Origin of the sequence: Winkia sp. UMB3158 (assembly GCF_030217145.1) — a bacterium.
GTDB classification, from domain to species: domain Bacteria; phylum Actinomycetota; class Actinomycetes; order Actinomycetales; family Actinomycetaceae; genus Winkia; species Winkia anitrata.
The window spans coordinates 1-215,241 of record NZ_JASONH010000006.1; the positions used below are offsets into that span (position 1 = coordinate 1).

Annotated in this window: 194 protein-coding genes, 3 tRNA genes, 3 pseudogenes and 1 riboswitch; of the genes and pseudogenes, 83 read left to right on the plus strand and 117 right to left on the minus strand. The window is 57.4% G+C overall.

Going from position 1 to position 215,241, the window contains the following annotated elements; all coding sequences use genetic code 11:
• Positions 1–663 precede the first annotated feature (663 nt).
• The 5 genes from QP400_RS07525 to QP400_RS07545 all read left to right on the plus strand — a co-directional run bounded on the left by QP400_RS07525 (position 664) and on the right by QP400_RS07545 (position 4,790).
• Positions 664–1,557: an alpha/beta hydrolase fold domain-containing protein gene (locus QP400_RS07525; RefSeq protein ID WP_004806706.1), complete on the plus strand. Its 894-nt coding sequence runs from the start codon at positions 664–666 to the stop codon at positions 1,555–1,557.
• Between the two features lie 86 nt (positions 1,558–1,643).
• Positions 1,644–2,387 (plus strand): sulfite exporter TauE/SafE family protein, encoded by a 744-nt coding sequence (locus QP400_RS07530; protein WP_040315108.1) that lies wholly within the window; start codon positions 1,644–1,646, stop codon positions 2,385–2,387.
• Between the two features lie 80 nt (positions 2,388–2,467).
• Positions 2,468–2,737 carry an ACT domain-containing protein gene (locus QP400_RS07535; RefSeq protein WP_004806710.1) on the plus strand — a complete coding sequence of 90 codons (270 nt, stop codon included), beginning with the start codon at positions 2,468–2,470 and terminating at the stop codon, positions 2,735–2,737.
• 1 nt (position 2,738) lies between these two features.
• Positions 2,739–4,103: a PFL family protein gene (locus QP400_RS07540; protein WP_004806712.1), complete on the plus strand. Its 1,365-nt coding sequence runs from the start codon at positions 2,739–2,741 to the stop codon at positions 4,101–4,103.
• 48 nt (positions 4,104–4,151) lie between these two features.
• Positions 4,152–4,790, plus strand: coding sequence for a LysE family translocator (locus QP400_RS07545; protein ID WP_004806714.1), 639 nt, complete (start codon positions 4,152–4,154; stop codon positions 4,788–4,790).
• 51 nt (positions 4,791–4,841) lie between these two features.
• Here QP400_RS07545 and QP400_RS07550 read toward each other — a convergent pair whose 3' ends face one another.
• From QP400_RS07550 to QP400_RS07575, 6 genes are all read right to left on the minus strand, one after another.
• Positions 4,842–6,350: a sodium/glutamate symporter gene (locus QP400_RS07550; protein ID WP_004806715.1), complete on the minus strand. Its 1,509-nt coding sequence runs from the start codon at positions 6,348–6,350 to the stop codon at positions 4,842–4,844.
• Positions 6,351–6,549: 199 nt separating this feature from the next.
• Positions 6,550–7,590, minus strand: coding sequence for a trypsin-like serine peptidase (locus QP400_RS07555; protein ID WP_004806716.1), 1,041 nt, complete (start codon positions 7,588–7,590; stop codon positions 6,550–6,552).
• A 118-nt stretch (positions 7,591–7,708) separates the two neighbouring features.
• Complete coding sequence (locus QP400_RS07560; protein ID WP_004806718.1) at positions 7,709–8,647, minus strand: cation diffusion facilitator family transporter; 939 nt, start codon at positions 8,645–8,647, stop codon at positions 7,709–7,711.
• A 77-nt stretch (positions 8,648–8,724) separates the two neighbouring features.
• On the minus strand, positions 8,725–9,009 hold the full coding sequence (locus QP400_RS07565; protein ID WP_285462617.1) for an ArsR family transcriptional regulator: 285 nt from the start codon (positions 9,007–9,009) through the stop codon (positions 8,725–8,727).
• 249 nt (positions 9,010–9,258) lie between these two features.
• Positions 9,259–9,945, minus strand: a complete 687-nt coding sequence (locus QP400_RS07570) for a DUF981 family protein (RefSeq protein WP_239659972.1) — start codon at positions 9,943–9,945, stop codon at positions 9,259–9,261.
• Positions 9,946–9,953: 8 nt separating this feature from the next.
• On the minus strand, positions 9,954–10,205 hold the full coding sequence (locus QP400_RS07575) for a hypothetical protein (protein ID WP_004806723.1): 252 nt from the start codon (positions 10,203–10,205) through the stop codon (positions 9,954–9,956).
• Between the two features lie 147 nt (positions 10,206–10,352).
• On the opposite strand from QP400_RS07575, the gene QP400_RS07580 reads away from it, so the two are divergent.
• The 5 genes from QP400_RS07580 to QP400_RS07600 all read left to right on the plus strand — a co-directional run bounded on the left by QP400_RS07580 (position 10,353) and on the right by QP400_RS07600 (position 17,084).
• Positions 10,353–11,282 (plus strand): aldo/keto reductase, encoded by a 930-nt coding sequence (locus QP400_RS07580; RefSeq protein WP_004806724.1) that lies wholly within the window; start codon positions 10,353–10,355, stop codon positions 11,280–11,282.
• A 362-nt stretch (positions 11,283–11,644) separates the two neighbouring features.
• A complete protein-coding gene (gene nrdD, locus QP400_RS07585; RefSeq protein WP_004806725.1) occupies positions 11,645–13,807 on the plus strand; it encodes an anaerobic ribonucleoside-triphosphate reductase in 2,163 nt (720 codons plus the stop codon).
• Positions 13,804–14,445 carry an anaerobic ribonucleoside-triphosphate reductase activating protein gene (gene nrdG, locus QP400_RS07590; RefSeq protein WP_004806726.1) on the plus strand — a complete coding sequence of 214 codons (642 nt, stop codon included), beginning with the start codon at positions 13,804–13,806 and terminating at the stop codon, positions 14,443–14,445. Before nrdD ends, nrdG begins: the two co-directional genes overlap by 4 nt.
• A 284-nt stretch (positions 14,446–14,729) precedes the next feature.
• On the plus strand, positions 14,730–15,509 hold the full coding sequence (locus QP400_RS07595) for a CAMP factor family pore-forming toxin (protein ID WP_004806728.1): 780 nt from the start codon (positions 14,730–14,732) through the stop codon (positions 15,507–15,509).
• A gap of 798 nt (positions 15,510–16,307) precedes the next feature.
• Positions 16,308–17,084 carry a CAMP factor family pore-forming toxin gene (locus tag QP400_RS07600; protein WP_040315231.1) on the plus strand — a complete coding sequence of 259 codons (777 nt, stop codon included), beginning with the start codon at positions 16,308–16,310 and terminating at the stop codon, positions 17,082–17,084.
• A gap of 169 nt (positions 17,085–17,253) precedes the next feature.
• On the opposite strand, the gene QP400_RS07605 is transcribed toward QP400_RS07600, so the two are convergent.
• The 3 genes from QP400_RS07605 to QP400_RS07615 form a co-directional block, all read right to left on the minus strand.
• On the minus strand, positions 17,254–18,141 hold the full coding sequence (locus QP400_RS07605; RefSeq protein WP_004806732.1) for a CPBP family intramembrane glutamic endopeptidase: 888 nt from the start codon (positions 18,139–18,141) through the stop codon (positions 17,254–17,256).
• A 335-nt stretch (positions 18,142–18,476) separates the two neighbouring features.
• Positions 18,477–19,061: a hypothetical protein gene (locus QP400_RS07610; protein ID WP_004806734.1), complete on the minus strand. Its 585-nt coding sequence runs from the start codon at positions 19,059–19,061 to the stop codon at positions 18,477–18,479.
• Positions 19,039–19,602: a hypothetical protein gene (locus QP400_RS07615; protein ID WP_004806737.1), complete on the minus strand. Its 564-nt coding sequence runs from the start codon at positions 19,600–19,602 to the stop codon at positions 19,039–19,041. Before QP400_RS07615 ends, QP400_RS07610 begins: the two co-directional genes overlap by 23 nt.
• Positions 19,603–20,417: 815 nt before the next feature.
• Here QP400_RS07615 and QP400_RS07620 point away from each other — a divergent pair.
• From QP400_RS07620 to QP400_RS07640, 5 genes are read left to right on the plus strand one after another with little or no spacing between them, the layout of a single operon-like run.
• Positions 20,418–21,926, plus strand: a complete 1,509-nt coding sequence (locus tag QP400_RS07620; protein WP_004806739.1) for an ABC transporter substrate-binding protein — start codon at positions 20,418–20,420, stop codon at positions 21,924–21,926.
• Complete coding sequence (locus tag QP400_RS07625) at positions 21,927–22,892, plus strand: ABC transporter permease (RefSeq protein ID WP_004806741.1); 966 nt, start codon at positions 21,927–21,929, stop codon at positions 22,890–22,892.
• The gene (locus QP400_RS07630; RefSeq protein ID WP_004806743.1) at positions 22,889–23,692 is read left to right on the plus strand and encodes an ABC transporter permease; all 804 of its coding nucleotides are present in this window, start codon (positions 22,889–22,891) and stop codon (positions 23,690–23,692) included. Before QP400_RS07625 ends, QP400_RS07630 begins: the two co-directional genes overlap by 4 nt.
• Entirely contained in the window at positions 23,692–24,507 is an 816-nt protein-coding gene (locus tag QP400_RS07635) for an ABC transporter ATP-binding protein (protein WP_285462619.1), read from the plus strand. The genes QP400_RS07630 and QP400_RS07635 overlap by 1 nt, the downstream gene beginning before the upstream one ends.
• The gene (locus QP400_RS07640; RefSeq protein ID WP_004806747.1) at positions 24,504–25,268 is read left to right on the plus strand and encodes an ABC transporter ATP-binding protein; all 765 of its coding nucleotides are present in this window, start codon (positions 24,504–24,506) and stop codon (positions 25,266–25,268) included. The genes QP400_RS07635 and QP400_RS07640 overlap by 4 nt, the downstream gene beginning before the upstream one ends.
• A gap of 83 nt (positions 25,269–25,351) precedes the next feature.
• On the opposite strand, the gene pabB is transcribed toward QP400_RS07640, so the two are convergent.
• Complete coding sequence (pabB, locus tag QP400_RS07645) at positions 25,352–27,184, minus strand: aminodeoxychorismate synthase component I (protein WP_285462621.1); 1,833 nt, start codon at positions 27,182–27,184, stop codon at positions 25,352–25,354.
• Positions 27,185–27,253: 69 nt separating this feature from the next.
• On the opposite strand from pabB, the gene QP400_RS07650 reads away from it, so the two are divergent.
• Complete coding sequence (locus QP400_RS07650) at positions 27,254–27,988, plus strand: aminotransferase class IV (RefSeq protein ID WP_004806750.1); 735 nt, start codon at positions 27,254–27,256, stop codon at positions 27,986–27,988.
• A gap of 55 nt (positions 27,989–28,043) precedes the next feature.
• On the opposite strand, the gene QP400_RS07655 is transcribed toward QP400_RS07650, so the two are convergent.
• The 4 genes from QP400_RS07655 to QP400_RS07670 all read right to left on the minus strand — a co-directional run bounded on the left by QP400_RS07655 (position 28,044) and on the right by QP400_RS07670 (position 32,075).
• Positions 28,044–28,244 carry a hypothetical protein gene (locus tag QP400_RS07655; RefSeq protein WP_004806752.1) on the minus strand — a complete coding sequence of 67 codons (201 nt, stop codon included), beginning with the start codon at positions 28,242–28,244 and terminating at the stop codon, positions 28,044–28,046.
• An 83-nt stretch (positions 28,245–28,327) separates the two neighbouring features.
• A complete protein-coding gene (locus QP400_RS07660) occupies positions 28,328–29,314 on the minus strand; it encodes an ABC transporter ATP-binding protein (protein ID WP_004806754.1) in 987 nt (328 codons plus the stop codon).
• A gap of 6 nt (positions 29,315–29,320) precedes the next feature.
• Positions 29,321–30,973 (minus strand): ABC transporter permease, encoded by a 1,653-nt coding sequence (locus tag QP400_RS07665; RefSeq protein WP_004806756.1) that lies wholly within the window; start codon positions 30,971–30,973, stop codon positions 29,321–29,323.
• A 25-nt stretch (positions 30,974–30,998) separates the two neighbouring features.
• Positions 30,999–32,075, minus strand: coding sequence for a thiamine ABC transporter substrate-binding protein (locus QP400_RS07670; protein WP_004806758.1), 1,077 nt, complete (start codon positions 32,073–32,075; stop codon positions 30,999–31,001).
• A 28-nt stretch (positions 32,076–32,103) separates the two neighbouring features.
• Positions 32,104–32,205: riboswitch (TPP riboswitch) on the minus strand.
• A 126-nt stretch (positions 32,206–32,331) separates the two neighbouring features.
• Here QP400_RS07670 and QP400_RS07675 point away from each other — a divergent pair.
• Positions 32,332–32,934: a LytR C-terminal domain-containing protein gene (locus QP400_RS07675; protein ID WP_004806760.1), complete on the plus strand. Its 603-nt coding sequence runs from the start codon at positions 32,332–32,334 to the stop codon at positions 32,932–32,934.
• Positions 32,935–33,131: 197 nt separating this feature from the next.
• Here the strand turns inward: QP400_RS07675 and QP400_RS07680 are convergent, their stop codons facing one another.
• Entirely contained in the window at positions 33,132–34,589 is a 1,458-nt protein-coding gene (locus QP400_RS07680) for a uracil-xanthine permease family protein (RefSeq protein ID WP_004806762.1), read from the minus strand.
• A gap of 180 nt (positions 34,590–34,769) precedes the next feature.
• On the opposite strand from QP400_RS07680, the gene QP400_RS07685 reads away from it, so the two are divergent.
• A complete protein-coding gene (locus QP400_RS07685) occupies positions 34,770–35,621 on the plus strand; it encodes a Sir2 family NAD-dependent protein deacetylase (protein ID WP_004806763.1) in 852 nt (283 codons plus the stop codon).
• 42 nt (positions 35,622–35,663) lie between these two features.
• On the opposite strand, the gene gluQRS is transcribed toward QP400_RS07685, so the two are convergent.
• Positions 35,664–36,611, minus strand: coding sequence for a tRNA glutamyl-Q(34) synthetase GluQRS (gluQRS, locus tag QP400_RS07690; RefSeq protein WP_081499182.1), 948 nt, complete (start codon positions 36,609–36,611; stop codon positions 35,664–35,666).
• Positions 36,612–36,885: 274 nt separating this feature from the next.
• Here gluQRS and QP400_RS07695 point away from each other — a divergent pair, with 274 nt between their 5' ends.
• The 5 genes from QP400_RS07695 to QP400_RS07715 all read left to right on the plus strand — a co-directional run bounded on the left by QP400_RS07695 (position 36,886) and on the right by QP400_RS07715 (position 41,486).
• Positions 36,886–39,426, plus strand: a complete 2,541-nt coding sequence (locus QP400_RS07695; RefSeq protein ID WP_004806771.1) for a DMSO/selenate family reductase complex A subunit — start codon at positions 36,886–36,888, stop codon at positions 39,424–39,426.
• Between the two features lie 70 nt (positions 39,427–39,496).
• Complete coding sequence (locus tag QP400_RS07700) at positions 39,497–39,880, plus strand: twin-arginine translocase TatA/TatE family subunit (RefSeq protein WP_004806772.1); 384 nt, start codon at positions 39,497–39,499, stop codon at positions 39,878–39,880.
• Positions 39,880–40,317 carry a twin-arginine translocase TatA/TatE family subunit gene (gene tatA / locus QP400_RS10500; RefSeq protein WP_004806774.1) on the plus strand — a complete coding sequence of 146 codons (438 nt, stop codon included), beginning with the start codon at positions 39,880–39,882 and terminating at the stop codon, positions 40,315–40,317. The genes QP400_RS07700 and tatA overlap by 1 nt, the downstream gene beginning before the upstream one ends.
• Positions 40,318–40,350: 33 nt before the next feature.
• Complete coding sequence (gene tatC, locus QP400_RS07710) at positions 40,351–41,154, plus strand: twin-arginine translocase subunit TatC (RefSeq protein WP_004806776.1); 804 nt, start codon at positions 40,351–40,353, stop codon at positions 41,152–41,154.
• Between the two features lie 74 nt (positions 41,155–41,228).
• The gene (locus QP400_RS07715; RefSeq protein ID WP_004806778.1) at positions 41,229–41,486 is read left to right on the plus strand and encodes a DUF6457 domain-containing protein; all 258 of its coding nucleotides are present in this window, start codon (positions 41,229–41,231) and stop codon (positions 41,484–41,486) included.
• 344 nt (positions 41,487–41,830) lie between these two features.
• Here the strand turns inward: QP400_RS07715 and QP400_RS07720 are convergent, their stop codons facing one another.
• Positions 41,831–42,508, minus strand: coding sequence for a TetR/AcrR family transcriptional regulator (locus QP400_RS07720; protein ID WP_004806780.1), 678 nt, complete (start codon positions 42,506–42,508; stop codon positions 41,831–41,833).
• Positions 42,509–42,754: 246 nt separating this feature from the next.
• Between QP400_RS07720 and QP400_RS07725 the strand changes: the two genes are divergently transcribed.
• From QP400_RS07725 to QP400_RS07760, 8 genes are all read left to right on the plus strand, one after another.
• Positions 42,755–44,008, plus strand: coding sequence for a molybdopterin-dependent oxidoreductase (locus tag QP400_RS07725; protein ID WP_004806782.1), 1,254 nt, complete (start codon positions 42,755–42,757; stop codon positions 44,006–44,008).
• A 33-nt stretch (positions 44,009–44,041) separates the two neighbouring features.
• On the plus strand, positions 44,042–45,205 hold the full coding sequence (locus QP400_RS10505) for a molybdopterin dinucleotide binding domain-containing protein (RefSeq protein WP_004806785.1): 1,164 nt from the start codon (positions 44,042–44,044) through the stop codon (positions 45,203–45,205).
• Positions 45,206–45,418: 213 nt separating this feature from the next.
• Positions 45,419–46,384 carry a uridine-preferring nucleoside hydrolase UriH gene (gene uriH, locus QP400_RS07735; protein ID WP_004806786.1) on the plus strand — a complete coding sequence of 322 codons (966 nt, stop codon included), beginning with the start codon at positions 45,419–45,421 and terminating at the stop codon, positions 46,382–46,384.
• 35 nt (positions 46,385–46,419) lie between these two features.
• Positions 46,420–47,811, plus strand: coding sequence for a uridine transporter UriT (gene uriT / locus QP400_RS07740; RefSeq protein WP_004806788.1), 1,392 nt, complete (start codon positions 46,420–46,422; stop codon positions 47,809–47,811).
• Positions 47,808–48,788 (plus strand): LacI family DNA-binding transcriptional regulator, encoded by a 981-nt coding sequence (locus QP400_RS07745; protein WP_004806791.1) that lies wholly within the window; start codon positions 47,808–47,810, stop codon positions 48,786–48,788. The genes uriT and QP400_RS07745 overlap by 4 nt, the downstream gene beginning before the upstream one ends.
• Positions 48,789–48,797: 9 nt before the next feature.
• Positions 48,798–49,751: a ribokinase gene (locus QP400_RS07750; protein WP_004806793.1), complete on the plus strand. Its 954-nt coding sequence runs from the start codon at positions 48,798–48,800 to the stop codon at positions 49,749–49,751.
• 183 nt (positions 49,752–49,934) lie between these two features.
• Positions 49,935–50,621 carry a DMSO/selenate family reductase complex B subunit gene (locus tag QP400_RS07755; RefSeq protein ID WP_004806794.1) on the plus strand — a complete coding sequence of 229 codons (687 nt, stop codon included), beginning with the start codon at positions 49,935–49,937 and terminating at the stop codon, positions 50,619–50,621.
• 25 nt (positions 50,622–50,646) lie between these two features.
• Positions 50,647–51,765, plus strand: coding sequence for a dimethyl sulfoxide reductase anchor subunit family protein (locus QP400_RS07760; RefSeq protein ID WP_285462624.1), 1,119 nt, complete (start codon positions 50,647–50,649; stop codon positions 51,763–51,765).
• Between the two features lie 309 nt (positions 51,766–52,074).
• Here QP400_RS07760 and QP400_RS07765 read toward each other — a convergent pair whose 3' ends face one another.
• Positions 52,075–52,290, minus strand: a complete 216-nt coding sequence (locus QP400_RS07765; protein ID WP_040315120.1) for a hypothetical protein — start codon at positions 52,288–52,290, stop codon at positions 52,075–52,077.
• Between the two features lie 77 nt (positions 52,291–52,367).
• Between QP400_RS07765 and QP400_RS07770 the strand changes: the two genes are divergently transcribed.
• The 6 genes from QP400_RS07770 (at position 52,368) to QP400_RS07795 (ending at position 56,113) form a co-directional block, all read left to right on the plus strand.
• Positions 52,368–52,637 (plus strand): hypothetical protein, encoded by a 270-nt coding sequence (locus tag QP400_RS07770; protein ID WP_004806799.1) that lies wholly within the window; start codon positions 52,368–52,370, stop codon positions 52,635–52,637.
• Positions 52,638–52,649: 12 nt separating this feature from the next.
• Positions 52,650–53,162 (plus strand): hypothetical protein, encoded by a 513-nt coding sequence (locus tag QP400_RS07775; RefSeq protein ID WP_004806801.1) that lies wholly within the window; start codon positions 52,650–52,652, stop codon positions 53,160–53,162.
• A 32-nt stretch (positions 53,163–53,194) separates the two neighbouring features.
• Positions 53,195–53,656: a hypothetical protein gene (locus QP400_RS07780; RefSeq protein WP_040315122.1), complete on the plus strand. Its 462-nt coding sequence runs from the start codon at positions 53,195–53,197 to the stop codon at positions 53,654–53,656.
• Between the two features lie 211 nt (positions 53,657–53,867).
• The gene (locus QP400_RS07785) at positions 53,868–54,602 is read left to right on the plus strand and encodes a TorD/DmsD family molecular chaperone (RefSeq protein ID WP_004806806.1); all 735 of its coding nucleotides are present in this window, start codon (positions 53,868–53,870) and stop codon (positions 54,600–54,602) included.
• On the plus strand, positions 54,602–55,264 hold the full coding sequence (locus tag QP400_RS07790) for a molecular chaperone TorD family protein (protein ID WP_004806807.1): 663 nt from the start codon (positions 54,602–54,604) through the stop codon (positions 55,262–55,264). Before QP400_RS07785 ends, QP400_RS07790 begins: the two co-directional genes overlap by 1 nt.
• Complete coding sequence (locus QP400_RS07795) at positions 55,265–56,113, plus strand: hypothetical protein (protein ID WP_004806809.1); 849 nt, start codon at positions 55,265–55,267, stop codon at positions 56,111–56,113.
• A 23-nt stretch (positions 56,114–56,136) separates the two neighbouring features.
• On the opposite strand, the pseudogene QP400_RS07800 reads toward QP400_RS07795, so the two are convergent.
• Both QP400_RS07800 and narY read right to left on the minus strand, forming a co-directional pair.
• A pseudogene (locus QP400_RS07800) lies at positions 56,137–56,768 on the minus strand (respiratory nitrate reductase subunit gamma).
• Positions 56,740–57,135, minus strand: a pseudogene (gene narY / locus QP400_RS07805) (nitrate reductase subunit beta); the annotation flags it as partial. The pseudogenes QP400_RS07800 and narY, both read right to left, overlap by 29 nt.
• A 149-nt stretch (positions 57,136–57,284) precedes the next feature.
• On the opposite strand from narY, the gene QP400_RS07810 reads away from it, so the two are divergent.
• Positions 57,285–57,539 carry a molybdopterin-binding domain-containing protein gene (locus tag QP400_RS07810; RefSeq protein WP_004806812.1) on the plus strand — a complete coding sequence of 85 codons (255 nt, stop codon included), beginning with the start codon at positions 57,285–57,287 and terminating at the stop codon, positions 57,537–57,539.
• 58 nt (positions 57,540–57,597) lie between these two features.
• On the opposite strand, the gene QP400_RS07815 is transcribed toward QP400_RS07810, so the two are convergent.
• Genes QP400_RS07815 through QP400_RS07825 form a run of 3 tightly spaced genes read right to left on the minus strand, consistent with a single transcriptional unit; the run spans position 57,598 to position 60,498 of the window.
• Positions 57,598–58,692, minus strand: coding sequence for an ABC transporter substrate-binding protein (locus QP400_RS07815; RefSeq protein ID WP_004806815.1), 1,095 nt, complete (start codon positions 58,690–58,692; stop codon positions 57,598–57,600).
• A 4-nt stretch (positions 58,693–58,696) separates the two neighbouring features.
• Complete coding sequence (locus tag QP400_RS07820; RefSeq protein WP_048706623.1) at positions 58,697–59,488, minus strand: ABC transporter ATP-binding protein; 792 nt, start codon at positions 59,486–59,488, stop codon at positions 58,697–58,699.
• Positions 59,485–60,498: a FecCD family ABC transporter permease gene (locus tag QP400_RS07825; RefSeq protein WP_004806820.1), complete on the minus strand. Its 1,014-nt coding sequence runs from the start codon at positions 60,496–60,498 to the stop codon at positions 59,485–59,487. The genes QP400_RS07820 and QP400_RS07825 overlap by 4 nt, the downstream gene beginning before the upstream one ends.
• Before the next feature lie 353 nt (positions 60,499–60,851).
• Here QP400_RS07825 and QP400_RS07830 point away from each other — a divergent pair, with 353 nt between their 5' ends.
• Genes QP400_RS07830 through QP400_RS07840 form a run of 3 tightly spaced genes read left to right on the plus strand, consistent with a single transcriptional unit; the run spans position 60,852 to position 63,643 of the window.
• Positions 60,852–61,226, plus strand: a complete 375-nt coding sequence (locus QP400_RS07830) for a TOBE domain-containing protein (protein ID WP_004806822.1) — start codon at positions 60,852–60,854, stop codon at positions 61,224–61,226.
• A gap of 35 nt (positions 61,227–61,261) precedes the next feature.
• On the plus strand, positions 61,262–62,083 hold the full coding sequence (gene modA / locus QP400_RS07835) for a molybdate ABC transporter substrate-binding protein (RefSeq protein ID WP_004806824.1): 822 nt from the start codon (positions 61,262–61,264) through the stop codon (positions 62,081–62,083).
• Between the two features lie 42 nt (positions 62,084–62,125).
• Positions 62,126–63,643 (plus strand): ABC transporter permease, encoded by a 1,518-nt coding sequence (locus QP400_RS07840; RefSeq protein WP_004806826.1) that lies wholly within the window; start codon positions 62,126–62,128, stop codon positions 63,641–63,643.
• Between the two features lie 36 nt (positions 63,644–63,679).
• Here the strand turns inward: QP400_RS07840 and moaC are convergent, their stop codons facing one another.
• Genes moaC through QP400_RS07855 form a run of 3 tightly spaced genes read right to left on the minus strand, consistent with a single transcriptional unit; the run spans position 63,680 to position 66,210 of the window.
• Positions 63,680–64,159 carry a cyclic pyranopterin monophosphate synthase MoaC gene (gene moaC / locus QP400_RS07845; protein ID WP_004806828.1) on the minus strand — a complete coding sequence of 160 codons (480 nt, stop codon included), beginning with the start codon at positions 64,157–64,159 and terminating at the stop codon, positions 63,680–63,682.
• The gene (locus tag QP400_RS07850) at positions 64,156–65,403 is read right to left on the minus strand and encodes a molybdopterin molybdotransferase MoeA (RefSeq protein WP_004806830.1); all 1,248 of its coding nucleotides are present in this window, start codon (positions 65,401–65,403) and stop codon (positions 64,156–64,158) included. The genes moaC and QP400_RS07850 overlap by 4 nt, the downstream gene beginning before the upstream one ends.
• A 21-nt stretch (positions 65,404–65,424) precedes the next feature.
• The gene (locus tag QP400_RS07855) at positions 65,425–66,210 is read right to left on the minus strand and encodes a HesA/MoeB/ThiF family protein (protein WP_004806832.1); all 786 of its coding nucleotides are present in this window, start codon (positions 66,208–66,210) and stop codon (positions 65,425–65,427) included.
• 80 nt (positions 66,211–66,290) lie between these two features.
• Here QP400_RS07855 and QP400_RS07860 point away from each other — a divergent pair, with 80 nt between their 5' ends.
• Positions 66,291–67,271 carry a molybdenum cofactor biosynthesis protein MoaE gene (locus QP400_RS07860; RefSeq protein ID WP_040315245.1) on the plus strand — a complete coding sequence of 327 codons (981 nt, stop codon included), beginning with the start codon at positions 66,291–66,293 and terminating at the stop codon, positions 67,269–67,271.
• A 39-nt stretch (positions 67,272–67,310) separates the two neighbouring features.
• Positions 67,311–67,901, plus strand: coding sequence for a GNAT family N-acetyltransferase (locus tag QP400_RS07865; protein WP_004806836.1), 591 nt, complete (start codon positions 67,311–67,313; stop codon positions 67,899–67,901).
• 19 nt (positions 67,902–67,920) lie between these two features.
• Here the strand turns inward: QP400_RS07865 and QP400_RS07870 are convergent, their stop codons facing one another.
• The 7 genes from QP400_RS07870 to upp all read right to left on the minus strand — a co-directional run bounded on the left by QP400_RS07870 (position 67,921) and on the right by upp (position 73,458).
• The gene (locus tag QP400_RS07870) at positions 67,921–68,175 is read right to left on the minus strand and encodes a ubiquitin family protein (protein WP_004806838.1); all 255 of its coding nucleotides are present in this window, start codon (positions 68,173–68,175) and stop codon (positions 67,921–67,923) included.
• Complete coding sequence (gene moaA, locus QP400_RS07875) at positions 68,176–69,258, minus strand: GTP 3',8-cyclase MoaA (RefSeq protein WP_004806839.1); 1,083 nt, start codon at positions 69,256–69,258, stop codon at positions 68,176–68,178.
• 43 nt (positions 69,259–69,301) lie between these two features.
• The gene (mobA, locus tag QP400_RS07880; protein ID WP_004806841.1) at positions 69,302–69,901 is read right to left on the minus strand and encodes a molybdenum cofactor guanylyltransferase; all 600 of its coding nucleotides are present in this window, start codon (positions 69,899–69,901) and stop codon (positions 69,302–69,304) included.
• The gene (locus QP400_RS07885; RefSeq protein ID WP_004806844.1) at positions 69,898–71,100 is read right to left on the minus strand and encodes a glutamate--cysteine ligase; all 1,203 of its coding nucleotides are present in this window, start codon (positions 71,098–71,100) and stop codon (positions 69,898–69,900) included. Before QP400_RS07885 ends, mobA begins: the two co-directional genes overlap by 4 nt.
• Before the next feature lie 393 nt (positions 71,101–71,493).
• Positions 71,494–72,282 carry a glutamine amidotransferase-related protein gene (locus tag QP400_RS07890; RefSeq protein ID WP_004806846.1) on the minus strand — a complete coding sequence of 263 codons (789 nt, stop codon included), beginning with the start codon at positions 72,280–72,282 and terminating at the stop codon, positions 71,494–71,496.
• 308 nt (positions 72,283–72,590) lie between these two features.
• Positions 72,591–72,676 (minus strand) — tRNA-Ser (locus QP400_RS07895).
• 143 nt (positions 72,677–72,819) lie between these two features.
• On the minus strand, positions 72,820–73,458 hold the full coding sequence (gene upp, locus QP400_RS07900; RefSeq protein ID WP_040315125.1) for a uracil phosphoribosyltransferase: 639 nt from the start codon (positions 73,456–73,458) through the stop codon (positions 72,820–72,822).
• A gap of 61 nt (positions 73,459–73,519) precedes the next feature.
• On the opposite strand from upp, the gene QP400_RS07905 reads away from it, so the two are divergent.
• Complete coding sequence (locus tag QP400_RS07905) at positions 73,520–73,987, plus strand: nucleoside deaminase (RefSeq protein ID WP_004806849.1); 468 nt, start codon at positions 73,520–73,522, stop codon at positions 73,985–73,987.
• Positions 73,988–74,013: 26 nt separating this feature from the next.
• Here the strand turns inward: QP400_RS07905 and tal are convergent, their stop codons facing one another.
• The 5 genes from tal to QP400_RS07930 all read right to left on the minus strand — a co-directional run bounded on the left by tal (position 74,014) and on the right by QP400_RS07930 (position 79,027).
• Positions 74,014–75,120, minus strand: coding sequence for a transaldolase (gene tal, locus QP400_RS07910; RefSeq protein ID WP_004806851.1), 1,107 nt, complete (start codon positions 75,118–75,120; stop codon positions 74,014–74,016).
• A 105-nt stretch (positions 75,121–75,225) separates the two neighbouring features.
• Complete coding sequence (locus QP400_RS07915; RefSeq protein ID WP_004806853.1) at positions 75,226–76,212, minus strand: patatin-like phospholipase family protein; 987 nt, start codon at positions 76,210–76,212, stop codon at positions 75,226–75,228.
• A gap of 176 nt (positions 76,213–76,388) precedes the next feature.
• Positions 76,389–77,228 (minus strand): MetQ/NlpA family ABC transporter substrate-binding protein, encoded by an 840-nt coding sequence (locus QP400_RS07920; RefSeq protein WP_004806855.1) that lies wholly within the window; start codon positions 77,226–77,228, stop codon positions 76,389–76,391.
• Positions 77,229–77,312: 84 nt separating this feature from the next.
• Entirely contained in the window at positions 77,313–77,999 is a 687-nt protein-coding gene (locus tag QP400_RS07925; protein WP_004806857.1) for a methionine ABC transporter permease, read from the minus strand.
• On the minus strand, positions 77,999–79,027 hold the full coding sequence (locus QP400_RS07930) for a methionine ABC transporter ATP-binding protein (RefSeq protein WP_004806859.1): 1,029 nt from the start codon (positions 79,025–79,027) through the stop codon (positions 77,999–78,001). The genes QP400_RS07925 and QP400_RS07930 overlap by 1 nt, the downstream gene beginning before the upstream one ends.
• A gap of 246 nt (positions 79,028–79,273) precedes the next feature.
• Between QP400_RS07930 and QP400_RS07935 the strand changes: the two genes are divergently transcribed.
• Positions 79,274–79,924, plus strand: a complete 651-nt coding sequence (locus tag QP400_RS07935; RefSeq protein WP_004806861.1) for a hypothetical protein — start codon at positions 79,274–79,276, stop codon at positions 79,922–79,924.
• 93 nt (positions 79,925–80,017) lie between these two features.
• Positions 80,018–80,620, plus strand: a complete 603-nt coding sequence (locus tag QP400_RS07940; RefSeq protein WP_040315247.1) for a low molecular weight protein-tyrosine-phosphatase — start codon at positions 80,018–80,020, stop codon at positions 80,618–80,620.
• Between the two features lie 77 nt (positions 80,621–80,697).
• Here QP400_RS07940 and QP400_RS07945 read toward each other — a convergent pair whose 3' ends face one another.
• From QP400_RS07945 to QP400_RS07955, 3 genes are all read right to left on the minus strand, one after another.
• The gene (locus tag QP400_RS07945; protein ID WP_004806865.1) at positions 80,698–81,177 is read right to left on the minus strand and encodes a hypothetical protein; all 480 of its coding nucleotides are present in this window, start codon (positions 81,175–81,177) and stop codon (positions 80,698–80,700) included.
• A 192-nt stretch (positions 81,178–81,369) separates the two neighbouring features.
• Positions 81,370–82,335, minus strand: a complete 966-nt coding sequence (nrdF, locus tag QP400_RS07950) for a class 1b ribonucleoside-diphosphate reductase subunit beta (RefSeq protein WP_004806867.1) — start codon at positions 82,333–82,335, stop codon at positions 81,370–81,372.
• 26 nt (positions 82,336–82,361) lie between these two features.
• Positions 82,362–83,114: an alpha/beta hydrolase gene (locus QP400_RS07955; protein ID WP_004806868.1), complete on the minus strand. Its 753-nt coding sequence runs from the start codon at positions 83,112–83,114 to the stop codon at positions 82,362–82,364.
• Between the two features lie 181 nt (positions 83,115–83,295).
• Here QP400_RS07955 and QP400_RS07960 point away from each other — a divergent pair, with 181 nt between their 5' ends.
• The 4 genes from QP400_RS07960 (at position 83,296) to QP400_RS07975 (ending at position 87,770) form a co-directional block, all read left to right on the plus strand.
• Positions 83,296–85,038, plus strand: a complete 1,743-nt coding sequence (locus tag QP400_RS07960) for an ABC-ATPase domain-containing protein (protein WP_081499184.1) — start codon at positions 83,296–83,298, stop codon at positions 85,036–85,038.
• A gap of 11 nt (positions 85,039–85,049) precedes the next feature.
• Positions 85,050–86,630 carry an MFS transporter gene (locus tag QP400_RS07965; protein ID WP_004806872.1) on the plus strand — a complete coding sequence of 527 codons (1,581 nt, stop codon included), beginning with the start codon at positions 85,050–85,052 and terminating at the stop codon, positions 86,628–86,630.
• A gap of 117 nt (positions 86,631–86,747) precedes the next feature.
• A complete protein-coding gene (gene ybaK, locus QP400_RS07970; RefSeq protein ID WP_004806874.1) occupies positions 86,748–87,275 on the plus strand; it encodes a Cys-tRNA(Pro) deacylase in 528 nt (175 codons plus the stop codon).
• Positions 87,276–87,554: 279 nt separating this feature from the next.
• Positions 87,555–87,770 (plus strand): hypothetical protein, encoded by a 216-nt coding sequence (locus tag QP400_RS07975; RefSeq protein ID WP_004806876.1) that lies wholly within the window; start codon positions 87,555–87,557, stop codon positions 87,768–87,770.
• A 111-nt stretch (positions 87,771–87,881) separates the two neighbouring features.
• Here QP400_RS07975 and QP400_RS07980 read toward each other — a convergent pair whose 3' ends face one another.
• The 15 genes from QP400_RS07980 to QP400_RS08050 all read right to left on the minus strand — a co-directional run bounded on the left by QP400_RS07980 (position 87,882) and on the right by QP400_RS08050 (position 107,010).
• A complete protein-coding gene (locus QP400_RS07980) occupies positions 87,882–89,018 on the minus strand; it encodes a zinc-binding dehydrogenase (RefSeq protein WP_004806878.1) in 1,137 nt (378 codons plus the stop codon).
• Between the two features lie 228 nt (positions 89,019–89,246).
• The gene (locus QP400_RS07985) at positions 89,247–90,839 is read right to left on the minus strand and encodes an MFS transporter (RefSeq protein WP_410482968.1); all 1,593 of its coding nucleotides are present in this window, start codon (positions 90,837–90,839) and stop codon (positions 89,247–89,249) included.
• A 164-nt stretch (positions 90,840–91,003) separates the two neighbouring features.
• Positions 91,004–92,200 carry a Gfo/Idh/MocA family protein gene (locus QP400_RS07990; RefSeq protein ID WP_004806884.1) on the minus strand — a complete coding sequence of 399 codons (1,197 nt, stop codon included), beginning with the start codon at positions 92,198–92,200 and terminating at the stop codon, positions 91,004–91,006.
• A 221-nt stretch (positions 92,201–92,421) separates the two neighbouring features.
• A complete protein-coding gene (locus tag QP400_RS07995) occupies positions 92,422–93,285 on the minus strand; it encodes a sugar phosphate isomerase/epimerase family protein (protein ID WP_004806887.1) in 864 nt (287 codons plus the stop codon).
• A 27-nt stretch (positions 93,286–93,312) separates the two neighbouring features.
• Positions 93,313–94,305 (minus strand): sugar phosphate isomerase/epimerase family protein, encoded by a 993-nt coding sequence (locus QP400_RS08000; protein WP_004806889.1) that lies wholly within the window; start codon positions 94,303–94,305, stop codon positions 93,313–93,315.
• 7 nt (positions 94,306–94,312) lie between these two features.
• Positions 94,313–95,494 carry a Gfo/Idh/MocA family protein gene (locus tag QP400_RS08005; RefSeq protein WP_004806892.1) on the minus strand — a complete coding sequence of 394 codons (1,182 nt, stop codon included), beginning with the start codon at positions 95,492–95,494 and terminating at the stop codon, positions 94,313–94,315.
• Positions 95,495–95,627: 133 nt separating this feature from the next.
• Entirely contained in the window at positions 95,628–96,605 is a 978-nt protein-coding gene (locus tag QP400_RS08010) for a LacI family DNA-binding transcriptional regulator (RefSeq protein WP_160309214.1), read from the minus strand.
• Positions 96,606–96,746: 141 nt separating this feature from the next.
• The gene (locus QP400_RS08015; protein ID WP_004806897.1) at positions 96,747–98,246 is read right to left on the minus strand and encodes a CoA-acylating methylmalonate-semialdehyde dehydrogenase; all 1,500 of its coding nucleotides are present in this window, start codon (positions 98,244–98,246) and stop codon (positions 96,747–96,749) included.
• Between the two features lie 293 nt (positions 98,247–98,539).
• Positions 98,540–100,438 (minus strand): 3D-(3,5/4)-trihydroxycyclohexane-1,2-dione acylhydrolase (decyclizing), encoded by a 1,899-nt coding sequence (gene iolD / locus QP400_RS08020; RefSeq protein WP_004806900.1) that lies wholly within the window; start codon positions 100,436–100,438, stop codon positions 98,540–98,542.
• 10 nt (positions 100,439–100,448) lie between these two features.
• On the minus strand, positions 100,449–101,333 hold the full coding sequence (gene iolB / locus QP400_RS08025) for a 5-deoxy-glucuronate isomerase (RefSeq protein ID WP_004806902.1): 885 nt from the start codon (positions 101,331–101,333) through the stop codon (positions 100,449–100,451).
• Positions 101,330–102,193, minus strand: coding sequence for a Cgl0159 family (beta/alpha)8-fold protein (locus QP400_RS08030; RefSeq protein ID WP_004806904.1), 864 nt, complete (start codon positions 102,191–102,193; stop codon positions 101,330–101,332). The genes iolB and QP400_RS08030 overlap by 4 nt, the downstream gene beginning before the upstream one ends.
• Before the next feature lies 1 nt (position 102,194).
• Positions 102,195–103,184, minus strand: a complete 990-nt coding sequence (iolC, locus tag QP400_RS08035) for a 5-dehydro-2-deoxygluconokinase (protein ID WP_004806906.1) — start codon at positions 103,182–103,184, stop codon at positions 102,195–102,197.
• A 153-nt stretch (positions 103,185–103,337) separates the two neighbouring features.
• Positions 103,338–104,345: a Gfo/Idh/MocA family protein gene (locus QP400_RS08040; RefSeq protein ID WP_004806908.1), complete on the minus strand. Its 1,008-nt coding sequence runs from the start codon at positions 104,343–104,345 to the stop codon at positions 103,338–103,340.
• A 9-nt stretch (positions 104,346–104,354) separates the two neighbouring features.
• Positions 104,355–105,287, minus strand: a complete 933-nt coding sequence (locus tag QP400_RS08045; protein ID WP_048706613.1) for a TIM barrel protein — start codon at positions 105,285–105,287, stop codon at positions 104,355–104,357.
• Positions 105,288–105,402: 115 nt separating this feature from the next.
• Positions 105,403–107,010 carry an MFS transporter gene (locus QP400_RS08050; RefSeq protein ID WP_004806912.1) on the minus strand — a complete coding sequence of 536 codons (1,608 nt, stop codon included), beginning with the start codon at positions 107,008–107,010 and terminating at the stop codon, positions 105,403–105,405.
• Positions 107,011–107,381: 371 nt separating this feature from the next.
• Here QP400_RS08050 and QP400_RS08055 point away from each other — a divergent pair, with 371 nt between their 5' ends.
• From QP400_RS08055 to QP400_RS08070, 4 genes are all read left to right on the plus strand, one after another.
• Positions 107,382–108,131 (plus strand): GntR family transcriptional regulator, encoded by a 750-nt coding sequence (locus QP400_RS08055; protein ID WP_004806914.1) that lies wholly within the window; start codon positions 107,382–107,384, stop codon positions 108,129–108,131.
• Positions 108,132–108,247: 116 nt separating this feature from the next.
• The gene (locus QP400_RS08060; protein WP_004806917.1) at positions 108,248–109,324 is read left to right on the plus strand and encodes a transaldolase family protein; all 1,077 of its coding nucleotides are present in this window, start codon (positions 108,248–108,250) and stop codon (positions 109,322–109,324) included.
• 105 nt (positions 109,325–109,429) lie between these two features.
• Positions 109,430–110,422: an inositol 2-dehydrogenase gene (gene iolG / locus QP400_RS08065; RefSeq protein ID WP_004806920.1), complete on the plus strand. Its 993-nt coding sequence runs from the start codon at positions 109,430–109,432 to the stop codon at positions 110,420–110,422.
• A gap of 28 nt (positions 110,423–110,450) precedes the next feature.
• Positions 110,451–111,311: a sugar phosphate isomerase/epimerase family protein gene (locus QP400_RS08070; RefSeq protein WP_004806921.1), complete on the plus strand. Its 861-nt coding sequence runs from the start codon at positions 110,451–110,453 to the stop codon at positions 111,309–111,311.
• 92 nt (positions 111,312–111,403) lie between these two features.
• On the opposite strand, the gene fucP is transcribed toward QP400_RS08070, so the two are convergent.
• Positions 111,404–112,738, minus strand: coding sequence for an L-fucose:H+ symporter permease (gene fucP, locus QP400_RS08075; protein ID WP_004806923.1), 1,335 nt, complete (start codon positions 112,736–112,738; stop codon positions 111,404–111,406).
• A 158-nt stretch (positions 112,739–112,896) separates the two neighbouring features.
• Entirely contained in the window at positions 112,897–114,393 is a 1,497-nt protein-coding gene (gene cysS, locus QP400_RS08080; protein WP_004806925.1) for a cysteine--tRNA ligase, read from the minus strand.
• A gap of 47 nt (positions 114,394–114,440) precedes the next feature.
• Between cysS and QP400_RS08085 the strand changes: the two genes are divergently transcribed.
• On the plus strand, positions 114,441–115,556 hold the full coding sequence (locus QP400_RS08085) for a methyltransferase domain-containing protein (RefSeq protein WP_004806927.1): 1,116 nt from the start codon (positions 114,441–114,443) through the stop codon (positions 115,554–115,556).
• Positions 115,557–115,558: 2 nt separating this feature from the next.
• Here the strand turns inward: QP400_RS08085 and QP400_RS08090 are convergent, their stop codons facing one another.
• Both QP400_RS08090 and ispF read right to left on the minus strand, forming a co-directional pair.
• Positions 115,559–116,377, minus strand: a complete 819-nt coding sequence (locus tag QP400_RS08090; protein WP_004806929.1) for a spermidine synthase — start codon at positions 116,375–116,377, stop codon at positions 115,559–115,561.
• On the minus strand, positions 116,358–116,861 hold the full coding sequence (gene ispF, locus QP400_RS08095) for a 2-C-methyl-D-erythritol 2,4-cyclodiphosphate synthase (RefSeq protein WP_004806931.1): 504 nt from the start codon (positions 116,859–116,861) through the stop codon (positions 116,358–116,360). Before ispF ends, QP400_RS08090 begins: the two co-directional genes overlap by 20 nt.
• Positions 116,862–116,969: 108 nt before the next feature.
• On the opposite strand from ispF, the gene QP400_RS08100 reads away from it, so the two are divergent.
• Positions 116,970–118,295 (plus strand): MFS transporter, encoded by a 1,326-nt coding sequence (locus QP400_RS08100; RefSeq protein WP_004806933.1) that lies wholly within the window; start codon positions 116,970–116,972, stop codon positions 118,293–118,295.
• Between the two features lie 237 nt (positions 118,296–118,532).
• On the opposite strand, the gene QP400_RS08105 is transcribed toward QP400_RS08100, so the two are convergent.
• From QP400_RS08105 to QP400_RS08125, 5 genes are all read right to left on the minus strand, one after another.
• Positions 118,533–119,447, minus strand: a complete 915-nt coding sequence (locus tag QP400_RS08105) for a putative endonuclease domain-containing protein (protein ID WP_141740518.1) — start codon at positions 119,445–119,447, stop codon at positions 118,533–118,535.
• Between the two features lie 323 nt (positions 119,448–119,770).
• Positions 119,771–120,487, minus strand: coding sequence for a 2-C-methyl-D-erythritol 4-phosphate cytidylyltransferase (ispD, locus tag QP400_RS08110; RefSeq protein ID WP_004806938.1), 717 nt, complete (start codon positions 120,485–120,487; stop codon positions 119,771–119,773).
• Positions 120,487–121,038 carry a CarD family transcriptional regulator gene (locus QP400_RS08115; protein ID WP_004806940.1) on the minus strand — a complete coding sequence of 184 codons (552 nt, stop codon included), beginning with the start codon at positions 121,036–121,038 and terminating at the stop codon, positions 120,487–120,489. The genes ispD and QP400_RS08115 overlap by 1 nt, the downstream gene beginning before the upstream one ends.
• A 110-nt stretch (positions 121,039–121,148) precedes the next feature.
• Entirely contained in the window at positions 121,149–121,853 is a 705-nt protein-coding gene (locus tag QP400_RS08120; RefSeq protein WP_004806942.1) for a response regulator, read from the minus strand.
• Between the two features lie 18 nt (positions 121,854–121,871).
• Positions 121,872–123,011, minus strand: a complete 1,140-nt coding sequence (locus tag QP400_RS08125; RefSeq protein ID WP_004806944.1) for a sensor histidine kinase — start codon at positions 123,009–123,011, stop codon at positions 121,872–121,874.
• Between the two features lie 137 nt (positions 123,012–123,148).
• Here QP400_RS08125 and phoU point away from each other — a divergent pair, with 137 nt between their 5' ends.
• Positions 123,149–123,823: a phosphate signaling complex protein PhoU gene (gene phoU / locus QP400_RS08130; RefSeq protein WP_004806946.1), complete on the plus strand. Its 675-nt coding sequence runs from the start codon at positions 123,149–123,151 to the stop codon at positions 123,821–123,823.
• A 120-nt stretch (positions 123,824–123,943) separates the two neighbouring features.
• Here phoU and QP400_RS08135 read toward each other — a convergent pair whose 3' ends face one another.
• Together QP400_RS08135 and QP400_RS08140 are read right to left on the minus strand one after the other, a co-directional pair.
• Positions 123,944–124,681 carry a phosphoglyceromutase gene (locus QP400_RS08135; protein WP_004806948.1) on the minus strand — a complete coding sequence of 246 codons (738 nt, stop codon included), beginning with the start codon at positions 124,679–124,681 and terminating at the stop codon, positions 123,944–123,946.
• Positions 124,682–124,753: 72 nt separating this feature from the next.
• On the minus strand, positions 124,754–125,077 hold the full coding sequence (locus QP400_RS08140) for a histone-like nucleoid-structuring protein Lsr2 (protein ID WP_004806950.1): 324 nt from the start codon (positions 125,075–125,077) through the stop codon (positions 124,754–124,756).
• 312 nt (positions 125,078–125,389) lie between these two features.
• On the opposite strand from QP400_RS08140, the gene QP400_RS08145 reads away from it, so the two are divergent.
• The 3 genes from QP400_RS08145 (at position 125,390) to QP400_RS08155 (ending at position 128,908) form a co-directional block, all read left to right on the plus strand.
• Positions 125,390–125,668, plus strand: coding sequence for an Lrp/AsnC family transcriptional regulator (locus QP400_RS08145; protein ID WP_004806952.1), 279 nt, complete (start codon positions 125,390–125,392; stop codon positions 125,666–125,668).
• Between the two features lie 104 nt (positions 125,669–125,772).
• Complete coding sequence (locus tag QP400_RS08150) at positions 125,773–126,402, plus strand: TetR/AcrR family transcriptional regulator (RefSeq protein WP_141740519.1); 630 nt, start codon at positions 125,773–125,775, stop codon at positions 126,400–126,402.
• A gap of 28 nt (positions 126,403–126,430) precedes the next feature.
• On the plus strand, positions 126,431–128,908 hold the full coding sequence (locus tag QP400_RS08155; RefSeq protein ID WP_004806956.1) for an MMPL family transporter: 2,478 nt from the start codon (positions 126,431–126,433) through the stop codon (positions 128,906–128,908).
• 60 nt (positions 128,909–128,968) lie between these two features.
• On the opposite strand, the gene QP400_RS08160 is transcribed toward QP400_RS08155, so the two are convergent.
• Positions 128,969–129,607: a nucleoside/nucleotide kinase family protein gene (locus QP400_RS08160; RefSeq protein ID WP_004806958.1), complete on the minus strand. Its 639-nt coding sequence runs from the start codon at positions 129,605–129,607 to the stop codon at positions 128,969–128,971.
• Positions 129,608–129,631: 24 nt separating this feature from the next.
• Positions 129,632–130,198 (minus strand): YbaK/EbsC family protein, encoded by a 567-nt coding sequence (locus tag QP400_RS08165; protein ID WP_004806959.1) that lies wholly within the window; start codon positions 130,196–130,198, stop codon positions 129,632–129,634.
• A 127-nt stretch (positions 130,199–130,325) separates the two neighbouring features.
• On the opposite strand from QP400_RS08165, the gene QP400_RS08170 reads away from it, so the two are divergent.
• Entirely contained in the window at positions 130,326–131,291 is a 966-nt protein-coding gene (locus QP400_RS08170) for an acrylyl-CoA reductase family protein (protein ID WP_004806962.1), read from the plus strand.
• 489 nt (positions 131,292–131,780) lie between these two features.
• Positions 131,781–132,239 (plus strand): DIP1984 family protein, encoded by a 459-nt coding sequence (locus tag QP400_RS08175; protein WP_040315257.1) that lies wholly within the window; start codon positions 131,781–131,783, stop codon positions 132,237–132,239.
• Between the two features lie 286 nt (positions 132,240–132,525).
• Here the strand turns inward: QP400_RS08175 and QP400_RS08180 are convergent, their stop codons facing one another.
• From QP400_RS08180 to tmk, 5 genes are all read right to left on the minus strand, one after another.
• Positions 132,526–133,134, minus strand: a complete 609-nt coding sequence (locus tag QP400_RS08180; RefSeq protein ID WP_048706968.1) for a reprolysin-like metallopeptidase — start codon at positions 133,132–133,134, stop codon at positions 132,526–132,528.
• A 310-nt stretch (positions 133,135–133,444) separates the two neighbouring features.
• Positions 133,445–133,520 (minus strand) — tRNA-Thr (locus QP400_RS08185).
• A 55-nt stretch (positions 133,521–133,575) separates the two neighbouring features.
• The gene (locus QP400_RS08190) at positions 133,576–135,141 is read right to left on the minus strand and encodes an alpha/beta hydrolase (RefSeq protein WP_004806967.1); all 1,566 of its coding nucleotides are present in this window, start codon (positions 135,139–135,141) and stop codon (positions 133,576–133,578) included.
• A 4-nt stretch (positions 135,142–135,145) separates the two neighbouring features.
• Positions 135,146–136,351 (minus strand): DNA polymerase III subunit delta', encoded by a 1,206-nt coding sequence (locus QP400_RS08195; protein ID WP_004806969.1) that lies wholly within the window; start codon positions 136,349–136,351, stop codon positions 135,146–135,148.
• The gene (gene tmk, locus QP400_RS08200; protein WP_004806971.1) at positions 136,351–137,046 is read right to left on the minus strand and encodes a dTMP kinase; all 696 of its coding nucleotides are present in this window, start codon (positions 137,044–137,046) and stop codon (positions 136,351–136,353) included. The genes QP400_RS08195 and tmk overlap by 1 nt, the downstream gene beginning before the upstream one ends.
• Before the next feature lie 323 nt (positions 137,047–137,369).
• Between tmk and topA the strand changes: the two genes are divergently transcribed.
• Positions 137,370–140,123, plus strand: coding sequence for a type I DNA topoisomerase (gene topA, locus QP400_RS08205; RefSeq protein WP_004806974.1), 2,754 nt, complete (start codon positions 137,370–137,372; stop codon positions 140,121–140,123).
• A gap of 65 nt (positions 140,124–140,188) precedes the next feature.
• Here the strand turns inward: topA and QP400_RS08210 are convergent, their stop codons facing one another.
• The 15 genes from QP400_RS08210 to nrdH form a co-directional block, all read right to left on the minus strand.
• Positions 140,189–140,482, minus strand: coding sequence for a hypothetical protein (locus QP400_RS08210; protein WP_040315133.1), 294 nt, complete (start codon positions 140,480–140,482; stop codon positions 140,189–140,191).
• 678 nt (positions 140,483–141,160) lie between these two features.
• On the minus strand, positions 141,161–142,651 hold the full coding sequence (locus QP400_RS08215; protein WP_004806978.1) for a methyltransferase: 1,491 nt from the start codon (positions 142,649–142,651) through the stop codon (positions 141,161–141,163).
• On the minus strand, positions 142,648–143,895 hold the full coding sequence (locus tag QP400_RS08220; RefSeq protein WP_004806980.1) for a variant leucine-rich repeat-containing protein: 1,248 nt from the start codon (positions 143,893–143,895) through the stop codon (positions 142,648–142,650). The genes QP400_RS08215 and QP400_RS08220 overlap by 4 nt, the downstream gene beginning before the upstream one ends.
• A 50-nt stretch (positions 143,896–143,945) precedes the next feature.
• A complete protein-coding gene (locus QP400_RS08225) occupies positions 143,946–144,650 on the minus strand; it encodes an SDR family oxidoreductase (RefSeq protein WP_040315134.1) in 705 nt (234 codons plus the stop codon).
• 16 nt (positions 144,651–144,666) lie between these two features.
• The gene (locus tag QP400_RS08230; protein WP_004806984.1) at positions 144,667–145,272 is read right to left on the minus strand and encodes a response regulator transcription factor; all 606 of its coding nucleotides are present in this window, start codon (positions 145,270–145,272) and stop codon (positions 144,667–144,669) included.
• Positions 145,250–146,398, minus strand: coding sequence for a sensor histidine kinase (locus QP400_RS08235; protein ID WP_004806987.1), 1,149 nt, complete (start codon positions 146,396–146,398; stop codon positions 145,250–145,252). The genes QP400_RS08230 and QP400_RS08235 overlap by 23 nt, the downstream gene beginning before the upstream one ends.
• Before the next feature lie 3 nt (positions 146,399–146,401).
• Complete coding sequence (locus QP400_RS08240) at positions 146,402–147,208, minus strand: ABC transporter permease (protein WP_004806988.1); 807 nt, start codon at positions 147,206–147,208, stop codon at positions 146,402–146,404.
• Positions 147,205–148,152 carry an ABC transporter ATP-binding protein gene (locus QP400_RS08245; RefSeq protein WP_004806990.1) on the minus strand — a complete coding sequence of 316 codons (948 nt, stop codon included), beginning with the start codon at positions 148,150–148,152 and terminating at the stop codon, positions 147,205–147,207. The genes QP400_RS08240 and QP400_RS08245 overlap by 4 nt, the downstream gene beginning before the upstream one ends.
• Positions 148,153–148,230: 78 nt before the next feature.
• The gene (locus QP400_RS08250; RefSeq protein ID WP_040315135.1) at positions 148,231–150,132 is read right to left on the minus strand and encodes a hypothetical protein; all 1,902 of its coding nucleotides are present in this window, start codon (positions 150,130–150,132) and stop codon (positions 148,231–148,233) included.
• Positions 150,133–150,180: 48 nt separating this feature from the next.
• Positions 150,181–150,486, minus strand: a complete 306-nt coding sequence (locus tag QP400_RS08255) for a thiamine-binding protein (protein ID WP_040315137.1) — start codon at positions 150,484–150,486, stop codon at positions 150,181–150,183.
• Positions 150,487–150,608: 122 nt separating this feature from the next.
• The gene (locus QP400_RS08260) at positions 150,609–153,008 is read right to left on the minus strand and encodes an FtsX-like permease family protein (protein WP_004806995.1); all 2,400 of its coding nucleotides are present in this window, start codon (positions 153,006–153,008) and stop codon (positions 150,609–150,611) included.
• A complete protein-coding gene (locus QP400_RS08265) occupies positions 153,005–153,736 on the minus strand; it encodes an ABC transporter ATP-binding protein (protein ID WP_004806997.1) in 732 nt (243 codons plus the stop codon). Before QP400_RS08265 ends, QP400_RS08260 begins: the two co-directional genes overlap by 4 nt.
• A 446-nt stretch (positions 153,737–154,182) precedes the next feature.
• Positions 154,183–156,339, minus strand: coding sequence for a class 1b ribonucleoside-diphosphate reductase subunit alpha (gene nrdE / locus QP400_RS08270; RefSeq protein ID WP_004806999.1), 2,157 nt, complete (start codon positions 156,337–156,339; stop codon positions 154,183–154,185).
• Entirely contained in the window at positions 156,324–156,755 is a 432-nt protein-coding gene (gene nrdI, locus QP400_RS08275; RefSeq protein ID WP_004807000.1) for a class Ib ribonucleoside-diphosphate reductase assembly flavoprotein NrdI, read from the minus strand. The genes nrdE and nrdI overlap by 16 nt, the downstream gene beginning before the upstream one ends.
• Positions 156,748–157,002 (minus strand): glutaredoxin-like protein NrdH, encoded by a 255-nt coding sequence (nrdH, locus tag QP400_RS08280; protein ID WP_004807003.1) that lies wholly within the window; start codon positions 157,000–157,002, stop codon positions 156,748–156,750. Before nrdH ends, nrdI begins: the two co-directional genes overlap by 8 nt.
• A 457-nt stretch (positions 157,003–157,459) precedes the next feature.
• Between nrdH and QP400_RS08285 the strand changes: the two genes are divergently transcribed.
• A complete protein-coding gene (locus QP400_RS08285) occupies positions 157,460–157,906 on the plus strand; it encodes an S-ribosylhomocysteine lyase (protein WP_004807004.1) in 447 nt (148 codons plus the stop codon).
• A complete protein-coding gene (gene mtnN / locus QP400_RS08290) occupies positions 157,903–158,592 on the plus strand; it encodes a 5'-methylthioadenosine/S-adenosylhomocysteine nucleosidase (protein WP_004807007.1) in 690 nt (229 codons plus the stop codon). Before QP400_RS08285 ends, mtnN begins: the two co-directional genes overlap by 4 nt.
• On the opposite strand, the gene QP400_RS08295 is transcribed toward mtnN, so the two are convergent.
• From QP400_RS08295 to QP400_RS08310, 4 genes are all read right to left on the minus strand, one after another.
• Positions 158,587–159,465 carry a ribonuclease H family protein gene (locus QP400_RS08295; protein WP_004807010.1) on the minus strand — a complete coding sequence of 293 codons (879 nt, stop codon included), beginning with the start codon at positions 159,463–159,465 and terminating at the stop codon, positions 158,587–158,589. The two genes, mtnN and QP400_RS08295, sit on opposite strands and share 6 nt — an antisense overlap.
• Positions 159,462–160,550, minus strand: coding sequence for an ADP-ribosylglycohydrolase family protein (locus QP400_RS08300; RefSeq protein ID WP_004807011.1), 1,089 nt, complete (start codon positions 160,548–160,550; stop codon positions 159,462–159,464). Before QP400_RS08300 ends, QP400_RS08295 begins: the two co-directional genes overlap by 4 nt.
• Before the next feature lie 42 nt (positions 160,551–160,592).
• Positions 160,593–161,672 carry an LLM class flavin-dependent oxidoreductase gene (locus QP400_RS08305; RefSeq protein WP_004807013.1) on the minus strand — a complete coding sequence of 360 codons (1,080 nt, stop codon included), beginning with the start codon at positions 161,670–161,672 and terminating at the stop codon, positions 160,593–160,595.
• A gap of 71 nt (positions 161,673–161,743) precedes the next feature.
• On the minus strand, positions 161,744–163,087 hold the full coding sequence (locus QP400_RS08310) for a hypothetical protein (RefSeq protein ID WP_101485880.1): 1,344 nt from the start codon (positions 163,085–163,087) through the stop codon (positions 161,744–161,746).
• A 150-nt stretch (positions 163,088–163,237) separates the two neighbouring features.
• Here QP400_RS08310 and QP400_RS08315 point away from each other — a divergent pair.
• From QP400_RS08315 to pknB, 8 genes are all read left to right on the plus strand, one after another.
• Positions 163,238–163,321, plus strand: a tRNA-Leu gene (locus tag QP400_RS08315).
• 221 nt (positions 163,322–163,542) lie between these two features.
• Complete coding sequence (locus tag QP400_RS08320) at positions 163,543–164,244, plus strand: FHA domain-containing protein (RefSeq protein WP_004807017.1); 702 nt, start codon at positions 163,543–163,545, stop codon at positions 164,242–164,244.
• A gap of 3 nt (positions 164,245–164,247) precedes the next feature.
• Positions 164,248–164,769, plus strand: coding sequence for an FHA domain-containing protein FhaB/FipA (locus tag QP400_RS08325; protein WP_004807019.1), 522 nt, complete (start codon positions 164,248–164,250; stop codon positions 164,767–164,769).
• On the plus strand, positions 164,766–166,055 hold the full coding sequence (locus QP400_RS08330) for a PP2C family protein-serine/threonine phosphatase (protein WP_004807021.1): 1,290 nt from the start codon (positions 164,766–164,768) through the stop codon (positions 166,053–166,055). Before QP400_RS08325 ends, QP400_RS08330 begins: the two co-directional genes overlap by 4 nt.
• Positions 166,055–167,521, plus strand: coding sequence for an FtsW/RodA/SpoVE family cell cycle protein (locus QP400_RS08335; RefSeq protein WP_004807023.1), 1,467 nt, complete (start codon positions 166,055–166,057; stop codon positions 167,519–167,521). The genes QP400_RS08330 and QP400_RS08335 overlap by 1 nt, the downstream gene beginning before the upstream one ends.
• A complete protein-coding gene (locus QP400_RS08340) occupies positions 167,518–168,966 on the plus strand; it encodes a peptidoglycan D,D-transpeptidase FtsI family protein (protein ID WP_004807025.1) in 1,449 nt (482 codons plus the stop codon). Before QP400_RS08335 ends, QP400_RS08340 begins: the two co-directional genes overlap by 4 nt.
• Positions 168,963–170,393, plus strand: a complete 1,431-nt coding sequence (locus tag QP400_RS08345) for a serine/threonine-protein kinase (RefSeq protein WP_004807026.1) — start codon at positions 168,963–168,965, stop codon at positions 170,391–170,393. The genes QP400_RS08340 and QP400_RS08345 overlap by 4 nt, the downstream gene beginning before the upstream one ends.
• Entirely contained in the window at positions 170,375–172,243 is a 1,869-nt protein-coding gene (pknB, locus tag QP400_RS08350) for a Stk1 family PASTA domain-containing Ser/Thr kinase (RefSeq protein WP_004807028.1), read from the plus strand. Before QP400_RS08345 ends, pknB begins: the two co-directional genes overlap by 19 nt.
• Positions 172,244–172,302: 59 nt before the next feature.
• Here pknB and QP400_RS08355 read toward each other — a convergent pair whose 3' ends face one another.
• From QP400_RS08355 to QP400_RS08365, 3 genes are all read right to left on the minus strand, one after another.
• A complete protein-coding gene (locus QP400_RS08355; RefSeq protein ID WP_004807030.1) occupies positions 172,303–172,809 on the minus strand; it encodes a nucleoside/nucleotide kinase family protein in 507 nt (168 codons plus the stop codon).
• Positions 172,806–173,510: an anthranilate synthase component II gene (locus QP400_RS08360; RefSeq protein ID WP_004807034.1), complete on the minus strand. Its 705-nt coding sequence runs from the start codon at positions 173,508–173,510 to the stop codon at positions 172,806–172,808. Before QP400_RS08360 ends, QP400_RS08355 begins: the two co-directional genes overlap by 4 nt.
• A gap of 164 nt (positions 173,511–173,674) precedes the next feature.
• Positions 173,675–174,421: a class E sortase gene (locus tag QP400_RS08365; RefSeq protein WP_004807038.1), complete on the minus strand. Its 747-nt coding sequence runs from the start codon at positions 174,419–174,421 to the stop codon at positions 173,675–173,677.
• Positions 174,422–174,555: 134 nt separating this feature from the next.
• Between QP400_RS08365 and QP400_RS08370 the strand changes: the two genes are divergently transcribed.
• Complete coding sequence (locus QP400_RS08370; RefSeq protein ID WP_004807040.1) at positions 174,556–174,822, plus strand: cell division protein CrgA; 267 nt, start codon at positions 174,556–174,558, stop codon at positions 174,820–174,822.
• A gap of 89 nt (positions 174,823–174,911) precedes the next feature.
• Here the strand turns inward: QP400_RS08370 and QP400_RS08375 are convergent, their stop codons facing one another.
• Complete coding sequence (locus QP400_RS08375) at positions 174,912–175,421, minus strand: peptidylprolyl isomerase (protein WP_040315147.1); 510 nt, start codon at positions 175,419–175,421, stop codon at positions 174,912–174,914.
• A 183-nt stretch (positions 175,422–175,604) separates the two neighbouring features.
• On the opposite strand from QP400_RS08375, the gene QP400_RS08380 reads away from it, so the two are divergent.
• A complete protein-coding gene (locus QP400_RS08380; RefSeq protein ID WP_285462631.1) occupies positions 175,605–176,372 on the plus strand; it encodes a hypothetical protein in 768 nt (255 codons plus the stop codon).
• Positions 176,373–176,514: 142 nt separating this feature from the next.
• Positions 176,515–177,870, plus strand: coding sequence for a YkvI family membrane protein (locus QP400_RS08385; RefSeq protein ID WP_004807046.1), 1,356 nt, complete (start codon positions 176,515–176,517; stop codon positions 177,868–177,870).
• Positions 177,871–177,957: 87 nt separating this feature from the next.
• Here QP400_RS08385 and QP400_RS08390 read toward each other — a convergent pair whose 3' ends face one another.
• The 14 genes from QP400_RS08390 to QP400_RS08455 form a co-directional block, all read right to left on the minus strand.
• On the minus strand, positions 177,958–178,848 hold the full coding sequence (locus tag QP400_RS08390; RefSeq protein WP_004807048.1) for a hypothetical protein: 891 nt from the start codon (positions 178,846–178,848) through the stop codon (positions 177,958–177,960).
• 211 nt (positions 178,849–179,059) lie between these two features.
• Positions 179,060–180,574, minus strand: a complete 1,515-nt coding sequence (locus QP400_RS08395) for a hypothetical protein (protein ID WP_141740521.1) — start codon at positions 180,572–180,574, stop codon at positions 179,060–179,062.
• Positions 180,575–180,645: 71 nt separating this feature from the next.
• Positions 180,646–180,975 carry a hypothetical protein gene (locus QP400_RS08400; RefSeq protein WP_004807052.1) on the minus strand — a complete coding sequence of 110 codons (330 nt, stop codon included), beginning with the start codon at positions 180,973–180,975 and terminating at the stop codon, positions 180,646–180,648.
• 72 nt (positions 180,976–181,047) lie between these two features.
• Positions 181,048–181,341, minus strand: coding sequence for a WXG100 family type VII secretion target (locus QP400_RS08405; protein ID WP_004807054.1), 294 nt, complete (start codon positions 181,339–181,341; stop codon positions 181,048–181,050).
• A 278-nt stretch (positions 181,342–181,619) separates the two neighbouring features.
• Entirely contained in the window at positions 181,620–182,861 is a 1,242-nt protein-coding gene (locus QP400_RS08410; protein ID WP_004807056.1) for a hypothetical protein, read from the minus strand.
• Between the two features lie 121 nt (positions 182,862–182,982).
• A complete protein-coding gene (locus QP400_RS08415) occupies positions 182,983–184,716 on the minus strand; it encodes a putative T7SS-secreted protein (RefSeq protein WP_004807058.1) in 1,734 nt (577 codons plus the stop codon).
• Between the two features lie 15 nt (positions 184,717–184,731).
• Complete coding sequence (locus QP400_RS08420; protein WP_004807060.1) at positions 184,732–185,355, minus strand: hypothetical protein; 624 nt, start codon at positions 185,353–185,355, stop codon at positions 184,732–184,734.
• Complete coding sequence (locus QP400_RS08425) at positions 185,352–185,684, minus strand: hypothetical protein (protein ID WP_004807062.1); 333 nt, start codon at positions 185,682–185,684, stop codon at positions 185,352–185,354. The genes QP400_RS08420 and QP400_RS08425 overlap by 4 nt, the downstream gene beginning before the upstream one ends.
• 67 nt (positions 185,685–185,751) lie before the next feature.
• The gene (locus tag QP400_RS08430; protein WP_004807054.1) at positions 185,752–186,045 is read right to left on the minus strand and encodes a WXG100 family type VII secretion target; all 294 of its coding nucleotides are present in this window, start codon (positions 186,043–186,045) and stop codon (positions 185,752–185,754) included.
• 219 nt (positions 186,046–186,264) lie between these two features.
• The gene (locus tag QP400_RS08435; RefSeq protein ID WP_004807067.1) at positions 186,265–186,780 is read right to left on the minus strand and encodes an FHA domain-containing protein; all 516 of its coding nucleotides are present in this window, start codon (positions 186,778–186,780) and stop codon (positions 186,265–186,267) included.
• A complete protein-coding gene (locus QP400_RS08440; RefSeq protein ID WP_285462628.1) occupies positions 186,777–191,282 on the minus strand; it encodes an FtsK/SpoIIIE domain-containing protein in 4,506 nt (1,501 codons plus the stop codon). Before QP400_RS08440 ends, QP400_RS08435 begins: the two co-directional genes overlap by 4 nt.
• Positions 191,283–191,291: 9 nt before the next feature.
• The gene (locus QP400_RS08445) at positions 191,292–195,923 is read right to left on the minus strand and encodes an Ig-like domain repeat protein (RefSeq protein WP_285462629.1); all 4,632 of its coding nucleotides are present in this window, start codon (positions 195,921–195,923) and stop codon (positions 191,292–191,294) included.
• Positions 195,923–196,303 carry a hypothetical protein gene (locus QP400_RS08450; protein WP_004807073.1) on the minus strand — a complete coding sequence of 127 codons (381 nt, stop codon included), beginning with the start codon at positions 196,301–196,303 and terminating at the stop codon, positions 195,923–195,925. Before QP400_RS08450 ends, QP400_RS08445 begins: the two co-directional genes overlap by 1 nt.
• The gene (locus QP400_RS08455) at positions 196,300–198,036 is read right to left on the minus strand and encodes a serine/threonine protein kinase (RefSeq protein WP_004807075.1); all 1,737 of its coding nucleotides are present in this window, start codon (positions 198,034–198,036) and stop codon (positions 196,300–196,302) included. Before QP400_RS08455 ends, QP400_RS08450 begins: the two co-directional genes overlap by 4 nt.
• A gap of 254 nt (positions 198,037–198,290) precedes the next feature.
• Here QP400_RS08455 and QP400_RS08460 point away from each other — a divergent pair, with 254 nt between their 5' ends.
• Entirely contained in the window at positions 198,291–199,361 is a 1,071-nt protein-coding gene (locus tag QP400_RS08460) for an FHA domain-containing protein (RefSeq protein WP_004807077.1), read from the plus strand.
• Positions 199,362–199,396: 35 nt separating this feature from the next.
• On the opposite strand, the gene QP400_RS08465 is transcribed toward QP400_RS08460, so the two are convergent.
• The 3 genes from QP400_RS08465 to QP400_RS08475 form a co-directional block, all read right to left on the minus strand.
• Entirely contained in the window at positions 199,397–200,728 is a 1,332-nt protein-coding gene (locus QP400_RS08465) for an MFS transporter (protein ID WP_004807080.1), read from the minus strand.
• A 156-nt stretch (positions 200,729–200,884) separates the two neighbouring features.
• Positions 200,885–202,339: an NADP-dependent phosphogluconate dehydrogenase gene (gene gnd, locus QP400_RS08470; protein ID WP_004807083.1), complete on the minus strand. Its 1,455-nt coding sequence runs from the start codon at positions 202,337–202,339 to the stop codon at positions 200,885–200,887.
• 153 nt (positions 202,340–202,492) lie between these two features.
• On the minus strand, positions 202,493–204,049 hold the full coding sequence (locus QP400_RS08475) for a UDP-N-acetylmuramoyl-L-alanyl-D-glutamate--2,6-diaminopimelate ligase (RefSeq protein ID WP_004807084.1): 1,557 nt from the start codon (positions 204,047–204,049) through the stop codon (positions 202,493–202,495).
• Positions 204,050–204,355: 306 nt separating this feature from the next.
• Between QP400_RS08475 and QP400_RS08480 the strand changes: the two genes are divergently transcribed.
• From QP400_RS08480 to QP400_RS08495, 4 genes are all read left to right on the plus strand, one after another.
• On the plus strand, positions 204,356–204,976 hold the full coding sequence (locus QP400_RS08480; RefSeq protein WP_004807087.1) for a DUF4126 domain-containing protein: 621 nt from the start codon (positions 204,356–204,358) through the stop codon (positions 204,974–204,976).
• 192 nt (positions 204,977–205,168) lie between these two features.
• Positions 205,169–205,858, plus strand: a complete 690-nt coding sequence (locus tag QP400_RS08485) for a hypothetical protein (RefSeq protein WP_004807089.1) — start codon at positions 205,169–205,171, stop codon at positions 205,856–205,858.
• Between the two features lie 26 nt (positions 205,859–205,884).
• Positions 205,885–206,589, plus strand: a complete 705-nt coding sequence (locus QP400_RS08490; protein ID WP_004807091.1) for a hypothetical protein — start codon at positions 205,885–205,887, stop codon at positions 206,587–206,589.
• 97 nt (positions 206,590–206,686) lie between these two features.
• Entirely contained in the window at positions 206,687–207,400 is a 714-nt protein-coding gene (locus QP400_RS08495) for a hypothetical protein (protein WP_004807092.1), read from the plus strand.
• A 90-nt stretch (positions 207,401–207,490) separates the two neighbouring features.
• Here the strand turns inward: QP400_RS08495 and QP400_RS08500 are convergent.
• Together QP400_RS08500 and QP400_RS08505 are read right to left on the minus strand one after the other, a co-directional pair.
• A pseudogene (locus QP400_RS08500) lies at positions 207,491–208,297 on the minus strand (hydroxymethylpyrimidine/phosphomethylpyrimidine kinase).
• 74 nt (positions 208,298–208,371) lie between these two features.
• Positions 208,372–210,330 (minus strand): CE1758 family FMN-dependent luciferase-like monooxygenase, encoded by a 1,959-nt coding sequence (locus QP400_RS08505; RefSeq protein ID WP_004807098.1) that lies wholly within the window; start codon positions 210,328–210,330, stop codon positions 208,372–208,374.
• Positions 210,331–210,397: 67 nt separating this feature from the next.
• Here QP400_RS08505 and QP400_RS08510 point away from each other — a divergent pair, with 67 nt between their 5' ends.
• The gene (locus tag QP400_RS08510) at positions 210,398–211,468 is read left to right on the plus strand and encodes a hypothetical protein (RefSeq protein ID WP_004807101.1); all 1,071 of its coding nucleotides are present in this window, start codon (positions 210,398–210,400) and stop codon (positions 211,466–211,468) included.
• 113 nt (positions 211,469–211,581) lie between these two features.
• Entirely contained in the window at positions 211,582–214,110 is a 2,529-nt protein-coding gene (locus tag QP400_RS08515; protein WP_004807104.1) for an MMPL family transporter, read from the plus strand.
• Between the two features lie 400 nt (positions 214,111–214,510).
• Here QP400_RS08515 and QP400_RS08520 read toward each other — a convergent pair.
• A partial coding sequence (locus QP400_RS08520; RefSeq protein ID WP_285444597.1) for a VaFE repeat-containing surface-anchored protein occupies positions 214,511–215,241 on the minus strand: 731 nt, incomplete at its 5' end.

The window sequence follows — 215,241 nt, forward strand, 5'->3', positions numbered from 1 at the left end:
TTTGATGGCATATTAGTGGCACGGGCGTGCCAAACCCTTGCAGCGACTACTCCCCTTTAGTCTCCCCCATCCTCCGCCAGCACCCCGCTGTCCCGTTGGAACGGCGGGGTTTTTCGTTGTAATTGGGCGGGAAAGTCCAAAGAGTGAATGCGCTTCGGTATGTGCCCGTAGCCGCTAATGTGCAACAAAATAGACCTAAAATAGGCCCGCCAAACCGGCGCGCTCTAGTGGGAAAACTAAAGTTACCCGGCGGAGGCTCGAACCCTTTCTTGAATTCTTTCGCCAGCTAGACCGGCGGCTGCCTACCGAGAGCACGGCCAGTTTGACTTGCTGGTCCACCAGCTAAACCTGGGCTTGTAAGTGCTGTGCGGCAGGGCGACCTCACCCCCGATAAGGCGGCAATTGCAGCCTGCGCGTAAAAAGTAATCAATTCGGCTATCTTAAGACTTTTCCCCTCCACAGGAATTGACGGCGAGCCTCGGTGTTTTTTCGACCTTTGGCGTTTTCAGCGAAACATGGTGTAGATCGCCAAGGCTGGACGAAAACACCATGGATCGACAGGCTCCCGCCCCTAGGCCCAACACCGCGAAGCCACCCTCGCCAATCGTCTAGGCGGAAGCAGAGTAAAGTCCTGCCTATACCAATGTCCGGTAAGGAGGACCAATGCACATCCCGCAGTGGACGGTGACCGCTTTCTTGAAACTCACGAGGGCGAACCGCGCCTACCTAGACCCGGCGGCGGCTCGGAAGCGAATCGCGAAAAGAGCGCTATTGCCCCAGCCGATTGTGCCACGCTTCTTTCCGGGAAAGACACAGGTGCGCATCAAGGTCACCTACTCGGCAGGCCAGTACATATACGTGCTAGTGCCAAATGATCAGCAGCCACGGGGCGCATTCGTGTACGTGCACGGGGGTGGCTGGGTCAACCAGATCGCACCCCAGCACTGGCAGTTAGCAGCCGAGATGGCCACCACCACCGGGCGGGCAGTTCTACTTCCTATCTACCCGCTCATACCTTTTGGCACGGCAGCGCAGGTGATCCCTTCCATAGGCCGGATCACCCTGGCGGCTAAAGAAAAGTTTGGAGAAGTCGCCTTAGGCGGGGACTCGGCTGGGGGCCAGATTGCACTGTCCGCGGCCCTCGAAATAAGAAAAACTGCCACCATGCCAATCGTTCTGATATCGCCCGCCCTCGACGCCACCTTCTCGAACCCACATATCCCCGCAGCGCAGCAGGCAGACCCGTGGCTGGGCGTACCCGGATGCAAAGTGTTCCTAGAAGAGTGGGCCGCAAGCACCCCGCTAACCGATCCGAAAGTCAGCCCTCTACTAGCACCCGCAACGGAGCTAGCCTCGCTAGGACCGGTCACGATCTTTACCGGTACCGCAGACATCTTCAACCCGGACGCCCACCTGCTCGCGCACAAGATCGCTGCCGAGGGCGGCCACTATGATCTGGTAGAAGAACCCTCAGGACTGCACGTTTACCCGCTTTTGCCAACGCGCGCCGGAGCTGCTGCACGGGCCCAAATCTGCGCCCTCATGCGCACCCATTAAGGCCTCCACCACCTACCCGCCTCCAGCGTTAGTTGCCCCGCCCTCGTTCTTTGGTCGGACCCCGAACGCGTGCTAAACCTGTATGCATGAGCGCAACAGCATGGATCATCCTATTCATTGCCGGCATTGGGGCGGGCCTTTCCAAAGGACTCATCCCAGGAGCGTGCATGATCGCGGTAGCACTCGCCGCGATCGTCTTGCCAGCGAAAGAATCAGTAGGGGTGCTACTGATCATTTTGCTGTTCGGCGATCTGCTAGCGCTGTGGTTTTACCGAAAGGACGCTAACTGGCCGATCCTGAAGAAGCTAATGCCCGTTGTTGTCCTAGGTGTCCTCTTGGGCACCGTGTTCTTACGCTTAGCCTCCGACGCGGTGGTTCGGTACGGCATCGGCATTGCCCTGATCGTCCTTACGCTTATGCAGCTTGCGATCACCTATATGCCGCACAAACATAGGGCGCCAAAGTCGCCTACTCTGCGCAATGTTTCCAGCGCCTTCTACGGCACCCTTGCCGGATTTGGCACGATGGTAGCCAATGCTGGTTCGCCCGCGCTGACCCTGTATCTGCTGTCAAGGCGAATGGATGTGAGGGCGTTCCTTGGCACCTCCACCTGGTTCTTCTTTCTAGTAAACGTAATCAAGACACCATTTTCGGTTTTCGCGGGCGTGCTCAGCTGGCACGCGTTCACCATTGCCCTACCGCTAATACCGGCCGTGGCCATCGGCGCCGTCATTGGCTACCTGCTGGCAAAACGGATTGACCAAAAGCTCTTCGACTTCCTTGCCTACGTGGTAACTATTGGCGGCGGCATCGTGCTGCTGGTGGCTTGAACTGGCCTCCGTCTGCCTCTCCCTTGTCCGGATCGGGGGCAGCATTAGACGCAGCTCCTAACATCCATACAATAGTTGACATGGATGCGATAATAACCGTGGCGGGAGTCGATCACACTGGAATTGTGTCGGCTGTTGCAAACGCCCTGGCTGAAGAAAAAGTAAACATTGTAAATATTTCGCAGACGCTGATGGACCAGTACTTCACGATGATCTTGCACTGCGAATTTGACGCCGACCGCCTGCCCATTTCTGCTTTGCAGGAACGCATGGGCAAGGTTGCCGCGGCCGAGAATCTGATCATCAAGGTTCAGTCCGAGGCCATTTTCGACGCCATGCACGAGGTATAACTTGGCTACTTACAACAAGATTCTAGATACGCTGCAGATGATCGAAGAGGATCGCCTGGACATCCGCACCGTAACCATGGGGATTTCGCTGCTGCAGTGTGCCGATCCCAACCTGGACCGCCTGTGCAAGAACATTTTCGACCGGGTAACCACGCAGGCGCAAAACCTAGTGCAGGTAGCCCGCGATATCGAGGGCGAACTGGGCATTCCCATTGTGAACAAGCGCGTGTCCGTGACTCCTATTGCGCTGGTGGCAGCCAGTGCGGCAAAGTCTGCCGAGGACATGGTGAAAGTGGCGCGCACTCTGGACGCTGCAGCCCGCGAGGTAGGAGTCGATTTTATTGGCGGCTACAGCGCCATTGTTGACAAGGACGCGACAACAGCTGACAAGCTGCTGATCGATTCGATCCCCCAGGCGCTGGCACAGACTGAATACGTCTGTTCGTCGGTGTCGATTGGTTCCTCGCGCTCCGGGATAAACATGTCTGCCGTAGCAAAGATGGGGCAGGTAGTGAAGCAGGCGGCCGAGGAGACTGCCGACCGCAGTGCCATCGGGGCTGCCAAGCTGGTCGTGTTCTGCAATTCCGTGGGCGACAACCCGTTCATGGCAGGCGCCTTCCACGGCGTTGCCGAACCGGATGTGGTGCTGTCCGTGGGCGTATCCGGGCCGGGGGTGGTGCGCCGCGCCCTCGAGAAGGCTTCCGGTCTGTCTTTTGGCAAGTGTGCCCAAACTATAAAGAGGGCGGCGTTCCAGATCACTCGCGTTGGCCAACTAGTTGGCAACATGGCGGCCGATCGGCTTGGGGTTCCCTTCGGCATCGTAGATCTGTCGCTCGCCCCCACCGCCGAGGTCGGCGATTCGGTTGCGCGCATCCTCGAAGAGATGGGCGTAGAGCGCGTGGGCGCACCCGGAACCACCGCCGCCCTCGCCCTGCTTAATGATGCGGTAAAGAAGGGTGGGCTGATGGCGTGTGGCCACGTGGGCGGCCTTTCTGGTTCCTTCATTCCCGTTTCGGAAGACATTGGCATGATCGAGGCAGCAGAAATGGGCGCGATCACCATCGACAAGCTGGAAGCAATGACGGCGATCTGTTCGGTGGGGTTGGACATGGTTGCGATCCCAGGAGACACCTCGGCCGACACTATTGCCGGCATGATCGCTGACGAGGCAGCCATCGGCATGATCAATCACAAGACCACCGCGGTGCGCGTAATTCCCGTACCCGGCATGAACGTGGGCCAGACCGTAGAGTTCGGCGGATTGCTGGGGCGCGCGCCAATTATGGAAGTGTCTAAATATTCCTCTAGTGCACTGGTAGCCCGCGGCGGTCGCATCCCCTCGCCAGTGCACGGCTTTAAGAACTAAACGCTAGCTGCGGCCGGTTATAGAAACTAAACACAGTTAGGAGTCCGGATGGATTTCAGCCAGTTCACTGCCCTGACCGTTGCCTGGGTGGCAATCATTATTACGCCCGGGCCGGATTTCTTTCTGACGTTGCGTTCTGGCACGATTTCCCGCCTCCACGGGCTAAAGACTGCGGCGGGAATTGTGCTGGGTGTACTGCTGTGGCTGGCTGCAGCGATTGCTGGCTTGGGCGCTATTGCGAAGGCTTTCCCCTGGGCGATCACCATCATTTCGGTGCTTGGCGGCTTCTACCTGATCTGGTTGGGGTGGCAGGCTATCCGTTCTGCTCTTGCTGCGCGCCGTCCTGCCGAGGACGGCAAAGAGGAGGTCAAGGACTACCTGAATTCGCACCCATTCCGGTCCGGGTTGCTGACTAATCTGACTAACCCGAAGGCGGTCATCTTCTTCGGCGCCATCTTGTCTAATTTCCTGCCCACGAACCTATCTGTCCTGTCCATGAGCGCCATGGTGGTCTACCTGATCAGCATGGAAGTGATCTGGTTTGGGGCGGTAGCGCTGCTAATTTCTACCCCGAAGGTACAGCGGTGGGTAAACCGCTACCGTTCTGTGATGGATGGGGGCACCGGCATCATCATGCTGGTGCTGGCTACCGTGCTGTTGGGTAAGGGCGTAGCCGAAGTGTTCTAGCGGGCCTCTGAGGGCGACTAAGCCGCCCTAGGGTCGGGCCCGCCAGCTCGCTTAGTTCAGAGTTCCTGGCGGATTGGCCAGTTCTTCGGAGGGACGCCAGTCGCGCCGCACGTGTTCTTCTTCGTGTTCGATGGCGGCCTGCGGGTTGATCCACCCGCGTCCGCTCTTGCCCCAGTAGAACAGGCCGGACAGCACTGCGGCTATGAAGATGATGCTCATGACGATCAGCACCGGCCACGGCCCCACCGAGAAGATTAGTGGAGCAACCATGGCGGTAATGATGCCGCCGCCGAAGAAGGGTTCGAATACCAGCTGTTTGAAGCCGAACGCTTCGAAGCAGGGCGACTTGCCTTCCGGGTCGACGATGCGCATCAGGATCAGGCCGGTGGCGGTAACGCCCATGCCCTGCCCGAAGTCGCCAATGCCGCGTTCAAACCAGTATTCGGGGATGGTGCGTGGGGTCAGCCACAGCAGCACAAACAGGTTTAGCACCACGCCGCCAAGGCACAGCACGAGGAACGGCACCAGGTTGTCTGAAATGGCCTTGATAGAGATAGTTGCCATGGCAGCCAGAATCAAGATGTCCAGTGCAAGGCCTTGAATACGAAGCATCATTTGCGAATCGATGATGTGCGAGTAGCCAACGGCTTTCAGCAGCACCTGCACAATAATGCCGCCGATCATTGCCAGCGGGAACAGGGGCACGAAGGCCATCAACTTGATGTGGTCAATCCACAGCATCTGTTCCATCCACTGCAGCCCGGAAAGCATTGCCTGGCCGATCAGGATTGCCAGTGCAAGGAACGCTACGTGCAATGACAGGGGTTCGATCGAGGACGGACGCACGGTCATGTGTGCTGCCACGTAGTTTTCGTCAGAACGGAACAGACCCTGCTGCTCTTCGACAGAGCGGTTAGCCGTCTCTTTGACAATCTGGGTGCGGCCGGTGCGCACGGCCCAGTTGATCAGCGCAACGCCTAGGACTACGCCCCCTACGAGGCCGACAGTAGCAACACCGATGGAAAGGTCGCCGCCCTCGGACCACCCTAATTCTTTGAACACGGGGATCATGCCGGCGGCGGTACCGTGTCCGCCCTCGTAACCAATTTCGATCAGTGCGCCCGCCATTGGGGAAATACCGAACAGTGGCACCAATATGGCAACGGTCAGTAGCAGGCCGGCAACGTATTGGCCAGTTGCCATTGCCACGCCAACCGATAGCTGGGGGCCCGCAATATTGACGATGCGTTTAGGACCCGGCAGATCCTGGCCCATGAACAGCGTGGCAAACACTACTGAGATTAGCAGCCCCGGAAGGGTTGACCAGATGCTGAGGACGTTTTCCCCTAGCAGCCCGCCGTCGGCAAACTGGTGGTAGCCGAGCTTGTCAGCGATCGCCCCAAAAACGCCGGGCCCAAGAAAGAGCGCGACGAATCCGCCTACGATTGACGAGGGGAGGAAGATCTTTTGAATCCACCTTACTTTTACGCGCAGCACCTTGCCGATAAGCAAAAATATGCCCAGCAACAGCAATGCGAAGCCAACTTGTTTTGCGTCCATTACCTGCTCCTCTGCTAGTTAACGGGACCCCTGTAGCCCTGGGATCAGCTAGCGCGAGGCGCAGCAGATTAAGGTGCGTGGGTCAAGACACTGCTTCAGTTGTATAAAATCTTTCTAAAGAATGTCAATTTTTAGCCATGCCTGCATGACTCCATGTCACTAAAGCAAAATGGTTCCCAAATTTGCCGCCAAGGCAAATTTACTTAGTCGCCTTAGATTCAGTAGCAGCGTACAAATCTTTCAACTGGGTATTGAAGTAGGGCGAGCCCATGAAGGAATCGTCCTGCGGACCAAAGGAGGACAGTCCGCGAACATAGCCCACCTCGGCCGCCTTGCTGTAGTGAGCAAGCCACGGCCCACCGGAGGCGCCGACGCCAAACTTCGAACCGGCAATGGTACTAAAACGCCGCTCCCCCCAGTCGTAGCTCTTGCCGTCGCCCTCGAAGAAAGACACCTGTTCGCCCTCCTTAATGTCGCTGGGATAGCCCACCATCAGCGCGTGGAAGTTCAGCGGACCCCCTGCAATAAGGCCGTGCCCACCTACTTCGTCAACTACCTTTTTGCCCTTCGAATTCGGCGCGGTTTCTACCATAGCCACATCGCCTACTACCCCATCCACACTAAAGTTGTACTTTGTCCACTCGGGGGTGGTGCGCATCTTCTTGGCAGCGAACTTGCCGTGCGGGGCCTGCCCATCCTTGTATCCAGGCACGAACACCCAGTTCTTCACCCACTTCTTCGACCGAGCCGAGATCACGCAGTGCCCTGCGGTCAGCACCACGGTCTTCTTTGGGGTATTCACGGCAGCGGCCGAGCAGCGCGAATCGTGGTCGAGCGCCGGATCCCGGTAGAACACTTTGCCATTTACGGCTCCCACCGCCGTCACCTTCGTGTCATCACTCTTGGAATACGCCGCCTTGCCGAGGGGAGCTTTCGGCTGAGTGAGCACCGTTTCCTGCTCCGTATAGTCTGCGGGCATCTTCGCTGTTGGCGCGGCGCTACGGGTGCGGATTCGCGTCCGGAAGGGTGTCGAGGGCGACTCTGGCGGCTGCGCGGCACGCATCCGCTGTGGCGTCCAATATTCAACCGTGAGCTCCGGATCGGCCTGCTCGGGAGAAGTAATAGTGCCATCCGCGCCGCCGACGGGTAGCTCATCTGCTCCTGCTGCCGGGACCATAACAACTGTAGCGATCATTGCGAGCGCTGCTACTGCGCCCAGCGAAGACTTCCTTGCCGACATCGCGACCCTTTCCATTGGGAGAACATTTACCAGAGTATAAGGTGCGCGAGCGTATGCACAGGGGTTAGGCGCGTGAGAGTAGGTACATTAGTCCAGGCCGGCGCCCTAATACGGCCAGCTAGTTGGCATGCATGGCGGCTTCGTGGTGCTCGTGCCCAGGTTCTTCGAGCTGGAAGGTGCAGTGATCAATCCCCCACTGATGTTGGGCCGTATGGGTCAGCTCGTCCAAGATGCGCGGCCCGGATCCATCAACCCACGCCTGCTCGCTGACGCGCACGTGCGCACTCAACACCGGCACGCCTGAGGTCAGCGCCCACACGTGCAGCGAGTGGATTGCGTCTACGCCCTTGGCGGCAGCTAGCGAGGCGCGGATTTCCTTGACATTCATACCTTCCGGCACGCCTTGCATGATGATGTTTACCGCCTTTTTCAGCAGGACGAAGGTGCGCGGCAAGATGATCAAGCCCACGGCGGCCGCAGCGATGGCGTCGATCCGGTTCCACCCGAAGGCAACGTTCAGCACCCCCGAGAGGATGATACCGGCGGCGCCGATGCCATCACTCATGACTTCGAGGAAGGCGGCTTTCACGTTCAAAGATTCTTTTTGCCCGCCGGCCAGCAGGAAGAGCGACACGGCCGAACCGATAACGCCAACTACCGCAAAGCCGATCACGCCCACGCCGTGCACCTGCGGCGGGTTAATCCAGCGATCTACCGCCTCGTAGGCAATGAAGACACCCACCCCTAGCAATAAGAAGCAATTGATGAGGACGGCAATAATCTCCGCCCTCATCCACCCGTAGGTGCGCCTGGGGGAAGCCTTGCGGGTTGCCAGCCAGGCAGCTATCAGGGCGATCAGAATGCCCGAAGAATCGACGGTCATGTGCATCGCTTCGGCGACTAGGGCCAGGGAGTTTGCCCACCAGGCGCCGATCAGTTCAGCGAGGATGATTAGTAGGTAAATAAAGAAGACAATTAGTAGGCGGCCCCGGTGGGCGCCGGTGGCGGTTTGCTCGCCGACCCCGTGATCGTGGCTGTGGCTATGGCTGTGGCCCATTACAATTCCTAGTTCTTTAATTCGTTTCGTGACGCACGTGATCGAGCGTGAGCTGCAAGGATGCTTTCACGTGGGTGTCAATAATGCGGTAGTAGGCCATGCGGCCCTCGCGACGGACGGCAACTACGTGGTGCGTGCGAGGTGGCCGATTCGTTCATCTGGGCTAACTGTGCCAAGTCCCCTACGCACATTTCGTCGACCTCTAGGAGTACCAGCAGCAGCCGCAACCGGGCCGGATCGCCAAACAGTCGCATAATCTGCGCAATCTGCTGTATTTCATCTTCGGCGGGCAGGGTGGCCCGCAGTAATTCAAAACGCGGCTTGTCTGCGTCACATTCGGCTTGCGCATTACTCGATGCCACCACAAGCACCCCTTTTAGTTTCACACCTGAACAACTGTTCAGACATTAAGATAACTGACTTGGGGGCGGCGCGCAAGACGCTAGCGCACCCACACTCGATCGCATGCATATCTTGCCTTCCCCTCGCCCCTACCAAAAAGAAGTCTTGCCGCTAGCGGGCGCACTGATCGCCGCGGTGGCGGAGTGCCCCGATCGCTAGCGTCAAGACTGTTGTGGCAAACGCTTAACTCAAGCAAGCAGCTGCGCGGTTTAGGCCGGCGGAAAGAAGCCCACGTGCGAATAGAACACGGTAAACGATAGGAACACCCACGTGACACCGCAACCCCATGTCAGCAGGGTGGCGATGCGGCCGACCCACTTATTTTCGGGGGCGAAGGGGGCAAGCATCGCCGCAATCCCACTGAAACCGTACAGGCACATAACCATAAGTGGCTCCCAAATTTGCCCCGCCATCAAGCGGGCGATGGGTTCAATGTCTGGCGGCCGCCACATGCCGAAGTGCATTCCTGCGATGGCGAACATGACTAAGCCGACACCTCCAACCGCGGCCACGTAAAGGATTGGGCGCAGCGTGCCGACTAGATCGAGCGGCCGCTCCTTGCGGTCAGCGGCCTTTTGCGCGGCAATAATTGCTAGCCCGGCAATAAAGGTGAGCAGTCCGTATAGCGCTGCAGGCTCGCCGAAGGTGACGTTGTCAACGGTGCAGCAAAATGCGCCGTCGACCTCTTTTAGCGGCCACATCAGCGTCATGTACATGCCGGTCACGCCCAGATATGCGCCGAGGGCGACGAAGGCCCACCCCCAGCCTGTCAGGGTGCGTGCCTTTCCTGGCACCGCTGCCTGCGCGCGGGCTGCGGTGCGGGCGAACACGACTGCCAGAATCATGATGGTGCCGGCTACCAGCGCCATTGTCGTATTGAAAGTAACCCCCTGCATTATCATGACTACCTCCTTTCTGCCAGGACGGCCTGGCGGATACTAAGGAGGGCCACACTAGCCCCGAAGGTGATGCACCAGCAGAGGGCGCCAATGTCCCTGCCAGTTTCACTGGATGCAGTTACCCAAAAGATGATTCCAACTAACACTCCAATCACAATCACGGGCCAGAGTATTTTCACGATCAGGCTTGCCCAACGCCGCGCGGCTTCGTCGTCGACCTCGGCGGGCAACCCGGTAAAGCTATCTAAGTTGTCCATACCTGTTACCTTAGTCCTATAAAACCGCTTTGACCAGAGCATTATGAGAATCTTCTAATTAAATATCTAATTTCTGCCACTGGCGATACCGCCTCTCATCCGCTAATTGACGGTGCACCAGGTCACCTTATTTCCTAGACTTTTTGTATGAACATTGGAAAATCTGACTTGGAAGTTTCTGGAATTGCGCTGGGCGCAAACCCCTTCGGGTGGACCGCTGACGAAGCTACTACCTACAAAATTTTGGACGCCTTCGCCGATGCGGGCGGCAACATGATCGACACCGCTGACGTGTATTCGGCGTGGGCGCCAGGCAACCAGGGCGGAGAATCTGAATCCGCCATGAAGCGTTGGCTCTCTGCCAATCGGGAGAAAGTGCTGGTTGCCACCAAGGTCGGCCAGAAGCCGGACAGGAAGGGGTTGGCTCCCGAAAATATCCGTAAGGCGGCGCAGGAGTCAGCCGAGCGCATGGGGGTCGAACAGATCGACTTGTATTACGCACACGAGGACGATCCCGAGGTGCCGATGGACGAGTTCGCCCACGCTTTTTCGGAGTTGGCCGAGGAGGGCCTGATCCGCGAGATCGGGATATCGAACTTTGAGCCGACTCGCTTTACCGAGTGGATGCAGATCGCGAAGAAGAACGGATTCCGCGCTCCGGTGGCGATGCAGCCGCATTACAACCTGGTCACGCGCGCCGATTTCGAGGACGAGCGCGCCCCGATAGCCCGGGAATACAACTTGGCGGTGTTCCCCTACTTCTCGCTCGCTTCCGGCTTCTTGACTGGCAAGTACAAGCGGGATGAACCTGTGCGCGGGGACCGCAAGGACATGGTTGCGCCCTACCTGAACGACCAGGCTTTCGACACGGTTGACCAACTGAAGGCCATTGCCGACAAGCGGTCAGTCACTCCGGGTGCGGTGGCGCTAGCGTGGCTGCACGCTCAGGACACGGTGGCGGCCCCGCTCGCTTCAGCCCGCAACACCGAGCAGCTGGAGCAGATTATGGTTGGCGCTACCTTGCAGCTCGACCCGGACGAGGTCGAAGCACTAACTAAGGTGTCCCAGGGACTATAACCGTCCCTTTTGCCACATCTACCGCCCTCGGCGCGAGTCTGCCACCGCCCCGAGGGCGGTACTTTTTAAACCGATTTGCACGGTCGATGGTAAGTCGCCCTCGCATGCAAGAATTCACATTTCTGACATCTCCGCAGCACATGGCCAATGGTGACGCACTCCACATTCTTGAATGATTTTCATTTTTCCGCAGCGCCGCGCGAAAGAGTCCCTGAAGGAAAAATATGGCAACTTTTCCATGTGGGCGTGTAAGTCAAAAAGCTAATCACATTGATGTAACCTACCTATGTGCCAACCACTAGATATGGGGTCTAGGGCGTCTGGCTAACACAAGATATTGCTTCTACCTGGGGGGTTACGAAATGGTTACCGCGGCTGCTAACACGAAGGAAACGACACTGGTCGAAAAACGTGATGGCCGAACGGTAACTTTCGACGCCAGCAAGATTTACCGGGCTGTCTACCTAGCCATGAACGATCAAGGGATTGATGATCCAGCATTCGTTTCCGACACCACAGAGGACGCGATCGCTTCCCTGCCGGACGGCACATTAGACATCCCCACCATTCAACGTGCGGTCGAGGATGCGCTCATGTCCTCCAGGTACCCACAGGTTGCGCGCGCCTACATCGAGTACCGCCACGACCGCGACAAGGCACGCGAAACCGCGATGGACGTTTCCGCCTCCTTAGATAAGCTGATGCGTCGCGACAAGACCGTGGTAAACGAGAACGCGAACAAGGATTCGACCGTTTTCAACACCCAGCGCGATCTGACCGCCGGTTCGGTGGCGCGCGCCTACGCCCTCAAAAATTTACTGCCCCCCGCAGTGGCGAACGCGCACATTAAAGGCGAGATCCACTTCCATGACCTGGATTACAACCCGTTCCAACCAATGACTAACTGCTGCCTGATCGACATCAAGGGCATGTTGGCCGAGGGCTTCCAGATTGGCAACGCGCGGGTAGAATCTCCCCGTTCCATCAATACGGCTACGGCGCAGATTGCGCAGATTATCGCGAATGTGGCGTCCTCACAGTACGGTGGCTGCTCGGTGGATCGCGCCGACGAAGTCTTGGCGCCGTACGCACAGATCAACTACGAAAAGCACGTACGGGATGCGGAGCAGTGGGTTGCCCCCGAAAAGCAGCACGACTACGCCATGGCGAAGACCCGCAAGGACATTTACGACGCGATGCAGTCTTTGGAATACGAGATCAATACGCTGTATTCCTCGAATGGGCAGACTCCGTTTGTCACTTTAGGCTTCGGCCTGGGAACCTCCGAGTTTGAGCGCGAGATCCAGAAGGCCATTTTGCAGGTACGGATAAAGGGGATCGGAAAGGATCATTACACTGCAATTTTCCCGAAGCTGGTGTTTGGGCTGCGCCGCGGCGTCAATTTGGATCCATCTGACCCGAATTATGACATCAAGCAGTTGGCACTTGAATGCTCCACTAAGCGCATGTACCCAGATGTCTTGTCCTACGACAAGCTGACGGAAATAGAGGGCGACTACAAGGCACCCATGGGTTGCCGTTCATTCTTGCCGAAGTGGGTGGATCCAGAAACCGGCGAGGCAGTTAATGCAGGCCGTAACAATCTTGGCGTGGTCACTTTGAACGTGCCGCGCATTGCGATGGAGGCGCACGGAGATCAGGATCGTTTCTGGCAGTTGTTCGATGAGCGCATGCAGGTAGTTAAGGAAGCCCTTGTCTTTCGCGCGAAACGGTGCGAGGACGCTACCCCGGACAACGCCCCGATCCTGTACAAGCATGGTGCCTTTGGGATTCGTGCGGGCGAGGGCGAGCAATCCGTTACGCAGTTCTTCCACAACCAGCGTTCTACGCTATCTATTGGTTACATTGGCCTGTATGAGACGGCTACTTGCTTCTACGGCCCGAATTGGGAATCTAACCCGCAGGCGAAGGATTTCACCCTGAGAGTAGTGCGCAAGCTGTCTGCTTACGCCGATCAGTGGAAGCGCGAATACCCGTACTGGTTTAGCGTCTATTCCACTCCCTCGGAATCGTTGACGGATCGTTTTTGCAGATTGGACCGGCAAAAGTTTGGCTCAGTGCCGGATATTACGCAGAAGGACTACTACACGAATTCCTTCCATTATGACGTGCGCAAGAAGATCACGCCCTTCGAGAAGATCGATTTCGAGTCCCCATATGAACCGTACACAAAGGGCGGTTTCATCCACTACTGCGAGTACCCAAAGCTGACCCACAATGCGAAGGCCCTGGAGGCCGTATGGGATTACGCCTATGACAAGGTGGCGTACCTGGGCACTAACACGCCGATCGATAAGTGCTTTGTGTGCGGCTTTGAGGGCGAGTTCCTGCCTACCGAGGAGGGTTTCAAATGCCCTGACTGCGGCAACGCTGACCCGAATTCGTGCGACGTAGTCAAACGAACCTGCGGCTATCTTGGAAACCCGCAGAAGCGGCCCATGGTGCATGGACGCCACACTGAGATCGCTTCGCGAGTAAAACACATGGATGGACCCACCCGATGACCGTCCCTCCGTCTACCCCGTCGGTCCGCGAGCAAGTCGATTATGCTCGCGGCCACGGGGTACGCCAACCGAAAATTGGCCAGTGGGACGGCCGGTTACTTTCGCGCAACTACGTTGCCGACTACAAGCCATTCAACTTTGTTGACGGCGAAGGCGTGCGCTGTTCCCTCTATATGTCTGGGTGTCCCTTCAAGTGCCCGGGCTGCTACAACAAGGCGGCGCAATCTTTCCAGTATGGCAGCCCTTACGATGACCGGTTAGAAGAACGGATTTTTGCCGATCTGGCCAAACCTTACGTGGCTGGACTGTCACTACTGGGCGGGGAACCTTTTTTGGCAACCCCCGTCCTACTTCCGTTACTACAGCAGCTGCGCACCAAGTTCGGCGACACCAAAACAGTATGGGCTTGGTCTGGATACACCTGGGAGCAGTTGCGGATGGAGAATAAGGACAAGCGGGAGCTGCTTGCTATGTGTGATGTGTTGGTTGATGGGCCATTCATTCAGGCGGAATTTGATCCGAACTTGCCTTTCCGTGGATCAGCAAACCAACGGATAATTGACGTCTCTGCGTCCGAAATAGCTGGTAGGGCTACTATCTGGCAGAGTAAAGCCACAGCTCGCAGTATTGTTGATTAACATCACATAAATTAATATGAATTAATCTTTTAACCCGACTAATAGCTCACGCAGCCGCCTCTCACGCACTATTCAGCGACTTTGGGAAAAATTTAAGATTGGAAGGTTTTCATACGCGCACCCCCTTTAATATTAGAAATTTTCATCTTCTTGAACGTGTGGTGTCGCTGATAAATACCTGTTTAGAATGGTCGCGTACCGATCACCTCCACCTGGTAGGTTTTCGGTAGTTTTCCAGTGGTGCGCATGGCGTGCCTTCGTAACCGACTCAGAAAGTTCGACCGATGAAATCTCGAGTTCTCGTAGTACCCGCCCTCGCAGCAGCCCTACTTACCCCCGTTCTGCCCGCAGTTGCCTCCGCTGAAGCTGCTCCCGCACCGGCCGCTGTTGCCTCCGCTCCCGCAAAGACTAAGACCGAAGCTAAGAAGATGCTGACCAACGTCAACGGCCGCATCGACACCCTGAAGAAGCAGGAAGCCGTCCTGCCCACCGGTGATTACAAGGCCCAGGTAAAGGACCTTCTGAAGACCGCCTTCGACCTGAAGGACACCCTGATTGCCATCGCTAAGGGCGACATCAGCGCGTTCGACATGCAGACCATCGAGGCCCGCTACCAGCTGACCCTGACTATTGCGGACACGATCAAGACTGCTACCACCAAGCTGACCAACAAGGTGCAGGCCACCCACATTGAGCTCGGACTGGCCACCACCAAGGCTGTCCTGAAGTTGATCAACCTGACCAACTCCTCCGCCGATCTTGAAGCCGCTCAGAAGGAACTGAAGGGCGTGCTCGCCAAGGTTTCCCAGTACCCCGACCTGACTGCCAAGGACACCGCCACCATCTACGTGAAGGCGAAGCTTGACAAGGTCATCTGGAACACCCGTTTCGACCGCGACAAGCACATCCTGGGCAAGAAGTCCTTCGAGACCTACAACACCTTGAACTCCAACATCACCAAGGCTGTTGGCGTTTGGTTCAACGCTCACGCCACCGTTGCTGACGTTGACAAGGCTATTGCCGATCTGCAGGCTGCTTACAAGACCGCCGAGGCCGGCAAGTAAACCTGCACTAATTTAGCTAAGGCTTTCAGGCTTTAGAAACTCTGGGAAAGGTGGGACCCTTCGGGGTTCCACCTTTCCCACATTTAACAGGCAAATCAGGCAGCGGACTTGCCAGCGATTCAGTACGTGCCAGCTGGCAAGATTGGCGCAAATGGGAAGGCTGGTGAGCTTCGCCCTCGATGTGGGATCGGCGTGCGCGGGCCTTGGCATTATTTCCCGCCCCTTAGTGTTTTCCGCGAAACATGGTGTAGATCGCCAAGGTTCGACGAAACGCCGAGGTTCACGAAAGCACTGAGGGACTACAGTCCCCTGGCCGAAACGCCCAGGACATGCACCATTCACTCTCCAATTGTCACGAATTGGCGAATAGGTATTCCTTGCGGGCAAATATAATCAGAACCCGCCATTATATGGCTCCGTTTTCCGGCAGCCGAGCTACACTATTGCACCCCCATAAGGCCAGTAATGCCACTATTTGGAAGCGCCAACTCTGGTACGCTCCACCCCTAACTAGGATCGCATCATTTGACCCTAGGTGGAGTTTATGCTGATCAGCACGCACCAATTTTCTTCACATTCATCTCTTCAGGGAATTTTAACAATATTTTATGTTGCAAAAGTTTCGTGCATTACCTCGATCTAAGAATTAGAACTATCCAGGCTTTTGGCGGCAGAGTACTGGTAGTAGATGCGCGTCCAGCCTGGCCGCGTACCGTTCACCACCACCCGGTAGGTTTTCGGATGTTATCCAATGGTGCGCACACCGTGCCTCGTACCTCTACTCAGAAAGTCCGATCAATGAAAACTCGATTTCTTGTAGTTCCAGCCCTCGCAGCAGCCCTGCTGACCCCAGCTATGCCCGCGGTTGCTACCGCTGGAGTTGCTCCCGCACCGGCCGCAGTCGTCGCTGCTGCCCCGGCTAAGGCGCAAGCCCAGCAGATGCTGTCCGAGGTAAATGACCGCATTAACACCATGCAGAAGCGGCAGGCTGTTCTTCCCACCGGCGATTACAAGCCTCAAATCAGGGACCTGCTAACGACCGCGTTCGACCTGCGCGACACTCTGACCGCCATCATCACGGGCGACGTTTCTAAGTTCGACATGAACACTATCGGCGCTCGCCTCGAACTGACTCTAACTATCGCCGACACCATTGAGACTGCCACCACTAAACTGACCACCAAGGTTAAGCCGACCCACGTTGAGCTAGGTTTGGCCACCACTAAGGCTGTTCTAAAGCTGATCAACCTAACCAATTCCACTTCGGCCTTGCAGGCTGCTTCCCAGGAGTTGAAGGATGTTCTAGCCAGGGTTTCACAGTACCCCGACCTGTCCCCTTCGGACACCGCCACCATCTACGTGAAGGCGAAGCTTGACAAGGTCATCTGGAACACGCGCTTCGCTCGTGACAGGAATATCTTGGGCAAGAAGTCCTTCCGCACCTACCATACTTTGAACCGCAATATCACCAAGGCTGTTGGCGTCTGGTTTAATGCTCGCGCCACCGTTGCTGACGTTGACAAGGCTATTGCTGATCTGCAGGCGGCTTACAGGGTTGCCGAGGCCGGCAGGTAATCTACTTCTTAGGCATTAGTTTCTAAGGTCGAAAAGAGGGGGGACCCATCTGGGTTCCACCTCTTTTTTCTGTTCTAGCGCTGCTTTTCCGCCTGGGTAGGAACCTGAGGGCTGCCTTTCCACCTGGGTGGACACCGGCATAGGCGCGCTGCGCCCCACAGGTCCGGTCTTAGTGTTGCCGTGTAAAGGCACCCTTGTTAGGTTTTATTGCGAGGCCTACTACAAACCAGGCGATGCCCATGAAGATCCACGTTCTCGTGTTTGGGGCGCTGGCCGCAAAGAGGCTGACCAGGAAGTTGCCTAAGTAAAATCCGCCGTGCAGACCGATGGCGGGCCACAGGTTAGCCGTTTTGAGTCGCACCGCTCCGGCGGCGAAGCCGAACCCTAAGGGCATGGTTAGGTAGGCTAGCTGTTCGCCAACTTCTGCCCCACCGCCCTGGAAAACTAGGTGTAGGCCGGCAAATGTGGCGGTGACAATGAACAGCCCTAGGCAGGGACGGAATCGAAAAAAGTGCAGCAACCAGCCCCGGAAAACCAGTTCTTCGGGGATGGCATGCGCGAAGAACCCGCTGCTCAGCGCCGCCACCGCCCCTAGACACGCGGGCAGGTGCGCGGGGGCGCGATACCCGCCTAATCCGCCGGTAAACAACTGGGCAACTAGCGCGATTAGGGCCGCCAGTACAAGCATTGCCGTAAACCAGACGACACCTTTTGCGGTTGGTCTCAGCCTCAGCACGTCCAGGGTGGTTTTGTCCCAATAGTGCACTAACAGGGCGAGGGCGAGGGCAACCAGTACCACTATGAGGGCATGTACCCCCACAGCGGTCATTACTTGCCCGTATGGGCCCATCTGGGTGGTGCCGGAAAAGCGGGAGCGCAGTTCGGGGATCGCACCTACGATTGCCACCGGACCAACCATCGCTACTAGGAGGACGCTGACCGCTACGGTGGTTCGCAATGCAGCTTGTAGAACAAATATACAAGCAGATTTTTGGCGGATACAAGTGTTCTTCGGTAGGGCGATCGGGATAGGGGTGGGGGCGGCGCTGTTCTCCATATTTCTACTCAATCAGGTGGGAGGCGCTATTTATATAGGGAATGCCCCTGATTTCCCACTAGGGGATCCCTTGCCCGGTGAGCTGATCCCAGCTACAGGCGGCGTAGCCACCCCAGCTATACACCGCGCGAGCGCGCTTTTGCGTGTCAGCAAATGTTCGATATCCCAGTTCTGCGCCAAGACTGGACTCTAGTTTATTAGAACTTTTAATATAAAAGCAGTTTCTTGCGTAACCGCCTCAGCTGTATTAGTTGGCTTTTACCGCATAGTTTTGCCAGTTTCTTTTGATTTTGGCAAGCGCACAACCCCATGTTGTTCCGCTCGCGTTTCGGTTTCTATTCCGCGCTGCGGGACAGATTATCTGTACTAATCGAATCCGTAAGAACTAAAGTGAACGAATTCCTTGGAAAGCCGCCCTTGCCCTGTGCAGTTTCACCAAAAATCTTCTCGCTCAGATCAAAGTCGGCCGCAACAAAAGTTCTAGCCGGCTGCGATTCTTTACCATACTTAGGAACATTACCCCAATCCGGGTGGTACTCAGGGGTATCCCAGGTGTACCCGTACAGTTCGCTAGCTGACCCGGAAGGACGAACCCGAATAATGTCAGCCATACCCATCAACTCGCGAGCCTCACGGGTCTTGTTCGGGTGGTGGTAGACCTTCAGATTATTCTGTTCCCGCACGTCGGCATTTGCACCAATATTGGACTTCAGCACGATCGGTTCGGCGCCAGTACGCGGCGTAGTAGTAATAATCTGGTTCGCATCCAAGCCCTTAGCAGGAACCAATTGGCGCAGCTTCAGCCCAGAAAGCGAACGAACGACCGTACCCTCGCCGTGGTAGTCAACGCCACGGGTGGACAGTGCCAGCCCGCGCAACCAAACCCCATAATCGTCCTCAGGAGGTAAACCCGGTTTCAAAATCGGAACGGACCAACCAATGATCCCCTTGCAGAATCTTATCCTCCAGGAAATCCCCAAAATCGACAATATTCGACTTGAAGTCGCCGGTCTCGCCCTCGATACTCACAGAAGCGCGCCCCTGGATTGCTAGCTTCGCGCCAGACTTGCCCTCACGCAAATCCCGCAACTGGGCAGCAGTTACGTCCGGCTTAACCTTCACGGGAATAATCGCAGTGTAGGTTTGCCCGCTCTTTGCAACCGAGCCATCACCGAGCACGTTGCCGCTCTCGGGAATAGCGCCAATAGCCTCGGCTAGCTTAGGCATCTCAGCATCGAAATCCCCAGCCCATTCGTTGTAGTTGAAGTAGATGTCGAACAGCTTATTGCCGTCCTTATCCGTACCCGCATCCACAACCTTGGTCTTTACCGGGCCTGGGACCTTCACGTCGTCAATATTTACGTCGAAGATCTTCGGCACAGCTACTCGCACATACGGGCTGAAAACCTCCGGATGCTTGCCCTGGTGAACGTCAAAACGTATGTCAGCCTTAACATACATTTTCTGCCCCGGCTGAACAGCGCCTCCGTCATACTTGAGCGTGGTGGTAACCTGCGGCTTCTGGCCGTCCGGGGTGCCCCAACGCTGGGTCGGGGCCGGAATCAGGTCCCCTACCTTGTCGCCTTAAGGTGCTGCCAGCGCTGACAGCGAAGACGGTACCGTAAGCGCAAGCAAGGCCACAAAGCCCATTCCTCGCGCAAATTGTCTTGATAGTGCCAAAACAATCGCCACTTTCCTTCATTTAATATTCATGGCGCATTTTTAACACGGTGTCAGAAAATACCCTTCATTTAAATACTATTAAGTATATTTAATCAATCTTTAAGAAATAGGATTAAATAAACAGTTACTAGCTCTCATCCCTGCACTAAAATGCCACCCCAGGCGGGCAGTCGCCGGCGAATCCGCACAAAACGCCCTTACATGCGCCTTCGAGGCCAACTTTTTTGCGTTCGAACGCCACAATCGCCTCGGCCACACACCCCGAAACTAGCTCACACAAATTTGGCAACGGTTTCCATCGGTCCCACAATTTCACACTTTCTGCACTCGCTTAAATTGACGTTAATCTTATTTTTAAAGCCGAAACTATCCGTGGATCTAAAACACGGCCTACCGCCCAAAATGCCCACACACGAGTGGCAGGGGCCAAAAATCCCCAAACTACAAGTTTGGCGCCCTCGGCGGCACAAGTGGAATACGTTTCAACACTCGAAAGCCACCAGCACATGACTAGGTCGAAGGTCTAGCGTTTTCCCCAACGAACAAAGCGTTCGTACTACTAAAACTGCGAACACAAAGAAAAGGAGTTCCGCATGAAGCGATCACGTCTCATCCCCACAGCCGCAACACTAGCTATGGCCATGATGTGCATGTGCGCTTGCGCGGGACCCAACGCGGCAGAAGGAGCCAAAGGCAAAGACTCCAAGGCGGCCACCATCAACGTAGGCTCCCTATACGAGCCCACCAACCTGTCTAACACGGGCGGTGGCGGCCAAGGCGTAACCGAGGCCCTAACCGGAAACGTGTACGAAACCCTCTTCCGCCTAGAAGACAACGGCAAAGTAAAACCCTGGTTGGCCACAAAAGACGAGGCCTCCCCAGACGGTTTAACCCACACCCTGTCCCTGCGCAAAGGCGTCACCTTCTCCTCCGGCAAAGCCCTCTCCGCGAAAGACGTGGCAGCCTCCATCAAAACTGTTCTGTCAGAACAGTCCCAAGCTGCCAGCAAAAAAGAGCTCTCCGTAATCAAAGACGTCACCGCCCAGGGCGAGGATGCGGTAAAACTCACCCTGTCCGAACCGTCCGTATCTTTGCAATACAACCTGTCCGGGCTGTGGATCGTTCCCGAAGGGCTAGACACAAAGAAAAAGACCGAAGGAACCGGCCCCTACACGCTGGACAAATGGACCAAAGGCTCCACCCTGTCACTAAAAGCCCGCAAAGACTACTGGGGCGAAAAACCCGCCAACTCGGCGGCCGTATTCCACTACTACACTGACGCCACCGCCCTCACCAATGCGCTGAAAGCTGGAGACGTCGACGTGGTAACCAACGTACAATCGCCAGACGCACTACCGGAACTAGAAAAGGACGCCAAGTACAAGGTCGCCTCTGGTAACTCCACCACCAAGGAACTGCTGGCCTTCAACGACCGTGTGGCCCCCTTCGACGATGCCCGCGTGCGCCAGGCAATCTACTCGGCAATAGACCGCAAAAAACTGTTGCACTCCATTTGGAACGACAAGGGCCAAGTAATCGGATCCATGGTTCCACCCTCGGACCCGTGGTACGAAGATCTGAACTCGCTAAACCCCTACGACCCAGCCAGGTCGCAGAAACTACTGAAGGAAGCTGGTAAGGAAGGACTGTCCTTCACCCTGGACGCTCCCACCTACGACCCGCACCCGCTAGTAGCCGAATTCGTAAAATCCGAGCTGGCAAAGATAGGCGTAGAAGTAAAGATCAATTCGATAAGCGCCGACGAGTGGTACTCCAAGGTGTTCAAAGACCACAACTTCACCGCCACCTTGCAAGAGCACGTCAACACCCGCGACGTAGTCTGGTACGGCAACCCCGACTTCTACTGGGGCTACAACAACCCCCATGTCACTGACCTAGTAGCCAAGTCACAAAAGGCCGCGAACGTTAAGGAACAAACCGAACTGCTGCGCAAGGCAAACCGGATCATAGCCACCGACGCTGCTAGCGCCTGGCTGTACCTGTACCCGCAAGTAGTGGTATCGAAGGCAGGCGTTTCCGGCTACGGTGTGAACGGGCTGAACTCGCAGTTCTTCCTGGCGCCAATTTCTAAGAAAGCCTAAATGCTTTCCTACCTAATTCGCCGCAGCGCATTGCTAGTTGGCACAGGCGCAGCAGGACTAATCCTAATATTTGTTCTGCTGCGCCTACTGCCCGGCGATCCGGCCAACGCACTCCTGTCAGCTACCGCCACCCCCGCCCAAATCGCGGCAGCGAGGGCACAAGTCGGCTCCGATCAGCCCGTACTAACCCAATTCACCAACTGGGTAGGCGGGCTAGCCCACGGGGATCTAGGCACCTCGTTCACCTCGGGGAGGGACGTGGCCTCCGAAATTTCCTCCCGGCTCACCGTCACCCTGCCGCTCACCCTCATTGCCTTCACCTTCGCCCTGGCGGCCGCCATCCCCCTAGGCTACGCAGCCGCCCGGTGGCGGAAAGGCACAATCGGCGCAGCCATTTCAGCCTTCCTGCAAATCGGGATCGCAATCCCCGTGTTCTGGATCGCAATGATGGGCGCCCTAGTCTTCGGCGTACACCTCAAATGGGTCCCCGCCTCCGGCTTCCCACCCGAAGGATGGAACAGTCCCCTCCTCGCCTGGACCGCACTCATCCTCCCAGCAGCCACCATCGCGTTCGTTTCCTGCGCCTCCCTAACCCGCTACACCCGAGCGGCAACCCTAGACGTACTGCAGGCCGACTACCTGGCCCAGGCGCGCGCCCTCGGACAGAGCAAAACCCAGGCAATGCTCACCCACGGGATCAGAAACGCCTGCGTACCCGTAATATCCGTAGCCAGCATAGAACTGGCCACCACGTTCATAGGCGCCGTAGTAGTAGAACAAGTCTTCGCCCTTCCCGGGCTCGGCTCGATGCTCACGCTCGCCATCACCCAGCACGACTTCCCCTCAATCCAGGGAGTTCTAGTGGTATCTACCGCATTAGTACTGCTGATAGGCTTCGCAGCCGACGTGCTACAGCGACTCATAGACCCACGCCTGCGCAACTCCCTGAGCGGAGGATACCAATGAAGCGAACCAACCTGTGGGTAGGAATCACCCTACTGTCATTGATAGCGCTGGCCGCCGCCGTCTCGTTTTTCTGGCTGCCCTACCCCGTTTCCGATACCTCCGGAGGGCGCCTCGAAGGGCCCGGTACCCAGCACCTGCTAGGTACCGACCGGCTCGGGCACGACCTACTCACCCGCATGCTACTAGGAGCGCGTATAGCCCTGGGAGTGGGACTTGGCGCCTCAATAATAGCCGCCGCCATCGGGGTAAGCTTCGGCCTAGCCGCAGCCCTAGCCCACGGCTACCTAGACGACATCGCCTCAGTCACACTCGACGTTCTAATTGCCTTCCCCACCCTACTGCTAGCAATGCTCATGGTGGCCGTAGGCGGGGCCTCACTAGTGACCGTAACCTGCGCAATTGGTATTTCGGCCTCGGCAGTAATCGCAAGGCTAACCCGCATACTGGCCTCCCGCGTGCTGCGCGAACAATACGTCACCGCAGCCCGCACCGCCGGAGTGGGCACCCTCGGCATCATCGCCCGGCATGTGCTCCCCAACATCTGGCAATTCCTGGTAGTAAACGTGGCCCTACTATTCGGCTCCGCAGTACTTGCAGAGGCCGGCCTCTCATACCTCGGGCTCGGCACACCCCCACCAAACGCCTCCTGGGGGCGCCTCCTGCTAGATGCCCAAGCCACCTTCACCGTGCAACCGCTCGGCGCAATAATCCCGGGGGTGGCGATTCTCGCCCTCGTGATAGGCGCCAACCTACTATCTGACGGGCTCCGCGCCATAGACCCCACCTTAGAGGAGGCATAATGGCCCCCACCCTAAGCGCACAAAACCTTTCGGTCCGCATAGGAAAGAAAACCCTTTTGGACTCGCTCACGTTTACCGTTCAGGCAGGCGAACACCTAGGGCTAATCGGCCCCTCCGGATCCGGAAAAACTATGTTCGCCCGCACTGCCATGGGCCTGCTGCCCGCCCGCGCCAACGTGAGCGGCTCCCTCCAAGTAGCCGGCAAGCAAATAGTAGGCGCCACCGAAAAAGAAATGGGCGAGGTGCGCGGCGCCCTAGCCGCCATGATCTTCCAAGACCCACTCACCGCCCTCGACCCCCTTCAACGCATCGGCCGCCAACTATCCTGGCCAATCCGCCACCACCAAGGCGTAGAAAAAGGTAAAAAGCTGCGTGAAGCCGTCCGTGCCGCCCTCACCGAAGTACACCTGGCAGACGCAGATCGCATAGCCCACGCCTACCCGCACGAGCTCTCTGGAGGCCAACGCCAACGCGTCGCCATCGCCCTCGCCCTCGCGTGCCAACCCCAAATCCTGCTGGCGGACGAACCCACCACCGCCCTAGACGTAACAGTGCAACAGCAAATCCTCCAACTGCTAAAAGAAATTACCGCCGCCCGAAAAACCACCCTCATTTTCATATCGCACGACCTGCCCGTGGTCACCCAACTCGTGGGGCGCACGCTGGTGCTCAACCAAGGCCGGGTAACCGACGACGTACCCGTACCAGCACTGCTCGCCGGGGCCGGAGTAAGCCCGCGCGCCCGCGCAATCGTGCAGGCCGCAAGGAACCTGGAAGACGCCCTTGCCGCCGCACAGCAAGGAGACCGCCCATGAGCGAGACCATACTCCAATTCGACAGCGTCACCTACACCTACCCCAAATCAGAGCGCGGTATCGCAGGCTTTAACCTCTCCCTTGCCGAGGGCGAACGCATAGCACTAGTGGGCGAATCTGGCTCCGGCAAATCCACCGTCGCCCGTCTGGGGCTGGGCTTGTTGCGCCCAAAAGCCGGCCGCGTCAGCTTCGCAGGCACGAAAATACCCGGCCGCGGGCGCCGCGGACGCCGGAAGTTCCGCGGACAAGTTTCCGCAGTCTTCCAAGACCCGTATTCTTCCCTAGATCCGCGCATGCGCGTAGGCGAAACAGTAGCCGAGCCACTACGCGCACTACATCTGGCCAGCGGCCAGGCAGCCCGCGAGCGCGTTCGGGAGGCTTTGGCACTCGTGGACGTTGATCCGGACCGGGCCGACGAATATCCGCGCACCTTCTCGGGCGGCCAACGCCAGCGCATCGCCATTGCCCGCGCCCTGGTGAGCCAACCAAAAGTGCTGGTAGCGGACGAGCCGGTGAGCGCCCTCGACATGGCCACACGTGCCTCCGTAATGGAAATGGTCGAACAGATTACGCGCAGCCGCGGCACCGCCCTGCTGCTGGTGTCACACGACCTGGCTACCGTTGCCTCAACATGTGAACGCATTCTGGTGCTACAGGGCGGAAGACTTGTCGAGACCGGCACCACCCAACAGGTGCTAGGTGCGCCCAGCCAGGACTACACCCGCCAGCTGTTAGCTTCAATCCCCCGCCTGCCGGCCTAGGGGTGTAAGTGTACTGGCTGGCGCAAAGCTCAGGCCCCAAAAGCACACGCGCGACCTGATGCAGCGCAGGCGCGTCCCATCAGCTATATTTCACTCAGAATGGGCCGGGCCTTGGTTAGAATTTCTTCCCATTCTTCTTGCGGATCCGACAGCCGCGTGATGGCACCCCCGCAACCGTAGCTGGCCTTTCCGCCCTCGATGAGGGCCGTGCGGATCGTGATGGACAGGTCCATTGCCCCGCTGAGCGAAATGTAGCCAATTGCCCCCGAATAAATCCCGCGAAGGTGGCCTTCTTCTAGCCGCTCCAGGATCCGCATAGAACGCTCCTTGGGCGCCCCGGTCATGGAACCTCCCGGGAAAGCCGCCCGAATACAATCCAGGGCAGACACGTCGCCTCTCTTGCGGGCCCTAATTGTCGACACCATCTGGTGCACGTAGCTGAAACTCTCAATGCCGCAGACCACCGGCACTTCGACACTGCCCGGCACCGCCACCCGGCCCAGGTCGTTTCGCAGCAGGTCGCAGATCATCAGGTTCTCGGCCCTATCTTTGACGGAAGTGGCCAAGTCATCGCGCAGGGCTTCGTCCTCGGCCGGGGTGTGCCCGCGCGGGCGCGTCCCTTTGATAGGTTTTGCTTCCAGAACGCCACTCGAGCTAAGGGAGAGGAAGCGTTCCGGCGAGGTCGAAAGCACCGCGCGCCCGCCGAAGCGCAAGAAGCTGGCAAAAGGCGCTGGATACTTTGAACGCAAATGCAAGTAGTAACGGTACGGGTCACCGAGGGCGGGGAAACTAATTGAGTTGGTAAGGCACAGCTCGTATGCATTCCCTTTGGCAATTTCCTCTTGCGCCTGGGCGATCTTGGCCAGGTACTGTTCGCGACTAAAACGGAACGTGCGCGGCGTATCCGGCAGGGCCAACGCGCTGACCGGGCTGGCGGCAGTATTCACTTGCCACGGCTCATACCCCAGCGCCCACACCTCACCATTCGGGCTGATCGCAAGGCATTTGTCTACGCTTATGAAGTGGGCTTCCCCCTCGTAGGTTAGGTAGCCCACCATTCCGAGGGCGAAAGCGCACGGCACACCGGTCGTATCCGCCTCGGGCAGAGGCGCCCGTTCTAGGGAAGGCACGGGCGTACCCGAGCACAAATAGTGCCAGCCGGAACCGTCAGAAGAATCGAGCCAGGCCGCGTGGCTTTGACCAAGGAAGTTGGCGGCAAACAATGCTTCGGGCAGCAAATCGGTGTCAATCTTTTCGTACCACACCTTCACCGGCGCCGACGAGGGCGGGCCAGGTGTAGCGGGCGGGTGCGGCGAGTCCGACGTGGCGGGCGATCCGGGGTAAGAGGCAGGCCCGGCTGGCGCATGGCCGGTTTGCGCTTCGCCCTGTAGGCCGGCCCCAACTTGTTGCGCAGACGCGCTAAGGAAGTTTCGCATGAGCTCTACCCCACCGGTAGAACCTACCGATTCGGGGTGATATTGCACGCCCCACAGTGGCAAAGACTTGTGTGCCACGCCCAGCAACGTACCGTCCTCGTCCCATTCCGTGGCGGTCAGGCAAGCCGGCAGGTCCGTTATTTCCAAAGAGTGATAGCGCATCCGCCCACCGGTTACCTCGCCGTGGCGCGGGTAGCGGGCGGTGCCCAGTTTCGCTCCGTAGGCCTCACACAGGCCCTGAAAGCCCAAACAAATTCCCAATGTGGGGGCGGGAGGATCCAAGAAAATGCCCGGAAACCAAGGGTATTCTGCAGGTCGCCCCGGCCCCGCGGAAACAATAATGCGGTCGGCGGCCGCCAGGTGGGTATCGGTTACGTCCTCGGCAATAACCACCTGCGGCATCTGCCCGCAGGCAGCAAAAACAAGGTGTGCCAGGTTGTACGTAAAAGAATCATGATTATCAATCAACAAGACGCCCACGGGCAAAGATTATAAAATCAGTCTGCTCAAGTAAGTAACCAGGATTCTTCCGGGAAAGGGTGCAGCCCAATGGAAGCTGACGTCGCCATTACCCAGGCGCTCAAGGGAGACGGGCACTTCACCACGATGCTCATCGAGGGCGGCAAAGTGCGCGGGCCCCAGCTGCACGCTAAGAGGTTGCAGCGCGACCACCGCACTCTCTTTGGCACCGACCTGGATTTGGCGTCCGTCGCAGCCGAACTGGAAAAACTAGCCGCGCAGACCGGTAGCTTCGTTGCCCGCGTGAGCATGTTCGAAACCGAGCACCTGATCACCACCCGCAGTGCGCCCTCGACTGGGCCGATCAGCTGCGAGCTGTTTCCGCTGCAGCGCAACCTGTCCCACGTGAAACACTTCGGGTTGGCCCCGCAGTGGCATGCCCGTCGTGCAGTCGCAGCCGACGATGCCATCTGTTGCACGGGGCTCGATAAAGACGACCTGGTATTGGAAGGCACCATGTTCAACGTCGGCTTCATTCGGGCCGACGGGCGTTTGGTGTGGCCGGAAGGGCCCGTGCTGGCAGGCACAACCTGGAAACAGCTCGAGGGCGTGTGGGCCTGCGAGAGCCGGCCTGTACGCGTGGGCGAGATCGGCAATTTTGTGGGGGCGATTGCCACTAACGCAACTAGCGGGGTTCGCCCCATCACCACAATTGGTCCGCGCCTACGCTGCAGTCTGGAAGGCTTGGCTTGGGCTAATAAGATTGCGAAAGCCTATCAAGCAATTCCCACCGAGGACGTAACCCAACTAAGTCAGGCCGTTTAGCCAATCCGGGGCGCTCCCGGCAAGGGCGCACGGCACGTTTCGGCGGTACTGAAACTTATTGCCGCCCTTGGGATTTCTTCGAAGCTTGCCTAGCCACAAAGGGGATCCCTACGAGGCAGATGATCCATGCGACGACGATGCCAGCGCGCAGCCCAGTTTCAGTAGGAAAAAGATAGGACACTATATAAAACACCCCGACCGTAGAAATTAGCGCAAACAATCCGTAGCCGAGTGTTTTTGCCGCTTTCACTTGCATGCAACACTCCCTGTAATCGTTCCAACCCAAAGGGTCGGCTTCGCAGTATGTCTTGGACCTGGCCTGAACCAGCTTGGCAGATACTACTCTATGGCCGCTAGGCGGGTCTGGTCGACCCGGATGCCAACTTGTTCGCCCTCGCTAATAGCCTCCGCCTCGTGAGTCAAAGGCGCGCTCGCCCCGGCCAACTGGCCATCCGGGAGGATCACCTGCACGTTCACGCTGCCGCGGCGCACGTGTACAGAATCGACGGGCAGGTGCACGCCCTCGCCCTCAAAGCACACCCTTAGCGCCCCCGGAGCCAACCCGATGAGTGCCGCCCCCCGCGGCACCCGGGCTCCCAACTTGGCCGCCAACTCGGGGCTGACAAACGGCCCGTAGCCCAAAAATTCTGCGACCGATCGCGTTCCCGGCTGCGTCCACACCTGCGCCGGCGTACCAAACGCCGCCAGCCCGCCCGCAATCAGTACCCCGATCTTGTCGGCAACCGTAAACGCCTCATCCTGGTCGTGGGTGACATAGATGCCCGCCGTGCCCTCCGCGGTCAAAATCTGCCGCAGCTGCACCGCCAAGCCTTCGCGCAATTTGCGATCGAGGGCCGACAGCGGCTCGTCCAGACCCAGCAGCTTAGGGCGGGGGGCAAGAGAACGGGCAAGCGCCACCCGCTGGGCTTCCCCACCCGAGAGCTCACTGACCTGACGCGAAGCGTAGTCTTTCAGGCCAACCAGGTCCAACAATTCGCGTACCCGCTCCTGTTTTTGCGCCCCAGAGCCCTTCAAACCGTAAGCAATATTGCCGGCCACGTCCCTATGCGCAAACAGCTGCCCATCTTGGAACATCAGCCCAAAACCGCGCTGATAGGTGGGTACCCCGGACAGATCGTGCCCGTCCCAGGAAATCTTTCCCCCGGCCACCGGCTCCAACCCCAGTACCGCGCGCAGCAGCGAGGATTTGCCCGAACCGGACGGGCCCAGCAGAGCAACAATTTCGCCCTCGGCAACGGCCATAGACACCGAATCGACGGCCACGGTGCTGCCATACTTTACGGTCAGGTCTTTTACTTGCAGCATTTTTCCTCACATCATTGGGGTCGCATCGTTTGGGCGTAGCCGTTCAACAATTACCATCAAAGTTGCCGTCACTACCGCCAGCAGCACGGAAGCAGCCATGGCCATGCCCTGCTCGGTGGCCCCAGGGCGGGACGCCAGTGAATAAATCGTCACGGGCAGCGTGGCCGTCTGCGGGCGTGCCAAGAACGAGGTTGCCCCGAACTCGCCCATCGAAATCGCCAGCGCGAACCCGGCTGCCACCACGCCCGTACGCCACAGGTAGGGCCCATCGATGGTGGCCAGTACGCGTTCGGGGGAAGCCCCCAGGGACGCGGCGGCCTCGCGCTGGCGGGGGTCGATCGCCCTCATCGTGGGCAAGACCGTGCGCGCTACCATGGGAATCGCCACGATGGACTGGGCGATAGGCACCAGCCACCACGACGTAGCCAAATTTAGGGGCGGGCCGGACATGGTTACAAGGAAGCCGAAACCGACAGTAACCGCAGACACCCCGAGCGGCAGCATAAACAGGATGTCCAACGCCTTCAATGCCCCCTTCGCCGCCCTCTTGCGGGGCCTGCGCGACAGAATTACTGACAGCGACACCCCCACCGCGAGCGCCAGCACCGCCGCCACCAGCGCCGTGGCGAAGGAAGTGCCCAGGGAGGAAAGCACGGAGGTTTGGATGGCGGCCGACGCGTCCGCATTGGCCATGTCGGTGTAGTTTTGCAGGGTCCACGCCCCGCCTCGGCGCAGCGACCTGGTCAGCAACCCCACCATGGGCGCGGCCAGCAAAAATACGATAGTCAGGCCCGTTACAACCAGAGCGGGAAGGTCCCCCTTGCGAGGGCGACGGGCCGCCGTCCGCGTCATCTTCTGGCCGCGTTCGACCCGCCCTCGCAAAATTTCAGATAAGGCGAGGGCGGCAACCACTATTACCAGTTGCAATATCGAGAGGACGGCGGCGGCCTGATAGTCCATGTAGGCAACTGTTTCGTTGTAGATTTCGGCCTCGAGCGTGGTAGCACCCGGCCCGCCCAACACCTGCACCAGGGCGTAGGCGGAGGCACAGAAAAGGAACACCATTGAGGCGGCTGACGCGATGGCGGGCACCAGGCGGGGCAGCACGACGGTGAAAAATACGCGCGCAGGCGAGGCGCCCAGGGAGACGGCAGCCTCTTCCGCACGCGGATCTAACCCCGCCCACATGGGCCCCACGATGCGCACTACCAGCGAATAGTTAAAGAACACCATTGCGGCTACCACCAGGGTTTTCGTGCCCATCAGGTGCCAGGATGCCAATGGCCCGCCGGGGCCGAAGAGGGCTCCAAAACCAACGGCTACCGCCATCACCGGGAGCACGAAGGGGATCGACACGAACGCACGCAAGGCACCGCGGAACGGGATCTTCAGCTTGTACAAGACGTAGGCTCCGGGCAAGCCCAACAGCACCGAACCAACGGTTCCGCCCGCAGCCATGCCAACGGTCATAGCGACCACGTCCCACACGCGCCGCCGCCCAAGCGCTTCCGCGAAACCTGAGCCGCCGCCCTCGCCGAAAAGCCCCATCGAAACCATGGTTAGGACAGGCCACAGGAAGAAGATCGCCATAAAAGCGAGCGGGGCGGCCACGCCCAAGGCCAGAGCCAAGTAGCGTGCCGCCCACCGCAATTTCGTCAAGGGAAAACCCTTCGTCTAATCCTGTTTACATCCCCATTGCGTCGGCCCATGTCTTCAGCCACGCAGTGCGATTGTCCGCAACCTTCTTTGGATCGATGTTCAGCGCGTCTTTGACCTCGGCACCGTGCTCGGCTAGATCCTTGGGTAGCTGCGCTTGGGAGTTCACCGGGTACATGTAGTTGACCTTCGAGACGAGTTCCTGCGCGTCTTTAGACAGCAGGTAGTCCATGAGGACCTTGGCACCCTCGGTATTCTTGGCGCCCTTCAGAGCTGACATGTATTCAACGGCGGCGTAGCAGGTCGAATCCATATTCTTCATGTTGAAGACATCCTTTCCGGCCTCGTCTTTACCAGTCGGGTATGCGGGGGAAGAAGCATAACCGGCCATCACCGGCTTGGTGCCGCCGTCAGAGGTAGAGAACTTGGCGAATGCATCAGTCCAGCCGCCGGTTACTTCCACGCCGTTATCCTTCAGTTTCTTCCAGTAGTCAGCGAAAGCATTCTCGCCCTGGTCAGCAATGGTAGCCGTCAGCAGCCCCATGCCCGGAGTGGACTTGCGCGGATCCTCTACCACCACCAGGTTCTTGTATTCTGGCTTAGTCAGGTCTTCAAACGAGGTCGGCGCCTGCTTGCCCTTGTCCTTAAACCACTTTTCGTCATAGTTCAGGCAGTACTGCGACCGATCGAAGGGCACCAACGCCTCCTGGCCCTTCACCTGGTACTGGTCTACGCCCTCGGGCAGCTTCACATCCGCCTTTTCAAACACGCCCTTATCAGCTGCCGTAAGTGCCACGTTGTTATCCATGCCGAGGGCGACATCCGCCACCGGGGCGCCCTTGGACATGACCAGTTTGTTGGTGAGCTCGGCACCATCGCCGCCATCGACGACCTTCAGCTTGTAGCCAGTCTTCTTTTCAAACGCGGGCTGAATGTCCTTAGTGGGGAACGAATCGTAAGCAATCAGAGTGACCGTCTTGTCGGCCTTCTGATCAGAACCCGACTTGTCAGAGGCCGCCTTGTCGGTGCCGTTGCCGGCGCCACAGCCGGAAATCACGATCGTTGACAGCGCCAGCACTGCCACCGCAGAAAACTCTTTATTCATAAAATCCTCCGTTCGGAGGGGACCACATACGTGGCAGAGCTCGACCACCTACGCCAGCATTACCCGGATCAGGTTCGAGGGTCTGCGGACCATCCGCACTCTCAGCCAAACAGCTCCCCTGTCGGGGACAATCATAGCCCACCTAGAGGGCACCTTGCCCAGGCGAGGACCCCGCCCTCTACCGCCCCGCCGCCGGAAAAGGACTAGTGAACACCGGGAATGCCTAAATTGGCGATCATCAACTAAACTCAGGAAGGTGAGCACTTCCGAAGGACTAACCGGGCGCCAACTGTACAGGCGCAAACGGCAACAACGCGAAACCGTCGTCTTCACCATTAGCGCTGCCCTAATGGTTATAGCGCTACTAGTGGGCATGCTGATGGCGTTAGGCATCATTCCCCTGCCATTCGGTAACACGTTCTCGGAAAAGAAACCCGTAGCCCGCATCAGCCAGGTGCCCTGCGTGCCCGAAGGGTCTAAGCCGACCGATCCGAAGGACTCCACGGTGGTCGTACTAAATGGTACGGATAAGGCCGGTCTGGCAACCGAGGTGGCCGGCAATTTGAAGGGGCGCGGCTACAAGATTGGTGAAACTGGCAACGCGCCCACCGGCGAGTTCACCGGCGCTGCCCGTATTCGTACGGGCACCAGCGGTGTCGCGGCGGCATACACGTTGGCCGTGGCCGTGCCCGGCTCCTCGGTAGTGTTGGACGGGACTGCCTCCTCCGGCCTAGAGCTGACGCTAGGCAACGAATTTGCCAAGCTCGAGGACACAAAACACGTTGAGCAGATCCTGAAAAAGGAAGGCCTCAAGTCGCCGCGCACCTGCCTACCAATTGGCCAAAAATCAGTCGAGTAGCGGCACATTTGCTCCGGCGCCCCGCGCAATCTATGGAACTAACTTCTGCGAGCTTGCCTACCAACCTGGCACGGCTATAGGCCATGCCGGTACTGCTTAAACTTTTGCCGCCAGCATCCGCCTTCCCAGAGGCTGCCGGATGCTGGCGGTAGTCTATTTTGGTGTCTGGCCCCGCCCTATGCTGGCAGGACCGCCACCTACTTCACTATAGGAGGCTCGACGCCACGGTCGGCTTCGATTTCCTCGGCCTCATGCTCTAGCTTTTCGGCCTCGGCGTGAAGCTGTGCCGCCCGGTGCCGCTTAGCGTAAGAGGGCGAATCTAGTTCCACGCCTGCGGGTGCGGAGGCGGGCGAAGCCTGCTCCAGGTTGGTCCCGCGCACCTTCGAGATCCACCGCATGATGTGGTAGATCAGGATCGCGGCGGCAGAACCGAGCGCGATGCCTTCGAACACCATGTCGCCCCAGTGCCAGGTGTAGTTGGCGATGGCCACAACCATGGACACAGCTGCGGTGTTCAGGTTTACGGGGTCAGCAAAATCAACCTTGTTCTGTACCCAAATGCGCACGCCCAGCATGCCGATCATGCCGTACAGGACGGTAGAGGCGCCCCCCAGCACTCCCGGCGGGATAGTCGCAATGATTTCGCCGAACTTAGGCAGCAAGGACAGGGCGAGGGCGACGACGGCGGCAATAATGTAGGCTGCGGTCGAGTAGACGCGGGTGGCAGCCATAACGCCAATGTTCTCCGCGTAAGTGGTGGTGCCGGAGCCACCGCCAGAGCCGGCAAGCATGGTCGAGAACCCGTCGGCCATTAGCGCCCGCCCGGTCACATCGTCGAGCTGCTGGCCGGTCATTGCGGACACGGACTTGACGTGGCCGACGTTCTCGGCGATCAACACTAGTACTACGGGCACGAACAGGCCCAGCAGGGACGGGTCGAAGGCCGGCGCGTGGAAGGTGGGCAGACCGATCCAGGCTGCCGAATCGATCGCTTCGAAGTTCACTTCGTGGCGGATCACCGCGCACGCGTAGCCGATCAGTACACCGAACAGGATGGACAGGCGGCCAATGATGCCTTTGAACAGGACGGTGATTGCCAGGATAGAGACGATGGTGACCAGCGCGGTCACGGGCGCCTGTTTGACGTTGTTCCAGGCGGCAGGGGCCAGGTTGAAGCCGATCAAGGCCACGATCGCGCCGGTGACGATCGGGGGCATCACACGGTCAACCCAGTGTGCCCCAGCAAAGTGCACGATCACACCCACCACGAACAGGGCCAGACCCGCACTAATTACGCCGCCTTGAGCCAGGGCCATCTTGGAGGCATCGATGGGGGCGCCGCCGCCAGAAACGTATCCGGTCACTGCCCCAATTGGGGCAATCAGCGCAAATGAAGAACCCAGGTAGGATGGGAGCCGCCCAGAAGTAATAAGGATGAACAAGATTGTGCCCATGCCCGTGAAGAACAGGGTTGTCGAGGGCGGGAATCCGGTCAGTAGCGGCACCAGGAAAGTGGCTCCGAACATTGCCACCACGTGCTGGGCGCCGATGCCAGCAGTGCGGGGCCAGGATAGGCGCTCCTGCGGCATAACCACTTCGCCGGGAGCAATAGTTTTACCGTCGCCGTGAAGGCGCCAGTGACCAAGAATAGGCATTTGGGGATCTCCGATCAATAAGGTGCCAGTTAATGCACCGACCGGGACACCAGCCTAACTGTTTTGCCCGTTCAGATGGAAGCTATTTGCCGTTCACGTGCGCGGTCTAACACGGCGGCGAAGGTGGAGGAGGAAGGAGGTCTTCCTCCTCGAATTGGGCGGCGGCGATAAGGTGAAGCCATGGCGCAAAGTAATATGGAAGCACAGTTAGACGAACTTGCCTCGCTCATGCGGGGTAGGAAAACGGTTGTGATTGCGGGGGCTGGCCTGTCGACGGACGCGGGCATTCCGGACTACCGCGGTACCGGTTCGGGGGATCGCCCGTCGGTAGAGTTTGATGATTTCGTATCAGACCCGGTGTGGCAGCGGTGGGTGTGGATGCGCAACCAGCAGACCTGGCGCACCATGGAAACTCTCTCGCCCACCCCCGGCCATCAGGCGTTGGCACAACTAGAAAAGGCGGGCCTGGTGAGCGCAGTCGCCACCCAGAACGTCGACGGGTTAGACGCGCGGGCCGGGATCCAAAACCTTTATGAGCTGCATGGCTCTTTCAATCGTGTCCGCTGCCTAAAGTGCGGTCAGTACTTTTCGCGCGAGGTCGTAGATAAGGAATTGCGGCGCCTCAACCCGGATCTGAAACCCGATTTGGATCCGCAGCACGTGGCCATTCTTGCCGAGGCCGACCGCACCGCCGCCGAGGCCGACGCCAAAGATTTTGTGTTGGCCCCCTGCACTATTTGCGGTGGGCTGCTAAAGCCGGACGTCATTTTCTTCGGCGAACAGCTGCCCATGGATGCCATGGAAAATTCTTTCGCCGCAGCGGCCACAGCGGACGTGATGCTCACTGTGGGTTCTTCGCTGATGGTGATGACCGGGATGATGGTGTTGCGCGAAGGCGCGATGCACGGGGCGAAGGTTGCCATTGTCAATCGCGGCCGTTGCCAGGGTGACCCCTTCGCGGACGTGCGAATTGAGGGCGGCGCTTCCGAAGCGCTGACCGGCCTAGCTGAGCGGCTGCTAGGCGCAAACTAGCCACCCCCCGGTAATAGTCACAACGCCGGCCTATGCAGGCCTTCAATCTGCCTGCGAACACTGGTGCGGGTGAAATGTCCACTCCCGCTCGCCGATCCCGGCAAGCGGGTGCTTGCCCGGGCTAGCTGCCATTTCTTCTAGCAGCCCGGAGGCTGAATCTACGCCCTCGAACCCCAAAGAGGCTGCAATCATCCCCACCACGTCCCCGACGGACATGCCCCCTTCGCGCAGCTGTCGCAAGGTGACTGCCCCGTCGCGTTTGGCTAGCCGCGCCCCAGATGGCCCCAGCACCAGGGGCACGTGCGCATATTCGACCACCTTCGGCAAACCGAGCAGGTGCGCCAGGTAGGCCTGGGCAGGTGCGGCGGAAAGCAGATCGGCCCCGCGGACAACCTGGTCTACGCCCTCGTCGCCGTCGTCCACAACGCACACCAGGTTATAGGCCAGCTGCCCATCGCCGCGGCGCAACACCAGGTGATCGACTGTGCCTTCCACGTCCCCGGCATACAGGTCGTGCACTCGCCAAGTTTCTCCCCCACGCAGTCGCAGCGCAGGGGCGCGCCCCGCCGCGGCCAACCGTTCCCGCGCGGTCTGCCGTTCGCCCTCGGTAAGGTGCAGACAAGTCCCTGGGTAGAATCCCGGCGGCACGTGGGGCGCTGACGCCGCCTCCCGGATCTCGCGGCGCGAACAGTAGCATTCAAATACGTGCCCACCTGCAAGCAACCGCTCTAATGCCTGCTGGTGGCGGGTGGGAGCCTCACTTTGCCAATACAGTTCATCCCAGTCCAGCCCTAGGGCAGCCAGGTCTTCAAGCTGGCGCTCCCCGGAGGCGTGCGAAGAGCGGGCCGCGTCAATGTCCTCCACGCGCATTACAAAGCGCCGCCCCGTGCCGCGAGCGCCCACCCATGCCAGCAGTGCCGTGCGCAGGTTGCCCACATGTAGATCCCCCGAGGGCGAGGGCGCATACCTGCCTGCAGATTTCTTATTCACGTTTCGACTATAGCGGGCTGAGGCAGCCGGTTGGCGGCGGGCCAGGGGCTGCGAGGTAGGCTAGAGCCTGCCATTCAGCCAGGGATTGGGAAGGCAGGAGTTGCCTAATTCGGTGGTCCTTGGGGATCCAAGACGCCGCCCTCACCTTTTGAAACGGCTTCTAAAACGGCCTTGCCAGGCGGCTTGACTGATCTGGACGGGCAAGGTCCCACATTTATGCGTCACTTGTCGCCTAAGCTCTACTTCCACTAGGCAGAAACTGAAAGGAGCAGTCATGGCCAACCCCTCCAGGAGACAATTTTTGAAGTGGTCCGCATTAGGGGCAAGTGCAGGGGCGCTCGTGGCCTGCTCTGACAAACCCACTGCCGCTCCCAAAAAGTTGGTTCCGAATGGCACGGGCAACACCAGTGCCGACCGCACCGTGTGGAGTGCCTGCACAGTCAACTGCGGTTCCCGCTGCCCGCTGCGCCTACAAGTAAAAGACGGACGAGTCATCCGCGTCCTGCCAGACAACACCGGCAGCGACGAACTGGGCAACCAGCAGGTGCGGGCCTGCCCGCGTGGGCGTTCAATGCGCCAGCGAATCTACAACCCGCAACGGTTGAAGCGCCCCATGAAGCGCAAACCCGGCACGAAGCGTGGCGACGGCCAGTGGGTTCCCATCAGCTGGGATCAGGCCCTCACCGAAATCGCGGACAAGATGAAACAGCTGAAATCCGACTGGGGCAATGAGTGCTTCTACATCCAGTACGGCACGGGCGTACTCGGTTCTACTATGGCTTGCTCGTGGCCGCCAGAGCAGACTCCCGTGGCGCGCATGCTAAACGCCTTCGGTGGCTACCTAGACCACTACTCTGACTATTCGACCACGAACATCACCCAGGCTTACCCGTACTTTTACGGCGAATGGCAGGCGGCCAACAGCTTTGACGACGCTGCAAATGCGCAGCTACAGGTCATGTTCGGCAACAACCCGCTAGAAACCCGCATGTCCGGCGGCGGGCAAACCTTCATCACGCAGGCCACTAAGCGCAAGAGCGGCGTGAAGACCATCATTATTGACCCGCGCTATTCGGAAACCTCGGTGGCGCTCGGCGACGAATGGGTGCCACTGCGCCCCGGCACCGACGCGGCGCTAGTAGCCGGCATGATTTACGTGATGCTGCAAGAAAACCTGCACGACCAGGCCTTCCTGGACAAATACTGCGTCGGCTTCGACGAGGCACACATGCCAAAAGGTGCCCCCAAGAACGCCTCCTACCGCTCCTACCTGGAAGGCAAAGGCAAGGATGGGGTGGAAAAGACCCCACAGTGGGCCGCCGCGATCACGGGGGTTCCGGCCTCGCGAATCCGCCAGCTAGCCCGCACCATCGCGGGGGCGAAACCCTGCGCCATCACCCAGGGGTGGGGCCCGCAGCGGCACGCCAACGGCGAAAACATTGCGCGGGCGATCTTCCTACTAGCTTGCGTAACCGGCAACGTCGGCATCGCTGGGGGCGGGCCAGGCGCGCGCGAGGGCGGAGTAGCACTGCCCGTAACCAAGACCTTCTACGAGGACATAAAGAACCCCTCCATGAAGATCATCTCAGTGTTTAGCTGGTTGGACGCCATAGAGCACGGCCCACAGATGGACACCTTCAACTCGGGGGTGGGCCAAAAACCCGAGTTGGGCGTGCGCGCCCTCAAGGTCCCCGTCGACGAGGACGGCAACCCCACCAACACTCGCCTTACCACCCCGATCAAGGCCATCTTCAACTACGGGTCAAACTCGCTGGTAAACCAGACCGGCGACAACAACCATTCCGTAGACATCCTGCGCGACGAATCAAAATGCGAACTAATCGTCACCTGCGACATTATGCAAACCGTGACGGCACGGTATTCGGACTATCTACTGCCAGGCACTTCCACTGCAGAAGAGTCGGACTACCACCCCGGCGAAAACGCTACCCCCATGGCCTACGGGATCGTTTCCGAACAGGCCATAGAACCGCTATACGAATGCAAATCCATCTTCGACATTTGCACCGAACTATCAGCCAAGCTAGGCATCAAAGAAGCATTCACGGGCGGAAAAACCCGCGAACAGTGGCTCAAAGAAACCGTGGAAACCGGCAGAGCCGAAGACCCAGATCTACCCACTTACGAAGAATGGAAGAAGATGGGCATCTTCCGCAAGAACATGGGCGCTACCGTATCCATGGAGGACTTCCGCAAAGATCCGGACGCAAATCCGCTGGCGACGCCCTCGGGAAAGATCGAAATCTATTCGCAGCGCCTGGAAAACCTGGCACAAAAGTGGACCTTCGGCAAATTCCGTCCCAAGCTGTCCGGCGACGTTATTACGCCTCTCCCCGAACATGTCAACACCTGGGAAGGGGCCGAGGACGCCGCCACCAACAAAAAATATCCGCTGCAGGTTATCGGCCATCACTTTAAGGCACGCACGCACTCTTCATACGGCAACGTGGCATGGCTAAAAGAAGCGCACATCCAAACCGTGTGGATGAACCCGGCAGACGCCAAAGAACGCGGGATAGAAAACGGGGATCTGGTGTTCGTCTACAACGACCGCGGCACCATCCGCCTACCCGCCAAAGTGACCGCGCGCATCGCCCCCGGAACCATGTCAGTGCCGCAAGGAGCCTGGTACGATCCCCGTCCGGCCTCGGAAGTGAAGCCCCCGGCAGGTGCCAACCCGGACAAACCGGTAGACGTGGCCGGATCGGTCAACACCCTGTCCTCACTGCACCCCACTCCCATAGCCAAAGGGATGGGCGTGCACACGATCTTGGCGCAGGCCGTCAAGGCGTAAGATCGCAGCCGGTAATCCGGCAGCTGGCAGGATTCAGGATACAGGTAGACTATTTCGGTAAGGAGGCGCCATGTTTGGGATAGACGGAGCAGAATTTCTGATCATCCTTGTCTTGGCAGCTCTGCTGTTAGGCCCTAAATCTGTGGCGCAAGCGCTACACGGGCTGCGTACACTGCTAGCAGCTTTCCGCAACTGGTCGGCGCGACTGCGAGCCGAAACGCTATCCGATTCTGCCGGCCTTACCGAACAAGACATAAAAAACCTGCAAATGCTACGAGACTTCGACCTTTCGAAGTACAGTCCGAAGCAAATGGTGCGCGAGGCCGTCCAGGAGGAACTGAACGAATGGATGAAGCAGGCGCGCAGTTCAAGCCCCGCCAGCGATGCTGGCACCGCCGCTGGCAGCAATCCCCCAGTTTCTGGGGAACAGTCAGCCCCCGATGGAGGTAAATAGTGAGACCCAGCCACATAATTGTCATCGTAGTTATTCTGCTAGTGCTGTTCGGCGCCTCGAAGCTGCCGGATATTGCCCGGTCGTTAGGCCAGTCCGCCAAGGTCCTGAAGAAGGAAATGCGCGAACTTTCCGAGGACGACGCGGCACCCTCCCAGCAGGCGCAGGTACAGGCGCAGCCGAGTCAGCAAAGCCAGCCGGTGCAGCAGTACCAGCAGCCAGCGACGCAGCCTGGCCAGCCGGCAACGCAAGTGCCCCCGGTACAACCGACTCAGCCGATGCAGGCAACCCCGCCGGTGCAGCAGTACCAGCAGCCCGCACAGCCGCAGCAATACCAGCCGCAGCAGAACCCGCAGATTCCGCTCCAGCAGCAGCCGGTTCCGCCGCAGCAGTTTCAGGAAGGGCAAGGCCCGGCCCAGCCTCAGAACCCAGCTAACTAGTAGGTCATGAAGCGAAACAACCCGCAGGGACGCATGCCCATTGCGGCCCACCTAGCCGAACTGCGCAGGCGCCTTATCTTCGCCCTCGGGGGGATTCTACTCGGCGCAGTAGCAGGCTGGTTCCTTTACGACCCGGTCATGGCATTTATGACGGATCCGCTGAGGGAGCTGCGCACGACGGGCACACAGATCAACTTTCAGACCATCGGAGCAGCTTTCGACCTGAAATTGCAAGTATCCATTTGGCTAGGCGCACTGCTTTCTTGCCCGTGGTGGATATTTCAGATCGGCGCGTTCATCGCCCCCGGCCTACGCCGAAAAGAAAAACTGTATGTCGCCATCTTCGGACTGGTAGGCGTCGCCCTCTTCGTAGCAGGAGCAATCACCGGCGTTTGGGTAGCCCCGAAGGCCGTGCGCATCTTACAGTCATTTGTACCGGTAGGAGGCGTCTCCCTACTACAGGCCTCTAGCTACATCAGCTTCTACATGCGCCTAGTAATCCTATTTGGGCTGTCCTACCTGCTGCCCGAGGTCCTGGTACTAGCTAACTTCATGGGTGTACTATCCGCGCGCACCATGCTGAGGGCATGGCGGTGGGTGGTGCTCGTCTGTTTCGTGTTTGCGGCGATCGCGAACCCGCTGCCGAGCCCGTGGCCCATGACCGTACAGGCGCTCGTGCTGGTGGCACTATACCTGTTTGCGATACTGATCTCGTGGATACGCGAACGCTACCTTGCCTACGGGTGGCGGCTCCGCCCAAAGGCGGGGGCCAAGGCAGCCGAGGGCGAGCCGGTGCAAAACTCACGGCGGCAAATCCCCCGCAAACGCGTCGACTAGTTTGCCCTTCCCCGGTAGAAAGCCGCTGCGGATTAGTGTGTGCATAATGGTATGGACTTATCGAAGGAGACATCATGGCAGACCCAGCAAAGAGCCCCCAGATGGCCGAATGGCTACAAGACGTCGCAAAACACTTGCAGTTGCAGGACAATCCCCTACCGGAGGCTCAGGAAGAACTACTGAACATGGTGGGCAAGGTTGCCCACGGCCCATCCCGTCCTGGCGGACCGCTGACCGCCTTCCTAATCGGATACGCAGCAGGCAAAGCCGACATCGATCCGGCAAAGGCTGCCCGCGAAATTGGCGAATTAGCCCAAAACTGGCCGGCTTAACTGCTGGCAGGTGCGCAGCCGGTAGGTGTTAGTAGGCAAGCTGGCCGAAGCGACTGTGCTTTCGGCCCACTTTTGCTGCCTACTTGAAGCGCACGCCCTCGGCGAAAGCACACGCCCTCGGCGAAAGCACACGTCCTCGTCGAAAGCACACCAAGCAGTGCAAATTTCGATGAGCCCTCGACCATCCGATGTGTTTTGGAGGGCTCAATGTGCTTCGGACCATTCAATGCGCTTTGCAGCTAAGGCTAGAATCGACCATTTTGCCGGCCACCACCTCAGTAGCCACCGCGCCAGGTCTTGCCAGGCCCCCGCGTTTCCAGCAAATCCTTAGCTTACCGCCCGCGTTATTTATCGCCCTCGATAAAGCCGCGTCTTGGCATCGGGGCTTTGCCGGATTCATTTAGGTGCACCAGCTGCCATGGCGGGGCAAGCGTCAGGTAGGTAGCAACAACCTCGCGGGCGCTCGCACTCATTCCGGTACGCAGCCACGCAGTAATGATGGCGATCATGTTGTGCAACTGTTGCGACACGGCCATTTCCACCCACAAGTCAGTAGCCTGCCATTCCAGGCGCGCAGCGAAATCGGCAACGTAGGTGCGGAACACTTCCTCTAGTCGCGTGGCAAATAGGGCCCGCACTGACGAGGACGTATTCTTCACAAACACTTGGCTGTAAATTTCCGGATCACGAGCGATCACTTCCATGATAGCCACATATATGCTGGTCAGGCGCTCTCGGGTATCTGCTGCGCCATCGCCTAGTAGTTTGGCCAGGGCAGAAAAGTGCGGTTCCAGTTGGCCCGTCAGATAGTCCGCCAGAAAATGGGCTGGACTGGGGGCATGCTTATAGAACGTTTGTCTTGCAACCCCGGCTCGCCCCGTTAGTTCAGAAACAGAAATGTCGTCTACGTTGCGTTCCTTAGCTAACTCAACCAGGGCACTAACGAGGGCGGCCCGCACCCTCTTATACCGCGGATCGTCTTGGGGGCTGCGACGCACGCCGACACTCTGGGGAGCGCTCACGCGACCTCCTTCACCGATGCGCAAATTTTGCCAACACAAAGTACCCGTCAGTTTATACCAACTATTGGCGCCCCTCCTGGGCCCGGGCGCACCGTGCAGGTAGTCGACCGCCCTCGCCCATTAAGGAAAGGTGAGCGCTGCGAAAGTCGCCGCCTCTTTACAGCCTAAAACCCACGTTCGTGGGAGGCTCTGCAACAATTAGCCCGAGCACTAATAGACACTTGTCATTAAAGCAAAGAGGTAGCGGTGAAAGATTTGAAATCGGCTTCAGGCCCAACTCGTCGTTCCTTCCTAAAATGGTCGGCCGTCGCGGGAGCAAGCGCCGGGCTGGTGGCATGCGCCAAAGAAGACGTGAAGTACTCCCACCCTGGCAAGGGCAACCTGGTAGCCAACGGCACCGGGCGCACCGATGTTGACCGCACAGTTTCCTCCGCATGCGTAGTCAACTGTGGCTCCCGCTGCCCGCTGCGCTTACAGGTCAAAGACGGCACGGTTGTGCGCGTACTGCCGGACAACACCGGGGACAACACCATCAAGAACCGCAACATTCTTGCCTGCGTTCGAGGGCGAAACATGCGTGAACGCATCTACAACCCCGACCGCATCAAGACCCCGCTAAAGCGTGTCGGAAGGAAACGCTCGGACGGCAAATTCAAGGCAATCAGCTGGGATGAAGCCTTCGATATTATTACCAAACAGCTGCGCTACACATACGACAAGTACGGCCCCGAATCGGTATACAAAAACTATGGGTCGGGCGTATGGAACGCGCACGTGGCCTACTCCGGCGGCTGGCACCGCCTCTTCAATCTGCTAGGCGGACACCTGGGCTATTACGGCAACTACTCCTACCTGCAGATTTCCCAGTGCACCAAGTACGTCTATGGGGCGGCGGACGAACAGATCTCGAACTCGTTGGAAGATTCCATCGACAATTCCAAGCTGATCGTGTTCTGGGGCAACAACCCCCTGGAGACTCGCATGTCCGGTGGTGGCATCGCCTTCACCGCCACGCAGGCACATAAGGCGGGCGTGAAGATCATTGTGGTGGACCCGCGGTATTCGGATACGGCCTCGACCATTGCCGACCAGTGGATCCCGATCCGTCCCGGCACCGACGCAGCGCTAGTGGCCGCCATGGTCCACGTAATGCTGAAAGAAAACCTGCACGACCAGGCCTTCCTTGACAAGTACTGCATCGGCTTCGACGAGGCACACATGCCTAAGGGTGCCCCCAAGAATGCCTCCTACCGTTCCTACGTGGAAGGAAAAGGCAAGGACGGGGTGGAAAAGACCCCCGAATGGGCAGCCCCGATTACCGGTATCCCCGCAGACACCATCCGCAAGTTTGCGCGCGAGGTCGCCACTTCCGGCCCCGTAAATATCAATCAGGGGTGGGGCCCGCAGCGGCACGCAAACGGCGAAAACCAGGCCAACTCGATCTACCTGCTGGCATGCGTTACCGGCAACGTGGGTATTCCCGGCGGCGGCACCGGCTGACGCGACGGCTACTACTGGCCCAAGTCCGTGTGGATGGACGACGGGGAAAACCCGGTTGAAACCACCATCAGCTGCTACAAGTGGACCGACGCCATCGACCACGGGCCGGAAATGACCGCCCTGAAGGATGGGGTGCGCGGCAAGGACAAGCTGGACGTGGGCATCAAGTTCATGGTGATTTACGGTTCCAACATGCTGTCTTCGCAGCACGGCGACATAAACCGCACCCGCAAGATTCTAGATGACGATTCTAAGTGCGAATTCATCCTGGGCATGGACAACCAGATGACCGCCTCCATGAAGCTGTGCGACCTGGTTCTGCCTGACACTACGACCTCGGAAAGATGGGACTTGATCCCCAGCGAATACACTGGCGAACTGGCCTACGAAATCATGGCAGAAAAAGCAATCGAACCGCTATACGAATGCCGCTCCGCTATTGACGTGACTGCCGAAATCGCCCGTCGCATGGGCATCGGCGACAAATTCTCGCAGGGCAAGAAGACCACCGAAGATTGGGCACGCGAAATTCAGGATGTCACGCGCAAGGACAACCCGGAATTCCCCACCTTCGACGAGCTGCGCAAGATGCGTGTATACCGCTACCCCTCCAAGGAGCACGTGGTGCCGCTGAAGGAATTCCGCGAAGATCCCAAGGCGAACCCGCTGGATACGCCCTCGGGAAAGATTGAGCTATATTCCTCCCAGCTGGCAGAACTGGCAAAGACCTGGCAGTTCCCGAACCCGCTGCCGGGGGACGAGATCACGCCCATTCCCGCATACGTTCCAACGCGCGAGGGCGTCGAAGAGGCGCGCACCAACAAGAAGTACCCGTTGCAGGTTATTGGACATCACTACAAGTCCAGGACTCACTCCACCTACGGAAACCTGTCCAAGAACCGCGAGGCACACCCGCAAAAGGCGTGGATCAACACCGCCGACGCGAAGGAACGAGGCATCCAAAATGGCGACCAGGTGCTCATTTTCAACGACCGCGGCAAGATCCAGACGCAAGCCTTCGTATCTCCGCGTATCGCCCCCGGCGTCGTGTCAGTACCGCAGGGCGCTTGGGTCGAGTGGGATAAGGACGGCGTTGACCACGGCGGCGCGATGAACGTGCTCACCTCACTGCACACCACTCCTCTGTCGAAGGGCAACGGGCAACACACAAACCTGGCTCAGGTGAAGAAGGCGTAATAACACATCCCGCTACTGCGTCCGGCTCGCTTCCGGCCGGGCGCAGGCGGGGCCATATTTTTTAACATCAGCGCAGGATTTCGGCACTACCGCAGGCTTTATGGGACTGCTATACTCGGCTGTGCAAACGTTTGCATACGCATCTACGCAGGCAAGCAAAACTAACAACTACATAAACGCTAAAGACTCAGACTGTTCCATATGGAGGCAACGATGCCACGGAAGATAATCCTGGACTGCGACCCAGGACATGACGATGCGGTAGCCATGATGTTGGCGTGGGGCAACCCGGAAATAGAACTCGCGGCGGTAACTACCGTGGGCGGCAACCAGACACTGCAGAAAGTAACGCGCAATGCGCTCAGCGTCGCCACCGTGATCGGAATGCACGACGTGCCCATCGCGGCCGGTTGCAAGAACCCGCTGGTGCGTCCTGTAGAAATTGCCGAGGACGTACACGGAGACACCGGCTTAGATGGGGTAGACCTTCCCGAACCGGCAATGCAACTCGATCCGCGCCACGGCGTGGACCTGATCATTGACACCATCATGCAGGCAGAACCGGGCGAAATTACCCTGGTTCCCACCGGTCCTCTAACCAACATCGCAATGGCCGTTCGCAAGGAACCGCGCATCGTGGAACGCGTGCGCGAGGTCGTCCTCATGGGCGGCGGCTACCACACCGGCAACTGGTCGCCAGTTGCCGAATTCAATATCAAGGTTGACCCCGAGGCCGCCCACGTCGTATTCAACGAAAACTGGCCGGTGGTAATGGTGGGCCTGGATCTGACTCACCAGGCGCTGGCAACCGACGACGTGGCCAAGCAGATCGCCGCACATCCTGGCCCGGTATCGGACTTCACCCTGGGGCTGTTTGCCTTCTTCCGCAAGGCCTACAAAGATGCCCAGGGCTTCGACTTCCCGCCGGTGCACGATCCGTGTACCGTCGCCTATCTGATCGACCCGGCAATCGTAAAGACCGTGAAGGTTCCAATCGACATCGAATTGACTGGCACTCTTACCCTGGGAATGACGGTAGCCGATTTCCGCGCTCCAGCTCCAGGGGACTGCCACACTTGGGCAGCAACCGAGTTGGACTTCCACAAGTTCTGGGACGTAGTCACCGATGCCATCGATCGCATTCAGAAACAGTTGCCCGCCCACCAATCTGCAAACTAACCCGGCAAACAACCCATCGATAGCAAGGCGAATAAATGAATTCGACTAAGACCCGTTCCGTAGCCGCAGTGATGACTGCGCTGCTCATTGCCTGTTTTGCGTTCCAGCTGAACGCCTCCATGCTCTCGCCGGCACTGGTGACCATGGAGAAGGAACTGCACACCGACGCCAACACCATTGGACTAACCCAAACGGTGTTCTTCACCGGCGCTGCCCTCTTCTCACTATTCCTCCCTCGCCTCGGCGACATCATTGGCAGGCGCAAGCTGCTGGTAGCAATGATGACGCTGACCGGCATCGGCTGCGTGCTTTCTGCCCTGGCAGGCACTTTTGAATCCGTGGCGTTGCTGATGATCGGCCGCCTAATTCAAGGCGTCGCCGGCCCCACAGTGCCGGTGTGCCTGATCATCTTGCGCCAGGCAGTTACTGACAACAAGCTCTACGGCACCCTAATGGGGGTTATCACCGCTGTAAACGGTGGCATCGCCGGCGTAGACGCCCTGGCTGGCGGTTACCTGGCTGGCCACTTCGGCTTCTCCTCGGTCTTCTGGGTAATGGCCCTTATCGCCCTCATAGCGGCGGGATGCGTCCTGGTCATGACTGACGAAACTAGCATCGACACGCCTGTTCCCATGGACTGGCTCGGCACGCTACTGCTGGTCATAGCCGTAGGTACGGCTCTTGTAGCCATCAACGAGGCGGCCAAACTCGCCGCTGCCAAGTGGGTGCTAGTCGTGATATTGGCGGTCGTTTGCGTACTCAGCGCACTCACCTTCTGGCGGCGCGAGGGCGCCACGGCTCACCCGCTCGTCACCACCACTTACCTGAAGGCCCGCTCCACCTGGGCATTGTTGACCACCACCCTACTGACCATGACCGGCGTCTTCGCCATCATGAACGGCATCATCCCCGCCCTCGCACAGGACGGCGAGGTAGGAGCGGGCATGGCCGCAGAGGTCGTCTCGTTGTACACCTTGACGCCCTACGCGATCGCCGGGCTAGCCATGGGCCCAGTCGCTGGCACGCTGGCAGGCCGCATCGGCTACCACAAAGTGCTGCGCATCGGGCTAGCTGGCACCATCATCGGACTGATACTGACCATCTTCAGTGTTTACCACCCCACCCCCGCATTCTTGCTGATCATTTCCATTTTCGTGGGTATCACCTACGCGGGCATTGGAAACATCATGCTAAACGGGCTGGGCATTGAGCTCTCGCCCGCTGACAACCCCGGATACCTGCCGGGCCTGAACGCGGGCGCCTTCAACCTAGGCGCAGGCATGTCATTCGCGGTACTGTACGCGATCAATACAGCTGCCGGCATGGGCCAGCACGGCTACGTCGTTACCACCGTCGCCGGCGCCATCCTGCTGTGCGCAGCCTTCGCGTTCTCTCTATTGATTCCGAAGCACGCACCCCAGCAATGATCACCCAAAAGGAACTGGCTCAAAGGCTCGGGCTTTCCGTATCCACGGTGTCCCGAGCCTTAGCCGGCTCCACCAAACTTCCTCCCGAAACCGTAGAGCGCGTGCAGGGACTAGCCGCACAAGTCGGCTACCGCCGCTACCGTCCCGCCTCCGCACTGCGCACGCGCCGCACCGGAGTAATCGGCCTGGCAGTGGGCGACATAGACAACCCCTATTTCGCTTCCTTGGCCCATCACATTGAACGAGAAGTAGACAAAGTCGGCCTCTCACTCCTAATCGCAAACAGCCAGGAAGACCCCACGGCGCAAGAAAAAGTCATCGGTTCCATGCTTGCGCAGGGCGTAGACGGTCTCCTGCTGGTGCCCACCGGAGAGGCGAGCCCCCTTACTATCCGCCTCATCAACCAGGTACCCACTGTGGCCGTAGACCGCGTCCTGGATGGGACCGAGTTGGACTGCGCCCTCGTCGATAGCGCCCTGGCGGTGGTCCAGTTGGCCGCGCACCTGGCCCAAAATGGCTACTTCCGTCCCGCCATCTTGTGCGGTCCCACCGACACGTCTACCGGGATCTCGCGCGCCGAGGCCGTAGCCGCGGCTTTGCGCCGACACTTTCCGGATGCCCCTATCCCCACCGGGCACGTGCCGCACAACCCGAATCTTGCCAGGGCGGCCTGCGCCAAGTTACTTTCTAGCAACGACGTTGACGCACTAGTAGTGGGCGGGAACATGATTGCCCTCGGCGCATTGCAATGTTTACAGGAGACGAGAGCACAGATCGGCCTCGCCACGTTTGATGACCTGCCCTGGTTTAGCTATTTGCGCCCGTCTTTGACCGCGATTGCGGCTGACCCTGCGGCACTTGCCCGAGCCGCTACCACACTGCTGCGCCGGCGCATCAATTCGCCCTCTGCCAGTCCAAAGACCATCTTTCAGCCCGCAACGCTGCGGCTGCGAAACTCAACAACCCGCCTCTCTTAGGAGTAAAACATGCAGCTCAATTCCCTTTTAGAAACTCTTACCGCCACGCCCGGCAAGGTCGCGGTTGTGGGCTCCCTGAATGCTGACCTAACCGTACGCACCGCTGATTTTCCGCGCCCCGGACAAACAGTTACCGGCCAGGACCTGGTGATCCTGCCCGGCGGAAAGAGTGCCAACCAGGCAGTGCAGGCGGGCCTGTTGGGCGCGCATGTGAGCATGGTCGGTGCCGTGGGCCGCGACGCCAACGGGCAGCTGCTGCTGGATTCACTCGATCAGGCCGGGGTGGACACAGCCGCCATCGAGCGCATCGATACTCCTACTGGCACCGCCATCATCACAGTGAACGATCAGGGCGAAAATACGATCGTGGTATCGCCGGGAGCCAACGGCAGCGTGGATGCTGCCACCGTTTCGAAGCACGCCCACCTGATTGAAGAGGCCGACGCCTTGGGGATTTGCCTGGAGGTCAGCTTGGAAGCGGCTTGCGCTGCCGCCGCAATTGCTCGCGCGGCTGGCACGGTCGTGTTTTTCAATAACTCTCCGTTCCGCCCCGACCTTCCCACGGAACTGATGCAGAACGTCGATGTTCTGATCGTCAACGAACATGAGCTTCGGGACATGCTTGCCCACCAGGATTTAGAGTTCTCGGACTGGGAGCAGGCTGGCCGAGCTCTGTCCACTTTGGGCGTGGCCAGAGCCGTGATCACTTTGGGGGCCGAGGGGTCGCTAGTGCTCGCCGGCGAGCAGATAACTAAGGTGGCTCCCTATCCCGTGAATGCGGTGGATACTACGGGCGCGGGCGACTCCTTCTTTGCGACCTTGTTGGCAGCCACTGCTGCCGGCTTAGATCTTGCCGAGGGCGCCCACGTCGCCTCCGCAGTTTCCGCTTTTTCAACCCAGAAACTGGGGGCGCAAGCTTCCTACGCCGAGGCGGGCACAGTTTCGGCGGCGTTCTGCCGCTAGCCAGGCACGTTCTACCCGGATAAGTAGTGCCTTCGCCCTCGCCCAATAAAGAAACACCTGGGTGCCCTTAAAGTAGCCGGACTTGGCCCATTTTCTGCGGCAAAATCCCTGCTTACTATAGTTGCCCATATACGTAAGCGACACCTGTCGCCGAAACTTCGGATAGAACATGAGGAGGAAGCGATGGCGCAGAACGTGATCCCCCAACCGGGCAGACACGACACGGCAGACGAACCATTCACGCAGAAAGACGCCGGGTACGGATTTGTTTTCGACCAGACTCTGTGCAACGGATGCAAGGCCTGCCAAATCGCTTGCAAGGACAAGCACGACCTACCCGTGGGCATGAACTGGCGCCGCGTGATCGAATACACAGGTGGATCTTGGCATACCAACAAACAAGAAGGTACCTTCACCCCATCGGTATTCAGCTACTACACCTCCATCTCATGCAACCACTGCGAAAACCCCATCTGCATGCGAGTTTGTCCGACCACCGCGATGAGCCGCCGCGAGGATGGCACGGTCTACGTCGACCAAAGCAAATGCGTTGGTTGCCGCTACTGCCAGTGGGCGTGCCCTTACGGAGCGCCACAGCTTGACTCACGTACCGGACACATGTCAAAGTGCGATTTGTGCTACGACTACCGAGAGCAGGGGCAAAACCCAGCTTGTGTCGACGCCTGTCCCACTCGCGCTCTCGGCTGGGGGCCCATTGACGCGCTTCGCAAGGAATTCGGGTCGGAGGCAGGTATTGCCCCGCTCCCTGACCCGTCCATTACCAAGCCACACCTGGTAGTGAAACCGCACCGTGATGCTCAGAAGTGGGACGAAGGCACGGGCACTATTCAGAACCCTAAAGAACTCTAGTTAGGGACTTCGAAAAAGGAGCATCATGCACATCGGCGAACTGCCAATGATCATCTTCACCACCGTGGCACAAATGTCAGTGGGGGCGTTTTGGATCCTTGGCATAATCCAGTTCATTGGCCGCTGGACCGGGATGCGGCACGTAACCATCGATCGCATCACTAACGCTGGCATGTACGCGGCCGGCCCACTACTAGTCCTGGGCTTTTTTGCCGCGTTCTTCCACCTGAACGATCCGATGCACTCGCCATACACCCTGTTCAATATGGGTTCCTCGTGGCTGTCTCGCGAACTCATATCCGGAGTGCTGTACGCAGCCCTAGGCGCATTGTTCGCAATCACCCAGTGGTTCGACCTCTTTTCTCGCAAGGTACGTGACGTGCTGGCCATCCTGACGGCACTAGCAGGGCTAGCCCTACTGGTATCCATGTGCGGGGTTTACTACTTCACCGAAACCGTGCCCGCCTGGCACTCTTGGTTCACCTGGGTATCTTTCTTCTGCTCCGCGTTCTTTACTGGGGCGCTGGCAGTGGCCGTTGCTCTGTTTGCTGCTTGGAGCGTACAGAATAAGCGTGATGGCAACCCCACTCCCCTGGTCTCCGGTTCTCAGATCCAGGAAGAGGACGTAGCGAAGGGCAAGATCACTAAGGAACAGTGGCGCGAATATAAGGCCACTGGCACTACCGACGGCAAGGGCGATTCCGTTTCGACCTTCCGCAAGGCAACCGGCCTTATTTCCCGAGGGCTATTCCCTGAGGGGCGTATGACCATCGAGATGGTGTCTTTGACCCAGCGGTCCTTGCGCATGGCTGCTTCCGTTGCCGCTGTTGCTGGCGCTATTTTATTAGTCGCCTACCCGTTCCACATGACTGGGCTAGGGCTTGGCTCCGAGGTGGAACGCCAAGTAGCGCACGCGATGATGGACCACGGGTACCTAGCAATTCGCCTGATTACGTTAGCGCTCGCCGTACTGTTGATCGCGCTGGTTCTGCGCAAGCAACTAGAAAAGGCCACTAGCCCTTCTACCCTGCTAGTCGTCCTGCTGGCAGTCGCTTTCATTCTGGCTATTGCCACCGAGCTTTTGGGTCGCGGCCTGCACTACGAAGGCCTAATCCGTGCTGGCATCAACACCACGATGGGCTAGCGAGCAAACGACAGCTCCTACCCGGGTCGGTTGCAGTCGCATCTGGCCCGGGTTTTTACATGTACAAGCAGAGGCCGGCAAGGCCTACGGCTCCGGCGCAATAGCAAATGGCAAGAAGTTTTAAATTTAATTTTCCTAGTCATTTTATTGGCCAATATTAAAAATATGAATATTTACCTGAGTCAGAGCGATCTTGTGTGTTAATCTATTTTTCACATTCCTTAATGGCACCTTAATCTAGCTACTCAAAAATATCTTTTTCTTGCGCAGCTACTCTATGATGCGTATTGTGTGCGGCGAAGCGCACTTTCACACCTCGAAGGAGAGGAATATGAGACCATCGATCCGCTTAGGCATCGGAACTTTACTCGCAATAACGGTGCCCTTCTCTATCGCCGCACCTTCTAACGCAACTTCGGCAGAGCCTAGTCCGGCCAGGACCACTACCGTCACAACCACTTCACAGGTAGCCGACCAGATTTTAAATAGGATTATCAGCGTACTAGATTCGCTACCTGAAGACATAAAGAACGGGAACCCATCTAATCCTAAGGTAGCGGCAGCTGTGAGAAATGCGCTTAAAGGAGTGAACACTTAAAGGAGTGAACACTGTTGGCATCTCCCGAGCCGTTACGGCGACTAACTGGGCCCTTTGCGCATCGCAGGTAGCTGCTACCGTACTCCAATATGGCATTCCAATCGCGAAAGTAATTTCTTGGTTGAAGAAAGCGAGAGCACTCTGGGGCGGCTTGCGCGGAATCTATTATGCGATAGCTAGCGGTAGCGCTGCAGCCGAGATAGGTGAGGATGCGGTAAGTATTATTGAGGGCATCTTAGGATTAGATGCGGTAAAGAAAGCTTGTTTTTCTTAAAACGAGGCAGCAATGTTTAAGAACCAGAATCCTGACCAAATTGAGTTCCAGCACGTCCTTGCCGGACATCTATTTATAGGCGCAATAAAGACAATTACAGCGTTGGCAGTTTTCGCTCTAATAAATCTGATTTTAGGTACGCATAAGATTACCGCAGAGAACTTTGTACCTGGGTACATAATAATTGCCATCGCGACCGAAAGCTTTGCCTCAATTTTGCTCTATACGTTGCAGCAGCGATACCACAGTACCCAACCTGGAACAAAGTGGAATTATTTCGCAACAGTCTTGTTTTCCCTGGCCATTAGCCTCATAATCGCGTGGTTCGCCAGTAAGGACATCAACGCAACAGCCGTAATGGCGATCATTTATCCGGTTCTTTCTCTAGTTGAGATCCTTACCATGAAGCCGTGGGATACGGACCTATCCCGCACTGAGGTACACCAAAAGTGGGAAGAAACTAAAGTAATGACCCGCGAGCACTTCCAGTCAGACTCCGATACCGACTCCGATGAGCGGTACTAAGAAAACCGCTTCGCCCTCGAAAGAAACGTATTTTGAGAAAACCTAACCGAAAATTCTCTGACTACGTGATAACCCATGTGGTATTCGGCTTGTTCGCCATGCTTCCTATGGGCTTCATCATCACTGCTATAAATCTGACTTTTGGCGCACACAAGATAAGCTTCGCGACACTGTGGGCAACCTACATAGCGATCATGGCCGCCACAGAATCCGTCGAAGCCACACTAATTTATATGGCGCACCGCCGCAAACTAGGTACAAAATGGTGCTTTCTAGCGGGAATTGGGATTGCTTGCTTTGGAGGCTTCGCCCTCGCCAACACGTTTATAGCACCCCTGTCCCCAGCGCTGCTCGTCGCCTCGGCGTATCCACTGACACTTACGCTAGAGGCAATCTTCATCCGACCCTGGCGGGAGCTGCCCACAGGCCAACCCCACTCGGAATCGATGCGTGTCTTCGCAAGTGACATGTTCAAAGAGGCTCAAGATAGGTAGCCTACTAGGCGTCTTAAATGCCTACCCTTCCTAGCTGCACCTTCGAAACTACCCCAAAGATAACCAAATCTGTCAGCCGCAGACGAAAGCACCTACTGCTAACAGACTGGTCGGGCATAACCCCTTATCATGGTACCTATGCAGCTTCCCAGGAGCAGCGGCACCCCGCCAGTTACCTGGGTCGACCGCTATATACCAACGATAGGATCCTATGCTCGACGTCAATAAGCTTGATGCTTTCAGCGCGGCTTTTGCCGTGCTTGCCTCTTTGCACCTGCAACCCGCCAAGGACGACACGGCCTCCTCTATGCGGAACATGATCGGTCAGTGGCCTCTGCCCCTAGAAGGAGACACCAAAGACGGAGCCCGCGAAATCTCCCATAGCACGGACGAGGACGAAGACGCTAGATGGGCGGATCAAAATGAGGTTTACGGTATAGCTGCCGGCGCCAAGGTTGCACCCTACGAATCCGTTCACCGCGGTACTGACGGCCTAGTCTTCGACGAACAGACATTGCAGGTGAGGAAGTTTTATGCGGCGCTCGGCTACGAGGCTCCCCGCATGGGCCACGACCCGGATGACCACATTGGCCTAGAACTAGATTTCCTCTCCAAGGCCACCCTGGCCGTCCTCGACGAACTGGATGCGAACCAGCCCGAACGCGCACAGGCCGCCCTCGACTTGGCAGCTGCCTTTACTTTCGAGCACGTAGCTGCCTGGGCCCCACAGATGCTTGCCAGCGCAGCCGAGGCCGCCACTACCCACTGGCTTACCGGCGTCCAGAAACTTACCTGCGGCACCCTGGCACAGTGGCAAAATGCCCTCCAACAGGATGGGTATTCACCAGCCTGCGGTTGCGGTGAAAACTGCGGATGTGCTTCTACTCCCGCACCCGAACCGGTGAAGATCGAGGACAACCCGATTTCGTGGAAGGACCAGCTGTAATGGCTTTCGACCCATTCACTACCCCAGCCGCGGAAGATATCACCAGCCGCGGAGTGCGCGTCGGCACCGCAGCTTCTGTACTGCACAAGATTTTCGCAGCCATGCCTGACCGCGGCCTGTTGGAAAACCTTTCCAATCCCGCGCTTCTGCGCATGTGGCCGCTGCGGGACGAACAGTCAGTCCAGGCGGCAGCCATCTTAGAGAACGAGCACGAGCACGGACGCGACCTTTCAAACGAGTACGCCCGCCTGTTCGGGCCTTTGGGCCGCGTATCCTTGTTGGGCCAGGACCCGGATGCGGCCTTGCCCGCCCTGTACAGCAAGTTCGGCTTTGCCGCGCCAACGCCCTCGCTACCCCCAGCGCATTTTGCCACGCAGCTGGCGTTCATCGGTCACCTTGCGACTTTCCTTGCGGGGCTTTGGCGCGAGGGCGAAGCCCCGGACGCCCACCAAACTGGGGGCACATTGCAAACCTTCGTAGACCGCTACACTGGCCCGCTGGCTGTAGACGTGGTGGGCGGAGTGCGCACGCAGTCCGCCTCCCCAACGTATAAGGCCGCTGTAGAACTGGCCGCAGCTTTGGTGAAGGAAGCCGCCAGCCTAGCTGAGGCAGCCACTACCTTAGATCCGGCCACTGCTGGGCCCTCTGAAACCGAGCTATAAATGGATCTACGCCCGGCGTTGCAGTGGTTGGCCGCAGCTGACCCGGTGGAAAACCTAGTGCTGTTTTGCAAGGATGCTGCCGTACCCGCCCTTGGCAAGAAGGATGCTGGCCTTATTCTTCCCGGACATGCCCAGGACCTGACTGCGCCCCAAGCCGCGCAACTTCTGGTACAGGGAGCCTCCTACCTGCAACTTTACCCCTGCTCGACCTGTGCTCCGCTGCCGGGCTTGCAGGCTGTCCTGGGCGAATTGGTGCTCCCTTTCGCCCCACCCGAGCGAGCCAGCCGCCGCCCACAGATAATGGATGTGGCCACCGGGCTGGTTCCGCGCCGCACTCTGCTGCCGACCCGCTCCGATTCGGCGCTCACCATTTCGGCCAGTAATTCTTGGCGCAGCTTTGAAGCCTTTCACGACCTGGCCACAGCGCACGCCATCTTCCGGCCCACCGATTTTTCCGAGGCCGACGCCCTGCACTGCCTACGCTGTTCCACCTGTGCCACACTGATTGAGAAGTGCCCGGCAAATGCCGACCGCAACTTTACGGCCCGGGCCGCCGCCACCAACTTTCGCGCCCTCTGCCCGGCCTGCCAGGTGGCCGCACACTACTGTCCGAATCGTTCCGTAGCGGACGAGCAGGGGGCTACTGCCTTGACCTCTTTCACGGCCACCCAGCAGGACGGCGAGCAGCTCCAGCCCTGCGAGAAATGCAAGAACCCGCACCCGGCTGCCGAGGGCGAGCTGTGCCGCATGTGTGCCTACCGGGAGCAACACCCATTCACCGCCGCGATGCCCACCGAAGCGTTAGCTGCCCTTCCCGAGGACGTGCGCCGCCAGCTGCGCGGCATCTAGTAGCGGACATCGCGGTCGGTCGATCATTCCTCGAAGCGCTGGGCGGTACGCGGCTTGTCCCAACCGCGCGCGGGTTTGGCGGCCGAAATGTGCGGTTCACGCGACCGGTACACCACGTATGGCCTGGTCGTATACCCCATCGGGGCGCTAAATATGTGCACGAGCCTGGTCAGTGGCAGCAGCGCAAACAATAAGAATCCCGCAACAATGTGCATTTTGAAGCTGACGGGCACGTCTGCCATTAGTGACACCTTGGGGTGGAAGTAAAACAGCGATCGCAGCCACGGCGATATGGTTTCGCGGTAGTCGTAGCCGGCCGCTCCTGCCGGGGACTGGCCGAACACCTGGTTGTACAGTGTCGCCCATGCTCCGAGCAGAATGGGGATGGTGAGGAACACGTACATGATCTTGTCGGCACGCGTCGTTGCCTCGCGCACGCCCCGCACACGGAAGCGGCGGTAGAGCAGAATGAACAAACCGGCTACCGTCATCACAGCGGCGATCCGAGTCGCAGCAGGGTAGATTCGTGCAGCTGGGAGGAGCGTGAAGTCCATCCGAACTGGTCGTGACACCACCGCCACGCCAATCCGCCGATGCACAGGCTCATGCAGATATAGGGGAAGATTCCCCAACAAAAAATCTCTAGTGCGTTCATCGGATAGCCTCCGGGAAGGTTGGGAATGGTAAGTCGTTAACTTCTCGTACTCATAGGTCCACGGCTCGTAGTGATCCTGCAGGCCGGGCATGCGCGGGTTGGCGAAGATGGTCGACAAGAGGTGGGCGCGCCCACCCAGGCTCGGGGTCAATTTGCCGTGTTTGAGCTTCCACCTACCCCGGTACTTTTCCTGGTCTTCCCAGCGCTTCGAGTAGCCGATGCCGGGTTTTGTTTCCACGTTGTTAAACCAGATGTACTCCGTCCCGTCACGGTTGGTCCACGCCTGCTTACAGGTGACAGAACAGGTGTGGCATCCGATGCATTTGTCCAGGTTCATGACCATGGCAATTTGTGCCATGACCTTCATTAGAACTGCACCTCCTGGCTACGGAGGCGAAGTATTGCTACTTCGTCACGCTAGTTTCCGGTTGGGCCAATGTAGTTAAAACCGTAGGTGGTATGCCCGTAGCCACCGATCAGGTGGGCTGGCTTCAGCAGGATCCGGGTTAACGAATTGTGGGTGCCGCCCTTGCCACCCGGCTACTATCCGATGCCGGATACAACTGCGCTGCCCCCGTAGTAGTTGCGGAACGGGCAGCAGATTTTCGGCACGCCCTAGCCGGCCTATCGCGTGGCCTAGTCGGCGTGACCACAATCTGCACAGCAGGAACGGTAATAGCGAATTCGCCCTCTTCGACTGGGGGAATAAAAGACACCCTAGCCGTAATGCTTCAGGTACTGCCCTCGATCTTCAGGCAGTTAGCCGAATAAAACCCCGGACCGCCCCCTGTGCAGGGACGATCCGGGGCAAATAACTTCTTACCGCTATTTACTTGGCGGCACCTTCAGGGGCCTGGCCGTCGATTATGCGCTGAGCATCATCTTTGCTCAGGTCATATCCGTAAAAGTCCTTGTAGAACTTCTGCGTCTCCGCCACCAGATCAACATCTTTGAACTTGTCCGGGTAGAAGGTCTTCGCCGACCACAGGATCTGCAGTGCTTCTTCAGCAGAGTAACGATCCCAGTTGAAGGTGCCGACCGGGTTCTTGATGATCTTGTCGTCAGCTACCGCCTTCACGCCGGCCCATGCCGGGTCAGACTTGATCTGATCCACACCGGCCTGTGCCTTCCCGCCGCCGATGATGATGGCGTCAGGGTTGGAACCAATGATCTGCTCCAGGGTTACTTCCTGCATGTTTTCGACGTTGTCCAGAGAATTCTTCAGACCGGTAGCCTTCATCCATTCGCCGATCAAGGAATCTGAACCGTCAACCTTAGTCAGATCATCCCCACCAACAATGTGCAGCACGGAGGGCTTGTCCGAGTCAGCAACGTCTTTCAGGTGATCCCTAACCAGGTTCAGATTCTTGTTTAGATACTTGTGGAAGGCTGCGGCTCTCTCTTTGGCCTCGGCAGTCCCCAGCACGTCAGCGGTAATGTCGATGACTTTGTTCATGTCCGCAAAGTTTTGGAACTCAACGTGAACTGCGGGGATGCCCTTGGCGCGCACGGCCTCGACCTGCTCCTTATCGGAAGCAAGTACGACCTCGGGCTTTGCCGCTAGCAGTTCTTCCATGTTCAGGTCGGTCTTTGCCGCGGGAGCGGGCAGCTTCGAGATGTTCGGGTACACCTTGGCGAACCAGGGCAGCGCCTGTACCTGTTTGGTGGTTGCTACCAGCTTGTCCGCGCCTCCCAGAAGCAACACCACCTGGTTGTTGGCGTGCCACAGGTCTGCAATGCGTTTCGGCTGGGCGGGAATTTCAACTTTGGTGCCGTCCACATCGGTCACGGTGCGAGTCTTGGACTCGGTCTGTGTTGCTGACGGTGAGGGCTTTTCGCTCGCCTGGTTTGCCCCGCAAGCCGTCAGAGTCAGCGGCATTGCCACCAACGCACCAATTGCCACTACTTTCTTCAGCAGAGACATATTCTTACCTTTCTTCAATTTTCTTGGCCCCTAGGCACACGTGCCTGCGCAGCTGGTCGTCCCAGCGCACCTGGATGGGGGTTCCAAAAAGTTCCGTGAGCGAGTCAGTGGTCAGCACTTCTGCCGCCTCGCCGACTCGCACGGGTTTGCCTTTTTCCATCAGGGCGACTTTGCCTCCCAGTAGGAACGCCTGGTTTGGGTCGTGGGTGGTGGCCACGACCGCGTATCCTTCCGCGGCTAGCTCCCGCATCTTCTTCAAGGTGCGTATTTGGTTTCCCATGTCGAGGGCGGCCGTCGGCTCGTCCATAACCACCAGTGGGGAGCCCTGTACTAGTGCGCGTGCGAAGCCGATGCGCTGCTTTTCGCCTCCGGAAAGTTCGTTGATGGGACGGTCCGCATAACTGTCCAGCCCCATTTCGGCTATCACTTCGCGCACGCGAGCCCGGTCTTTTTTCCTGGGCGAGCTGAAGGCCCCCAGATAGGGGGTTCGCCCCATCAGTAGATAGTCGGTTACCGAGTAGGCAACGGAGACATTTTCTGCTTGCGGCAGGTAGCACGCTAGGCGGGCCCGCTTGGCAGCGCTCAGGTGAGTGGTGGCTGCCCCGTCCAGGCGCGCTTCGCCCTCAGCTGGGGGCAGCAGGCCGAGTGCCACCTGCAAGAGCGTTGATTTACCGGCGCCGTTTCGCCCTAGTATCGATAGGGTTTGCCCGGCTGCAAGGTCTAGGTTTACGTCGCGGAATACCCACTCGTTTTCGCGGTAGTAGAAGCCGGCGTTTTCCAGTTGCAACAGGCTCATCGAATTTTCACCTTGCCCACCGCTAGCAGCAGCAGGAATAGCGGTGCGCCAATCATGCCCGTGACGACCCCAAGGGGCACTTCCATCTGGCTGAGCGAGCGCGCCAGCGTATCCACCACCACCATGAAAGAGGCGCCGAAGGTAACTGCCAGTGGCAACAGCCGCGAATTGTTCGGACCCACAACTAGGCGGCACAGGTGCGGTACTACTAGCCCTACCCACGACACAGTTCCCGCCAAACATACGGCAGCGGCGGTCAGCACGGTGGCGGCCAGAATTGCCACGGCGCGATCCCTGCGCAGATTCACGCCCAACGCCGCCGCCTCCTGGTCACCCAGAGAAATCACGTTGATGCGCCAGCGCATTGCCAGCAGTAGCGCAGCGGCGGGCACGGCGAGCAGCGCGCATTGTGCGAGCGAATCAGTACGCACATCCGAAAGGGAGCCCATCTGCCAGAACACGATCGCGGCAAGCTCCGTTTCCGGATCCGCAACGAACTTCAAGATTCCCACGAGGGCGGATCCGAAGCCGCCGATTATTACGCCCGAGAGCACCAGCATCAGGGTCGAATCGTTGTGCAGCAGGCGCGGAATGGAGGTAGCAAGCAGTACTGCCAAGATGCCACCTATTAGGGCCGCTACGGATACTCCCAGCGTAGTGAGGCCCAGCAGAATTGCTCCTGCGGCCCCCACTGAGGCGCCCTGCGATACGCCCAAGATTCCGGGCGATACCAGTGGATTGCGGAAGATGCCCTGATAGGACACGCCAGCAAGCGCCAGCGCGGCACCCACGAGGGCGGCACCCGCCATGCGGGGAAGGCGCACCTGGTAGAGGACAGTCGCATCTGCGGCAGAAAGGTCGGCGCTGGCAAACGGGTTGACCGCGGTAAAAATAGTGTTAGCGGGCAGCCCATATCTGCCTACAGTTAGACAGATAACCATGATTGCAAGCAACATCACAAGGGAAATAAGCAGAAGGAGGGCTAGCTGCACCCCGGCAGATCTGCGCATCCATCCCCCTCCGCATCTGCTGACATATTTACTATCTACTGTCGCACTTTCGGGCATAAAGCGGATATTTGAGCGCATGTGATTTATTTGGCTAAAAATTTTCCTACCCGCCTCAATGAGCGCTAATCCGCTACATCCTGGGCCTTTGGGTACGCCCTCCCAAAATCCGCCCCGATCGGACGCCCGCGAAAGTTTGTGCTTACCCCATCTTTTCCCCACCAACGCTCCCGCCCGCCCTCGGCTATGGTGGCAACAGAGACTGCATTTACGCAGCTCACCTACCCAACATACGCTTCCGCATTTGCGGCGTAAATGTTTGTCCTAATCCGCAAATACTAGATAAGGTGGTATTGATGAATTACCGTATTTCTGAAGTTTCGCGTCTGCTCGGTGTCTCTGACGACACTGTTCGCCGCTGGCTTGACGACGGCCGAATTCAGGCTGAAAAGGATTCTTCGCCGTTGCAGGTCAAAGGGGAATCTCTGGCCGAATACCTAAAGAATGCGAACACTCACGAACCGAGTCATCACGTATCTAGCCGCAACCTACTGGAAGGCCTAGTCCTAGAAGTAGTCTCGGACAAGGTCATGAGCCAAGTCGTAATGCAGTGCGGCCCCTACCGGGTCGTATCGCTGATCTCTACCGAGGCCGTAAACGACCTGGAGCTAAAGCCAGGCGTCATTGCAAAGGCGCAAATCAAGGCTACGAACGTTTCCATCGTTAAATAAGCACGCGGCTTGGCCGCGACGAAAGGCAGTTACATATGCTCCGCAAGTTTGGTACCGGTCTTGCCCTAGTGGCAGCCGCAGCCATGGCCCTATCTGGCTGTTCTTCTACCGACAACCAGAAGGCCGACGATGCCAAGTCGGAAACCTCCCAGTCTGCCCAGTCCGACCAGGGCAAGAACTACGGGCAGGTCACCATTTTCGCGGCTAAGTCCCTGACCAATGCCTTCACCGAACTAGGTAAGGAATTCGAGAAGCAGAACAAGGGCACCAAGGTGACCTTCAGCTTCGACGGATCCCAGAACCTAGTCGACCAGATCCACCAGGGTTCGCCGGCTGATGCTCTGTTCACCGCTGATCAGAAGAACATGGACAAGGCAGACAAGAACGGTGACGTCGAGGCCAACAAGTCTTACGCGACCAACACTCTGGTCATGGTCGTCCCGAAGGGCAACCCCGCCGGGGTGAAGGAATTCAGCACCAACGCTCTGAAGGATAAGAAGCTGGTAATCTGCGCTGTTGGCGTGCCCTGCGGCAACGCCACTAAGGAAGTTGCCGATATGGCGGGCGTAAAGTTCACGCCGGTTTCCGAAGAACAGAACGTGGGCGACACCCTGGCCAAGGTTGAAACTGGAGAGGCCGACGCCGGCATCGTCTACAGGACGGACGCAATGGCCTCCGACAAGGTCGAGGCCATGGACATGCCTCACGCCGACATGGTCGTCAACGACTACCGCGTGGCACTGACCAAGTCCGCTAAGAACAAGGATGGCGGCAAGGCCTTTGTCGATTACATCCTTTCCGACGCCGGGCAGAAGATCTTGAAGAAGTACGGCTTCACTGCTCCGACCAACAAGTAAAAATCCTTCAGTGGCCCGCTTCGGCGGGCCACCGGTGTATTTATGAAACTAAAGTATGCTCCCTGGTTGACGGTGCCCGGCGGGATCGCCGCCCTCTTCCTTGCATTCCCTCTGGTAACAATCTTCGTGCAGACGCCATGGGCGCGTTTTGGCCAGCTCGTCTCTACCGCAGTCTCCCAGGACGCCCTGTGGTTGTCGTTGCGCACATGCGGAACCACCCTTGCGATCTGTGTCCTGTTAGGGGTGCCGCTCGCCTTCGTACTTGCGAACCTGCCTGACCGCTGGTGGGCGCGCCTGCTGCGCACGGTGGTGACTCTGCCCATGATGCTGCCACCGGTTGTGGCGGGCCTGGCCCTACTGCTAACTTGGGGCCGGCGCGGGCTACTTGGCGAGCACCTGTCCGTTATGGGAATCGAAATTGGCTTTACCACCCTGGCGGTCATCATGGCCCAGACGTTTGTGGCCATGCCTTTCTTAGTTTCCTCACTTGAAGGTGCGATCCGGACGCGCAGTTCCGAATACGACCAGGCTGCCCGCTCTTTGGGGGCCTCACGCACCCGTACGTTTTTCCTGGTCACCTTGCCAGTCATGTTTCCCTCCGTCCTTTCGGCGGCAGCCATGTCCTTTTCGAGGGCGTTGGGAGAGTTTGGCGCCACTATCACTTTCGCGGGCTCGTTGCAGGGTACCACGCAGACAATGCCGCTAGCTATCTACTTACAGCGACAGTCCTCTACCGACGAGGCCCTGGCCCTCTCCGTAGTCCTGCTAGCATTCGCGCTAGCGATCTTGTTCGGAGCTAATGCCCTAGCAGCCCACCTACCCGGCGGCCGGACCGAGGCTGAAATGCAGGAACTGCAAAGGCGCAGCTCTAAGAAACATCCGGTCGAGGCGGAAGCGACTACTGAGGGCGAACTGCCCGTTTCTGCTTCGCCCTCGTCCTGCCCCAAAATACATGTAGACGCGCAGGTACAAGACCGCGGCGTGCACCTAAAAGTGAACCTGCCTGGCGGCGTGCTGACCGCAGTCATGGGCCCGAACGGGTCGGGCAAATCCACGCTGTTGTCGCTCATATCCGGGACTCTCACCCCCTCTGCGGGCGCGGTCAGTTTTACCCCGCCTAACCCGCGCATTGTGCTGCTGCAGCAGAAGTCGCTGCTATTCCCACACATGAGCGTGCGGCGAAACGTCGAATTTGGGTTGCGGGCACGCGGAGTGAGTGCCAAGAAGGCCTGCGAGCGCGCCACCGCCGAATTGCGCGCGGTGGGCATGTTAGCGCTGGCAGATCGACGTTCGACACAGCTGTCTGGAGGGCAGGCGCAGCGCACTGCTATTGCGCGGGCGATGGCGTTAGACCCCGATGTGGTGTTGTTGGATGAGCCGATGGCGGGCCTTGATGAGCCGTCGGCGCAGGCGGTGCGCAACGAGCTCGCGCGACGGCTGGCGGCTTCCCCGTTTACGGCGGTGCTAGTGACCCACGATGTCGAGGATGCGAAGCGGCTTTCCAGCTTCGATGTGCTGATCCGGCATGGCCGGGTAGATGGTGCCGAAACCAGGCCGTAGATAGCCGCAGGCGGATAGAGGCAGCCCCTTCCGCCTCTACTTTTCGTATCCGGCCCGGTGCCAGTCGCCGGAACGCCCGCCTGCCTTGTGGATGATCTTGCAGTCGGTGATCTGGGCGGAGCGATCCACGCCCTTGACCATGTCGACAATGGCGAGGGCGGCCACGGACACGGCGGTAAGCGCTTCCATTTCTACGCCGGTGCGGTCGGCGGTACGCACGATGGCAGTGATGGCCACGTGGTCTTCTTGCAGTTGCAGATCCACTTGCGCGCCGTGAACCCCTATCGTGTGGGCGAGCGGGAGCAGCTGCGGTACCCGTTTGGCTGCCGCGATCCCGGCGATGCGAGCTACGGCCAGCACGTCACCTTTGGGTACCGTGCCGTCGCGCAATGCCTGCATGACAGTGGGCGAACATTCGACCTTCCCGATTGCGGTCGCCTCGCGCACGGTGGGGGTTTTGGCGGTCACGTCTACCATGTAGGCGTCGCCGGATTGGGTAAGGTGAGTAAATTTCATCGGGCCCTCCCGAACCACATGACGGGTACTTCTTCGCCGGGCTTCACTTCGGCCTGGTCAGCGGGGATTCGCACTAGTCCCGTAGCTGCCGCTAGGGATGCTACAAAGTGGGATTTGGAGCCGCCGTGGCTGGCCGGGTGCACATGGACTTGTGCCGAAGTGCCGCCGTCTTCGCCCTCGCGGGCAGTAGCTGGCAGGAACTGGACGCGGCCGGTTTTGCGTTTCCAGCCGGTTCCCACCTGGGCGCGTACGAAGCGATCTTCGAAGGCCGGCTGGTCAACACCTGCTAGGACCCCCAATAGGGGGAGGGCGAACAGGTACCAGGACACCAGTACGGACACGGGGTTGCCGGGCAGGCACAGGATGGGAACCTGCCCCACTTTCCCGAAGCCCTGGGGTTTGCCCGGCTGCATGGCAACGCGGGTGAAGGTGACTCCCCGTTCGCGCAGAGCGGCTTTTACCACGTCGAATGCTCCCGCCGAGACTCCCCCGGTGGTCACCAGCATGTCGACCTGCCCGGCAGCGGCGTCGATGTCCTTCAGGAAGCCGTCCACGGTGTCGGCGTGGAAGGTTCGTAGGATTGGGGATGCGCCGGCTTCACGGGCTAGCCCGGACACCAGCACCGAGTTTGAATCCGGGATCTGCCCCGGTTTTAGGTCTTCGCCAGCGCCACGCAGTTCCTCGCCCGTGGTCACTACTCCTACGCGCAGCTGTGGCGACACTGCTACCTGCCCGCAGCCGACGGACACGAGGGCGGAAAGGTGGGCTGCACTCAGCCTTGTGCCAGCAGTAAATAGCAGCTGGCCGGCCGCAATGTCTTCGCCAGCGCGGCGAACATTGGCGCCCTTTGCAACCGCATCGGTAAACGTAACTGTCGCGGGCGCGGCAGGTGCCATGTTGGCGGGGCCGCCCTCAGTAAGTTCCACCTGGATCACGGCATCTGCCCCCTGCGGCAGCGGGGCCCCGGTCATGATGCGCATGGCCGTTCCCTTTTCCAAGGTGAGGGCGTCCGTACGACCGGCGGGGATATCTGCAGCTACCGGGAGACCCACTCCGGCAGCTGTTTCCTGGGCCCGCACGGCGAAACCATCCATGGCCGAGTTAGTAAAGGGTGGGACGCTAAGACGGGCGGTGACGTCTTCAGCTAGGATTCGGCCCAATGCCTCGCCCACTGGCAGCGTTTCTGCTGGCAGGGCCTGCCCCAGTCGCAATACGTCCCGATAATGTTCAGCTACATCTTTCATTGTCTGTTCCTTCGCTGCCACTCACTTGGCACTTTTGAACTGAATATCGCGCATCTGGCCAGAAGCGGTGTCAATGTAGGCCACGCGCCCCAGCAGTAACTCCCCGTAGCCAGCAACCAGCTTTGTCACCTCGCCGGCCATGAGCGACCCGATCATGCCCGTCAGCGGGCCAATCACCGGGGAGGCAGCCCCCACTGGGATTACGCCCTCGGGCGGGGCAGCCGGATGCAAATCCCGCAGTCGAGCCTGCACGGGCGCCCCGGCCGCTTCTGCTTGCTGGCCCGACCAGAAGGTAGAAACCTGGCCGGCCGCACCCAGCACCGACCCCCATACTTCGGGTTTACCCGCTCGCGTTGCCGCCTGGTCTATCAAGTAGCGCGTCGCAAAGTTGTCAGTTGCGTCAACAATCACGTCCCAGGCGGCGAAGATGTCGTCGATATTCGCCTCATCCAACCGGGTCGTGTAGGTAATAACCTGCACGTCCGGGTTCAGCCCGCGGATGCGCTCCGCCGCAGACTCCACCTTTTCCTTCCCCAAGGCGGCCGTGGAGTGGATGACCTGGCGGTGCAAATTCGAGGTGTCCAACCGATCCGAATCCAGCACGCCCAGATGGCCCACTCCCGCGCCCGCAAGGTAGAGCAGCGCCGGCGAACCAAGCCCACCGGCCCCCACCACCAACACTTTAGAGTTAAGGAGGCGGCGTTGCCCCGCCTCCCCCATGCCTTCCAACAGCATGGGGCGGGCGTAACGGTCACGCTGAATTTCAGTAAGTTCGGGACCCATCTGGGCTACAGGTGTAATGCTCATCGTGCTCAAGCCTATAAGCGTGCGGACACACTTTCCACATGCGCTACGACGTATTCGCTGATAGCAACTACCATGTATGCATGCCAAAAATTTCTGTCATCACCGTTTCTGACAGGTCTGCAGCCGGGACCCGCCCCGATAAGTCCGGGCCGCTGGCATGTCAGCTGCTGGCCGACTACGGCCAGGTAGAGGCCCCTACTATCGTCCCCGACCAGGTCACTGCCATTCAGGACGCCATCAAGGCGGCCGTTGCGGGCGGAGCCGACATCATCTTCACCACCGGGGGTACCGGGTTCTCTACCCGGGACGTCACCCCCGAGGCCACCGCGCCCCTACTCAGCAAACGCGCAGGCGGCATCGAGGCGGCTCTCCGAGACAACCCTAAGGTGCCAGCCGCCGCACTCTCGCGGGGAGTCGCAGGAGTCATAGACCTAGATGGGACGCGCGCATTCGTCGTGAACGCACCCGGCTCCACCGGCGGTGTGAAGGACGCTGTGGCAGCGGTAGGCCCCCTCATCTCGCACATCACGGAGCAGCTAGCAGACGCCGACCACACCGCCCCGGCAGAAAAGATTGGGCTTACCCCGCATCAGCGGGCCACCCATGCCGTGCAAAACCGGGGTTACAGCGACGGGTCTGACGCCCAGGTGGTGTGGGCAGGCGTTACTGACCAGCCCATTGACGTGGCTGCACTCCAGGAAGCCGTACGCGACCCGCAGGCGGGGGCTGTCGCCCTCTTCGATGGGCGCGTGCGCAACCACGACGACGGGCAGGGCGTAGTGTCTATCGACTACGAAGCCCACCCGGACGCTGGCAAAGTTGTTGAACGGATCGCAAAGGCCTGTGCCAAAGGCTCCGGGGCAGCAAAGTTGGCCATCGCACACCGCTACGGTCACCTCGAGGTCGGCGACGTCGCCTTCGCAGCTGCTGCCTCCGCCGCACACCGCCGCGAAGCTTTTGAGCTGCTAGAAAAGGCCGTAGAACAGGTGAAAGCGGAACTGCCAGTGTGGAAGAAACAGCAATTTACTGACGGTTCGCACGCTTGGACGGGCAGCGCCTAGCGGTGGAAGGGTGCCCTCGGCCGGCTTAGTGTTGAAGTCATGATCGAATACAGACTTGGCACCGACGCCGACCGCGCCGGCATTGTGGCAGCAGTATCCACTGCGTTCTACGACCAATTCAAAGCCCTGAGCTCAGACAAGAACAAACTGATCGAGGGACTATCCCACGCGGTAGTGCCCGACCGCTTCGTGATTGCTATCGAGGACGGCCAAGTGGTAGGCGTAGTGGCAATTGCTTTCGCCGGGCGCAATCCCTTCAACGTAGATTACTCGCAGCTGGCTAAGGTTCTCGGCCCCATCTATGGGCACATCGGCGGGCGCGTGCTGGAACGCGAGGTACGCCCTCCTGTGAAAGTTGGCACGAAAGAGGCGTTTATCAGCTGCGTTGGCACCATTCCCGCCGCGCGTGGCAAGGGCGTGGCAACGGGAATGCTCCGCAAGGCACTTGAAGTGGCGCCTGCCCGCACCTACATTTTGGACGTGATGGAAGGCAACGAAAAGGTTCTTCCCCTATACGAGGGCGTCGGCTTCCGCATCGTCGACCGTGTGAAGGAACCCTTTGGGCGGCTCCGCGGAATGTACTTCCGCTACATTCTTATTCGGCCCGGTCAGCGCGGCGGGCGCAAGTAAGCGCCGCGGCGCGGGGTCTTTACCCCCCGGCGAAGGGCGGCAGCACCTCTACCGAGATCTCGCCATCTAGGCGCACCGGGTCAGCGCCCAGCGCCTGCCCGCCCACAATCAGGGCGCACACATCTACCACCTGGGCGAAGCGTTCAGATTTTCCCACCTTCAGGAGCTCTCTGAGGGAAGCGGCATCAACCGTTTCAGGCAACTGCACACTCTCTTGGCGAGTCCCGGCGGCGTCTGCCACTCCCGCAAAATAGGTCACGTTTGCTGTAGGCATTTATCCTCCAATCGCGCTCATGGGCCGCGAAGGGCTCAAGAAACTAGGGTCATTTATACCGTGCCCCGGCTGCTTCTCCCACATCGCAGCCTGCCACACGGCGGCGATTTCCTGATCTGTGGCGCCCCCGCGCAGCATCTTCCGCAAATCTGTTTCTGAACGCGCAAACAGGCACGAGCGGATCTGCCCATCCGCGGTAAGCCGGGTGCGGTCGCAGTCCCCACAGAAAGGCCGCGTCACAGATCCAATAATGCCGATGCGACCACCCGGATGATCCGCGCCAGGCATCACATCCCACTCTTCGGCAGGGGACGCGCCCCGTTCGCGCTCCGGACGGTGGCATAGGTCGAAGTGAGGGCGCAGAAGATCCAAAATATCGTCGCGCGTAACCATCTGTTCGCGCTTCCAAGACCCACGTGGGCCCAGTGGCATGAATTCGATAAAGCGCAGCTCGTAACCGCCCCGCAGCGCGTAGCGAACGAGTTCCGGCGCCTCGGATTCGTTCACGCCGGGCATCAGCAGCGCGTTCAGTTTTACCGGCCTCAATCCGGCCCGAACCGCAGCTACGGCGCCCTCGGCAGCATCCTTGAACCGGTCCCGCCGCGTCAACTTCAAATACCCGGCGCGGGTAGCCGAGTCCATCGAAATATTCACCCGATCCAAGCCGGCATCCGCCAAGCCTTGGGCGCGATGCTTCAGCCCCAGCCCGTTGGTGGTCAGGGAAATATCTAGTTTCTTTCCCCGCCAAGTGCGCAAGTTGGCCGCCGCTTCCACCAACTTTTCCAGGCTGCGACGCATGAGCGGTTCCCCGCCTGTAAAACGGATCTCTTCAATGCCGCACAAGTCAACTCCGATGCGCATCAGGCGTACTATTTCCGCATCGGTCAGAATCTGCTCGGTAGGACGGAAGGCCACGCCCTCTTCGGGCATGCAGTATTGGCAGCGCAGATTGCAGCGATCCGTCACTGAGATGCGCATGTCTCGAGCTACTCGGCCATGCTTATCCACCAATTCGGCCACGTCTGGGCGATCGCGCGGATCAAGCTTGGTTTGCACTAGTGGCAACTCGACGAGTGTTGACAAAAAACCTCCCTATCCAGGGCTTTAGTCTAACTAGCCTAGTTATTCAGTGCAGTTTTAGTAACCCTTCTAACGTTTTGACATCCGCCCACGTATCTACATCCGTGCAGTTGCGGTTCACATCCGGCACAAACGCCAGTTTTGCAGGGGAAAAGGTGCGTTTGACCGACACGTTTCGGGCGTTTTCAGGCAAGATTTTGCCCAGCGCGCCGGCCCGATATACGCCAAGGGCGTACTGGGGGAACGTACCATCCTCAGCGGCGGTGGTGGGGGCGGCCCCGTCCAGCCCCGGTTCGAGGGCGGCAACCAGGCCCAGGTAGTTCGCTGGGGCGAGGGGCGCATCGCAGGTGGCCAGGCCGATCAGACCGTCGGTAACCCCGGCCCTTCTTAGCGCTGCCAGTCCAGCAGCGAAACCGGCGACCGGGCCGCCAAAAGGCGGGTCTTCCAGAACGCGCACCACCGCAGCTGGCACCTGCACCTGCGGCGGGGCCACCACTACCACGGTGGCCTCGGGCGCCACCCTGGACACCTGATCGAGCTGCCAGTCCAGCAAGCGCCTGCACGCCACCTCCAAGTCCGGCTTCGAAATACCACCCAGCCTGCGGGCCGTGCCCCCCGCCAGGATAACGACGCCTTCAATGGTCACCGATTCCAACCCCGGTTCCCTTCGGCCGGCACGTGTACGCCCTCCAGCTGTGGTTCGAATTCGTGAGGGCGGATCGGCGCCCCCGCCTTTAGTTCAGCCCGGAGGTAGGCAACTACGGCCTCCAAATTGCCGGTAGTATTCGCAACCTGCAACTGCCGCTGGTAGCCAGCCCCTGTGGAGACTATCTCGTGAATAAATCCCAAATCGTCTAGGCAACCTAGGTCAGTGGCGGCAGGCTCAAGCCAATCGAGCAGATCAGGAAGAGTATCGGTGATCAGCGCTTCGTCGCCCTCGGCATTTTCGATAAGAATCGCATCCATACCGTAGCGGGCGGCCCGCCACTTGTTCTCAGCCAAGAACCAGTCAGGCACCCTGGCCAGCGCACGTCCCGCATCCAGCTCCCGCGAAGCCGTTTCCACCAGCGAATGGATCAGCGCCGCAAAGGCACGCAATTCGGCCAAGTTGGAGGCAGCATCGCACACGCGCACTTCGATCGTTCCCAGCTTTGGCGAAGGGCGAATATCCCACCGAATCTCGTTGAAAGAATCAATCACGCCGGTCTTCAGCATGTCCGCCGTATACTTTTCTAGCCCCTCCCAGGAATCGAACTGGCGGGGTGCGCCCGCAGTGGGAAGCTGCTGGAACACCATCGCGCGGTTGTCCGCATACCCCGTGTTGGTCCCCGCCCAGAATGGGGAGGAGGCGGAAATGGCCTGAATGTGGCCCAGCTTGGTGGCCAAGAAGTTCTGGATCGGCATCACCTTGTCCCGATCCTCGATGCCCACGTGCACGTGCGTGCCAAACAGCAGCATCTGCCTGCCCCAGAACTGGGTGCGATTTACCAGTTCGCCGTAGCGGTCAGAATCGCTGACACGCTGGTATGAGGGCTGGGCAAAGGGGTGCGATCCCGCCGAGGCCAGTTCAATGCGCAATCGCGAGAGGGCTGGCTCCAGCTGTTCCAGAGCCTCTTCCATGTCGGCTGCACACCCGGCAACCGTCGTGTTCTTACGCGAGACTAGTTCGACCGTGTTACGCAGCATTTCGCCGTATATCAAAGTTGTGTCGGGGTGCGCTTTCTCAGCCTCAGCAATCACCGTATCCGCACATTGGCGCAGGTCATCAGAGTCTTTGTCGATTAGCTGGAGTTCCCACTCCAAGCCAATCGTCGACCGTTCCGAGCAAGCAAAGTCAATAGCCATGGTTACATGCTCCCGTAATTTCTCTAGCGCCGCCAGCGATCCAGACAAGTGACAGCAAAATCGTACTTGGCATCCCACGACCGCGCCGCCGAGTGTCCAAAGGTAGAAACCACGCCGCATTGGCCCTGCCTGCACAGTTGCGGTAGCGCGGCCGTGTAGCTGTAGGTGCCGCCCTCGGGGGAGGTAATTGGGAAGCTAGCCGGGCATGTCGAATCTTGGTGCTGTCGCCGACCTCTGGTGAAAATTGACGAGCCTTGGTGTTTTCGTCGAACCTTGGCGATCTACACCATGTTTCGCGAAAAGCGCCAGGGTTGAAAAATAACACCATGGCTCGCGGGTTCTCCCTTTTCGAGGGCGAACTCCCCAGTCACTTACAGCCGCCCCCAGCGGCTACTAGGCGGGGAGTTGGCAGCGGAAGCGGTTGGCAAATTCGGTAATTACCTGGTTTGCTCCTTTGACGTCAGCTGCGTTGCAACGGGCTATGACCTGGGATTTCTGAGCAGCCGGGTAGTAGGTGTCGCCGTATGAATTGATGCGTATATGCATTCCTGCAGTGGTAATTTCGGGGTGGAATTGGGTGCCGTACACGTTCTTACCCCACCGGACCATCTGCACGTGACAGAACGAGCCGGACGCCAGCAGGGTGGCGGTGGCCGGAAGCTGGCCGACCGCATCCGAATGCCCTGTGTAGGAGCGGAATATGGCGGGCAATTTACCTGTTAGCGGATCGGCTTTCCCCGCATCTGTAAGCCTGATTTCTGGCGCCTGCAGGTCTTCAGCAAAACCGCCCACCAGCATTCCGCCGGTGGCTCTTGCCAACGTCTGCAGTCCGAAGCAGATACCTAAAGTGGGAAAATCCTCCGCTACCACGCGGCGAGCTAAAGCAGACACGCGTTCTTCTACCAGCAAGTGCTGGGCGCTTTTCGTTTCTTGAGGGTGGGCGTAGCCAAACGGCGAGCCTGTAATTATGACTCCCGAATACTTAGTCAGTTCCAGCTCTGTGGCCGGATTAGGCTCAGAAGGGTTCAGGAGGGAAACTTGGTGGAGCTCCGTATCCGACATATTGCCCCATTCTTTAATTACAGCCACCTCATCCTCCGCTATGAGCCCAGGTGGGCGGCAAACGGCAAGCAGGAATGGCTTCGAATAGGATCGCGGGGTGTCATTTACGTGCTCTGCCATACCGCCACCCTAGTCGAGCTGGTATTACCGGCGCGAACGGTGTCCATATTCCTTCGCAGGTGTCTAAATTATTAGCCCGAGGGCGGGCTGGTGTCGCCTTTTTGTGCCTTTGCTTTTTGCGCCTCGTCTAAAAGTTTTGGAAGCTCGTAGAGACGAAAAATTGTCGAACCCCACCGCCAGGGCGTGGTAGGGGCCGGGAGGGAACCCCGCACCCCGCGAGCGCGGACGCTTATGCGTTGCTTATGCGTCGACAACCGCAATAGTAAAGCCCCTAACCTGTTTTCCCAGGTCAGAGGCTATTTAAATAGCGGTGGAGGTGGGATTTGAACCCACGGTGGCTATTAACCACACAGCATTTCGAGTGCTGCACCTTCGGCCGCTCGGACACTCCACCAAAGCTCACTAATAGTAAGCCCAGACACTCACTATACAAAACCGCAAGGGTTGACCTCAAATCGGTTGACAGTGAGACGTCCCACCCGCGCCGCGCCGGCATATTGCCTAACCGCGAACGCGAGTTTCACGCCAAGTAACTAACTAGTCGACAATGCCGTACAGGCGGTCGCCTGCATCGCCAAGACCAGGGACGATGTAGTTATGCTCGTTGAGCCCTTCGTCCTCGGCAGCAACAACCACATGCACGTCGGCGCGGTCGCCGATTGCTTCCTGCATGGCCTTGATTCCTTGTGGGGCAGCCACCAGCGAGGTGCAGGTGACGTCGCGAGCCCCGCGCTCCAGCACGTAGTTCACAGCGGCTACCAGGGTGTGCCCGGTTGCGAGCATCGGGTCTACCAGGAATACCTGCCGATCAGTCAGGTCGTCAGGCAGGCGGTTCGCGTAGGTTTCCACGGCTAGCGTCTCGTCGTCACGGACCATGCCCAGGAAGCCAACTTCGGCTGTGGGCAGTAGGCGAGTCATACCGTCGAGCATGCCCAGGCCGGCACGCAGGATTGGGATCACGATGGGGCGGGGTTCAGATAGCTTCTTTCCACCAGTCGGCGCGACCGGGGTTTCAACCTGCACGTCCTCGACGCGCACGTTGCGGGTGGCCTCGTAGGCTAGCAGAGTTGTTAGTTCGTCTACGATCATGCGGAACGTGGACGAGGGCGTGTTCTTGTCACGCAGGACGGTCATCTTATGGTTTACAAGGGGGTGGTCAAGCACTTTCAAATCCATACCTTTAGGCTACCGCGTTGCCCCTGGATACGGGTAGACAAGGCCCTGGTACCTTAAAACCATGAATTGCCACTCCCGCTGGACCCCACTTCTGCGCCGTACTCTGGAACTTGCCGAGGACGGCGGCTCTTTTGGCGAGGTGCCGGTGGGCGCGCTAGTCGTCACGGCCGATGGGCTGGTAGTTTCTGAGGCGCGCAACGCCCAGCGCGCCCCCCATTTCGATCCGACTGCACACGCCGAGGTGCTGGCGCTGCGGGCTGCTGGGGCCGCCCTCAGCAGGCACACTCTGCAGGGCTGCACACTGGTGGTGTCGCTGGAACCTTGCACTATGTGCGCCGGGGCGGCCGTCCTGTCCCGCGTGGACCGCATTGTCTTTGCCGCATGGGATCCGAAGGCTGGCGCGTGCGGGTCGATCCGCGATGTGGCCCGCGATTCCCGTTTGAATCACCGCCCCGAAGTGATTGGCGGGATTTTAGAGGGCGAAGCCCGCGCCCAGCTGCACACTTTCTTTTCCGATTTACGCAGCTAGAGCGGGCTTTGCCGCAATGGTTTAGGCTACTTGGAAGCGGCGAGTGCTTCCTTCACGCTGGCGAGTAGTTCCTCCCAGGCGACCTCAAACTTCTTGACGCCCTCGTCTAAAAGCTGGCGGGAAACGGCACTAAAGTCGATTCCCGCTTCTGCTAGCGCTGCGAATACCTGATGGGCTTCGCCGATGTTCGCGCTGACCGCGTCTCCGTGCAATTCAGCCGATTCAGCCACCGCTTTCATGGTTTTTTCGGGCATCGTGTTGACGGTGTCGGGGGCGGCCAGTTCGTCAACGTACAAGGTGGGTTTCAGCGATGGATCCTTCACGCCCGTCGAAGCCCACAGTGGCCGTTGTTTGGTGGCACCATCCCTCGCCAGTTCTGTCCACCGTTCCTGCTGTAGCGATTCCTGGTAGGCCTCATACGCTAGGCGCGCATTGGCAACCCCGGCCTTGGAGCGCAGCTGAGCTGCCTCTTCGCCACCCTTCTTGTCCAACAGCGAGTCGACCAGCGCGTCTACGCGCGAAACAAAGAAGGAGGCCACAGACGTAATAGTGGAAAGGTCGATGCCGGCCTCGCGCGCCTTTTCCAACCCAGCCCAATAAGCTTCGACTACCTGTCGGTACTGCGGTACCGAGAAGATCAGCGTCACGTTGACGGAGATGCCTGCCCCGATTACCTCGGGAATTGCTTCCAGTCCCGCGGCAGTGGCGGGGATCTTGATCATCGCGTTAGGCCGATCCACTACCTGCCACAGGTTTTTCGCAGCTGCTACTGTTTCTTCTGCCTTGTCGGCTAGGCGGGGGTCCACTTCGATGGACACGCGTCCATCGCGGCCGTGCGTGGCTTCGTAGATGGGCGCAAACAGATCGCAGGCAGCGCGCACATCATCAGTAGTCATTGCTTCGATGGCAGCGCCCACGTCGGCGCCTTTGGAAGCCAATTCCTTGATCTGGTCCGCGTATTGACTACCCGTTCCAATTGCAGCATTAAAAATGGCCGGATTTGTGGTCACACCAACCACCGAGGACGAATCAATCAGTTCGCGCAGATTGCCCGATTCCAGTCTGCCTCTGGACAGGTCGTCCAGCCAGATAGAGACGCCAATTGAAGAAAGTTCTAAAAGGTTACCGCTCATTAGTGCTCCTTCGCCGTAACACCAGTTACAATTCACAGCGCTGCTGTTACTTTTCGCAGCTTCGCTGTTAATTATACCTGCCGTGAACACTTCCGGCTGCAGTTCTTAGCTTTCTAACTCATCCAGCACGCCCGCGGCCAATTCCCGGCCGTAATCCATCATTTCTTGGGCCCGGTAGAACTCCAAAGTTCCCACCTTGTCGATGGGAATCTCGATCGTGGCGCTGACCGGATTAGAGGCCGCCCGGTAGCGGTACACCAATTCTTGCATGGTAGTCATAGACATGTCCGCCACCTGCCAGGTAGATATGCCGGAGGGCAACTTTTCCGGCCCCCAGTTCTCTTGCGGATCGTTGCCCGCCTCGGGATTGCCTGGTTCAGTAATCTGCCCGCACTCTTCTTTTTGCGGCTCTTCAAAATAGCGCGTGATCTTGTGGAACAGTTCGTTGTCCGTAAGCGCAGTAACGCCCTTGTTAATGGATTTAGCGAGGGCGGAGCCCTGCCTTTCTGCCTCTATTGCTTTTCGGAGGCGGTCCCGCGGGTGCGCATCTGGGTGGCCGTACAGGTTTACCGCAATGGTCGCATCCGATACCTGCGCCAGAGTAGGTTCAACCGGCACCGGATTTACTAGGCCGCCGTCTGCCAACAGTCTGTCCCCCATCAGCACGGGAGTGAAGATTGTGGGGATGGAAATGGAAGCACGGATCGCCGGATACAGTGGCCCCGATTGGAACCAAATTTCGCGCTGCGACAATAAGTCTGTAGCCACCGCCGTGAAGGGAATAGACAGCTCTTCGATGCGTGCCGACCCGGCGATCTCCTCGATCTTCTTGAGTACTTTCTGGCCGCGCACAATGCCAGCCGACCCCAGCGCCGGGTCTACTAGGCGCACCACGTCCGTGCGCGTCAAAGATGCCGCCCACTGCGCCACTTCGGGTAGCTTGCCCGTCCCGTAGACGCCACCCACTAGCGCGCCCATCGACGCCCCCGCGATCGACACGATCGTGTGTCCGCGCCGTTCGACTTCTTCGATCACGCCAATGTGAGCCCACCCGCGGGCTCCACCCGAACCTAAAACCAAGCTGATGCGCATACCCCTACCCTACCGGCCCAAAGGCAAAGCTACTCTGGACAGCACAAAAGTTGGATGGATCCCTTCCGCCACTGCGACACACCAGAGCGCCGCCCCGCCCTCAAGAAATGGAAAACCCCCACCGGCAAAACCGGTGGGGGTCCGCTGCGCGGCACTAGCGCCTGCGTCAGCTCAGCTTAGAAAGCGGGGATGACAGACTTGTCAGGCCAGGTCTTTTCGATGAAGTCCTTGACCTCCTTGGAGTGCAGGTCCTTCTCTAGCTTCTTGACTAGTTCGCTCTTCTCTCCCTTACGCCACACCAGCAGGTTGGTAGCCGGGTTGTTTTCGGTGGATTCTAGTGCAATAGCCTCGGACTGCTTCAGACCGCCAGCCTGTGCGTAGTTGCCGTTGATGACGGCAATGTCAACGTCTGCCAAGGAACGAACCAGCTGCGGGCCGTCTACTTCCTGGAATACTAGCCCCTTCGGGTTGAATTCCTTGGAATTCTTCACGTCGGCAACTGCCAGGTTCTGCTTCTTGGGTAGCTTGATTAGTCCCTGCGCGCCCAGCAGGCGTAGAGCACGGTCCTGGTTGGTGACGTCCTGAATGATGCCTACCTTGTCGCCTTCCTTCAGGTCGTTTACGTTCTTGACCTTCTTCGAGAAGATGCCCACCGGCTCTAGGTGAACGGATTCGCCCGGCTCGAACTTGTAGCCGCGCTGCTTAGATTCGTTGTTCAGGAAAGGAATAGTCTGGAAGTAGTTGGCATCCACCTCGTGGGTTTTCAACGCTTCGTTCGGCTGGACGTAGTCGTTAAATTCCTTGATGTCAATCTTGTAGCCGTGCTTGGGGGCGACTTCCTTGTTCAAGAACTTTAGGATCTGGGCGTGCGGGGTGGGCGAGGCTGCCACCACAATTGTGTCAGACTTGCCGGAAGCAGATTTGCCTTCCTGGCCGCTGTTAGAGGAGCCGCAGCCGGTCAGTGCTACGGCGGTTACGAGGGCGGTGGTTGCTGCTAGGATGTTGCGAATTTTCACGATTTTGCTTCTTTCTTGGGAATATAAAGAGTCCGAAAGTCTAAGTGTTGTCAGCTAAGGCGCTAGGGCCCGACTAGTAGAGCCTTAGCGGTGATCTACTAGCCGGCTGAGCATGTCACCGATCAGCTGAATAACTTCAACTATGACGATGACTACCAGCACTGCCAGAATCATGACGTCGGTTTCGAATCGGTTATATCCGTAGGAGACAGCCAAGAAGCCTAGGCCGTCCCCACCCAGCATGCCGGTGATGGCACTGTAGCCAATCAGGGTGATGACAGTGACGGTAATTGATTGGATGAGGGCGGGCAGCGCTTCGCGGATCTGCACGTCGAACATGATTTGCCGACGGGAAGCTCCCATCATTTTTGCCGCTTCAATCTTCCCGGGTTCAATCCCCAGCAGGTTTGATTCAACAAGACGCGCAAAGAAGGGAATTGCGCCCACGGTTAGCGGCACGATCGCGGCTTTCCATCCGATCGAGGTCCCGGCCACCATCCTGGTGAACGGGATGATTGCCACCACCAGGATGACAAATGGGAAAGATCTGCCAATGTTCACGATTGTACCCAGGATTTGATTCACTGCCCGGTTCGGGAACAGGCCCCCTTTGCCGGTGCCAACTAGCACCAGGCCGAGGATGACGCCGCCAATTACGGTGAGCACCGACGAGATTGCGGTCATAGCCAAAGTCTGCCAGGTGGCCGTCCACAGTTCACCGCTCTGAATCACGGGAATATCTGTGAGGCCGGATAGTAGGGAGGCGTTCATTAGATGTCCCTCACTTCCGCGCTGGTGCCTGCGTTACGCATGGCTGCAATGGTTTCGTTTACTTGGTTGGGTGGCACAGCTAGAGCTAATCGGCCTACCTGTGTCTGCCCTACGGTTTCGAAAGTGCCCGCAACAATGTCGGCTCCAATTCGGGCGGCGGCACTCATGACCGCCGATCCCTTAGGTTCGCCCGGGTGGGCGGTAAATGCCACGTCGACGACTGCGGCAGACTGCCCGTTCAGCACGGGCTCGTCCTCTATCGAGGGCGGCGGCACTAGTTCGCGCGACAGTCGCGACTGCGGGTCTTCAAGGACATCTTCGATACGTCCGGATTGAATTACCTGGCCGTTTTCCAGCATGGTAACCGAATCGCAGATTTCGCGGACAACACCCATTTCGTGGGTGATGATCAGGACGGTCACGCCCAGGCGGTCGCGCACGTCCGAGATCAGCTGCAGAATCTGCCTGGTGGATTCACTATCGAGGGCGGAAGTCGGCTCGTCGCATAGCAGCACGGGCGGGTTGGTAGCGAGGGCGCGGGCAATACCGACGCGTTGCCGTTGCCCGCCGGACAGCTGTGCGGGGTACGAGGATCCGCGAGCGGAAAGGCCAACCAGATCCAGCATTTCCTGGACGCGCTCATGCCTTTTGCCGGATTTTACTCCGGCAAGCGATAGGGCGTAGCCGATGTTGCCAGCGGCCGTACGCGAATCCAGCAGGTTTGCGTTCTGGAACACCATGCCGATGTTTAGTCGCGCCTGCCGCAATGCCGATGAACGCAGCTTCGACAGGTCTTTGCCAGCAACGGTAATTGATCCCGACGTCGGCTTTTCCAGCGCACACAGGCATCGGATCAGGGTTGATTTACCGGCACCGGACTGTCCGACGATGCCGTGAATGTCCCCTTTAGGAACGGAAAGGTTGATGTTGTCGAGGGCAATTACGTCCTCTTCTTTGCGGCGCGGATACCGCTTAGTAACATCGCTGAGTTTAATGAGTGGCGAGTCGTCCGTTGGGTTATTCGTCATCCACATCCTTCCATCGGTCCTGGCGGAAGCACCCTCACCACGATGGCGGGTTGCTGCAGCGTACGAGCCAGGTCTCTGCGCTACTCTTGATGGTCCGTTTTGAGCTTAAGGCCCTTACTATCTTCACGCAAACTCATCTTGGTATTTAGTAAGTGAGCCCACTCACCTGCACCCTTAACTGCCGCCATTTACCTTAGAGAGGTCAGACTTGTGTGTTTAAAGTGCCTTATGTGGCAAAGTAGAATCATGAATTCTAATAATGCCCCTCAAGGCGGCGAGGCAGCCCATACTAATTCCACCCTTCACCTAGGCGATCCTAAGATGGCTAACCTCCGCACTGACCTGGGCAAAGCGTTGCTCGTATTGCAAGAGCGTCTGCAGGGCCAAAACAGCCTGAGCCTTGTCGAGGACGGGAAAGTGTTTCTTCCCGACGCCCAACGTGTAACGATCGCGGTAGCCATGATTGTTTCTAACGCAATGCAGGCGTTAGGCGTATCCGAGAAGGATCTGACCGATCTGATGGCGCACATCCACGACGATCTGGCAGCAAAGTTTGAGCAGGGCGACGAGGCCGCCCGTGCCTCTCTGCCTAGCTTTGACGCGATCTACTTTTCTCTTTTGGGCAAACCCGACCAGTGGCGGGAAATGGTTGACGCCATGAGCGCCCTAGAGTTCGGCACGCTGATGCTGATGCTGCCCGAAACCGCCGTTGGGCTTATGACCATTCCTACTGGTGGGGATCGGGAACCGCTCAAGCCACTGCTGGCTCGCGCCTACGAAGAACTTGCCAAGATCGATGCGGCTTCCCCTCAGGCGAGCCAGGATTTGCAAGCCGATCTTGCTAAAGCCCAGCAGGCTGGGCGCGAGGCGGAAACTGGCGCACAACAGGAGGGGTAGGCACCCGGTTTCTGTGCTCGCCCCCCCCTAGCCTGGATAGTCTCCGCGAGCTGCCAGGATGCATATATTCGCATGTCGGGTAACAATGAGGTTATGAATACCTCAGGGCCATACCGGATTGAAATGGTTTGCACGGGCAACATCTGCCGTTCCGTAATGGCACAAATTGTGCTCGACACCCAGCTGCGGAGCGCGGGCACCCAGGGCGTGATCGTGTCGTCCTCGGGAATCTCCGACGAGGAGCACGGCAACCCCATAGATCGGCGAGCAGCTAAAGCGCTGCGACAGGCAGGCTACCCAACCCCGTTGCACCGGGCCCACCAGTTGGATGCGAACACGTTTGCGTCTTCGGATCTAGTGCTGGCTATGACGTCCACTCACTTTGCCCGCCTTGAGCAGCTGGCGCGGGAGGCGGGGCTTGAGGCTTACCCGGGTGCTTCCGGGCCGGGCCGCGTAGACCTGCGAATGTTCCGCAGCTTTGACCCTAACCTTGCGGTTTCCCCAGCTGAACGGGGCGAGGGCGACCCCTTCGCCGACGCTGAACCGGAGGGGGACGCACAGTGGCTACGGCGCCGCGAATTAGACGTGCCCGACCCGTGGTATGGCACCGCTGCCGATTTCGATCAGACTATGCAAACGGTCGAAGAGATATGCCCGCACATCGTTTCCTACGTGCGCAAGGTGACCAACCAGTAAAACTGCCCGCTAACGCCGAGACCGCGCTTGCCCCTATGGTGCCGCCGTGGCAGGCATGCCGGGCTACCATATTCCGGCTACGCTCCGCCCCGCCTGTAATCGGCATCTGGCAGGGGAAACTGCCACACCGGGCGGCCGGCAGTTAGCAGGGTACACAGGCATAGCACAAACAGGGTCAGCTCGGCCAGAGCTGGCAGTACGATCTTGGTGTCATACAGGCGCAGCGCCTCAAAGATGCCGCGAGCGCAGTCCTCGTTCGCAATCACCCATACTCCCCCCAGGGCAAGGCCGGCGTTCATGACTCGCATTCCCTGACAGCCCCACAGCACCGGGCCCCAGGAAGGGTTGCTCTGAAACAGGTAGGCACCCAAGAAATAGGTCACTTCGGTGGCTGCGATCAGGAGCGCCAGGGGGCGACACAGCCACGACACCGCATTTTCGGGCCACATCACCGTGCCCACATAAAGTAGTTCTATAGCTACCAGCGCGACCAGATCCAGCCGCTCGGCGAAACTTGTCAGGGTTTTTCCCCGACCAAAAAATCCTTCGGTAAACACGGGCGCCCCTCCTTGGTTTTTCCGGTTCCTCACTGAACCTTGCCCTGTTTGAAACCATTATCTATAAGGGAATTCGGCCTAGTCAACAATCTTTTGGGCCGGCAGGTAAAAGTTGGAAGCCCCCAAGCACTTGCCGATCGCCCTACAGGGGCTAGGAAAAACTTGGGGGCTGACAACGCCGCTCCGGAAAGGTTAGAAGTCCCAGTCTCCGTCCTCGGTATCAACAATGTCACCGATTACGTAGGAGGAGCCGGAGCCACTGAAGAAGTCGTGGTTTTCGTCAGCGTTTGGCGACAGTGCCGCCAAAATAGCCGGGTTCACGTCTACCGCTTCGGCGGGGAACAGCGCCTCGTACCCCAGGTTCATCAGGGCCTTGTTGGCGTTGTAGCGCAGGAACTTCTTTACGTCCTCGGTCAGTCCGAGCGGATCGTATAGGTCCTCGGTGTACTGTTCCTCGTTCTCGTACAGTTCGTCCAGCAGGTCAAACGTATATTCCTTTAGTTCTGCCTGCCGCTGCGGCGATGCCTCATTGACGGCCACCTGGTACTTGTAGCCAATGTAGTAGCCATGTACGGCCTCGTCGCGGATGATCAGACGGATCAGGTCGGCCGTGTTGGTCAGCTTAGCGTGTGCCGACCAGTACATGGGCGCGTAGAAGCCGGAGTAGAACAGGAAGGACTCCAGCATGGTGGAGGCGACCTTACGCTTTTCCGGGTCATCGCCCTCGTAGTACTTTTCGACGATCAACGCCTTGCGCTGCAACGCCTCGTTTTCTTCGGACCAGCGGAAGGATTCGTTGATCTCTTCGGTGGAAAGCAGGGTAGAGAAGATGGAAGAGTACGACTTGGCGTGCACAGATTCCATGAACGCAATGTTGGTGTAGACAGCCTCTTCGTGCGGGGTGCGCGCGTCCGGGATCAGCGAGACCGCCCCCACGGTGCCCTGCAACGTATCCAGCAGAGTCAAGCCGGTAAAGACGCGGTTGGTCATGGTCTTTTCGTCGTCAGTCAAGGTCTTCCACGAAGGAATGTCGTTCGAAATCGGCACCTTTTCAGGCAACCAGAAGTTACCCGTCAGGCGGTCCCACACCTCGACGTCCTTTTCGTCCTCGATCTTGTTCCAGTTGATCGCCTTGATTACGTGATTATTGCCGAACATGTTTCCCTTCTTCTGCCGTCATTCCACTACCAGATAGGTGCCACTGATTCTAACGCGGCTGCCATCTGCGGATTCCAGTAGCCATAGTCGTGTCCGCCACTACCTTCAGTGTATTCGTAGGCCACGCCAAGCTCTTTAGCGAGGGCGGCAAAACGCCTATTCATATCTAGCAGCCTATCTTCGGTGCCGCAGCAAGCCCACAGTTTTGGCAGCGCCGCCGGGTCTGCCTTCTTCAGCTGCGCCAGCAAATCGTGGACAGACCCGCGCGCGTCGTCGAGGCCGAACACGTTCCGGTATAGGTCCGGGTGGCGGGAGTGGAAGGCATCCTCGGTAATGTCGGTGGTTCCAGACAGGCTGATGGCCGCGCGGTAGAAATCCGGTTTAGCCAAGGCCGCTTTCAAGGCCCCATACCCGCCCATAGAAAAGCCGGCCACGATCCTGCGCGAGGGCGAAGCTGCCCCCAGCGTCGCCTCTATGTATTGGGGCACTTCGGTAAAGGCCCAGTCCGCCCATGCCAACCCATATTTCGCGTTCGTCCAAAATGAGCGTTCGCCCGAGGCAAACACGAACAGTGCGTTATATTTGTCTGCCCACCGTTGCACGGGCGCATAGGTAGACCAGATGGACTGGTCGCCGCTCAGGCCGTGCAGCATGTAGGCAACTCTGCCGGGGGCGGGTGCGTCCTCGGCCAGGTCGCGCTCGTTTGGCGCTATCACCGTGATAGAAGTGGCCATCTGGAGGGTAGCCGAGCGGATCCCGTCAATGCTTATGCGTGCCATAGCACAACCATATCGGCCAACCCTGTGTGGTGGCAGCTACTCCTTTCTTAGTTTGTAAGGCGGTGGCGCGCCCGCCCTCGCTTTTTGGCAAAAGAAGACAAAATTGCACTAATGCATAAGAAATGTTGTGACTTTACACTGCGACCGGGTGGGATTGGTGCCGCTGTCCTATTGTGGAGGCATGAATAATTTTCGCGGCAAACGAGGAAAAGGTAACCATCACGGCAAAGGACGCCGCGAGCCCTTTGGCGGGGGTACCGCAGACCAACTGATTGAACATCTACACAAAATGGACGGTTCTTCCTATGGCGCCTACAAGCAATTGGTGGGCGCATGGGATTACGGCGATTTCGTTCTTCATATTGAGCGCGTCCAATCTGACCCGTACGCTCCACCGTCAACCGTGCGCGCCGAGATCCCGGCCGAGGTCGCGGGTCTTCCCGACTTCGCTACTGCTTCTGCGCATGCCCGCCTTGCGGCGGCCGACTACTTCCACAGGGATTTTTCTGCCCGCATCCGTCCGGAACGCGACCTGCGGGTGGCTTACACCGGCCAGACGGTGCTGAACCGTGGCGCCGTAACAGTAAACGAGGACGGATCTATCCAGATGCGCTTCCAGGTGCAGTTCGCGGCACGCGGACGCCGTATTCTGGGACACGCAATGGCAAACCTGGTGGATGGCCCGCTCCCCGATTCGGTGCTGGACACCATCGATTTCGCCTCCGACGAGGCCGTTGCAGACGAGGCGGCGCTGAAGAAGCACGTGGAATCGGTTGAAGACTGGTTCGCGCTGCAGCAGGTTCTAAAGGAGAAGGATCTGCTGGCTTTCATTGCGGACGATTCGATCCTGGCGCGCGCCTCCGGCGTTGACGAGCACCCGATGGAAAACGCGGTGGCTACTAAGGCTCCCGAGACTTTGGCACTGCAGGTGGAGCTCCCGCACGCCGGCAAGGTCCGCGGCCTGGCGCTACGCCCAGGTGTCACCCTGATTGTGGGCGGCGGCTACCACGGCAAGTCGACGCTATTGGACGCCCTCATGAATGGCGTGTACCCGCATATTCCCGGTGACGGACGCGAGCTGGTGGCCACTACGCCGCTGGCCGTGGCTGTGCGTGCCGAGGACGGCCGGGCAGTTACCGGCGTGGACGTCTCCGCGTTCATCTCTAACCTGCCGTCGGGCGGAGACACTTCCCGTTTCACTTCCCCAGATGCTTCCGGTTCTACTTCGCAGGCTGCTGCGATCGCCGAGGCCGTCGAAGCGGGCTCCAACTGCCTGCTGATTGACGAGGATACTTCGGCTACCAACCTGATGATCCGCGACTTGCGGATGCGACAGCTGGTACCAGATTCGGGCGAGCCTATTACCCCGTTAGTTGACCGTATCCGCGGACTGGTACGGCGGGGAGTTTCCTCAATTGCGGTTATGGGCGGTTCCGGCGACTACCTAGATCGGGCTGACACGGTCATTTGCATGGACAACTACGTGATCACCGATGTGACCGAAAAGGCGAAGAAGATCGTGCAGGATGCTCCCAGGCAGACCGCTGCGGACTTGGATTTCCCTGAAGTCGCAGCTCGCAAGCCCCTGGCCAACCCCTACGAGGGCGATCGCGGCCCGAAGGTGCGCGGCAACACCTCGCGCATCTCGCTAGACCGCCAAGACATCGACATTACTGCCCTCGAACAGGTCGTTGAGGCAGGTCAGGCCGATGCTATTGGGTGGTCGCTGCGCAAACTGCAAGACGAGGTTTTCAACGGCGAGCGAACCCTGAAAGAGGCTGTCGACTACCTGTGGGAAAAGGAGTACAGTAACGGAGGTCTTGACGCCCTTCGACCTCGCTCCGGCTTCCTAGCAGAGCCGCGCACGATCGACATAATCGCTGCCGCTAACCGGATGCGCTGGCTAAGGCTGAACGAAGAATAACTGAGGAGCATATGTCCCAATCGCCATCTTTCATCAACCGCCCAAATCCGGATGACCCGAAATGGGTGCGCATCCCCGAGTCAGATCGGGTGTATAACCGCAATCTGATTCTGGTAGTTCTACTCATTCCGTTGGCCATGTCGCTGATTCAGGTGTCTTCGGTGAATGTGGCGTTAGAGACGATAGGCTCGGCTCTTAGGGCTTCCCAGACCTCATTGCAGTGGGTGCTATCTGGCTACGCCCTTTCCTTCGGAATTTTCCTAGTGCCGTCAGGCCGATTGGGGGACATTTTTGGCCGTTCCGGCGTGTTCACAATCGGCCTGGCGCTGTTCACCATCGCGTGTACGGCGTGCGGTTTTGCTACTAGTCCGGTAATGCTGAACGTGTTCCGCGTGCTGCAGGGCATGGCTGCAGGCATCTTCAGCCCGCAGGTAACCGGCATTATTCAGCAGTATTTCCAGGGCCAGGCCCGCGCCCGCGCCTTTTCTATGTTCGGCCTAGTAATTGGCGCGTCCGTTGCCGTTGGCCCACTGTTCGCAGGCTTCCTGATCGAAACTTTGGGGCCTACCAACGGGTGGCGTTCTTCGTTCCTGTTCAACCTTCCGCTGGGCATCATCGGCGTAATCGCAGCCTTCCGCCTTCTGCCTTTCGGCAAGGAACGGCGGCACTTTATGGGAGCAAAGAAAGTCAAATCTGACGCCTCCGAGTCGAAGACTAACCTTCCAGCCGAGCAGGCAAATGCCTCGCAGGCTACCCAGAAGATTGACCTGGACCCGGTTGGCATAGTCCTTCTGTCCTTGGCAGTCCTTTGCATCATGCTTCCGTTTATGAGCCACGGGCACCCGCTCATGTGGTCTTTGATTCCGCTGGCGATCATCCTGACCGTCGTGTGGATTTGGTGGGAGAACCGCTACAAGCGCCACGGGCACTTCCCCATGGTTGATCTGTCCCTGTTCAAGCTGAAGTCCTTCAGCTACTGTGCGGCCATTTCTGCCACCCAGTTCCTGGGCACTACATCGCTGTTCGTCATTTTTGCAATGTACCTGCAGGCCGGGTTGGGCCAGTCGGCTTTGGTTGCCGGTTCCATCGGCATTCCGAACGCTATCGTCTCGGCGCTGGCCGCCCTCTGGTCCGGCAAGCATGCTCTGAAGTCTGGCCGCCAGGTGCAGATTCTGGCTCTGAGCTTCCTGCTGCTAGGAGTCATTACCCTGATCGGCACCGTCTGGGCAGTCAACGCGGGAGCCTCGTTCTGGTGGATGTGCGCCCCGCTCATGCTGTTCGGCTTCGGGCAGGGTGCTATGGGCGCTGCAAACCAGACGCAGGCGATGCTGGACGTACCTGTCGAGCACGGCGGGATTGCCGGTGGCATTACCCAGACGGCACAGCGCATTACCACCGCTATTGGTAACGCGGTCATGACGGCAGTGTTCTTCGCAGTAGTGGGCAACCAGCAGACCGCTTCGAAGTGGGACTGGTCCATGGGTATCAGCGCCGCCTACGTCCTAACCGCATCTATTCTGGCCGTCGCATTGGTCATTGCGATTGTCTACTGGTGGGATTTGGCAGGCAAGAGGCCGCGCAACCGCAAGTAGTAGGCGCGCGGGGCAGCTACTGAAACGTCGAGGAGGGGGCACGTCCCCCTCCTCTTCTTTATCCCGGTTCTAGCAGCGTGGGAATTTCGCTGCCCGGCACCGGCCTACAATTGTTCCATGTCGAAAAAACGTGGCACAGGTAAGGTCGAGGCAGGAGCCGCCACCCCGGCATTGGAGGCCCTCGATAAGGCAGGCGTCAGCTACGAGGTGTTAGAACACCCCCATGATCCGCGCACCAAGCAAGGATTCGCCCTCGAGGGGGCAGAACTGATGGGCCTGGATCCGGATACCGTTTATAAGACGCTTATGGCCCGCGTCGATGATTCTGAGGATGTTGTGGGCATCGTGCCCGCTACCGCCACTTTGAATTTGAAGCAGCTAGCCAAGGCTGCAGGTGGGAAGAGGGCGGAGATGCTTCCCGTTGCGCGCGCCCAGGTTGTTACCGGCTACATTGCCGGAGGAATTTCCCCGCTGGGGCAGAAACAGCCTCACCGCATCTTCCTTGACGAATCCGCTATTTTGCAGGAAGCCATCCATGTTAGCGCTGGCAAGCGCGGCTGGTCGGTAAAACTTGAGCCGGACACTCTGCTAGCAGTGTGCAAGGGAACCTACGCGGCTATCGCCGATTTCAAACACCATTTCTAGGCTGGCTAGTTCTAGCCCGCGTTAGCTCTACGAGACGCAAAAATTTGCCAACCAACGTTTAGCGCGTGCCAAAGTGCTTCTTTTTTGCCGCCAAATCCCTGGCCTACCCCATTCCACACGACATTCACCCAGGTCAGCAGCGTATGAATAAGGTCATAGTAGTTGGCGCGCGCTAAAAAATCCTGTAACCTTTCGCCCTGGTTTTATATGTCCTAACATTGTTACCGACAGCGAGGGACAAGAGAGATCCCCCAGCAAATAAGCCTTTCAGGAGGAAAAATGACTCAGATGTACCTAGCAGGCGTGAAGCCCGAACTGACCACCGGCGCCCTGACCGTCGCACTCTTTGCGCTAATGCTCGCAGCCATCGTAGTCACCTGGATCGGTGTATTCACCTCGATCTTCCCGATGGCAATCATTGGCGGATTCGCAGTCGCCTTCACCGGCATCGCAACCGCCTTCAACATCGGAATCGCCGCAGCACACAAGAACTAGGCTGCGCCTAACACCTGGGCTACTCACAGCGGTGAGTGGCCCAATATTTTTGCCCTTTTGCATACAAATAGTCGGGGCCGACTAAGAGCCGGCCCCGACTACTTTTCGCTTTTACAGAGACATGTCAACGACCGCGCGCCCGTTTATCTTGCCTTCCTTCAGCAGCTGGTAGCCCTCGTTTGCATCCTCCAGTGCGAAGTGGCGGGTAACAACATCTTGGTAGTGGATGACGCCCTCTTCGGCTAGGCGGACTACCTCGGGCAGATCCTGGCGAGTGCGGGCACCGTAGGAGCCCAGGATGGACTGGCCACGGCGGACGGTGCGGTTGATCTCGACACCGGCAGTTTGCACGCCAGCGCCCAACCCGATCGGAACCATGCGACCGCCGTCGGATAGCACGTCGAGGGCGGTGGTCCAGGTTGCGGGGATGCCCAGCGCTTCGAAGGCCACATCTACGCCAGTGCCACCCACAATGTCGACGATAGCCTCGTGGATGTTATCCACCTTGGTCGAGTTGATTACGTCAGTTGCCCCCAATTCCTTCATGGGTGCCAGCTTCTCGTCAGAGACGTCGATGGCGACTACCTTGCGGGCGCCAAACGCGCGGGCGATAGAGATGATGTTCGAGCCAACGCCGCCGGTCGCAACAACCGCGCAGGTCTCCCCGTACTGCAGGTTCGCGCCCCGGCGAACAGCGCCGTAGGCGGTCAAGGCCGCACAGCCCAGGATCGATCCGGCTACGGGATCGATGTTGTCCCCTGCCTTGGTTACCGAGGTGGCCGGGATGACGCAGTATTCAGACAGGCCGCCCATGGAGTACATCCAAATCGGGTTGCCGTCCAGGTCGGCCAGGCGTGTCTCACCGTCGTACAGGGTGCCGTTGAGCCGGTTCATCGAGAAGAAGGGATCACACAGATCGTCGCGGCCCTTGGAGCAGGCTTCGCAGGTACCGCAGGGCATCAAGAATGCGCCCGCCACCTTGTCGCCAACTTTCAGATCGCGCTTGTCGTTGCCGGGGCCGATCTCGACGATCTCGCCTGCAACTTCGTGCCCTAGCAGAGCGGGCATTGGGAAGGCGATGGCACCGTTGATGACGTGCAAATCCGAGTGGCACATGCCGCAAGCTGATACCTTCACCAGTACTTCGCCCTCGCGCGGGTGAGGGGTGCGGATTTCTTCAACGTGCAAGCCCTTACCGGGTTCGCGCAACACTGCTGCCTTCATGGTCTGTGGAATGTTCGCCGACATCTATGTCTCCTCTTGCGTTTTGTGATGGCTCAACTGCGAGCGCTTAATTTGAATATAGCCCGACTGCGCCACCTTTGTAAATACATTCACACAAAAATATGTATTATGCGGGAATCGTAAGGCTCTCTTGCGCCCGTCCTCCTCCGAAAGTCCCACCACGGCCTCGCCCCCCACTATCACGAGCAAAAAGGGGGCGAAGCCGCAGCTCCGCCCCCTTCAGAAAAGCCACTACTTCGAATAGATCGAATGCATGTATTTTTCAATCTCGTCTAGCGACTTATTCGACGTTTCCGGCATGATCTTGAACAGCACTACCGCAATAATCAGATTCAGCACGCCGTAGAATGCGTACGTCATTCCCCCACCGAAGGTATCCATCATCTTCGGGAAGGTCCAGGTAATCAGCGCGTTCGAAATCCACATGCAGAACACAGCGAAACCGTTCATGACGCCGCGCACGTTTGCCGGGAACATCTCGCCCAGCATCGTCCACACAACCGTTCCATTGGTGGACTGGACGATCAACATGAACACGCCCATTACAGCCAGAATCAGGTAGGCCGCCCATGCCGGCGGTTTGCCAGGCCCGCCCATTACGGGCGCAATCACAAACTGGAACAACGCCGCAATGGTAAGCAGACACACGCCCACCCCGGTCACGTCAAAGATCAGGATCTGGCGACGGCGGAACTTCGTAATAAGAACGAGCCCGAGGGCGGAGCCAACCACAGACATGACACCATTGGCGACCTGTGCAGTAATCGCTGCCGACGTGCCCATCCCTGCAAACGAAAGCACCTTGGGAGCGTAGTACATTACCGTGTTCACGCCGGTTGTCTGATTCACGATCGCCATGAAAATGCCTACCGCCAACAGCTTGCGCAGCCACGGCGTTTGCAAGACTTCGCGCAGACCGAGCCTCTCAGTGGCATCGTGCTCCATGCGAGCGGCCACCATCTCGTTCAGTTCATCCTCGAGCGAACCATCCTTTTCAGGATCCCGCACGCGCTTCAAAGCCCCGATGGCCTGGTACATCTGATGCTTGATCACGTACCAGCGCGAGGACTCTGGCATCAGGTGCATACCTATCCACAAGAAGATGGCCGGTAGGGTGCACAGAATGATCATCCACCGCCAAGCAGAGCCGTTACCCGCAGTTACGCTCAGCTGCATCATGAAGTCGTGAATAGCAGCCTTATCTGTACCTACTTGCTGGGATACCATCTGGTTCAACGCATCCCAATCGTAGGTGCCCGGCTTGATCGTTCCGGTAGGATCCGCCGCTACCGTCAGCTGCGGGCCGCCATGGGCCGAGTTGATTGCCGCGTTCATCGAAAACGCCAGCAACTGGCCCACAACGATCATTAGCTGATCAACAGCTACGATCATGCCGCGCACCCTCTTGGGAGCAGATTCAGCTAAGAACACAGGAACCGTCGCGGATGCCCCGCCTACAGCTAAGCCTAAGATGGCGCGGAAGATGTACATAATCCACACGTTTGGCGAGAAGGTATTACCAACTGCGCCGATAATGAACAGTACCGCCAGCAGGATGATGTTATGCTTACGTCCATATCTATCTGACAGTCGCCCTCCAAGGAGCGCCCCGAAAGCTGCCGCGAGCGTGAGCACACCACCGATGGCGCCCTCTTCGAGCGCCGTCAGTGACATCCCGCCCGCCCCATGAGGCATATACATGTAGGGCAGGGCCCCCGAGATAACGCCCGTATCGTAGCCGAACAGCAGCGAGCCTAAGGTGGCCACTGCCGCCAGGGCTGCAATACCCCTCCTCTTTCCAGAGGGCGGCGTCTCGGCCACCATTTCCGTTATTTTCTGCGGCGTGAACTTACTATAAAAGTCGCCGCCTGTCGAAGTTGAATCAGTCATTTGCCTCTCCAGAGCCGGGACAACCGCGCAGATTTCCGCAGCTGGCAGTCATGTTGACACCAGCACGCCTTCAATCTGCCTGCAGCAGCCCCCTCTTTCTATTTGTCGAAGGTGGTGTGCTCGGTTACCGGGGTCACTTCGTGCCACTTGCCATCGCCCGCCGAGGCCTCAACTGCGGCATCTACTTCTGCAGCGGACCACCCGTCGGCTGCCGAGGGGCCAATCTGCCTCTGCTCCAAAATGCCCTGGATAAACTGGGCAGCTTCTACCACCTTCATGTCGTCAAATCCCATCGATGTACCAGCTCCTGGCTGGAAGCGCATGAAGTCGGGGAAGTCCGGGCCTGCCATGGCGTTCGTGTAGCCCTGTTGGAAGCCATTCTGGCGTCCCAGGCAGATCTGCAGGTGATTCAGATCTTCGAAGTTCCACCGGATGGAACCGTCAGTACCGTAAATTTCCACTATGTATTCGGCGCGCGGCCCCACTGACACACGAGAGGATTCCATCGTTAGCAGCGCCCCGGATTCGAACCGGCCGATGACGGACACGTAGTCTTCGTTTCCTACCGGGCCTTTCTTCTCTGATACTTCCCAGCCCGTATGGCCGATGCCAGCCTTCAGGGGGATCGGACGTTCGGTAATGAACGTGCCAGTTTGTGCCGTTACCGCGCTGATGCGATCTTTCAGCAGATACTGCACTAGGTCTTCGCCGTGTCCTAGCAGATCCAAAATTACGCCCGCACCAGCTTTTTCCTTTGAATAACGCCAAGTCAGCGGCCCTTCTGGGCCGGATGCGTAATCAGCGATGAGCCACACGCGAGCATTGGTAATAGTCCCCAACTTGCCCTCGGCAATTAGCTTGCGCCCCAGTTCAATAGCCGGCGTGTGCCGGTAGTTGAACCCGACGGAAGTGATCAAGCCGGCTCGGGCTGCGCCCTCGGCAATGTCTTTTGACTGGGCTGCGGAAATGCCCATGGGCTTTTCAATCCAGAACGGCTTGCCTGCCGCAATGGTCGCCATCGCAATTTCGTGGTGCAAGAAGTTTGGGGCGCAGATCGACACAATGTCGACCTCTGGATCGTTTAGCACCTCGTGGTAGTCCTCTACCGCTTTCGAGAACCCTAGGTTTTCTACCGCTACGCGCCTGTTTTCTTCGATCAGATCACAACAGACCACAAGATCGATGTCCACTTCTAGCTCTGGATATTTCTCGCGCAGAGCCTTGTAGGAGCGGGTGTGCAGCCTGCCCATCCATCCAAGCGAAATTACTCCTACGCCAATTCGTTTCCTGGCCATGGTTGCTCCTTTGCACTAGGCCTCGCGTGGGACCAGCTTCCCAAGCGATATTTGTCACTACAAAAAAACATTAGTTCAAAGACGGTTTAGACACAAGGCCCTAAGACCTAGACTCCCCTCTCACCAGCATTAACGGCGCACATGCGCCTTTGGCGGAGACAGTGCCCTGCCCCCGCCAAAGCGATGTGGAAGAAACAAATCAGCGACCTATAGGCAACCCCCTAAGCGAATTCCTTTTGCAAGCGCTCCAGAATCCGCTTGTTAATCTGGTCCGCCCATTCATGCCAGCCGAAGACGCATACGCTCAGCACCCCGTCAAAGTTCATGTCGTGCAACGTGTTGAAGACGGCGTCCCAATCTACCTCGCCCTTCCCGATCTCGTTGTGCTGGTGCACGCGCGCGTCCACCCCCGGCGGGTTAATGATGTAGCGGTTGCCGTCGTTAGCAGCGTGATTGAAGACGTCGGCAACATGCACTTCCCTGAGCTTCTTCCCACTACTGCGCAACATCCGCTCCACATCTCCCTTACCTTCGGACAGGTGGAAGGTGTGCGGGCAACAGTATTCGTAATTTACCCACTCCTTATTCACCCCGCGCACCAGACGCAATGCTGCATCGTGAGTCTCGACGAAGTCGTAGGGGTGGGCTTCCATATTCAGCGCGATGCCGTACTTTTCGAAGTCACCTTCCAGTTCTGCCATGGACTTGTACCACTGGTGTTCACATTCCATGGGGGTGTTCGGATTCCCAGAAAACTCCGAGGTGATCTCGCGACAGTCCAGCTGATCGGCGATCTCCAGTAGCCGCCGCCAGTTGCGCACCTGTGCCATGCGCTCCTGCTCGTCCACAGAAGACCAGTTGAACACCGGATTGAGCGTGCGAATACGCACCCCTGTCTTCTTGGAAGCCTTCATCAGGTCGGCAACGTAGTCGTCATCTGCCTTTGGGTAGTGGTGCCAAAAGTGGAAGTCCGCGTTGGGGGAAAGCTCCACATTGTCATACCCCAGCTCTCGCGCCTTGCGAAGCGTATCGGGCACCGACATGGAAAAGTAGTACATATTTGGATCAAGGGCGATATCTACCATTTGTTACTCCTTTTAGCTAGAACCTTCCTACTTGCCCTTATTGGCCGCCAGCAGCGTCTTCGCTGACACTTCAATGCCGGCTAACTGGTCTAGGAATGGGTCCTCATGTTCAATATTGACGTTCATGTTTGGGTTTACCGCCTCGATGTGCCGCAGGAATTCTGCCCACCAGTCGGTATCATGCCCATTCCCAACAGCTACGAACCGCCAGGGCGCCGGCTCTGCCCAAGTAGAACAGTAGTGGGCCATGCCAGACGGATACGGGTTTTCATCAGGCCACTTGGTGAAGTTGTCATCGAGCACACCCCGTACATCGACATCCGGCAGTATCTTCGTATCCTTGGCGTGGACGTGGTAAATATGTTCGCCGAGGTAATCGATGCATTTGAAGATGTCCATGCCCTGCCACATCAGATGCGACGGATCCATGTTTACGCCTATGTTTGTTGGCTGCACTCGCTCAAGGAAATTCATGAAGCCCACCGGGGTGAAGACAGTATTGTGCGGGTGCAACTCCCACGCAAGTTTCACTCCCGCATCAGCCGCCCTCTTGTCCATCTCTTTCCAGTACTTATCTAGGACGGACTGCTGGTAGTGCAGCACTTCTAGGTAAACGCCGTTCCACGGATTTACCACCCAGGAGGGATACTTTGCATCCGGGTCCGAACCGGGTGCGCCCGACATACACACAATCTCGTCCACCCCCAGCTTGGAGGCCAACTCGATCGCCCTCTTCAAGTCGTAGTGATGGCGCGGCCCGACGTCCGAGAGGGGATCCAGAACGTTGCCCGAACAGTTCATCCCGGTTATCTGCATCCCCTTATCAGCAAACAGCCCCCTATATTCCTCGCGCGCAGTTTCTGAAGAAACTAGCAGGTCAACGTGGCAGTGTGGGGAAGGAATAAAACCGCCCACGTTCACTTCCGCGCCATCGAGGCCATACCCCTTCAGGATGTCCAAAGCTTCTGCCAAATCGTAGTTATGTAGGCATGCGGTATATGCCCCAAGTTTGAGTGACATCTTTGTCCTATCGGATCGTTACTTCAGCCCCGCCATCATTGGCGGAGCGCACTATTGCTTCTTGGATTCGCATTGCCCGGTAGCCGGCCTCGAAAGAAGGCACTGCGGGCAATCCAGTGTCTACCCCAGCGACCTGGCCTAAGAAAGCATGCGCCTGGTAGATGAACTGGTCAATCTGGGTTACTCCCACCCCGCCGAAGGCCATTGACGATCCCGCCCTAAAATACGGGAAATCCGGGTTAGCAAGAACCACTCGCGGCCCCGCAATGTCTGGGTCATCTGAACGGGTTTGTACCACAAGCTCCCCGGCCCGCGCCATGTCGAAGGCAGCGAACCCGTCAGTGCCGTAGACCTCAAAGCGCTGCGAGTTGGGATGTCCCAACGCAACGCGCGAACAGGTAAAGGACCCGACTACCCCACTTTCGAAAGAAGCAGTAAAGACCGCCACATCGTCGTTGGTCACCGGACCCATCTGGGCGCTTTGCACTTTCTTGCCGCGCTGCAGCGCCTGCGCCCCGGCGACAATCGGCCTCTCTTTGATGACGGTGGCAAACCCGGCCCCAGACACGGCCTTAATCTTGCCGCACACCAACTCGGCGGTGTTCAGCAGGTGCGAGCCCACGTCGCCCAACGCTCCCGACCCCATCGGACCGGTGTAGCGCCAGGCCAAGGGCGCATTGCGATCACAGCCATAGTCGCAAAGGTAGGTGCCGGTGAAGTTCACCAGTTTCCCAAAGCGACCTTCCTTCGCCAGCTCCGCCGCTTTCGCGATCGAGGGCGACCACCGGTACCCGAAGGCCGTACCGGTTTGTACTGAAGCCGACTTCTCTAGTTCCGCGAGCGCCTTGGCGTCCTCGATCTTGTCGGTCAGCGGCTTTTCGCAAAGAACATGCTTTCCAGCCTTCACCAGTGCTTCCGCCATTTCGCGGTGAAGGGCGTTTCCCACCACAATCGAAACCACGTCGATGCTGGGGTCGTCCAGAATGTCGCGCCAGTTTTCGGTAGCCTTTTCGTAGCCGTACCGCTTTGCAGCATCCTGCGCGAAAGGAAGGTAGGCATCGGCGATCGTTGCCAGTCTGACTGGGGGAAGATTGGTGTCGAAGACGGTGGTTGCTTGCCGCCAGGCATTGGCGTGGGTTGCTCCCGCCATGCCAGCACCTATGACTGCTACGGATAGTGGTTTTGCCATTTCGTCTCTCTCTTCTTTGAGAATGTGCTGCTTGGGCACCCAATGGCCGGGTCCTGTCTCGTTGACTTTCACGCTACCAAAGTTTTTAACGCGCGTCAACGCTTTGTAATATCATTTTTTCAAAAATGTAAATTCAGCCTCGCGAGGACGAGCGGACGATCAGATTTCCCTCTTCGACCAACTGCTGCTCTTTGCGACCGCCAAGCGCGCGCAGCAACGCCAAGCACCCTAGATTGAACCCCTTTTGATCGACGCTAGTCAGGTCAATTTCGGGGGCGGCAGCTATTGGAATATTGTCATAACCAACTAAGCCCACATCCAACCCGACATGCAGGCCCCGCACGGTTAGCCCCGACATTAGCGACAGCGCCAACATGTCGTTATGGGCCACAAAGGCAACGCTCTCGTGCTTTTCGATTCGAGTATCTATAAGACGCCCAATACCATCCCGACTTACCATCGTCAGCTCGTAGGTGATCGCCTTGTTCTTCTTCACGCTTGCACGGAACGCATCACGTCGATCGCGCGCCCCCAGTTCACCCGCGTCCTCGGAATAATTAACGTAGACCAGATGCTGCCACCCCGCCTCATACAAGTGGCCAACCATCTGTTCCATGATGGGATTGGGATCGGCATACACCGCCGGCACGCACGGATCCGGAGAAGGCCGGCCAACCACTACCAGCGGCGCCTTTCGCCCTAGCTCGATCAACTGTGCCTTGGTTTGCATAGGACTAACCAAGATCAGCGCATCCACGGCCAAATCAACAAACTTCCAGGCCGAGAACAATTCGGTAGCTGCTTCGGCGCCAGTGTCCGCAACCAGCACCAATTTCCCCGCATCCTTCGCTACCGTACGCGCCCCCGACACCACAGAATCGTAAAAGCTATTAGACAGATTGGGCAGGATCAGCCCCACAAGCCCAGATTTAGAAGAAGCCAGCATTGCCGCCGCAGCATTGGGCCGATACCCAAGCTTCGCTGCCGCCTCGGCTACACGCTTTTTGGTTTCGGGGCGAATCTTTGGGGAATCATGAAGCGCCATGGACACGAGGCCCCTAGAGACGCAGGCCAGATCTGCAACGTCCTGTTGGGTTACTTTCCTAGCCATAAAAATCATTTTACATAAACTCTCAGGAATAGTTCAGGTTTGTCTTTTCACTCCCCTGACTTGCCGCGGCCTGCGCGGACACCTTTAAAAAGACCTGACCAGAGATTTACTCCCTGGTCAGGCCCTATTCGCTAGGCTAAATTAGTCTTCTTTTTCGAAAGACAGCGTCGCGTCGTGGACGCCGTCCTCGGAGGGCCAGCGCGAAGTGATCGCCTTTGCGCGAGTGTAGAACTCGACGCCCTCGGGCCCGTGAATGTGGTGCTCGCCGTTCAGCGAATCCTTCCAGCCGCCAAAAGAGTGGTAGGCAACCGGGGTTGGGATTGGCACGTTGATGCCGACCATGCCAGCCTCAATCTCGTGCTCGAAACGCCGGGCAACCCCGCCGTCATTAGTAAAGATAGCCGAGCCGTTGCCGACGGTCTGGGCATTCATTAGCTCAATCGCCTCATCAAAGGAGTCCCGATGCTGAATCAGCAGTACCGGGCCAAATACCTCTTCACAGTATGCCTTGGCCTCTAGCGGAACGTCCTCGAGAATGGTTGGGCCCAGCCAGTAGCCGCCGTCGTAGCCCTCCACCGTCTGCTTGCGTCCATCCAGAACAACCTTGGCGCCCATCTTTTCCGCCTCGTCGATCCAAGAGATAATGCGCTCCTGGGCGGCCTTCGAGATGACCGGGCCAAAACCGGACTTCTTGTCATTCCCCTGCCCCGGAATAGCAATCTCGGCAGCCTGCTTCTTTACCGCCTCGGCCAGGCCATCGCCAGCCTCGCCTACAGCCACCGCCACAGAGAGTGCCATACACCGCTCCCCGGCAGCACCAAATGCGGCTGCAGCCAGCCACTTTGCTACGAATTCCTGATCGGCATCAGGCATCACCATAGCGTGGTTATTTGCCCCGCCAAGAGCCTGCACCCGCTTGCCAGCTTCGATCGCTCGCTTCTGCACCAGCTTGGCAACCTTGGTAGAGCCCACAAAGGACACTCCCTGCACGGCCGGGTTGTCGATCATGACGTTCGTGATCTCGTTGTCGCCAGGCAGCAGCGAGAATAGCCCGTCGGGAAGACCTGCTTCCTTCAGCTTCTTCGCCATATCAAAGGCAGCAGAGGGAACAGCGTTGGCAGGCTTTAGTACAATAGCATTTCCGGTGGCCAATGCCAGCGGGAACATCCACATAGGGACCATGGCGGGGAAGTTGAACGGCACAATGCCGGCTACTACGCCCAGAGGCTGCCGGATGACCTTCAGATCGACATTGGTACCTACGTTGTAGGAATACTGCCCCTTGGAATTGGCGCCAATGTTGCATGCATATTCGACCGTTTCCAGGCCGCGCTGAATCTCTCCGCGCGCATCCGACAAGGTCTTGCCATGTTCGTCCACCGACAGCTGCGCCATATTGTCAATATCGTCCATGACTAGCTGCCGGAACCTGTACATCACTTCCTGCCGCTTCGGAATCGACTTGTTGCGCCATTCCTTTTGCGCCTTGTCTGCCAAAGCGATGGCTTCTTCTACCTGCTCGGGGCTTACCAGCTCCAAGGTCCCAATGACTTCTCCGGTAGCCGGGTTGTCGATATCTACTTTTCCACCCTTACCGTCAACGGCTTTGCCGCCGATCCAAGGCTTGACAACGTAAGTCATAAAAGTATCTCCCCAATGAGTTGCTTTTTAAGTCTGCTAAGAGCCTCTAATTGCTTCGGTCTCTTGCTCCCATACTACGGTCTTTTGTCCTACCATTCAACAGTTTGTCCTATCAATACGCTTTTATTGTGAGCACGGGTTTCGCCATTCTTCACCCTTCTACATTGCTGTTGGGCCAAATGCCAGGCCGCCCACACCCGGGCCCCAAGTCCGGGGTGAGAAAGGAAAATGCCCCGACGCTTGCGCGTCGGGGCATTTTCGAGCGAACCCAAGAAAGCTACTTCCTGGGGGTTTTACCAGTAATGCCGCTGATACTTGTCCTTGTATTCGATGTATTCCTTGTAAGCTTCATTGGTCGAATCAAGGCGGGAAGTCTGCGACACCGCCACGTCCCACCAGGACGAAGCCGGCGGATTAGGCCCGTACAGATCCGTTTCAATGTAGATCATGGTGGCCTTGTCAGAGGCAGCTGCCTTCGCGTAAGCATCGCGGAATTCCGCGATGGAGTGCACTCGAAGCACATCCAGCCCCCACGATTCGGCATTGGCCGCAATGTCAACGCTCAGCAGTTCGCCGTCCTCGTTATGGGCGTTGCCATCCCCCACCCTGTAGCGGGTGCCGAAGCGCTGCGAACCGTGCGACTCGCTAAGAGCGCCAATGGAGGCGAAACCATGGTTTTCCAGCAGCACGTAAATAACCTTGATGCGTTCCTGCACCACGGTAGCCAGTTCCATGGGCAGCATCTGGTAGGTGCCATCTCCCACTATGGCTACTACCTCGGAGTCAGGCAGCGCCAGCTTCACGCCCATTGCGGCAGGAACCTCATAGCCCATGCACGAGAAGGCGTATTCGACATGGTACTGGATCTCGGACTTGGCCTGCCACAGCGCCTGCAAATCACCCGGCATAGAACCAGCGGCGTTGATTACCACGTCGCGCTCGCCAAGCATCTCGTTCAAAGCGCCGAAGACCTCGGTCTGAGCCGGCAGCGGACCATGGTCCAGGTGGTAGCACTTTTCAGTGGCCTTCATCCAAGCTTCGCGCTCAGCCGCAATTTCCTTCGCGTAGTCCTCGTCCACCCTGTATCCGGCAAGGGCGTCCTTCAGGGCAACCAGGGCCTCGCGGGCGTCTGCAACTACCATCACCGCGGAGTTCTTCGCCGCGTCGAAGCTAGTCACGTTGATGTTGACGAAACGGACATCGGGGTTCTTGAACTGAGTCCGCGACGCCGTGGTGAAATCGCTGTAGCGGGTACCAATGCCAATGATCAGGTCCGCCTTGTCAGCCAGATGGTTGCCGGAATCGCCACCGGTCGAACCCACGCCGCCAACCGAGGACGGGTGATCGAAGGTAATAGCGCCCTTCCCTGCCTGAGTGTCAGCAACCGGCAGTCCCGTTGCCGTAGCCAATTCGCGCAGCTCTTCGTGGGCGTGCGAATACTTGACGCCACCGCCCGCAATGATGAGCGGCCGCTTGGAAGCCTTGATAGCAGCAACTGCCCGCTCCAATTCCGCCGGCGAGACAGCGGGCCGGCGCAGGTGCCAGACGCGCTTATTGAACATTGCCTCCGGGAAGTCGTAGGCCTCCGCCTGCACATCCTGCGGCAAGGCGATGGTCACGGCTCCAGTTTCGGCGGGGTCAGTCAGCACACGCATAGCGGCCATCAGCGAGGGCATCAACTGCTCGGGCCGGTTGATGCGATCGAAGAAACGAGACACCGGCCTAAAGGCGTCGTTGACCGACACGTCCAGGCTGGTGGGATCCTCTAACTGCTGCAGTACCGGATCCGGGAACCGGGTAGAGAAGATGTCCGACGGGAACAGCAGCACGGGCACGCGGTTGGTCGTAGCCAGCGCCGCACCGGTAACCATATTCAGGGAGCCGGGGCCAATCGAGGCCGTGCAAGCCAGGAACTGCGTACGCTCGTTAGCTTTCGCAAACGCTGCCGCCGCGTGCACCTGCCCCTGTTCGTTGCGAGGCATGATGTACTTCATGCGCCCACCGTCCGGTTCTGGATCGATCTCGTTTTGTAGCAGCGCCTGCCCCAGTCCAGCCACGTTGCCGTGGCCAAAGATACCGAAGGTGCCGGGCACAAGGCGCTTTTCTACACCGTCGCGCTCGGAGTACTGATTCACCAGGAAGCGGACAATTGCCTGCCCGACGGTTAGCCTAACTTTGGGTTCGCTCTTCATTGTTGTTTGCCTACTTTTCTACTGTTTTTGTCATGGGCAGGCGCGGATCTACCTGCTGCTCACCCCATGTTTCCTTCACCCAGGCGTGGACCGGATCGTCGGTCATTAGCCAGGTTGCGTCCTCGGCTGGGCCTGCCATCACATTCAGGTAGTACAGGTCGTAGCCAGGCGCGGCGGCGGAAGGACCGTGGTAGCCGTAGGGCATAACCACAACGTCGCCCGTGCGCACCTCTGTGCACACATCGATCGGGTGGCCCGGAGACGGGTAGACGCGCTGCAGGGCGAAGCCTTCAGAACCGTCCTTGCCAGGACGCACCTCAAAGTAATAGATCTCTTCGAGCTTGCGCTCATTCTCGTTATGTTCGTCGTGCTTGTGCGGCGGGTAGGAGGACCAGTTCCCGCCCGGGGTCAACACTTCGGTGACCAGCAGGTGGTCGGTCTTAAGCTCATTGCCGAGGGCGTAATTGTTCACCTGCCGTGAGCACGGGCCAGCCCCGCGCAAGGAGGTGTTGACGGCTTCCTTGCCCCAGTAGGACACCTCGAGGCGCTCGTTGCAGCGCGAAGTGGGCAGGCAGAAGCGGCCACCCTCTTTAGAGGTGATAGTGAAGGTGGTGTCGCGAGGAATGTACAGGTAGTCAGACACTTCGGTCCAAATATTCTCGCGTCCTTCGAGTTCATATTCCTTGCCCTCTACACTTACCGTGCACGCCCCCTCCAGCGGCAGTACCAGCAATTCGTCGCCATCAGAGTCCACCTCTTCACTTCCGCCGGCTGGCAGGTTCAGTACCTTGATGCCGGAAAATTCCCATCCTGCAATTTCGGGACAGACATCAGTGTCAAACTGTCCGTGAGCGGTGGAACCGGCTTTTTTCAAATACTTTTCGTTGTCACTCATAGCATCTCCACTGTCTGATCGACCGCCTTGGCGACATCGCCGTCAGGCGGAAATAGGAGCGATCTTCCGATCACTAGGCCTTTGACATTCGGTAGTTTCAGGGCTTTGCCCCAACCATTCATCGCAGCTTCGGGATCTGAGGAAACTTCCCCACCCAGAATAAGCGATGGAAGAGTAGTAGCCGCCATGACTTTTTCCATGTCAGGTACGCATGGCAGCTTTAGCCAGGTATATGCGGACGTCCGTCCTAGGCCCTCGGCGATCGCGATGGAGCGAATCACCGCCTGCGGCTCTAGGTTGTTCACAATCCGCCCATCTTTTGTTTCCGAGATGAACGGTTCAACCATGGCCATAACTTTTTCATCTGCTAGTTCGTTCACGGCCTTCGCAGCCGCATCTAGCGTTGCCGGGGTGGCGGGATCGTCAAAATGAATGCGCAGAAGCATCTTGCCGCCATCCAGCCCGGCGGCTTTCACGCCGGCCGCGTCGTAACAATTGAAGCGGTCGTCTATGCCGAAGCTGGCGCCGTCTAAGCCGGCGCGGTTCATGGAACCGTAAACCAGCTTGCCTTCCAGGGCTCCCATCAGCGCCAAGTCTTCGATCATGTCCGCGGTGCCAAGAAAACCGTGTACGCCGGGGCGTCCGAGGGCTTCAGCACAGCGCGAGAGCAGTTCTTCGCGGTCTGCCATTGCAGTGTTGTCGGCACCCGCTTTGAGCGCTCCGCGTGCCGGGTGATCACAAGCGATGATCAGCATTGCCCCGTCTTTGGGCACGCTTCCCTTCTTCCGGTTAGCAAGGGTTTGCGCAATCTTTTCGGGTTCAGTTGCGCGAATATCAGCTATTTTTTCGATGATGGACATGTCAGTTCCGCTCGGTTACTTGTGGTTCGGCCTCCGGGTGCGCCCTCATCATGTCGAGGATTTCAGGCTCGGAAGCCATAGCGGTCGAGCATTCTAGGCGGGTGCATACTAGGGCACCTGCCGTCGATGCCGCCGAGATAATTTCTGGTAGATCCCAGTCAGAAAGCAGCCCGTGGCACAGGGTGCCGCCGAAGGAATCGCCTGCCCCGAGCCCATTTACTACGTCTACTTCGGTGACTGGAACTTCAATGCGACGATCCTTGGTCTTGCACAGGGTGCCCTTCGGGCCCTGCTTGACAATGGCAATTTCTACGCCGCGATCTAGGAGGGCGTCTGCTGCCCGGTCTGGTTCCGTCTCGCCTACCGCAATGCGGCATTCTTCCTTGTTGCCCACAGCGATGTTGACGTATTGGAGGGCCTCTCCCACTCGTTCAGTGGCGAGCTTTTCGTCTTCCCAGAACATGGGGCGGTAGTCCAGATCGGCAATCACCCAGTGCTCGCGCCCGCGAGCCTTCAGGGCGTGCATGTGAGCGCCGAAGGAAGGTTCTTCAGAAAGGCCGGTTACCGAGATCCAGAAGATCTTGGCCTTCTGCAGGGCGTCCTCTGGAATATCCTCCGGGGTAATTTCCAGATCGGGGGCTTTCGGCTGCCGGTAGAAGTACAGCGGGAAATTGTCTGGCGGGAAGATTTCGCAGAAGGTGACCGGGGTAGATAGCGTCTTGCTGGTCTTCACGTAGGTGTCGTACACGCCGAGGGCGCGCATTTCGCTGCGCACGTACCTGCCGAATGGGTCGTCGCCCACCCCGGTGATTACCGCGGCGGAGTGGCGCAATTTTGCCGCTGCAACCGCAACGTTAGTGGGGGAGCCTCCCAGGAACTTACCAAAGGAGGTGACTTTTTCCAGTCCGACTCCCGTCTGCAACGGGTAAATGTCCACGCCAGAACGCCCTATGGTAAGTACATCCAGCTGCGGTTCCGGTATCCTACGCATCGACAAAACCTTCCTTCATTGTGCACGGTATGCGTGGCTGGCAGCTACGCTGCCTGCGCCATCGATGGCGCTTGCTCCGGCTTTTGATTGTGGGGCAGGTTTACTCTTTGCTGCCGCTCGGAGCAGGCGGCAGCGCCGAGCAAACCTGATTGTTTAGTTGTAGAAAGCAGGCTTTTCGATTAGCTCAACGGCAATCTGTTTGCCGCCCTCTTCCTGGGATCTAAGTGCGGCATCCACTACCGAGGTGGCGGCGTAGCCATCCCAGGCAGTAGAACCGGTGTGGCGATCTTCTGCTACCGCGTTGATCCACGACTGCACTTCCGTATCGAAGGCTGCCTTGAACCTGTCTATGTGGGATTTGCAGATGGCATTGCGGTTGCCGCTCGCGTCACGAATAACGGTCTTTTCCTGGTCGCCCAACCTGGCTGCCGCGCTTTCCATGACCACTTCACATTCGATGGAGTAGCCCCACCCCAGATTGACGTTCACCTCGTCATCCAAGCGGATTCCCGATTCGGTGTACATCACCAGCACGATCGGCTCTTCCAACCCGTCGTGGGCGCGGCTGGTCTGGCGGACGGGATCAACGCGCACAGCCTTAATCTCTTCGCCAGTCATCCACCGCATCGTGTCGATCTCGTGGATGGCCGTGTCGTCAATCAGCATCCGGGAAGTGTAATTGTCGGGCACGGTGGGGTTGCGGTGGCGGTTGTGCACCATCAGCACCGGGCCGTATCCGCCCTCGGCAATAGCATCCTTCAGCTGGTTGTAGCCCTGGTCGAAACGCCGCATGAAGCCAACGGTCACCAGCTTCTTGCCGGCTTTCTCCTCGGCCTGCATGATCTTCTTGCAGTCCTCGGCAGTAGTAGCCAACGGCTTTTCGCACAGTACGTACTTCCCCGCCTCGACGGCGGCGATTACGTCAGGGGCGTGCACCTTTCCGAAGGTCGCAATCAATACGGCATCGACGTCCGGGGCCGCGATCAGTTCTGCCCCGCTGCCGTAGGCCTTCCCACCTACTTGGGCTGCGACCTCTTCGGCAGCCTGTAAGTTCAGGTCAGCCGCGGCCACCACCTTCGCGCCGGCCAAATCATTCACTATGCGATCCACATGAGCCCTGCCCATGCCGCCGCATCCAATTAGTCCGATTCTTACTGTCATGGCATGCTCCTACAGGGTTCCCAGGCCGATAGAGGCCAAGTATTCGCGAGTCTTAATAGCATTCGGAAGCGGGAAATCCGGCGCGCACGGGTAACAATCCTGCTCGCACACGCAATAGATATCCCTGTCCAATTTGGAAAGGGCGTCAATCAGCGCCACCATGTCGGGCGCGCCCGCTGGAGGACGCACCGCGGCTCCCTTAGCGACAGCTTCACCAAACGGCCAATCCTCCACGTGCGCCTGCTTTGATAGGGCCACGTCAAAGGACTTGATGTGAACGTAGGTGATGCGGTCTGGGTAATCGCGCACCATCTGAATCGGATCGCCGCCGCCGTAGACAATGTGGCCGGTGTCAAGACACAGATTCACGTATTTCGGATCCGTGGCCTTGAAGATTCGGTCAATGTCTTCGGGGGTTTCGATGTGCGAATCCCCGTGGGGGTGCAACACCATCTTCAGTCCGTATTCATCCAGCAGCATCTGCCCCAGCCTGTTGGCGTTTTCCACGTACAGCTTCCAGGCGTCGGGGCGCAGGACGCGATCATCGGTCCACTGCCAGGACTTGTCGTCACGGTACAGCGGAGGTAGGTGCACGATGTATTCGGCTCCTACTGCCGCGTGTGTTTCAGCGATGGCGCGGAAGGTCTTTTCAGTTTCCGGCCATGCCTCAGCTTTGTGCAGGATACCCCAGCCGGTACCAGCTACAACTTTGAAACCGAATTCGTCACACCACCGGGTGAGTTCCTTCGGGTCAGTCGGGAAGTAGCCGTAGGGGCCAGTTTCCAGGATTTCGAAGCCGGCCTCTGCCATTTCCTTCATGGCTTGGCGAGGCTCTATCTGCTTTTCGTCCTGGGGGAACCAAACGCCCCACTGGTCAGGGCAGACACCGACTGCCAGCTTCGAGTACCTAGGATCGGTCAGATTTCTAGCTTTAGAAGTCATTTCCTCTCCTTTCCTTGAGCTGGGCGCCACCTCTTTGAAGCGTCGCGTCGTCGTCGACGTCACATCTCAATACTATGTTCTTTTGTTCTTACAAACAACCCTATCGGGCGTTTGCCTACGAAAAGCGCTTCTGCAAGCGTTCTTCGACCTCCTCTAGAGAGTACATCTTCGTTTCGGGCACAACCTTCCAGTAGAAGAGGAAGGTACCAATATTGATGAGGCCGAAGATCAGATACGTCTTTGACCCTCCCAAGAACTCCATCATCGAGGGGAATACCATTGCGACAATTCCGTTGAAGAACCAGAGTGCGCCTACGGATATGCCCTGCGAGATACCGCGAATTTTTGCCGGGAAAATCTCAGACATGAGCACCCAGTTGACCGTGCCCGCCTGCTTGGCAAACACAAAGAGGGAAACCACCAGCACAACCAGCCACGGAATGTAGGCAGGAATCGCCTTGCTAATATTGCCCGCCTCATCCGTGTAAGGCTGGATCCCAAAGTGGAAGATCGCGGAAAGGACTAGCAAGGAAGCAGCAATACCCGCCTCTTGGCCCATCCCCACATGGCGACGCATGAACTTGCCTACAAGCCACATGCCAATCAAAGACCCTACCGCCGAGACGAATCCGGTAACTACGTTCAAGGTAATGGCATCCGAGGTAGCAAAGCCTGCCGAGTGAAGGATCTTCGGCATGTACCACATGGCCGTATTGATGCCGGTAAGCTGGTCTCCGATACCAAGCACAATGCCGATATAAATAATTCGCCGCGTCCACTTAGTCTTGAACGCCTGCTTGAAGCCCCACTTTTCTTGATTCTCTTCTGCACGCTCCAGATCGATCATTTCGCACATTTCGTCAGCAACTTCTTCATCAGAAGTACGCAGACGCTTCATCGAAGCGATCGCCTCGTAATAACGCTTCCTGGTCGCATACCACCTAGGCGACTCTGGCATGACACGCATTCCCAACCACAACGCAATAGCAGGAATGGTTGCCAACACGAGCATCCAGCGCCAGGCGTGCCCATTGCCTTCCAGGACGGCAACATCCGTCATATTCTTTAGAATGTCCCAGCTGACCACATCACCGCGCTGGTAAGTGCCGGAAGGATCACTCCCAACTACAGCTTGCGGAGCGTGGTTGTAGTGAGCGATCACAGCGTTCATCGAGTAGGCAATGAACTGACCGAACACGATCATGAACTGGTCCAATGCCACGATCGGCCCACGAATGGACTTCGGAGCAGTTTCCGCTAGATACAGAGGAACAGTCGATGAGGCCCCACCGACTGCCCACCCCAAGATAAAACGGAAGGGATACATGACAATGACGTTTGGCGAGAAAGTGCACCCGAGCGTTCCCAAGCAGAACATGAACGCTAGGAACAAAATCGAGCGGCGACGCCCAATGCGGTCGTTGATTTGCCCCCCAAAGAAAGCACCGAAAGCTGCACCGAAAGCCAAAATAGCGGTGACTACACCTTCCGAGAAGGCTGTCAGCGCCAAGCCGCCAGCTGCATGGGGAAGATACATGTACGGAAGGGCCCCAGCAATAACGCCGGTGTCATACCCAAACAGAAATGAACCAATGGTTGCCACGATCGCAAGTACGATAGGGGCGCGATGCTTTCCGCTCGCCTTAATACGAGCAACAAGCCCACTTACTGCCGCCTTGTCCGGGACCATCCCATCTGGCAACTGCGCTCTAATATCAGACATCCTCGTCCTCTCATATCTTCGGCACTAGCAGCAGCCGAGGCCACCTTGCGCGGATGGCCCGGGGTGCCCCTGTACGGGTAGGGACATAGCATACTGCAACCAAGCACCTAGTTGAGTAACACAATAGCAGGCTTCACTTGTTTGTAAATACATTTTTACGTACAATTAATAAGGCTGATCTCTGCAGAGTATCCGCAACCGCCTACCGCTCACCGAATTTCCCGCTTGGCAGCGCAGTTAATACACGGTTATGCTTTGTGCGAGTTTGCCGCTACATTTTTCCAAAGCGACGCTTTATGCGTCCCAAATGCACCAGCGGCGGCACCCGAGGAGCACTCGCCCTCAATAATCAATTTGGAGGTAAATCGACAATGCCAGGGAAAGTTCCGGCTGCGCCACAGATCAGGGTTGACCACTCCCTACCAGTCCCCTTATACCACCAGATCAGCGAACCGTTGCGCAAACTGATCACCAGCGGGCAACTAGAGCCAGGAACCCGGCTCGAAGATGAGCTATCAATGGCTAAGCGGCTAGGCGTCTCGCGCCCTACCGCCCGCCGCGCCCTCCAAAACCTTGTAGACCTTGGACTCGTAATTAGAAAACGGGCCATCGGCACCATCGTCGCCCCAAAGGCTATCCACCGCGATTTAGAACTAACCAGCCTGTACGAAGATTTGTATCGCGCAGGCAAGAAACCCTCCACAAAGGTTCTGGAATACACCATCACGACCCCTCCCGCCCATGTCGCAATCTCGCTAGGCATCTCCGAAGACCAGCCAGTCGCCTATATTCGCCGCCTGCGTTTTGCAGACAATGAGCCGCTGGCAATTCTGACCAACTACATTCCCGAGGACATTGCCCCAAAGCCGGCCGAGCTCAGCGAGCATGGCCTCTACGCGGCCATGAAGAACAACTCCGTCTCAACCCACACCGCCCGCCAAAAGATCAGCGCTCGCAAAGCCACCCAAACCGAGGCCGAATTGCTAAAGGAATCGCGCGGGGCCGCAGTGCTGACCATGGAGCGCATCGGCTACGACGCTGAAGGGCGTGCAATTGAGTATGGGGCTCACATATACCGGGCCTCACTATATTCTTTTACCATGAGTCTAAACGCAAATTAACCTATTTTGTTAGGACAATGTATTGACATATTGTCTTAACTTTGCCTACCATTGTCATTGTTCACACGGAGACGCCAGCGCAGGCTCTCCAGTCCTGACTACCACCAGGAGATTCAATGACGAAGGAATACACCCCCGGGCCGCTCTACGAAGCATCCCAGAAGACCAAAACCGCCCTCTGGAACGACTCTTCCGACCTGCACGAACTGAGCGAATCGATCAAAATGGGCGGCGTGGGCGCAACCTGCAACCCATCAATCGCCCTCAACACTTTGAAAGCCCACCCGGACGTATGGGGGCCACACATCAAGAAATTGGCCGAGCAGATGCCCACGGCAACCGAGAACGAGATCGGTTGGAAGACCGTCGAAGACATGTCAGTCGAGGCCGCCAAGCTGCTTGAACCCGCCTTTGAAGAATCGAATGGCAAGAACGGCCGCCTGTCCGTGCAGACCACTCCCGCCAACTACCGCAACGCCGAAAAGCTGGTAGAGCAGGCAGTCCACTTCTCTGAGATGGCTCCGAACATCATCGTAAAGATCCCAGCCACTGCAGTTGGCATCGAAGCTCTAGAGGAAGCCACCTACCGCGGAGTAGTTTGCAACGTCACCGTATCCTTCACCGTGCCACAGGCAGTATCCGCCGGCGAGGCAATTGAACGCGGACTCAAGCGCCGCGAAGAAGAGGGCAAGGACATCTCAAAGATGTGGCCAGTAGTTACCCTTATGGTTGGCCGCCTCGACGACTGGATCAAGATCGTTGCCGAACGCGAGCGCCTAGTAATCGACCCAGGCCACCTGGAATGGGCCGGCATCGCAGCCATCAAGCGAGCCGCAGTCGAATTCGAAAAGCGCGGGCTCCGTTCCCGCATGCTCGCCGCTGCCTTCCGCAACGTCAACCACTACCTAGAACTGGTCGGTGGCGACCTAGTCGTCTCCCCACCGTTCAAGTGGCAAAAGCGCATCAACGATGGCGGCGCCGACATGGTGGAGCGCTGGGATGCCCCAGTTCCCGAAAACATTATGAAGACTCTGCTGTCCATCGACGAATTCCGGCGCGCCTACGAGCCTGACGGAATGAAGCCGGATGAGTTCCTCACCTTTGGCGCAACCGTTCGTACCCTGCGCGGCTTCCTTGCCGACAACGCAAACCTGGATGCGTTCGTTCGCGACATCATCCTTCCCCAGCCGTAACAAGTTCTAAAAAGGGGCTGATTTCGCTTACACACCACCAGGTGGAATCAGCCCCTTTTTCGATTCCAAAAGTCCCTAACTCCATTTCACCTATAAGGAGACACAATGATTAATTTCGGTCTAATTGGGGCAGGCCGCATCGGACAGGTTCACGCCCGCTCCCTGGCCGCCCACCCTAATGCGCGGCTAGTGGCAATCGCCGACCCGGTCATCGAAGCAGCCGAAAAACTTGCAAAGTCCTACGACGCCCGCGCAGTTGCCGACGCCGAGGAACTATTCCAGGCAGACGACATTGACGCCGTAATTATCGGCTCCCCCACTCCACTACACGTCGCTCACATCACCGCCGCTGTGAAAGCTGGCAAGGCGGCTCTTTGCGAGAAGCCAATTGCCATGTCCTCTGCTGACGAAGAAAAACTGATGAAGGCCATCGAAGGATACGACGCAAAGGTAATGCTGGGCTTCAACCGTCGTTTCGACCCCGCCTTCGCAGCCGTCCGAAAGGCTGTTTCAGACGGCAAGATCGGCGGCGAAATCGAACAGCTAACCATCATCAGCCGTGACCCAGCTGCCCCACCAAAGGAATACATTGCGGTTTCCGGCGGCATCTTCAAGGACATGACCATTCATGACTTCGACACCGCGCAGTTCATGCTCGGCCCAATCAAGACTGTTCAGGCCGTCGGCCAGAACCTAGATCCCGAACTGGCAGACACCGGCGACTTCGACGCCGCAGTAATCACTCTGATCGCAGAGTCTGGCGCGGTAGCAACCATCACCAATTCCCGCCACTGCTCCTCCGGCTACGACCAGCGGTTGGAAGCATTCGGCAAGGACGGCGCATTGTTCGCCGAGAACATTCGCCCCACCACCGTGCGCTTCTCCAACAACCAAGTCACAGACGCCCAGGACGTCTACCTGGACTTCTTCCTGGACCGCTACGCGGACGCATACGCCCTCGAACTGGGCCACTTCATCGACGCCCTAGAGGCCGGCGAAGAAATCTCGCCCTCGATCGCAGACGGCTTTGCCGCCCTGCGCATTGCTGAAGCCGCAGAAGAATCTGCACACGACGGCTCCAAACCCATCCACCTATAAAAACTACAGAACATAGAAGAAGGAAAAAATGAAGATCGCCGGAGCCCCCATTTCCTGGGGCGTATGCGAAGTCCCGAACTGGGGATACCAGATGAGCCCGGAACGCGTACTCACTGAAATGAAAGAAATCGGCCTAACTGCCACCGAATTTGGCCCCCAAGGCTGGCTGCCCGTTGAAGCGCAAGCCCGTGCCGAAGCCATCTCGAAGTTCGACCTGAAACCGGTTGGCGCATTCTTCCTGGCCATCATGCATGACCCCAACTACGATCCGATGCCCGCAGTGGAAAAGGAACTGGAAGCCTTCCGCGTTGCCGGCGGCGAATACCTGATCCTGGCATGCGATTCTGGCCGCGAAGGCTACGACAACCGTCCCGTCCTAGACGATGAAGGTTGGAAGACCCTGTTCCATAACCTAGATCGCATCAAGGAAAGGGCTGCCAAGGACGGCGTCACCGCCTGCGTACACCCACACTGGGGCACCATGATTCAGAACGTCGAAGAGGTCGAGAAGATGATGGCAGAATCCTCCATCGGCCTCTGCCTAGACACCGGACACCTAGCCGCCGGCGGCGCCGACATCGTCAAGCTAACACAAAAGTATGCAGATCGCGTCGACATTGTCCACGCCAAGGACATCCACAAGGACATGACCGACAAACTACTGCCACACGAACTGACCTGGTCCGAGGGCGTGCGCGCAGGCATGTTCGCCCCCATCGGCGAAGGCGACATCGACTTCCGTGCAGTAGTTGACGCACTGAACGAAGCCGGCTTCGACGGCTACTACGTTCTTGAGCAGGACATCATGATCGACGGAGAACCCGAAGAGGGCAAAGGCCCGATCGAGATGGCACGCCGCTCGTATAACGCGTTGAAAGCTCTGGCCTAGTTTGCGCTAACTAGTCCATTCCTTAGAAGAAGAAACGTCCCGGGGATCTCTCGCTTATCCCCGGGACGTTACTTATCCGTTTTGCGTTAGCTTTAGCAGCCGCCCTCGGCAGAAGGACGCAGCGCCGGCACGCGCACCACATAGATGGCGTAAGCCAGAATAATAGTGAGGCACAGGGCGGGAATTACGTAGCTGAAAGAGGCCGAAGTCTTGTCCAGCAGCCAGCCCTGCACCATGGGCATGACGGCTCCACCCAGGATTGCCATTACCAACCCGGCAGCGCCGAACTTGGTGTCGGCCCCCAGCCCTTCCAGGGCTACCCCGTAAATGGTGGGGAACAGCAAAGATAGGCAGGCAGACAGGGCAACCACACATACCGCCCCAACAATGTTGCCGGTTGCAACAGCAACCAAGGTGAGCACTACTCCCACCGTGCACATCAGCACCATCAGCTTGCGGGCATCGAACTTACCCATGATCGCTACCATGACGAAGCGCGAAACAAGGAAGATCAGCAAAGAGCCCTGCAGCCACCAGCCACCCTTCGTATCCGGGATGCCGAGGGCGTCGGTGACGTAGTGCAGCGTGTAGGTCCAGATGCAGGTTTGTGCGCCCAAGTTGAAGAACTGGGCCACCACCCCGAAGCTGTAGTGCCGGTTGAACATCAGCCGCATCAGCCGCGAATCGGCCGGGTTACCGGCAACGTGCTGTTCTTCTTCCACATTCCCACCACTGTGGGACTGGGGCTTGGTAAACCAGATGCCCAACAAAATCACCACGTACACCAACGCCAGCAGCAGGTACGGGCCCATGATGGCCTGCAATTCCACGGACTGGGTTGCGCGCAGGGCGGCAGGGGTCATGGACGCGCGCTGGGCGGGAGTGGCCGGGCTAATGTAGGGCAGGATAAAAGTGGCGGCCATGAATACGCCCAGGTTGGCGCCAATCGGGTTGAAAGCCTGCGCGAAGTTGAGCCGGCGCGTCGAATTCTGTTCCGGCCCCATAGACATCACGTACGGGTTCGCGGACGTTTCCAGAATGGATAGCCCCGAAGCCAGGGTGAACAGGGCAGCAATGAACATGCCAAAGGTCATTACTTTCGAGGCCGGATAGAACATCATGCCCCCGGCAGCAGCCAGGCCCAGCCCCACTATTACGCCCGCCTTGTAACCCAACCGAGCGTTCAAGAACGCTGCCGGCAAAGCCAGGAAGAAATAGGCACCGTAGTAGGCGGACTGCACCAGTGAAGATTGGAAAGCGCCCATCGAAAAGACCGACCCGAATACCTTGACCATCGGGTCCGTCATGGTTGCAGCTACACCCCATGCGGCGAAACAGATAACCATCAAAGCAAATGAGGCTCCAGCCCCTTCGTACACAATCCCTATCTTCTGGGAAGGGCGGGGCGAGGACGCAACCTGGCTCATGGGCGCTACCCTTTCGTCAGTTTTTTACGAACAACGAAAAACTTTCGCACACCAGAGGCAGTTTGCAAAGTTAAATGCCGCCTATACCACACTCGCTTTTCCGCTACCGTGAAGCATAGGCGGCAAATTATTCAGTTATGTGGGCCTAAAGAACCATGTCAGGATAGGTGCCAGTGGGCTCCATCGGCTCCATCTTCGACAACAATTCCGGCTGCCGTGAGTTGATCACGAATTGCATCCGCGGTTGCCCAGTCTTTTTCTGCGCGGGCAGCACCACGCTGCTTGATCAATTCGCCGACCAGAGTGTCGAGGGCGCCCTCGTGCGAATCCACTACCTGGCTGCCACCCCACTGGTCGCCCGCCGGATCCAAGCCGAGCGTGTCCAACATGGCGCGGACGGAAAGTACTGCCTCTCGTAGCGCGTCCTTGTCCCCGCTCTGCAACGCGGCATTGCCTTCGCGGACCTTCTCGTGAACTGCCGCGAGCGCGCCGGCCACATTGAGGTCGTCATCCAGTGCCTGGGCGAAAGCGTCCGTTACGGGCACGCCCTGCAGTTTCGCCGAGGAAGAGTCAGCGCCATACCAGTGCCGCCACACCTGGTCCCCACTAGGGGCCTGCACATCCTGCAGCACGTCCCCACCAAGGGCCTTCTGGGCGCGAGTGACGAATCCTGCCAGTTTCTGCCAGACGGCATCGGCAGCCTTCAGGGAATCTTCCGAGTATTCGACGGTGGAACGGTAGTGGACCGTGCCCAGTGTGAAGCGCACCAGCACGGCCGGGTACTGATCCAATATGTTCTGGACGATCAGGGAATTGCCCAACGACTTGGACATCTTCTCGCCTTTAATGGTTACCCACGCGTTGTGCATCCAGCGGCGGGCAAAGCCGTAACCAGCGCCGTGCGACTGGGCCTGCTCGTTCTCGTGGTGCGGGAAACGCAGGTCGATGCCACCGGCGTGGATGTCGAATTCGTCGCCCAAGTAGCGCCGCGACATGGCCGAGCATTCCAGGTGCCAACCTGGCCGCCCCTTGCCCCACGGACTGTCCCACTTAGCAGTGTCAGGTTCGCTGTCCTTCGCAGCCTTCCAGAGGGCGAAATCGCGCGGGTCGCGCTTGCCTGCTTCCACGTCCTGGTCGATCTGAGATTCGTCCTCGGTAGTAGCCAGGTCCTCGAGCCGCTGGTGGGTGAGCGAACCGTAGTCCTTTAGCGAATGCACGTCGAAGTAGACGCTACCCTGCCCGTCAGAATAGGCGTGGCCGGCGTCGATCAGCCGTTGCACCATGGCAATCTGGTCAGGGATGTGCGCGGTAGCGTGCGGTTCGTAGGTAGGAGTCAGGGTGCCCAAATCGCGGTAGGCCTTAGCAAATTCCTGCTCGTACTTGTAGGCGTGCGCCCACCAGGGCTGCCCTTCCTCGATAGACTTTGCCAAAATCTTGTCATCAATATCGGTCACGTTACGCACGTAAGTGACCTTGTATCCCGAACGCAGGAACCAGCGCACGGCAACGTCAAATGCCAGGGCGGAACGCATGTGCCCGATGTGGGGGCTGCCCTGCACTGTAGCCCCACAGACGTAAATACACACCTGCCCGGGCGTTACCGGTTCGAAGGGAGTGGTCTTACGGGTCTTGGAGTCATGAAGTTTCAAAGTCACAGTGCAAGTGTATCGAAGCAGACTAAAGCGCGGTTAATATAGTTCACATGCAGTGCGCCTACTTTGATGCCGGAAAGTGCCGCTCGTGTACCTTGATGGGCACTCCTTACGACGCGCAAGTTGCCTCTAAGCAGGCAAAAGTTTCCGCAATGCTGCCCGAGGGCGATTTTTGGGCCGAACCTTTCTGCGGCCCCGAAAGCGGATTTCGCAATAAGGCGAAGCTGGCTGTAGGACGAAAGGGCCGGTCTGGCCCTTACCAACTAGGCATTCTCGCACCCGGCAAGGGCGTGCAAGACCTAACGGCATGCGGCCTTTACGAGGCACCGGTACGAGCCGCCTTCGCCCCCATCAGGAGGGCGCTGACAAGGACCGACCTAAAGCCTTACGATCCGGCCACTCACAAAGGCCAGTTGCGCACCGTAATTGTCAGCGCGAATCCTGCCGGCCACCTGCAGGTCAGGTTCGTGTGCCGCACCGCCGCTTCGATTGTGCCGCTGCGGCGCGCTCTAGCCGGGTTGCAGGCAGAATTGCCGCAGCTAGTAGCGGCCTCCATCAACTTGCACCCGGAGCACGTTGCCCTTTTAGAGGGCGCCGAAGAAGTTCCCCTTACAGAAGGTGCCCGCCTGACCATGCCGGTAGGCGTCGACCTGCAGCTCGATAGGCGCAGCTTCTTCCAAACCAACACCACCGTTGCTCGCGGGCTGTACGCGCAGGCCCGCGATTGGGCAGGCACCCCGGACGGGAAAGCCTGGGATCTTTACTGCGGAGTGGGAGGCTTCGCCCTCACCCTCGCTAAAGCGGGGTGGGAAGTAGCTGGCGTAGAAGCCATCGACGCGGCAATTGCGTGCGCCCGCGACGCGGCCACAGCACAGGGATTGCACGCCCGCTTCGAAACCGGCGATGCCACCGAATGGGCGTTGGCGCAAACTGAAAAGCCCGCCCTCGTCGTAGTGAACCCACCCCGGCGCGGCATTGGGAAAAAGCTTGCCACAGCGCTAAACGAGGGCGGAGCCAGGCGAATCCTATACTCCAGCTGCAACCCCAAAACCCTGGCCAAAGATCTGCAAGTCCTTAGCAATTACCGGCTGCGCCGAGCCCGTCTCTTCGACATGTTCCCCCAGACGAACCACGCCGAAGTACTGGTAGAACTGCTGGCCGACTAAGCCTACAAAGCGCGGTAGCAACGGGCTGGCAGTGGGAGTCGGCGGCACGCCCGATCTATGTCGTTCACGTCCCAGCCACCAACGCAGGCCGCAAGCACAATATTGCCGTGCCTAGCGCGCTTCACCACCGCCGGGTCAGCCACCGCTACCACGGTCGGCCCGGCTACCTCGGTAACCCCCGCCTGCTTTTGCGCGTGATGGGCAGCGTCAAGCAGCAGCTGCAATTGCTCTCTGGCCTTGCCAATGCCATCAGCACTGGTCACGTTCGCAAGGAACACGCCCTCGCCCACAGCCCGCATTGCTGAGGCAAAAAATTCAGCGGTAGCGCACGCTTCCGGCACCTCCCGGTTCGCGAACACGTCCCGAATCACCACATCCCAGCTGCCTGGGCGGGTGGCGGCAAGCTCAGCCGCTGCCTCCCCAACTCGGATACGCAGCAAGGGCGAACGCGGCAGCGCGAACCACTCACGCACCTTCTCAGCCAAAACAGGATCGATCTCGACCGCCGTATTCTGACTGCCAGGGCGTGTCTTTGCCCATGCCCTCGCCAAAGCACAGCCGGCTCCACCCAGATGCAACGCCCGCACCGGCTGATCCCCAAACGCCACCTGCACCAGCAGATCCATGTGCTGGTGGTACTCAAACTCCAACAATTCGGGGCGGTCAGGATCAATGAAAGACGATTCGGCACCGTCCAAATAAAGCATCCATCCGCTCCCCCACTGGCGCACCTGCGCCAATTGCATCCCCGTATCAATGCGAGTCGGAAGCAGCTCCGATTCACTGGAACGCTTCGAACGCTTAGTCTTCTTGTGTGCCATCTTGCCTCGGAAATACTAGTGCCGTAGCAACTGCGGCTACGCCCTCGCCCCTACCTGTAAATCCCAGCCCATCGGAAGTGGTAGCAGAAACCGTCACCGGAGCGCCAAGAGCCTTCGACATGGCCGCATTGCATTCCGCATAACGCTTGCCCATCCGCGGCTTATTACCAATCACCTGCACGGCCACATTGCCGATCTGCAGCCCCTTCGCGGCAACCATCCGCGCCACCTCCGCCAGGAATGCGCCCCCGGACGCACCCGCCCATTCTGGCCGGTCAGTACCAAAGTTCGTTCCCAAATCGCCTAAAGCCGCAGCCTGCAACACCGCATCGCAGGCGGCATGGGCAGCCACGTCGGCATCGGAATGCCCCTCCAAACCCGGGCCATCCCACTTCAAACAGGCCAACCATAGTTCGCATTCAGGATCGGAAGAAAAGGCATGCACATCAGTGCCAATGCCCACGCGAGGAACAACGAAGCTCATGGCTCAAGCATATCCAACCGAGTAACTTCCCCGCCGCCGGCCCATCTATTTGCCAACAGATACCAATTAGTATCCCTACAGTTCACCTATTCGTTATAGCCTGAGCTAGTGTCTAACCGATCAATAAGCAAGAAGCAAGTTGCTGCCTGGGCAGCGTGGGACGCGGGCAGCGCAGGAATCAACGCGGTTGCCACTACCTTCGTTTTCAGTGTCTACCTAACCTCTTCAGGATTTGGCACCGAAAACCACACCACCCAAGCGGTCTCTTTCGGCATGGGCATTGCCGGCTTGCTCGTCGCCCTCACCGCCCCCATCACCGGGCAGAGGGCCGATCGCCGCGGCAAAGGCACGGCCTGGCTCGGGATCTTCTCGATGATCGTGGTGGCCGCTCTAGCAGCCATGGCACTAGTTCAACCAACCCCTTCCTACCTGTACTTCGGGGTATTCCTGCTAGGTTTGGGAACCGTCTTTTCCGAATTTGCTTCCGTAAACTACTACGCCATGCTCCCACGAGTTTCCACCCCACAAACCGTTGGACGCATCTCCGGACTGGGATGGGCGTCCGGTTACTTTGCGGGCATATTCTTGCTGCTCATACTGAACTTTGGGCTTATTTCCGAGGACGCCCTCATTCCCGTTTCCCGAGAAAATGGCTTGCCGGTGCGCGTGGCAATGCTAGTAGCGGCAATCTGGTCGCTGCTGCTTTACCTGCCCGTACTGAAGGCCGTTCCTGGCAGGGCGGTGCCGGGTGCCGATCAGATGGAACGCGAATCTTTCATCCAGTCCTACAAGAACCTGTGGCAGACGGTAAAAACTCTGTTCCATAAGTCGCCCCACCTGCTCTACTTCCTATTTGCCTCCGCTATCTTCCGAGACGGGCTTTCCGGAGTCTTCACCTACGGCGGCATGATTGCAGCCACCACGTTCGGGTTCTCCTCGGCCGAAGTACTTCTATTCGGCGTCGCCGCCAACGTCGTGGCCGGCATCTTCACCTTCGGACTGGGCTACTTTGACGACAAATTCGGCCCCAAGTCGCTGATGGTGTTGTCGCTCAGCTCCCTGGTGATCGCCGCCCTCGCCATCTTCTTCATGCACGATGGTGGGAAGGTCGTCTTCTGGGTGCTAGGCCTATTCCTGTGCATTTGGGTTGGGCCTGCACAGTCGGCGTCTAGGTCTTTCCTGGCCCGCCGTATTCCCAAAGGCAACGAGGGCGAGGTCTTCGGTCTGTACCAAACCACAGGTAGGGCGGCCACCCCGCTGGCGCCGGCCATGTTCGGGTTCTCGATCTGGCTGGGCGGCAAGATTACTGGGCTGCAGAACGCCACCTACTTCGGCATTCTAGGGATCGGTTTCGTGCTGCTGGTTGGGCTGCTACTGCTGCTGCCTGTGCGCGCCGCCGATGCTCGCCTAGAGCACATTAGCCACGAAAACTAGGCTGATTACGTGTAACTGGTGCCTCTATTCGAGGGGGGCTCCCTTATTGGGGGGGGGCTCCCTGGTCGCCTTTTTCTTTTTTTCCCCCCCCCGAAAGCCTATCGTCTTGCTCGCGGCGCATTGCCCCGCTCAAAGCACATCATTTGGTCCAAAGCACACCCTACGGCGCACTTTTCGATAGGCCGCCAACTGTTCAATGTGCTTTCGACGTGGATGCTATTAGCAGCCCTTAACGCACTACCACGAATGCTCTAGCGCTCTCGTTGCCCGAGTATAGGTATGGCGCAACGGCCGCCCAGATTGCTTGCACAACTGCAGAAAATATCTGGCGTTGGCATTACTATCTTGCAAATCGTTCCAATTCGTCCTGATTACCTTAATGCCACCAGACTGAATCAGATTCTGGCGAGAATGCTCGGCATCAATCGTCTGCTGAGTAGTTCGTTTGCTCAAATCCACATATTTTCCAAAACCGTCAATCTCAATCGCAACCCCATATTTAGGGAAATATAGGTCCAAGTAAAAATGCTTCTGAACTGCCCAGACTTTATGTTGGAGGACATATTCCAGCCCAGACAGGTAGGCACTATAGTGCGCCAAAGATTCAGCAGGCGATTCGCAAAGCGGACTAGCTATAGCAAGCAGCTCCCGCGCTCCCCTAATACCGCGGGTAGAGGCATTCCTATTCAGGATTTCAAAGATACTTTGACGCGCAATTGCCGCGTAGCCATCTACATTGCGAGTGCGGAGCACAGATTGGGGGATATACGTGCGAAGTGCCGCATCCAATATTGCGAGCGCCTGCGCCCCAGACGCATTCATTGCTGCCTGGGCACATGTCTCTTGGAGGCTGGAGGCGCAGAGGCTACCTTCTAACTTCGTAGTAGCTTTCGGTCGACGCCGGTGACCACGAGCAAGCGCACTGCCAAAGACGATGGAATCCCCGCCCTCGGAAACTGCCCGCCCGCCAGGAAGTACCAGATGGGTGCTGAGTCCCGAACTGAAATCTATGTGTGGCAGCGACCCAAATACAGGTAGTTCGTGTAGTAACGCTGCTGCTTTGCCAATAAACACCAGTTCTTTCTTACTTCGCGCCTGGATAGCCAGCATCCGTCCTAGTGCAACAAAATTACGCAGCTGCCAACGTCGCAAGCCTGGCGGTATTCGAAAGCAGAATGATCTGCCCGCATCGACAATACTTCCAGTCTCAATGCTTTTGCTGAGCGCGCGGCGACTTACGGATGACTTGCGCAATAGTTCTGGCAACATTTGAATCCGATCTGAGGAGGAGATCTGCTCAGATTGTCGCCATGTACAGATTTTATTTCCAGGCTACTTCTTACACGCCTGTGGATAGTTTTGCTGAGGATAGCTTCTAGAATGCCGAGAGCACACCATTTTATCCAGGGCATACCTTACTGCACGCATTCCGATACGCCGTCGACCATCCGATAGGCTTTCGACACAAATACTGGTTAGAGGGCGGCTACTGCCTCAGCCAACTGCAAATCTAGCGGAACGGTGATCTTGAAAGACATGGAGTCGCCGGGCACTAGCACCACCTGTTCGCCTACTGCCTGCGCTATTGCCCCATCGTCTGTGAACGCACTGACATCGCCAACTTGCCGGTAAGCCTGACAAATAAAGTCCGCATCGAAACCTTGCGGAGTCTGCATTGCCCTCAGCCCACTTCTATCGACGAGGGCGCCCGCCACCTGGCTTGCCGAATTTTGGCTCCCGTCCGCACCCACCTGGCGAATGGTATCCGTGACCGGGACAGCCGGAAGCACAGCATTAGCCCCGGCCTCTAATCGTTCGATGATCCTCCGGAGCACTTCGGCCGGAGTAAATGGTCTTGCCGCATCGTGAATAAGCAGCATCGCGCCCTCGGCCTGCGTATTCGGCCAGGCTGCATTATCGCTGACCGCTTCGATACCGGCACGCACGGAAGTTTGCCGGTCAGTGCCGCCCGGCACGACCCTTACGCCTGGGCCGACGAGCGCACCAAAACGGTCCACCCATTCGACCGGCGCGGTCACGCAGATGCGCTCTACCTGCGGATCCGCTTTGAAAATGTCGAGCGAGCGGGACAGCATGGACCGCCCCGCTACGTCAACCAGCGCTTTGGGGCCCTCACACCCCAGGCGCACCCCCGATCCGGCGGCAGTGATGACCGCCCAACAGGGCCGCACTACTTCGCCTTTTTGGCTTCCTTGACCTTTTCGGCGGCCTCTTCGGCTTCGGCCTGCAAGGTCGGATCAGATTCTGCCAACACCTTGTCTAGCTGGGCGGTGGCTTCCTCCTCGTCAGTTTCGCGAGCAAGCGCCAGCTCGGAAATCAGAATCTGCCGAGCCTTTGCGAGCATCCGCTTTTCACCTGCAGAAAGGCCCTTCTCGTTGTCGCGGCGGGACAGGTCGCGCACAACTTCAGCTACGCGCACAATGTCACCGGTAGCAATCTTTTCCACGTTGGCCTTGTACCGCCGCGACCAGTTAGTGGGCTCTTCGGTGTTCTGTTCCATAAGGACCTCGTGGACTTCCTTGAGCCCCTTCTGATCCACCACGTCGCGCACTCCCACCATTTCGCAGTTTTCTGCGGGAACTTGGATGGTCAGGTCGCCCTGCGCCACGCGCAAAGTCAGGTAAAGTTTTTCTTCGCCCTTGAGCATGCGAGTCGAGACATCTTCGATAACGGCCGCACCGTGGTGCGGGTATACGACTGTTTCGCCGACTTCAAAGGTCATGTTTTTAGCCCCTTTAACCATAGTTTCAGACTTCCATCCTAACATGCGCTAGGCCCGCAGCCCCGCATATCGCTGCGGGCAAAGACCGCCTGGATAGGCAGAACGCCCTATTAGTTGGCTGGGTGGCTGGTAGCCCGAGGACTGGTGATCTTGTAGCCGAGCCCACGTACCGTTACCAGCAGTTTCGGTTTGGAGGGATTGCCCTCGATGTGCGACCGTACCCTCTTGATGTGCACGTCCAGCGTCTTTGTGTCGCCTATAAAGTTGGCGCCCCACAGCCGATCCAGGATCTGCCCGCGAGTCAAGACGCGATCCCGGTTCCGCAGCAACAGTTCCAGCAATTCGAATTCACGAAGAGGCATGGTTACTTCCTTGCCCCCCACCAACACTTGGTGCCGTTCCACGTCCATGCGGACGTTGCCAACCTCTAGCACTTCGCTGTCTAGGGCGTCTGTGCCACCACGGCGCAACACCGCTTTGATGCGTGCGGCCAGTTCTCGATAGGAGTAGGGCTTCGACACGTAGTCATCCGCTCCAACCTCAAGCCCGACGACGCGGTCTACCACGTCGTCGCGGGCGGTCAACATGACGATTGGTACCGAGGACGTCTTCCGGATCTGCCTGCACACTTCGACTCCGTCCACGCCGGGCAGCATCAGGTCGAGCACCACCAGGTCAACATCGTTGGCGGCAAAGGTCTTGAGGGCGGTTTCCCCGTCCTCGCACCCAATTACTTTGTAGCCGTCCTTTTCGAGGTTGAAGGTTAGCGGTTCCAGAAAGTTTGGTTCGTCCTCGACCACCATGATCGTGACCATGGGCTGCACCCCTCCTTGTTAGTCGTCGTTGCCGCGCAGCTCAGATGCTTCGGGTAATACAAGGGTAAATGTTGATCCTGCTCCTTCGGTAGACCAGCAGGTCACAGTACCTCTATGCTCGGCAGCAATGTGCTTTACGATTGCCAATCCCAGCCCGGTGCCCCCAGTTTGGCGAGACCTGGCTTTGTCGACTCGGTAGAACCGTTCAAAAATACGGTTGCGGGCTTTAGCGGGAATGCCTATGCCGCGATCTACTACGGCTATTCGCACCAGGTCATCTTCAACTTTGGCGGAAACGGATACGGGAGTGTTGGGTTCAGAATAGCGGATCGCGTTGTCGATTAGGTTGCGAACGGCAGTAATGAGTTGGTCGCGATCGCCGTACACGCGGGCATAGCAGGGGTCGCCTACCTTCAGGGTTACCCCGGATTCTTCAGCCAGGATGCGGCAGCGGTCGGTTGCTTCGCGCACCACCGAGTCGACCGTTACGGCTATCCCCTTCGCTAGCGGGTCTTCAACTGACACGCGCGACAGGTCCATGATGTCGCGGACGAGGGCGGAGAGCCGGTCTGCCTCTTTTTCCAAGTTCTTTGAAAAGCGGGCCACGGCTTTGGGATCGTCCGCGTTGTCGCGGATAGTCTCGGTGAGCAGGCGGATGGCTCCGATTGGTGTTTTTAGTTCGTGCGAAACGTTGGCGGTGAAGTCGATGCGCATGTCTTGCACCCGTTCGGCGGCTGAAACATCCTGTACCAGGATGAGCACCAACCCATGTGCCAGTGGGGCTACGCGCACTTGCAGGCGCAGTGGCTTAGGCGGATTTCCGCCCTTGTCGACGATTAGTTTACGTTCGCTGACACGCCCCTGGGAGCGCAGTTCATGCACGTCACGCAGCAGCTCTTGGCTCACTACCTGGTCGTTTTGAATGAAGCCGTAGGCGAGGGCGGAGGCACCGGCGCGCAGCACCCTGTCTTTTTCGTCAAGCACAATGGCGCTACCGGGGATTACCGCAAGCACTGAAAGTAGGTCAGAGGAAAGAACTGGCCGTTCAATTTCGATTGGTTTGCGGCGGGATCTTTCAGAAACGAAGTAAGCCACCATAGATCCCACCCCTACAGTGAGGCCCAGGAGTGCCGCGAGAATGGTTACGCCTAAGCTCATTTTTAAAACATACGCCGAAGTAGGACGCGGTGACTAACGCAACTGTAGGATTAACTCATTGTTCACTTAGATACCGACTTCAGTTCACTGGTGACTGGTTAGATAAAAGCTGCACAACTATTGGTCTAAGGAGCCTCATGCGTCAAGAATTTATTACTCAGATGGACACTCTAGACGAGGACCTTCTGCGCATGTCCCGTTACGTACGCCGCGCTATGGAGCGCGCTGTTGAAGCGATGAATACCTGCGATGTGGTGGTTGCAGAACAGACCATCGACGCCGACGATCGAATCGACGAACTAGCCGATCACGTCGATGACCAGTGCGTGCAACTGCTGGCCTTGCAGGCCCCGGTTGCTACGGACTTGCGCATTGTGATCACCTCGCTGCGCGTGTCGCAGACTTTGGAGCGCATGGGCGATCTGGCCAGGCACGTCGCCCAGATCGTGCGCCAGTCTCACCCGAGCAAGCCAGCCCCGGAACCTATCCAGCAAAAGATCGATCAGATGGCCAAGCTGGTTGTGCAGGCGGCTCACAACGTCGTTGATGCCCTCACTGATAAGGACATTAAGCTGGCCGGTAAGATCCAGGACCAGGACGACGCGATTGACGATCTAGAAATCGAAATAAATAAGCTGGTGCTGGATGAATCTATCGAACTATCCAGGCAGCAGATCGCGAATATCTTGCTATTGGCCCGATTCTTTGAACGCTTTGGCGATCACGCAACCTCTGTAGCTCGCCGGCTCGCATTTCAAATTCAGGGCATTGCCGTAGCACATGCCCACGACTTCCCCGCCGAAGGGAACTAAACGGGAAGCTGGTAGGTGCGCCCTCTTCCGTTTACTAGCGGCGAGGGCGCACCTAGATTTTGCTCGCAAAGCGGGCATAAAAAATGGGGCCGGGATAATTCCCGACCCCATTTTTTAAGGCTACTTGCCCTGGTTTGCTACAGCTTCAATCTTTGCCTGTGCATCCGGATCAAGATAGGTGCCGCCAGCCTTTACGGGCTTCAGAGTTTCCTCGTCTAGTTCGTAGTAGAGCGGTACACCGGTCGGAATGTTCAGACCCGAGATCTCCTCGTCAGAGATGCCATCTAGGTGCTTGACGAGCGCACGCAGCGAGTTGCCGTGGGCTGCCACCAAAACGGTCTTGCCAGTTTTCACTGCGGGAAGGATGGTCTGCTCCCAGTAGGGCAGCATGCGTTCCAGAACGTCCTTCAAGCACTCGGTGGCAGGAATAGGTTCGCCCTGGTAGCGCGGATCCTTGTCTTGGCTGAACTCGGAACCAAGTTCGATCTGCGGCGGCGGATTGTCGTAGGAACGACGCCACTGCATGAACTGCTCTTCGCCGTATTCGTCGCGAATTTCCTTCTTGTTCTTACCTTGGAGGGCGCCGTAGTGACGCTCGTTCAGACGCCAAGAGCGCTCCACCGGAATCCAGTGACGATCGCAAGCGTCCAACGCGAGGTTTGCAGTGGAGATGGCGCGACGCAACATAGAGGTGAACAGCAGGTCAGGAAGAATGCCCTCCTTCTTCAGCAGCTCACCTCCGTGAACTGCCTCTTCGCGGCCAGCTTCGGAAAGCGGCACGTCAACCCAACCAGTAAACAGGTTCTTAGCGTTCCATTCGCTCTGCCCATGGCGGAGCAGTACTAGTTTGTAAGTCATACTTTTATCCTTTCACGCTCACGGCATGCACAAAAGAGGACCAATGGCTTAACTGCCACATTGCAGAGTGAATTAGTCTTCGACTTCCTGAGCGTAGCGCTCACGAATTTCTACCGGAATACGGCCACGATCGGGAACATCAAGCCCCTTTTCCCGTGCCCATTCGCGAATTTCTGCAGCCTTAGTCTTGCTTTTAACTGCGGTACCGGAACGACGCCGTCCACCAGTCCTGCGCCCCGCATCAACCCATGGCTGCATTAGTTCTTGGAATTTCTTAGCATTTTCGTCGCTAAGATCGATTTCATATTGGACGCCCTGGTACCCAAACTGAACTGTGGACGCAGCCTGCGAACCGTCAACGTCGTCTAGCAAAATCGTCTTCACCATCTTGGCCATATTGCGTGCTCCTTATTTATCTTCCTATGTCACCATCACCGTATAACGATTAATTCATTTTCTGCAATAGATAAAGCGTGCAGCATTATTATTTTTCATATTGGAAAAATTTTTGACGCTAGCTCGAACACCCCATACCATTCCAAGGAATTTCTCAGGATTGCAAGCGCTTAAGATTAAAATAGACTAATGTTTGCTACCTTACCTGCGATCCCAACCCTTCAACATATAAGGCAACTGGATACCGGTTTATCGCCGGCGCACTCTCGCACCTCTTTTAAAGGTAAGGTTGGGTGAGCTTTAGGAGGAAAAATGCTTACCGCTATTGTCATGCTCAACATAACGCCCGCCAAGATCACCACCGTGGGAAAAAAGGTGGCCGCTATAGACGGGGTAGCTGAGGTCTACTCCACCACCGGCGAAGCCGACTTGATTGCGATCGTGCGCGTGTCGTCTCACGACGAAATAGCCAAGGTAATTTCTGACCAGATCGCTAAGGTCGAGGGCGTGGAAAAACTGATCACCCACCTAGCTTTCCGCACCTACTCACGCGAAGATCTCGACGCCGCTTTCGACATCGGGTTAGATTAGCACCCTTCCGTAAAGTCGACCCTGCATGCTCAAACATTCAGTAGTGTCATAACTCTCAACTGCGCAATTGCACTCAGTGCAAACGGCGCGTACCATCTTCATACGTGAACGTACGACGCATGCCTCGCACCGCGTCCTCATCCAGGGACGCCATACTCGCAGCCATCGATGCCACCATCGAGGGCGGCGAGTTGAGCGAGCTTACCGCTACTGGACTCGCCCGCAAAGCGGGCGTATCCAGGCGCACGATTTTCAACCACTTTGCCTCGTTGGACGAAGCAGTAGTAGAACACTGCGCACAGGTCTTTTCCGCCCTCGGAAATGCAATCTTGGAGCGGGACACAAATCCCGAAACTGCCACGGTTGCGGACCTTTTTCACAACACAGCTAACGCACTTGTAGAAGCCGATCTACCTGAACAAATTGCCTATTTTGATCAGGTAATTAACAGCTTTTCTAGCAGACAAGAAAAAACTAATCAGCTTTTTGGACAGGTTTTTGGCCAGCTGAGCTACGCGTTCCAGACAGGACTACAACAGAAATATCCCAATATTTCCGTACTCGATATACGTCTCACTGTTGGTTCGCTGTTTCTTGCCGTATCGCTGTGCGCCCGCGAGTGGGTTCCGAAATATTCACCGGTTCCCGGCCATCTCTCTAGGAAGGCTCGCGAGGATTGGCAGGAAAATCTGCAGCATGCATTTGCACGCCTAGAATCCGGCCTCGGCCGCTAAAATAGGCACTTTTACTAAAGGAAGACTTATGGCAAAACTGTTGGAACGACTGGGCCGCTTTTGCGCCCAGCACGCCTGGGCGGTTATCGTTACCTGGGTAGCGATACTTGCCCTATCTTTCGTGGGATTTGGGTTATTCCACGGCCCAATGTCCACAACTATCGACCTACCAAATACTCCCACCTCGAAGGTGGCAGACCAGCTATCGAAGAACTTCAAGAAAGCTTCCGGTGGCAGTAGTCAGATCGTTTTTACGGCGACAGACAAATTTACCCCAGAACAGCGCAAAGGCATCGCCCAGGCGCTGAAGAATGCTGAAAAGGTAAAGGACGTCAAGACTGCCACTGATCCGTTCGCCGCACAGCAAAAGCTGGATAGGGGAATGCAGAAGATGGCTGCCGGCGAGCACAAGCTTGCCGAGGCCGAAGAACGGGCCAAGGCGGGTCAGGCTCAACTAGACCAGGGCAAGAAACAGATCGAGGCCGGACAGGCCCAACTCGATCAAGCCAAGGCAGCCATGCCAGAGGCGGAGGCTCAGCTTGCCCCGCAGCAGGCGGAGCTGGATCAGCAGAAGCAGCTGCTAGAAGAAAAGCAGCGGGAGCTAAATTCCGGCAAAGCAAAATTAGACGCTAAGAAGAAACAACTCACTGACGGCAAGGCCATGGCTGACATGGCCGCCGGAACGCGCATGATCTCGAAAGACGGAACCGCCGCCATCAGTTCCATTTCTTTCGACAAAGAGCTGATGGATGTTTCGATGGATTCCAAGGCCGACTTGATGAAGGCCATCAATGACACCGACATGCACGGCGTCAAGGCCCATTTCGGCACTGACCTGGCACGTACTATGCCGCAAATGGTCGGCCCAGGCGAGATAGCGGGAGTGGTGATCGCAGGCATCGTCCTTTTGCTCATGTTAGGCACCCTGATCGGTGCCGGACTGCCCCTAATCAATGCACTGTTAGGGGTCGGTATCGCTGTAACTACCGCAATGGCCTTCTCAGGCATCGTCGACATGTTCTCGGTAACCCCTGTGCTCGGCTTGATGTTGGGGCTCGCAGTTGGCATCGACTATTCCCTATTCATCTTGAATAGGCACCGAAAGCAGCTACTGCGCGGTATGGGCCTAATCGACTCGATTGGCGTTGCCAACGGCACCTCGGGCGGAGCCGTGGTGTTCGCTGGATCCACCGTCATCATCGCCCTGTTGGCCCTAAACGTTACGGGCATTTCAATTGTTGGCATGATGGGCACCGTCGGAGCTTTCGCGGTTTTGACCGCCATCCTAGTGGCAATTACCCTAACACCCGCCCTCCTAAAGCTAATTGGACTACGCATTCTTCCTAAGAAAGCACGTGAGGGGCTCGGTCAGCATCCAAAACCGCACACCCTTCCTGCGCCCATGGGCACTATGCGGGCTACCGTGACCGTGGTGGCGGGTTTGCTGGTGTTGGCAGCTCTTGCTATTCCGTCTTTGAACATGCGTCTTGGGCTACCTGACGCATCCTCGGAAGCGAAGGAATCTGAGGTTCACCAGACCTACAAGATCATGCAGGATAAATTCGGCGACGGCATGAACGGCCCACTGTTAGCCGTTGCGGAATTGGACAAACCGATCGCCCAAGACGCCGTCACCTCGAAACAGGTAGAAATCGGCAAGCAAATTAACAAACTCGCTGAGGTCGCCGCTGTGGTGCCAGTGGGCGCCTCTGACAATCACAAGCTGATTGCCTACCAAGTAGTACCCAAACACGGCCCGTCGGCCAAGCAGACTGAGACTCTAGTACACCAGCTGCGCGACATGGACCACGGCTACAAGATGGGAGTTGCCGGATCGACCTCGGCAATGATCGACGTTTCGGAAGTTATTTCGGACGCGCTTGTACCGTACCTGCTGATCGTGATCGGGCTGTCTTTCCTGATCTTGATGGTGGTGTTCCGCTCTATCCTGGTGCCGCTGACAGCAACAATCGGGTTCGCCCTGTCCGTGCTGGGCGCATTCGGAGGGGTCACCTGGGTGTTCCAGGAAGGACACTTGGCGTCGCTATTCAACATCACAACCCCCGGTCCGGTTCTGTCATTCCTACCGATCATAATGACGGGCATTCTGTTCGGATTGGCAATGGACTACCAGCTATTCCTAGTCTCGGGCATGAAGGAAGCCCACTCTAAGGGGATCGACGCTCGTACGGCAGTACGTGAAGGATTACATTCTGGCCGCACGGTAGTTATAGCGGCAGCGACCATTATGACCGCAGTCTTCGCCGGGTTTATTTTCAATTCCAACCCGATGATCAAGTCAATTGGCTTCGGTCTGACGCTGGGCATAATCCTGGACGCGTTCATCGTACGTCTACTAGTAATTCCCGCGCTCATGCACCTACTGGGAGACGCGGCCTGGTGGCTGCCAAAGTGGTTGGACAAGATCCTGCCGCACCTAGATGTAGAAGGGGCAAACCTATCTGTCCCAGCATCCGCGAAAGGTGACGGTTCCACGGCAGTTTAGGTAGCGATAGGGCAGAAAAGTGGGGGCCTTTTTGGCTCCCACTTTTGCTGTTAATAGCTGCTAGTCGAAGGGCACCAGCAAGTCTGCACTTTGCGCGTCCTCTTCTATGAGGGCGGCGTTGGCTTCGTCCACTTCCTGCACCCATTCGCGCGCAAACTGGGGTGGCTTGCCGTAGCGCATGTGCCGGTTGACGAGCCGCGATATTCGCAGTTCTGGCGGTGTATCCACAAACCACACCTGGTCAAAAAGTTGGTGGATACGATCCCATTCATCCCTTGCTAGCAGCAGATAATTGCCCTCAGAGATGACTACCTTGGCTTCTACGGGTACTCGCAGACCGGCAGCTATCGGCTGCTCCAGATCGCGGTCAAAAGACGGCACATACACGTCCTCGCGTCCAGCTTTGATCCGTTGCAGGGCCGAAAAATACCCCTCGGTGTCGAAGGTATCCGGCGCTCCTTTTCGGTCCAGGGTGCCGCGGTCGGTTAGCACCGCGTCGGAAAGGTGGAAGCCGTCCATGGGTACCCAGGCGGCTTCGGGAATCCCGTCCAGCAGAAGCTTCGTGAGGGTTGTCTTTCCGGCGCCGGGGCATCCTGCTATGCCTATCAGCACGCGCGAGGACGAATTCGCGCACAGCGCTTCGATACGCGTAAGCAGCTGCACCACTATTTCGGCGCGGCTTCCATCAATGCTCTCCACGACCCAAGTCTACTTTGCGAAGGACTATTTTGGCTCTACGCCAAGCCCTTCAATAATCTCGGCGTCCGGCAATGCCTTTAGCAGTTCACCGGTAATAAAGAGCTTGGAGCTGCGCAGGCCGGAGCCGATGCAAGCCCAACCTTCCGTGCACCTGGTGTCGATCAGCAGCCGCCATTCGGAGGGCAACCCGACCGGCGTGATTCCGCCGTATTCCATTCCCGAGGCCTCCACTGCCTTTTCCTGAGGCCAGAAGGACGCTTTGCGCACGTTCAAGGTTTTCTTCACCACGTGGTTGACGTCGGCGAAGGTGTGAGCGCGCACGAGGCAGGCGGCGACTCGTTCTTCGCCGGCGCGTTTGCCTGCCACCAGAATACAGTTGGCGGACAGCGACAGGTCCATGCCGAATGCTTCGGTCATCGCTTCCGTGTCGGCTAGATCAGGGTCGATTGCCACTGCCAGCGCCTGGTCGGCGAGCTCAGGATTGTCGGCCACCACAGCCTCCAGTGCCTCCGCTACCGGAGCTGCTAGTAGATCAAGGTTGTCCAGGGCGGGTTTCGGTTCAACGCTACCAATGCCAGGAATAGTGCTCACGATTAGGCCTTTCGGGTTAGCTTGTCACTACGCTAGCGCGCGGGCGAGCGGAGTTCATCCCTTAGTCCAAATTCTGAAAGTCCTAAGTCTCTTCCCAGTCCAGGCAACGTTTGCGACAATAGGGCTTATGAAAGCTTTTCTACTTGAAGACAGGGATGGGCGAGCTGCGGGGCGCGTTTGCGAAGTGGGCGAAGACGCTCTTGGGGAGGGCGACGCCCTCATCCGTGTCGAATATTCTTCAGTTAACTACAAGGATGGCTTGGCCGCTTCGGGAAAGGCCCCGATTGCCAGGTCGTTGCCGCTGATTGGTGGTTGCGATGTTACCGGCACGATCGAGCAGCCCGGGCAGACCGGCTTGGCGGTGGGTACTCCCGTGACCGTTACGGGCGCTTCTCTTTCTGAGAAGCATCCGGGCGGATACTGCGAATACGTGCGAGTACCGTCTTCATGGGTCACTCCCCTGCCGCAGAACATGGATACGTGGACCGCTTCGGCTTTGGGCACTGCCGGTTATGCGGCGGCGCTGGCCGTACACAAGTTGCAAGCGGTGGGGTTGCCCGACGGACCGGTTGCGGTTACGGGCGCCAGCGGCGGCGCTGGGCTACTTGCTACCGCACTTCTTGCCAAGGCTGGGCGCGAGGTACACGCGTTCTCGCGTAAAGACAACGTGGCTGAGCTGTTGCAGATGGCGGGGGCAGCCCAGATCGAGTCCTACCCGGACTTTGGGCATCGCCCTCTAGAAAAGTCCCGCTGGGCTGGCGGTGTAGACGTGGTTGGGGGTACCACTTTGGATTGGCTGCTGCGTAGCGCCAGCACGGGTGCCTCCGTAGCTGTCATTGGCAACGCGGCGGGCAACAAGTTGCAGACCAACGTGCTGCCCCTGATTCTGCGTGGCATCAACGTCCTGGGGGTTTCTGTCACGTTCCTTGCTCCGGAATTGCGGGCCCAGCTTTGGCAGAATCTTGCCGAGGGCGTCAGCCCGGATCTGCTGCGGGCACTCGTGCATACTGTCCCCCTTGATGAAGTGGGGACGGCGCTGGATACGATCGCTGAGGCAAATGCGCTGGGAAGAACGGTTGTAAAGGTCAAATAGCCTCTTCGACCGGCCAATTTAGCTTTCCTTAGGAAATTCTAAGGTTTGCTTAACGGTGTGTTCAGAATGGATCTTTACAGTATGTGTTGTGAGGCTGATGAAGCCTCCAATGGGGATAACACAGAATATCTTTTCTGAGATGGGGAACGCAGTAGCGGGACGGCAAGGCCATCCCGCTACTGTTCTTTCAGCCCGGCTACTTTCGATAGCGCTAGGGACAGGCTGCCGCCTTCACACCAACTCAACGCAATTGCCAGGAAATTCCAAGGTTAGTTTGCTGGTATCCCAAGGTTGACTACCTATAGTGGTAGCCACAAGGAGCTAGAAACTTACTTCTAGATGGGGAACAACTTCATATTCTTTTCTGAGATGGGGAACGCAATAGCGGGACGGCAAGGCCGTCCCGCTACTGTTTTGTTCACCCCTTTTGTCTTTATGAGGCCGAACATGGCGCCTGAAATACAAGTTAGTATGGCCGGGGAGGAAAACATGAAACTTGCTGAAGCTTTATCCGAGAGGGCCCAGATTCAGGCTCGCCTGACGCACCTGAGCCAGCGCGCCCAGAACGTCATTAGGGTGCAAGAGGGCGAAGACCCAGCCGAGGATCCGGCTCAGCTGATCGAGCAGGCCGAGGCGCTGCACCAGAAGCTGCAAAATTTGATTATGCGCATCAACAGGACTAACTCGGCCACTACTTTTTCCGGGGAGCAGACTATTTCGGATGCGATTGCGGCCCGCGACAACGCCCAGCGCAGGCATATTTTCTTCTCCAATTTGGCAGACAAGGCAGCAGCGCGACAGGATCGTTTCACTCGTATGGAAGTAAAATTCATGCCCGCCTACCCGGTTTCGCAGTTGCGCGATCGTGCCGATGACGCCGCTAAAGAATACCGCCACCTGGATTTGCAACTGCAGGAACTGAATTGGACCACCGAATTGGTTGATTAGTTTTTAGTTGGTAGCCGCTACAGCGAATGCACCCCGGACCTTTTCGGTCCACACATGGCAGCCACTGGGGAATGGCTAGAGTTCAACTCTCTACTTACATTTCACTCCCCGGCACGCCTCACATGGGCACTTGGCACCTTGTACATTTCACTACCGCGCATTGGGTAGACGGCGAGGGTGGGCTCGGGGACTAGAAAGGCTTTAGGGGAGGGACGCGGTGCGTTCCTCCCCTAAAGCCTTAAGCCCATGCGTAGCAGCCGAACTGTCTACTATGTACAGAGAAGTGCTACTTGTCTCCGCCCTGAGCTTTGATTGCTGCATACGCAAGCGCAACGTCAGTATCAGTAATCTTGGTTCCCATAACGGAGCCGGCACCCATAAGATCGCCGCGGCAGGTGTGCTCAAGGCCTATGACATGCCCAATTTCGTGGGCCACGACCATCGGCTGGCTTGCAGCAGGAGTACGGTCGATCATCAGGCGGATCCGCTTGCTGTCCCGCCCCCCATACCCGAGGGCGGACCCTTCCCTCCAGTGTTCGTCAACAATAGTGACCGAACGAGGAGTCGGAGCCGATACCATCTTGAACTTCAGTTTGCCCCCAGTAGCCTGTTCCCACATCTGGGCACCCTTTTTGATAGCGTCATTGTAGGCGCTCTGCGAGTACAACTCCATTGTGTTGTTGTAAACGGTCTGCTTGCTTCCGTACAGAATCCGGTCCATATTTGAGAAACTAGTTTTGCCCTGTTTCACTTCCCTGTGCAGGACGTTGCAAGTTGCGGGAGTCATGGGCAGCTGAGCAGCCTGCGCAGGAGCTGCCACCGACAAACCAGCAGCAACCAAACCTAGGGTGAACATGGAAGCGGTCAATTTCTTTTTTGCGCTAAAAGTTTTCACACCTTCAACCTACCAAATGGTAAGCCACCCTACGTCGGTGTTTTTTTGCACATCAATTAGTGTTCTTTAACTTTCAAGTGCAGTAATTGTTTTCCCGGTAGTGCGCCAAGTCAGGCTATCTGCTCATTATGAGCCGCGTTTGAAACTGCTGCTTGCAGCCCAACTTTTATCTAGGGCACAACGATGGACGCCTCGAAGTACCCACGGAGACCGTCAGCACAGACGTAGAAGACCAAATGGCGAGCATTGAAATTGCCCCTTGGGCACACCCGCTAACGCAGACGCCGGCATATCAAAGCCGCCGTAAAAGTGGAGCCACCTGCGGGAATCGAACCCGCGACCTATTCATTACGAGTGAATCGCTCTACCGACTGAGCTAAGGTGGCGCAGCAGGAAAAAGCTTACCTAAGCTTTCACCTGCAAATCAAACCAATGTGGCCGCTATCGCTCATCTAGCTTGCAGCTGACTTCGCTCGCCGGCTGCTCGCCTTGCAGTAGATACGCCTCGACCGCCTTGTTGACGCACTTCGAAATGCCCGTGTAGCCGCAATGATTCCAAGAATCGAGAGTAACCAACGAAGACCCTGGGATCTGCCTATGCAGCGACTGCGCAAACTTATACGGGGTGGCCGGATCGTTCTTGTTGCCCACGATTACTACTTTAGGAGCATCTTTGAACGTGGGATCGTCCGCAGGCTTAGGCTTGATCGGCGACGCCTGTGCGCCCTGAGGCCCATATTTGAAGGTGCTGCCAATCACTGGTGCCACCTTGTCGAGCTGCGCATCTTGCTGAGCCCACGTCTTAGCGTCGCCCACCACCGGGTAATCCAACTGGTTGATGACGCTCATAGCATCGAAGGAATTGTCAGAGTAAGTGCCGTCGGAATTCCTAGACGCATAAAAATCAGCCAAGTACAGCAACTGCGTGCCGTCGTGCAGCCTAATAGCCCTGTCGAGGGCGTCCACCAGCGTCGGCCACGATTCGTAATTGTAAAGGGGCGCAACAGTGCCTTCGGTAGCTAGGGACTGAGTGAGCGGACGGTTCGAATTCGAGGTCCGCAGCGGGTTTCCTGCCAGCGACTTCAAGAACTTATCGATGTCTTTTAGACGCCCTTCCTTGGTCTTCGATTTTAATGGACAGTTAGCAAACTCCTTGCACTCGTCAGCAAACTTAGCGAGCGACTTTTGGAAATGCTCCGCCTGCCCAAGAGAAAGATCAAACATGTCAGCCTTCGGATCTACCACGCCATCTAGCACGATTCGACCCGACTGTTTCGGGAAATGGTTGACGTAGGTAGATCCCAGTAGGGTGCCATACGAATAGCCAACGTAGGTGAGCTTGTCGTCGCCCACGGCGGCACGCATCACGTCCATGTCTTTCGCGGCAGAGACAGTGTCTAGGTTTTTCGTCAGCTCCGCATCCTTGTCCAGGCACTGCTGCCCAAACTGGGCGGCCTGTTCGCGCACCTGTTTGATGTCAGTTCCCGCATCCCCAGTAGAATCCATGCTGCGCCAAGTATCCTTCTGCTCATCCGAGCTGCACACGATAGGTGCCGACGCGCCCACGCCCCTAGGGTCGAAGCTAACCAAGTCGTAGGCCTTCTGCACGTCTGAGCCGATGGCACCGCTAACTAGCCCCGACAAAGATTCAATGCCAGACTGGCCGGGCCCGCCCGGATTAGTAAACAGGGAACCCTTGGGATTGTTGCCAGCAGCCTTCTGCCTAGCCATCTGCAATTTGATTGTGCGCCCGGCAGGCTTGGAATAGTCCAGGGGTACCTCTATAGTGCCGCACTGTAGATTCTTGTCAGAGGAAACCTTCGGATCACACTTGCCCCACTTCACCCGTTGGTCGTAGAACTTTTGCAGCTGCGGCGAGGGCGCGCTCTGCTTATGGTCTTCCCGTTCCTGCCGCGAGGGCTGGTTACTTTGCCCCATTGAGCACCCAGCTAAGAGCGTCACTAAAGCAAAGCTTGCGGCCAGGATTCTGCCAGTCCGTTTCACCATTCAATTACTCCCAAGGGGTTGGCTGGGCGTGCGGCCTCAATGCTACACACATCGCTTCTATTGCTACCACGGGTGTGACATTGTGCGCGAGCCGACGGCGGGCCACTTCAATTGCATCCATCTTGGCTATCGTAGCCGCAGTATCCATCTGAGAAGCCAGGTCAGAAATCACCTCTACCATATCGTCGTTTACAAAATCGACATCGGCTCCTACCTGGCGGGCGTACACGTCCCGGTATAGCGACATTAGATCCGTCATGGCCCGATCGAGCTGGTCGCGCAAGGCGCGGGTGGCACGCCGTTTTTGTTCCTCTTCCAACTGCCGCACCTGCGCCCGCAGCGCTGGCGGAACCTTCGCGTCGGCATCCAACCCCAGCGCCCTTTTCAACTCTCCTAGCTCTGCCGCATCCTTTGTAGCAGTAATGCGTTCGGCCTCGGCCTTCGCTAGGTCCACCATCTGCCCGGCAGCAAACACCGCGTCGGCTACCGAACGTACCTGTGCGGGGCGCAGCAGGGTTTTGCGCCTCTGTTCGCGCGCCTGCGGATCAGTAGCTAGATACTTCGCCAAGCCAATATGGGACTGGGCGGCACGAGCTGCGGACATTGCCACCTGCGGGTCTACCCCGTCGCGAGCAACGATCAGCTCGGCCACCGCCCGCACCGGCGGCACCCGCAGGTTGAGTGCCCTACAACGGGAGCGGATCGTGGTGATCATGTCCTCGGGACTGGGCGCGCACAGCAACCACACCGTATGCGGCGGCGGCTCTTCAATAGCTTTCAGCAGCACATTCGAGGTGCGCTCTACCATGCGGTCTGCGTCCTCGACAACGATAACGCGCCACTTTCCCTGCGAGGGCGCTTGCGCTGCCACCCCTATAAGTTGGCGCGCCTCCTCGATAGAAATAACTACTTTCTCGGTGCGAAGGTAGCGCACGTCCGGATGAGTGCCCCCCATAGTTTGGGTACACCCCTGACACTTTCCGCACCCCACCGTTTCACCCTCGCATTGCAGCGACGCTGCGAAGGCTTTTGCAGCCAGTGAGCGCCCAGACCCCGGAGGCCCTGTAATAAGCCAGGCGTGCGACATCTGCCTGCCCGTATCATCGTTTCCACTGCCCCGCTGACACACAATTTGCCTGGCAGCAGAAGCAGCCTTCTGCAATACCTGCACCTGCTGTTCTTGGCCGACGAGCTGATCCCAAACGCTCACTACTTCGCCTCCCGCGGTAGCTCAATGCCTCGCTGGACAAACCACGGCAACTGCTCGAGGACGCTAAAGATGTCCTCTTTTACTTCTTCTACCGTTTTAGATCCGTCAATGCGGCAGATCCGCCCGTTCGATTCCTGGGCCATATTTAGGAAAGCGGCACGTACCTGTTTGTGAAAGGCTCGCCCCGCGCCCTCGATCCGGTCCTGGCCCATACCGCGTTCAGCTAAGCGGTGGGCGGCGGTGTCTAGATCTAAGTCAAGAAGGACGGTGATGTCTGGATTTAGGCCGTCCGTAGCCCATTCGCTTAGCTGTCTAATCTCTTGTTCCCCCAGATCGCGGCCCATTCCTTGATAGGCTACCGAAGAATCGATGTACCGATCACAAATAACGACTTTGCCCGCCTGCAGCGCCGGCCTAATCTTGGTGGCCACGTGATAGGCACGGTCGGCGGCGTACAGCAGCGCCTCAGTGCGCGGATCTACATCCTGCGGCCCGTTCATCACCTGCCGGCGCAATTCTTTGCCGAGGGCGCTGTCGCCCGGTTCGAACGTAACTAACACCTGCAATCCGGCTTCAATACACGCTTTCTGCAACAGCCGTACCTGGGTGGATTTGCCGGCAGCTTCGCCGCCCTCAAAGGTAATAAAGAGCCCCCGCGGGGCATCTGAAGCATTTTGCGCAAGATTAGCCGTCATGGCCTCTAGCCTAACTGTTCCCACTGACGGCCACCGCATCCCCACCGGTGCCCGCTAGAAAAACAGGTGACCATCCAGAAGGTGAGGACAGACCAGATAGATCGCTTGTGAATTACACCACTCATTATTGTTTTTGAGGGCGGGGCGGAGACCGCCCTCAAACTAACCCCTCATCTGCGGTTTCATCGGGCATTACGACCGCAGCGCCCCGGCCATTACCCGCCCTTTACGCGACAACCGGCAGATAAGCCGACTCGCTCAAGTGACAGGGGGACATAGTACAGTTCAGGCAGTTGGCTTTAATGCATATATAAGGAGAAGCAGTGTCGCAGGCAGACAAGAACTCGAAGCTAGTAATAGTCGAGTCTCCAGCCAAAGCTAAAACTATTGCTGGCTACTTAGGACCGTCTTTTCATGTGCTGGCATCAGTCGGCCATGTGCGCGACCTGCCTAAACCCTCCGACCTACCTGCCGACATGAAGAAAGGCCCCTACGGCAAGTTCGCAGTGGACGTAGACGACGGCTTCGACCCCTATTACGTTGTCAGCCCGGACAAGAAGAAGACGGTTACTCAGCTGCGCAAAGCTCTAAAAGAGGCCGACGAACTCTATCTGGCAACAGATGAGGACCGCGAAGGTGAAGCGATCGCATGGCACCTACTGCAGGTGCTAAAGCCGAAGGTTCCCGTATACCGCATGGTGTTCCACGAAATCACCAAGGATGCCATTTCCAACGCTCTTGCCAACACCCGCGAGCTCGATACTGACCTGGTGGACGCTCAGGAGACCCGCCGCGTGCTCGACCGCCTGTACGGTTACGAAGTGTCTCCGCTACTGTGGCGCAAGGTCCAGGCTGGCTCTTCCGCTGGGCGCGTTCAGTCTGTGGCGACGCGCATGGTTGTAGACCGCGAACGCGAACGCATCGAATTTGTGCCCGCAACCTACTGGGATATTGCTGCTACTTTAGCGAACGACGAGGGCGAATTCGAAGCCAAGCTGGTAGAACTCGATGGCCATCGCCTGGCTACTGGACGCGACTTTGGCGACGACGGCCAGTTGACAAAGAAGGCCCAGCTGGCCAAGGTGCACGTACTGCAGGCAGAGCAGGCTTCCGCCCTCGGCAAGGCACTGGAAAAAACGTCCCCATACACGGTCCAGAAACTGGACACTAAGCCGTACACGCGCAGGCCGGCGGCGCCCTTTACCACGTCGACGTTGCAGCAGGAGGCTTCCCGCAAGCTGCGCATGTCCTCGCGCCAGACCATGCGGGTTGCCCAGACCTTGTACGAAAACGGTTTCATCACCTACATGCGTACTGACTCCACAGCGCTGTCGTCACAGGCGATTGCTGCGGCCCGCAAACAGGCCAGCGAGCTGTACGGAGCCACCTCGATTCCCGCCAAGCCGCGCTTTTACGCAACCAAATCCAAGGGCGCGCAGGAGGCTCACGAAGCTATCCGCCCAGCGGGTGCCCACTTCCGTTCCCCAGACCAGGTGGCCGGGCAGATCAGCGGTGCGGAATTGCGTCTTTACGACCTGATCTGGAAGCGCACTGTGGCCTCGCAGATGAATGATGCTCGCGGGCAAACAGCTACCGTGCGCATCCAGGCCGACTCTTCCGAGGGTAAAGCCACTTTCTCGGCCTCCGGCACGGTCATTACCGACCGCGGCTTCTTGGCTGCTTACGAAGAGGGCCGGGACAAGGATCGCTACGCCAAATCGGCTGGCGAAAACGTACGTTTGCCGAAGCTTTCCGAGGGCGACACGTTGCAGGTGAAGAAGGTCGACTACGAGGACCGCGAGCACACCACTACCCCGCCTCCGCGGTACACGGAAGCGTCCCTGGTAAAAGCCCTGGAAGAACGCGGTATTGGCCGCCCCTCCACCTACGCCGCTACCATTGGCGTGATTGGAGATCGCGGCTACGTGCTACACCGCGGCCAGGCGCTAATCCCCACCTGGCTGGCCTTCTCGGTCACCCGCCTGTTGGAACAGAACCTGCCTGATCTGGTCGACTACGACTTCACTGCCTCTTTGGAGGAGGACCTGGACAAGATCGCCGCGGGCAATGCTGATCGCAAGCAATGGCTTGGACAGTTCTACTTCGGAGCGGATGGATCTGGCGAGGTCGCCGGCCTCAAGCACGCTGTTTCCTCGCTGGGCGACATTGATGCCCGCACCGTCAACACCATTGATCTGGGCGAGGGCGTGGCGGTACGCGTCGGGCGTTTCGGCCCCTACCTGGAAGATAAGGACGGCAAGCGCGCCTCCATCCCGGACGACGTGGCTCCGGACGAGCTGAGCCCCGAAAAGGTAAAGGAACTGTACGCTGCTGCCGCAGACGACGGCCGCGAACTCGGCGTATACCCCAACACTGGGCGCACTATCGTGGCTAAGAACGGGCGTTTCGGCCCCTATGTCACCGAGGTCATTCCCGAGGAGGAACAGGGCACTGGAAAGAAGAAGATTAAGCCCAAGACTGCTTCGCTACTGAAGACTCAAAACCTTGCGGACATTACTTTCGAGGACGCCTTGCAGCTGCTGTCTCTGCCCCGTGAGGTCGGCACTGATCCGGAATCTGGCGAGGTCATTACCGCCCAGAATGGGCGTTTCGGCCCCTACCTGAAGAAGGGGAAAGATTCGCGTTCCTTAGAGACTGAAGAGCAGATGTTCACCATCACCTTGGAAGAGGCACTGAAGATCTACTCCCAGCCTAAGCAGCGCGGTAGGCGAGCAGCGAAACCGCCCCTTCGCGAGCTAGGCACCGATCCGGCCACTGAAAAACCAGTAGTTATCAAGGATGGCCGCTTCGGACCCTACATTACTGACGGCACCACGAATGTGACCGTGCCGCGCGGCGAAAGCATAGAACACCTAGAGGTGGAACGGGCCTTCCAGTTGCTTGCCGACAAGAGGGCGAAGGGCCCGCGCAAGAAGGCAACTAAGAAGACCACGAAGCGGAGCACAGCCAAGAAAACCACAACAAAGAAAACCACTACGAAAAAGGCTGCAACAAAGAAGACGACGGCAAAGAAACCCGCAGCCAAGAAGACAGCTGCGAAGAAATCATCTAAATAGATAGTCTGCTGGCGAGGCCACCGGCCCCGCCAGCAGACCTGGACTGCATACCGAAGGGTTGAGGCTTACCCCTGAGCTCTGCCTCGGCGGCCGCCGTTTGCTCGTCTGAAGGCGACAACACCAATCACAACGGTAATCACCATAAAAATGCCAATGAAATAATTTAGTGAATGGTGCGTAGCTTGTTTAAATGAATCCCCGAGGCTCCACTGCAATAAAATATTGCCGATCAAAATAACTACTTGCGCAATGAAGCACAGCATATAGAACTTAACCGAAGCAGTGGTCTGCCGCTCCCTTGAGTGCACCACCGCACCTCCAATCACGCCGCCACCGATGCCGCATGCATATCGGGGCATACACCGCCCAGTTTCGGGCGCCGCCCCAGATTAACGCCTTGTCGACACTAATTCAAACCTTAATATTTCATTTTGTTAGAATCCCGTGTCGCGCGCATTCGGCAGCACTACCATTAAACCCTAATGAGTATTTACTAACGTTTCGCACAAGCTTTGAGCAACCTTCAGAATGCCGCCCCTATTGATTATTATTCAATGATTTGCGCATGGAAGTTGGGGCTGGCCTGGAAGAATCCATCGTCTCTGTGTCGTGACGCGACTTATCCTCCTATTGAGGTCCACGCAAGAAGGCAACTAAGAAAACCAATGAACGGGCCCCGCCAGCCGGCCTTACCAAGCCGGCAAAGTTAGAAGGCTGAAGCAACAACTACTGCGGATACCACAGAGACTAGTAAGGCCGCCACGCCTGTCACAATAAGCGTGCGTCCAGCCCGGTCAGGATCCGCCCTCAACGTATTCCAAGTGGCAAACGCGCAGGCCGCAAACGAGCTGACTGCAATTGCCCCCCCACACGGGGAAAGCAACCGACCGGGCGCGCACGGCCATAATAATTATCCCGATTAGGCAACCAAACGCGATCCCACACAAGGATGCCCCTGCAGTAAAGGCACCCCTACGCCCCGGAGTGTCAAATGCGCCCTCTAACAAAACAAGTCCCCTAGCTTCAAAATCCTCTACCTAAAACCGCACAGGCGAGTCTGCGGTCTCGCGCAAGAATCCTTGCCAGTACAAATCGCGCACCCGCGGCAACAATTCGCGCTCCAATTCGCCCTTATCCGCGTCTAAAAGCACCGAAAGGGCCCCAATAATCTGCCCAATGGCAAGCTCCCCATCACAGGCGCCCGCCAGCCCTGCCAGAGCGGTATCTACCCTAATTTGGCGACCTACCCCGCCCCCTTGGTGCAACATAATCACTTGTGGATCCTGCGCCCCAGGCGTGTAAAAGCGTTCCTCAGTAACGTCGTGAGGCACAACCAACCGCGCCTCCTTTAAAGCCGTGTCTTCTAATCCTCCTCCGCGTTCTCTAGCGAAAGCCGTTAGCAGATGTGAGGCGAACTCGCTGCCCGGCGCCCGGTCGGTGCCCAACGCGTCCTCAAAACGGCGCACCGGGACGCCCTGCCCCCTATGTAGCAGCACGTAACCAAAACCCACCCCCGTAATGCCGCGGCGATCAAAATCGTCAAGCCACAGCCTTTCCCGCGCAGCGTATTCGGCGGTTCCGGGAATAAGCCCCTCGTCACGTAACCACATTTTGGCGTATGCGGCCGGCGAGGCAACTTCACGCAAGCACACCCAAGCATCCAACGGGCTGTGGGACAACCACGAGTCCCAACGTTCGCGCCACTGCCCCGTAATCTGCCAATTACAAATGAGGGCGGCCACCCCACCTTCGCTAAGGTACTCGGGCAAGGCTGCGACTAGCTCGGCAACCAAATCGTCCCCGTCACGCCCGCCGTCTCGGTAGGTGAACCGCTCGCCCTCGCGCGCCTGCTGCGGGGTGATCACAAAAGGCGGGTTAGAGACGATCAGGTCGAAGCGACGCCCTCGCACCGCCGAAAACATATCGGATTGCAAAAGCTCAACGGACTCACCGGCCAGCTGCGCCGCCACGCCTGCCGCTCCAAGAGCTCGCGGCAAAATATCTACGCCAGTAACCGAATCAGCGTGTGCCGTAGCAGCCAACGCCTGCGCTCCCGATCCGCACCCCAGGTCGAGGACGGTACCGAAGTGTTCCCTGGGCGTCCACGCCAGTAGCGAATTCGTTGCCCCGCCCAAGCCCAGCACGTGGTCTGCCGGAAGCGGCACCCCCGGTACCGAACGCGGATCCGAAGGCACAAACCAGGTATGCTCCTTGCCGTCTATGCTGATTTGCAACGGCGACAGGCGCCAGCGAGCGCGCAGCCTCTGCTGCCCGTCACACAAACAGGTAGCTTCTGGCAAAAACTCTTCTACCTGCCCTTTTGAAACACGATGCCCCGTCACGAACAACGCGATCGCGACGCGCAACGCATTCAACTCACCCAGCTGCAACCATCCAGAAACCGCCCTTTGGGTGGGCGATTCTAACCCACGCGCCCAGTCCTGCCAGGCCTCGTCAAGTTCGGCCGCAAATCCCGAGGGCGAAAAGTTGCACTTTCGCAGTGCCGCGTCTAGCTTGCGCAGGCTCACTGATCGCGGCCGTCCGATCCTCTAGACCAGCCCTGCCGGTTCGCGAAGAATGACTTGCCCGAATCCAGATTCCAGCACTGCACCCCATCCTGAGTAGCAGAACAGGCAACCTTATCTTTGAACGCAGTCTGCCCGTAGTCCAAGGGACGAGTGGAACTAGTCTGGGCATCCGTACCACAGCGCAGCACGGCAGCCGCATCGCCCTCAACAGCTAGAGTTGCCTTGCCGTCCCCACAATTCTCTACGCCCGCGCGCCGGTAATCATTCTGGTAGACAGTGCAACTGACGCCGTCGCCCTCGAGCTTGCAAGCAATATTTCCTGAAGGCATCACGAAGGCGCCAGTTTCCACGTACTGCCCACTGACCGGATAGGGGGCCTTGGCCGGGTCATCCCAGCTTGGGCTGTCACTTTCGGTCGGTTCCGAGCTCTTAGTCTCGGGGGCCGCCTGAGTTGTCTCACTCTGGGTTGGTGTGGCCGCTGGCGCCGGGCGCTTACCCCGGTTTTTAAACAACAAAATTCCCGAGGCCACCAACACAACTAGGGCTAGGGCCAGCAGGGTTGCCAAAATCGGTACTGCTTTCGACTTCTTCTTAGCAGCGGGCGCCGAAGTACCCGACGCAGGAGCCGGCTGATATTCGCGTTTCATCCGCTCCTGCTCAAATTTGGGGATAACCACCGTTTCCTCGGGGTTCTGCCTACCCGACCCATATGCCGAAGTATAAGAAATGCTAGGAGCTTCTTCACCGGTGACTGCGCTGCTGTTCGCAGCAACGTGTTCACCGTGGTGCACCTCTTCCTCACTGTCAGCTTCACCCTGCCCGCTAGAGCCCGCAAGCTCAGCCGCGCTCTGCCCCTCTGGCTGATCATTCTGCTCTTCTATCTGGGGGGACGGCTCGGTGTGCGATTCGTCCTCAGCAGGTGCTTGCGCCTGGTCCGTATCGTCTTCGGCAGGAGTGGCGGGCATGTTCTCTGGTTCCTGTTCCAGAGTAGATTCATCCGGGTCAGGCCCCGCAGGTTCTTCCTGGGCAGTAGCACCCTGTTTTTCAAAAAGACGCCGCCTGCGCAACGCCTTATCCACATCGGCATCCCCCAGGTTCTGTAGCCACTCCAGCAAGGCCGGATAGGCCTGTGGGTGCAAGGCAATCTGCGGGCGCAGCTGCGGGAACTCCCCCGCGATCTGCTGCAACCTTATGGGTGCCAGCTGCGGATCCGAGAGATCCTGTTGGGCTTCTTCAAGGGACATAGCTTCTCCATCTGGATAGGAACTATGTGAAGTTTATCAGGATGCCTCTTTCAGGCGGTGGGGGTTTTTACGACCGGCCTAATTTCTAGGTTTTCGATCGTTGCCTCGGCGGAAGTATCGACTACTGCGCGCACCGCCTTGGCCACCGACTCCGGCGCAACATGGTCGGTGGGTTCGTAGCCGTGTCCGGCCTCCTTTTGGATCTGCACTTGCATGTCGGTGTCTACGCGCCCCGGATGAATCGAGCTGACACGCACCCGCCCCCGTTCCTCTTCGCGAAGAGCATCCGTTAGGGCTCGCAGCGCAAATTTCGAGGCCGAGTACACGGCATTGCCCGCTTTCGAATTGTAGCCGGAGCCCGAATTGATGGCTATAACCTGTCCTTTTGCCGCTCGCAGTGCCGGCAGTAGCTGTCGCACAGTTTCTGCCACCGAGGTGACGTTTAGGGTGAGCGTACGCGTCCACACCTCGGGTTCGACCTCGGCAATGTTGCCGCGGGCAGCAGTGCCAGCAGACAGCACCGCCACATCCAACCGTTCCAAACCGAGCTCCGCCACGGCGCCGGCAATAGAGTTCACGTCTAACAGGTCACATACAAAACCGCGGGCATGCGGGTAGTTGGCGACAGCTTTTTCGACGCGGCACGCGTTGGTACCGCCAATGATCAGTTCGTGGGTGCTTGCCAATTCTGCAGCGATTGCGGCGCCAATGCCGCGGGTGCCGCCGGTAATTAGGGCTATTTTCCGTTCACTCATGTTCCCACTATACGGGTCACAGCCACCCATTGTTGTGAGCGCGGCGGGCAGCATCCATGCGCGAGGATCCACCCGTTTTAGCCATTGCCGAGGTTACGTGGTTGCGCACGGTCCCCTCGGAAAGGCCCACTTGACGGGCTACCTGGGCGCTGGTTCCCCCGCCGAGGGCGGCGCGCAGCACGTCTTTTTCCCTTGCGGTGAGCGGGTTTTGGCCCAGTCCCAGGGAGCGGGCTGCCAGGTCTGGATCGACTACGCGCATTCCCGCATGCACCCGGCGAATCGCTTCAGCTAACTGGGCTGCCTGCTGGTCTTTGACAAGGAAGCCGCTGGCTCCGCCCGCCAAGGCTCGCGTTACCCAGCCAGGCCGGTCAAAAGTGGTGAGCATTAGGATGGCTACCTTGCAGGCAGATCCTCTAATTCGCTCCAGAGCCTCGAGGCCGTCCATTTGCGGCATTTCCACGTCTAACAAGAGGACGTCCAAACCTGGCAACTGTGCAACTTCTATGGCATCTTGCCCAGTTTCGCCCTCCCCTACCACGTGTAGGTCGGATTCCAGGTTTAGCAGCGCAACCAGCCCGGCCCGCACCATGGCCTGATCGTCAACCACGGCAACGTTTATCACTACTTTCCCCCTTCCTCAAGGAAAAGTGTAGACGGAATCCCGCCTGATCTTGGCCCCAGCTCAATTCGCCTACGTCTGCTGCTCGCTCGCGCAGCTTTTGTAGGCCCGTGCCCTGCCGGTGGGATTCCTTCTTTTGTCTGCCGTTGTCAATAATCGACAGTTCGGTGGGGCTGATCTGGATTCGGATGCGCGAGGCCGCAGAATGGTGCACTACGTTCGCTACGCCCTCGCGCAGAACGTGGGCGGCCACGGTGTTTGGCGCCCCCTGCGGCGGGTGGCCGTCGTCTTTAATATCGAGGGCGATGCCGGCAGCCTTAGCGAGCTGCCTTGCGCTTTCCAGCTCCTCATTTATGTCCGCCTGCCTGGTGGCAGCAACAACGGCACGCATGTCCGCGAGCGCCTGGTGGGAAAGGTGTTGCACTTGCTGCAAAAACTGGGTGGCTTCCACCTCTCTGCCCGCCTCGAGCATTTTGGCTCCCACCTGCGCGTTCACGTTTATGGCAGTCAAAGTTTGGCCCAGCACGTCATGCAGGTCGGCGCTGATGCGCGCGCGTTCACCCTCCTTCGACGCTTCTACCCGATCGGCCGCGGCCACCGCCTTCGCCCTGTCTTCTTCTACCCCCTGGCGCGCCTTCGCGGTCATGAAGTAGCCGATAACCGTCACCCCCGGTGCTATCAGCATGTTTACGTCACGCGGCCCGGTGATGTAGGTGCTCACAAGCAGGACCACCATCGCAACCCCCAGCACAATAGAGGATCGCCCTATGTAGGCTCTAGGTAGTTGGAAGGTAATTATTGCTGCTAGATAAGGAAAACAGTAGGCGGCCATGAGCGGAACGCCAGAAATGTAAACCACCACTGCGGCCAGTAGGCATATCAGCGCTATGGTTATTAGCACTGCGCGGTCCACACTCCCCGACACTGGCGCCGAATCCGACCGGACCCAAGTTTGCGCATAAACAGCCGTGAAAGCTATCTGCCACCAGATAGTCCAAAAGAGCTCGGAGGCGGAGGCCACCCCAATTAGGGGAAAGATCCACATGAAGATCAGGTATGGCAGCGCCCACGGCAGTGATTCTAAACGCTCGCGCAAAGGCTGGGTCGCCGCCCTCGACGTAGTAAGCATGATCTACCTTTCTGTGCGCCCCTTGCGGAAGTACAACAGTGCGGCTAGGCCGATAAAGACTGTTGAATAAACCCCGATGTTTACCACCCACGACCAGTTGAACGTATTGGCCCACCCGATTAGCGGCGCCCTGACAAGATTGATAATGCCATACAGCGGTGTATATGGAGCCATATCCTGCACCAGCTTGCCCATCTGCTCCAGCGGCATAAACATGCCCGACAGGAACGAGGAAACCAGCAGGATCATGGTCAGGATGAAGTTTGCCGCCTGCTCGTTTACTACCTGACCTATTGCAAACCCCATTGCCGCCAGCGGAAGACAGCAAACCAGTATGAGCAGGTACGTCGCTCCCCATGCCAAAGCAGTCAAATGTGCCCCCGTGAAGGCCCCGACCACGTAGGTCACAAGCGCGGCAAGGCCAGCCTGGCAGACTGCAGAGACCACCTGTGCACCCAGATAAGCTGGGAAAGACAGCGGCGTGAGCGCCAATGTACGCCACCACCCACTGTTGCGGCCGAGGGCGGTCACACAGGCGCCCCACCCTGCTGTAGTGAGCGCCCCATAGCAGGCCATGCCCACCATGATCGCCGCCTGCACGTTTCCGTTACCCACACTTTCATCCGAATACGGCTGGTCAACCGCAAAGAAAAAATACATTAGCAGCGGAATGCCTATTGCACCGCCAATAAACCAGGGGTTACCTATAGTTTGGCCGTATAAAGAGGCCAAAAAGTGGGTAACAGCGCCCTGGAAAGGTTTGGGCGTTGGAATTGCTTTTATTTCGGCTGTACTAAGAGTATTTCTCATCGGGATTCACCTTTAGAGGACGTTATAGAAGTAAAAATGTCGTCCAAGCTGATGCGGGTCATCTGGAAGCCGCGCACGCCAGGAGTTTGCAAAAGACGCAGGGCCAGAGGTTCTAGATCCATCCCCTGCACTAAAAGGGTGTTGCCGCTTAGAGAAATGTCCCACGCCGCCTGTCCCATACGAGCCAGCTGTTCAGGCAGGTTAGAATCCGCCGGGAGGATGGCGCGCACCTGTGCCCGCCGATCCGCATCAATTAGTTCAGATTTCGGTTTATCCATCGCCACCTTGCCCCTATCCATGATGACTATGCGCCCAGCAATGTCTTCGGCTTCCTGCAGGTAGTGGGTGGCGAAAATAATTGATACCCCCTCGGCGGTAAGGGAGCGCATACCTTCCCAGAACTCCTTCCGACTAGCCACGTCCATACCGACAGTCGGTTCGTCCATGAGTAGCAGGCGGGGCTCAGACAGCAACGCCATTGCCAGGCGAAAACGCTGGCGTTGTCCGCCCGAACATTTACTGAGCCGCCGCCCCGCCAAATCCGCAATACCAGCCCTTTTCAACGCAGCATCTACGCCAATGTGATTCCGGTACGGACTGGCGGCCAGCCGCAGTAGTGAGCGGACAGTACCCGAAGTGGGGAATCCGCCCTCCTGCTGGATGACGCCAACTAGACCGCGGCGGATAGCCTCCCGCGGCTCCAGGCCAAAAAGTAGGGCACGGCCCGCATCGGGGTGCCCCAATCCGAGGGCGATGTCCAGCAGCGTGGTCTTCCCAGCACCATTGCGACCAAGAAGGGCGACCAGTTCGCCCTGGCCGATAGTGAGGTCAACACCGTCTACCGCCTGCACCTTGCCGAAGGCGCGACGGGCGCCCTCGATTTGTAGCGCCGGCGGACAGCCAGTTTGGGTATTTTCTAAAACAGGTCTTGTTTTTGTTTCCATGCCTCCAAGCTATTGGCAAAACAAAACCACCAGCTAGGCCTAGTGCAACGAAAACTCCATTGCAAATGTCATGGGATATTAGTCCTCCACAAAGCGGATGGACTCACCGTCCCATTGGACTTCCCCACTGAACGGGATTGAAGGCGCTACGGCGCAGGCAGCGTTGTCATCATGCTTCACCCCAGACGCCCGAATCGTGTCACCCTGCACCCAGAAACGCTGAATCTCCCCCGCACAAGATTCCCCAGCAAAATCCTCCAACATTCCGTGCTGGACCGCGGTATTCCTTTGCGGATCCCACATCCACAGTGCATACCAGAAATGAATATGGGCCGTGCCCGGGTAATAATTCACCCGCTGGATCGAATCTAAGTAACCGTCGCCGTCAATATCTACATAGAAGGCAGCTTCTGGGACATACTGCAATTTTGCGGGCACGCCGTTAAACGACTCTTCCTTTACTCCATCTTTCAGATCGTAAGTATTAGAAGCACCATTGCGGCCCACATCCCACGTGGCGTTCGCAAAATCGAAGTTCCGGATGGCATCGCCGGCCGCCCTCGCCCGATTCTGTTCGCTATTTTTCTGCTGCGATTCTTCCGGCAGCGCGCCCTCCGCCCCACTAACAACAATTTCTTCAGCGGTAGCGTCCGACCCAGTTATCAAGCCGCCAGTCATATACTCATCCGCAGAGAATCCCTTCGGAAGTACCCACAGCCGCGTTCCCGTCTTCATCTCTATACCCATGATCGAATCGCTGGATTCGCTCATATGCTCAGAGTCCTGGACAAGTAATCCATCCACCATTCCATAAACCCGGGAGCACAAGTATTGCCTGTCCGTCCCGGTCACAGCAAGATAATCGCCTCCATCAGGTAGGAAAAGTAGCTCATCCCCAGGAATTGGAACTAGCGCACCAAGCCCCCGGCCTAGCGCTTCCCTGAACTTGGCGCTGCTGAGCTTATTAGACGAGGCCGGCATACTAGATTTTGAGACCAAATAGGCGGAAGTACCCAGTATTATTGAGCTCTCGCCCTCACCATTGCCGAACGCCGCGTGAACGATGCGACTGCCAAGCTTTACCTCCCCTTCCTTAGCAGGTACCTGCCAATGATTTCCAGCATCACCCACAAGCCAATACCCGTCAGTCATAGCAATTACGCCGCTAATGGGCATGGTCGCCCCCTTAACATGGGTATTTACAATTTTTCCGGTCTTCAAATAGAGCAGCGAAATATCCGAATCCCGCCCCAATTTCTTTGCGAAAGCTAAAGTCTCGGCAGAAAAAGACTGGAGATGCCCCTGCCCCGACACTGTGAGCGCCGGATCATCATATGCACCGGGAGCGTACGCCCTCACCTCTTCGTCCGCACCCTTCGGGTTAGAAACAATCAGATATGTTCCTGCCACCCCACGCACGACCGAGCCTTTCTGGCCGGGAACAGGGACTTTCTTACCCGTTGCAATGTTCACGCCCTCTTTGTGTCCCCACACGTAATCCCCGAAAGAAACGTGCCCTAAGAACGCGTCAGGATAAACCCGGGTAAATGTCTGAAGGATGTTCTTCTCATTCTCGTCCGCCGCTTTCCACGTCGGTGGGGCAATCTGATATTTAGATAAGACCTTCCCCTGCTGGTCAAAGACCGCAATGTTTACTTTTTCTGTCAAATACGCAATCGCCGCCATGTGATTACTCTTCGCAGAATACTGATACTTAGCTAAAGAGAAATCTGCACCCAGATTCGGCTTCTTAAATCTGCGATATTTCTTTATTCCCCTGGAATAGTTGACAGGCACGCTCAAGGCCTCTTGCCGCTGTTTAGCAGTCATAGTCTTGGCAGCGGGCCCCTTACTTACTGCGGTGGGGGCCGGCCTCAGCAGGAAGTAGCCGATCGTCAAGTTGGCGACAACCACTACTGCCAGGGCAATGCTCAGGCCGATTATTAGCATCTTGCGTTTGGATCCGGCGACAACCATCACTAATCTTCCGTGATTAGATATTTTAAATTCTTATTTTGAAAAACGCAGTTACAGCTTTTCTACCTGCGCGTTCACGCGTTCTACCTTGCCTTCAATTTCCCCGGTATGGCCCGGGCGTAGATCCGCCTTGAGCACTAGGGACACGCGCGGGCTAACCTCTCCCACTGCATCACACGCCTTCTGGATGACCGGCATGCATTCTTCCCAGCTGCCTTCCAAAGTCGTGAACATCGAAGTGGTTTCGTTTGGCAGGCCCGAATCGCGCACAACCTTGATCGCACGAGCTACGGCCGAAGCCATCGAACCATCCGGATCGTCAGTTGTGGAAGGCGCAATTGAAAAAGCAAATAACATGCTCCTATTCTACCCTTGGCCACTTCTCTAAAAACAGAGGTCGGAGCGCAAATGGCCGCCTTTCTTAAAAGGTGGAGGGCGCAGCCCAAGTTGGACTACGCCCTCACGCCTATTCACTTTCTTCAGTCAGCCGTTAGCGCCCGCACGGGAGGCACCTTAGCTGCCTTCCTCCCCGGTACCCAGGAGGCCAAAGCCGCCGCAATCAGAGTGATCACCACTGCCGCCGCGATGTAGGCCCAGGGCATGACCACGATCACGCGGTTCACCTCTAGCGGCAGTGCGTGGATTCCGAGGATGCCAAACCCTATGCCCAGAAGGATGCCAATTGCGGACCCGGTGATCGCGATCAGGACCGCCTCCCACAACAGCATCCGCCTCATCTGCCTCCGCAGCAGTCCGAGGGCGCGCAACAGCCCATTCTCGCGGGTGCGTTCCGCCACCGACAGCGAAAGGGTGTTCGCAACCCCAACGAGGGCGACCAATACGGACACCGCCAACAGCCCGACAACCACCGCGAGCGCCGCGTTGATCATCTTCGAATAGAAGGCCCTCTCGCCAGCACCACCAGTAATTTCCAGACTGTCAGAGATCTGGCCAACATCCTTTATCACCTGTTCGATGTTCGCATTGTCATTCAGGCGAATCACCGCGCGAGCATCCTTCGCATTAGGGGCCAACTGCTTTAGCGTTTCGGCGGCCACATTCACCGAGCCGGCCTCCATCGCCTTATTCTGCTTCACCTGCACGTCCTGACATGTCTGGCCGACGCACAGTCGGGAGGCTCCCGTAGGCAGACCGGAAGCAGCCTCGCCCTCGTTATGAGTAAACAGCTTTTCCTTTGCGCGCGATACCGGGTTTCGGTCCGCAACGCCGTACGCCTTCACGTCCCTATCTCCCAGACGCGCCGGAGCCGCCTTCTCTACCTGCATCTTCGCTATGCCGGCAAGACCGCGCAGCTTAGCCACCTGGCCCGCCTGCAAAGATCCACCACGCGACGTGACTACCAGGTCAATGGGCCGCTCGGTATTCAGAGTATCTTCCAACGATGCGCGCATCGAAGTAGCTCCCACCGACATCATCGTGATCAAAGTGACCCCAATAACGATTGCCGTTCCCGTCGCAGCAGTACGGGCCCGGTTGCGGGTCGTGTTCGCCCTCGCCATCTTGCCAATACCACTGCGAGCAATGGTGCCGACCAGCGAAGTGAGCTTCGGCATGGCGGCACTGGCCAACAAGACCGCCCCGAGGAAAGCGGGGATGCCACCCGCTAGCGCAATGACGAACCCGAGTTCTTCGCCGTGGTGGATACCAATCCCCAGCCCGGCGGCGCCGACCGCAACCAGCAGCAGTCCGAAGACGATTCGCCCCCACCGGGTGCGAGCACTACCGCCCTCCTCTTCACTGAACTGCGACAGGGCCGCAAGGGGCGGAACCTTCGCCACTCGTCCCGCTGGCCGCATACCTACCAAATACGTCAGTACCGTGCCGAGGACGAACACGCCCACCAACAGTAGTGGGTTGACCGCGCCTAACGGGATCTTGCCAATCCGCAATGCAAGGACTGCCAGACCCATGCCGAGGATAATTCCGATAATTGAGGAAATGGCGCCCACCAGTAAGGTTTCCTTGCGCAGTAGAGATCGCACCTGCCGCCCGGTAGCCCCGACCGCGCGCAGTAGGGCCAGTTCACGTCGCCGCTGCTGGTAGACCACCTTGAACGTAGTGGACACTACAATGAACGCAACAACCAGGGCTATTGCCGGAAAAGTGAGTAGCACAGCCATCATGACAGCGCCACCGATGCGCATCTGCTGCAGCATTGTGGTTCTGGCCTCGGAGCCGGTTTGCACCTTGACGTCCTTACCCAACACCTGTTTTACCGTCTTGGCCACGCGCTGCTGTTCAGCCTTATTAGGATTCTTGCTCTGACCAGCGACTTTGAGGTTTGCTGCCATGGAGGCATTCATCTTAGTCATGGTCGCTTCAGTAATCACCGAGCGCACGTTACTTATAGCGCCCTGCTTGATCAGCCCAGAGACTTTGAGTGGGAAGTAGTCGCCGCCCTCGATGTTAGAGCGCGCCTTCACCGTCTGCCCCACTTTCACGTGCAGGGTTTGGGCGGCCTGGGTCGTGAGCATGATTTCGTCCTCGCCTGGCCGTTTCCCTTCGTCAGCCTCACGATGAAAGAAGGGCGCTTTCTGTTCTGCGGCGACAAACGCCGTGGTGTTTTCGCTCCCGGCGCGCATCTGCAATACGCCATAGGCTGTCTGCTGGGCCGCGCCAACACCCGGCGTATTTTGCAGCTTTTTTGCAGCCTGTTGCAGGTCTACGGCACCTTGGGGGGTGGCAAACGCCGCGACTCCCTGAAATTCCTCATCCGCGCTCTGCGTAAGGGATTGTTGCAGCGACTGGGTCATTACCAGGCACGCGAACACGAAGGCCATCGAAATGGCGACGGCTAGCCCGGTGGCTAAATAACGCCGCGCGTACGTGCGCAGGTTGGCTTTTAGAAGTGTGTTCACCGGGCACCACCAATCAGGCTGTGATCGGCAGAGATCTTGCCGTCGCACACTTCCAGAACGCGATCGGCCACAGCGGCACAGTCGGCGTCATGGGTCACCATGATCACGGTTTGCCCAAGGTCAGTTACTGCGCGGCGCAGCATGGACAGGACCTCTCTAGAAGACGCAGAATCCAGATTGCCCGTCGGTTCATCTGCCACGATAACGGCCGGATTCATTACGAGGGCTCGGGCCACAGCTACGCGTTGCTGCTGGCCACCTGACATTTGTGAAGGGCGGTGGTCGAGCCTGCCTTCAATTCCTAGAGTCCTGGTAATCTGGGCGAATTGGTGTTCGTTTACCTTGTGTCCTGCCAGCTGTGCGGGCAGCTTTATGTTGGCGGCCGCATCTAGTGTGGGGACCAGGTTGAAGCTTTGGAATACAAAACCAATCCGGTCGCGGCGCAGCTTGGTCAGGGCGTCATCCTTCAGCTGGGTAATGTCTTTGCCCTCAATAAGAACTTTGCCTGCGGTTGGGGTATCTAGCCCTGCAAGCATGTGCAACATGGTCGATTTGCCCGACCCGGAAGGCCCCATGATCGCGGTGAACTTGCCTGCTTCGAAGCCGACGGACACTTTGTCTAGGGCTCGCACCTGGGCGCCACCAGTACCGTAGATTTTCGAGACGTCGACCAGTTCAACGACGGGCTGCAGGAACGAAGCGGCCGGTGCCGCCGAATTATTCGCCATCAGAGGCGACTGAGGAATGCTTGTGTTGTTCATACCTCTACGATCGCAAAAGCGCTGGTGAGGCAGAATCGGGAGGGGAATAGATTTCAGGTAGTGCCAGCCCTACCGACGAATAGGTTCGGGGCAAAGCACAATCACGCACTTGCCTGGCATAAGAATAATTTGCTGAGCAGGCCGGGCCTAGGGGCCACAATCATTCGTGTGGATCCCTGGATCCCTCCCCATGCCGAAAGCACATCATTTCATCTAAAGCACACCTAACTGTGCACATTTCGATGTGCCACCGACCATCCAATGTGCCTTCGATAACCAGATGTGCTTTCACGCCCGGCATCTGCGCGAAGTACGAGGGCGAATCCGCCCTCCCCGAATGTAGCCCCCGGAAAACCGCCTGACATACAAGACCGGGCCGCGCGTGGGGCACGACCCGGTCTTTTCCTGATCAGCTACAGCATGCAGGACACGCAGCCCTGCACCTCAGTGCCTTCCAAGGCCTGCTGGCGGATCCGCATGTAGTACATAGTTTTGATGCCCTTGCGCCAAGCGTAAATGTAAGACTTGTTCACGTCACGGGAAGTAACGGTGTCCGGGTAGAACAGGGTTAGCGACAGGCCCTGATCTACGTGCTGGGTTGCCACGGCGTAGGTGTCAATGATCTTTTCCGGCCCAATCTCGTAGGCATCCTGGTAGTACTCCAGGTTGTCATTAGTCATGTACGGAGCCGGGTAGTAGACGCGCCCGATCTTGCCTTCCTTGCGGATCTCTACCTTAGACACAATGGGGTGGATAGAAGAGGTGGAGTAGTTGATGTACGAGATAGAACCGGTGGGCGGGATAGCCTGCAGGTTCTGGTTGTACATGCCGTACTTAGCAACATCGGCGGCCAAAGCCTTCCAATCCTCCTGGGTAGGAATGAAAATTGTAGACTTTTCCAACAGCTGTTTGCACTTGTCGGTCTTGGGCACCCATTCGCCCTCGATGTACTTCTGGAAGAATTTTCCTGACGCGTAGTCAGAATCTTCGAAGCCGACAAACTTCTCGCCGCGCTCTTGCGCGATCTTACAGGAGGCCTTAATCGCCTGGTAGCACACCGCGTAGAAGTACATGTTGGTAAAGTCCAACGCTTCCTCGCTGCCGTAATACACGCCCTCGCGCGCCAAGTAACCGTGCAGGTTCATCTGCCCCAGCCCAATGGCGTGGCTCATGGCATTACCCCGCTGGATAGACGGAACCGACGCAATATTGGACAGGTCAGACACGGCAGTCAGACCGCGCACCGCAGTCTCGATGGTCTTGCCAAAGTCCGGCGAATCCATAGTGCGCGCAATGTTCAGCGAGCCCAGGTTGCACGAAATATCTTTGCCCACGTGCTCGTAGGTGAGGTCCTCGTTGAAAGTGGAGGGCTCGGACACCTGCAGAATCTCGCTGCACAGGTTGGACATGGTCACGCGCCCCTTGATGGGGCTAGCGCGATTGACCGTGTCTTCAAAAACGATGTACGGGTAGCCAGATTCAAACTGGATTTCGGCCAACGTCTGGAAGAACTTTCGGGCGTTGATCTTCTTCTTGTGGATGCGCCCGTCCTCTACCATTTCGCGATAGTGCTCGGTGACCGAGATTTCGCTGAAGGCCTTGCCGTAAACGCGTTCCACGTCATAGGGGCTAAACAGGTACATGTCTTCGTTGCGCTTGGCCAGTTCGAAGGTTACGTCGGGAATGATCACGCCCAAAGAAAGGGTCTTAATACGGATCTTCTCGTCGGCGTTTTCACGCTTAGTATCCAGGAACTTCAGAATATCGGGATGGTGGGCATGCAAGTACGCGGCACCCGCACCCTGACGAGCCCCGAGCTGATTAGCGTAGCTGAACGCGTCCTCGAGCATCTTCATAACGGGCACCACCCCAGAGGATTGGTTTTCAATCCGCTTGATCGGTGCACCAGATTCGCGCAGGTTAGTAAGACACAGTGCCACGCCGCCGCCGCGCTTAGACAGCTGCAGGGAGGAGTTGATGCCGCGGGCGATCGACTCCATATTGTCTTCCACGCGCACCAGGAAGCAAGAGACTAGTTCCCCACGCGCAGCCTTACCGGCATTCAGGAACGTTGGCGTTGCGGGCTGGTAGCGCCCGGAGATGATCTCTTCCATAACGGACATGGCCAGCTCTTCGTTGCCACGGCCCAGGTAGAGGGCGACCATGCACACCCGGTCCTCGTAACGTTCCAGGTAGCGTTTGCCGTCAAAAGTCTTCAACGTGTAAGAGGTGTAGTACTTGAACGCACCCAAGAAGGTGGGGAAACGGAACTTGTGCGCGTACGCGGCCTTGTACAGCTTCTTCACGAATTCCCAATCGTACTGGCGCACTACGTCCTCTTCGTAGTAGCCGTTTTCGATCAGGTATTCCATCTTCTCTTCCAAGTCGTGGAAGTAGACGGTGTTCTGGTTTACGTGCTGTAGGAAGTACTGGCGGGCCGCCTGCTTGTCGGCATCGAACTGGATCTTGCCGTCGGGGGAATACAGGTTCAGCTTCGCGTTGAGGGCGTGGTAGTCCTTATCGGGGCTGAGGGCGGTCTCGGTGCCAGTATCGGTCAGATTTTCTGCCAAAACTCTTCCAATCCTTTACGAACAATGGACACGTCATCTCCGGTGCCCAGGAGCTCAAATTTGTACATGAAGGGAACCTGCAACTTGGCGGCAATGATATCGCCGGCAATGCAGTAGGCCTTCCCGAAGTTGGTATTTCCCCCCGCAATTACGCCGCGGCACAGCTTGCGGTTGGGTTCGTGGTTCAAGAACTTGATGACTTGTTTTGGTACCGCGCCCTTCAGGTTTCCGCCCCCATAGGTGGGAACAATCAGCACGTACGGGCGCTTGGCGTACAAAAACGGATCCTTCGGCCTGAGCGGGATCCTGTCGGAATCTACTTCTAGCCGGTCAACGAAACGTTTCGTGTTGTTCGTTGCCGACGAGAAGTAGATGACGTATGGGGCCGATCCTGCGGCCTCCACAGTGTTAGGCATTTGCCACCTTCTGCGAGCCCATAGCAGCAACCAGGGCCTTGATCTTGTCCGGACGGTAACCGGACCAGTGATCTTCCCCTGCCATTACTACCGGAGCCTGCACGTAACCCAAGGCTTTGACCTGCTCAAGTGCGTCGGCGTCCTGAGTGATGTCGACCTCGGCGAAGGCAACGCCCTTACGCTTCAATGCACGCTTAGTCGCATCACATTGCACGCACATCGGCTTCGAGTAAACAGTGACGGACATTGAGTAGGCTCCTTACTTATTGGTCTTACCAGCACGTTTATTACGCGCATGTAACTACATCCATGCAATTTAGTTGTAGGCGCTTTCCGCCCGCTCGTACAAACACTACACCTAGTGGTTACCTTTCGCCACGACCACTAGATAACGTGTTTCACACCTGCTGTGGACAAAGTGGCAAAAGTGGTGGACGAGCCGGTGGATACCCCACTTCACCCCCTTTCTGTAGGCGCTCTTTCATTGTCGCCTCCACCCCCGTCAAATGGCGCCAGGGCCGCGCCGACGCCCTCTGTTAGCCAGACCCATTTGGACTGTGGAAACTTTTATCCACAGTATTGTCTGCCTGTGGATAAATACGTCGTGCGAAACTCGCCACTCTACACGCTCTGGTACCACGCCGCTCCGCGCCCACCCTTCCACTTGGAAACGAACATGGAACAATGGGCCCATGAGCGAAAAGATGAACGTTGAATCATTCAACCTGGACCACCGAACTGTAAAGGCACCCTTTGTGCGCGTAGCCGATCGCAAGCAGTTGCCGGGCGGCGACACCCTGATCAAGTACGACGTCCGCTTCTGCCAGCCCAACAAGGATCACCTAGAGATGCCAACCGTGCACTCCATCGAACATATGGCTGCAGAGCTGATGCGAAACCACACTGACGCCCTCATCGACTTCGGCCCAATGGGATGCCAGACCGGCTTCTACGCCCAAACCCTGGGCTTGGAAATGGACGAATTTCTGCAGATCCTAGAAGCTACCTGCAAAGACATCCTGCAGGCCGAGGCCGTCCCCGCAGCTAACGAGAAGCAGTGCGGGTGGGGGGCGAACCACTCGCTCGAGGGCGCACAGGAAGCTGTACGCGCATTTTTGGACAAGCGTTCCGAATGGGAAGAAATCCGATGAGCCTACTAATCCAGGTCGCCATGGACATGGAGGCGGCCCCTTTCTTGGAAGCTCTTCCCGCTAAGGAATCTGTCTCGTGCGGGCGCGCAAAATGCTACCTGCTGGATGCACCCACCCCGATTTTGCTGGCTACCTCCGCTATCGGGTTAGTCAATGCTGCTACCTGTCTGACCTGGGTGTTGGACAGCGCCGCAGCCCAGCTGGGGGTTGACGCCCCCACCGCGGTAATTGCTGCGGGCACCTGTGGCGGACTCGGTGAAGGCATCGAAGTACGCGACGTAATCGCTGGCTCCGCCTACCGGTATGCGGATGCTGACGCCACCGCATTCGGGTACAAGCCGGGCCAGTTGCCTTCCGAACCCGAATCTTTCCCGGGCGGGAACCAGCTAGTAGAAATAGCCGACAAGCTTGCCGGCGTGCGCGTGGGCGAAGTTGTTTCCGGGAATTCTTTCGTTGCCGCCGACCAGACCCCAGCAATGCGCCAGACTTTCCCGCAGGCTTTGGCTGCTGACATGGAATCTACTGCGCTTGCTCAGGTAAGTGCTGCCCGCGACGTAGCGTTTATTTCCGTGCGCGGGGTATCGGATCTGTGCGGGCCACAGGCGGGCCAAGACTTCCACATTGACGGTTCGGAGGCGGCAGCGGTTTCCGCCCGAACCGTGTTGGAACTAGCTAAGCAGCTATAGCTTGCTGGCCTGGTGATACAGGGCCTCGGGGTGGCCGGCGCGCAACTGCCAAATCGTTGAGTGCAAAGAGGTGCCGCCGGCCTCGCCCACCCTGTAGCAGACCAGGTAGAGGCCGGCTCCCAGGTGTGCGCACGCCTTCTTTCCTACCTGCGCATCGGGCGGGACCATGTTGGTTACGTCGGCTATTGCGTCTGCCGCATTTAGCGGGTGGCCACCGCCATCGAATCCTCTAAACCCGGAGGCTAGCAGCCCCTGCAGTTTTTCCTGCGCGCCGGATCGCAGCGCCTCGATCAGTTTGTCTTCGGCCGCCAAAAAAAGCTCGTCGTTGCTTTTTTGGGGTTCTTCAGCACTTCGCGCAGGAGGCTCTGTCGCTGCCTCTGCCACCGCGTCGCTAGATGCGGAGCCTCCGGAAAATCCCGGCCCTTCTTCTACCGGGGTGCCGTCACGCATTGCCGTTGCGGCTCCGCGAGCGCGCGTGTCCGCAGCTTCGTTCATCTGGTGCCCTGCGTGGCCTTTCACCCATTTGAAGGTGACCTTGCGGCCTTCCATTTCCTTGTCGAGGGCGACCATCAGGTCCTTATTTAGTACTGGTTTGCCGTCCGCTTTTTTCCAGTTTTTCTTTTTCCACCCGCGGATCCATTTTGTCAGGGCGTTGATCACGTATTGAGAGTCTGCGAATATGACTAGTTCTTGATCCGCCAGGCCGGCTTCGCGGGTAGATTCGAGCAGGTTCAGCACGGCGGTTAGTTCGCCCTTGTTGTTGGTGCCGTTTTTCCATCCGCCGGCTTTCCAACAGTTTGCGTTTACGTACCACGCCCATCCGGCCGGGCCTGGGTTGCCTAGGCTGGAACCGTCTGCAGCTGCTGTGATCATGCGTCCCCTTCGAGGTCGATTTCGCCTACCAAAGCTTGAGCCATGGCCTCTTCTCCTACGATGCCGGCTATTGCGATGCCGGCTCCCAAATCATACAGATCTGAGGCGGTCAGGCCCGGCCAACCGTGTACTTTGTTCACCCATTTTTGGGGTATTTGTGGTGCTCCGAGGGCTGCCCCCATAAGTGCGCCAACGGTGGCGGCTACTGTGTCTGTGTCACCGCCGGCTTGCACGGCTCTAGAGAGGGCCTGTTCGAATGCTTCGGTGTCAGGTACTTCTTCTAGCGCGGTCGCGGCTATGGCTCCGAGGGCTGCCTGGAAGGCTGACACTACATACGTGTTGTCCGAGGGCGGTGCGAAGTACCGTTCTAGCGCGTCGCGGACCCATTCGCGCCACTGGGCTTGCCGGTGGAGGGGAAGAAGGTCTATGCCGCCCTCGATGTTTATGCGACCGGCCCAGGTAGATCCTGGTGGCGAGGTGACCGCGTAGCGGACTGCTTCTGCCCATAGCACTACGGCGTCGCCGGCAAGGGGGTCTGGGTGTGTCAGGCAAGAAACGGCGCGGGCGGCCTCGGCGGTGAGTTGGCGCGACTCGACGCGGCTGAGCCCTAGCACGCCGGCCCGCGGCAATATTCCGTTTCCGGCGGAGCGGCCAGTGCGCTTGTGGAAGTAGGCGGCGGAGGCGGCTAGTTTGTGCGCTGGGCTGCGGGGGCCCTCGTCGTCGAGTGCGCCCTGCAAGATGACGCGAGTTTGCGAATCGACGTCTGTGGCTCCGCCTTTCAGCCATCGCAGCATCCGCTCGGCAATGTTGTCTAAGGAGGCCTTGGTCGCCAAGTTAGCGCCCGTTACCGCTACTTCCGCCAGAGCTACCGCCAATTGGGTGTCGTCAGACCACTCTCCGGCGGCGTACGGGCCCATACCGCCCCCGCGCATCGAGGGCGTAACTTGCACTTTGGGCGCAAATTCGTAGGGCACTCCCAGTGCGTCCCCGCAGGCGGTACCTATGAGCACGCCTGCCGCCCGGGTGGCTATGTCTACGCGCGTGGCCCGGGGCTTTTGCAGGGAGGAAGTTGGTGGTTTCTTCATCACCATCCAGATTAGCGCCCGGTCCGGCGCTAGGCGGTTCGGCTAGCCGAACCAGGCCTCAGATAGCATGCGCAGCGAGCGCAACCGCAGCTGTGGATCGTAGGCGTAGCAGATGACGATTAGCTCATCTAGGGCAAACTCGTCTACGAATGCCTGCATCTTTTCGGTCACCTGGTCGGGGGTGCCAATTGCGCTGACCGAGGGAAGATGCCGCACGAGCGAAGCTTCCGCCGGACCCAGCGTGCCCTCTAGGTCGTGAGTTGGGGCGGGCAGCTGTCCCGCCCGGCCTCGGCGAATGCGCGATTGCATCTGCAGGCTGGTGGTGTACAGGAATTCAGCTTCTTCCTGGGTGGGCGCCACCATCACGTTGATTCCAGCCATGGCGTAGGGCTTTTCGATCTGTTTGGTAGGAGATTCGCATTCGAAGTCTGCCCGGTAGATAGACAGTGCCGCGTCCATTGCTGCGGGCGCGAAGTGGGAGGCGAACGAGAAGGGCAGTCCGAGTTTGGCCGCCACCTTGGCTCCACCGGTGGAAGAACCGAGCATCCACAGGGGCACCTTGGTTCCCTGCCCGGGGATTGCTCGCACTCTGGTCAGTGGTCGTTCGGGGGCAAACGGCAGTCCAAGTGCTCCGGCCTCTGCCCCGCGCACCTGGGTTGCGTATTCGTTCGGGTCAGCGTCGGCTAGGTAATTTGCCAGCTCTTGCACGTCCCGGCCGAATGAGCGCAGGTCCGCCTGCCCTCGATTCAGCGCAGCTGCTGTTACCGGGTCGGTCCCCGGCGCACGCCCCAACCCCAGGTCGATGCGGTCTGGGTACAGAGTCGCTAGGGTGCCGTAGTATTCGGCCACCATCAGCGGGGTGTGGTTGGGCATCATGACCCCACCGGATCCTAGGCGAATGCGCGAGGTGTGTTCGGCGGCGCGTCCCAGCAGTAGCGAGGTTGCCGAGGCCATGAACGCTAGCGAACCGTGGTGTTCCGCCACCCAGTACCTGTTGTAACCGGTCTGATCAGCAACCTTGGCAACCTCAACCGAGTTGTCCAACGCCTGCTTCCTAGTCATCCCCTCGGATACCGGCACTAGATCCAAAATGCTAAGTGGAACCCTATTTTGTTTTGCCATTATTCACCTCACGTAGTGCTTATCTCTACGCTACCCGCAGCAAGGACGCTGCCGCCGGGATTTCCGAATGCTTAGATCCGCCTCCTCAGCCCCAGGAACGCCACCCCGAGCCCCGCGAGCGCAAGTGCAGCCCCACCTGCCAATACCGCCGAACTACCTGTCTTGGCTAGCGTCCGTTTTTTCGTGGGCGAGGGCGTAGTCTTCGGTTTTGTCTGTACCGCGGTTTCAACCTGCACTGGCCGCACTTCCGGAGTCGGGTTTTCCGCTACTTTCGGCGGCGGGGTCTGCTCCGGCTCGGCCGGTACAGGTTCGGGTGACTCAGGCGGCGTGACCTGCTTCGGTGATGGCATATCCGCTGCTGGCAAAACAGGTGGGGTCTCTTTCGGCACTTCCTTTTCCGGCGGAGTCTTCGCTGGCGGAGTCTTTTCCGGCGGAGTCTTCGCTGGCGGAGTCTGCTTGGGTGGAACCGGCGTTGCCGGAACGTCCACCTTCGCGGTCAGCTCCGAGTCATAGCCCGACAGCATCATGTCTTGCGCCTTATGGTGTTCCCACACGCGGAAGGTGACTGCCGGAACGCCTCCTGCTTTCAGTTCCAGTAGCGTCTGTTTTCCCTGTTGCCGTTGCGGCTTGACCAGTACCTCTTTGGCGCCGCTCTTAAACGACGCCTTATCCGAGTACCGGATTCCGTTTATTACTAGCGGGGCCTGCCCAGCCACCTGCACCTTCACGCCGATGGGGTTACCCGCAGCCGAAAGCACCTGCACCCCCAGTGCCTGCCCGTGCCATCTGGTTACAAGCCGGTAGGGGCCGGCATATTTAGCGGCCTCGGCAAGGTAGCTCTTCGCGTCCTTCCTTACTTGCGCTGGCAGTGGCCCCTTATCTGCCAGGTACTTCCTAGAGTTAGTGGAGCTGTGCACCGCGTCCACTAAGCCTGCTAGCGGACGCCAATTTCCACCCTCGGCCTTTTGCCCCGCCTCCTTTAGGTGCCGCCAGAGCATGTAGGCAATGAGCGGCTGTTTGTCCGCATCGACAACATTGGAGCCCGCGTTTCCTAGATACGAAGAGGAAACCCTGTAGGGCGATCGTGCCCCTACGGTTACCTCGCGATCAAAAAAGATCGGATGAGCTTTCGCTCCAAAGTTGATCTGCGAATCGGTAGCACAGATCATGAACTGCCCGTTAGCTGCTTTGTGCGCCCCTAGTTCCAGGTCGGCTCGCCCAACGATCTTCCATGACTCGATCCTGGGTCCCGCGCCATCGGCAAGTGCCCCGGGAGCGCACACCCCAAACGTCGCTGTGGTAAGCGCCATAGTTGCAATGACGCGGGAACGAAGCCTGCGACAGACCCGCTCCAGCAATGTCGGTTTCAGTAAAGGCGCTTTTTGCCTGCGCAAAGGCTTGTTTTTCGTTGTCATGACCCCAGTGTCGGAAATTCTCCGCAGCGCCCTCCAGCGGACTTCGCCACGGCTGTGGAATACGGAAATGGGACGAATTGTGGATAACCGCACAAAGGACCAGCTTGCACCCGCCCCTCCGATCGCGCTACTGTATACGAGCTGATGCAAGCTCGAGTGGCGGAATAGGCAGACGCGCACGGTTCAGGTCCGTGTGGTAGAGATACCGTGGGGGTTCAACTCCCCCCTCGAGCACAGGTAGTCCCCAGGCGAAAGCTTTGGGGCTTTTTGTTTTAACTTTTCAGCTTGCTGCCGCTAAGTAGCCGGGCAAACTAGCCAACAGTTATCCCGAGGGCGAACCCAGATATTCGCCCTCGCTGGCGCTAAGGTGCAAGATCCCTACTTAACGCGGCATACTAGGGAAGGTATATGACCATTTTGGGCTTTGCGCCTAATTGCACTACTGGGGGTTGACGGTGAGCGTTTTTGACCGTTTTGAAAATGCCGTTGAGCGTGGCATCTCTGGCGCGTTTTCAAAGGTATTCCGGTCGCAGCTGAAGCCTGTCGATATTTCGGCAGCAGTGCGGCGGTCAATGGAAGACAATACGGCCGCGATCAGCTCCAATCGCACCGTGGTGCCGAACGAATTCACGGTTAGCCTATCCAAGGCCGACTTCGACAATATTGCAGGTAGCGACGGTGACGTACTAGCCGAGGAAATGGTAAACGATGCCACCCAGTACGCCACGGAACAGTCCTATTCCTTTGTGGGCCCCGTCGTAGTCACCTTCACTAGGGATTCCACCCAGGAAACCGGCACGGTCCGGGTTACCCCGGCTACGCGCCGAGGCCCGGCCGCCCCAGTTACCTCAAACCAGGCCAGCCCGTCGCATCCTATTTTGGAAATTGACGGCAAACGCTGGATGCTCACCGAGCCTGTCACCATTATCGGACGCGGCACCGAAGCTGACATTGTGCTAGCTGACTCGGGCGTATCCCGCAAACACCTGGAGCTGCGCATCACGCCTACTGGCGTAATTGCCACCGACTTGGGTTCCACAAACGGTTCCTACGTCGAAGGCCACCGCATCGACGCCGCCACACTGTTGGACGGCAACGAACTGACGGTTGGACGCACTCACATATTCTTCTTTACCTCCGAGGATCAGGAGGCGTAGGGTTTGGCTTCTGAACTAGCGGTTACCGTAATCCGCCTGGGTTACCTGGTGCTTTTGTGGCTGTTTGTTGCCGCAGCGCTCGGGGTATTGCGCCGGGACGTGTGGGGCACTGTAGTAACACCGCGCGGCCGAGGCCGCCACGGGAAGAAGTCCGCAGCCCCTTCGCCCTCGCCAAAAAACGACCGCGATTCCGGAGGGATTCCGCGCAGGCGATCCATTACGGGCGCCTCTAGTTCCCCCACGCAGCTGATAATTACCGAGGGCGCTCTTACGGGCACCAAGATGCCGCTTGGATCTGCTGCCATTGTCATCGGACGCTCGCCAGCATGCACGCTGGTAGTAGACGACTCCTACGCATCTTCCCAGCACGCTCGCCTATATTTGGCCGGCGGATCCTGGCATGTCGAGGACATGAATTCTACGAACGGCGTCTTCGTCGATGGGGAACGAATCTCCTCACCACGCCCTGTGGGGTTAGGAAACCAGATTAGAATTGGGCAAACTACATTGGAGCTAACACGATGAGTCTTACTTTGCGTTTTGCTACCCGCTCTGATGTGGGGTTGGTGCGGAAGTCGAATCAGGATTCCGGTTACGCCGGACCTCACCTGTTGGTGCTTGCCGACGGCATGGGCGGGCCTGCGGGCGGCGACATTGCCTCTTCTATCGCGGTGGCACACCTGGCGGATCTGGACACTGACGCCCACGGCGCAGACGACCTGCTGAACCTGTTGCGCACCCGCATTTCGGACGCGCACGAGGAACTGGTTGACCGTTCTTCCCACGATGCCGATCTGCATGGCCTCGGCACTACTTGTATCGCTGTTTTGCGCAGCGGCAACAAGCTGGCCATGACTCACATTGGCGATTCGAGGGCGTACCTGCTGCGCCAGGGAACGCTTACGCAGGTAACTACCGACCACTCGTTTGTGCAGTACCTGGTACAGTCCGGGCAGCTCACCCCCGAGCAAGCCGAGACCCACCCCCAGCGCAGCGTTCTTCTTCGCGTACTGGGCGATTCGACCTCGGACATTACGTTGGACGAATCCATTAGGGAAGCCGTCGAGGGCGACCGGTGGCTGCTCTGCTCTGACGGTCTGTCTGGTGTGGTTAGTGCCCAGACAATCGGCGAAGTCCTCCACGGGGTCGAAGATCCGGCAGATGCATGCGATCAGCTAATTGCGTTGGCATTGCGCGCGGGTGGGCCCGACAACGTTACCGTCGTAATCGCAGACGTGGTCGATCCGGACCATCTTGGCTTTGAGCCTTCGGCCTCGCCCCAGATTGTGGGAGCAGCGGCTACGAACCGCTTGGACCGCACTCGGGACGCAGATTCTGCGGCAGGTAAAGCGGCCGCTTTGACTGGGCGGGGGGACCCTTCGCGCAGCCCTCGGGACCAAAAAGAGGTCGAAGCCGACGAGGCGGATGCGCGCGCTTCCAAGCGCAAAAAACGTCGCAGCCGGCTTCTTACAGCTGCCATTTCCCTACTCATAGCCGCTGCCGTGGGCGTGGGTGGAATACTCGCCTGGAACTGGTCGCAAAGCCAGTACTACGTTGCCCCGTACAGGGGCACAGTGGCCATCTATCAGGGGATTCCGCAAACTATTGGCCCCTGGCACCTATCTCACCACGTTGAACTGTCTAACTTGCCCATGAGCGAACTGGACCCGTTTGCCCGCGACCGGCTAAAAACCCCGATTACCAGGGAATCGCTCACCCGCGCCCGCGAAGTGGTGAAGAACCTTCAAAAGACGCACGTGCGGAACCAGGAACAGTCTTCAAATTCGAAGCCACCAAAGGCAAATAAGTAATGGCAACAGTCGAGATAAAGCCGGTTTCTTCGGCTCGGCTTCCCGAAATAGCGCTGCTGGTGCTAGCGCTACTAGTCGGGGTGGGCGCATATGTGGCCACGGCAATCACCAAGACTGGTGAACCCCCCGCGGGGCTGTGGCTGCACGTTGGCGCCCTCGTCGTATTTACGGTGGCAACACACCTGCTGGTACGCCATTTCGCGCCCTACGCTGACCCCGTCATTTTGCCCATCGCGGTGGCCCTGAACGGGATCGGGCTGGCAATGATCTACAGGCTCGACATCTCTTATGAAGCCCGTGGCCAGCAGGATCTAGCGGTTGGCTCAAAACAGCTGATCATCACCGTTGCCGGCATCATTTTGATGGCGCTTACCCTAATTGCAGTCCGCGACCACAGGCGGCTGCGCAAGAACTCTTACCTGCTGATGCTGGCAGGCCTGGTACTGCTGGTACTGCCCATCTTCTTCCCCGCGGTGAACGGGGCAAAGATCTGGATCAACCTGGGCTTCATCACCATTCAGCCGGCAGAGCTCACAAAGATCCTCCTAGCTATTTTCTTCGCCGCCTACCTGGTGGAAGGACGCGACAAACTGTCGGTCGGCGGACCAAAAATTCTTGGCTTGCGCCTGCCCCGACCACGCGACTTAGGCCCGCTAGTGGTGGTCTGGATAGTCTCTATAGTCGTCCTGGTGGGCCAGCGCGACTTCGGCACTTCCCTACTGCTATTCGGTCTATTCGTAGCCATGATCTACGTGGCCACCGACCGCGTGTCCTGGCTGGTCATTGGCGCGCTTTTGATGCTGCCATTCCTGTGGATGGCAACCAAAGTTTCCCACGTCTCCTCGCGCATCGACGGGTGGCTACACGCCCTCGACCCGGCGGTATATAACCGGCCCGGCGGCTCCGGACAGCTGGTGCAAGGGCTGTTCGGCATGGCCACCGGCGGCCTATTCGGCACCGGTTGGGGCTCTGGCTACCCCCAGATCGTGCCCTTCGCCAACTCCGATTTCATCTTCGCTTCCCTAGCGGAAGAACTGGGACTTACCGGCGTCTTTGCCATCCTTGCCCTGTATTTGATCCTTATCGAACGCGGCATGCGCACCGCCATCGGGGTGCGTGACGGCTTCGGCAAATTGCTAGCCACCGGCCTCAGCTTTGGTATCGCCTTCCAGGTATTCGTAGTGGTAGGCGGCATTACCCGAGTCCTTCCTCTTACCGGCCTGACACTGCCCTTCCTGGCGGCCGGCGGATCCTCGCTGATGTCCAGCTGGATCATCGTCGGGCTCCTATTGCGCATCTCCGACGCTGCCCGCCGTCCCGCTCCCACCGGCAACCTCACTACTGCCGAGATAGCGAAGGTAACCAAGGGCAATCCGGCGAAGAAGAACGCCCCCGCCCAAAGTGGGGCCACGCCCTCAAACGACGAAACCCAACTGGTACACCTAAACAAGGGGGAGGCACAGTGAATACGCAAGTGCGACGCCTGACCTTTGTTGTGGTCCTCATGTTCGTGACGCTCATGTGCGCGGCCACTTTCATCCAGTTTGTGAAGGCTCCCGAACTGAACGCGGATTCGCGCAACGCGCGCACCATCTACGCCTCTACCGGGCGCGACCGTGGCTCAATCATTGTGGGCGGCACGCCCGTGGCGTCTTCTAAACCTTCCGGGGACGTGTTCAAGTATCAGCGCCAATACCCCGCAGGCGGGTTGTACGCCCTGTCTACCGGCTACTACGCCACGGCATTCAACACGGCTACAGGCCTGGAGGCCAACCAAAACCAGGTGCTAGATGGCACCTCCGACACGCTCCTGAAGTCGCGCATACAACGCCTGTTCACCGGGGCACAGCCGGTGGGCGGCTCGGTAGAGCTCACCCTCAATCCGGCTGCCCAGCAAGCCGCCGCAGAAGCATTAGGAGATCGCCGCGGAGCCGTTGTGGCACTTGAGCCCAAGACTGGACGGATCCTGGCGCTGTATTCCTCGCCCTCGTACGACCCGAATCCCCTTGCCGCCCATGACGGGAAGACGGCCCAGCAGGCTTACGACGCTTACAATAAAGACACTGAAAAGCCGCTGGACAACAGGGCTTTCGGCGATCACACTTACGCGCCCGGGTCCACGTTCAAGTTGATCACGGCAGCGGCCATGCTCGAGTCCGGTAAGTACAAGCCGAACACGAAGATTGATTCGCCCGTCTCTTTGGATCTACCCCAAACCACGAACAAGATCTCTAACGACGCCGGAGAAACTTGCGGCGACGGCAATCCGACTTTCCAGTACGCACTGGCGAATTCCTGTAACACCACCTTCGCGAAGGCTGGCATGGCCATCGGCCAGGAGGCCCTCTCGAAGCAGGCCGACGCCTTCGGCTTCTCTACCGCCCACCGCATTCCGTTGAGGGCGACGCCCTCGACCTTCCCCAAAGACATGCCACAGGCCCAGACAGCCATGAGCGCAATCGGCCAATACGACGTCCGGGTTACCCCTCTGCAGATGGCTATGGTTTCTGCCGCCATTGGCAATGAGGGCACCGTTATGAAGCCGCAGCTAATATCGCGGATTCTGGACGCCGACCTGGGGGTACAGAAGGAAGAATCTCCCCGGGAATTTGGGCGGGCCATGCAGGCTGACAACGCGGCGCAGCTGACCAAGATGATGGTGGATGCCACCAAGGAGGGCACCGCCACCGCAGCCCAGATTTCTGGCATCGACGTAGCGGGCAAGACCGGCACGGCCGAACGCGGCAACCTGGCAGACGGCTGGTTTACCGGTTTCGCCCCTGCAACCGATCCGAAGGTCGCCGTGGCCGTGGTAGTCGAGGGCGGCCAGGCCGGAGTCGACATTGCTTACGGCGGGCAGGTGGCCGCCCCTATTGCTAAAGCGGTAATGCAGGCGGTGATCAACCAATGAGTGGACGCATTGCTGCTGGTTTCACCCTTGGGGAGCGCTACGTGCTGCTAACCCAGATTGCTGTTGGCGGCATGGGAGAAGTGTGGCAGGCCCGCGATTCGCAGGATGGGAAGATCGTTGCCGCGAAGGTCTTGAAAGAAGAGTTGGAAGGCCAAGGCCAGTTCCTAGCCCGATTCAATGTGGAGGCGCGCAACGCCCAAAAGATTTCGCATCCTGGCGTGGCTCAAACTCTAGATTATGGCGAGGACGACGGCTTGGCCTGGCTCATCATGGAGCTGGTCGACGGCGTCCCGATGACCGAACTACTGCAAGATGGCGCTACTTTGGAGCTGGATCTGCTGCTGTCGATCATGTACCAGACCGCCAATGCTTTGGACGCCGTCCATAGCGCGGGGATTGTTCACCGCGACATCAAACCGGCGAATATTCTGGTGCGTGCGGATGGAGTCGCCAAGCTTACCGATTTCGGCATTTCGTTTAGCCCGCATCAGGAACAGTTGACCGCGGTGGGCATGGTCATGGGAACAGCCCAGTACCTGCCCCCGGAGCAGGCTACGGGCAATCCTGCGACTCCCGCCGGAGACCTGTACGCCCTGGGAATCATCGCTTACGAGGCCCTTGCCGGAAAGCGTCCCTTTACCGGGTCTTCGCAGGTGGATATCGCTTTCGCGCATGTGAACCAGAAGGTTCCACCACTGCCAGAATCCGTGCCCGCCGAACTGCGTGCACTGGTCATGCAGCTGCTCGAAAAGAATCCTGCCCACCGGCCTGCCTCTGCCCGCGACCTGGCCCGAGAATTGGCCCGCGTAAGCCACATTCTCCGCACCGGCGAATCGGAGCCCAAGGCGGCGCCCTCGAAAGAGACATCGCCCAGCCGCATCCCCAAGGCAAAGAAGCGCACTCTTATGCGCCCGTGGCCGCTTCCAGGTGGGACCCACAAGGGGGCGGTGCGAACTTCTATCGAACCGCTGGCTCAAGATTCCGACAGGGTAGAAGAGCTGGACGGTGGCACAGTAGCGGCACCGGACCAGATGCCGCCCGAGTTTGCCCCCAAACACACTTCTGAATCCACCGGTCCGCACCGGAGGATCACTAAGGAATCGCTGGCCGGAGCCATCGAAGCCCTGGGCAAGTGGCGTCCCACCAAACCGCCCGCCTGGCGTCCGCCAGACAGGAATAAGAAGCGAGTGGCCCGGGCTAAGGCCGGTTCTACGGCCAGGCCTCTTGCAGCGCAGACGCAGGGGTATGCGAAGCATCAAGAAGCTGGCACTGACCTGACATACTGGATTCTTCTGGCCGCTTTTGCACTAATTGTCTTTGCCATCGCAATGATGGTCATTTGGAACATAATTGAACCTGCGAGGGCGCATGCCGCCCTCGCGCTAGTAACTGATTTGAAGGGTGTGTCATGGCCGAATCTCTGTTAGCAGGACGCTACGAGGTACGAACACTCATTGGCCGCGGGGGGATGGCGCAAGTCCACCTGGGCTACGATATTCGTCTATCTCGTGTGGTCGCCATCAAGATGCTGCGCACTGACTTGGCTCGAGATTCTATTTTCCAAGCCCGTTTCCGCCGGGAAGCTCAGTCGGCAGCGTCGCTGAACCACCCGAACATTGTGGCGGTGTATGACACCGGCGAGGAAACTGTTACCACTCCCGACGGTTCTACCGTGCAGGTGCCTTACATCATCATGGAATATGTAGAGGGGCATACGGTACGAGACCTGCTCTCTGACGGTTCTCCCGTCCCTATCGACGAGGCAATCGAGATCATGACCGGCGTGCTGCAGGCACTGGAGTACGCGCATTCGCAGGGCCTGGTGCACCGCGATATCAAGCCGGGAAACGTTATGCTCACTACCACCGGCAAGGTCAAGGTCATGGACTTCGGCATTGCCAGGGCGCTTGCGGATTCCTCGGCCACTATGACGCAGACTGATGCCGTTGTTGGCACTGCCCAGTACCTGTCTCCTGAACAGGCGCGCGGCGAAAAGGTGGACAATCGCTCGGACTTGTATTCCGCCGGGTGTCTGCTGTACGAGCTACTTACCGGGCGACCCCCGTTCACCGGCGATACCGCGGTGGCCGTGGCCTACCAGCACGTCTCGAAGGTGCCTACTCCTCCCGCGCAGATCACTCCCGACATTCCGGATGCGTTGAATCGCGTGGTAATGAAGTCCCTGGCTAAGGCCAAGGAGGATCGTTACGGCGATGCCGGCCAGATGCTGCAGGATTTGGTAGCAGCGGGTCGCGGGGCGCGCGTTGGTGCTCCCGGCGTGGATACTTGGGGCGAGGGCGAAACTCAGGTTCTCACTCGCACCGACGAACTGGATCGCACCAGGGCGCTGTCGATTACCCAGCAGCAGTCTCCGATTCAGGATCAGGCTGCATTGCGGCGAGCCCGCCAGGAGGCCAAGCGGGTGCAGGCGCAGAAGGATAAGAAGCGCAGGCGGCGGAACCGCATTATTGGCGTGTTGGTGTCGCTGCTAGCTATTGCGGCGGTTGCGGCCGTTGCCTACCTGTTTATTCACGGGCAGAAGGATCCTAACGAGAACAAGGTTGCGGTGCCCGCGAATATTGTGGGGATGTCCCGCGCTGAGGCCCGTACTGAACTGTCTAACGCGGGTCTTACTATGGTCGAGGGCGAACCGGAGGAATCGGATACGGTCGAGGCCGATCACGTGATTTCTTCGACTCCGGAGCCTGGCACGCAGGTGGATAAGGGGTCCAAGGTTACTGTCATCATTTCTAAGGGTCGAGGCGAGATTCAGGTCCCCGACTTGGCAGGAATGAGCCAGGAGCAGGCCCGTTCTACCCTTGAGGCTGCCGGTCTGTCCGCGGGGTCGGTGAGCACTCAGGATTCGGGTACCGTTCCGAAGGATCAGGTGATTACTTCTGATCCGGAGGCTGGCACCAAGGTTGCCAAGGGCACCACTATCAACTTGATTGTTGGTTCTGGCATGGTCAATGTGCCGCAGGAGCTGGTTGGTAAGTCTAAGGATGAAGTGGTTAAGTTCCTGCAGGAAAATGGCTTGTCCATTACTATTACCGAGGTCGAAACCGGCGCGGTTCCTGCCGGTAACGTCGCATCTTTGTCTGCGGTGGGCCAGGTAAAGCAGGGCACTTCTATTACGGTGAATGTTGCGAAGGCGCCGGCGTCGCCGTCGCCGAGCCCGTCTCAGTCCACTAAGGAGCCGGGTAATAAGGACAAGGAATCATCTGATAGTGGCAATACCGGTAATAATCAGAGCCAAGATACTGGCAACGAACATTAGTGGTTAGGCTGAAGTGCCCGCCGGATCGGTCCCGGTGGGCACTTTTCTTTTGCGTGTTTTTACAGGTGGAGGGCGGCTAGTTGCCAGGGTTTTTCGGCGCCGTATAGTTTTTCTTCGGCTTTTGCCCAGTCGTGCCAGTGGGGAACGTAGAGTTCGCCGTCGCGGGCCAGAGCGCGCTTTTTGCGCTCGGCGGCGTCTAGTTCTAGCCATAGCCCTACGGCGCCGGGCGCGCTCACGGAATCGCGGGTGAGGGCGCCGCACCCTTCTACGATCCAGTCTTTAGTTGGGTCCGGGCGTAACCAGTTGCCCCAATCGTCGGCGTACCAGTCCCATAGGTGTACTTGGGTGATGCGGCCGTGCAGTAGATCGGCGCAGGTGTGGGCGGCTTGCTGAAGGCCGTCCCAGCCGGGACACCATTGTTCTACCGCTAGTAGTTCGAGTTCTTCTGTTTCTTGGCTCAGCTGCTGCGCTAAGGACGTCTTGCCTGATCCGGAGCGGCCGTCTATGAGGAGTCGTAGTGGGGCGTCTCCGGCTAGGGCTTTCGCCTTTGTCAGCAGCTGGTTCACCTATGGTCACGCACCTGGCGGAGCCAGTTGGCAAACATTTGGTGTCCGGCGTGAGTGGTGACTGATTCGGGGTGGAATTGGACGCCCCATAGTGGCACTTGCCTGTGTTGGATTCCCATCACGATGCCGTCGTCGGTGGTGGCGGTCACTTCGAGCTCGGTGGGGATGGTAGCGGGGTCGACCGCTAGGGAGTGGTAGCGGGTTATTTGCAGCGGGCTTTCGATGCCTTCGAAAATGCCAGCACGGTTATGGCTGATCATAGATGTTTTTCCGTGCATAAGCTGCGGGGCGCGCACTACTTTGGCGCCGCAAATTTCGGCCAGTCCCTGTTCACCTAGGCACACCCCTAGCATCGGTTTGCCCACTTCTTTGCAGTCCCGCAACACTGCGGGGCTTGCTCCGGCTTCCGAGGGCGTGCCCGGTCCGGGGCTAACAAGGATGCCATCGTATGGGGCGATGGCATCCTTTACAGAGGCCGCGCGGGTTGCCTGTGGGGCTTGCCCGTTTTGGTCCGTGTAGAAACGTCCGCCTATTTTGTCTATATCTACCTGTGCCGGAGCGTTTGCGGCCACGCGATCGTTGCGCACCACCTCAACTGTGGCGCCCAGGGCCCGTAGGTAGCCGACGATGGTCCATACGAAGGAATCGTAGTTATCTACGCACAGTATTTTTAGGCCCTTGCCCACTTGCTGATTTTCCATATGTTTTGCCTAATGAACAGTATTTCCGGTCAGATTGAAGTACTTTTCCGCCCAGGGGTAGACCCAGGTAAAAAGTACTGCAATGGTACCCATAAGCAGGACTAGGGCTTCTAGCAATTTCACGAATGTGGGTCCTGGCAGTATCCGCCACAGTGCTGCGTACATTATTTTGTTCCTTCTAGTTCTGCGGGGATGCCGGTTTCAGGGGGCACCCAGTGGTCTAGTTTTGCGTGCACTATATAGCGGTGCGTGTTGCCGAATTGTCCTCCCGAAGCGGTCGAGCACGTGGTGAGTGTCATCAGCCGTTCGGTTGGTTGGGCGCCGCTGTCGCTACCGGGAACGGGCGCGATTACGGATCCGTCGTCGGGGGTGGTCAGCTTCTTCTCTGTTACTTTGTAGACCATCCAAGCTTTTTTGGTGCGCACAATAATGTTGCTACCGGCCTCTAATCGATCGATGTAGCGGAAGTTGGATCCGTAGGAGCGGCGGTGGGCGGCTACAGAGAAGTTTCCGACCTCGCCAGGTAGGGCGGTGCGTTCGTAGTGTCCGGCTACTCCCCTGTCCAGGATGTATTGGGCGGATCCTTCTACGACGGGCACGACCATTTTTTCCCAGGAGGGAACGTGCAGACTAGCAAAGGTGGTGTCCCATCCGGGCCGGTCCGTGGCGGGCGGGGCGTCGTAGCGCAGGTCGTTGGAAATTTTCTTGGGCCCATCGTTCAACTGCTTGTCGAACTTGCTGAGGGCGGCGTCCTCGGAAGCGGCTACCTGCCAGTCAGTTACATAGACTTGCCAAAATGCGAACAGGCCGATTACCAGGCCTATGGTTATAAGCAGTTCCCCAATAACGCTGATTGGGTCGGCTCCGCGCCGGCGTTTGCTGCGCGGCTGGGGCGTTCTGACGTGGCTCACCCGCTCACCTCCTGGTTTTGCTAGAAACTATTGTATGAGCATTCACGTTCGTTTTATGCTTCGTGTTGCATTTGTCGCCTGTGAAGCCACTACACTAGGATTCGACCAGAATCGTTTTTACCCCAGGAGTCGCAGTGGCCGAGTCCCGCAAGTCTAGTAAGTCGCATAACATTACCGTCGATGAGTCCGAACTGAACAAGGGCTGGTCCGCGGACATGACCCCGTCGCCACGGTGGTGGGCGCCCGTTTCGGTGACCATGATGATAATCGGCTTGCTCTACATCATCGTTTATTACATTTCTGGCGCTAAGTACCCGATTGGCGCTATTGGTAACTGGAACCTGGGCGTCGGCGTTGGCGTTGCGATGGTCGGGTTCTTGATGCTACTTCGGTGGAAATAAATTCTCCGTCCTTATCGGTAGGCGTCCGCAGCACTTGCATGGCTGCGGATCAGCACTAACGATAAGGACGGATATTTTTTGAGCGAATACTAGTCGTTGATCTCGACGGATTCGATAACTACATCTTCAAGAGGACGATCCTGAGGGCCGGTGGGCACCTTAGCGATCGCGTCAACTACCTTCTTGGATTCTTCGTCGGCCACCTTGCCAAAGATGGTGTGGTGGTTCTGCAGGTGCGGGGTGGGCGCTACGGTGATGAAGAACTGCGAGCCATTAGTGCCGGGGCCTGCGTTTGCCATTGCGAGCACGTAGGGTTCGCCGAAGGTCAGTTCTGGGTGGAATTCATCTTTGAACTGGTAGCCGGGGCCGCCAGTGCCGGTGCCGAGCGGGTCGCCACCCTGAATCATGAACCCATCGATGACGCGGTGGAAGATTACGCCCTTGTAAAGCGGTTCCGAGGTGGGCTTACCGTTGGTCGGGTTTAGCCATTCGCGCTCGCCGAGGGCGAGTTCGCGGAAGTTCTTCACGGTTAGCGGGGCGTGATTCGGGAATAGTTCTAGGCGGATGTCGCCTTTGTTTGTGTGCATTATTGCTTCCATGGCTCCAATGTTGCCAGGGTGAGGGCGGCGACGCTAGTTTCGATGCGCATTTTTGCTGCCTTCGGGTGTCGCCATTGGCGAAATTTTTGTTCACTACTTTATAGGTCAAGCAAAAGCTGTGGTTTGTTGGCAGAATAGAAAGGTATACGCCGAAAGTGTTTCGGCGCCGACAATGTGAGGAGCATGTGGATGTTCGGTAAGAAGAAGGAAGCATCGACCGAGGCCATCGAGTCGGTTCGCGACCACGCTCATGGTTGGATTGACGCGGCCGCCGATTACGTGGCCCCCAAGGTTGATCAGGCTTCCAAGGCGATTAGGCCAGTTTACGAGGACGCTCGTGCACGTTTCGAGGACGACATTTTGCCCCGCGTAAATGAGGCAAGCGAAAAGTTGCAGAAGGAAGTTCTACCTTCCCTCGAGCAGAAGGCTCAGGATGCTACTGAGGCTACAAAGAAGTACGGCAAGGCAGCTCAGTCTTCCGCTAAGAAGTACGCGGCAGCGGCAGCGGCTTCTCCTGCAGTAAAGAAGACGCGGGCCGCAGCTGAATCGGCTAAGTCGGCCGCGCTCGACACTCCGGTTCCCTCGAAGCGTGAATTGAAGAAGGCCGCCAAGAAGGCTGCCAAGCAGGCTAAGAAGGCTGCTAAGGACAACAAGAAGGCTTTGGCTAAGGCCCGCAAGTCGAATAGCTCTTCTAAGGGCGGCATCATTGCCCTGTTGATCGCTGCGGCTGTTGGCGCTGCCGGCTATGTGGCTTGGCGCCGCACTAAGCCGGTTGAAGATCCGTGGGCCGAAGAATATTGGGAGGACGTAAAGATGGATCTACCTATTGACGACCAGGAAGTTCCTAACGAGCAGGCCGAGGACGCTGCTACCACCGAGCAGGTGCAAGATCGCACCGAGCAGAAGGTAAAGGCGCATGAGGCCGGCTTGGACCAGCACTCTGACAACTAGTTTTTGCTAGTAGTTAGTGGGAGGGGTTTCGACCCCTCCCACTTTTTTGCCCAAATATTGTTTTTCTGAGCGGCAAATAATACGCAGCCGTATTATGGTTTTATAAATTCTTTTATCTTATGTAGTTTTCGAGGGGTGGCACATGATTAAGCGCGCAATTGGTATTGCTCTCGCGTTCATTGGCCTTGTCGTCGGAGCAGGGTTTGCTTCCGGGCAAGAAATCTCCCAGTACTTCGTGGCTTTTGGTCTTTCTGGTATTTGGGGAGCTGTGATTGCGGGGGTGGTAATGGCTGCCGCCGGTTTGGCCACTCTTGAACTCGGAAGCTACTTTCAGGCTAAGGAGCACAGGTTTGTGCTAGATCGGGTGACGCACCCGATCCTGTCGCGTTTCTTTGACGCTTCGATCATGTTCACGTTGTTTTTCACCGGCGTGATTATGATTGCTGGCGCGGGTGCAAACTTGCAACAGCAGTTTGGGCTGCCCATTATTGTGGGCGCTTTGATCATGGTAGGCATGGTTATTTTGGCGGGGTTCTTGGATGTGGACAAGGTGACTCGGCTGATTGGCGCGATTACCCCGCTGGTTATTATTTTCTTGGTTTCGGTTGCGATCTATTCAATCGTCACCGCTACGGAATCTGTTTCCACACTTACGCCGGTGGCTCACGCAACCGTACATACCTCGTTGCCCCACTGGTCTATTTCGGCATTGAACTATGTAGGCATGGAGTTCATCATTGCCGTGTCCATGGCGATCGTCATGGGCGGCGATTTTGTGGATCCGCGTTCAGCTGGACTGGGCGGACTGCTGGGCGGCATTGTTTTCGGCGTCTTGTTGGCCTTGTCCGCCCTCGGTTTGATCTATGCGGTGCGAGATACTGCCGGCTACGACATGCCCACGTTGCAAATGGTTGAACTGGTAAGTCCGAAGCTAGCAGTTGTGGTGGCGCTGATTATTTTCGGCATGATCTTCAATACCGCTATCGGCATGTTTTACGCGTTCGCGAAGAGGGCTTCCTCGTCTAAGCCAGAACGTTTCCGCCCAATCTTGATTGTTACCACGCTAGTTGCTTTTGGCGTCAGCTTCATCGGGTTCAAGAAGCTGATTGCTATCTTCTACCCGATCATTGGTTACATTGGCATCGTTCTAATTGCAGTGATGGTGTACGCATGGTTGCGCCAGCGATCAAATATTTCCGATGAAGCTGAACGGCGTGGCCGGATCCGCGCGCTGGTTGCCCGCAAGCTCAACCCGGGACTCCGTTTTGGGCGCAAGCATGCTGCAGCTTTGAAGAGGGCGCTCTCTAGGTCACCTATCAGAGATAAGGATCTGTCTGACAGTATCCACGACGAGGTTGCGCAGGAATTGGCTTCTGACGATGAGGTTAATTTTTCCGAGGAGGATGCTGCGAAGTATTCCACTGAGGACAAGGACTCTAAGCCAGAAGAGGCTCCGGCTAAGCCTTCTGAGCAGAGCGGCGGTTCCACCGCTCAGTAGCTTCAGTTACACACTGCCCCGCCTTTGGCATGTGCCGCGGGCGGGGCATCTTTTTGTTATTTGTGCGGCTACAGGTGACGGCTTGCTTTAGGAAGCGATCACTACGGCGAGGGCGAATATTGCGACTAGCTCGAAGAACAGTAGGATGCTCACGCCGATGGCTGCCTTTTGGGAGTATTTATTTCCTACTAGGTGGAGGGTGCCGTCGACGTCAAATGGGAAGATCAGGAATGTAACTACTAGCAGGACTAGGGTAAGCAGCACCCCTATCAGTTGCCCTTGGTAGAGGGCTCGGCCCGCTAGGACTATGCCGGCAACTACGGCTACCACCCCGAATAGTTTGAGGCTGGACGTCTTTCTCATGGCATATTGGCACACTACCGCCAACACGATCATTATGATGCCTGCTCCAAGCGGCCAGTAGCTCCCAAAAATCGAGGATTCTGCCGAGAGTTTGACTGGAACGCTGTGGATCGGATCGTAGAATTCGTTGTTGACTTCACCTGCTACAACTTTTTTGTAGAGCAAGTATTTTCCAAGTTGGCTACCAATGCTTTCTCCTGCCCCCAGGGAAGAGACTGCGCCAAAGAATGCTGCACTTCGTGAATACGTCATCCAGATGCAGAAGGCAGCTGCCACGAACCCAAACATTGCTGACAATTCAGGGGCCAGCAACAGAGCTAGCGTTAGAAGGAGGGTGTTGCCGTTCTCGCGGTCTATTGGCGAGAGCCCTATAAACCACGCATCGCCACTAACATCGCCTGTCAGTACCATGTATACGCTTTGGCACAGGATGCCAACTATGAGGACCGCAAGCAAGCCAACTAGGCAGAGGGCTATCTTCCTCCACGTTATTGGGGGCGTCTTCGTCGTCTCGTACCCGGCTCCTTGCATTAAGTAGCGCACCAGGACGCCGTTAAGCATCTGCTCACTGTGCTTGCGCTCCCCTGCGTACTCGCCGGAACTTATAGAACCCATTTACTTGCTTCTCCTAACTACTAATTCGCAATTCCCGCCCTGGGTAGGATGGCTATAAGATTCGGCAAATAGCGCTGCTGGCGCCATGAGTAGGGTGAATCCTCCCGGATGGCAGCAATGATGGGATCGGGGCCTGTTCCAGTCCCCGCGTTTCTTGCTATCTGCGGTACCAATAGAACCACTGGCTCTGATCGGGTCACTTCTCTAGTTGCTACTTGAGCGCGTCCGCAAGATCCTTTACGTTCCCTACAGGTTGGAATAACTTGCGGCAGGTATTCTTGAGTGAAATGCCATCTGAGCTCAGTGGATCATTGAGGTTGTTATACGAGGTCATCACATCTTTCACTATCGGTTTGAAAGTCTTAACTACGTCAGCTCCCTTATCCATAACATGCGACTGCATCACCGAGTTACCCATGGTGCTCAGCTTGTCGAACGCAGAAAGCCCTGCACCGCCACGTTCCATCGCGCGCAATTTGCCATATAGCTGGCTGTATTCACCAAAGTGTTTTCTAGCCGTGTTGAACTCAGCAATTTTCTTCTTACTTGGCAATACGTCACCAAAAAGTACCTTCTTGAGGCCGTCGCTGCTATTCAGGAAAGAATCTTTGCCATGTGTCGCATTGTAGAAAGACTCTTTCACGGCCCCCTTGATCTCTCCATATGCGCCGCGTTCAATGCCAGAGAGCGGACTTGACCACTCTCCTGTACGAAGGTAGTTCTTTGCCGATTTAGCTATGCCTGCTCGGAAGTTTTTGAACGCTCCGCTCTTCAAAAGTGGAGAGAAGTTTTTCTGGAGCAGCTCCCCCGTATCAGTCAGTTTTGGAGCGAATGCCTTGGCAGCTTTACCTACCTTCAGCCCCTTCAAACCCGTGCCAAGGGCCTTTGCGCCAGGGATTATGGTTATTGCGCCAAAAATAGCGTCTATCGCGAACTCTGCTCCGCTCTTATCGCCAGCTCGCCATTGCATAAAACCATCGAATACTGTTATTAGAGCCGCTGCTCCTAATGCAATTGCGATAGCGCCGCCGCTCACGAAGCAGGCCACTATTCCAAGAACCACAGACACTACTTTTGCTACTTTGACTAGAACTTTCCAGGCGTCAGAATATAGAATCCTTTCCCACCCGTTTAGCTTCGGGGCATCGTCTTTTGCGGACTCGATGTTAGCTGCCGTCGTGGCGGCATCATCATCGTGAGACCTTTTTATTTCATGAACTCTTTTTGTAGCTTCCGCAATTCGCCCTTTAGCCTCGTTCAGCTTAGTCTGATACGACGAAACTTGCCTCTGCGCTTCAACTACTTGCGCCACATTGCCGCTTGTTATAGCCGACATCCCCGCCGTTACCACATGACCCATAGCCTGCCGAAGTGAAGCACTAGCTGCGGCTCGGTCTTGCTCTGCCGCTTCTGCCTTTCTTACCTCAACGCGGGCCTTTTCCTTCGAATCCTCAGTTTTTGTTTTCCAGTCGGCAAGGTAGTTGCCGACCGTATTGAAGCTACTAGCAAATTTCCTGAAGTCATTCGGCAGCTCCCCAGACTCCTGTTTTAAAATCTGGGCCCATTTACCTTGCTGATCGCCCAGAGAGCTACCGTCAAGAAACGCAGCCATGTTCTCGAAGGTGTCACCTAACTCCTGGTAACGCCCAATCATCGTTTGGATTTGCGCACCATCACCACGGATAGGATTCCGTGACTCCCCCACCAAATACCAATTCTCACCCATGATTCCCCATAACTACGAAATGCCTAACATTTCGCATAACAAAGCGTGTATTAAATACTAAGAAATAACCGTCAGAAGGAACTATACCCACCTGCGGAGGTTGATATTGTCGGAGTTGCCTCCTGAATAGTTTGCGCCATATCTGAATCCGCGTGGTCAGTACTCTCGATAACTTGATCAATAAAACCAGAAAACCGCTCTACTTTTTTCTGATACTTATTTCTAGTACTTTGTACTTGACGATTGAAGCCTCTTAGCGCAGTAACGACTTTCCGATGCCCTACATTTTCGATGGACGGAGAAATACTGCCGTCACTCTGCAGACTCAGGGTATTTCGTATGTTGTCAAAATTGCTCTTGAGCTCTTCCAGGTCATTCTGATTCACTTTAAGATCGGCCACGGCTCACCCCTACCTTCACGAAAGGTTGAGTTCCGAGATCTTAGTTGCTCAGAATCCAACCCAAGCCAACTATTAGTTCAGACCGGATGCCAGCGAGGAATCCAGCTCAGACATCGACTGCTGCGCCTTGTTCAGGAACTGCGACATACCAGTAAGACCCTGCACCGCAGACTTAGCACCCTGAGTGAACTCGCTGTAAGAAGCCTGGAAAGCACCAGAAGCCTGATCAGTCTGAAAACCAGCCGAAACCAGCTGCTCCACCAAAGACTGCAACTTACCCAAAATACCCTCAAGCTCACCCTGACCAGACTGCAACTGAGAAGCAACCTGCTGCAGCTCAGCATAAGTAACATTCATGTTCGCCATGGAAATACTCCAAATCAAAATAGTCGGTTTCCCAAAACAGCCGGCAAGATCACCGACCCATAACCAACCCTAACCACCCCAAAAACCCCACAACAGACCCAAACAACGAATACACTTAAAAACAACCCCCAGTTCACCAACCGTTAACCTGTGAGGTGATAGTGCGTTTTGCATTTCAGAAAAGCCAGTTTAGGCCGCTACTTAGATAGAAATAGTAAATAGTTTTCCGCAACGACCAGGGTTCGGAAAACTTTAGAAAACAATGACTCCGTCGTAGATCACGCCGTCTCATATAGAGGCAGGACCAATTGGGCATATTCCTTATTACTACCCGTAATCAGGGCCCTGGCTAGATCGCAAGCAAATTGTTTATCCAATAGATTAGTCAGAACTAGAAGTGCCATGTCTGCAGCGAGCTTCTGGTAGGTCTTATACCACTCGAACCTCTCTTCCGGCTCCCAACTCTGCATATTCTCGGTGCCAGTTCGCTCAAAATTCTGCATGGTCAAATGAGGAATGGAAAGAATTCCTCCCCCCATCGCCACCTTCTGCATGGTGAGCAGGTTCTGAATACCAGTGCCGAAATCAGCTTCGTTTCCGCCCTCTTCTAGGCTGGCTTCCACCATCGGCACGTTAGTTCTGCTCCCAGCCACCCCGACAGCCTTCGCATGCACAAAGTCCTTCCCATCCCACGGGAACACCGGGGCGGGAATAATGCCTGTTTCCTCGTCTGAAACGCCAAACTTTTGCTTCGCCCGAAACTGGTATGCACGAATCACCTGGGCAAGCGTGAAAGCATATTGGACAGTTTCCCGGTGCATTGGCACGTCCTCGGGAATGGAAATCTCGTTTTCTCCCGACTGCAGCGCATCCCAGTTTTGTTTGAGAGACTCGCTCGAATTAGCAGGCTGCTCCGGGGCATCATCTGTGGACACCCGCTCCCCATTAGCCAGACCGCTGTTCTTGGCAATCCGCTCAAAACGACGCTCGTCTGCGATCTTGGTGAGCTTATCCACCGTCTGCTGATCGAAGGTAACCCCCATATTCGGCAACATCATGTCCAGGAATTCCAAATATTCCCCGGACAGTAACTGCATAGCTGGGAACCACAGCTGGTCATCGTCCTGGCTGTACCTCAATAGCAGGTGAGCCCCCATGCGGCACGTATTATCCACGTGGTCAATGAGCTCCGTAACCGCATCCGATTCTTCGTCCCCGAGCTGTTGCAACCGCCCGCACGCATCCCACAGCAAGGTGAACACCCACCCTGCAATACCGGACTCTTTAGTTCTAGCAATGGCGACGCTCATAATGCCAGGTACGCCATTTATGGTCTGCTGATTGCCCTGGGCGCACTCTACAAACATGTACCCGTAGCTATTTTGGCCAAACAGATCAAACCCAGCACTAATCAGCTCATCTCCGGCATGTTCACCAATTGACGGAGATTGCTCCACTAGCTTTATTAGCTCCTGCACGTCTGCGATGAATTTTTCATCCCCGGTGAAGATCTTTACCACTGCAGTGTCCCTTCAACAACATTGCACATTACATACAATAGCGAATTTCCTTGCGTCTCATTACGCAGCTTTACTCCCGCACGAGCAGTGCGGGAGTAAAGACCCTGTAGACCTGTTGTAATCACTTAACTAACGCGCTTAGCACACTGCTAAGTAACCCCCATGGACCAAGTAGTTTGTCGGAGAGAGAAAGCAATGAGAAGACCCCACCCGAAAGCGGTTGCGCTGCAGGCCCGCTTTCCCAGGAAGGAATTCCTCCCTGCATGGTTGGGCTAAATAGGCTTCCCCCGCCCGAGGACGTGGCGGCCGCTCCCGTCGAAGCCGAGGCCTCTGCTCCACCGATATGCCCTGAAGAGCTGAAACCACCACTTGCGGAGCCAAAACTGCTCGGTTCAGACATGTAACCGGAGCTGGTGTACCCGTCAGTACCACCGCTCATCAGGTTCGCACCGCCGGACGACTCGCTCGCCCCAGCTGCTCCCGCATGAGCCGAGACCAGTGGCTGCGCAGTTGTAGCATTAGCGGGTTGTGTCGCGGCGCCTACTCCGGAATACGCATTTGTTGCTGGCGCCGCCGCGGCTCCGGCTCCGGCAGTTCCCGCACTACCAGTTGTTGCTGGCGCCGCCGCGGCTTCGGCATTTCCCATGCCGCCCGTCGTTGCAGGGTGACCGTTAATTATTGCACCGACCTGGTTACCAGCCTCCTGCAACTTCGGTATCACTGACCTCAACCCGTCAGGCGACTGCAAGAACGAATCAGGTCCTTCAACCAAGTTGCGGGCTGACTGCGTTACTGCACCGATCGCATTTTGCGCATCGGCGGGACTAATGTGTGTCAGTGGATTATCCCACTGGCCGGTAGTAAAGAGCTTATTTACCGAATTCCCTATCGCGCCAAGGACGTTCTTGACTGAACCACTATCTAAGGCGGGTTTTATGGCGCCCATAAACATCTGCGATACACCTGTGAGCTGAGGAGCGAAGGACGCTACCCAATTGCCACCGCTCACAACCGCCTGGAAGGCTTGCCCCAACACCCCGCCTGCAGCTTGTAATGCCGGCAAGAGGGAGGCGCCGATCTTGAGCAAATTATCAATGGTTAGCTGCCCGTTGACACCCATACGCATCACTTGGTCTATAGCCTGCAGGCCTGATACTACGGCACTCGCAACGGCCACCCAGCCTCCGCCCATAAACATCGCCACAACGCCAAGTACAACGGACACCGCCTTTAGGACCTCCATGAGTCCCCGCCAAAAATCCGAGTACAGCAACTTTTCGATCCCCTTGAGCTTGGGAGTTTCCTCATTTGCTGCCCTGATCTGGCTGACCACTTGCGCCGCGGCTGAGTTGTACTCTTCTTTGACCATCTGTACCTGCGCTTTTGCCTCAGACAGGCGACTAGACGCATTTCCAAGCTGGCGTTTATAGCTTTCCAATTGGGAGCTCGCACTAGATGAGCCTTCATGGGCGCGCTCAGCCAGCCCCATGATCTGGCTAATCGCTCCGCCAATGCAGCGACTATCCGTGTGTGCCTGCTCTGCCTCGTTTAGTGCATGCTCCGCCCTGAAGCGCAAGGGATCAATGTATCTCTCCCACGACCTCAGTGCCTGTGCCACCTTGTGGAATCCGCCAGCGAACTGGCGGAAGTCCCCAGGAAGCTTCTCGGACTTTTCTTGGATCTTGTTAGCCCACTGCCCCTGCTGGGCGCCGGTAGGACTACCACCGAGTAACGCCGAAGCGTGTTCGAAAATGTCGCCTAAACGCTGGTACCTCTGGCTGAGCACAGCAATTTCACTGCTATCTCCGGGAATCGGATTAGATGACTCCCCAACAAGATGCCAATTTCGCTCCATCGGATTCTCCAAGTCCTATTTACCCGTGACACGCACAGAGCTGGTGATCAATGCGAACAGCTCGAACAGTGTCTCGGCAACGTCTATTTGCGGGCTAATCCCGGTCGTGACCAAAACTTGCCCCGCAGTTGGGATAAAAGTACGAAAATGCACGAGCTTCGTATCCGCTGGCCCGTCACCCGTCAAAGACCGCGCAGAGGCAACCGCAGCCGCTTGAATGCCACGCCCTAGTTCCGGCACATCGACAGGTATTAGATCCATAACTTCGTCGTCCGCCAGGGCTTCCTGCTCTTCTAGAAGAGTCTCGGAAATGACCTCTAGCTCTTCATCTATCTCACCAAACGCGGAAGCCGGCGGCATGATCGAAACCATGAACGTAGCCATCAAATTGTCTACGCCCTGCGGATCCGGATTGGTTGTATACGCTAGCCTGACCCCAGAATTCCAGGCCTGCTCGTAAGCATTAGAAAGACCTTGCCGAACCTTCGGATAGACTTCGTGCCAGTTAGCAACCGTGTTGCGCATGGGATTCAGTACCTTGAATAGCTGCGCGTCACGCCGGTCAGGATCAACGTCAATTCGTTCCCACCCAGCGGGCGGGATGAAAGAAATAGTTAGTTCGTCCTCGGCAGTGCTCATCGGCTCCCACCACCTGTATTTGCTGTAGCGCCCTGCGCTTGGGAGCCACTCCGAGCGGCTTGAGCCATTTGATTGTCTGCCTCGGTAGTGCCCTTAGAGACATTCTCCAGATACTGCGAATAATTTTGTACTTTTTCCTGATACTTATTCCGAGTCTTTTGTACTTCGGCATTAAAATCAGTAAGCTCACGGATAATATCTGGATGGCCCACATTATGCTTTGTAGGCTCCATGTCTTCATTATCCCCAAGGCTCAATACTTGCCTAATATTAGAAAAAGTATTTTGCAATTCGTCCAGCTCTGCCTGGTCAACTTTTAGGTCTGACATTGCCCCTCCGGCACTTTTGTTGGGCCCTGCCCGCTCACCCGGAGGGCAGGACCCAATGCGCGATTAGTTAGTTCAGACCGGATGCCAGCGAGGAATCCAGCTCAGACATCGACTGCTGCGCCTTGTTCAGGAACTGCGACATACCAGTAAGACCCTGCACCGCAGACTTAGCACCCTGAGTGAACTCGCTGTAAGAAGCCTGGAAAGCACCAGAAGCCTGATCAGTCTGAAAACCAGCCGAAACCAGCTGCTCCACCAAAGACTGCAACTTACCCAAAATACCCTCAAGCTCACCCTGACCAGACTGCAACTGAGAAGCAACCTGCTGCAGCTCAGCATAAGTAACATTCATGTTCGCCATGGAAATACTCCAAATCAAAATAGTCGGTTTCCCAAAACAGCCGGCAAGATCACCGACCCAAAACCAACCCTAACCACCCCAAAAACCCCACAACAGACCCAAACAACGAATACACCTAAAAACAACCCCCAGTTCACCAACCGTTAACGTTGTTTTCTATATCCGGTCGAATATAGGCGGTATTCATGCCCGCATAAATGACATTAATGCCGCGCACACTCATCGGGCAGAATTATCAATAACCCTATTTACCACTGCCGACATATTCCCAAACATGATCTGGTCGCGGACGTCCAATCCTACGACGCCTTTGCACCGGTCCTGCCGCCTCCCGCTGGCGTAAACAACATCCGTACCATTAGCGCTACCGGCGTCCTCTATCCATGGGAAGCCGTCGCCATCCAACCCGAATATGAAATGCACCCGCGAAACCTGCGGATCCTCCACGCGCACATACTGGTCATAATCGGCAGTACCCGTCTTTCCTCGACCACAGGCCCCCCGACTAGTAAAGGGCACCACCTGTCCATCAGAAAACTCGAGCACAAATTTGTGCGTCTCAGCCGGCTTTGGCGCCTTGGCGGAAGCGGTCTGACTTTTTACCTCCCAAGCCTTAGTTACCCGATTCTCGACCGGGGTCGGCAATCTAGGAATCTCGGCGAACACCCTAGCAGGCCTAGCCACCGGTTTTATCCCCTCAGACTTCTTCTTCCTAAACCAACCGAACCACTTCATGAACGCTTCCCCTTAGTGGTCGCGCCACTAGACGCCACCTGCATGGCCTCATTCAGACGCCCAATGTGCACAAAACCGCGTCCCGCAGGGCCTTCACTGTTTAGCTGCGCCCTCTTCAAGCGAATTCCAATAAGATCCTGGTTCAATACGTCGTCCGGGCGCAGCAGGATGCCCATCTTCAACCCCCGCACGCGTACGCCCCAGGTGTTAAAGCCCATCGGGAACTGTTCAGTGTCACCAGCAACCACAAAACTGGCTCTAGAATCATCCAAGCGACCAATACTGTCGCGCAGCCAGTCACCAGCCGGGGCCTCCTTCAACAACTGGGCGTCGTCTACCGCAATAAGCGTGCGCTGGGGGCTGCCGTCAGCGCCGAGGATGTACGGTTCCAAAGCCTCGCGAGTAAAGTCGGTGGGCAGGGTAATCAGCCGTTCCACCCCGGGCCGGTCCGCAAAACGATGCAGCATATTCCTCTTGGGAGCCACAATCACCACTCGGTATCCCGCCCGCAGCCCAGAGTTGATTGCCGTAGCGAGCGCGGTCGTCTTGCCAGCCTGAATAGACCCGTAGATAGGCAGCATGGGGACAGCCACCGGGTCGTAAGAGATGAGCGAGTTGTCGTCTCCGCCGACGCCCAAGCTCAGTCGAGGCCAATTGAGGTCAGCAGGTTCAGGCAGCCCTTCGACCTCTTCGCGTTCCCAGACACGTTCGACAGAAATATCTGTAGGCAGCTCCTCTACCGCAAAAGGCCGAAGAGACTTGGGCAAATCCAGATACTTCTCGCGGAGCTTGGTGCCCAAAGCACGAATCCGCTCCGACTCCTCGCGACCGCTGAGCTCCTTGCCAATGGTGGCAATCTGCAACTCTGCCAAATCCTCAGAGCGGAACCCCCGCCCTTCAGTCATGTTCTCGGGAACTTCGCGCACCTTCATGCCGATCAAGGTGTAGTCAGAAGGCTCCACCAGTTTCAGCAGAATCTTCGTTTCGGCCAACGTAGACATGCGGCCGCTCAGCAGCGCCCTGTCACCCGACACAATAAAGTGAATACCCACTGACGGGGCTTCCCGCATCAAGGATTGAATGCGCGTCAACATGGTGCCCGTGTCGTAAGTTTCGTACGTCGAATGAAAGCCTTCCCAAGAATCCAACAGCACAAACACGTGCGGGATCGCGGCCTCGCCCTCGGCTAAATTCTGGTTGTATTCGTCAATATTGGAATAGCCATCCCTAGAAAGCATGGCGGAACGCTTCCCCTGCTCCGCCTCCAGCTTGCGCAAGAGCCGATCTATCTTCTGCGTTTCCCCACGGTTAGCTACGGCTCCCACGTGCGGCATAGCCTTCAGCGGCCCCAGTGCACCATTTCCCGCATCAATACAGTAAAAGTGGCATTGCGCAGGGGAGTACAAGGAAGCGGCAGAAAAGGCGATAGTGCGCAGCGCAGTGGACTTGCCGGTGCGGGAGGTGCCCACTATGTACAGGTTGCCAAACGAGGCCGCATCGATGGACACAGCGTGCTGCTTCTGCGCCTGAGGGTAATCGCCCAATGCAAACGGAATGCGGATCCCCTGTCCACCGACCCGCGGCAAACTGGCCAGCGCAATGTTGTCCTGCAAGGCCGGCAGCCACGGCTCGCGCTGCGGTGGAAAATGCAACCGCTCGTTCACCTGCACGATCGCATCCACCAGCATCTTCAAATCCGTAACAGCTACGTCTCCGCGCGTTTTCTTCGCCTCGGGGCGACGCGGCGGGGCGGCCCCCAACTTCACAAACGGAACCGACCGCATGAACGGCTCCTTGGCAGAGTGATCTACCAAGTCCTCGGCCTTGATATACCGCCCTCCAACACGCGCGGACTGGAACGGAATCAACGAGGACGAACCGAGCCTTACTACCGCACGTCCCGGAGTGTTCTTCGAAATAAGAGCGGCATCTTTGGCATCGATTACGTCCTGGCTTTCCTCGGCATCAGTCATGCGAAGGGCAATGCGCAAGTTAGTGTTCGCCCTAATTTCTGGGGACACCACACCGCCCGGCCTCTGGGTGGCCAACAGCAGGTGAATGCCCAGCGAACGGCCCCTCTGAGCTATATTCACAAGGCCGGTAACGAAGTCTGGCAGCTCGCGAGCCAGCGAGGCAAACTCGTCGATAACGATCAGCAGGCGGGGAATCTCGACGGCTTCGGGCTTCGTAGCCCGCAGGTCGATGTAGTCTTCCAAGTCCTTGGCACCTACTTGTGCCAACATGTGCTCGCGGTAGGTTAATTCGGCGCTAAGGGAAGTCAGCGCGCGCACAACCAGGTGATTATCCAAGTCGGTAACCATGCCCACCGTGTGCGGCAAATGAACACAGTCTTTGAAGGCCGCACCACCCTTGTAGTCAACCAAGACGAAGTTCAGCGCATTCGGGGTGTTAGCCACCGCCAGGGACGCTACCAGGGACTGCAGCAATTCCAACTTACCAGAACCGGTGGTGCCCGCAATCAGGCCGTGAGGGCCATCTTTTGAAATATCTAACCCGAAGGCGCCGTCCACGGACTCGCCGATCACACATGCTGTAGATCTAGGACTCGACGCCCACCTGCCCTCGATCTCGTTTGCGGTAGGCGTTAGCTCCAGAAGATTCAGCAGTCTGGATTGATCAGGGATCGCAAGCTGGGCCGCATCTGGGCTGCCATCCTCGATGGGAGCTAGAGCTAACGCCACCGAATCCAACCACCTGTCTGAAACCAAGTCTGGCATGACGTCGGTAATATCCTTGCCCAGGTTTGACGCCACAGTCAGGACGCCGCCCTCGGCAGTGACCACAGTTTCACATTCTTCGGGGAGCAGCCGTTCGTCGGCATCCACGCACAGCATGAACATGCCTACCGTCGGCCCCTCCTTGAGCAGCCGAATGGTACCCGGCATCTGGCGGAGCAGGTGCGCGTGCTCCATGATGACCACGATGTGCGAACCCGCCCAAGTATTCATTGACCGATTGCGCTTTTCCTCAGCGCGCGCATCCAAGATCGACACCAGTTCGGAAATGCGGTGGGCCACCTGCTCGGCGGTAATACCAATCGTGCGCACAGCCCCCTGCCCAAGCTGGGGAATGAAATGGGGAATCCACTGCGCAAAATGCCAATTTATCGAGGGCGTGCCCGCAGCTTCCACCTTCTCGTTTGCCCTGGGTGCAAGCAGGTACAAGCCCAGGTCCCTAGTGGAATGCAGGGCAGCCAGCTGCGCCACCGCCCATTTAAGGACCGGAAAGATAATAGCGGTCTGTCCGGTGAAGCCGACACAGCCCGATTCGGTCAAGGATACGGACACGGGGAAGCGCTCCAGCTCCCACTGTTTGACGCGCTCAAAATCTAACTTCGACGGGTCAGTGAGCGTAATGTGCGAATTCACCACTCCGGTGCCCACGCGCAATCGCAGCCATGAATCATCCGCTGGCCTGCGATTCCATAGGTGGGAGGTATGTCTGGTGCAAATGTCTAACACCTGAGAAGCGTCGGGGAATTCCACCCGCGAGTGCGCTTCTTCGCGAGCCACCGCGTCGCGCGCCTCCTTCTGGGTTTTGGCTTTGGATTCGCGGTATTTTTCCATCTGCCGTTTGAAAGATTTGCGTCTTTGCGAGTTCCCGGTGAAGTAAGAACCAACTATCATCAGGGGGCTCATCAAGCCGAACGCCAAGAAGATGTAGTTGTGCATGAAGTAGGCCAGCCCAAGGCACAGGATTAGGGGTAGCGCGGCTGTCAGCCAGGGCAGCGAAGACTTGTCGGGTTCAACCGGCTTATTTGGAAGAGAATACTTCTTGTCTTCGATCTTTTGGCGAATCTTTGGAGGCCTGGAATAGAGCCACTTTCCGGGTTTCGAGGTCGTATCTATGGGGACTGGTTCGCCGCGGGTGGTTGTGACTGTCACGATGCAGTCGGGGATCGATATTTCCTGCCCGGGGTTCACTTCGGTGGGTTCGGTGATTTCCTTACCGTCGACTCGTACCCCAGAGGACAGTTCGACCTCTTTTTTCTTCCGCCCGAAGCGCTTCTTTTTGGTAGCTATGCGCTTGGCTTTGACGTTAGGGAATACAGACACGGCCCCGTCTGCCCCGATATTCAGCATGAACTCTGAGTCCAGGGAGGCCTCGTCGGGGTCAAGGAAGGAGGAGATGGACAGTGTTCCGCTGCTAACGTCAAACACTTCACCCGTGCGAGCTCCACTGAGGAACCGCAGTTGCACCGTGCCGTCCTTTTGGTCAGTGCTGGCGTAGGGCATGAGCGCCCGCTCACCCTGCGGGTACAGCGAGATCCATGACCCTTCCCGCAGTCCCACTTCGGCAAGGGTTTGCTCGGGCCCAACCGCGCGCCCGTCTACCGCCACCCCGCTTTTTGCAGGTTCGGCCACGCTGATCTTTCCGAGGGCGGGAAACACCTCCTGTATTGGGGTGTTGTCTGCGCAATCCAAGTACACGGTGTAGCGTGCGTCAGCATGCGCGTCGTGGACGGTGATTAGCCCTTTCATGTTTGTCCTCTATACGCCGAAGGGGTTGTGCCGGTAGGCCAGCCTGCGGCGGCGGCACACCAGGGCGACTATCAGTGCAATCAGTCCGATTCCCACCAATGCTGCGCCTACTAGGACACCGGCTAGTAGTAGCGGGTTGGCTAGAAGGTAACGCCAGAAGCTCCTTGCAACTACCACGTTGGAGTAGGAGGCCACCGACTCGTTGCCTGCCTTATCCTGCACTCGCAAGGTGATGTCGTGGGGCTGAGCGTCCGCTGCCAGCTTGTACGCGGGAACGTTCTTGTCCAGCTCGGCGCCGTCCCATGTGCGCACTACCTGTCCGTCGACCTCGATCTGTGCTGCGGACAGCGCCAAGTTGTCTTTCGCATTGACGTCGATGTCCTTGGACTCGTCGTAGTACACTTTGTTGGATTCAAGTGCTCCGGTGCGCACCTGCGGTTTCTGTTTGTCTATGGCAAACTTCAGTTCCGCCGTGGCATTGTGCGCTTCGTTCTTCTTATCCATGGTGTTCTGCGACAGGTTGCCTGCCTTGTCTATGGAAGAGAGGAGCACGCGGTAGTAGCCAGCCTTATTGAACAGCTTTGCGGGAATCGTATATTTGGTAGCACTCCACCCTGCCTTGGTGGTCTGCCCAATGCGGGAATACGATTCGGGGCTAAGCGTTTGCAGCTGATCGTTCTTGGCTACCTGCACCTGGGTCAGGTTATTTTCGAGGCCGGATACGTTCACCTCTGTGACTTGGACGTTTTGTGGCGCGTCCAAATATTTGCCGCGCAGGTTGCCGGTATTTCCCTCAAATAGGTAGGTAGAGCCGAAACGGTTTACCGAGAAGGTCTTCATTACCTCCGTGGAATTGCCGGCCATGTCTGTGACCTTGGCATTTAGCTGGTAGATGTCATCTATCTTGGGGTCGCGATCGAAATCGTCATAGATTATCTCTTCGTGGTTGTCCGATTCCTTTGTCCTGGTTAGCAGGTCGGTAACGGCTCCGCGGTAGTTGCCATTCAGCCTGTATTCGACCCTGGAATGGTCCAGGTTAGTGTCGTCAGCTACCACCGTCGGCCGTACCGTTCCAGAATAGGCTGTAAGGTTTTCGACTCCACCGATTTTTATCTCGGGTTTGGTCGTGTCAATGACAAATTCGGGTTCCTTTACTTCGCGGGCCGCATTTCCTGCCATGTCAGTAGACTTCGCCAGCAGCGCGTAGTGGGATTCGCCCGTAAACGGAATGCGCATGCTCCAGGTGTCCTTACCCGTCTTCGCCCAACTGCCCGAGGGCGCCCCGGTTGGCTTCCCCGCATCGTCTCGGGCCTGCACCACAACCGGGGAATCGGCCTGCGAGAAGTTGCGGTCAACAATCGTCACCGTGGCGGTACGCGGGTGGTTGTAGTACATGCCGTTGGTGGGGTGGTTATTGTCAAAAGTGACTGTCAGCTGGGGCTCTAGCTTGTCGAGGACGAATTCGTCCTCGACCGCATTCGACTTGCGCCCAGCTAGATCAGTAACTTCCGCACGTAGCTTCCAGTTACCATCCGCGTCGTAGCGGTGCCGGTACACCCACGTCATCTTGTCACCTGACGGGTTTTCGAACTGCTCTACAGGCACGGTGAAGGTATTGCCGTCGCGGCTGTTGGTAACTACCACCTGCGCCCTGTCTAGCTTGCGCAGCAGGTCAAAGTTAGATTCTTTGACGGTCACCGTGGCTGTTCGGTCAGCTTTGTAATACTTCTGGTTACGCGCATTGTTATTGTCAAAGGCAACCTCTACTGTTGGAGCAGATTTGTCTACAACAACTCCCACCGGACACTTGCCTTGCTTGTCAGTGGGCAAATTAGAATCCTTGAATTCTCCAAGGTAACCAGTGTCGGCGGGATTGCCTGCCTTGTCAGTTAGCCCAATAGCGGTCTGATCAAAACGCAACCTCTGACTGTCACCACTCATCCGGAAAGTAGCAGTACCAATCATGTCCGCTTTCACGGCTTTGTACTGCAACTTTGGCTTGGGGTTGCGCTCTTGGTTTGCAAGTACGTTAGAAAAACCTAGCGCAGGCTTAGCAGAGTCAGCCATATTAGATTCGTAGTACTTGAATCCGAGTGCTTTATCGTCAATACCAGAGACGGTATCCTCAATTTCCCCCAGTGTTGCTTCGAAAGTCGAAGAAGCGAAAATCCATGGTGCATGTACCACCTCGGTGGGGCTTACCTGCAACTTCCCTAGTTTCGGGCCGGTGTAATCGATGGTGAAGGATTTTTCGACGCTACCTTCCGTCTTCTCTTCAGCGAATCCGCGATAGGCCCACTTCAGGTTGTATGCGCCCTCCTTTGGCATCTTCGGGTTATCTTTTGCCCTTGGCAGCTTAATCCCGTCAAGCTGCCACCTGTCGCCCTCTACCTGCACAAATTCGTTAAAGCTAAACTTTTGCGGCACCACCTGATATCGATTAGCTGGGTCTTTGGGGTGCTCTTTCAGCTCAATTGAAAAGAAATCCGCAGGCAGATTCTCTTGCGTCACATACAACGGGAACCAGCGGTCAGAAACGGTGTAGCTTATGTTTACGTCGCCGCGGTAATACAGCTCTGGATTCGACGATTCAGGCGTTCCTTTAGCCTTCTGCACCCTCACCTGCGCACCTTGCACCGAGGTCTCGCGGCGGTCTACCACCAGTACGTCATACTTGACCTTGTCACCCAGGATCTTTGCCATGGGCACCTCTAGCACGTTGCCGGCGTTGTCAGCGATGTGGACCTTGATCTGATCCATCCTGTACAAACCCTCTGCATCGATTTGGAAGGCCGCCAAGTTGTTCCTGTCGGGCCCCACAAGCTCGCCTCCAGGATTGTCGGGTGTCAATGTCTTTGCGGGACCAATCTCCTTTCCCGTCAAGTCTCTAGGGGCAGGCAGTTCTACCCGCAATGTCGCCTTGTTCAGACCCGAGGTGTTTGGGGTGTCCGAAAAACGGTCAGCCCCATTCTTCTGCTTGTCTTTCAGCTGCCCTTCCGGCAGCTCATCCTGTAAATAGAACGCGTACTGAGTTGACCCCTCCGTTTGCGAGACCACCATGGCAGAAAGGTTCTGGTACGGATTGTCCTTGATTTTCAGCTTGGGGATCTTCGGAATGAATTTATTGTCGCCGGATTGGGACGGCCCGTTCTTGAAGCTCACCTGCGGTTTTTTCCCGTCAAGGATCACCGACCCTGGGTTGAAAAGTCCCAACGGTTCTTCGTCTGAGGGCGAGAAGGTGTATTTACCGTTTCGCTGCTTCATGTCGGTATCTGGGGACTTCACCGATCCAAATATCTTGTCGGGGCATTTGTAGTAGTAATAGCCGTCTGGGTTCAGCTTAGGTAGTTCGGTGTCTTTTTCTACTGGGCACACATCTACCGGACCAACTACCTCGCCCGGCTCGCCCTCTTCGCGCGTTACCCTAAGCAGATTAATCTTCTCGGACTCCGACTGATGCTGTACTAGCGTGGTGCGCAGCTCTTCAATCTTGTCCGCAAACTCCTGTTTCTGCGACCGCACGTACACGCTAGAATCGCGGGCAACATAGGTAGGAACGTCAGCTTGGGATGCACGCTTGCCAGCAACTATCTTCTTGTCCACTACTACCTGGACGTCAGATTTTTCCTTCGATCTAATCTGAATAGAACTTGGGAAGGGAATATCATTCATATTCCGTTCGCGAATCGTAGCTGCAGTTTTAGTGTTCCGGTTACCCGCCTTGTCGGTGGCGCTTATTTTTAGACGGCGAAGCTCGTACTTGCCCGGCTTGGACAGCACAATGTCGTAGTTGAACTGCTTATTTTTTTCAACATGTAACGGGCTACCTGCGTAGCTTGCAGTTATTTTCGGGTCTCTGATCGGATCCGCATGCCCAGTAGCTACTCCTTCAGGCACCTGATCTTCGGCAGCTACCCGAATACGGCGGGGGCCGGTGACAGTTATTTCCTGTCCGTCTTCACGAAGAGGCTCGTCGCTCCCTTCTACTATATACACGATGCCCGTAAAACTAGGAGCAACGGCATCGACTACAGCCGACACAGTTTTGTTCGTCTTTTCGTCCCACCCGTCTTGGTTAACTATCGCCTCAGCGGGCCTAGCCGTAAAGGTCAACTTCGTGCCGTCCGCTTTATTTGGCACAACAAACCTGGCAAGGTGATCTGTGGAGGTAGCCGGTGTCCAGTAAGTAAGGGGATCATCGGACTTCTTCAGGAAATGTATTGAGGACAGGGTAGCCCACTCTTCCACCTCCTCGCCTTTCATACCCACTTCAACTACGTCGCGATTATCCTGCCGCTTCTTGTCAAAATCCTGGAAGTATTCGTCTCTTACAGTGGCGCCAACATAGATCTCTTGCCCGCCCCTCAACGTTTTGCCTTCATATGGTCGGATAACCTTACCTTCCTTGGTGTACAAAGACACTCCCAGGATGGGTTTCACCTTCGCAGGAGAATTTGTCGGCTTAGGCGAATTAGGGGAAGTTGGCTCCTTGGTAGTAGACGCCTGCGAGGAAGGTTCAGCAATGTTTCCAGGCGTCGGTTCATCTGCCGCGAGCGCACTAAATCCCAATGCGGCCAGTGATCCTAGTGCGAGCAGAAACGACGTTAAAGCTGCCAGTACAAAGCGGCGAGTCAACAACATTATTCTTCCCTTCCCACTACAGCCGTGGAGCCGGAAGAGGCAAGCGAGGTTACGCCCTCGTCGTCTACTTCCTGGACCAGGCCTTCCCCGGCCAGTGAAGTCTTATCTTCATCGGGGTCAATGGCTGGTTCGTCTACAGAATGAACCTGGATTTGCTGCGGTTTTGGCCGCAGACTGGTTACTTCTTCGGCTGCTACCGCCCAGGTGCCCCGGCGCTGTTTGCGAAGCTTGCTAATCTCCTCGGCCATCCGCTTGCCGTTCCTAGAATCGCGCACCTGCGCAATATCGAGTTTGCGGTATAGGTAGGCGGCTATAAGCGCAAGCACAATGGCTAACGCAAGAAAAATGCCAGCTACGGTCTGCCACTGTGCGGAGCTCATTTGGCCTCCCCTTTTACGTCCACGAAAGCGTTCTCGATTGCTGCCTTGGTCGGCCCGAATGCCTTCGTCGCCTTCTTCTTCTGCTTCTCTAGGTGGTCAGTTGTGGGGGTTACCTTACGGGCCATGGTCTCTACTTTCTTCTCAAGAGACGTCATGTCGTTCATGGCTACCTTGTCGGCCCTGAAGTTGCGCGGGTACACCTGCAAGGCATCCAGTACAAAGTTGGCCACCTCGAGCTTTACCACCGAGTTATTTTCTTCTGAAGCGATATCTACTAGCCGCTGCAAGGACCCGAAGTAGGGCTTGTAATGGCCGGCATCTGATCCCTCGTTGATCAACGGCACAATCTGGGAGTTGAAATCTGCGATGTCGGCATACACGGAAGCAATGCGATTGTTTTTGAACATCTTGTCGTCTGCCGCATAGTGCATCCACTTTGAAGCGTTTCGAATTCGCGCATACCGAACCAGCTGTTCGTCGTTCATGTTCAGGCCATTAGCCTCATCCCCCAAAAGGGATTGGTCAGCGTAGTAGTACCAGTAGAGTTTTCCGGTATCAAAAGCTAGCTGCGACCAGGACTGTTGATCTTTTTGCAGGGACTTCGAATGTTCGGTTAGGGCAGAGTTATAGGTGCGTTCTTCATCCCCATCAAAACGATTATCCGCGGTAAAGCGGTCCATCAGTGAATAGTAGGGATCGGGATCCGCCGGTTTTACGTCAGCCGCCTTCAAGTAGTACTGCAGTGCTTCATCCTTCTCAGAAATCTGATCGCCCGTTTGCATCAGCGCGTTGAAATCGCGCGAATTCGCCCAGTACCCAAGCCCCCAACAAATTAGCGCTAGTGCCAAACAAACCCCAGCCGCAATAAGGGTTCCCAAAAATTTCCACCATCGTCCCGCAAGGCCACGCTGGTATTCGTCGTCGGCTTCCTTGTAATGCGCGAGGGCGTAAGCCATTTCTGCGCCATTTTGGTAACGCAGTTGCGGGTCCTTCTGGGTGGCCTTGCCAACGATTCGCTCGAATCCCAGTGTTAGGTCGGGGTCAACTTGCCGCAGCGGAACCAGCCCATCGTTCTTTGGGTGCCTACCAGTGAGCAGGTAGAAAATGGTGGCGCCGAGCGAATAAATGTCGCTACGCGTATCCACGCTCTTAGCATCCTTGAACTGTTCCGGGCTACCAAAGCCGGGGGTACCCAGTTCCCGGGAGTCGCCAAGTAAAGCCTCGCTACTTTCCGGGGAGCCGACCTCTTTAGCAATACCAAAGTCGATGAGTTTTACCGTCCCATCCGGAGTGACCATGATGTTCGACGGTTTGATATCGCGGTAAACTACCGGGGGTTTGCGCCTGTGCAAGTAATCCAACACGTCGCAGAGCTGAATACTGATGTCAGCAACCTGGTCTTCTTCTAAAGGGCCGTCATCCTTCAGGATCTGCGCCAAGGTCCGCCCCTCCACGTAATCCATTACTACGAACAGCGAACCGGATTCTTCGATCAGGTCAACGATGCGCGGGATAGCAGGGTGATCAAATTGCTTGATCATATTCGCTTCCACAGTAAGAGACCTGACCACCATGTCGCGGCGAGTAGCATCCGACATGTTCTTAATCTGCTTTACTGCCCACTGCTTATTCAGCGACGAGTCAATGGCCAAGTAGACCTCGGACATTCCGCCCGAACCAATCTTGGTCAGGATCTTGTAGCGTTTGCCCACTACTGTGTCCGTTGCGACCACAGTGCTCCCCTAGATGTATGTATTTACCTAAGTCCTGCTGGCGCCAGCCGCATAGGTTCAAAAGGCCCAGCGGACATACAGAGGAAAACTACCGTCTTTCGGTTAAGTTAAAGTGAACGGAAGGCGAAAAGTAGCCAGACGTGAATGTGATGTGCGTCTGCTCGCCTGCACCTGAGAAATCCTTTCTCGCATCTAACCTGACAAGGCGTATACGATAGCGCTGCACACGTTTATTGCATTCTTCGTGAAGACCAATGAAAACAAAGCTGAACACCGATCGTTCTACCGGCACCGTCACTTTCACCGTAACGCTGCCCGCCACCCAGCCCCTAGATCATCTGGCGGCGCAATGGCTAGCAGGAGACCCATCTGATCTGCTCGCCACTTTTCGTTACGAAACTACCGAAAAAGGCAGCTTCCTTTACTACAACGCCACTGACCTGTTACCGCTAAAAGGCATACTGCGGGGCAAACACATCACCGAAGGATTCGCCCGCAACCTCCTCCTCACCGCCTGCGACGCCATTGAACTGTGCACTAACAACCACGTAAACCCCAAAGGCCTCCTGTTCGCCCCTAGGCACGTGTTGATCGCCCCCGATACAAAACTTGCCAGCTTCATCCTGATCACCTCGCTGATCATCGACAAATCTGGGCGCGACAGTCTAGGGCAGCTAATAAACGCACTAATCAAGGCTGTTCCTTCGCACGCCCGCGCCCTGGCGCCACTGCGCGATTACGCGTTCGCCTCGCCTGCGCCCTCGCCTGACAAGATGCGGCAATTCATTTGGCAGGCCTTTTCAGATTCGGCTACCTCTTCTTCCGCCGCCGCACCTGCAACAAAACTTCAGTTACCTGCTGCGACAAAGCCCCAGCAGCCCTCCCCGACGCCGGATGATGCAACCGTCATCCCAGCAGGTGATGCCACAATTTTGAAAGTTCCTCAGGAAAAAGAACCTACCCCTGTTAGCGCTCCCGCTCCAGAACGCACCGCCTTCACCGTCACTCGCATACGCGATGGACGCATGGCAATAGCGCGGATGCGGCAAGCTGTCATAGGCCGCTCCGCCACCTGCGACATCCACATGGGGGGAAATTCGGACGTATCACGAAAGCATGCCCAGATCGACGTGCTACCGGACGGAACCTTCCAAATATCTGATCTAGGTTCCACCAACGGCACGTTTGTGGGGGGCCGCCGCCTGTCCGAGGGCGCCAAAGCGACGCTTCAAAGCAGGGACAAATTTGCCCTATCTAAAGACGTATTCGTCATAGAAACGCTGCAGCAAAAAGGCTCCAGCCCCGCAAAAAATTGGCGGGCGTGAACAGCAACCGTCCACGCCCGCCAATTCAGCAAATACTAGTCCTCGCTGTACAAGGAGGATCCCTGAGTCTCACGACCCAGCCAAGCTGCGGCCGACGCGAGGCACATACCAATAGCAAGCATGATCCACGCAGGCAGCCAGCCGCGGTGACCAGGCTGCACGATTGCAGCAGCAAGCGTAGGAGCAAATCCCACCAGCAACAAACCCACCTGCAAACCAACTGCATATCCGGTGGCGCGCACACGGGTCGGGAAAATTTCGGTAAACAGCGTGCCCTGTACCGAGTTACACACGTTCGCCGCGCACATAACACCAAAGAAGGCTAAAGAAATGTACAGGTAATTGCGAGTTTCAATCGCCGCAAAGAAAACAAAGAACATTGCACCAATAACCAGTACACCAATGCCAAATACCGGCCTGCGGCCAATACGGTCAGACAGGGCTGCCCCAGGAGGACCACATACCAGCGCCGCCACCGACATCGCACTAATAATTGCCAACATCTTCGGCGCAGAGAGTTGCTGATAATCAACCGCATAGCTGACGCTAAATACCGTAGACATGGAACCGGTAAGTGTCATCAAGGTACAGAAAATTACGCGCAACACCGCTTTCCAGTGCTTAGTAAATACCTCAATTAGCTGGGCTTTCGTGGACAATGTAGAAGCTTCGTCCTCGGCGCTTTGATATACCGGAGCGTCGCCAACAGTACGGCGAATATACAGAGTAAATAAAGAAAGGGGGCCAATAATCCAAAACGGAATCCGCCAGCCCCACGAAAGCAAGAATTCTTGCCCGAAAGCGGTAACCGGAACGAAAGCTGCAGATCCCAAAGCAGTGCCAGCCGCAATGCCCAACATAATCCACCCCGAGTACAGGGCGCGCTTGTCGCTAGGTGCATGCTCAGACGCCAAGGTCATGGCCGCAGCCTGCTCACCACCTGCAGAAATGCCCTGCGCAAGGCGCAGGACAACAAGCATAATAGGGGCTGCAATACCAGCAGTCCTTGGGGTGGGCAGACAGCCAATCAAGAAAGTGGCAGCCCCCATCAATGTTAACGTGTAGATCAGTGTTTGGGCGCGCCCATGGCGGTCCCCAAGACTTCCAAAAAGAACGGCACCAACCGGCCGGGCGACGTAGGCTAACCCAAAAGTAGCGAACGATGCGATAGCTGCTCCGCGTTCCCCCATGGATTCAAAGAACAAATGCGAGAAAACCAGCGCCGATGCGGTGGCAAATGCAATTAGATCGAAATATTCAATTGTCGATCCCATAAAGCCCGAAAATGCTGCACGCTTCGCTACGCGCAATTGTTCGGGATCCATTTCGGCAGCAGTCGGCCTTTCTAACTGTTGCGTCGATGACAAGGGAAACCTCCGGAAGTAGACCGCAACAAATACCGCAACCAGTCTAAACCTAAATCCACGGCTGGCTGAAAAATATAACGCATTTCATTTCAGCCAAGCCGTGGAATATATTTAGCCTGTTCAGTTAGCTATTCCGAGCTAATCTCTAAGCTCGACTTACCACTGTTCCTCCGGACGTCCTTCCTCCGCCCACAGAGTGTGGAAGATGCCTTCCTTATCCACACGCTTGTAGGTGTGCGAACCAAAGAAGTCGCGTTGCCCCTGAATAAGAGCAGCTGGTAGCCGTTTCGCACGAATCCCGTCATAGTAAGAAAGGGAGGAAGAGAACACGGGAGCTGGCGCACCATGCAACGCAGCCGCAGCTACCACGCGCCGCCATGCGGGCAAGCACTCCTGAATCTTGTCGTAGAAGTAATCGTCAGCGATCAGCAAGGGCAGATCAGGATTCTTCTGGAACGCCTTAGTAATGTCGTTCAGGAAGCGGGCGCGAATAATGCAGCCACCTCGCCAAATGCGAGCCATGTCCCCATTTTTAATATCCCAGTCATATTCCTTAGCAGCCGCCTGGATCTCGTTGAAGCCCTGCGAGTAGGCCACTATCTTGGAGGCGAATAGCGCTTTACGCACGTCCTCGATGAAGGCATCGCGGTCCTGCACCTGCCATTCCTCTTCATGCCCTGCGAGGCCCTGGGCAGCTTCACGCTGCTCTGGCGAGGACGACAGGCCGCGAGCGAAGGTGGCCTCGCCAATGCCGGTAACGGGTACAGCCAGGTCGAGGGCGGTCTGTACAGTCCACATGCCCGTGCCCTTCTGGCCAGCGGCATCCTGAATCAGGTCTACCAGCGGTTTGCCAGTTTCAGCGTCAACCTGAGTTAGCACCTCTGCAGTGATCTCCATCAGGTAGGAATCCAGGTCGCCCTTGTTCCATTCGCGGAAAATATCGCCAACCTCTGCCGGCGTCAGTCCAAGGGCGCGGCGCAACAGATCGTAAGCTTCACCAATAACCTGCATGTCAGCATACTCAATGCCGTTGTGAACCATCTTCACGAAGTGGCCGGCCCCGTCAGAACCGACATGAGTGCAGCAAGGCTCACCTTCCACATGCGCAGAGATCTTCTCGAACATGGGGCCGAGGCGATCGTAAGCCCACTTGGATCCCCCTGGCATGATGGCCGGCCCTAACAGCGCCCCTTCTTCCCCACCAGAGACACCGGCACCCACGAAATGCAGCCCGGCGGCCTTCAATTCTGCTTCGCGTCGGCGAGTGTCACTAAAGAGGGAGTTACCGCAGTCAACAACAATGTCGCCCTCTTCCATGTACTGCTTGAACTGGTCGATGCAAGCGTCCGTAGCCGAGCCTGCCTTAACCATAATGATTGCGACTCGCGGCTTTTCCAACGAAGCAATGAAATCCTCTACATTCTGGGATAGAATGAAAGTGCCCTCGTCGCCATGGTTTTCGAGAACTCGTTCAGTCCTGGCAGGAGTACGGTTCGTAATCGCCACCTTGTATCCGTTGCGGGCTAGGTTCCGGGCCAAATTTGAGCCCATTACGCCCATGCCCATTACGCCAATGTCGGCCGATCCGGCCTGGGGTGTAGGGATTGCCATTACTTCTCCTTCAACAATCAGGTCAACACGAAGAATACTGTCAACGTTTAATAGCCTACCTAAGGCGGCCCCCCTGGTGGAGACCCCTTCAAAACATGACTTACAAGATAGAGGACGTCACCACACGGCAACGCCCTCTACTTTTTAGAAATCCTATTTTTCTTCGCGACGAGGGTCGCGTTCAAGAATTTCGGCTGCGGTATCGATATCGGAATACGTGTGTTTAATGTTCTCGATATCTTGGTACCACTCAATCCCCTTACCGGTTAACATGACGATGTCTCCCTCAGTGGAGTTGAGGATGGCCTTACGCACCGCATCACGGCGGCAGGTGGTTATCTCGGTGACGTTGTTCATGTCCGGACGGACCCTCTTAACCCCGCGAATCAGGTAGTCACGGATAGACTGGGGATCCTCCGTACGCGGGTTCTCATCAGTAACCCACAAAATGTCAGCCCTACGGGCAGCTACTTCAGCTAGATCCTCGCGCTTAGAGGGATCCCTATCTCCGTCTGTACCAAAGACGATGACAACTTTGCCCGAGGTCATTTCACGAACCGATTTTAGAGTCCAGTCCAGCCCTTCCGGGGTGTGGGCGTAGTCAGCAATCACTAGCGGTTGCCCCGGAGCAGGAGTCGGATTAACTTTCTGCATCCGCCCGGGCACCTGTTTAGCGCCCTCGACCGCCTTGATGGCGTCCTGGAGGTCGTAGCCCAACTGCACGCCGCACACAATTGTTACCGCGCAATTTTGCACGTTCACTTCGCCTAACACGGGGGAGGCGACCTGGCCGGTTTGCCCCTCCGGGCCAGTGAGGGTGAAGACTGTACGCATAGATTCTTGATCGGCGTGAATGTCGCTTACCTGCCAGTCTGCTTCGCTCTGGCTAAGAGCGGCCACAGTAACCGTAGGAATCTGACTGACCTGAGCCATCTTCTTTCCCCACTTGTCATCAACACACACTACCGCGCGTTTGGCGTGACCCGGGGTGAACAGTTGCGCCTTAGCCGCAAAATACGTATCCATGTCGCCGTAGTAATCCAGATGATCGTGTTGCAGATTCGTAAACCCGGCTACGTCAAAACAGATTCCGTCAACACGGTGCAACGACAAGGCATGCGAGGAAGTCTCGATGACTGCTCCTCCTAGATTTTGTTCGCGCGCGGAGGCCAAGAAACGTTGCAGCACGGGCGCCTCAGCGGTAGTGCGCGAGGCAATAATCTGGTGCTGGCCTACCGAGACCTCGTTGGTACCGCACAGGGCGGCGTGCGGATGATCCACGCCGAGCAGCGCTCTAAGTAAATAGGTAGTCGTAGTTTTCCCGTTTGTGCCGGTAACTGTCGCTGTCACCAGATCTTTTGCAGGGTTCTTATAAATCGCGCACGCAATAGGCGCTACCGCGCTACGAGGATCAGCCACGGTAATTACGGGCACCGGAAAGCCTTCGCCTACTCGAGTTGCGCCCTCGCTGTCGGTAATTATCGCTACCGCTCCATGACGTACCGCCACTGCTGCGTGTTCAATACCGTGATGGGAATAGCCCTTAATCGCAACAAAAACCCAGCCTTTATCAATGTCGTGGGTAGAAACACTAACCCCAGACACCTTGACTTTGCCTGCTTCAGCAGGGCCGTCCCAAGAAAGCCCTTCCAAAACTTCAGACAAACAAACGGGTGTAACTTTCGGACGAATATCGCAGATCTGCTCCATATGTTCGATAGTAGTCCACCACCGCTGTAGTTTTTTCTACGCGCCGAGGGCGAGCCGCAGCCTCACCGTAGCCGTTCATTCTGCTACACCCCACCAAGCAACGTACGCTAACCGCCCGGTTACGAAACAGCTAGTGAAGGCTAATAAGAGAATGGATGGGCGGCTAAGGCTGGAGTCAGCGTAAACTGGGATCAGGTTTCCTAAAACGTTGTAGCGCCACTTCCTGCGGCGCTACAACTCATTTAGTTCTTTTTGCGTCCTGAATTATTCGGCAGCACAGAGGCTTTCGCCATACAATCTTGTTTGATGGAACTTTTTACCGCCTTAGGGCTTTCTTCAGCGTCAGGACTAAACGCATACATCCCCATGCTGGTGTTCGGGCTTCTGGCCCGCTTCACCTCAGTGATTACTCTGCCACAAGCCTGGCAGTGGCTGTCTGATCCGATCCTACTGGGCATCGTTGCCGTCCTCTTAGTAATAGAGATTGTGGCAGACAAGGTTCCAGCTGTCGACACCATCAACGACGCCATTCAGACGGTTATTCGCCCTACCTCCGGCGGCCTCATGTTTGCTTCCGGCCTCAATTCAGCAACCGGAGAAAACGGCGTCGAGCAGCTCACCACCTCCGAGGCTTTTCGGCAGCCGTCAACTTGGATCGCCCTAGTTGTTGGCTTCGCGGTGGCGCTCGGGATCCACTTTTTTAAGTCTTCTTCACGACCGGTGTGGAACGCGTCTACTGTGGGACTCGCCGCCCCTGTCGTATCTACCGGAGAAGACGCAGTTGCGGCCGCCCTATCCTTCTCGGCAGTACTCGTTCCCGTAGTGGCTCTTTTGCTGGTTGCAGCATTGGTTGGGCTTATTATCTGGTTCTTTGTGAAGGTGCGGAAGCGTTTCGCTCGCAGCTCCTCCGTTGCGCGAGTGGACTAGCGCAGCCAGGGCAATCTCGCCTTTCGCGGCAAGGAACGATAGCGACAAGCGGGCGTTAGCGACCAGGGGCGGCTTTGTGGAATAAGTCCACGTATCCAGTTAGCTCCAGAGGTTTCGAGTAGCGGTTTTTCTGGAAAACCATATGCTAGATACGAAAGTGTATGTTTTTTCACATTTCCTAAGAAGGCTAGGATGCTCATCCCCAAGCTAAGAACTGTCTGCGCTGCAACCGCCATTGCCGCCGCAACACTTTCGCTTTCCGCCTGCACTATCAGCCATCACAATCCGAGCGACGGACTAGCGAGCAAAAAAGCAGTAGCTAAGATCGAAAGACTGCCCTCAGAGCAAGTAAAGGATGCAGTTGAGCAGACCACCTTCGGCGGCACCGGTCTAAAAGTAAGAGATTTTCTAACCGGGGACAGTCCCGAATTAGCCAGGCTTGAGCAAGAAGACAAGTTTGCGGAAAAAGTAGGGGAATCCTTTCCCGCAAAGGATAGGAAGTGCTATCACTCTTTCTTTACTCCCGGCCATGGCAGGTTAGACTACGTGATCAAAGCCGGCAACGGTAAGTACCGACTGTTAGTAGATAAATATGAGGAACTGAACGCCGAGGACGCGATCCGCCATAAGCTGAAGCTAGCTGGCGAATGTCGCGTGTTTACCGCTTTTCAGGATCCACTAACCTTAGACACCAGCAAACTCAATCTTAGATACGCCAAAGTAGCCGCGTTGGACACCTGGGCCTTTACGGAGAGGGACAAAGAGGCAATGTCCACCACAGCTGCTAATGGGACTTTTCTTATCACAGATCATCTCCATAAAGATGAAATTATCGAATCTACCCAAAATTTTTTGAACAAGCTAGCCGAAAAAACCAAATAACACCCCTCAAAGTAGAGAGAAACAAAATGATATCCCGTAAGCTACGCGCCATTTGCAGCATATGCGCAACCGCAGCACTCGCTCTGCCGCTGTCGGCCTGCGCAATCAGTTTCGACGGCTCCGATGGCGATTCTGCAAAGAAAAAAGCGCCAGCAGCAATCGAAAAGTTAACCGTAGATCAGGCTAAAGAAGCGGTTAAAGAATCCGAATTCGCCGGCAAAAAACTGGTCAATGCCACCTCGCTCGTACACTCCGACCCTGACATGCAGTCGATGCTGAAGCAGACACGAGACACGATCAAGTCTGCAAAGGAGCATACAAAACCTGCAAGATGCTTCGAAAGTATGACCACTGCCCCAAACGATTTGGACTACGTTGTTCAGGTAAAGAATGGCAAAAACCGCCTGGTCCAGTTGACTAAGTCCAGAGACATGAACATGACGGATAGGCTCAATAATGCACTCGACCTGGCGGACGAATGCAAGGATGTGCAGATGTGGAGTGCTCGTTTGCGGCACACCATCCAAGAGCTAGATGTTGACAATGCCGAATCCGCAGCATGGGAAACGACTATTACAGAGCAGGACGGAAATAGTTCTAAGGAGCTCCGCGCCGAAGCAACTGTTGGCAGCGTCCAGGCGACAGTCCTCAGCCGTTCTCCTGATAGCAAAGAAGCGATGACTGCAGCACTGCAAGATATCCTGAACAACCTGGCAAAACAAGCGAAATAACCAATCTAGATCGGGCACCGCTAGCCCAATCTAGAGAAACAAATAAGCTCATAAATAGAACCATATGCCGCCCATTTTCACGAGAAGAGGACCTGGAATGCTATCGACCAAACTTCGTTCACTAGGTGCAGTAGGCGCAGCCGCAACATTAGCCCTGTCGCTATCGGCCTGCGCGAACTCATCAGACTCCGCAGACGCCGGGGGTAAGAAGGACGTGTCGGCAGGGGTGCAGAACCTAACCGCACAACAGGTCGAGACGGCCATAAAGAACACCAAAGTAGACGGCAAGAAGTTGAACAAGGTAGTCTCCTTCAAATCTGGTGACCCACAAGTGGAGGCCGCCGAAAAGAAGGCCGAAACCCTCAAATCCGTAAAGGACCTGATTGAACCCCAGAAGTGCTACAAGCTCATAGAAAACGGCATCCCCCACGGCGTGGAATACCTCGTTCAGGCACAAGACGCTCCTGCTCTTCTAGTCCAGGTGGTGAAGGTCAAGGATACTAACATTGAGGACAACATCGACACGACCCTTTCATTGTCTGACGATTGCGCCAAAATCACTCTTAAATCCGGCAAGCACAACACCACGCTCCACAACACTTACAAGAAAATCGATGTTGAAAACGCAAACAAGGCCATTTGGGAAATTAATGAAACTACTCAGGATGGGCAATCCCAATCCACGGTAATGGCACGTGGCGCTAATGGCAGCATGGTCGCTGTTGTGGCAGGCAGCGATGCTGACCAAAAAGACACTATTATCGCCTCTTTGAAAGATTTACTGAACAATCTTGCCAAGCAGGCCAAGTAATTCGCTTAAATAGGGTGGCGCCCACGCAACTCACGTGGGGCGCCACCCTATTTAATAGTCAATCGATAAGACTTATCTTCTTGACCCGGGTTAGTTTGCGCCTTGCCATACTGTATCGAACGGGGTATTGGCACTTACGCGAGCGTTGATACCGCGTGTCACGAATCGTTTTGCAGCTCCCACTGCCTTCGCAATGTCAGCCCCCTTGGCAAGCTCCCCTGTGATCGCAGCAGCAATGGTGCAACCGGCTCCAGATACGCGCTGTTCGCCCACCTTAGGAGCCTCAAAACGGGTTATCTCTTTACCGTCCCACAATACGTCCACTGCCTTGTCGCCAGGTAGTTCCACGCCTCCCTTTGCCACCACGTAGGGCACAGATTCCCCAATGCGTTTGGCTGCTTCTTCTAGCTCTTCAACTGTTGTGATCTGCTCCATTCCAGAGAGGGTCTTGGCTTCGAATACGTTCGGCGTAACTACGGTGGCTAGAGGAAGTATTTTTTCCCGCAGCGCATTATCTGTATCCAGGGCAGCTCCAGGCTCTTGCCCCTTACAAATGAGTACGGGGTCAACAACCACGTTCTTCCATTTGCGCTGCGAAAGCCCTTGAGCAACAGCGTCGATAGTATCGGGGGTACCTAGCATCCCCACCTTAACGGTGTTCATCACTGTCTCGTCAAAGCACGCAAGAGAAACCTCAATCTACTCTTCAATGATGTCACGTGGGATCGGGTGGAAGCGGTGTCCCCAGCTATTCGACGGGTCAAAGGCAACGATGCAGGAAAGCGTGCCCACACCGTAGACGCCCAGCTGCTGGTAGGTTTTTAGATCAACCTGAAATCCGGCGCCGCCAGTTGCTTCCGAACCAGCTATAACGTATGCGACAGGTGGGGTGGACATGGAGCTCCTTTTGTTTGAGTTATGTTGCCCGTTAATCCTAACTGTCTCGCCGAGCGCGGGCCTATTTTAGAGTGCTAGAGCAGCCGCTGTGCTAGCTGGGCCGCACCGCGAGCGATACGGCGCGCTAGTGCCTGTCCACCAGAACCATCCGAGTCAGCTGCTTTGGACCCCCAGTCTTCCGTGGCAGCAAAAATGGCGGTGGGCACCGTCTCGGCGTGCATGTAGGTCAAGACTGGACGTAGGTGATGTTCCAATACGAGGGCGTGGCGCGGCGTACCTCCGGTGCCTCCTAGCAAGACCGGCTTGCCTTCCAAAGCTCCGTCCTCGAGCACATCGAAGAATTGTTTGAATAGTCCTGAGAATGACCCCTGGTAGGTGGGCGTTACTGCCACTAGGGCAGCCGCGCCACTTACGGCAGCCTTTATGCCTTCCAGCTTTTCATTGCCAAATCCGGTCAGAACGTTGTCGGCTAGATCCCGGGCAAGCTTGCGCAAAGCTACCTCGCGAATCTGGATTGAGTGCCCGGCGGCCCCTAGTTTCGCGGCAGCTTCTTTGGCCAGTCGCATTGCTAGTTTTCGCGACGAGGACGCGTCTGACATGCCCGCATGAATTACGACTATGCGACGTTCATTCTTGGTCCACCAGGGAGCTTCCTGGCTTTGTACCGGAGAATCTTCCTGTTCAACAGTGCCACTGCCGGACTTTTGGGACTCTTCCAACCATTTGTCGGCCCTTCCCAAGGCCGCCTCACGGCTAGGAGCTTGCTGATAGAAGGAGGCACCTGTTACCGTGTCGCCGGCTGCGGCGCCGTCGCGAGTGCCCACGCCGTCGTCCGTCTGGGCCCCAGCAGTAAGGTCGATGCTGATTTGATTCCACTCGCGTGGTTCGTTTACCAGGTCTGCATCTGGCGTCTGTTCCTGCCAAATCTTGGCCTCGGAGCGGGCCGGTTCCTTACCGCGAAGACGCAACAGAGATTCGTGGGTGGGAGCGTCCGGCACGTCTTCTTCGGAAAGGGAGGCGAACTCGCGACGCAATACCGGCAGGATCTCGCCAAGGAAGTCGATTTGGTGCAACACCTCGGTGAGTGGCAGCCCAGCGTGGTCAACAAGGAATAGCTGTCGCTGGTAGTCGCCTACCATTTCGCGGAAGCTCAACGTACGATCGATTACTTCCTGTGGGGAACCTACGGTTAGTGGGGTCTGTTCGGTGAACTCTTCCATGGTGGGGCCGCCACCGTAGACGGGCGCATTGTCGAAGTAGGGGCGGAAAGCTTCTTTTGCATCCTGGCTTCGCTTGGCCATGAATACTTGTCCGCCCAAACCGACGATGGCCTTCTTTGCTGGACCGTGCCCGTAATGTTCGAAGCGTTCGCGGTACAGGTTCACCATCTTTGCGGTATGGGAGGCGGGCCAAAAGATGTTGTTGTGGAAGAATCCGTCCCCGTAGTAGGCGGCTTGTTCTGCAATTTCTGGGCTGCGGATAGATCCGTGCCAGACGAATGGCGCTACTCCATCTAGAGGGCGTGGCACCGCGGTGAAGCCTCGTAGTGGAGTGCGATGTTTGCCTTCCCAGTAGACGTCCGTTTCGTCCCAAAGTTTGCGCAGGAGGCCGTAGTTTTCAAAGGACAGTTCGATCCCGTCGCGAATATCTTTCCCGAACCAGGGGTAAACCGGCCCCGTGTTGCCGCGGCCTAGCATCAGGTCCATCCTGCCGCCCGACAGGTGCTGCAGCATGGCGTAGTCTTCGGCCAGTTTCACCGGATCGTTGGTGGTAATTAGAGTGGTGGAGGTAGAAAGAATGATGCGTTCAGTTTTTGCTGCAATGTACCCCAACATGGTGGTGGGGCTAGAGGGCACGAATGGCGGGTTGTGATGCTCACCTTGCGCGAATACGTCGAGGCCTACCTCTTCGGCGTGCACAGCGATCTTGGTCATCGCGTGCAGGCGTTCAGATTCGGTGGGAACCATTCCGCTCGTGGGGTCTATTGTTAGGTCGCCGACGCTGAATACGCCGAATTGCATCTTGTGTGCCACGTGGCCTCCATTTCAGTTTCCATTCCATGTTAGGAAGAATGGGGCCAGTTCATGCAAGGATTGGGGTATGGATGTAACTAACAGCATGTTTGCCCAGGCAAATATTCCCGCCGAGGGCGATTTTGAGCGCGTATATTCCACAGCAACTTTGGTGCTGCGGGCGACCCCCACATTTTTGACGCATTGGGCCCGTGGGGTAAACGTGTATTTTGCCCCTGTTACAGCATTGTTGGGGTTTGGTTTTGGGTGGTTGCCGCAAGATGCCACCCCGGCCCAGTCGGTGCTGCTAGATCATGCAAAGGCGCAGGAAATCGGTGCAGATACGGACGTTTTATTTGAGCGCGCAATGGCAAATGTTGTCACCAAGGCGAAGCAGCAGTTGGCAGCTAGGACTGATGTCTTGGGAGCTCCTATCCCACTGGTGGAAGCTAAGTTGGGCGGAACCGAGGCTGCGCGGATTGCGGGTCCTGGTGACGAGGGCGCAGCGTTCTTGCTGCTATCTGGGGCTCTTGCCAAAACTAGGCAGTGGCTCGTAGATAATCGTGGTTGGAAGAACCCGCTAGTGATGCCGCTGTCGGATCGTCGCATCTGGTTCTTTGACGAGGACGTGGATGCGGTTCAGAGTGCACTTACGATGGCAGTTGGGCGCGGCGTCAGTGAGCACACGATTTGCCCGTTGCCTTTTAGTATTTCTAGAGCTGGCGATCTGAGTGAGTACGCTTTAGAGCAGACTCATCCAGGGTTTTCTACGTGGATGCAGATCAGGTTGGGGCTGCTAGAGGATGCTTACACCCAGCAGGGTAAGGTGTGCGAGGCTTCGCCTGCTGCGTACGGGCAGGTGGCACCCTTCGAGATTGGCGCTGATCCTGCCAGCCCAGAACATCCGGCTTCTTTCACTGCGCTCGTTCCCGCCCCACTTTCTTCCGTGCCGGCGGCTGATTACATCGCTTTCTTGCCTAATTCTGAGCCTGGCGAGGAACCAGATTTTACTGATTCTATTAAGATCTCTTTTGCCCAGGCCAGGCAGGTTTGGCCGGAGGGTTTTCAAATAGATGACTCGGTTTGGCCGCTGCGGTACAAGGTGAATGGTTTCCCTGATGTAGCTACTCAGGCGGAGCTTTCGGCCCGGGCTTTGTAGCGTTCGCCCTTGGCTCACAAGTGCGCTTCTAGAATCCCTCCGTTCTGGTTCTCTTCTGGCATAGTCTGGAAGGGAACTATTCGCCTTATTTTGCGCAAGGGAGCGTGCAGCAGATGTTTGTCCGCCTGGCTCGGTTCGTTTCGAGGCATGCGCGGGCGATTATTATTAGCTGGCTACTGATAATCGCTGCCTGTCTGACTGTTTCCGTTACGGGAGTGGCGGGTGCGCCCATCTGGAAAAGGCTGAATTCTGACATTCCTATGGCCCAGGGTTCCGAGTCCGAGCAGGGCCAACGTATCCTCGATAAGACCACTAAACAGGCCTACCCAATTTCGGCGGTGATTTCCGGGGTAAACGTGGCAGGGAATGCCGATGCTCTGTCGCGGTCTACTGCTAATTTAGCTTCTCGGGTGCGTGTTCTAGAGGGCGTGACTGCAGTTAATTCCCCGTTCTTACCTTTGGATCTGGCCACTGTCCGGCATTTCGCGCCTGAAGAGGAGCGCGATTCCATTGTGGAGCCTAAGGTGGCGGCGCAGAGGGCGAAGGACGGTCTTGCGAAGGCCGAGGCTGCGGCCGAACAGGCTCAGCAGGGTCTGGCTCAGGCCCAGGGTGCATTAGCTCAGCTGCCTCCGCAGATGCAGGCTGAACGAGCCCGGGCACAGCAGGCGCAGCGGCAGGCGTCAGAGGGGCTGCAGAAGGCCGAGGCAGCGAAGAAAAATGCCAAAGAGGGGCTCGCGAAGGCGCAGAAGCTGCAATCGATGAGTACTTGGCAGCGGGTGCGCGCTGCTGATTCTAAGAAGTTGCTCGCTAAAGATGGCAAGGGATTCGTTGTTTCGGTGTCCCTAGATAAGACGAGCGTGTCGGATCCCGATAAAGCTAGGGATCGCGTGGTCTCGGTAATGAACCAGTGGAAACCTCAATTAAAGAAGGTGGCGCCACAGGCAAAAATTGTGGTTTCGGATCAGCAAGCCGTGATGGACGAGTCAGTCGGTCAGGTTCGCTCGGATCTGGCTACTGGCGAGGTCGTGTCGTTGCCGCTAACAGTAGTTGCAATGCTGTTCATTTTTGGCGGATTGATTGCGGCTATGTTGCCTCTTGCGGGTGCTGCGGTGGCGATGGCTGTTTCGCTGGCGGCGCTGCTTGGTCTTACTTATTTGGCCCCGCAGCAGTCCTTTGTCTTGAATATTATTTCGGTACTTTCGCTGGGCCTTTCCATTGATTATTCGCTGCTTATTGTGTCTAGATTCCGTGAAGAACTAGCGCGTCGTATCAACGAACCTAACAGGTACTTGCGCTCTTTGGAAGCTACTTTGCGCACTGCTGGCCGTACGGTATTTTTCAGCGCCTTGACGGTGGCTATTTCGATTTGCGGTTTGATGGTTTTCAAGCCTGAGTTGCTGAAGTCTTTAGGAGCTGGCGGGGTGGCTGTCGTCTTGTCAGCAATGGCTAGCGCGATCACGCTTACTCCCGCAATCCTTATTTTGGCTCGGCGGAAGATGGCACGGCCTTCCCCACTGACGAAGCTCCCTGTGGTTGGGCGGTTTGTCCACACTGAAACGGGGCACTTGCCTGAGCATGGGCTTTTTGCTTCTTTGGCGCGCATTGTCCACTCCCATCCGTGGGTCTTCTTGGTGGGATGCCTTGCCGTGCTGGGTGTCATGGCTTCTCCTATTACCGATATGCACATGCGTAATTCGGGCACCGAGATGATGCCTGCGAAGTTGCAACAGATCCAGACGTTGAAGCATATGAAGAAGCAGTATCCGGCCATTGCGATAGGCGACATCCATGTGGTGGCTAAGACTTCTGCTAAGGATTTGGATCAGTGGATGAAACAGCACGTGTCGCCTATGAAGGATGTTGTTCAGGTTCGAGGGGCGAAGGCGGCCCACGATGGTTGGGTTTCCGCCGAGGCAAGCGTCCGCGGCTCGGATGGCTCTTCGCGTCTTGCGGAGCGGGTAACGAAGGATGTGCGTTCGGCTGCGTCCGATGCGCCTTTCAACGTGCTGGTGGCAGGACAGGGGGCTAACCAGATCGATTTCGTTCATGCGTTAGCCGAGGACGCGCCTTGGGTTGCATTGGTAATTATTGGTGCCACGTTCGTGCTGTTGTTCTTGATGACCGGGTCGATATTGGTTCCTCTGAAGGCCCTCATTATCAACACTTTGTCGCTGGTGTCAGCGTTGGGAGTGGGAGTGTTTGTCTTCCAGAAGGGACATCTTGAAGGCCTGCTAGATTTCGAGTCTTTGGGCGGTCTTGAGTCTTATGTGGTTGCGGTGATCTTCTGTTTCGGCTTCGGGTTGGCTATGGATTATGAAGTGTTCCTGATTAGCCGTATCAAGGAGGTTTGGGATCGCACCGCTGATAACGATCGGGCGGTCGAGGTAGGCATGCAGCAGTCGGGGCGGATTATTACTTCTGCTGCGCTCATCTTGGTGCTGGTCTTTATTGGGTTCCTTATGGGCGACATGATGGTGATCAAACAGGTCGGATTCACTTTGGCTGTGGCCGTGTTTGTTGATGCCACGTTGGTTCGCATGCTTCTGGTTCCTTCCACTATGACTTTGCTGGGTAAGTGGAATTGGTGGGCACCGAAGCCGTTGGTGGCTCTACATAAGAGGATTTCTGCCATTCACAGTTGAGGGCTTTCAGCTTTTGTTCTAGGCAACGTATGGGGTCTTCTTGGCTCTTTCTTAGGCTCGCTTTCTAGAGGGCGTAGGTGGCCCAGGTGCCTATGGTTTGCCATTGGGGTGGATTGTCGCGTGCGCTCTTCTAGTTTTGCGTTTGCCCAGGGTTATCAGCCTTTTATGGCACGGTCTTTGGCAAGCGCTTCGCCCTATTGGTTGTTGAGACCTGACTTCTTTTGGCGTGGACGGTGGGGCTTGGAGTGGCGTCTCCGTTGCGGTGGAGGGTGGGCACCCTATTGGTTTTGTTGTGTGAAGTTTGGTGGTGGCTGGTTAAAGCAGAACTGGGATGCCGCTTTTGCGGCATCCCAGTTGCTGTTTAGGACGCAGTAAGCGGGAGGCTTACTGCGTTCCGTTGTTAGTTCTTCTTGCGACGCTGGCCGAGTACCAGTGCTGCACCGCCGGCTAGTGTCAGGGCAGCAATGCCGCCCACGACGCCAGCGTTGGAGCCGGTCTTGGCTAGGGTCTTGGAAGACTTGATGCACTTGACGATGGTCACGTGCTTCTTCTTGCCGTCCTTGCCGACGATGGTCTTCTTTTCGACCTTGGTCTGGGTTTCGGGCGGGCACTTCGGAACTTCGTGACCGGGCTTGCCGGGCTTGCCAGGCTTGCCTGGCTTGTTCGGCTTCTTCGAGGTCACAGTCTGATCAGCATCATTGAGATCCTTGTGCTCAGCAATCTTGGTCTCTTCAGAAACCTCGTTGCCATCCTTATCAACAACAGCCGAGGTCAAAGTCTCGAACGCAACCGCGCTCTCAACAACACCCTTGACCGAGTCATTTACAACAATCTCAACCTTGGTAGAACCAGAAGCCTGCTCCGGAGTGAACTTAGCAGAACCCTCACCAACAACAGACTCATCAGCCTTGTTAATCAACTGAGCAGAAAGCGTGTACTCCTTACCAGGAATCAAATCCTCGTAAGAAACAGTGTCAACAACCTTCGCACCAGCCTTGACCTGATCACCATCCAAAGAAGCCTTGGTCTTGATAACCGGATTCTTCGGCTCAACCTTCTTCGAGGTCACAGTCTGATCAGCATCATTGAGATCCTTGTGCTCAGCAATCTTGGTCTCTTCAGAAACCTCGT

Bases quoted from the DNA above. Each gene is read 5' to 3' on its own strand.
- QP400_RS07525 (WP_004806706.1), top strand. From the start codon at position 664: ATGCACATCCCGCAGTGGACGGTGACCGCTTTCTTGAAACTCACGAGG.
- QP400_RS07530 (WP_040315108.1), top strand. From the start codon at position 1,644: ATGAGCGCAACAGCATGGATCATCCTATTCATTGCCGGCATTGGGGCG.
- QP400_RS07535 (WP_004806710.1), top strand. From the start codon at position 2,468: ATGGATGCGATAATAACCGTGGCGGGAGTCGATCACACTGGAATTGTG.
- QP400_RS07545 (WP_004806714.1), top strand. From the start codon at position 4,152: ATGGATTTCAGCCAGTTCACTGCCCTGACCGTTGCCTGGGTGGCAATC.
- QP400_RS07550 (WP_004806715.1), bottom strand. From the start codon at position 6,350: ATGGACGCAAAACAAGTTGGCTTCGCATTGCTGTTGCTGGGCATATTT.
- QP400_RS07555 (WP_004806716.1), bottom strand. From the start codon at position 7,590: ATGTCGGCAAGGAAGTCTTCGCTGGGCGCAGTAGCAGCGCTCGCAATG.
- QP400_RS07560 (WP_004806718.1), bottom strand. From the start codon at position 8,647: ATGGGCCACAGCCATAGCCACAGCCACGATCACGGGGTCGGCGAGCAA.
- QP400_RS07570 (WP_239659972.1), bottom strand. From the start codon at position 9,945: ATGCAGGGGGTTACTTTCAATACGACAATGGCGCTGGTAGCCGGCACC.
- QP400_RS07575 (WP_004806723.1), bottom strand. From the start codon at position 10,205: ATGGACAACTTAGATAGCTTTACCGGGTTGCCCGCCGAGGTCGACGAC.
- QP400_RS07580 (WP_004806724.1), top strand. From the start codon at position 10,353: ATGAACATTGGAAAATCTGACTTGGAAGTTTCTGGAATTGCGCTGGGC.
- nrdD (WP_004806725.1), top strand. From the start codon at position 11,645: ATGGTTACCGCGGCTGCTAACACGAAGGAAACGACACTGGTCGAAAAA.
- nrdG (WP_004806726.1), top strand. From the start codon at position 13,804: ATGACCGTCCCTCCGTCTACCCCGTCGGTCCGCGAGCAAGTCGATTAT.
- QP400_RS07595 (WP_004806728.1), top strand. From the start codon at position 14,730: ATGAAATCTCGAGTTCTCGTAGTACCCGCCCTCGCAGCAGCCCTACTT.
- QP400_RS07600 (WP_040315231.1), top strand. From the start codon at position 16,308: ATGAAAACTCGATTTCTTGTAGTTCCAGCCCTCGCAGCAGCCCTGCTG.
- QP400_RS07605 (WP_004806732.1), bottom strand. From the start codon at position 18,141: ATGGAGAACAGCGCCGCCCCCACCCCTATCCCGATCGCCCTACCGAAG.
- QP400_RS07615 (WP_004806737.1), bottom strand. From the start codon at position 19,602: ATGTATGTTAAGGCTGACATACGTTTTGACGTTCACCAGGGCAAGCAT.
- QP400_RS07620 (WP_004806739.1), top strand. From the start codon at position 20,418: ATGAAGCGATCACGTCTCATCCCCACAGCCGCAACACTAGCTATGGCC.
- QP400_RS07625 (WP_004806741.1), top strand. From the start codon at position 21,927: ATGCTTTCCTACCTAATTCGCCGCAGCGCATTGCTAGTTGGCACAGGC.
- QP400_RS07630 (WP_004806743.1), top strand. From the start codon at position 22,889: ATGAAGCGAACCAACCTGTGGGTAGGAATCACCCTACTGTCATTGATA.
- QP400_RS07635 (WP_285462619.1), top strand. From the start codon at position 23,692: ATGGCCCCCACCCTAAGCGCACAAAACCTTTCGGTCCGCATAGGAAAG.
- QP400_RS07640 (WP_004806747.1), top strand. From the start codon at position 24,504: ATGAGCGAGACCATACTCCAATTCGACAGCGTCACCTACACCTACCCC.
- QP400_RS07650 (WP_004806750.1), top strand. From the start codon at position 27,254: ATGGAAGCTGACGTCGCCATTACCCAGGCGCTCAAGGGAGACGGGCAC.
- QP400_RS07655 (WP_004806752.1), bottom strand. From the start codon at position 28,244: ATGCAAGTGAAAGCGGCAAAAACACTCGGCTACGGATTGTTTGCGCTA.
- QP400_RS07660 (WP_004806754.1), bottom strand. From the start codon at position 29,314: ATGCTGCAAGTAAAAGACCTGACCGTAAAGTATGGCAGCACCGTGGCC.
- QP400_RS07670 (WP_004806758.1), bottom strand. From the start codon at position 32,075: ATGAATAAAGAGTTTTCTGCGGTGGCAGTGCTGGCGCTGTCAACGATC.
- QP400_RS07680 (WP_004806762.1), bottom strand. From the start codon at position 34,589: ATGCCTATTCTTGGTCACTGGCGCCTTCACGGCGACGGTAAAACTATT.
- QP400_RS07685 (WP_004806763.1), top strand. From the start codon at position 34,770: ATGGCGCAAAGTAATATGGAAGCACAGTTAGACGAACTTGCCTCGCTC.
- QP400_RS07695 (WP_004806771.1), top strand. From the start codon at position 36,886: ATGGCCAACCCCTCCAGGAGACAATTTTTGAAGTGGTCCGCATTAGGG.
- QP400_RS07700 (WP_004806772.1), top strand. From the start codon at position 39,497: ATGTTTGGGATAGACGGAGCAGAATTTCTGATCATCCTTGTCTTGGCA.
- tatC (WP_004806776.1), top strand. From the start codon at position 40,351: ATGCCCATTGCGGCCCACCTAGCCGAACTGCGCAGGCGCCTTATCTTC.
- QP400_RS07715 (WP_004806778.1), top strand. From the start codon at position 41,229: ATGGCAGACCCAGCAAAGAGCCCCCAGATGGCCGAATGGCTACAAGAC.
- QP400_RS10505 (WP_004806785.1), top strand. From the start codon at position 44,042: ATGGACGACGGGGAAAACCCGGTTGAAACCACCATCAGCTGCTACAAG.
- uriH (WP_004806786.1), top strand. From the start codon at position 45,419: ATGCCACGGAAGATAATCCTGGACTGCGACCCAGGACATGACGATGCG.
- uriT (WP_004806788.1), top strand. From the start codon at position 46,420: ATGAATTCGACTAAGACCCGTTCCGTAGCCGCAGTGATGACTGCGCTG.
- QP400_RS07745 (WP_004806791.1), top strand. From the start codon at position 47,808: ATGATCACCCAAAAGGAACTGGCTCAAAGGCTCGGGCTTTCCGTATCC.
- QP400_RS07750 (WP_004806793.1), top strand. From the start codon at position 48,798: ATGCAGCTCAATTCCCTTTTAGAAACTCTTACCGCCACGCCCGGCAAG.
- QP400_RS07755 (WP_004806794.1), top strand. From the start codon at position 49,935: ATGGCGCAGAACGTGATCCCCCAACCGGGCAGACACGACACGGCAGAC.
- QP400_RS07760 (WP_285462624.1), top strand. From the start codon at position 50,647: ATGCACATCGGCGAACTGCCAATGATCATCTTCACCACCGTGGCACAA.
- QP400_RS07765 (WP_040315120.1), bottom strand. From the start codon at position 52,290: ATGTCTTCAGGTAGCGAATCTAGTACGCTGATAATCCTATTTAAAATC.
- QP400_RS07775 (WP_004806801.1), top strand. From the start codon at position 52,650: ATGTTTAAGAACCAGAATCCTGACCAAATTGAGTTCCAGCACGTCCTT.
- QP400_RS07785 (WP_004806806.1), top strand. From the start codon at position 53,868: ATGCTCGACGTCAATAAGCTTGATGCTTTCAGCGCGGCTTTTGCCGTG.
- QP400_RS07790 (WP_004806807.1), top strand. From the start codon at position 54,602: ATGGCTTTCGACCCATTCACTACCCCAGCCGCGGAAGATATCACCAGC.
- QP400_RS07795 (WP_004806809.1), top strand. From the start codon at position 55,265: ATGGATCTACGCCCGGCGTTGCAGTGGTTGGCCGCAGCTGACCCGGTG.
- QP400_RS07815 (WP_004806815.1), bottom strand. From the start codon at position 58,692: ATGTCTCTGCTGAAGAAAGTAGTGGCAATTGGTGCGTTGGTGGCAATG.
- QP400_RS07820 (WP_048706623.1), bottom strand. From the start codon at position 59,488: ATGAGCCTGTTGCAACTGGAAAACGCCGGCTTCTACTACCGCGAAAAC.
- QP400_RS07825 (WP_004806820.1), bottom strand. From the start codon at position 60,498: ATGCGCAGATCTGCCGGGGTGCAGCTAGCCCTCCTTCTGCTTATTTCC.
- QP400_RS07830 (WP_004806822.1), top strand. From the start codon at position 60,852: ATGAATTACCGTATTTCTGAAGTTTCGCGTCTGCTCGGTGTCTCTGAC.
- modA (WP_004806824.1), top strand. From the start codon at position 61,262: ATGCTCCGCAAGTTTGGTACCGGTCTTGCCCTAGTGGCAGCCGCAGCC.
- QP400_RS07840 (WP_004806826.1), top strand. From the start codon at position 62,126: ATGAAACTAAAGTATGCTCCCTGGTTGACGGTGCCCGGCGGGATCGCC.
- moaC (WP_004806828.1), bottom strand. From the start codon at position 64,159: ATGAAATTTACTCACCTTACCCAATCCGGCGACGCCTACATGGTAGAC.
- QP400_RS07850 (WP_004806830.1), bottom strand. From the start codon at position 65,403: ATGAAAGATGTAGCTGAACATTATCGGGACGTATTGCGACTGGGGCAG.
- QP400_RS07855 (WP_004806832.1), bottom strand. From the start codon at position 66,210: ATGAGCATTACACCTGTAGCCCAGATGGGTCCCGAACTTACTGAAATT.
- QP400_RS07860 (WP_040315245.1), top strand. From the start codon at position 66,291: ATGCCAAAAATTTCTGTCATCACCGTTTCTGACAGGTCTGCAGCCGGG.
- QP400_RS07865 (WP_004806836.1), top strand. From the start codon at position 67,311: ATGATCGAATACAGACTTGGCACCGACGCCGACCGCGCCGGCATTGTG.
- QP400_RS07870 (WP_004806838.1), bottom strand. From the start codon at position 68,175: ATGCCTACAGCAAACGTGACCTATTTTGCGGGAGTGGCAGACGCCGCC.
- QP400_RS07885 (WP_004806844.1), bottom strand. From the start codon at position 71,100: ATGGCTATTGACTTTGCTTGCTCGGAACGGTCGACGATTGGCTTGGAG.
- QP400_RS07890 (WP_004806846.1), bottom strand. From the start codon at position 72,282: ATGGCAGAGCACGTAAATGACACCCCGCGATCCTATTCGAAGCCATTC.
- upp (WP_040315125.1), bottom strand. From the start codon at position 73,458: ATGGATTTGAAAGTGCTTGACCACCCCCTTGTAAACCATAAGATGACC.
- QP400_RS07905 (WP_004806849.1), top strand. From the start codon at position 73,520: ATGAATTGCCACTCCCGCTGGACCCCACTTCTGCGCCGTACTCTGGAA.
- tal (WP_004806851.1), bottom strand. From the start codon at position 75,120: ATGAGCGGTAACCTTTTAGAACTTTCTTCAATTGGCGTCTCTATCTGG.
- QP400_RS07915 (WP_004806853.1), bottom strand. From the start codon at position 76,212: ATGCGCATCAGCTTGGTTTTAGGTTCGGGTGGAGCCCGCGGGTGGGCT.
- QP400_RS07925 (WP_004806857.1), bottom strand. From the start codon at position 77,999: ATGAACGCCTCCCTACTATCCGGCCTCACAGATATTCCCGTGATTCAG.
- QP400_RS07930 (WP_004806859.1), bottom strand. From the start codon at position 79,027: ATGACGAATAACCCAACGGACGACTCGCCACTCATTAAACTCAGCGAT.
- QP400_RS07935 (WP_004806861.1), top strand. From the start codon at position 79,274: ATGAATTCTAATAATGCCCCTCAAGGCGGCGAGGCAGCCCATACTAAT.
- QP400_RS07940 (WP_040315247.1), top strand. From the start codon at position 80,018: ATGAATACCTCAGGGCCATACCGGATTGAAATGGTTTGCACGGGCAAC.
- nrdF (WP_004806867.1), bottom strand. From the start codon at position 82,335: ATGTTCGGCAATAATCACGTAATCAAGGCGATCAACTGGAACAAGATC.
- QP400_RS07955 (WP_004806868.1), bottom strand. From the start codon at position 83,114: ATGGCACGCATAAGCATTGACGGGATCCGCTCGGCTACCCTCCAGATG.
- QP400_RS07960 (WP_081499184.1), top strand. From the start codon at position 83,296: ATGAATAATTTTCGCGGCAAACGAGGAAAAGGTAACCATCACGGCAAA.
- QP400_RS07965 (WP_004806872.1), top strand. From the start codon at position 85,050: ATGTCCCAATCGCCATCTTTCATCAACCGCCCAAATCCGGATGACCCG.
- ybaK (WP_004806874.1), top strand. From the start codon at position 86,748: ATGTCGAAAAAACGTGGCACAGGTAAGGTCGAGGCAGGAGCCGCCACC.
- QP400_RS07975 (WP_004806876.1), top strand. From the start codon at position 87,555: ATGACTCAGATGTACCTAGCAGGCGTGAAGCCCGAACTGACCACCGGC.
- QP400_RS07980 (WP_004806878.1), bottom strand. From the start codon at position 89,018: ATGTCGGCGAACATTCCACAGACCATGAAGGCAGCAGTGTTGCGCGAA.
- QP400_RS07985 (WP_410482968.1), bottom strand. From the start codon at position 90,839: ATGGTGGCCGAGACGCCGCCCTCTGGAAAGAGGAGGGGTATTGCAGCC.
- QP400_RS07990 (WP_004806884.1), bottom strand. From the start codon at position 92,200: ATGGCCAGGAAACGAATTGGCGTAGGAGTAATTTCGCTTGGATGGATG.
- QP400_RS07995 (WP_004806887.1), bottom strand. From the start codon at position 93,285: ATGGTAGATATCGCCCTTGATCCAAATATGTACTACTTTTCCATGTCG.
- QP400_RS08000 (WP_004806889.1), bottom strand. From the start codon at position 94,305: ATGTCACTCAAACTTGGGGCATATACCGCATGCCTACATAACTACGAT.
- QP400_RS08005 (WP_004806892.1), bottom strand. From the start codon at position 95,494: ATGGCAAAACCACTATCCGTAGCAGTCATAGGTGCTGGCATGGCGGGA.
- QP400_RS08010 (WP_160309214.1), bottom strand. From the start codon at position 96,605: ATGGCTAGGAAAGTAACCCAACAGGACGTTGCAGATCTGGCCTGCGTC.
- QP400_RS08015 (WP_004806897.1), bottom strand. From the start codon at position 98,246: ATGACTTACGTTGTCAAGCCTTGGATCGGCGGCAAAGCCGTTGACGGT.
- iolD (WP_004806900.1), bottom strand. From the start codon at position 100,438: ATGAAGAGCGAACCCAAAGTTAGGCTAACCGTCGGGCAGGCAATTGTC.
- iolB (WP_004806902.1), bottom strand. From the start codon at position 101,333: ATGAGTGACAACGAAAAGTATTTGAAAAAAGCCGGTTCCACCGCTCAC.
- QP400_RS08030 (WP_004806904.1), bottom strand. From the start codon at position 102,193: ATGTCCATCATCGAAAAAATAGCTGATATTCGCGCAACTGAACCCGAA.
- iolC (WP_004806906.1), bottom strand. From the start codon at position 103,184: ATGCGTAGGATACCGGAACCGCAGCTGGATGTACTTACCATAGGGCGT.
- QP400_RS08040 (WP_004806908.1), bottom strand. From the start codon at position 104,345: ATGACAGTAAGAATCGGACTAATTGGATGCGGCGGCATGGGCAGGGCT.
- QP400_RS08045 (WP_048706613.1), bottom strand. From the start codon at position 105,287: ATGACTTCTAAAGCTAGAAATCTGACCGATCCTAGGTACTCGAAGCTG.
- QP400_RS08050 (WP_004806912.1), bottom strand. From the start codon at position 107,010: ATGTCTGATATTAGAGCGCAGTTGCCAGATGGGATGGTCCCGGACAAG.
- QP400_RS08055 (WP_004806914.1), top strand. From the start codon at position 107,382: ATGCCAGGGAAAGTTCCGGCTGCGCCACAGATCAGGGTTGACCACTCC.
- QP400_RS08060 (WP_004806917.1), top strand. From the start codon at position 108,248: ATGACGAAGGAATACACCCCCGGGCCGCTCTACGAAGCATCCCAGAAG.
- iolG (WP_004806920.1), top strand. From the start codon at position 109,430: ATGATTAATTTCGGTCTAATTGGGGCAGGCCGCATCGGACAGGTTCAC.
- QP400_RS08070 (WP_004806921.1), top strand. From the start codon at position 110,451: ATGAAGATCGCCGGAGCCCCCATTTCCTGGGGCGTATGCGAAGTCCCG.
- fucP (WP_004806923.1), bottom strand. From the start codon at position 112,738: ATGAGCCAGGTTGCGTCCTCGCCCCGCCCTTCCCAGAAGATAGGGATT.
- QP400_RS08085 (WP_004806927.1), top strand. From the start codon at position 114,441: ATGCAGTGCGCCTACTTTGATGCCGGAAAGTGCCGCTCGTGTACCTTG.
- QP400_RS08090 (WP_004806929.1), bottom strand. From the start codon at position 116,377: ATGGCACACAAGAAGACTAAGCGTTCGAAGCGTTCCAGTGAATCGGAG.
- ispF (WP_004806931.1), bottom strand. From the start codon at position 116,861: ATGAGCTTCGTTGTTCCTCGCGTGGGCATTGGCACTGATGTGCATGCC.
- QP400_RS08115 (WP_004806940.1), bottom strand. From the start codon at position 121,038: ATGACCTTTGAAGTCGGCGAAACAGTCGTATACCCGCACCACGGTGCG.
- QP400_RS08120 (WP_004806942.1), bottom strand. From the start codon at position 121,853: ATGGTCACGATCATGGTGGTCGAGGACGAACCAAACTTTCTGGAACCG.
- QP400_RS08125 (WP_004806944.1), bottom strand. From the start codon at position 123,011: ATGAGCTTAGGCGTAACCATTCTCGCGGCACTCCTGGGCCTCACTGTA.
- phoU (WP_004806946.1), top strand. From the start codon at position 123,149: ATGCGTCAAGAATTTATTACTCAGATGGACACTCTAGACGAGGACCTT.
- QP400_RS08135 (WP_004806948.1), bottom strand. From the start codon at position 124,681: ATGACTTACAAACTAGTACTGCTCCGCCATGGGCAGAGCGAATGGAAC.
- QP400_RS08140 (WP_004806950.1), bottom strand. From the start codon at position 125,077: ATGGCCAAGATGGTGAAGACGATTTTGCTAGACGACGTTGACGGTTCG.
- QP400_RS08145 (WP_004806952.1), top strand. From the start codon at position 125,390: ATGCTTACCGCTATTGTCATGCTCAACATAACGCCCGCCAAGATCACC.
- QP400_RS08155 (WP_004806956.1), top strand. From the start codon at position 126,431: ATGGCAAAACTGTTGGAACGACTGGGCCGCTTTTGCGCCCAGCACGCC.
- QP400_RS08170 (WP_004806962.1), top strand. From the start codon at position 130,326: ATGAAAGCTTTTCTACTTGAAGACAGGGATGGGCGAGCTGCGGGGCGC.
- QP400_RS08175 (WP_040315257.1), top strand. From the start codon at position 131,781: ATGAAACTTGCTGAAGCTTTATCCGAGAGGGCCCAGATTCAGGCTCGC.
- QP400_RS08190 (WP_004806967.1), bottom strand. From the start codon at position 135,141: ATGGTGAAACGGACTGGCAGAATCCTGGCCGCAAGCTTTGCTTTAGTG.
- tmk (WP_004806971.1), bottom strand. From the start codon at position 137,046: ATGACGGCTAATCTTGCGCAAAATGCTTCAGATGCCCCGCGGGGGCTC.
- QP400_RS08210 (WP_040315133.1), bottom strand. From the start codon at position 140,482: ATGCCCCGATATGCATGCGGCATCGGTGGCGGCGTGATTGGAGGTGCG.
- QP400_RS08220 (WP_004806980.1), bottom strand. From the start codon at position 143,895: ATGTCCCTTGAAGAAGCCCAACAGGATCTCTCGGATCCGCAGCTGGCA.
- QP400_RS08225 (WP_040315134.1), bottom strand. From the start codon at position 144,650: ATGAGTGAACGGAAAATAGCCCTAATTACCGGCGGCACCCGCGGCATT.
- QP400_RS08235 (WP_004806987.1), bottom strand. From the start codon at position 146,398: ATGCTTACTACGTCGAGGGCGGCGACCCAGCCTTTGCGCGAGCGTTTA.
- QP400_RS08240 (WP_004806988.1), bottom strand. From the start codon at position 147,208: ATGAGAAATACTCTTAGTACAGCCGAAATAAAAGCAATTCCAACGCCC.
- QP400_RS08245 (WP_004806990.1), bottom strand. From the start codon at position 148,152: ATGGAAACAAAAACAAGACCTGTTTTAGAAAATACCCAAACTGGCTGT.
- QP400_RS08255 (WP_040315137.1), bottom strand. From the start codon at position 150,486: ATGTTATTTGCTTTTTCAATTGCGCCTTCCACAACTGACGATCCGGAT.
- QP400_RS08265 (WP_004806997.1), bottom strand. From the start codon at position 153,736: ATGGCGAATAATTCGGCGGCACCGGCCGCTTCGTTCCTGCAGCCCGTC.
- nrdI (WP_004807000.1), bottom strand. From the start codon at position 156,755: ATGCCTAACACTGTGGAGGCCGCAGGATCGGCCCCATACGTCATCTAC.
- nrdH (WP_004807003.1), bottom strand. From the start codon at position 157,002: ATGTCCGTCACTGTTTACTCGAAGCCGATGTGCGTGCAATGTGATGCG.
- QP400_RS08285 (WP_004807004.1), top strand. From the start codon at position 157,460: ATGAACGTTGAATCATTCAACCTGGACCACCGAACTGTAAAGGCACCC.
- mtnN (WP_004807007.1), top strand. From the start codon at position 157,903: ATGAGCCTACTAATCCAGGTCGCCATGGACATGGAGGCGGCCCCTTTC.
- QP400_RS08295 (WP_004807010.1), bottom strand. From the start codon at position 159,465: ATGATCACAGCAGCTGCAGACGGTTCCAGCCTAGGCAACCCAGGCCCG.
- QP400_RS08300 (WP_004807011.1), bottom strand. From the start codon at position 160,550: ATGAAGAAACCACCAACTTCCTCCCTGCAAAAGCCCCGGGCCACGCGC.
- QP400_RS08305 (WP_004807013.1), bottom strand. From the start codon at position 161,672: ATGGCAAAACAAAATAGGGTTCCACTTAGCATTTTGGATCTAGTGCCG.
- QP400_RS08310 (WP_101485880.1), bottom strand. From the start codon at position 163,087: ATGACAACGAAAAACAAGCCTTTGCGCAGGCAAAAAGCGCCTTTACTG.
- QP400_RS08330 (WP_004807021.1), top strand. From the start codon at position 164,766: ATGAGTCTTACTTTGCGTTTTGCTACCCGCTCTGATGTGGGGTTGGTG.
- QP400_RS08335 (WP_004807023.1), top strand. From the start codon at position 166,055: ATGGCAACAGTCGAGATAAAGCCGGTTTCTTCGGCTCGGCTTCCCGAA.
- QP400_RS08345 (WP_004807026.1), top strand. From the start codon at position 168,963: ATGAGTGGACGCATTGCTGCTGGTTTCACCCTTGGGGAGCGCTACGTG.
- pknB (WP_004807028.1), top strand. From the start codon at position 170,375: ATGGCCGAATCTCTGTTAGCAGGACGCTACGAGGTACGAACACTCATT.
- QP400_RS08360 (WP_004807034.1), bottom strand. From the start codon at position 173,510: ATGGAAAATCAGCAAGTGGGCAAGGGCCTAAAAATACTGTGCGTAGAT.
- QP400_RS08375 (WP_040315147.1), bottom strand. From the start codon at position 175,421: ATGGAAGCAATAATGCACACAAACAAAGGCGACATCCGCCTAGAACTA.
- QP400_RS08380 (WP_285462631.1), top strand. From the start codon at position 175,605: ATGTGGATGTTCGGTAAGAAGAAGGAAGCATCGACCGAGGCCATCGAG.
- QP400_RS08385 (WP_004807046.1), top strand. From the start codon at position 176,515: ATGATTAAGCGCGCAATTGGTATTGCTCTCGCGTTCATTGGCCTTGTC.
- QP400_RS08390 (WP_004807048.1), bottom strand. From the start codon at position 178,848: ATGGGTTCTATAAGTTCCGGCGAGTACGCAGGGGAGCGCAAGCACAGT.
- QP400_RS08395 (WP_141740521.1), bottom strand. From the start codon at position 180,574: ATGGGTGAGAATTGGTATTTGGTGGGGGAGTCACGGAATCCTATCCGT.
- QP400_RS08405 (WP_004807054.1), bottom strand. From the start codon at position 181,341: ATGGCGAACATGAATGTTACTTATGCTGAGCTGCAGCAGGTTGCTTCT.
- QP400_RS08415 (WP_004807058.1), bottom strand. From the start codon at position 184,716: ATGGAGCGAAATTGGCATCTTGTTGGGGAGTCATCTAATCCGATTCCC.
- QP400_RS08420 (WP_004807060.1), bottom strand. From the start codon at position 185,355: ATGAGCACTGCCGAGGACGAACTAACTATTTCTTTCATCCCGCCCGCT.
- QP400_RS08425 (WP_004807062.1), bottom strand. From the start codon at position 185,684: ATGTCAGACCTAAAAGTTGACCAGGCAGAGCTGGACGAATTGCAAAAT.
- QP400_RS08430 (WP_004807054.1), bottom strand. From the start codon at position 186,045: ATGGCGAACATGAATGTTACTTATGCTGAGCTGCAGCAGGTTGCTTCT.
- QP400_RS08435 (WP_004807067.1), bottom strand. From the start codon at position 186,780: ATGAAGTGGTTCGGTTGGTTTAGGAAGAAGAAGTCTGAGGGGATAAAA.
- QP400_RS08440 (WP_285462628.1), bottom strand. From the start codon at position 191,282: ATGAAAGGGCTAATCACCGTCCACGACGCGCATGCTGACGCACGCTAC.
- QP400_RS08445 (WP_285462629.1), bottom strand. From the start codon at position 195,923: ATGTTGTTGACTCGCCGCTTTGTACTGGCAGCTTTAACGTCGTTTCTG.
- QP400_RS08450 (WP_004807073.1), bottom strand. From the start codon at position 196,303: ATGAGCTCCGCACAGTGGCAGACCGTAGCTGGCATTTTTCTTGCGTTA.
- QP400_RS08460 (WP_004807077.1), top strand. From the start codon at position 198,291: ATGAAAACAAAGCTGAACACCGATCGTTCTACCGGCACCGTCACTTTC.
- gnd (WP_004807083.1), bottom strand. From the start codon at position 202,339: ATGGCAATCCCTACACCCCAGGCCGGATCGGCCGACATTGGCGTAATG.
- QP400_RS08475 (WP_004807084.1), bottom strand. From the start codon at position 204,049: ATGGAGCAGATCTGCGATATTCGTCCGAAAGTTACACCCGTTTGTTTG.
- QP400_RS08480 (WP_004807087.1), top strand. From the start codon at position 204,356: ATGGAACTTTTTACCGCCTTAGGGCTTTCTTCAGCGTCAGGACTAAAC.
- QP400_RS08485 (WP_004807089.1), top strand. From the start codon at position 205,169: ATGCTCATCCCCAAGCTAAGAACTGTCTGCGCTGCAACCGCCATTGCC.
- QP400_RS08490 (WP_004807091.1), top strand. From the start codon at position 205,885: ATGATATCCCGTAAGCTACGCGCCATTTGCAGCATATGCGCAACCGCA.
- QP400_RS08495 (WP_004807092.1), top strand. From the start codon at position 206,687: ATGCTATCGACCAAACTTCGTTCACTAGGTGCAGTAGGCGCAGCCGCA.
- QP400_RS08510 (WP_004807101.1), top strand. From the start codon at position 210,398: ATGGATGTAACTAACAGCATGTTTGCCCAGGCAAATATTCCCGCCGAG.
- QP400_RS08515 (WP_004807104.1), top strand. From the start codon at position 211,582: ATGTTTGTCCGCCTGGCTCGGTTCGTTTCGAGGCATGCGCGGGCGATT.